144 protein-coding genes and 11 pseudogenes are annotated in these 176,082 nt (G+C 68.8%); 80 read left to right on the top strand and 75 right to left on the bottom strand.

Annotated elements, in window-relative coordinates; all coding sequences use genetic code 11:
* The 4 genes from E4N62_RS45510 to E4N62_RS45495 form a co-directional block, all read left to right on the top strand.
* A partial coding sequence (locus tag E4N62_RS45510) for a hypothetical protein (protein WP_230224211.1) occupies positions 1 to 226 on the top strand: 226 nt, incomplete at its 5' end.
* 576 nt (positions 227 to 802) lie between these two features.
* Complete coding sequence (locus E4N62_RS45505; RefSeq protein ID WP_230224209.1) at positions 803 to 3,754, top strand: hypothetical protein; 2,952 nt, start codon at positions 803 to 805, stop codon at positions 3,752 to 3,754.
* 407 nt (positions 3,755 to 4,161) lie between these two features.
* Complete coding sequence (locus tag E4N62_RS45500; protein WP_230224207.1) at positions 4,162 to 5,499, top strand: hypothetical protein; 1,338 nt, start codon at positions 4,162 to 4,164, stop codon at positions 5,497 to 5,499.
* A gap of 30 nt (positions 5,500 to 5,529) precedes the next feature.
* On the top strand, positions 5,530 to 6,180 hold the full coding sequence (locus E4N62_RS45495; RefSeq protein ID WP_230224205.1) for a hypothetical protein: 651 nt from the start codon (positions 5,530 to 5,532) through the stop codon (positions 6,178 to 6,180).
* A gap of 24 nt (positions 6,181 to 6,204) precedes the next feature.
* On the opposite strand, the gene E4N62_RS45490 is transcribed toward E4N62_RS45495, so the two are convergent.
* Positions 6,205 to 7,457 (bottom strand): IS3 family transposase gene (locus tag E4N62_RS45490; RefSeq protein ID WP_230213881.1). Its coding sequence is split into 2 segments (ribosomal slippage): positions 6,205 to 7,175 and positions 7,175 to 7,457, totalling 1,254 coding nucleotides; the frame shifts between segments, so codons are not numbered across the junction.
* Between the two features lie 216 nt (positions 7,458 to 7,673).
* On the opposite strand from E4N62_RS45490, the gene E4N62_RS45485 reads away from it, so the two are divergent.
* The 5 genes and pseudogenes from E4N62_RS45485 to E4N62_RS45465 all read left to right on the top strand — a co-directional run.
* Positions 7,674 to 8,351, top strand: a complete 678-nt coding sequence (locus E4N62_RS45485) for a hypothetical protein (protein WP_230224203.1) — start codon at positions 7,674 to 7,676, stop codon at positions 8,349 to 8,351.
* A complete protein-coding gene (locus E4N62_RS45480; RefSeq protein ID WP_230224248.1) occupies positions 8,348 to 9,238 on the top strand; it encodes a hypothetical protein in 891 nt (296 codons plus the stop codon). The genes E4N62_RS45485 and E4N62_RS45480 overlap by 4 nt, the downstream gene beginning before the upstream one ends.
* The gene (locus E4N62_RS45475; RefSeq protein WP_230224202.1) at positions 9,123 to 9,686 is read left to right on the top strand and encodes a CHAT domain-containing protein; all 564 of its coding nucleotides are present in this window, start codon (positions 9,123 to 9,125) and stop codon (positions 9,684 to 9,686) included. Before E4N62_RS45480 ends, E4N62_RS45475 begins: the two co-directional genes overlap by 116 nt.
* Entirely contained in the window at positions 9,683 to 11,116 is a 1,434-nt protein-coding gene (locus tag E4N62_RS45470) for a hypothetical protein (protein ID WP_230224201.1), read from the top strand. Before E4N62_RS45475 ends, E4N62_RS45470 begins: the two co-directional genes overlap by 4 nt.
* Positions 11,117 to 11,191: 75 nt before the next feature.
* A pseudogene (locus E4N62_RS45465) lies at positions 11,192 to 11,421 on the top strand (hypothetical protein); the annotation flags it as partial.
* 19 nt (positions 11,422 to 11,440) lie between these two features.
* Here E4N62_RS45465 and E4N62_RS45460 read toward each other — a convergent pair.
* A complete protein-coding gene (locus E4N62_RS45460; RefSeq protein WP_230224200.1) occupies positions 11,441 to 13,027 on the bottom strand; it encodes a helix-turn-helix domain-containing protein in 1,587 nt (528 codons plus the stop codon).
* Positions 13,028 to 13,325: 298 nt separating this feature from the next.
* Between E4N62_RS45460 and E4N62_RS45455 the strand changes: the two genes are divergently transcribed.
* The 3 genes and pseudogenes from E4N62_RS45455 to E4N62_RS45445 all read left to right on the top strand — a co-directional run bounded on the left by E4N62_RS45455 (position 13,326) and on the right by E4N62_RS45445 (position 14,986).
* The gene (locus E4N62_RS45455; RefSeq protein ID WP_230224199.1) at positions 13,326 to 13,838 is read left to right on the top strand and encodes a hypothetical protein; all 513 of its coding nucleotides are present in this window, start codon (positions 13,326 to 13,328) and stop codon (positions 13,836 to 13,838) included.
* Positions 13,839 to 13,916: 78 nt separating this feature from the next.
* Positions 13,917 to 14,229 (top strand): annotated as a pseudogene (locus E4N62_RS45450) (polyphosphate kinase 2); the annotation flags it as partial.
* Positions 14,230 to 14,440: 211 nt separating this feature from the next.
* Positions 14,441 to 14,986, top strand: coding sequence for a hypothetical protein (locus E4N62_RS45445; RefSeq protein ID WP_230224198.1), 546 nt, complete (start codon positions 14,441 to 14,443; stop codon positions 14,984 to 14,986).
* Positions 14,987 to 15,178: 192 nt separating this feature from the next.
* Here the strand turns inward: E4N62_RS45445 and E4N62_RS45440 are convergent, their stop codons facing one another.
* The gene (locus E4N62_RS45440; protein ID WP_230224196.1) at positions 15,179 to 15,370 is read right to left on the bottom strand and encodes a hypothetical protein; all 192 of its coding nucleotides are present in this window, start codon (positions 15,368 to 15,370) and stop codon (positions 15,179 to 15,181) included.
* Between the two features lie 148 nt (positions 15,371 to 15,518).
* Here E4N62_RS45440 and E4N62_RS45435 point away from each other — a divergent pair.
* A pseudogene (locus E4N62_RS45435) lies at positions 15,519 to 15,786 on the top strand (IS5/IS1182 family transposase); the annotation flags it as partial.
* On the opposite strand, the gene E4N62_RS45430 reads toward E4N62_RS45435, so the two are convergent.
* Positions 15,786 to 16,787, bottom strand: coding sequence for a hypothetical protein (locus E4N62_RS45430; protein ID WP_230224194.1), 1,002 nt, complete (start codon positions 16,785 to 16,787; stop codon positions 15,786 to 15,788). The pseudogene E4N62_RS45435 and the gene E4N62_RS45430 sit on opposite strands and share 1 nt — an antisense overlap.
* Positions 16,788 to 17,150: 363 nt before the next feature.
* On the opposite strand from E4N62_RS45430, the gene E4N62_RS45425 reads away from it, so the two are divergent.
* From E4N62_RS45425 to E4N62_RS45415, 3 genes are all read left to right on the top strand, one after another.
* On the top strand, positions 17,151 to 17,627 hold the full coding sequence (locus E4N62_RS45425) for a hypothetical protein (protein WP_230224052.1): 477 nt from the start codon (positions 17,151 to 17,153) through the stop codon (positions 17,625 to 17,627).
* A 73-nt stretch (positions 17,628 to 17,700) separates the two neighbouring features.
* On the top strand, positions 17,701 to 18,057 hold the full coding sequence (locus tag E4N62_RS45420; protein WP_230223968.1) for a transposase family protein: 357 nt from the start codon (positions 17,701 to 17,703) through the stop codon (positions 18,055 to 18,057).
* Positions 18,033 to 18,533 carry a transposase family protein gene (locus E4N62_RS45415; RefSeq protein WP_230223970.1) on the top strand — a complete coding sequence of 167 codons (501 nt, stop codon included), beginning with the start codon at positions 18,033 to 18,035 and terminating at the stop codon, positions 18,531 to 18,533. Before E4N62_RS45420 ends, E4N62_RS45415 begins: the two co-directional genes overlap by 25 nt.
* A gap of 67 nt (positions 18,534 to 18,600) precedes the next feature.
* On the opposite strand, the gene E4N62_RS45410 is transcribed toward E4N62_RS45415, so the two are convergent.
* The 3 genes from E4N62_RS45410 to E4N62_RS45400 form a co-directional block, all read right to left on the bottom strand.
* Positions 18,601 to 21,465 (bottom strand): NACHT domain-containing NTPase, encoded by a 2,865-nt coding sequence (locus tag E4N62_RS45410; RefSeq protein ID WP_230224193.1) that lies wholly within the window; start codon positions 21,463 to 21,465, stop codon positions 18,601 to 18,603.
* Between the two features lie 221 nt (positions 21,466 to 21,686).
* On the bottom strand, positions 21,687 to 23,675 hold the full coding sequence (locus E4N62_RS45405; RefSeq protein WP_230224190.1) for a hypothetical protein: 1,989 nt from the start codon (positions 23,673 to 23,675) through the stop codon (positions 21,687 to 21,689).
* 20 nt (positions 23,676 to 23,695) lie between these two features.
* A complete protein-coding gene (locus E4N62_RS45400) occupies positions 23,696 to 24,523 on the bottom strand; it encodes a hypothetical protein (RefSeq protein ID WP_230224188.1) in 828 nt (275 codons plus the stop codon).
* 216 nt (positions 24,524 to 24,739) lie between these two features.
* Here E4N62_RS45400 and E4N62_RS45395 point away from each other — a divergent pair, with 216 nt between their 5' ends.
* Both E4N62_RS45395 and E4N62_RS45390 read left to right on the top strand, forming a co-directional pair.
* Positions 24,740 to 24,928 (top strand): hypothetical protein, encoded by a 189-nt coding sequence (locus E4N62_RS45395; protein WP_230224186.1) that lies wholly within the window; start codon positions 24,740 to 24,742, stop codon positions 24,926 to 24,928.
* Positions 24,929 to 25,274: 346 nt separating this feature from the next.
* Positions 25,275 to 25,682 carry a hypothetical protein gene (locus E4N62_RS45390; RefSeq protein ID WP_230224184.1) on the top strand — a complete coding sequence of 136 codons (408 nt, stop codon included), beginning with the start codon at positions 25,275 to 25,277 and terminating at the stop codon, positions 25,680 to 25,682.
* Positions 25,683 to 25,841: 159 nt separating this feature from the next.
* Here the strand turns inward: E4N62_RS45390 and E4N62_RS45385 are convergent, their stop codons facing one another.
* The 4 genes and pseudogenes from E4N62_RS45385 to E4N62_RS45370 form a co-directional block, all read right to left on the bottom strand.
* Positions 25,842 to 26,459, bottom strand: coding sequence for a recombinase family protein (locus E4N62_RS45385; protein WP_230224238.1), 618 nt, complete (start codon positions 26,457 to 26,459; stop codon positions 25,842 to 25,844).
* 195 nt (positions 26,460 to 26,654) lie between these two features.
* A complete protein-coding gene (locus E4N62_RS45380) occupies positions 26,655 to 28,754 on the bottom strand; it encodes a tetratricopeptide repeat protein (RefSeq protein WP_230224182.1) in 2,100 nt (699 codons plus the stop codon).
* A 251-nt stretch (positions 28,755 to 29,005) separates the two neighbouring features.
* Positions 29,006 to 29,401 carry a hypothetical protein gene (locus E4N62_RS45375; RefSeq protein ID WP_230224180.1) on the bottom strand — a complete coding sequence of 132 codons (396 nt, stop codon included), beginning with the start codon at positions 29,399 to 29,401 and terminating at the stop codon, positions 29,006 to 29,008.
* A gap of 171 nt (positions 29,402 to 29,572) precedes the next feature.
* Positions 29,573 to 30,858, bottom strand: a pseudogene (locus E4N62_RS45370) (transposase).
* A 676-nt stretch (positions 30,859 to 31,534) separates the two neighbouring features.
* Here E4N62_RS45370 and E4N62_RS45365 point away from each other — a divergent pair.
* Together E4N62_RS45365 and E4N62_RS45360 are read left to right on the top strand one after the other, a co-directional pair.
* Complete coding sequence (locus E4N62_RS45365; RefSeq protein WP_230224178.1) at positions 31,535 to 31,966, top strand: hypothetical protein; 432 nt, start codon at positions 31,535 to 31,537, stop codon at positions 31,964 to 31,966.
* A 577-nt stretch (positions 31,967 to 32,543) separates the two neighbouring features.
* On the top strand, positions 32,544 to 32,720 hold the full coding sequence (locus E4N62_RS45360) for an AAA family ATPase (protein ID WP_230224177.1): 177 nt from the start codon (positions 32,544 to 32,546) through the stop codon (positions 32,718 to 32,720).
* On the opposite strand, the gene E4N62_RS45355 is transcribed toward E4N62_RS45360, so the two are convergent.
* A protein-coding gene (locus E4N62_RS45355) for an IS5 family transposase (RefSeq protein WP_230222647.1) occupies positions 32,704 to 33,578 on the bottom strand; the annotation gives its coding sequence in 2 pieces (ribosomal slippage) (positions 32,704 to 33,186 and positions 33,189 to 33,578; 873 coding nt in all). The two genes, E4N62_RS45360 and E4N62_RS45355, sit on opposite strands and share 17 nt — an antisense overlap.
* Here E4N62_RS45355 and E4N62_RS45350 point away from each other — a divergent pair.
* The 4 genes from E4N62_RS45350 (at position 33,487) to E4N62_RS45335 (ending at position 40,384) form a co-directional block, all read left to right on the top strand.
* Positions 33,487 to 35,346, top strand: coding sequence for an ATP-dependent endonuclease (locus tag E4N62_RS45350; RefSeq protein WP_230224236.1), 1,860 nt, complete (start codon positions 33,487 to 33,489; stop codon positions 35,344 to 35,346). The two genes, E4N62_RS45355 and E4N62_RS45350, sit on opposite strands and share 92 nt — an antisense overlap.
* On the top strand, positions 35,336 to 37,054 hold the full coding sequence (locus E4N62_RS45345; protein ID WP_230224175.1) for a UvrD-helicase domain-containing protein: 1,719 nt from the start codon (positions 35,336 to 35,338) through the stop codon (positions 37,052 to 37,054). The genes E4N62_RS45350 and E4N62_RS45345 overlap by 11 nt, the downstream gene beginning before the upstream one ends.
* Positions 37,055 to 37,183: 129 nt before the next feature.
* Entirely contained in the window at positions 37,184 to 39,733 is a 2,550-nt protein-coding gene (locus tag E4N62_RS45340; protein ID WP_230224172.1) for a hypothetical protein, read from the top strand.
* 438 nt (positions 39,734 to 40,171) lie between these two features.
* Positions 40,172 to 40,384 (top strand): hypothetical protein, encoded by a 213-nt coding sequence (locus tag E4N62_RS45335; RefSeq protein ID WP_230224170.1) that lies wholly within the window; start codon positions 40,172 to 40,174, stop codon positions 40,382 to 40,384.
* Positions 40,385 to 42,655: 2,271 nt separating this feature from the next.
* On the opposite strand, the gene E4N62_RS45325 is transcribed toward E4N62_RS45335, so the two are convergent.
* Positions 42,656 to 43,195 (bottom strand): sigma-70 family RNA polymerase sigma factor, encoded by a 540-nt coding sequence (locus E4N62_RS45325; protein WP_374117255.1) that lies wholly within the window; start codon positions 43,193 to 43,195, stop codon positions 42,656 to 42,658.
* Positions 43,196 to 44,109: 914 nt separating this feature from the next.
* Here E4N62_RS45325 and E4N62_RS48460 point away from each other — a divergent pair.
* The 6 genes from E4N62_RS48460 to E4N62_RS45290 all read left to right on the top strand — a co-directional run bounded on the left by E4N62_RS48460 (position 44,110) and on the right by E4N62_RS45290 (position 55,462).
* Positions 44,110 to 45,276: a hypothetical protein gene (locus E4N62_RS48460; RefSeq protein WP_308186367.1), complete on the top strand. Its 1,167-nt coding sequence runs from the start codon at positions 44,110 to 44,112 to the stop codon at positions 45,274 to 45,276.
* Complete coding sequence (locus E4N62_RS45310; protein ID WP_230224169.1) at positions 45,266 to 48,589, top strand: hypothetical protein; 3,324 nt, start codon at positions 45,266 to 45,268, stop codon at positions 48,587 to 48,589. The genes E4N62_RS48460 and E4N62_RS45310 overlap by 11 nt, the downstream gene beginning before the upstream one ends.
* Positions 48,579 to 51,419, top strand: a complete 2,841-nt coding sequence (locus tag E4N62_RS45305) for an RNaseH domain-containing protein (RefSeq protein ID WP_230224167.1) — start codon at positions 48,579 to 48,581, stop codon at positions 51,417 to 51,419. The genes E4N62_RS45310 and E4N62_RS45305 overlap by 11 nt, the downstream gene beginning before the upstream one ends.
* Positions 51,420 to 51,487: 68 nt before the next feature.
* Positions 51,488 to 52,087 carry a hypothetical protein gene (locus E4N62_RS45300; protein WP_230224165.1) on the top strand — a complete coding sequence of 200 codons (600 nt, stop codon included), beginning with the start codon at positions 51,488 to 51,490 and terminating at the stop codon, positions 52,085 to 52,087.
* Positions 52,088 to 52,565: 478 nt separating this feature from the next.
* The gene (locus E4N62_RS45295) at positions 52,566 to 54,476 is read left to right on the top strand and encodes a caspase family protein (protein ID WP_230224164.1); all 1,911 of its coding nucleotides are present in this window, start codon (positions 52,566 to 52,568) and stop codon (positions 54,474 to 54,476) included.
* 2 nt (positions 54,477 to 54,478) lie between these two features.
* A complete protein-coding gene (locus tag E4N62_RS45290) occupies positions 54,479 to 55,462 on the top strand; it encodes a hypothetical protein (protein ID WP_230224163.1) in 984 nt (327 codons plus the stop codon).
* A 56-nt stretch (positions 55,463 to 55,518) separates the two neighbouring features.
* Here the strand turns inward: E4N62_RS45290 and E4N62_RS45285 are convergent, their stop codons facing one another.
* A complete protein-coding gene (locus tag E4N62_RS45285; RefSeq protein ID WP_230224051.1) occupies positions 55,519 to 56,352 on the bottom strand; it encodes a transposase family protein in 834 nt (277 codons plus the stop codon).
* A 73-nt stretch (positions 56,353 to 56,425) separates the two neighbouring features.
* A complete protein-coding gene (locus E4N62_RS45280; RefSeq protein WP_230224052.1) occupies positions 56,426 to 56,902 on the bottom strand; it encodes a hypothetical protein in 477 nt (158 codons plus the stop codon).
* Between the two features lie 290 nt (positions 56,903 to 57,192).
* Between E4N62_RS45280 and E4N62_RS45275 the strand changes: the two genes are divergently transcribed.
* Together E4N62_RS45275 and E4N62_RS45270 are read left to right on the top strand one after the other, a co-directional pair.
* Positions 57,193 to 57,459: a hypothetical protein gene (locus E4N62_RS45275; RefSeq protein WP_230224162.1), complete on the top strand. Its 267-nt coding sequence runs from the start codon at positions 57,193 to 57,195 to the stop codon at positions 57,457 to 57,459.
* Positions 57,456 to 58,460: a hypothetical protein gene (locus tag E4N62_RS45270; protein ID WP_230224161.1), complete on the top strand. Its 1,005-nt coding sequence runs from the start codon at positions 57,456 to 57,458 to the stop codon at positions 58,458 to 58,460. Before E4N62_RS45275 ends, E4N62_RS45270 begins: the two co-directional genes overlap by 4 nt.
* 383 nt (positions 58,461 to 58,843) lie before the next feature.
* On the opposite strand, the gene E4N62_RS45265 is transcribed toward E4N62_RS45270, so the two are convergent.
* Complete coding sequence (locus tag E4N62_RS45265; protein WP_230224160.1) at positions 58,844 to 59,911, bottom strand: hypothetical protein; 1,068 nt, start codon at positions 59,909 to 59,911, stop codon at positions 58,844 to 58,846.
* A 104-nt stretch (positions 59,912 to 60,015) separates the two neighbouring features.
* On the opposite strand from E4N62_RS45265, the gene E4N62_RS45260 reads away from it, so the two are divergent.
* Entirely contained in the window at positions 60,016 to 61,422 is a 1,407-nt protein-coding gene (locus E4N62_RS45260; RefSeq protein WP_230224159.1) for a hypothetical protein, read from the top strand.
* A 156-nt stretch (positions 61,423 to 61,578) separates the two neighbouring features.
* A complete protein-coding gene (locus E4N62_RS45255; RefSeq protein ID WP_230224158.1) occupies positions 61,579 to 61,803 on the top strand; it encodes a hypothetical protein in 225 nt (74 codons plus the stop codon).
* Between the two features lie 132 nt (positions 61,804 to 61,935).
* Here the strand turns inward: E4N62_RS45255 and E4N62_RS45250 are convergent, their stop codons facing one another.
* Positions 61,936 to 64,752: a CHAT domain-containing protein gene (locus E4N62_RS45250; protein ID WP_230224156.1), complete on the bottom strand. Its 2,817-nt coding sequence runs from the start codon at positions 64,750 to 64,752 to the stop codon at positions 61,936 to 61,938.
* The gene (locus E4N62_RS45245) at positions 64,752 to 66,983 is read right to left on the bottom strand and encodes a hypothetical protein (RefSeq protein WP_230224154.1); all 2,232 of its coding nucleotides are present in this window, start codon (positions 66,981 to 66,983) and stop codon (positions 64,752 to 64,754) included. The genes E4N62_RS45250 and E4N62_RS45245 overlap by 1 nt, the downstream gene beginning before the upstream one ends.
* 100 nt (positions 66,984 to 67,083) lie before the next feature.
* Between E4N62_RS45245 and E4N62_RS45240 the strand changes: the two genes are divergently transcribed.
* Together E4N62_RS45240 and E4N62_RS48455 are read left to right on the top strand one after the other, a co-directional pair.
* A complete protein-coding gene (locus tag E4N62_RS45240; protein ID WP_230224152.1) occupies positions 67,084 to 68,400 on the top strand; it encodes a CHAT domain-containing protein in 1,317 nt (438 codons plus the stop codon).
* A 27-nt stretch (positions 68,401 to 68,427) separates the two neighbouring features.
* Positions 68,428 to 70,125, top strand: coding sequence for a CHAT domain-containing protein (locus E4N62_RS48455; protein ID WP_268270504.1), 1,698 nt, complete (start codon positions 68,428 to 68,430; stop codon positions 70,123 to 70,125).
* A 7-nt stretch (positions 70,126 to 70,132) separates the two neighbouring features.
* Here the strand turns inward: E4N62_RS48455 and E4N62_RS45230 are convergent, their stop codons facing one another.
* Positions 70,133 to 70,498: a hypothetical protein gene (locus E4N62_RS45230; RefSeq protein WP_230224150.1), complete on the bottom strand. Its 366-nt coding sequence runs from the start codon at positions 70,496 to 70,498 to the stop codon at positions 70,133 to 70,135.
* 90 nt (positions 70,499 to 70,588) lie between these two features.
* Here E4N62_RS45230 and E4N62_RS45225 point away from each other — a divergent pair, with 90 nt between their 5' ends.
* The 3 genes from E4N62_RS45225 (at position 70,589) to E4N62_RS45215 (ending at position 79,292) form a co-directional block, all read left to right on the top strand.
* Complete coding sequence (locus E4N62_RS45225; protein ID WP_230224148.1) at positions 70,589 to 75,559, top strand: hypothetical protein; 4,971 nt, start codon at positions 70,589 to 70,591, stop codon at positions 75,557 to 75,559.
* Complete coding sequence (locus tag E4N62_RS45220) at positions 75,556 to 78,312, top strand: tetratricopeptide repeat protein (protein ID WP_230224146.1); 2,757 nt, start codon at positions 75,556 to 75,558, stop codon at positions 78,310 to 78,312. Before E4N62_RS45225 ends, E4N62_RS45220 begins: the two co-directional genes overlap by 4 nt.
* 71 nt (positions 78,313 to 78,383) lie before the next feature.
* Positions 78,384 to 79,292, top strand: coding sequence for an S-4TM family putative pore-forming effector (locus tag E4N62_RS45215; protein WP_230224144.1), 909 nt, complete (start codon positions 78,384 to 78,386; stop codon positions 79,290 to 79,292).
* 130 nt (positions 79,293 to 79,422) lie between these two features.
* Here E4N62_RS45215 and E4N62_RS45210 read toward each other — a convergent pair whose 3' ends face one another.
* Complete coding sequence (locus E4N62_RS45210) at positions 79,423 to 80,502, bottom strand: integrase core domain-containing protein (protein WP_230224142.1); 1,080 nt, start codon at positions 80,500 to 80,502, stop codon at positions 79,423 to 79,425.
* Between the two features lie 6 nt (positions 80,503 to 80,508).
* On the opposite strand from E4N62_RS45210, the gene E4N62_RS45205 reads away from it, so the two are divergent.
* Positions 80,509 to 80,694 (top strand): hypothetical protein, encoded by a 186-nt coding sequence (locus E4N62_RS45205; RefSeq protein WP_230224140.1) that lies wholly within the window; start codon positions 80,509 to 80,511, stop codon positions 80,692 to 80,694.
* Positions 80,695 to 80,967: 273 nt separating this feature from the next.
* On the opposite strand, the gene E4N62_RS45200 is transcribed toward E4N62_RS45205, so the two are convergent.
* From E4N62_RS45200 to E4N62_RS45170, 7 genes are all read right to left on the bottom strand, one after another.
* Positions 80,968 to 82,920 (bottom strand): DUF3732 domain-containing protein, encoded by a 1,953-nt coding sequence (locus tag E4N62_RS45200; protein ID WP_230224138.1) that lies wholly within the window; start codon positions 82,918 to 82,920, stop codon positions 80,968 to 80,970.
* Between the two features lie 128 nt (positions 82,921 to 83,048).
* The gene (locus tag E4N62_RS45195) at positions 83,049 to 83,426 is read right to left on the bottom strand and encodes a three component ABC system middle component (protein WP_230224136.1); all 378 of its coding nucleotides are present in this window, start codon (positions 83,424 to 83,426) and stop codon (positions 83,049 to 83,051) included.
* A 2-nt stretch (positions 83,427 to 83,428) separates the two neighbouring features.
* Positions 83,429 to 84,631, bottom strand: a complete 1,203-nt coding sequence (locus E4N62_RS45190; RefSeq protein WP_230224134.1) for an ABC-three component system protein — start codon at positions 84,629 to 84,631, stop codon at positions 83,429 to 83,431.
* Positions 84,632 to 85,001: 370 nt separating this feature from the next.
* Positions 85,002 to 85,172 (bottom strand): DUF6207 family protein, encoded by a 171-nt coding sequence (locus tag E4N62_RS45185; protein ID WP_230224132.1) that lies wholly within the window; start codon positions 85,170 to 85,172, stop codon positions 85,002 to 85,004.
* Between the two features lie 711 nt (positions 85,173 to 85,883).
* Positions 85,884 to 87,203, bottom strand: coding sequence for a UDP-glucose/GDP-mannose dehydrogenase family protein (locus E4N62_RS45180; RefSeq protein ID WP_230224130.1), 1,320 nt, complete (start codon positions 87,201 to 87,203; stop codon positions 85,884 to 85,886).
* Positions 87,204 to 87,276: 73 nt separating this feature from the next.
* Positions 87,277 to 87,711, bottom strand: a complete 435-nt coding sequence (locus E4N62_RS45175) for an NUDIX domain-containing protein (RefSeq protein ID WP_230224129.1) — start codon at positions 87,709 to 87,711, stop codon at positions 87,277 to 87,279.
* Positions 87,712 to 87,739: 28 nt separating this feature from the next.
* Positions 87,740 to 89,506 carry an asparagine synthetase B gene (locus tag E4N62_RS45170; protein WP_230224128.1) on the bottom strand — a complete coding sequence of 589 codons (1,767 nt, stop codon included), beginning with the start codon at positions 89,504 to 89,506 and terminating at the stop codon, positions 87,740 to 87,742.
* A gap of 321 nt (positions 89,507 to 89,827) precedes the next feature.
* Between E4N62_RS45170 and E4N62_RS45165 the strand changes: the two genes are divergently transcribed.
* A complete protein-coding gene (locus tag E4N62_RS45165) occupies positions 89,828 to 91,225 on the top strand; it encodes a sporulation protein (RefSeq protein ID WP_230224127.1) in 1,398 nt (465 codons plus the stop codon).
* Positions 91,226 to 91,611: 386 nt separating this feature from the next.
* Here E4N62_RS45165 and E4N62_RS45160 read toward each other — a convergent pair whose 3' ends face one another.
* The 5 genes from E4N62_RS45160 to E4N62_RS45140 all read right to left on the bottom strand — a co-directional run bounded on the left by E4N62_RS45160 (position 91,612) and on the right by E4N62_RS45140 (position 97,112).
* Positions 91,612 to 92,418 (bottom strand): ABC transporter permease, encoded by an 807-nt coding sequence (locus E4N62_RS45160; protein WP_230224126.1) that lies wholly within the window; start codon positions 92,416 to 92,418, stop codon positions 91,612 to 91,614.
* Between the two features lie 2 nt (positions 92,419 to 92,420).
* Positions 92,421 to 93,251: an ABC-2 family transporter protein gene (locus tag E4N62_RS45155; protein ID WP_230224125.1), complete on the bottom strand. Its 831-nt coding sequence runs from the start codon at positions 93,249 to 93,251 to the stop codon at positions 92,421 to 92,423.
* A gap of 3 nt (positions 93,252 to 93,254) precedes the next feature.
* Positions 93,255 to 94,322 carry an ATP-binding cassette domain-containing protein gene (locus E4N62_RS45150; RefSeq protein WP_230224124.1) on the bottom strand — a complete coding sequence of 356 codons (1,068 nt, stop codon included), beginning with the start codon at positions 94,320 to 94,322 and terminating at the stop codon, positions 93,255 to 93,257.
* Between the two features lie 342 nt (positions 94,323 to 94,664).
* Positions 94,665 to 96,134: a ketol-acid reductoisomerase gene (locus E4N62_RS45145; protein WP_230224122.1), complete on the bottom strand. Its 1,470-nt coding sequence runs from the start codon at positions 96,132 to 96,134 to the stop codon at positions 94,665 to 94,667.
* A gap of 282 nt (positions 96,135 to 96,416) precedes the next feature.
* Entirely contained in the window at positions 96,417 to 97,112 is a 696-nt protein-coding gene (locus E4N62_RS45140) for a FadR/GntR family transcriptional regulator (RefSeq protein ID WP_230224121.1), read from the bottom strand.
* A gap of 290 nt (positions 97,113 to 97,402) precedes the next feature.
* Between E4N62_RS45140 and E4N62_RS45135 the strand changes: the two genes are divergently transcribed.
* Positions 97,403 to 98,668, top strand: a complete 1,266-nt coding sequence (locus tag E4N62_RS45135; protein ID WP_230224120.1) for an MFS transporter — start codon at positions 97,403 to 97,405, stop codon at positions 98,666 to 98,668.
* On the opposite strand, the gene E4N62_RS45130 is transcribed toward E4N62_RS45135, so the two are convergent.
* The 4 genes from E4N62_RS45130 to E4N62_RS45115 form a co-directional block, all read right to left on the bottom strand.
* Positions 98,650 to 99,156 (bottom strand): PPC domain-containing DNA-binding protein, encoded by a 507-nt coding sequence (locus E4N62_RS45130; protein ID WP_230224119.1) that lies wholly within the window; start codon positions 99,154 to 99,156, stop codon positions 98,650 to 98,652. The genes E4N62_RS45135 and E4N62_RS45130 overlap by 19 nt on opposite strands.
* A gap of 54 nt (positions 99,157 to 99,210) precedes the next feature.
* A complete protein-coding gene (locus tag E4N62_RS45125; protein ID WP_230224118.1) occupies positions 99,211 to 100,182 on the bottom strand; it encodes a glycosyltransferase family 2 protein in 972 nt (323 codons plus the stop codon).
* Entirely contained in the window at positions 100,179 to 101,351 is a 1,173-nt protein-coding gene (locus E4N62_RS45120) for a DegT/DnrJ/EryC1/StrS aminotransferase family protein (protein WP_230224117.1), read from the bottom strand. The genes E4N62_RS45125 and E4N62_RS45120 overlap by 4 nt, the downstream gene beginning before the upstream one ends.
* 84 nt (positions 101,352 to 101,435) lie before the next feature.
* On the bottom strand, positions 101,436 to 102,503 hold the full coding sequence (locus E4N62_RS45115; protein ID WP_230224116.1) for a glucose-1-phosphate thymidylyltransferase: 1,068 nt from the start codon (positions 102,501 to 102,503) through the stop codon (positions 101,436 to 101,438).
* 194 nt (positions 102,504 to 102,697) lie between these two features.
* Here E4N62_RS45115 and E4N62_RS45110 point away from each other — a divergent pair, with 194 nt between their 5' ends.
* From E4N62_RS45110 to E4N62_RS45070, 9 genes are all read left to right on the top strand, one after another.
* Positions 102,698 to 104,044, top strand: a complete 1,347-nt coding sequence (locus E4N62_RS45110; RefSeq protein WP_230224115.1) for a nucleotide sugar dehydrogenase — start codon at positions 102,698 to 102,700, stop codon at positions 104,042 to 104,044.
* Complete coding sequence (locus E4N62_RS45105) at positions 103,951 to 105,084, top strand: NAD-dependent epimerase/dehydratase family protein (protein WP_230224113.1); 1,134 nt, start codon at positions 103,951 to 103,953, stop codon at positions 105,082 to 105,084. Before E4N62_RS45110 ends, E4N62_RS45105 begins: the two co-directional genes overlap by 94 nt.
* Before the next feature lie 204 nt (positions 105,085 to 105,288).
* Entirely contained in the window at positions 105,289 to 106,098 is an 810-nt protein-coding gene (locus E4N62_RS45100) for a class I SAM-dependent methyltransferase (RefSeq protein WP_230224111.1), read from the top strand.
* Between the two features lie 41 nt (positions 106,099 to 106,139).
* Entirely contained in the window at positions 106,140 to 106,901 is a 762-nt protein-coding gene (locus E4N62_RS45095) for a phytanoyl-CoA dioxygenase family protein (RefSeq protein WP_230224109.1), read from the top strand.
* A 90-nt stretch (positions 106,902 to 106,991) separates the two neighbouring features.
* On the top strand, positions 106,992 to 108,785 hold the full coding sequence (locus E4N62_RS45090; protein WP_230224107.1) for a hypothetical protein: 1,794 nt from the start codon (positions 106,992 to 106,994) through the stop codon (positions 108,783 to 108,785).
* On the top strand, positions 108,782 to 111,409 hold the full coding sequence (locus E4N62_RS45085; protein WP_230224106.1) for a non-ribosomal peptide synthetase: 2,628 nt from the start codon (positions 108,782 to 108,784) through the stop codon (positions 111,407 to 111,409). Before E4N62_RS45090 ends, E4N62_RS45085 begins: the two co-directional genes overlap by 4 nt.
* A 5-nt stretch (positions 111,410 to 111,414) precedes the next feature.
* Positions 111,415 to 112,728 (top strand): type I polyketide synthase, encoded by a 1,314-nt coding sequence (locus E4N62_RS45080; RefSeq protein WP_230224104.1) that lies wholly within the window; start codon positions 111,415 to 111,417, stop codon positions 112,726 to 112,728.
* Positions 112,718 to 117,160 carry a MupA/Atu3671 family FMN-dependent luciferase-like monooxygenase gene (locus E4N62_RS45075; protein ID WP_230224102.1) on the top strand — a complete coding sequence of 1,481 codons (4,443 nt, stop codon included), beginning with the start codon at positions 112,718 to 112,720 and terminating at the stop codon, positions 117,158 to 117,160. The genes E4N62_RS45080 and E4N62_RS45075 overlap by 11 nt, the downstream gene beginning before the upstream one ends.
* Positions 117,157 to 118,530: a condensation domain-containing protein gene (locus E4N62_RS45070; protein ID WP_230224099.1), complete on the top strand. Its 1,374-nt coding sequence runs from the start codon at positions 117,157 to 117,159 to the stop codon at positions 118,528 to 118,530. The genes E4N62_RS45075 and E4N62_RS45070 overlap by 4 nt, the downstream gene beginning before the upstream one ends.
* Before the next feature lie 10 nt (positions 118,531 to 118,540).
* On the opposite strand, the gene E4N62_RS45065 is transcribed toward E4N62_RS45070, so the two are convergent.
* Positions 118,541 to 119,275 carry a class I SAM-dependent methyltransferase gene (locus tag E4N62_RS45065; RefSeq protein WP_230224097.1) on the bottom strand — a complete coding sequence of 245 codons (735 nt, stop codon included), beginning with the start codon at positions 119,273 to 119,275 and terminating at the stop codon, positions 118,541 to 118,543.
* A gap of 538 nt (positions 119,276 to 119,813) precedes the next feature.
* On the opposite strand from E4N62_RS45065, the pseudogene E4N62_RS45060 reads away from it, so the two are divergent.
* Positions 119,814 to 119,954, top strand: a pseudogene (locus E4N62_RS45060) (IS6 family transposase); the annotation flags it as partial.
* An 87-nt stretch (positions 119,955 to 120,041) separates the two neighbouring features.
* Here the strand turns inward: E4N62_RS45060 and E4N62_RS45055 are convergent.
* The 4 genes and pseudogenes from E4N62_RS45055 to E4N62_RS45040 all read right to left on the bottom strand — a co-directional run bounded on the left by E4N62_RS45055 (position 120,042) and on the right by E4N62_RS45040 (position 124,597).
* On the bottom strand, positions 120,042 to 120,269 hold the full coding sequence (locus E4N62_RS45055) for a tetratricopeptide repeat protein (protein WP_230224095.1): 228 nt from the start codon (positions 120,267 to 120,269) through the stop codon (positions 120,042 to 120,044).
* A gap of 504 nt (positions 120,270 to 120,773) precedes the next feature.
* Positions 120,774 to 122,039, bottom strand: a complete 1,266-nt coding sequence (ltrA, locus tag E4N62_RS45050; RefSeq protein ID WP_230224093.1) for a group II intron reverse transcriptase/maturase — start codon at positions 122,037 to 122,039, stop codon at positions 120,774 to 120,776.
* Positions 122,040 to 122,555: 516 nt separating this feature from the next.
* Positions 122,556 to 122,870 (bottom strand): nucleoside 2-deoxyribosyltransferase domain-containing protein, encoded by a 315-nt coding sequence (locus E4N62_RS45045; RefSeq protein ID WP_230224091.1) that lies wholly within the window; start codon positions 122,868 to 122,870, stop codon positions 122,556 to 122,558.
* A 231-nt stretch (positions 122,871 to 123,101) separates the two neighbouring features.
* Positions 123,102 to 124,597, bottom strand: a pseudogene (locus E4N62_RS45040) (UvrD-helicase domain-containing protein).
* 31 nt (positions 124,598 to 124,628) lie between these two features.
* On the opposite strand from E4N62_RS45040, the gene E4N62_RS49140 reads away from it, so the two are divergent.
* Positions 124,629 to 125,264: a hypothetical protein gene (locus tag E4N62_RS49140; protein ID WP_308186355.1), complete on the top strand. Its 636-nt coding sequence runs from the start codon at positions 124,629 to 124,631 to the stop codon at positions 125,262 to 125,264.
* 321 nt (positions 125,265 to 125,585) lie between these two features.
* On the opposite strand, the pseudogene E4N62_RS45025 reads toward E4N62_RS49140, so the two are convergent.
* Positions 125,586 to 125,927, bottom strand: a pseudogene (locus tag E4N62_RS45025) (DUF6083 domain-containing protein); the annotation flags it as partial.
* A 169-nt stretch (positions 125,928 to 126,096) separates the two neighbouring features.
* Positions 126,097 to 126,360, bottom strand: coding sequence for a helix-turn-helix domain-containing protein (locus E4N62_RS45020; protein ID WP_230224089.1), 264 nt, complete (start codon positions 126,358 to 126,360; stop codon positions 126,097 to 126,099).
* 191 nt (positions 126,361 to 126,551) lie between these two features.
* On the opposite strand from E4N62_RS45020, the gene E4N62_RS45015 reads away from it, so the two are divergent.
* The gene (locus E4N62_RS45015; protein WP_230224087.1) at positions 126,552 to 127,583 is read left to right on the top strand and encodes a hypothetical protein; all 1,032 of its coding nucleotides are present in this window, start codon (positions 126,552 to 126,554) and stop codon (positions 127,581 to 127,583) included.
* Between the two features lie 216 nt (positions 127,584 to 127,799).
* The gene (locus E4N62_RS45010; RefSeq protein WP_230224085.1) at positions 127,800 to 128,453 is read left to right on the top strand and encodes a hypothetical protein; all 654 of its coding nucleotides are present in this window, start codon (positions 127,800 to 127,802) and stop codon (positions 128,451 to 128,453) included.
* A 69-nt stretch (positions 128,454 to 128,522) separates the two neighbouring features.
* On the opposite strand, the gene E4N62_RS45005 is transcribed toward E4N62_RS45010, so the two are convergent.
* Entirely contained in the window at positions 128,523 to 129,143 is a 621-nt protein-coding gene (locus E4N62_RS45005) for a DUF6417 family protein (protein WP_230224083.1), read from the bottom strand.
* Positions 129,144 to 129,396: 253 nt separating this feature from the next.
* Between E4N62_RS45005 and E4N62_RS45000 the strand changes: the two genes are divergently transcribed.
* Both E4N62_RS45000 and E4N62_RS49135 read left to right on the top strand, forming a co-directional pair.
* Complete coding sequence (locus E4N62_RS45000) at positions 129,397 to 129,891, top strand: lamin tail domain-containing protein (RefSeq protein ID WP_230224081.1); 495 nt, start codon at positions 129,397 to 129,399, stop codon at positions 129,889 to 129,891.
* A 335-nt stretch (positions 129,892 to 130,226) separates the two neighbouring features.
* Positions 130,227 to 130,691, top strand: coding sequence for a hypothetical protein (locus tag E4N62_RS49135; RefSeq protein ID WP_308186352.1), 465 nt, complete (start codon positions 130,227 to 130,229; stop codon positions 130,689 to 130,691).
* Positions 130,692 to 130,897: 206 nt separating this feature from the next.
* Here the strand turns inward: E4N62_RS49135 and E4N62_RS48450 are convergent, their stop codons facing one another.
* From E4N62_RS48450 to E4N62_RS44985, 3 genes are all read right to left on the bottom strand, one after another.
* Entirely contained in the window at positions 130,898 to 131,026 is a 129-nt protein-coding gene (locus tag E4N62_RS48450) for a hypothetical protein (protein WP_268270500.1), read from the bottom strand.
* 168 nt (positions 131,027 to 131,194) lie between these two features.
* Positions 131,195 to 131,836 carry a hypothetical protein gene (locus E4N62_RS44990; protein WP_230224244.1) on the bottom strand — a complete coding sequence of 214 codons (642 nt, stop codon included), beginning with the start codon at positions 131,834 to 131,836 and terminating at the stop codon, positions 131,195 to 131,197.
* Between the two features lie 35 nt (positions 131,837 to 131,871).
* Complete coding sequence (locus E4N62_RS44985; protein ID WP_230224242.1) at positions 131,872 to 132,114, bottom strand: hypothetical protein; 243 nt, start codon at positions 132,112 to 132,114, stop codon at positions 131,872 to 131,874.
* A gap of 1,061 nt (positions 132,115 to 133,175) precedes the next feature.
* On the opposite strand from E4N62_RS44985, the gene E4N62_RS44980 reads away from it, so the two are divergent.
* The 4 genes from E4N62_RS44980 (at position 133,176) to E4N62_RS44965 (ending at position 136,126) form a co-directional block, all read left to right on the top strand.
* Positions 133,176 to 134,186, top strand: coding sequence for an endonuclease/exonuclease/phosphatase family protein (locus tag E4N62_RS44980; RefSeq protein WP_230224078.1), 1,011 nt, complete (start codon positions 133,176 to 133,178; stop codon positions 134,184 to 134,186).
* A gap of 68 nt (positions 134,187 to 134,254) precedes the next feature.
* Positions 134,255 to 134,590 (top strand): hypothetical protein, encoded by a 336-nt coding sequence (locus tag E4N62_RS44975; RefSeq protein WP_230224076.1) that lies wholly within the window; start codon positions 134,255 to 134,257, stop codon positions 134,588 to 134,590.
* 94 nt (positions 134,591 to 134,684) lie between these two features.
* Entirely contained in the window at positions 134,685 to 135,161 is a 477-nt protein-coding gene (locus E4N62_RS44970; protein WP_230224074.1) for a transposase, read from the top strand.
* Between the two features lie 398 nt (positions 135,162 to 135,559).
* Complete coding sequence (locus E4N62_RS44965) at positions 135,560 to 136,126, top strand: IS3 family transposase (protein WP_230224073.1); 567 nt, start codon at positions 135,560 to 135,562, stop codon at positions 136,124 to 136,126.
* On the opposite strand, the gene E4N62_RS44960 is transcribed toward E4N62_RS44965, so the two are convergent.
* The gene (locus tag E4N62_RS44960; RefSeq protein WP_230224232.1) at positions 136,098 to 136,979 is read right to left on the bottom strand and encodes a universal stress protein; all 882 of its coding nucleotides are present in this window, start codon (positions 136,977 to 136,979) and stop codon (positions 136,098 to 136,100) included. The genes E4N62_RS44965 and E4N62_RS44960 overlap by 29 nt on opposite strands.
* A 132-nt stretch (positions 136,980 to 137,111) precedes the next feature.
* Positions 137,112 to 137,318, bottom strand: coding sequence for a hypothetical protein (locus tag E4N62_RS44955; RefSeq protein ID WP_230224072.1), 207 nt, complete (start codon positions 137,316 to 137,318; stop codon positions 137,112 to 137,114).
* A 407-nt stretch (positions 137,319 to 137,725) separates the two neighbouring features.
* On the opposite strand from E4N62_RS44955, the gene E4N62_RS44950 reads away from it, so the two are divergent.
* The 4 genes from E4N62_RS44950 to E4N62_RS44935 all read left to right on the top strand — a co-directional run bounded on the left by E4N62_RS44950 (position 137,726) and on the right by E4N62_RS44935 (position 142,929).
* Positions 137,726 to 138,205: a hypothetical protein gene (locus tag E4N62_RS44950; protein WP_230223939.1), complete on the top strand. Its 480-nt coding sequence runs from the start codon at positions 137,726 to 137,728 to the stop codon at positions 138,203 to 138,205.
* A 2-nt stretch (positions 138,206 to 138,207) separates the two neighbouring features.
* The gene (locus E4N62_RS44945) at positions 138,208 to 139,746 is read left to right on the top strand and encodes an ISKra4 family transposase (protein WP_374117260.1); all 1,539 of its coding nucleotides are present in this window, start codon (positions 138,208 to 138,210) and stop codon (positions 139,744 to 139,746) included.
* A gap of 826 nt (positions 139,747 to 140,572) precedes the next feature.
* The gene (locus tag E4N62_RS44940) at positions 140,573 to 141,907 is read left to right on the top strand and encodes a hemolysin family protein (protein WP_230224070.1); all 1,335 of its coding nucleotides are present in this window, start codon (positions 140,573 to 140,575) and stop codon (positions 141,905 to 141,907) included.
* Complete coding sequence (locus tag E4N62_RS44935) at positions 141,904 to 142,929, top strand: hemolysin family protein (RefSeq protein ID WP_230224069.1); 1,026 nt, start codon at positions 141,904 to 141,906, stop codon at positions 142,927 to 142,929. The genes E4N62_RS44940 and E4N62_RS44935 overlap by 4 nt, the downstream gene beginning before the upstream one ends.
* A gap of 746 nt (positions 142,930 to 143,675) precedes the next feature.
* On the opposite strand, the gene E4N62_RS44930 is transcribed toward E4N62_RS44935, so the two are convergent.
* The 8 genes and pseudogenes from E4N62_RS44930 to E4N62_RS44895 form a co-directional block, all read right to left on the bottom strand.
* Positions 143,676 to 143,942 (bottom strand): GlsB/YeaQ/YmgE family stress response membrane protein, encoded by a 267-nt coding sequence (locus tag E4N62_RS44930; protein WP_230224067.1) that lies wholly within the window; start codon positions 143,940 to 143,942, stop codon positions 143,676 to 143,678.
* 84 nt (positions 143,943 to 144,026) lie between these two features.
* Positions 144,027 to 144,296 (bottom strand): Sec-independent protein translocase subunit TatA, encoded by a 270-nt coding sequence (tatA, locus tag E4N62_RS44925; protein WP_230224065.1) that lies wholly within the window; start codon positions 144,294 to 144,296, stop codon positions 144,027 to 144,029.
* Positions 144,297 to 144,334: 38 nt separating this feature from the next.
* Positions 144,335 to 144,817 (bottom strand): annotated as a pseudogene (locus tag E4N62_RS44920) (TerD family protein); the annotation flags it as partial.
* A 66-nt stretch (positions 144,818 to 144,883) separates the two neighbouring features.
* Entirely contained in the window at positions 144,884 to 146,101 is a 1,218-nt protein-coding gene (locus E4N62_RS44915; RefSeq protein WP_230224063.1) for an IS110 family transposase, read from the bottom strand.
* A 260-nt stretch (positions 146,102 to 146,361) separates the two neighbouring features.
* Positions 146,362 to 146,463: pseudogene (locus E4N62_RS44910) on the bottom strand (TerD family protein); the annotation flags it as partial.
* 175 nt (positions 146,464 to 146,638) lie between these two features.
* Positions 146,639 to 147,346 carry a hypothetical protein gene (locus E4N62_RS44905; RefSeq protein ID WP_230224061.1) on the bottom strand — a complete coding sequence of 236 codons (708 nt, stop codon included), beginning with the start codon at positions 147,344 to 147,346 and terminating at the stop codon, positions 146,639 to 146,641.
* Positions 147,347 to 147,492: 146 nt separating this feature from the next.
* A complete protein-coding gene (locus E4N62_RS44900) occupies positions 147,493 to 148,068 on the bottom strand; it encodes a TerD family protein (RefSeq protein WP_230224059.1) in 576 nt (191 codons plus the stop codon).
* Positions 148,069 to 148,222: 154 nt separating this feature from the next.
* Complete coding sequence (locus E4N62_RS44895) at positions 148,223 to 149,548, bottom strand: LCP family protein (protein WP_374117259.1); 1,326 nt, start codon at positions 149,546 to 149,548, stop codon at positions 148,223 to 148,225.
* 277 nt (positions 149,549 to 149,825) lie between these two features.
* Between E4N62_RS44895 and E4N62_RS44890 the strand changes: the two genes are divergently transcribed.
* Positions 149,826 to 150,230, top strand: a complete 405-nt coding sequence (locus tag E4N62_RS44890; RefSeq protein ID WP_230224057.1) for a BlaI/MecI/CopY family transcriptional regulator — start codon at positions 149,826 to 149,828, stop codon at positions 150,228 to 150,230.
* A 142-nt stretch (positions 150,231 to 150,372) separates the two neighbouring features.
* On the top strand, positions 150,373 to 150,795 hold the full coding sequence (locus tag E4N62_RS44885) for a BlaI/MecI/CopY family transcriptional regulator (protein WP_230224056.1): 423 nt from the start codon (positions 150,373 to 150,375) through the stop codon (positions 150,793 to 150,795).
* 158 nt (positions 150,796 to 150,953) lie between these two features.
* Here the strand turns inward: E4N62_RS44885 and E4N62_RS50000 are convergent.
* From E4N62_RS50000 to E4N62_RS44870, 4 genes and pseudogenes are all read right to left on the bottom strand, one after another.
* Positions 150,954 to 151,182: pseudogene (locus E4N62_RS50000) on the bottom strand (TetR family transcriptional regulator); the annotation flags it as partial.
* A gap of 13 nt (positions 151,183 to 151,195) precedes the next feature.
* Positions 151,196 to 151,732, bottom strand: a complete 537-nt coding sequence (locus E4N62_RS44880) for a hypothetical protein (RefSeq protein WP_230224055.1) — start codon at positions 151,730 to 151,732, stop codon at positions 151,196 to 151,198.
* A gap of 318 nt (positions 151,733 to 152,050) precedes the next feature.
* On the bottom strand, positions 152,051 to 152,314 hold the full coding sequence (locus E4N62_RS44875; protein WP_230224054.1) for a GlsB/YeaQ/YmgE family stress response membrane protein: 264 nt from the start codon (positions 152,312 to 152,314) through the stop codon (positions 152,051 to 152,053).
* 30 nt (positions 152,315 to 152,344) lie between these two features.
* Positions 152,345 to 152,800: a tellurite resistance TerB family protein gene (locus E4N62_RS44870; RefSeq protein ID WP_230224053.1), complete on the bottom strand. Its 456-nt coding sequence runs from the start codon at positions 152,798 to 152,800 to the stop codon at positions 152,345 to 152,347.
* Between the two features lie 452 nt (positions 152,801 to 153,252).
* Between E4N62_RS44870 and E4N62_RS44865 the strand changes: the two genes are divergently transcribed.
* Positions 153,253 to 153,954 (top strand): family 16 glycosylhydrolase, encoded by a 702-nt coding sequence (locus tag E4N62_RS44865; RefSeq protein WP_230224230.1) that lies wholly within the window; start codon positions 153,253 to 153,255, stop codon positions 153,952 to 153,954.
* A gap of 163 nt (positions 153,955 to 154,117) precedes the next feature.
* On the opposite strand, the gene E4N62_RS44860 is transcribed toward E4N62_RS44865, so the two are convergent.
* On the bottom strand, positions 154,118 to 155,182 hold the full coding sequence (locus E4N62_RS44860; protein WP_230224229.1) for a sporulation protein: 1,065 nt from the start codon (positions 155,180 to 155,182) through the stop codon (positions 154,118 to 154,120).
* Between the two features lie 292 nt (positions 155,183 to 155,474).
* Here E4N62_RS44860 and E4N62_RS44855 point away from each other — a divergent pair, with 292 nt between their 5' ends.
* Both E4N62_RS44855 and E4N62_RS44850 read left to right on the top strand, forming a co-directional pair.
* Complete coding sequence (locus E4N62_RS44855) at positions 155,475 to 155,951, top strand: hypothetical protein (protein ID WP_230224052.1); 477 nt, start codon at positions 155,475 to 155,477, stop codon at positions 155,949 to 155,951.
* A 73-nt stretch (positions 155,952 to 156,024) separates the two neighbouring features.
* Positions 156,025 to 156,858, top strand: a complete 834-nt coding sequence (locus E4N62_RS44850) for a transposase family protein (RefSeq protein ID WP_230224051.1) — start codon at positions 156,025 to 156,027, stop codon at positions 156,856 to 156,858.
* Between the two features lie 167 nt (positions 156,859 to 157,025).
* Here the strand turns inward: E4N62_RS44850 and E4N62_RS44845 are convergent, their stop codons facing one another.
* Genes E4N62_RS44845 through E4N62_RS44835 form a run of 3 tightly spaced genes read right to left on the bottom strand, consistent with a single transcriptional unit; the run spans position 157,026 to position 158,694 of the window.
* Complete coding sequence (locus E4N62_RS44845; protein WP_230216905.1) at positions 157,026 to 158,102, bottom strand: hypothetical protein; 1,077 nt, start codon at positions 158,100 to 158,102, stop codon at positions 157,026 to 157,028.
* A complete protein-coding gene (locus tag E4N62_RS44840) occupies positions 158,099 to 158,491 on the bottom strand; it encodes a hypothetical protein (RefSeq protein WP_230216907.1) in 393 nt (130 codons plus the stop codon). The genes E4N62_RS44845 and E4N62_RS44840 overlap by 4 nt, the downstream gene beginning before the upstream one ends.
* Positions 158,491 to 158,694, bottom strand: coding sequence for a helix-turn-helix transcriptional regulator (locus E4N62_RS44835; RefSeq protein ID WP_230216909.1), 204 nt, complete (start codon positions 158,692 to 158,694; stop codon positions 158,491 to 158,493). Before E4N62_RS44835 ends, E4N62_RS44840 begins: the two co-directional genes overlap by 1 nt.
* Before the next feature lie 356 nt (positions 158,695 to 159,050).
* Here E4N62_RS44835 and E4N62_RS44830 point away from each other — a divergent pair, with 356 nt between their 5' ends.
* The 3 genes and pseudogenes from E4N62_RS44830 to E4N62_RS44820 all read left to right on the top strand — a co-directional run.
* Positions 159,051 to 160,385, top strand: a complete 1,335-nt coding sequence (locus E4N62_RS44830) for a hemolysin family protein (protein ID WP_230224049.1) — start codon at positions 159,051 to 159,053, stop codon at positions 160,383 to 160,385.
* Positions 160,382 to 161,407 carry a hemolysin family protein gene (locus E4N62_RS44825; protein WP_230224047.1) on the top strand — a complete coding sequence of 342 codons (1,026 nt, stop codon included), beginning with the start codon at positions 160,382 to 160,384 and terminating at the stop codon, positions 161,405 to 161,407. Before E4N62_RS44830 ends, E4N62_RS44825 begins: the two co-directional genes overlap by 4 nt.
* A 134-nt stretch (positions 161,408 to 161,541) precedes the next feature.
* Positions 161,542 to 162,007, top strand: a pseudogene (locus E4N62_RS44820) (MFS transporter); the annotation flags it as partial.
* Between the two features lie 253 nt (positions 162,008 to 162,260).
* Here the strand turns inward: E4N62_RS44820 and E4N62_RS44815 are convergent.
* Together E4N62_RS44815 and E4N62_RS44810 are read right to left on the bottom strand one after the other, a co-directional pair.
* The gene (locus E4N62_RS44815) at positions 162,261 to 162,551 is read right to left on the bottom strand and encodes a hypothetical protein (protein ID WP_230224045.1); all 291 of its coding nucleotides are present in this window, start codon (positions 162,549 to 162,551) and stop codon (positions 162,261 to 162,263) included.
* Positions 162,548 to 163,270, bottom strand: coding sequence for an HNH endonuclease family protein (locus E4N62_RS44810; RefSeq protein ID WP_374117258.1), 723 nt, complete (start codon positions 163,268 to 163,270; stop codon positions 162,548 to 162,550). Before E4N62_RS44810 ends, E4N62_RS44815 begins: the two co-directional genes overlap by 4 nt.
* Before the next feature lie 257 nt (positions 163,271 to 163,527).
* Here E4N62_RS44810 and E4N62_RS44805 point away from each other — a divergent pair, with 257 nt between their 5' ends.
* Together E4N62_RS44805 and E4N62_RS44800 are read left to right on the top strand one after the other, a co-directional pair.
* Positions 163,528 to 163,725, top strand: coding sequence for an antitoxin (locus E4N62_RS44805; protein ID WP_230224043.1), 198 nt, complete (start codon positions 163,528 to 163,530; stop codon positions 163,723 to 163,725).
* Between the two features lie 188 nt (positions 163,726 to 163,913).
* Positions 163,914 to 164,132: a hypothetical protein gene (locus E4N62_RS44800; protein ID WP_230224228.1), complete on the top strand. Its 219-nt coding sequence runs from the start codon at positions 163,914 to 163,916 to the stop codon at positions 164,130 to 164,132.
* A gap of 533 nt (positions 164,133 to 164,665) precedes the next feature.
* On the opposite strand, the gene E4N62_RS44795 is transcribed toward E4N62_RS44800, so the two are convergent.
* Positions 164,666 to 165,334: a hypothetical protein gene (locus E4N62_RS44795; RefSeq protein ID WP_230224042.1), complete on the bottom strand. Its 669-nt coding sequence runs from the start codon at positions 165,332 to 165,334 to the stop codon at positions 164,666 to 164,668.
* Positions 165,335 to 165,411: 77 nt separating this feature from the next.
* Positions 165,412 to 166,047, bottom strand: a complete 636-nt coding sequence (locus E4N62_RS44790; protein ID WP_230224041.1) for a hypothetical protein — start codon at positions 166,045 to 166,047, stop codon at positions 165,412 to 165,414.
* 181 nt (positions 166,048 to 166,228) lie between these two features.
* Between E4N62_RS44790 and E4N62_RS48445 the strand changes: the two genes are divergently transcribed.
* Together E4N62_RS48445 and E4N62_RS44785 are read left to right on the top strand one after the other, a co-directional pair.
* On the top strand, positions 166,229 to 166,357 hold the full coding sequence (locus E4N62_RS48445; RefSeq protein WP_268270499.1) for a hypothetical protein: 129 nt from the start codon (positions 166,229 to 166,231) through the stop codon (positions 166,355 to 166,357).
* Positions 166,358 to 166,374: 17 nt separating this feature from the next.
* On the top strand, positions 166,375 to 167,385 hold the full coding sequence (locus E4N62_RS44785) for an IS3 family transposase (protein WP_230224040.1): 1,011 nt from the start codon (positions 166,375 to 166,377) through the stop codon (positions 167,383 to 167,385).
* Here the strand turns inward: E4N62_RS44785 and E4N62_RS44780 are convergent.
* Both E4N62_RS44780 and E4N62_RS44775 read right to left on the bottom strand, forming a co-directional pair.
* A complete protein-coding gene (locus E4N62_RS44780) occupies positions 167,380 to 167,577 on the bottom strand; it encodes a hypothetical protein (RefSeq protein WP_230224039.1) in 198 nt (65 codons plus the stop codon). The genes E4N62_RS44785 and E4N62_RS44780 overlap by 6 nt on opposite strands.
* Before the next feature lie 73 nt (positions 167,578 to 167,650).
* Entirely contained in the window at positions 167,651 to 167,890 is a 240-nt protein-coding gene (locus tag E4N62_RS44775) for a hypothetical protein (RefSeq protein WP_230224037.1), read from the bottom strand.
* Between the two features lie 127 nt (positions 167,891 to 168,017).
* Between E4N62_RS44775 and E4N62_RS44770 the strand changes: the two genes are divergently transcribed.
* Positions 168,018 to 168,845, top strand: coding sequence for a coiled-coil domain-containing family 149 protein (locus E4N62_RS44770; protein ID WP_230224035.1), 828 nt, complete (start codon positions 168,018 to 168,020; stop codon positions 168,843 to 168,845).
* Positions 168,846 to 169,265: 420 nt separating this feature from the next.
* On the opposite strand, the gene E4N62_RS44765 is transcribed toward E4N62_RS44770, so the two are convergent.
* The 4 genes from E4N62_RS44765 to E4N62_RS44750 form a co-directional block, all read right to left on the bottom strand.
* Positions 169,266 to 170,441 carry a hypothetical protein gene (locus E4N62_RS44765; protein WP_230224034.1) on the bottom strand — a complete coding sequence of 392 codons (1,176 nt, stop codon included), beginning with the start codon at positions 170,439 to 170,441 and terminating at the stop codon, positions 169,266 to 169,268.
* A gap of 28 nt (positions 170,442 to 170,469) precedes the next feature.
* Positions 170,470 to 171,435, bottom strand: coding sequence for a hypothetical protein (locus E4N62_RS44760; RefSeq protein ID WP_230224032.1), 966 nt, complete (start codon positions 171,433 to 171,435; stop codon positions 170,470 to 170,472).
* 239 nt (positions 171,436 to 171,674) lie between these two features.
* On the bottom strand, positions 171,675 to 172,193 hold the full coding sequence (locus tag E4N62_RS44755) for an AAA family ATPase (protein WP_230224030.1): 519 nt from the start codon (positions 172,191 to 172,193) through the stop codon (positions 171,675 to 171,677).
* A gap of 213 nt (positions 172,194 to 172,406) precedes the next feature.
* Entirely contained in the window at positions 172,407 to 172,892 is a 486-nt protein-coding gene (locus E4N62_RS44750) for a hypothetical protein (RefSeq protein WP_230224028.1), read from the bottom strand.
* Between the two features lie 514 nt (positions 172,893 to 173,406).
* On the opposite strand from E4N62_RS44750, the gene E4N62_RS44745 reads away from it, so the two are divergent.
* Both E4N62_RS44745 and E4N62_RS44740 read left to right on the top strand, forming a co-directional pair.
* Positions 173,407 to 174,303 carry a replication-relaxation family protein gene (locus E4N62_RS44745; protein WP_230224026.1) on the top strand — a complete coding sequence of 299 codons (897 nt, stop codon included), beginning with the start codon at positions 173,407 to 173,409 and terminating at the stop codon, positions 174,301 to 174,303.
* An 839-nt stretch (positions 174,304 to 175,142) separates the two neighbouring features.
* Positions 175,143 to 176,048, top strand: a complete 906-nt coding sequence (locus E4N62_RS44740) for a hypothetical protein (protein WP_230224024.1) — start codon at positions 175,143 to 175,145, stop codon at positions 176,046 to 176,048.
* Positions 176,049 to 176,082 lie beyond the last annotated feature (34 nt).

The raw sequence follows: 176,082 nt of genomic DNA, 5'->3' as shown, positions 1-176,082 counted from the left end.
TTATGCCGGAAGCTGGCGCGGCCCTTGGTTTGTTGTGAATTTTCCTGGCGGAAAATTCTGGGTTGTTAGTGGATTTTGTTTCTGTTTTGCCTGGCGGCAAAATTTTGTTTTGTTTTGCTTGAGGCTGGCGCGGCTCTTTCTTGGGTTTTGGTTGGTTTTTGCCGGAGCGCTGTTCCGGTTGTTGACGGACTGTTGGTGGAGTGTGGTGTCATGCCGGGTGGCATGACTGGGGTTAGTGTCGGCGGGACTGGTGGCCCGCGGGTGTGTGGGGTGAGTGGGCTTGTGCTGGGTGGGTTGTCGAACGTGGCCTGCTCGTCATTGGCTTGAGGGGGTGTTAGATGTTCTGGGCTGCGGTGGCCTGAGCGTGTGTCTTGCGGTCGGGGTGTCACGGGTGGGCGGTGTATGGGTGTGGTGCCGGTGGCTGGGCCTGCCGCTGTCGCGGCTGGGGGCGTTGTGGGTTAACTGAGCGGTTACGGTGGGCTGGTGTCCGATCCTCTTTCTGACGGTGAGCAGGCTGAGCCGTCGTCAGCTGTGTGCGGGGTGCGTTCGGAGCTTGTGTCGGCGCTGCAGGCTCAAGGCAGGCACGGGCAGCGGGCGTTGGGACTGTTACTGGATGCCGCCCATGTTCTGAACTGGTCTGCGGAGTTCCGGGCGCCGTATGAGGTGGCTCAGTCGTGTCTGCGGGGTGCGCTGGACAGCGTCCTGCATATCGCGGGTGAGGATTTCCCTGGGTTGCGTAGTGCCGCTAGGGCGGTCACCGAGGCGGCTGGGGCGGTGGCTGATGCCCGGCGGCATCAGGGGGGTGGGTGACGGGGAGATGGACGTCCTCGTGGGTGCGGTCGAGGAGCTGCGTGCCGAGCAGGCGGAGCGTGGCGGGTTCCGCACTCGGCAGATCGGGCACTTGGTGGCCGAGCAGACCCGGCAGGAGATGGGGCTGGCCGAGACGGAGGCGGCCCGTAGTTGGAGTGCTTTTTACAGCACTGCCTCGGGTGTGCTGCATGGGTCCAGCAGTGGCGCTGATGAGGCGCGCCGGCAGTTCGATGACGTCACGGCCGCCATGGAGCAGCTGTTTTTGGGTTTGCCGGAGCGGGCGGACCGGTTGCGGGAGCTGGCCCGGTTGGAGGTGCCGGTAGAGCAGGATGCTGTCGAGGTTGCGCGGATGACCGACCCGCGGGCGGGGGTGTACTTCTTCCGTGCCGCGGAGAGTACGCGCTGGCTTGAGCTGCTGCCGCTGTACCGGCTGCTTCCGGAGGAAGGGCGCTGGCCGGCCGCGCCGTATCTGCGGCGGTTGCTGGCCGATGAGCCGGAGCGGGTGTGTGCCTGGGTGAAGGAGCACCTGGAGCCGATCCGTGCGCAGGGGCCGGGTGCGCTGTCGCAGTCGGTCGCCGTGGTGAGCGAGGCGGGCATGGCGGCGTGCCCGCTGCTGACGAGACTGGTGCGGGAACAGCCGGAGCGGTTCGTCGTGCTGCGGGCCGCGTACTGGACGGTGGACATTCCCGTCGCCGAGCGCACCGGGGCGTGGGTCGCTGTACTCGAAGGCATCCTGCGGGCGAGGGAGTTCACGACGCATGAGTCGTGGGAGAGCGGGCTGCTGCTGCGGACGCTGGTGGATACCGCCCACCCCGGGGGGCGGCTGCGCACCGGTGGGGACCGGCTCGGCGTGATCATCCGCTTTGCGCTCGCCGGCGTGCTGGCCGACTATCTTGGCGACGAGGACGCGCGCTTTCAGGCCGAGATCGTCAACGATCTCGGTGAGGTCACGTTGGCTGACCCGCCGCATGCGATCGTGGTGACGCTGATGCGGGCCGTGCTCGATCTCGCCCTGGCCGAGGCACGGCTGGGCGTGCCGGTCGCGCAGCGGCTGCGGGGCGTGCACGGCAAGCTGGCGCAGGACGCGTACCGGGGGCGGCTGGTGGCGGTGCATCTGGCCGAGTCCTGGCCCCTGGACAGCGAGCGTCCCGAGGCCGCGGCCGGATGGTGGCAGGCTGCGCTCGGCGCCGCGCGGGAGGTCGGCGGCGGGACGTGGCCGAGCGCGGACCTCGCCGACTTCCTCGCCCTCCTGGACGTCCACTGCCCCCAAGAGCTGCGGACCGAGCTGGAGGAGGCGCTCACCGAGGGCCTGGGCGCACCGCCCACCGCAGAGGAGATGGGGGCGTGGGCCGATGCCTTTCCCGGGCCCGTGCCCGCCCGGTGGCGCATCGTGCGGGGCCTGTCCCCCGTGCTGCCCGAGGCCGTGCGCGCGCCCTGGCAGCCGGTCCTGGACCTGCTGGAGGAGAAATACGGGCCACCCGCCGAGCGGCCCGAGCCCGTCGTGAAGATCACCAGCTGGGTGGAGTCCTTTGGCGGGCTGTCCCTGGAAGCCTTCGCCGCGCGCGCCCAGGCCGACGGGGTGGTGGCAGCCGTCGCCGAGCTCGCCGCTGCTCCCGTGCCGGGGGACGACGATGATGAGGATGGCGGGGAGGGTGCGCGTGCCGGGCTGCTCGGCGAGCTCGTCGCCCAGGACCCGGATGCCTGGGCCGCCGAGCCGACTGCGATCGCGGCGGCCGCCGCACGCCCGGCGCTGCAGGCCGCCTACTTCAACGCCCTCCACCACGCCGCGACCAGCGGCCACCTCAGCCCCGACCGGCTGGGACCCCTCGCCGAGGCCGCCTTCGCCGTACGGCCGGGGGAGGATGGCGTGCCGCAGGCGGCGCGGCTGCAGCTGGTCATCTCCAACCTCCTGCACCGGCTCTGGAACACCGGCGCCTCCGTGGAAACGGTCGAGGCGGATGCTGTGGCCTGGCTGCGCACGCTCATCAACGGCTGGAGCACGCCCCGTCTGGACACCTCCTTCCCGCTGGGAACGGCCACGGCGGCGTCCGGCGGCAGCGCCCTGCTGTCGTTGACCGCCTGGGGCATCCAGTACGCCGTGCGCACCGACGAGGGGCTGCCCGAGCCGTTGACGGCTGTCTTGGAGGAGCTGTTGGGCGCCGAGCCGGACGACCAGGCCCTGGCTGTCATCGGCTTCGGCCTCGGCCAGCTCCACCACTACGACCCTGGCTGGGTCACCGACCACGCCGACACGCTGCTGGCCCTGGATGAGGCCTGGCGTCCCGCGCGTATCTGGCTCACCCACGGCCGGCCCGACCCTGTCCTGCTGGCCCGGTTGGACCGTGCCGGCCTGTGGCAGGCCCTGTGCGCACCACACGCCGAAGGAGCCCTCGACCGGGTCTTCCTCGCCCTCTTGGACGAGGCCGAGCCCCTCGGTGACGCCGGTGAGTTCCTCACCCAGCTCGCAGGCCGCACGGGCGGCAGCGAGGCAGTCTCGGTGATGCTGTCCCGGCTCGCCACCTATACCGCCCGCGCCGAAAGCAGCACGGTGGCCGGGCGGGCCGCCGCCATCTGGCGCGCCGCCCTCGATGCCGGCCTCCCGGCTGCCGCGCTGCACGGGGCGGGGCACTTCGCCTTCGCCGACAGCCTCGATGAGGACACCTGGCTGGGGCTCACCGCCGCAACCATCACCCAACAACCCGACCAGGAAGACGCCGACCACGTCGCCGAACGCGCCGCCCGCACCCCCACGTCTGGCGCTGCCCAGCTCATCGCCGCCGCCACCCTCGACCACGGGCCCGCCGACAGCCACCGCCGCACCGCCACCATCCGCCACGCAGCCGCCCTCTACGCAAACGCCCCCGCCGGGAACACCCCCGAGCGTGAAGCACTACGCATCGCGCTGATCAACGCCGGAGCCATCGACGACGCCTACCGAAACTGACCGATGCCTGCGGAAGTCGCACAACCTCGAGGGACACCAAGCATCGCGCAGCGACTCGCCCGCGGCGCCGTCGGCGCCAGCTCGTGCCTGCCGCTGTCCTGACAAAAGCAGCGCGGTGGGTCGTACGGCGCTGATCGCGTGACGCTCCAGGCGCCCTGCGGTACTCGAGGACAGGACGGACCACGCGCCCGGGCCCACACTCACCAGACGCGTCCCACATCCAGCGAAGGACCTCGATCACTTCCGTGCGGTCGGACCACTGCACGTACAGGGGCGACAACCGGGGCGCACGCACAGGCTGAGCCTGAGGAAAGGGAGTTACCTCAATTTGCCCTCACCGTGGTCCGGGTGAAGCATGGAACTACGGGCGCTGCAACAGCGTGAACCTGCGTCAAGGGAGTATTCCCATGACCAATGCCCAGACGGTCGCGCTCGCCGGGGGTGCCACAGCCGATCTCTTCCTTCTCCGCTATGACAGCGACGGCACGCTGCTCAGCGTGGAGACGGAGAAAAAGGTCAAGAGGGCACTCGCTACCTCCAGCGATGTCTTCCTCTTCTCGCACGGCTGGAATAACGTCTTCCAGACGGCGCTGGACCGCTATCGCAGCTTCATCACCGGATACGCCGGGCAAGGGCAAACGTACGGCGTTCCCAAACCACCGGGCTACAAGCCACTCTTGATCGGTGTCATCTGGCCATCGACCAGCTTCGTCTTCCCGTGGGAAGCAGGCCCGGCCATCGCAGCGGCACCATCACCCGATGGCAGGGAAGCCGCCGAGGTGGAGGAAATGCTGCAGCTACTCACCGAGTCGCTGCCTGCCCCTGTGCGTGCAGCGTTCGTCGAGCACATCGACGGCCGGACCGCCCTGGGACGTGACGACGCGCTGCAGCTGGCCGACCTGGCTCTGCAGTTTCTGCGTGGTGAAGACGCCGACGACGGCGGCTCACGCCGGCCGAACGCCTCGGAATTCCTTGACGTCTGGGCGCAGCTGGACGGAGGGGACGAGACCTTCGACGACGACTCCAGCAATGAGATCGGGCTGGTCCAGGAGGTCGACGACGAGGCCGTCGGCATGGCCGGAGGCTTCTCCCTCGATCCACGCAACCTGCTGCGGGCTGCGACGGTGTGGAAGATGAAGGCCCGCGCCGGGGATATCGGTGCCCACGGTGTAGGCCCGTTGGTGGGGCACATTCTGAGCAAGGACGGACCTCGACTGCATCTGATCGGCCACTCCTTCGGTGCCCGGGTGCTGCTGTCGGCACTGGCGACCGCGGCGCCGCCCCGCAAGGCCCATTCGATGCTGCTGCTTCAACCGGCCGTGAACCGCTGGTGCTTCGCTTCCGACGTCGCTGGCACCGGCCGGAAAGGGGGCTACCACGCCGTGCCGGAACTGGTCGAGCGGCCGGTGCTCACGACACTGTCGAAACATGACGGCCCCCTGCACAACTTCTTCCATCTCGCGATGCGCGGCAGCCACCTCGGCGAGCCGGACATCGCCGCTGTCGGAAACCCCGACCTGTACGGGGCTCTGGGCGGTTACGGTCCGAGCGACAACCGGCAGGGACGGACAGCGCGGCAGGATGCGCTCTCGCCGCAGGACCGCTACGACCTCGCCAACGGCGCCCGAGTAATCGCCGTCGACGGCAGCCTCAGCATCGGCAACGAGCCCGCCATCCCCAGCCACGGCGCCATCAGCAGCCCGGTCACATGGTGGGCACTGCACTGCCTGACGCGGCCCGACTGACTCCGGCCGGCCCCAGAACAAGGAGCCGCCATGACCTCAAAAGATCTGCCTCACCGCTCCGGTCCCTCGGACCAGTTCGGGCCAATGGTGCTTCGAGTGGGTCTGGATCTCGCACCGCGGGAACCTGACGTCTACACCGAGCTGGTCACATATACGCGTGGAAGGGAGCCAAGAAGCCTCTGGCATGGGCATTTTGGCCCGCAGGACTTCGGACTGCCGGAGGGCACTGGTCTCTCTCGCGAACTGCGGGTCCCGGACAGTCTGGCCAGCGCAGTCTCCGAAACGCTCGGCACGTTCCCCTTCGACTGGTCGGCGCTGTGGCTGCGTCTCGTGCCCCCGTACGGACAGCTGGGGGCGGTGCCCTGGGAGGAGAAGCTCATTCGCAGAATTGGGCGGACGCTGCTGCGGGTACCGGACCAACTTCCGGCGCCTGCAGACTCGGGACCGTGGCAGAGCATGGCCATCGTCGTAAATGCCGGGCCGCACGCGTCCTGGGCGGCCGAGTGGATTCGCAGTTTCGGCGCGCGGTTTGCGCGACAACGCCCTTACATTGTCCAACACTTCTTCCCTGATCTGCCCACGTTCGAGGCTCTCGCGCCGAGCCCCGAGGAGGCAGAAGTTCCGGGAGTGGTCCACGATCCCCGGCGGGCCGCTTCCATTCACCAGGAGCGCGCTGCTTGAACCGCCCCGGGTTCGGTGGAGATCTCAGTTGGTGGCTGTGAGCTGGGTTTTCGTGGTTGCTCGGTAGTAGTTGGCTTCGTATTCGACGGGCGGAATGTGCCCTATCTCACCGTGGAGCCGGCGGTGGTTGTACCAGTCGACCCACTCGGCGGTGGCGAGCTCGACGTGCGAGAGCGTCTTCCACGGCCGCTGCGGTTTGATGACCTCGGTCTTGAACAGACCGATCGTCGACTCCATGAGCGCGTTGTCGTACGCGTCGCCGACCGAGCCGATTGAGGCCGCGATGCGGGCCGCGTCGAGGTGTTCGGCGAGGCGAAATGAGGTGTATTGCGACCCGGCGTCGGAGTGGTGGACCAACTCGCCAGGGGCCGGCGGACGGCCGTCGCGGTCGCGCTGCCACAGCCCCATGTCCAGGGCGTCCAGGACGAGTTGGGTCTCCTTCGACAACGACGCGGACCAGCCGACAATGCGACGCGAGAAGGTGTCCACGACGAACGCGACATAGACGACGCCCGCCCAGGCCGCGACGTGTGTGAAGTCGGCGACCCAGGTGCGGTTCGGAGCCGGGGCGACGAACTCGCGGTCGAGCAGGTCCGGGGCCCGGGCGGCGGCCGGATCCGGCATGGTGGTGATGACCTTCTTGCCGCGGACGGCGCCGGCGATGCCGAGCTCGCGCATGAGGCGCTCGATCGTGCAGCGGGCCACCTCGTGGCCCTGGCGGTTGAGCTGTCGCCAGACCTTCCTGGCGCCGTAGACCCGGTAGTTGGACTGGTAGACCTCCTGGATCAGCTCCTTGAGTTCCTCGTCTCGCACCGCTCGCGGAGAGGGGCTTTCGAGGCGTTTCTTGCAGGCGTAGTAGGTGGAGGGGGCGATCTTGCAGCTGTGCTGGGTCAGTACGCGGCAGATCGGCTCGACGCCGCCGAAGCGGTCCCGGTGCTCGTCGATGAACGTTACGAGCGAGGAAGTGGCCGGTCGAGCTCGGCCGCGAAGAAACTCGCCGCGGCCTTCAAGATCTCGTTCGCGCGCTTGAGTTCGGCGATCTCCTTCTTCATCGCCTTGATCTGCGCGGACTCCTCGCTCGTCGTCCCCGGCAGGGTCCCGGAATCGATCTGGTCCTGGCGGACCCACTTGCGCAACGTCTCGCGCGAGCCGATGCCGAGCTTCGCCATCACCGCGTTGATCGCGGCGGACTCGGTCGGGTAGTCACCGCGGACCTCGGCGACCATGCGCACCGCGCGCTTGCGCAGCTCAGGGGGATAGGAGGAGGGACGTGCCATGACTCTGATCCTTACACGGAATCGAGTCTCCATTCGAACCGGGGCGGTTCAGCTCTCACGAGGACTCGGTTGCGTGGTCTGGGGCGTGAGGGCACCCGGCTGTTCCCCATGGGCCCTGGCCTGGTATGGGCCGACTGGATCGCTGCCGAACTAGCCGCATGGAATGTAGGTGCAGTGCACGTCCTCGCCAATGGGGTGGTCGAAGGGGGACGTCCGATGCTCATGGTCAGCCCGGACCCGGGCGCATTGGTAGAGCGGGAGCGCTGGGTAGGCCTGAGCGGTGACGACATCAAACGGCTGGCAGACGGCATCGGCGCGTCCGTGCTGTCCCTGGGATCGCCGCCGGACGATGCATACGACGTCGCCACTCGCCTGCTCGCCGACGGTCTGGGCCGGCGACGCTCGGGGCCCACGCTGTACAGCAGTGTATGGGAGGACCCGGGGGCTTGGGGCTTGTCGGAGGCGCAGGCGTCCCTGGTGTGGGGGGATGTGCCGCCGGTCCCGCCTGACGGGTCTCTCTTCGTGTACGTCCAGCCCCAGCTCGCCGAGAGCCGGCTGCCGGAGAGTTGGCCCGATCCCGAGCAGTCAGGCCAGGCTTGGCTGTTCGGGCGGGCTCCGGTCGGTGCCTCGCACACCAGCCAGGAGATTCTGCCTCTTGTCTTCGAGGCCGGCGAGGCAGGAGTTCGGCAACGACGTCGTGTAAGGCTGAGGGAACCGCTGGCCCCCTGGCTGACCAGGACTGAGCGTTTCATGGAGGCGAAAACGGCTGAGCTGATGGAGGCCGCAGCCGTGCCCGGCGAAACGTCGGAGGTGAAGCAGGCATACGATCGTGGCGCCGCGCAGGCCCTGCGCGAGTTGCGCGCGCTCACCAACGAACGACTGGAGCGGCCATGACTCGCGTTGTGCTGGCTTTCGAACCGGTCGGGATTCCCCCCGAAGACCAGGTCGTGCTCAAGCTTGAGGATGCCCCGACTGACATCCCGAACATGGGCTGCAATGCACCCACCGATGTCTCCGACATAGAGGGCTCCATCATGCAGCGCGGCACGGAGCTGCGAGACCGCCTCGGCTTGCATCCTCCGGTGAAGATGGGGCTGGAGGCCGCGCTGATGCAGCCGGCCGTCTCACCGCCGATGCCTCTGTACTTCCGGATGGTCTCTTCCCGTGCGGACCAGTTGCCCTGGGAGGAACTGTTCGACCAAGAGCGAAAGTTCGTTGCCCTTGATGCGCGTTGGCCGATTGTGCGGATCGCCGCACGCCGTCGCAAAGTCAGCCCCAGGGGCTTCTCCCCTCCCCTGCGGCTGGTCGCAGTACTCGCAGCGGCAGGGTACTCCGCGGTGCCGCAGGCCGAGACGCTGCTGGCGGCGATCCGATCTCCCAACGCCGCTCACATCGGCGTCCACTTGCACATCATCAGTGGTGACAGCGACGTACTGGACACCGTCGCAGCCGCCGGCCTGCCCGGGCTCGTGACAGCAGAGTTCCTGCCGGGCACCGATGGGGAGCTGGCTCAGAAGATCACCGACGCTCACCCGGACATCCTGCATATGCTGTGTCATGGGGGTGCCATCGGGGGGGGAGAGAAGGCTGGCCTTCGCCACTCTCGCCGACTTCAATGCGGCCAGGAGCCGAGAGCCGCAGGAACGGCGTGGCGAGGTCGGCAACGTGCATCTGACGCTGTCCCAGCTGATCGCGGCCCTGAAATCGTGCACACCCTGGCTGGTAGTGCTGAGCGCCTGCCAGTCCGCGCAGGTCTCACAGACGCATGCACTGGCCCATGACCTGGCCAACGAGGGGATGCCGGCCGTCGCAGGCATGCGCAGACAGGTGGATCTGGATGACGCCGACCGCTTCTGCGCCGCGCTGTATCCCGAAGTGTTCGCCGCCGTCCGGGCGGCGGTGACGGCCCACTCCCCCCACATCCGTGAGCGAGAGGTCGACTGGGCCACTGTCTTCACCAATCCCCGCAAAGCGATGGCCCGATCGAACCCGACGAACACCGACGGCTGGTCGGATCCTGTGCTCTACGTGCAAAGCGATGCTCTGCGGATCTTCCCTGACTCGGAGGACCTGTCCGCCGTCGAGTTCTCCGAGCTGCGTGGGCGGCTGGAGTTCTGGGAGGGCTACGTGGCCAGCTTCGACCCGCAGGCATTTGACCCCGTACTGCTCGGCAGAGCCCAGGAGGAGATCCAAGCACTACGCATCCGATTGGGGGTGCCTGCACCGTGAGCACGGTGCCGGATGTCCTGCCCGAGGAAATCCAGATCAACGCCTGGACTGGCGAGGAAGCACCGCGAACGGCTCTCGGTCAGGATGCTGAATACTGGGGTGCCCGGACGGAGGGCATCCCGCACCGCCAGAGACCACTCCCCTTCGAAGCGCCTGCCGACATGCGTGAGTGGAGTGCACCGGACGTGGGGTACGGCGTTGTGCTGCCGGAGCCGGAGGACACCCGGCTCTCGGACGCAGAAAAGGCGGCCGGTGTGGATGCACCGGGCCCCGTCCAGCAACTGCTGGCCGCCCGCCCCGGAACCGTAGTACTGCGCTGGCGTCCGCTACTGGAAGGCCGCTTCCTACGCCGCTACTACCCCCATGACAAGCCGGAGGAACCGACGGTCGGCCTCAGCGACTTCGGCGTGCGGCGCAAGTGCCTGCCGAAGTACCTGGTGATCATCGGCGGCCCTGAGGTGATTCCCTGGAACGTCCAGTACGCGCTGAGCACCCGGCATGCGGTCGGACGGATCCCGCTGTCCGGAGACGCACTGGCCAACTACATCAAGGCGCTGCTCTCCGGCTGGCAGGGCGCCGCCACCGCAGTGGACCGTGCCCTGAGTTGGACCGTCGTGCACAGCCCTCCCGACATCACCACCCTGATGAAGACGGCCATCGCCCAGCCCCTGGCCCAGATGCTCACCCCTCCGCCGCTCACTCAGTTCCGGCACCTCGTCGGCAATGAGGCAACGGGAGCCGCACTGCTCCAGACACTCCAGGACACCGCCCCCGGACTGGTCGTGACCTCCAGCCATGGCCAGACCTGGCCGTTGGATAATCCTGCGGCCATGCGGGCCGCGCTGGGGCTGCCCGTCGACGTGTCCCATGCCGACCTGCCGCTGACCGAATTGTGCAGTCGCATGCCGACCGGCTGCATCTGGTACGCACAAGCGTGCTGCTCCGCCGGCGCCAGCGGCGAGAGTCTGTACACCGGTCTGCTTCCGGCGGGCAGTTACGCGCTGGGCACCGTATCGGCCGTAGCAAACCTGGGAACGATGGTGGCCCCAGCCGCTGTGGAGCTGCTCGGCCGGGCACACCCCGTGCGGGCGGTCCTGGGCCATGTGGAGCCCACGTTCAGTTGGACGCTCACCGTTCCCGGGACCGGCCAGATACTGGGAACACGGATCGCTGCCGCGCTGTCCTCTCACTTGTACGCTGGCGAACCGCTGGGCTTCGCGCTTTCCGAGTACAGGACCGACGTTGGAGAACTGCACGCCCAGTGGGCAAAGCTGCACGAGAAACTGGCGGCAGGCGATGGCAACGTCGGCCCTACGCTGACTCGGCTGCGGGTAGCCGCACTCGACCGGCAGAGTCTTGTACTCCTCGGCGATCCAACGGTGGCGCTCCCGAAGCTGCGGCCGGGTAGCGGTAGACCCCTTCCCGGGTGAACGCCAACTGCCGTGTACGAAAAGCTGACCTGGTGCTGTTTCTGACGGCATTGCGGCAGCTTGCCGGACAATCAGGACGTACGCGGCGGACCGCACTGGAAGACCCGCACCCTCGTCGCGTGGGCGGCGGGGCGGCCGTTCGTATGGGTGACGACGAGGTCACCGACCGGGACCGGGCCTGGGTCGCCGTCCACCATCGGGACCTGGCCCTGCTCCATCGCGTCGACCCCCGCCTCGGTCTCACCGACGGCGACTACGTCGCGCTCGACTCGTGGCTGCGGCGGCCGTTCCGACCTGAGGGATGAGGGGCACTCTCGGGCTCGGTCAGTCGTACCGGATCAGTATCGGTCGTTCCGTGATGTGTTCCGTTTCGCGGTCGTCGACCTCGCGGGCGGTGCTGTCGAGGTACTCGACACTGCGGGCGCCGGTGCCGACGGAGGTGTCAGCTGTGCCCGTGTGGGTCCAGCGGATGCGGGCCTTGCGGAGGGTGCCGTGCTCGTCGGGCATGAGGAACTCGCACTGCCAGACGTTCTCGGGCAGGGCAATCTGGAGGCCGTGGCCGCAGGAGCGGACGTCCGCGTGGGCCAGCCAATGCTGGAGGCGGGCGACGAACAGGCCTGCCTTGGTGGGTGGTTGGCCCTCGGCCTGGAGGACGAGGGGGATCTTGCCGTTGCCCCATGCGTAGAAGTACATGCGGGCCAGGCCCCGGTGCCGGGCGTACAGGCCCGTCAGATAGAAGCGGACCGCGTAGTCGGCCGCCGTGTCGTCCTGCAGCGGATCGTTCAGCGTCACGGTCTGCGTGGTGCCGGTGCTCCACAGCGGCAGGTGGTACCCCGCCCGCTGGAACGTCCGATCGACATCACGCACCGCCTCCAGCATGGTCTCCGGCGGGTCGGTGACCTGACGCTGGTACAGCTTGATCCCCGCCGCGTCACAGTACTGGTAGCCGCCCGACTCGGCGAACCGCAGCAGGTACTCGTGTGCCTCGGCCGTCCACAGCTCGGTGATCGAGGGGCACACCACGGTCGCGTCCGCGTCGGCCTCCCGGATGATGCGGCTCGCCCGCCGGGTCATCTCCACGAGTGTCGCGACGCTGCCGTTGTAGTGGTGCTCATGGTTCGCCATGACCCACAGCTCGTATGCGTCGATACGGGCACCCGCATGCCCTACGAGAGCACGCACGAAGGCGTCCCAGTCGTCCAGGTCGTCCGGCGGCGCCGCTCGCGAACCGTCCGGATACGCGGCCTTCCGGGCCTCCGGGGCGGCCCAGGCGGGCGTACCGCCGAAGACGAACAACGTGGGCAGGCCCTCCTGTTCGGCACCGTCGAGGAGCCGGTCGAGCGTGGACCAGTCGTACTCCCCGCGTACGGGTTCCACCTGGGCCCAGCGGGTCTCGCTGTCCCACAGCCGCAGCGCGCCGGTCTGGAAGGACGGCATGGCCCCGCTGGAGCTGTTCATCGTCACGCCGAACAGTTCCGGATCGACGGGCTTCGGCGCCTGCGCCCAGCTTGTCGCCCCGGCCGGCGTCGGCACGGTCGTCGTCGCCTCGTACGGGGCGCTCGCGACGGCGGTGCAGAGGACGACCAGTGCCATGACGGCGGCCAGGACGAACCTCGTGCCCAGGGGACGCCGCCGAACGGGCGCCGGCGCCGGCCTCTGCCCTGATTCCCGCCCCGCCCCTCGTTCCGGTTCCTGCCCGGTCGCGGCCCGCCAGCGTCGCAGCAGCGTGTTCAGTTCGTCCGCGTCGGCTCCGCACTCCTTGGCGATACGGACGACGAGGTCGTAGTCGCCCGGCACCCCCTTGCCGCTGCAGTACCGGTGAAGGGTGGAACTGCTGGTGAAGACCCGCCGCCCCAACTCCTGGTAGCTGAGGCCGCTGCGCCTCTTCAGCTCCGCCAGAACGGCGGCCAACTCCTTGACTTCCCGCGTCCCGTCCAAGGCCTCTACCCCCGTGACACCTTGCTCCGACTTCCGCCCAGCATTCCATGCCCGTCCCAAACCGTCTGCAACGCACCAGGTCAACGGCGTGGCCCACGTCCCATGGCGAGTTGAGACGCGAGATCACTGGCCCACGGCCCAAACGGAACAGCACAGTTGATCTCGTCGGCACAGACCAACGTCCGACACGGAACGAACGAGAAACAGAACGAGACAGAGAACGGGGACGAACCACATGTCACGAGTCCGACGCACACTGACGGTCACGGCCATGGCCACCATGCTCACCGCCACACTGGCCGGCGGAACGGCCGCGGCCACCGAGATCGGCACGATGGCGCAGGGCGGCAAGTGCGACTACAACCAGCTGGACAAGCCCACGATCCGCAGCCACAAGGGCAAGGGCGACGACAGGTACAACGACGGCAAAACCAAGAAGTACGGCCGCGAACTGATCCTCTCGACAGGGAAGATCACCGACAACTCCGCGGCAATGCTCAGCGGAAAGGTACGCAAGGGCGACGAGGTGTGGGTCGACATCAGCCACGACGAGGGCAACAACTGGAAGGGCGCCTGCGGCAACGTCAAGGCCACGAAGAAGGGCCAGAAGATCTACTCCAAGTGGTACAAACACTCCGGCGGTACCGTCAAGAACCGCGTGATCCGCGCCTGCGCGCGCACCACCACGGGCGCCTCGGACACCGGCAAGCGCGTCACCTGGTGCGCGGACATCGGCGACGTGAAGTCGAAGGCCGGCGCCCGCTGGTGGTCGGACAAGGACTAGCCGCGGCTGAACACCCGCCCTTCGCCCGCCGTTCGAACCCGCTTGCTTCGATCAAGGTCTCTGAACGAGGAGGCCGACATGACCGAACCGCTGTCGGGGATGCGGGTCGACTACGCCGACGCCGACGACCCGGTCCTGATCCGGCCGGACGGTACTCCCGTGGGCGCCTGGCGGGAGGACTAACCGTGACCAGCGCATGGAGCGCGGGGAGTACGACCTGCACAAGCGCCTCCAGCAGATTGAGCTGCTGAAGCTGCGGGGCTGGATCAAGCAGACCGGGCGTCGGCTCGTCGTCGTGTTCGAGGGCAGGGACGCCGCCGGCAAGGGCGGCACGATCAAACGGTTCACCGGGCATCTCAACCCCCGCGGCGCGCGGGTGGTGGCCGTGGAGAACGCAGCAGTGAAGTTCTCGTATGGCATAGGCCATGCCCCATGGGGCATGGGGAGGCACTGGGCGGGGGCACGAGGGGCCCTCAGGCCGCGGGCCTCCTGATTCCAGGTTCCCGCAAGGTCGCCGGAAGCCGGCTCCGCAACTCTTGGCGGGCCGGCCGGTGAACGGGACGGACCGGCACGACAGCGAACACCACAACCAGGAGGAACTCATGGCTTGGCTGAAGAGGGCAGGCGCCACGGCGCTGACCGGCGGGGTCGCGCTGGCCTGCGCGACGACGTTCGGGGTGGCTCCGGCGGTGGCGGCCGTTCCGGACAAGTGCAACAGCGACTACCAGAGCAAGACGTTCGACACCCCGGGTTCCAACGTCACTTTCAAGATCAAGTTGTGTGTGTCGCTGAACAGCAGCACCGGCAAGTACCACGCGTACGCGATGGGGAGCTGGAGCGGCGGGGGCAACTACGTCGTCGGCGAGATGGACAAGTTCCTGCTGGGCCTCAGGCTGGAGCGCAGCGATGCCCTCATGAGGTACGAGAGCTGCGAGTTCAGGAGCGGCATCAACTGGATCGAGGCGGATTCCTTCAAGCCCAGCGACATACCCACCATCATCTCGGGCGAATGCGACCTGAACACGGACTCGACGAACAGCGGCGGAGGCAAGTGGACCGCCGACGGAAAGATCATCTACAACATCAACAACGACGGGGACGGCGACAAGACCTGGGAGCTGGGCGGGTCGCCCGGCTACGACGACTGACGCCGACCGCGTGTGTGTAGGGCCCGCCCGCCGACCGGCGGGCCCTGGGGCGTTCCGGACACGCCCCGCGCAGAGGCCACCGAGGCCGGGCACGCTCTCGCTCACAGTGGGCTTTGGCTCGAATCGCAGGACACGCCACCTCACGGCATCCCTTTGATCCAGGCTCCCCCGGCCGTCCGGAAGAGGCCCATGTCAACGGCCTCCGCCGCCCTGTCCCAGCTCCTGGGCCGGTTGCGAGAGGCGACCCGCGAAGTGCGTGCCGAAGTCCTCCGGAGCCCTGCCCGGCAAGAAGTCCCGGTACGTCGCGAGCTTCTGGAAGCCCTGGAGCGGGTCAGGGCCGCGCGTGCACAGCTGAATGCCGTTCTCCTCGAACAGATCGATCACATCAATGGAGGCCGCGCGCGCCGTGCATAGAAGTGAGCTGGCCTGTTCCCCGTCCAGGGGTCTACAAGACCGCTGACTGGCGCCGGTAAAGCGAACACTTCGGGTGGTGGCGGCCCCTGGGCACGCCGCCTGTACCCAGCTAAGCGGTGTGGCTGGTGTGATCACGGCGTCGGAGTCGTCCTTGGATAGCCCCCGTTCACAGGGCTGAAGCCGTGCCAGTCCGCCAAGTTGATGATCGTCCTGCCCTGCGCGCTGGCGCGGACACGGTCCGCAGCGGGCGACGTTGAGCCTGTCCTGGAAGAGCGGGCGCTGCTGGTCGCGGCGTACTGGCGAACCAACTTGACGATACGTCAGCTCATCCCACTATTCGGGGTGTGAAGTCGGCCGACGACCGCATCATCGACGCACGCGGCCCTTAGCCGGTCTGCATTCCTGAAGGCCTGCAGTCGAGGACTTTGGCCCGGACCGTGGCATTGCACTGGGTCGCCAGCGCGTGCTGGCACTGCTCGATCAGCTGCTTGGTGTGGCCCGGGGTGCATCGTGGCCGATGGCGGTCGTCCCACAGGGCGCAGTCGAAGAAGCCGACCAGGAAGATGCCTGCGGTTCTCGGGCGGCGCAGGTAACGGGCCACCAACTGGTCGGCCAGAGCAGTGTCCAGGCCGGGGTTCCAGCATCCCTTGCATTCGATGACCACAGTGAAGGGTTCGAGATCCTTGGCGTCCGTCGCCGCCTGGATGTGGATGTCCGTACGTCCTCCTCCCGCCCCTGGGCGGTCGACTTGGACCTCCCGGTTGATGACGACGCGCCGCGTGCTGAGGTGGATCTTGAGCAGGCCCATGACGAGGTCGCTGAAATCTTCCTCCCACATGGGCCACATGGGGCTGCCCGCGGCATGTCCTCTGCGGTTCCACAGCAGGATGGCCAGGCCGTTGGGGCCGGAGAGGGCTTCTTGGACGCGGTCGAGTGCCTCCATGACGACATCGAGCAGGTGAGATTCGTTGGTGGGGACGCGCAGGCTGCGGTCGTCTGCCAGCTGTCGCAGTTGATGTGCCGGCAGGGGTTTGAGTGTCCGACGTGCGGCGTGGCGTGCGGTGCGCCAAGCCAGCTTCGTGAGGCGGCCGGGGTCGCGGTGGGTTGTGCGGGAGAGCTGGTGCAGTTCATCGGCCGCGGCGGTGGTTTCCTTGTTCACCAGCAGACGGAGCAGGGCATCGGCGAGGTCGTGCAGGGTGTCGTCGGTCGTGGCCTTGTAGAGGTTGCCGGGTTCTCGTCGGGGGCGTGGGCGCTGGAGTTCTGGGCGTCGCATCAGGCAGGCGTAGAGATCTGCGAGAGCGGATTCGCTCAGGCCGGCGACCGCCTCGGGCCAGCCTCTCCTGTACTCGGGGTGTTTCATCATCCGGTCGGTCAGCTCGGTGAACAAGGCATGGTCCGTGAGGTGCTGGCTCGCTGTGGGCCAAACATCGGTCAGGCCGTCGCAGGACATGAGGATCACTACTGCTCTGATCCATCGTCTCCTGCGTTCGGGTCCTGAGTGCGGTCCGGCCGAGACGACATCTGCCAGGTGCGCCTGAGCCTGGAGGTGGCCTCGCCGGGCCAGGACGTCCAGTGAGACTCCGCCAAGTTCGTTTCCGCAGTTCAGTGGGGCTGGTGTGATGCGCGGTGAGGTCCTCACGCTGACAGGTGGCGTGATCGTTAGCACGAGATCGTCCGGCGCGGGCGTTCTCGCGGGTTCTGGCGTGAGGTTCGGGGCTGCCGCGTAGGTTCCGCGTCGGGAGGGATGTTCATGACAGACGTGCTGACGTGGACGATCGGGCGGCGGCTTGAGCTGGCGAAACGTGCTGAGCTCCTGCGTAAGGAGCTGGGCGAACTCGAGCTGGAGGTGGCCCGGTTGGAGGCCGCCGAGGTGGTGTTCGGGCAGTGGGCCGAGGCCACCGACGGTGGACGGCGGCCGTCGGGCATCGTGTCGCCGGAGCCGGAGCCGGAGCCGGTCGCTGTGACGGTGGGCCCGGGTGCGGGCGGGATGCGGGTGGTCCCCGATCGTGTCGAGGGGATGGGGCTTCAGGCCCTGACCTCGGAATACCGTCGGATCATGGAGATCGTGGCCGGGTCGGACGGTCCGGTGATGGCCAAGGACGTTGCCGTCGGACTGGGCCGGGAGACGACGCCGGGGAAGATCGAGCCGGTCCGGGGTCAGCTGCGCAAACTCTCCGACCGGGGCTGGCTCGTCCGCACCGCATCGGGCCGCTACCGGCCATGCTGACCAGCGGTGTTGGCGGCCGGACGGGCCGATTCCGGCCGTAACGCGAGGGCCCCCGGCGGGAGTTGGTTGATGTGTGACGAAAAACCAGCCCGCCGAGGGCGCTCAGGATGTTGTCTACCAGGTCCGCCTCCCGCTGTCGAAGCGGACCATCGATCTCGTCGCCGGCCTGATACGCCGGCGCCGCAACCGGATGCGCTCTGTCTGGCGCAAGGCCGAACCCGGTAAGCAGGCCGTCATCGTGCTCGCCGTCCTGCGTCACGACCAGCGCCTGGCCGACATGGCCGGCGGCAACGGTGTCGGGGAGTCCACCGTCCGCCGCTGGGTGAAGGAAGTCGTCAAGCTGCTGGCCGCCCGCGCCCCACGCCTGGACCGCGCGCTGAAGAAGATCGCCCGCAGCGGCGGGTCGTGGTCCTCCTCGACGGCACCCTGATCCGCACCCACCGCCGCACTGGGAAGGACGACCGGAAGAACTACTCGGGCAAGCACAAGGCCCATGGCCTGCTGTTTCTCGCACTGACCGACGAGAAGGGCAACCTGATCTGGATCTCCGCAGCCAAGCCCGGCCGGTCCAGCGAGATCACCACCGCCCGCCACAACAAGATCACCGAACACCTGCGGGAAGCCGGCCTCGGCGCCCTGGCCGACCTCGGCTTCGTCGGCCTCGACGACAAACCCGACGACGACCCGGTGATCATCACCGGCCGCAAGGCCACCCGCAACCACAAGCTGACCGCCGCCGAGAAGGAAGCGAACCGCCTGGTCAGCCGCGAACGCGCCGCCAACGAACACGGCTTCGCGAACCTCAAGAACTGGCGGATCCTGACCAAGCTCCGCACCGACACCCGGCAGGCCACCACGCTCCTGCGGGCCCTGCTCGTCCTGGCGAACAGCGAAGTACAGCGCTGACGGAGCGGGCGGATGATCTCGCCCCGACGATCATGCCACCTGTCAGCGTGAGGACCTCACCAACGCATCACACCAGCCCCACTGAACTGCGGAAACGAGCTTGGCGGAGGCTCAGTGCGTCGCCCTGTGGCTCAGAGGGATGCCCCGGCGTGCTGGCCCAGTGGTACACGGCGTCCATGGCCTCATGCAGCGATGCGGACGCCAGGGTTTCGGTGAGTTCGTCGAGCCGATGGAGCGTGTGGTGCAGCCGGTCCTTCACAGCCGTCACGAATGCCGGACCCGCCCGGTCTGCGCAGTGCTGCAACAGGGTGTACCGGAGCGCGGAGTCTTCGCCGGGGTCCAGCAACGCGGCCAGGGCCCAGCCCGCCCAGCGGGCGGCGTCTGCCTGCGGAACGGTGGTGTCTTGCGTAGCCGTGAGGAGGAAGCCCAGGGCGCCGAGTTCGGGTATCCGGTGGTAGCCCGTTCTCCAGGCAGGGATGTCCTGTGCTGTCACTACGGGGGCTGTCACCAGCACATGGCGGGCAGCTGTGACCAGGGCCTGGAACGGGGCACTGCCCTTCGGTGGGTTCGATGGTGCCGCCGCGACTGCATCGAGGGTGGATCGTGCTGTGACGCGGGTACCGTCCACAGTCCGGTACAGATGTTCGATAGCGGTGCTCCATGCTTGGCGCACCGTTTGTGGTCCGGCGCCGTGCACCGCTTCCAGCGCGGCGGTGAACTGGTTCTCGTTGTAGGTGAGGCGGTGTCGTTCGTAGCGTTCGTGAGCGCGTCGGCGCACCAGCCACAGGGGGTCGGGAGCGCTCCACCAGTCCGTGGCCTGCCTCAGATCCTGGTCCGTCTGCCGGGCGCGTTCGACAGCTTTCCGCAGTTGCGGGTCGTCGGGGCGGGGGCGGCTGCTGATAATCAGGCGGATTGCGGTGCGGGCCTTGCCGGACAGGTCGGGCCAGCGGGTGAGCCAGTACAGAAGATCAGCGTCGGGGAAGAGACCATGCCGCGGTGTGGCGCGGGTAAACCGCAGGATGTCCTCGGGAGTGCTGTGGTGCAGTAGATGGCCGGCCAGGCGGCGGCGCAGGGCGGGGGCGGCAGCGAGTGCGGTGTCGATTTTCCCGAAGGCCGCGTGCATGCCGGTCCTGAACGTGGGCTTGTGGTGGGCTGCCAGCGCCGCCAGCGCTTGGCCGGCTTGTTTCTCAAGCAGATTCGTTGTGCCGGGGAGGTCTGTTCGAGCCAGGTGGGCGATGGCCTGGATCGCTAGATCAGCGGCCCAGGCCGATTTGGATCCGCGGGCCACGAGGGTGCGGGTGGACCAGTCGAGCAGGGTCGCCACCTGCTCGGGAGCCAACGATGCCGTTGAGTCGAAGAGGCTGTGGGCGGCCTGGGAACGGGGGTCCGGGAGCAGGTCCAGGTACTCGGTGATCGACAGACTGTGCGGCCACAGGTGGGCGAGGGCCTCGTCGGCAATGCGGGGCTGCGGATCGGCGGCCAGCAGCAGGAGGCGGTCGGCTGTCGTGTCGTCCACCGGGTTCAGGGCGCGCAGGGCCAGTGCTCGGACGGGTACAGGTTGGGCTCTGTTCTCGGCGACGGTGAGGAGGGATTGTGTCAGGCCCTCGGGCCGGCACGTGGCGGCGATCCGCAGTGCCAGGTGCTGTTGGTCCGGGTCGGTGTCAGGGGTCAGGAAGGACTGCAGCTGTGCGGCGAGGCCGGGGTGGTCGACGCCATCGAGGCTGTTCCAGGGGATGCGGCCGAAGTCTGTTTCCGGCGCGCCTTCGAGGAGAGCCTGTGTCACCCGGGCACGGTGCCGGGCTGTGAGCGCCTGCAGGTCGGAAAGGAGCAGAACGGGCAGGTCGTGCGCCAGCAGGTCCTCGAAGAGCTGGGGATCTGCAATCGCGAGCCGGGCTGCGATCTCCTCGTGCGCCGGCACGATGTGGCGGGCCCGCCCGCTGCCCGTCCACAGCAGTTCCTTGAGCACCGTGGCGCTGATCCGGCTGGTACTGAGGAACTCCGCTGCCAGATACTCCTGGAAGCTGCGGTGGGCGAAGACCCAGCGGCGCCGGCCCACCGGGGTCAGCAGTCCGGACTCCGTCAGGTAGAGAAGTTCGTGGCGGCGGCACTGCAGTTGGGGTGCGGGGCCCGGGACGTCGGCACCGGCCAGGGCGTCCAGGTCCAGTTCGCCTTCCCCTGTGCACGGTCCGTCGACCAGCGCTGGGCAGCGGCTGAACTGCATGGCAGCTGCGGCCCAGCGGGCGATGGCGAGGAGATGGTCCACCGGGGGACGGCCCTGGCGGCGGGTGAAGCCTTCGTCCCGGGTCTCCGTGCACAGCGTGCGGCAGGCCTGCGCGTATGCATCTGAGACGGTGGCCGGCAAGGCGACGCCGTGCGCGTGGGCCTCGATCAGGGGGACGAGGGTGACTGGCTGCTCGGTCAGGGCCTCCAGATTCCGGCTTCTTATCTCTGTCACGAAGTCGGTGGGGTCCAGGCCGTGTTGCTCGGCTGCCGTCCGCAGGTCTGCGCGGGTCAGCGGAGCGAGTGTCGCCACCGCGACCTGGCCTGCCGAGGGCCACAGGCTGCACAGGCCTTCCTCCAGTACGGCGGGCCACCGGGTGGTGCGGCACGTGATCCGCAGCCTCAGGCCGCAGCGCTCTTCCTCGCTCAGTTCCTGCATCAAATGCAGAAGTGCCTTGTCCAGGCCGGGGATGTCGCTCAGTCCCTCGTCCAGGCCGTCGAGCAGGACGAACCGCTCGTCCTGCTCCAGTCCGGCGTGCAGGTGTTGGCGCAGTCGCGCAGCGGCGGACGCCAGGTCGAAGACGTCCTTGCCGAGGTCCAGGAACGCAACAGGCAGCCCGGCTTCGAGGAGTCGGGTGTGCTCCTGGGCCAGCGCGACGGACTTGCCGCATCCCCGCTCCCCCAGAACGACGATGACGGGTCTGTGCCGCATATCGTCCAGGTGGGGCAGACGGGTCCGGTGCGTCCTGTCTTCGAAACGCTCACGGATCTGCGTGCTGTCGGCGGCTACCGGCAGCAGGGACCGTCTCCAGGCGTATCGCACCGTCTCATTCCCGCCCGGCGGCCGAGGACACCCGTTCGCGTGGCTCCTTGCAGCTGTGTGCCCGGCCGGGTCTTGAGTCCTGCGGGATCTCGGCGGGTACCGCAGCCAGATCAGTGTCGGTGGGCATCGCTCAGCCATTCCGTGAAGAGGGTGGACGGCATACGGGGAAGTTCGTGTTGGTTGTCGGTGTTCTCCCGCGTGCTGTCCGGGAGCCGTGCCAGGTCTGGCTGCTTCAACTGCAGCACCCCCTCGCCCGCGGCCGTGTTCACGCGCGTGTCCATGCAGGCATCCACCTGATCGCCGGATTGTCTGTCCACCGCCCCCGCACGTGCGTTACTGGGGTCCGAGGAGTTCTGCCGCAGCCATGCGCCAAGCAGATCGTGGTTGAACGTCCATACGGTCTGCTCTCCAGCCGCCCCTTCCGAGGCCGCATACACGGCATATGTATCGCTGCGGTGGCTGGTGAGAGCCATGGGGGCGGCAATCCGATAATTTTCTGCCCGGAGAAGCAGCCGGGCGGTTTCCCATACAGTCGCCGCTTCCTGCGCCGCCTCGATGCGGCAGGCCCTGCTCGCCGAGTCTCTGCCGCCAACGGCGGGAGGCAGCAGGTCCAGTGCCAGGGAAAGCGGCATGACCTGTTCCCGGCAGGTCTCGCTCAGGCCGGTGTACAGAAGTTCTGCCGCACGCGTGGCCATGACGAATTCCGAAGCGAGCGCGGGGATACGCAGGCGGTCATCCGGCCGGGAGTTCATGCTGACCATCGTTCTTCCCAGTGGCCGGTACGGGTGAGCGGGACAGCGCCCACCGAACCCATCAACCTGGTTGGCGGCAGCGCCGGTTGCTCCCGGTGTTTGTCGCTCTTCCAACAAAGCATCCCTGCCACGCCAAAAATGGCGCGCTGTCAGGCAGCCATGCGGTACAGGAGCCGACCACTCCAGGAGCCCGTACACGAGTTGTTCCCACGTGGTCTGCGGTACAGCGGGGGATCGTGTCGATACTCCCGGCCCGTACACGGTGAGGGAGCAGCACAGCCAGGTGTGACTGCCGTTCCCTCTGTTGGTCATCTGACCTCGAAAGCTGCGTCCGCTTCCTCGGCTGCCCCGAGAAAGCCCGACGGCGGCCAGCCAGTCGCGCAGCCCGGCTTCGGCATCGATCCTCTCTGGCGGACACCACGGATCGCTTCGTTGTGTCCGCTGTGTAGTGACCGTGTTGAGCAGATGCCTGGTTGCGCAGGCCCGGTGCCCTGCCTGCGTGCTCATGCCGTGAGTGCTTGGGGCGGATGCACAGGGCCCCAGGACGAGCCAGTGCCCAATATCGCCGGGCCGGACTGCGTTGAAGACCGCGGCTGCGACATGTTGTGCCGCATCGGTGTCCCGTGACGCCCAGACCGGAGAAGGCACGTGGTGGCGATATGCGTGCGACCAGCCTGCGCGCATGCGCCTGTTCCCATATGTGTGCTCGGAACGCCCGTTACCGAGAAGACCTCCGGATGAAATCCCGGAAATCCACACCTCGCAAATAAATGAGGAAAGCAGCGAGCTTTTCAGTCCCATACCGTAGCGCCCGATCCGGCTGCCGTCCTGGCCCCGGAAGAAGAGCTGCCCAAACAACCTTGTTTCCATCGGTGCTTCAGTAGCTTTGAGAACTTCTTCCAAATAGCCCGGAAATTTGCGGACAATTGCCCGAGCAGCCGTTTCCGCTGAATCCACACAGTCCCGCACCAGGGAATTCAGTTGATGCAGACCATCCTCCTGCAGGATGGAATGAGGTACAGAAGAAAAAGGCTCACTGGCCGCCCCGAAATAACTTTTGATCTGCGTGCGGTTGTATGACCTGTTGCCATGTGGTGCGTGCGGAGGCTCCAGTTCCTCCACGGCCCGCGGCAACGGGGGCGGAGCGTCCTCCGTGACCCGCTCGGGCAGTAGTGCGGGTCGCGCCTGGGCGTCGGCGGCCGGGCGGGCGCGGCGGGAGGCGAGTAGGTCACGGACAGACGCAGGCGTGCGGCGGCGCACCGCCTGCACGCGGGGGGCTCCCAGGCTGGAGGCGTCCAGCAGGGTGTCGAAGGCGTCGTGGCTGTTGGCCACCTGATGGGCATCCATGGCTCCTCCTGTCTGGGCGGTCATCGCGTTCCCCCTTCACTGTGCTGCTCGCGGGCCTTGGTGCGGACGCGGGCCAGGCGGCCCTCCAGCGCCTTCACGCTCAGTCCCGCGTGCTCGGCGGCTTCCTCCTGGGTACAGCCCGCCCCACGCCAGGCGACGGCCACGCGCAGTTCGGGGGTGGTCAGCAGCGGCAGGACGCGATCGATGGTGTCGTGGACGACCGCGGTGTGGCAGGGGTCTGCGGCGCTCTGGTCAGGAAGGTCGACGACGGGGTCGCCGTCGAGCCCGGTACAGATCTGCGTGGCCCGGGCCACGGTGTACTGCCTGCTCCAGGCCTCGTAGACCTTGCGGAAGGCGAAAACGCAGGCGCCCACGTAGTAGGTCGTCAGCGCGGCGCCTTTGGCGGGGTTCCATCTGCCGCCCACCAGGGCGTTGCCACGGAAGGTGTCCAAGCCGTCCAGGACGGAGTCGGCCACCACCTCGTAGCGGTCGTCCTGGCTCCACTGCGGGATGATCAGGCGGGCGGGGACAGGGCATCCCGCCCGTCGAGCCTGACGGAAGATCTCTCCGGTACCGGTCCAGTCGAGCAGGACAGGCCAGGCGTACTCCATCAGCCGACTGGTGAACTTCTCGAACAGCGGGCCGGCGAAGCCCTGCCCGCGCAGGATCTCGACCACCTCGGCGTCCCCGGCGCGGCGGGCAGCACGCTCGGCCGCGCTCTCGTTGGGGACACCCGGCTCCAGCAACCGTCCGAACCGGTCAAGTTCGCCGTCCAGCAGGAGCAGCTCAGCTCCAGAGGCCGGGGGCGAATCGGGGTGCCGGGGAGTGCCCGCTGCCTCGTCAGACATGTGCACTCCTTTGCGCTTCGGCCGGCTCGTCGGTTGCCTGGGTTTGCCTCACACCCGCCTCATAGGGCCGCGCAGCACTTCTCCCCTCGTCTCCCCCGGGAACTTCTTCTGTGACATGGATCACGCGAGGGTGTCGGGGGGTGCACCGGCTACAGCATCAGCAACAGACCGGCAGCACCCGAGCTGCCGCCTTCCTTCCCCCTCCCCGGAGCCGATGTGCGCAACAACGACCGTGACCCGCTGCTCGACCAACGCGCCGCCCTCATACTCCTGTTCGGCGCGCTCACCGGGATCGGCGCCGGCGCGCTGACCGTCCTCAACGGCGGCACCCTCGCCGGAGCCGGCCTCGCCGGGGGCGGAGCCTTCGCAGCCGCGGTCTACTTCTTCCACAGGCTCATCCACTGACCCGACGCCCGCGGCCGTACATGCCATGCCTGGCTCGACCGCGACCTCGCCCAGGGTGGCCGGCGAGCGGCCCCTTTCCGCTCGCGGCCCCGGCGCGGCGTATGCGGGAGTTCAGGGTTCATTTCGTCGGCCGGAGCGGGCCCCGCGGGCTCGTACGAGAATCCGTTCCGCTGCTCCAGCGCCCGCGGCTCGTCCGGACGGAGGTGACAACGAACGCGCGCAGGCCCGCCGCTGGCACGCCACACGGGAGCGACAGCCGGCCGAGCAGTGGCGGTGGATCACCTACGGTGTCGATCACCCGGCTGCCGAGGCCACTGCGGTCCAGCAGCAGCTGGACCTGCGGCATGTGCTCGATGCGGGCGCCGGTGCCACACTGGCCGCCCTGCAGCGGCGGGGGCTGATTGAGCTGCGACGGGTGGCGCAGGACAGTGTGGCCGGCCCGGTGTGGCATATCCAGGTCCGCCTCACCCGCGCCGGGCGGACCGCCGGACGGGCCCTGCAACCGGCGTCCGCCGAGCAGATGCCAGACCCGTCACTGCTGCCCGAGTGGCTGCACGCAGCACTCGATGCAGTGGCCGCCGCCCCCGAGCAGACTCTCTCGAAGACTGATATCGGGCGAGTGGCGGCACGCCGGCTCGGCCCTGGCGGGCACGGCTACATCGAAGACGCCAGTGCCTGGCAGTACCGCCTCACCGAAGCCGGCCGTGTGTACCTCAGCGCATACTCCGGTAGCGCACAGGGCAAGAGCGACTGACACCCTCGGCGCGCAGCCGGGCCTCACCAGCAGGTGGCGAAGGCGGTGACCGTCGCTGAGCACGGTCAGATCCATCACAGCCTCCGGCTGCCCGCTTGGGATCCTGGTCGGCCTTGGGGTGCCGGTAAGAATGCTGTCACCAGCCGCAAACGGCGGTGATCACTCCTCGGACCTGGTGGGTTGGGGCAGTTCCGGCGTGCTCGTCGCCTCAGCGAGTGCGAGGCGACCGCCCTTCAGTTCGGGCACGTAGTTGTAGATCGTGTTCCTGGAGACGCCGAGGAGCTTTGCGATCGAGGTGACAGTGTTCTCCGGGCGGGCGAGCAGGTCGCGAGCGTGACGTACCTGTTCCTCCGTCATCGCCGGCGGGCGGCCGAGTCGGGCACCACGGGCGCGGGCGGCGTCCAGGCCCTCGTTGGTGCCCTGCACGATGAGTTCGCGGATGAACTCCGCGAGCGCCGCGAACACGTGGAAGACCAGGCGCCCGCCGGGCGTGGCCGTGTCGAGCGCCTCGTGCAGCGAGGTGAAGCCGACGCCGCGCTTGCGCAGGCCGGACACGATCGCGATGAGGTCCTGGATGGAACGGCCGAGCCTGTCCAGCGACGGGACGACGAGGGTGTCGCCCTCCCGCAGGTAGTCGAGCGCCTTCCACAGTTCCTCGCGTTCGGCGTTCTTGCCGGACTTCTTGTCGGAGAAGATCCGGATGCAGCCCGCTGTGTTGAGTGCGTGGATCTGCCGGTCGAGCAACTGCCCCTTGGTGGACACGCGTGCGTATCCCACGAGGCTGCCGGTCCGTACGGCCGGAACGGGGGCGAGGAGATCAGCGGCGTCGTCGTCCTGGGGTGGCTGCACCCGCCAGATCGTACAGAAAACGGTGCTCCTCAAGTTCTTGAGTACAACGACTTTCTGACACCGTTTTATGGGCATGATCCGGCGCCGATCCGGCCACGCGCCGCCGCTTATCGATCTTGCTCATCAATCGGTCGATTCATCAACGTTCATCCCCACCACCCCCCTCCAGTGGGCAAGGTCTTGGCGGGTGGTCAGGGTGTCGGGGTGGTCGCGGCCAAGCACCCGTACACGGTCGGCCAGTACTTCCTCGAAGGCAGCTGCGGCTCCGGCTGCATCCCCTGCCATCCCTCTCCAGCGGGCGAGGTTGTTGCGCGTGGTCAGGGTGTCGGGGTGGTTTTCACCCAGGATCCGCACGTTGTCGGCCAGCAGTTCCTCAAAGGCAGCCGCGGCGCCAACTGCATCCCCCGCCTCACCCCTCCAGTGGGCGAGGGTGTTGCGGGTGGTCAGGGTGTGGAGGTGGTCTTCGCCCAGCCTCCGCACGTTGTCGGCCAGCAGTTCCTCGAAGGCAGCCGCGGCGCCAACTGCATCCCCCGCCTCACCCCTCCACCCGATGAGGTCGTGACGCGTGGTCAGGGTGTCGGGGTGGTCTTCGCCCAGCCTCCGCACACTGTCGCCCAGCAGCTGCTCGAAGGCAGCCGCGGCGCCAACTGCATCCCCCGCCTCACCCCTCCAGTGGGCGAGATTGTTGCGGGTTTTCAAGGTGTTGGGGTGGGCTTCACCCAGCACCCTCACCATGTGCGCCAGTAGCTGCTCGAAGGCGGCTACGGCGCCGGCCGCATCCCCTGCCAGCCCCGTCCACCGGGCGAGGTTGTTGCGCGTGGCCAGGGTGTCGGGGTGGTCTTCGCCTAGCACCCGTACACGGTCGGCCAGTACTTCCTCGAAGGCTGCCGCGGCGCCAACTGCATCCCCCGCCTCACCCCTCCACCGGGCGAGATTGTGGCGCGTGGCCAGGGTGTCGGGGTGGCGGGGACCGAGGTGGTGGTTTGCGGTCCGGGCCAGACGATGGAAGTGGGCGGCGGCAGCGGTGACCTGGCCACTTTCGCCGAGGCTGTGGCCGATGCGAAACAGCGCCGCATGGATATCGGGCCGGTGCAGGGCCTCTTCGGCGTGGACGGAGAGGGCGACGCTGTTCGTGCGCAGCGTTTGAGCGAGGGCGATGTCACGCTCGATGGCGGGCCAGGTGGCAGTGAGGGCGTCGGCGGCGGCGCGGGCGGTCTGGTATTGCTGGTTGGGGGTGAGTGCGTCGCGGGTGGCGCGCTGGATGAGCTGGTGGACCCGGACGGCATGGTGCCGGGTGGCGGAGTTGTAGTCGATGAGGCTGAGCCGGTGCAGGGCGCTCAAGGCGAGCTTGGCGTCCCGCTTGGAGACCGTCTTAGGCTCGCTGGAGGGGGTCTGACTCGTTCGGGTGCGGTGCTGGGTGAGATGGGTGAGGACGGGGCCGCTGGTCAGCACGGTCCGGGGAATGCCATTGGGATCGAGCATGGCGGCTAGTTGGAGCATGGGGCGTGCGAGGCCAGCAGGGCGGAGGGTGTCGGCCCGTTCAATGGACAGGGACCAGGCGGCGGCGAGTGGGAGCGTCTGTTCGTCTGGGAGCCGGTCGGGTGCGGCGTCAGCAAGTGCAGTGGTGCGGTCGGCCAGTAGTTCCCGGTAGGCGGCTGCGTCTTCGCCGGAGTCGATGAGGTAGGCGGCGGCCTGGGAAAGGGCCAGGGGCAGCCGGTTGAGGTCGCGGGCGAGACCGGTGAGCTGGTCTTTGTACTCGTGGCGGTTGCGGGCTGCCAGAGAGGTGGCGAGGTAGGCGACGGCTTCGCCCTCGCTGAACAGGTCGACATCGAACAGGCGGCGGCTTTCGCCGGTCAGGGCTGCGTCTCGACGGCGTGTGGTGACCAGAACCCGTCCGTACCGGCTGGCGGGCGGCCACAGGCCGTTGAGATCGTCGGGGTCGGCGACGTCGTCCAGGACGATCAACCACCGGCATGGCCTTCCGCCCGTTTTCGGGGTCAGCCATGCCAGGAAGACCTGGGCGGCCTGTTCGGGATCGTCAGGGTCGGCCAGGCACAGCTCGACCCCGGCCTGCGAATAGCTGGCCACTACAGCGGAGCGGCTGCTCGCGGTGACCCAGGCCAAAACATCCAGGGCGCCGTTCTGCCAGGCGGTTCTCGCGTAGGCGGCGGCGAGCTGTGTCTTGCCCACGCCGCCCATGCCGGTCAGCACCTGCCCCAGCACGGCAGCGCCGTCGCCTTCGACTACCGCCGCGAGCCGGTTCGCCTCGCTGCGGTCCTGGAAGGACTGTGCCCGGGAGGGGATCGCACCGACCTGATGTGGCCAGTCTGCGGGCTTCCGGGGCGCGGCGTAGTGATTGACCTGGTCGGCGTGGGCAATCGCCGTGCTGTGGTTGGCAGCGTGGGCCGTGTAGGAGGTTGGTGTGCCGGTGTCAACGGGGTGCAGTTGCGGGCTGGGGAGATTGACCGGCCCGATCAGCCCCGGGACGGACCGGGCGCCGGAGGGGGGCCGATACGCGCACCCCCATGAACGACGCCGGCGGCGATCGAGCCGCCCTCGGCACGGATGTCCACGTTGCCGTCCACGGCCAGGCCCCCCCGGTCGGCCGACACGCCGCCCTGGGAGGTGTGCTGGGCGAGCAACGCCTGGAGTTCCTCGGCGGCCTGAGAGCGCTCCGCATCGGCCAGGTTCTCCAGCAGCGTCTCGATGCGGGCCTGCCAGCCCGCCTCGTGGCGGACACGTGCCCGCTCCGCCTCGGCCAGCCCGGAGGATGTGGCTGACTCCAGTTCGCCCGCGGTCCGGTCGAGGCGGTCCGGTCGAGGCGCTCCAGTTCGGCGTTCTCGCGTTGCTGGTCCCCGCGGCCGAACCACCGGGCCACCCGCAGGCGGAGCCCGGTCCACGCGTCCGTGGTTGCGGCCTGCACCACCGCAGTGCCCCCCGCCGCGGCCAGCGCGATCATTGCCTCCGGTAGCATCCTCGCCCTTCCTGTTGAGAGATCTGCCCCGCCATGCAGGGCGCACGGCATCAGTGCCTTCAACCCGTCACTTCACCAGAGACGCGACCCCACTGTCCGTGCTTTCGTCGAGTACGGCGCTCTCCGTCGACGCGCGGGGGCCGGGTACGGTGTGTGCGGTGAGGCTCAGGCGTGCGTCCATGTCGAGGTTCACCTCCCCGTACGGGCGTACGTGGGACCAGAACAGCGGGGTCAGGCCGCGCCGGTCGGCGGGCGTGAGCAGGTCGGCCCCCTCCGGCTCGCCGAGAACGTCCTGGAGCATCAGGGTGTTCACGTAGACCAGGGCCGATTGCAGAATTCGCAGGCACAGGACGAACATCTCCTGCTCGTCACGCCGGTTCGAGGCGATCTCCCCGCCCTTGCCATAGGCGATCACGGAGTTGGCGCCGTTGGAGGACTCCATCGCGTTCAGGCCCTCCTCGATCTCCCTCTGGAGGTCCCGCAGCCGGAGGTAGCGGGCCACGAAGACGGTCTTCTGGGCGCGGCCGACCTCCAGCATCGCCGCGTAGGTGGGGTGGGAGGCGTTGCGGGTGAAGCGCCGCAGGATCGCCTCCGTGGACGCAGTGCGGGTACGGATCGCGGTCGCGTACTTGATCATCTGGTCGTACTGCTGGGCGATGAGTTCCCAGCGGATCGGCCGGGTCAGTGCCGGGGTCAGCTGTGGGTAGGCGTCCGGTTCGCCGGCCACAGGCCGGTACAGCTTCACCTTGTTGATCCGCTTGATCCTCGGCAGCAGGTCGAAGTTCAGCAGCCTCGTGATGCCGAACCCCATTTCCGACTGGCCATGCGAGTCCGTGTAGTTGGCCTCGACGTCCATGGTGGTTCCGTGCCGCATGGCGCCCTCGATCATCGCGGCGACCTCGGAGGCGGTGCAGTTGATCAGCTGGGAGTGGATGGCCAGCAACTTCTTCTCCACGTGCCAGTAGATAAGCACCCGCGGCCGCCGTAGCGCGAGTGCCACTCGGTGAAGAGGTTCTGGTCGTAGGCACGGACGTGGGTGGAGTCGGACGCGACCGCGGTCGAGCCCTGACCCCACAACTCGGTGCTGCGGGCGGCGAAGGTGGCGTTCGCGATCTGGATAGCGATGGCGCGAGCGGCCTCCGCCGACAGGTAGCGGCGGCGTACGTAGCGCAGTTCGTCCTCGGTGTGGCCGTGGCCACCGGACGCCACGGCCTTGATCCCGGTGTTCGTGCCGTACGCGTAGATGACCAACAGCAGCCGTTCGGCCAGGACCTCCGGCGAGAGGCTGCCGCCGCCGGAGACGGAGGTGACCGCGTCCAGGCAGCCGGTCCGCAGCACGGCTTCCTTGAGCATGTCGACGAGCAGCACGATGCCCCATCGCCTCTGTACCTCGGCCTTGATCCTGCGCAGGTTGCGCGGCTCGGGCTGGGCCTCGGCCGCCGTGAGCCGGATCGCGCCGGACTTGCGCTCGGCGACTGCCGAAAGAGGAACAGGAGGCCCGGACCGCCGAAGCACTCAACCGCATGCCGGAAATGCTGCGACCGGGAACAGCCGACACCTCCCACTGACCACAACGGTTCACCCAGGCCACGCCTGCAGGACGAGGCCGAGAGCAGCCCCCGGATGACGGCTGGCATGTCCACCCGGGGGGCGGTGACGTGACGCGCGGAGTTGACGGAGCAGCCGGTTTCCGCACCACACCGGCCGGCATACGCCGATCACGCCACCGGTTCCCGAAACCCGTTGGCGTCAGCGACGTTTCGCGCGCGCGGAATCGACTCGTGCGAAATCCTCAGGCCCTTCGTCCATGAGTAGACCCCGGGGATCCCCCACCAGGGTCGTCTCCAGCGGGCTCATCCTCGCCGTCACGCCATCGCGCAACCGCACGCCCCGCACTCGCCCGGGAGCCGATGGGATTCTCGTCCGGATCTTCCACGCGCTGCTTGCGGAAGGCGAGCGGCTCGGCCCCGCCGAGTAATGCCTCACCGGGCTCGCCAACCGTGCAGGCGGAGAGCACACCGTCTCCCGGATGCTGTTCCTGCTCGCCACCCAAACCGGCCGCACGGCCGAGGCGGGGGTACCCGAGCGGGCGGTCACCCTCTGGCGCACCGCCCTCGACTCGGGCCTGCCGGCCGGCGCCCTGTCTGGTGCGGGACGGTTCGCCACCGCGGACGTCATCGACCAGGACACCTGGCTGGAACTCACCACGGCCACCATCGACCGGCAGCCCGGCCTGTCGGACACCCGCCCCGTCGCCCAACGCGCGGCCCGCTCCCCGGCTCCCCACCGCCCTGCGCATCGCCGCGATCATCCTCAACCACGCCTCTGTCGGCGGCCACCGCCGCAGGCGGGTCATCTGGCGCGTGGCCAGCCTGTATGCCGCGAGCCCGGCCGACGGCAGCCTCGAGCGGAGGCACTACGCGTGGCGTTGATCAACGCCGGAGCCATCGAGGACGCCTAGGGAAACTGACGTATGGCCTGCCGGACGAGGTCGTCGTTTCGAAGGCGTCAGTGCGGGCTGACGCCTTCGAAACAGGGGCAGTACCGGGCGGCATACCTACGGAAGAAGCTGTGCAGGGCCCAAGGCTGCACGGCAGGTTGCCGGTGCACGATGCGCCGCGATCGGTCCATGCCCGTCGCCCCTGGAGACCGGCCCGGCCTCACCGTGTGCCATCCACCCCGATGTCAGACCGCACCGAACGGCCGATGCACTGTGCAGCAGCGCAGGGGCTTGGCGGTCTTCGCGCAGGCCGCCACCGTGCCAGGCCTCGGTGACCAGCGTCGAGGAGCCCGAGTGGCGGGTCACCGCGTGGAAGGGCGCGGCTCGCCAGGCCGGTTCGCGTTCTGAGCCAGGTTCGTTTCCTCTCCTGGTTCGGCCCGTCAGATAACGGGAGGGGGCGGTGCAATGCCGGTGGCTAGAATCTGTCTGCGCCGGTCATGCGGGGACAAAATTGGAGAAGGCCGGCGTTAGCGGAGGGGCCGCGGTACGGCAGAGCCGTGGACGGCTTCCTCTTTGGGGCCGTGGGGAGACGGGGCGCATGAAGGTACGGCGGCTGGCGCTGCGTAATTTCCGGGGAGTCAGCAGCGGCACGGTGCTGCTGGACGACCAGTCGTTGCTGGTGGGCGCCAACAGCGTCGGCAAGTCCACCGTCTGCGAGGCCCTCGATCTCGTCCTAGGGTGCGTTTTGAAAGTGCTGGTCACAGCCACTCGTTGATGGCTGCGACCAGCACCGTCGCTTCGTAACGGACGGCGAGCTTGTCGTATCTCGTGGCGACCGCACGGTGCCGTTTCAGGCGATTGATTCCGCACTCCACTGCGTGGCGCTGCTTGTAGTCGTCCTTGTCGAACTTCCACGGGCGTCCGCCGTGGGAACCGCGTTTCTTGCGGTTGGCGATCTGGTCGCGCTTCTCCGGGATCGTGCAGCGGATGCCACGTTTGCGCAGGTAGGTGCGGTTCGCGCGGGAGCCGTACGCCTTGTCGGCACGCACCTTGTCCGGCCGGGTGCGCGGGCGGCCAGGCCCGAGCCGGGGCACCCGGATACGGCCCAGGACCACCTGGAACTGTGGGGAGTCCCCGCGCTGGCCGGCCGTGATGACCAGGGCCATCGGCTTCTGGGCCTGCTCGACCGCCAGGTGCAACTTGGTGGTCAGCCCGCCCCGGGACCGTCCGAGCCCGTGGTCGTCGGGCTCGGTGAACACACCGCCTGGCGGCTCGATCTGCAGATCCCCTTTTTGCGGGCACCGGCCGCATGCTGGTGGGCGCGGGCGATGGTCGAGTCCACCGAGACGTCCCAGGTGATCAGTCCCTCGGCGTCGGCCCGGGCCTGGAGCTGCTCGAAGATGCGGTGCCAGGTGCCGTCCCGCTGCCAGCGCCGGAACAGGCCGTAGACCGTTTCCCACGGGCCGTACCGCTCGGGCACGTCCCGCCACGGAGCACCTGCGCGGGTGCGCCAGCGTATGCCGTCTATCAACTGCCGCTTGGTGTGCACCGGTGGCCGGCCAGGCTTCTTGCCGACCGGGAGCAAGGGCTCCAGCTTCGCCCACTGCGCATTCGTCAGATCATGCCGTCCCACAAAGTGGATCTTGACACATCAAGATCCACTTCTGAAACGCACCCTAGGGCCTGAGCGCATGCTGCGTCGGCCCGTCATCGACGAGTTCGACTTCTATGCGGCGCGCTACCAGGAGGTCCAGGGAGAACTCCCCGAGGTCCGCATCGAGGCGGTGCTGACTGATCTGTCTGCCGAGGCGCAGCGCCGGTTCGGTCCTCATCTGAGGCGGTGGGACGAGCGTGTGCAGGACTTCATGGATACCGTTCCTGCGGCGGTGGCGGACGCCGAAACCGGCGAGTGGGCTCTGCCGGTGGTGTTCCTGGGACGCTTCGATCCCGAGGAGGATGATTTTGTCGGGGGGACGTTCTTTGCTCACCCGACGCGTGAAGCCGATGATCTTTTCGGGGAGCTGACCGGGCTGGGAGCCGGTCTGGTCCCGTTCAAGCGGGACGACAAGCGGCTGTGCGGCTTTCTGTATCTGCGGCCCAACCGCACGGGGAACCGGGCGTTGACGTTTCAGCGGGGATCGCTGCTGGACACGATCGTGCGCTTGGAGGCGGAGACGGCGCAGGGGCCGTTGTGGGAGAAGGCTCTGGCCGATGTGGCGTCGGTTGCCGTGGCCACGGGCGGCTCGGGCTTCGTCAAGATCCAGAGCGAGGTGCGGGACCGCGTGGCGAAGTTCCTCGCGCTGGCCTCGGCGGACGATCCGGTGGACACGCGTGTCTCGGAGCTGACGCGTGAGCATCTGCGCGAGGTGCTGCGTCTGTTCATCGCCACCCAGCCGGGAACCCATGGCGTCCCGTTCAACCGCCTGAGCACCGGGTCGTTGAACTTGCTGGTCTTTGCCCTGCTCACCTATATCGCGGAGTTGAAGGGCGAGAAGTCCGTCATCTTCGCGATGGAGGAGCCGGAGATCGCGCTGCCCCCGCACGCGCAGCGCCGCCTGGTCGATCACGTGGTCCGCAACATGGGGCAGGTGATCGTGACGTCCCACTCGCCGTATGTGATCGAGCGGTTCTCTCCGGACCGGATCGTCGTCCTGGACCGCACCGCGGAGGGTGCGATGACCAGCGCGGGCATCACCCTCCCCGACGGATTCAAGCCCAAGCGGTACACGCAGAACCGGAGGCAGTTCGCCGAGGCGGTCCTGGCCCGGGCAGTCCTCGTCGTGGAGGGCGCCACGGAGGCTGCGCTGATGCCCGTCATCTCTGACGTCCTGGACCAGGCCGAGGACTCGTCGCTGAAGGACTACCTGCACATCGACCTCGCCGGCGTCAGTGTCTTCGACGCAGGCAACGATGTGTCCGTGCCGCTCTTCGCACCTTTGTTCAAGGCGATGGGCAAACGCGTCTACGGCATCCACGACACCCCCGACAAACCGTTCGCCGACGAACTCGCCGCGAAGACCGGCGACTTCACCCTCTACCGGCCCATCGCCTACAGCGGGGTGGAGGCGCTGCTGGCCGCAGAGGTTCCGGTGCCGATCCAGCGCCGGTTCCTCGGCGAGGCGGCGGGGCGGCCGGACTACCCTCGGGAGGCCGGTGCGCTCGGCACCGAGGACACCGACGAGACGGTCCGGAAACTGACCCGCGCGGTGCTGACCAAGCGCAAGCCCGACTACGCAGCGCTGCTGGTCGGCCTGTGCCAGCACCGGGCCGACCTGCCGGCGAGCCTTGCGGACTTCCTCCTCGACATCGACCTCGACCTGCGCGCGTCCTCGTCGGCCGACGAGCCCGAGGCCAAGGAGCCGAGCCAGGACGGAGGTGGCCGTGCAACGGATGCTGCTTGACGACAAGCGCCTGGAGATCCTCCGCACACCAGGACATCTCCTCATCGAGGGCGGGCCCGGCAGCGGCAAGACCACCATCGCCCTGCTGGCCACAAAGGAATACCTGGACGCTCTCGAGCCGGGCCAACGGGTGCTCTTCCTGAGTTTCTCGCGGGCCGCAGTCCTGCAGATCAGCGAGCGCATGAACGCCGTCCTGCCGCAGCGCGCCCAGGACCTGCTGGAAATCCGTACCTTCCACGCCTTCTTCATGGACCTCGTGCGCAGCCACGGACGTCTACTCACCGGAGTGCCGGCCGCGTTCATCACTCCCGACCGGGAGAAGCGCCTGCGTGCCGACTTCGACGGCGACTGGCCCGAGGAGCGTCGCCGGCTGGCCGGCCAGGGCCGGTATGTCTTCGACGAGCTCGCCCCCGCGGCCGCCACCCTGATGGAGAAGAGCAGGGCCGTCCGCAACCTATACGCGGACATGTATCCGACCGTCATCGTCGACGAGTTCCAGGACACCAGCACCGACCAGTGGCGGGCGGTGAAGATGTTCAGCGCGAACTCGAGGGTGATCTGCCTGGCCGATCCGGACCAGCGGATCTACGACTACGTCCCCGGCGTGGATGCCCGACGCATCCACTACGCGGTCGAGTATCTGCAGCCGCGGCGCTTCGACCTGTCGGGCGACAACCACCGCAGTCCCTCGGGCGGCCTGCTCGACTACGCCAACGCCGTCCTGCGCAACACCGCCCAAACTCTGCCGGACGCCGTCAAACGCATCCGTTACCCGACCGCGTACGGCAGCCCGCCCGTCGAAACGTACGCCCACTACGCGGTCACCGCGCTGCGCCGCTACCTTGCCGAGGAGCTGGGTCGGCAGCCCACGATCGCGGTGCTCGCCAGGGAGAACGCCTTCCTGGGCCGGATCTCGGACAAGATCGCCACCGCCGGCAGGCTCGGGGAGCACGCGCTGCCCGCTGTCGAGCACGACCTCGTGTTCGACGCCGAGCTCTCAGCCGCTGCCGGCTACGTCGTCGCGTCCGTCCTCGAATGGCCGGGCCTGACCCGCGCAGAGGCCCTCACCCGCACGCTGCAGGCCGTCGGCGACTACTACCGCATCAAGTACAGCAACGGCACCCTCGGCGCCCGGGCCACAGTGCGGACCCTCGACAACGCCATCACCGCCGTCCGCGACGGAAAGACCGTCAGGGCGAAAACCGCCAAAATACTCGCCGACGCCTACGACTCCGGCGTCCGGCTCAGCGGACAGCCCGTATCCGACTGGCAAAAAGCCCGCGCCCTGCTGACCGGGGCCGCGGAACTGGACGAGTTGTTCAAGCAGGTCCGGATGCTGCGCCTGCTCAAAGCGACCGATCTGCTCGCCTGGACGCTTGCCGGGGCCTGGGACGCCACCTCCTACGCCGACGCGGCCGCCGCGATCAGACGTGCCCTGGGCCAGGAGTACCTCACCGGATCCCAGCAGGAAGCCGCAGACGTCAGCCTGATGAGCATCCACCGTTCGAAGGGCAAGGAATTCGACGGCGTCGTCATCGTCGAGGGAACCTACAGTTCCCGGCTCCTCGACGCAGAGTGGGACGCCAAACGCACGGACGAGGCGCGACGCCTGCTGCGGGTGGCAATTACCCGGGCCCGCCGCACCGTGGTTCTGGTCCGCCCGGCTGACGCCATCCCGCTCACGCCTCCGGCACGGGACGACAACTGACCACTGCCCGGCAAGCCGCATGCGTGCCGGACCCTGCCTGTTGGCGAGGCAACGAGAGCCACGCGGCCCCGTCCGTCGCCGGGTCAGGGTTCAGGGCATTGCCTGATGTGGCCCCCGCAGCCGACGTGAGTGGAGTACGTCAAGCGGTTCGCTGCCGAGAAATCCAAACATCGTCCCGTTGCTCAGCGTCTGCGGAAGGATCTACCTGACGGGCTCATGAACGGAGAGGCAGTGGCAACGACGCAATACCGACCGGTCAATGTCCGGCTGCGGGCGCCGCGGCTCGCCTTGGCCTACTACACCCTGGACAGCTGGATCCCGATGGCGCGTGGCGCGGTGGCCGCCGCCTCCCGGGTCTGGGGCGGAGCAGCCGCCGTCGTGCTGCCGGTGCACGGCATGCCGTCCGCCCAGGCAACGGTGGCCGATGTCCTGCTGCCGTTACTGCGTCTGCACGATCCCGACCACATCGCACTGCTGCAGCTGGCGCTGAGCGACTTGGCGGTCGTGGATCCGTCGGTGGTCGACACGATGGTCGCCCGGTTCGGAGGGCAGGACGAGGACACCGACACGGTGTGGCAGCGCCTGAGCCCGATGCCGCTTCCGGCCCCGGGAGCGGAAGGGCTTGCCGCTCAGGTCAACGACTGGTGCACTCCCTTCAAAAGCGTGGTGCGCCATGCGCAGCAGCGGTTCGAAGCGGGAGACGTCCTGCACGTGGAACACGGCGGAACGTCGCGGGGAAGGCTGGCGACCGTTCCCACACTGCCGGGCAAGCCTCTGCTCACGCTCGACCTGGCTGGCGTGGATCCTGCTCTCGCGCTGATGGTGGAGTCCCGCATCGGCGCCGTGCACCCGCACGCCCGGGACGCGCTTGACATCGTGGAGCTGCCGGTGGAGGAAGAGGACCTGCCGGCACTCGTACATCTGGCCATCACCGGTCGGCCCGCAACGGGCTGGAGGCTGGCAAGCCGCTACCGCTCTGCGACCGGTGGCGGCCCGTCGGACACCCTGACAGCCGACGAGTTCATGGCATGCGTCCCCTTCACCCGCTCCGAAGCCTGGACCAAGCGGCTGACCCGCATCGACACGTCCTCGCCCATCGTCTGGGTCGTGGGCGACACCGCCGACGACCACGCCCTGGCTCAGTTGTGTGACCGCCTCTACCAGCAGTCGGTGTGGATGCCCTCCCGCCTGCTCGCGAACAACCATCCGCTCGTCCGAGCGGTCAGAGGCGCCCTGTGGTCCTTTTACTCTGTGGGAGACCAGCACAGGCCGCCCATCCTTCTGACCAGCGTCAGTCTCTCCCCCGAGGATCTGCAGAACCTGGCAACTGAGCTGAATGCTCCGTTCACTGGCATGACCATGCGTGTCGGCGACGGGCCACAGGTGCCCTTCAACGTCCGGAAAGCTGAAGCTGTCACCCCTGCGGCTCTCGCTGGATACCAGGGCATCGCTCTTCTCGCCGACCCGGAGGCGCGCCGGATTTCCCAGAGAGTCCCGACCAGCCGCGAAAACGGAAGCACTTCACTTCTTACGTCACTTCAGCTGCCCGAACCGCAAGCCGCAGCCCATCTCGGGGCAGACCTGCACTGGTACGTCGACGTATGGCTTCCCGACCACAACCTCCCCGCACATGCTGCCCTCCCCGGCTCATGTCTTGTTCAGGAGACGAATGGGTTCCCCGAGACCATCGCGCGAACGGCCCGGCACTCGGTCTCGTTCATCTCCGCGAACATGGGATTCGCCACACCAGAAGACAGACACACTCGTCCTCTGCTCCATTTCCCTTCCGCAGACCGCGTGTTTGAAGAACTCGCCCGCGCGCACGACGCCACCGTGGAACGCTCTGACGCAGGCCTACGCGCCGCCATCGCAGCGGAGATGTGGGGCTCGCCCGAGGCTCTTGCGGCAGACCTGCGCGGACCGGCACGCAAAGTGCTCGACTCCTTCCTCCCTACCGGGAAGAAACGGGACGGTGACTACGGGGCCGGCTACGCCATCCGCGGCATCGGCTACGTCGCACTGGAAGACATCGAAAAGACCCTTGGGGACAGCACGTTCGGCCCCGCCCGCGACCTCGTGGATCGGCTGCTGACCACAAACGTCCTGCGCCGCGGCCTGATCCTCAACTGCGCCCGGTGCCGCTTCGAAGCCTTCTACCGCATCGAACAGGTCGGGGCAGCCTTCGACTGCGAAGCATGCGGTCACACCAGCCCACTGGTCCGCGGCCGCTGGTACAGCAACGATCCAGAACCCCACTGGTACTACTCCCTCGACCAGGTGGTGCGGGACCTCCTTCTACAGAATGGTGACGTCCCCCTGCTGGCCACCCGGCTACTCCAGCAGAACACGATGTCGGTGTTGTGGTCACCCGAACTGAAGATCACTGACGCCGAGGGTGCCATCGAACTCGATCTCTGCCTGATCATCGACGGACGAATCGTCATCGGCGAGGCAAAGTCCAACAACACCCTCAAAGCCAGGAAAGGCACCCGGGAGGCGGCGGCCCGGCTCGTCCACGCGGCACAGCTCCTCAGCGCCAACGAGATCGTCCTTGCCACCAGCGCAAGAGCCTGGGCGAAGGACACCATCTCAACGGTCACTCAGGCCATCGAGGACAGCTGGACGAAAGGGCCCCGTCCCACCGTCACCGAGCTGATCGACGTGCGGTCAAGGCACTGAACTACAGTCCTCGAACCGGCCTCAACCAAGCCCTGCCGCACCTCTTTCCTGAAGTCGAGGCACCCCGGCGCAGGACCCTGTACGGCTCGCTTTCGACCGCCTCCCTGCCCGCACCCATAACGGAGACGAGGTATCCACCGTTCCGTCCAAGCCCTAGAACGCGCCGTCCGCGACTGGCTCGCCGACTGGAACGACAACGTCTGCACGAGGACCGCCGACGAGATCCTCGGCAAAGCCGCCGCATACTGCCGACGAGTCTCCGACTCAGCTCAGGTGTCGACCAGGGTTCCGTCAGTGCGCTGTGCCGGTTGCGCAGATGACGACCGTCGATGGCGCCGTGTATCTGGTCGATGTGGCGACCGGCTCTGCGGCCGCGCTCGCTCTCGTCGAAGGCCGGTGGGAGGTGCGCTGGGGCGGCGGTGGGAGCGAGTCGAGCGGGTGCTGTCCGCGTATGGCGAGGCGGACCGGCCCGAGCCGGAGACGTTCACGCTGCGCATCTACGACGGCGAGCAGCATCTGCGCACCCGCACCCGCACCCGCACCCGCACCCGCACCCGCACCCGCACCCGCACCCGCACCCGCACCCGCCAAGCCTGCCGCTGCCCAGGTCCTGATCCGGGCCGGCGGCTCCAAAGCCGGCGGGGAGGGTGACGGCGCCGCCCGGGCTCCGTTCGTGCTCGGTCAAGCCGTAGGGGATGACGGGTAGCAGATGAGGTGTCATCCACCAGTCAGGCCACGGCCTTTCTCGCTGAGTCCCCCTGTCGCACGGTCCGGATCACGGCAACGGACCGTGCGGTCGTCATCTTCGATGCGGGCCGTGACATCCGGCGGCGGGGCCCCGCCGGTTCCGCCGGTCGCTTCAGCCACGCAGCGGATTATTCAGGGGCGTCTTCCGGCCCAATTATGAGCGAGTCACATTCGTCCGACCTCGCATTTGCGAGTCGTTTAACTTACTCTAAGTATGAATTCTCGGAAGGATTTCACTGGCTTTTTATCAGTGTGACCCTATGCGAGGTCGTGACGGCCCCAGGGGCGATGCGCTGGCGGCTTGTGGTCGAGGGGCCCGGCACGCGTGACGCGGGTTCGCTGTGGAGTCGGCGTGTCGGGGCCGTGTTGCTGTAGGTGTGGGGATGTGGCTGACGAGGGTTTGACGTCGATGACGGTGAAGGTGCCCCGGGGGACGAGGTCCCGCCTGGAGGCGGTGGTGGCGCGTCATCGCGCGCGGCGGCGGGAGCTGATGCGTGATGCCCGGTGGAGTGTTGCGGGTCTGCCCCGACGTGAGGCCGAGGCGGTGCGGGCGGGGCGCCGCGCGGAGGTGGCGCGGTTGCGTGAGGGGGGTTGGCTGCTGGACACGGTTGACTCGTTGGCCTTGTACGGGGTGCGTCACGAGTTGGCGGTGCGCCAGTGGCTGAGGGAGTGGCCGGATGTCGAGGACGGAGCGGGGCAGATGGGGCGGTGGCCGGGGGCTCGGGACGGCGGGTATCCGGAGGCTGTGTCGTTTCGGCTTCCTGTGGTGACGGCACGTCAGGTGTCGGCGGGGTGCTGGTCGGTCTCGGGCGGGGCGGTGGCCGCGTTGCGGGACTGGCGGGATCGGCATCCGGGAGTTGTGGTCTCCCGGGCGGGGCGAGATCGGGGTGCGCAGGAGAGGTTGGCTGAGTACGAGCGATTGGCGGATCAGGTTGTGACGGTGGGTGATTTTCTGCGGGCGGGGCTGGAGTGGGGGATCTGCCAGCAAGAGGCAGATTCTTAGTTTTCAAACTTTAAAAGCGCTGCTCAGCGCCAACATCACACAGTTGCTTCAGCTCTCATTGAGGGATACCTTCACTCCCAGCCGGGCCATCACGGATTGTGAATATTTGGAGGGTTGGGCATGACGGTGCGGTACGAGGACTGGGAGCAGGTGCCGTGGTTCATGGCCTCGAGGACTCAGCTGCTGACGGCTGATCTCCCCCGGGAGCCGGTCGGCCGGGCGGGGGCCCATGTGCGCACCTACCGCGGCGGGCGTCGCGCAGTGGTGGCGCTGTACCGGGTGGAGGCCAGCCGACCGACTGCCGCGTCCGCGCGACAGCTGGAGGTCGCGGCAGGCCGGCGTACGCAGGAGACGCATGTGTGCGAGGGGTGTAATGCCTGTTGCGACCGTCCCCTCGTCGCCCGCGACGGGCGGGGGTTGTGCCCGATGTGCCGGCGGATGCGGGAAGTGGCCGCTTTCCAGGCGTCGTTGGGTGAGCGGCGTGGGCAATTGGCCCGGTGGGCACAAGGGTTGCTGGATGACCCCCGGCTCGCGGTGGTGTGTGGGTGGGGGTGGAGGGGCCTGACTGCGTCGGGGCGGGCACGCCCTGGGCGGCGACCCGGGTGACGGCGGTTGACGGGAAGGGCAGCTGCCTGGTCGACATCGTGGTGCGGTTCGCCGGGGCACGCGGCTGCGGGGTTCCGGTGGGTGCGTGCGCGCCGCGTGAGGGGGTGGCGGTGCTGGAGCGCGCGCTGGAGGGTCGGCGGGTGCTGGCCTGGACGGAGGATCAGGTGTCGGCTCTGACGCGCCGGCTGCAGGCGCGGGGGTGCCCGTTGCGGCTGTCGGTGGTCAGCAGCCGGCCGGGAGCCGATTGGGACGGGTGGCAGACATCGGTGCGAGACCGCGTCGCGCAGTGGCGCGGCCAGCTCGACCCGGCGTCGGGGGCACTGCTTCCGGCGTGGGAGCCGGGGCGGGCCGACCGGCTGCGGCTGCTCCTGACGCGCATGGCGATGTCCCGTGAGTTCGCCGATTCCGAAGGGACTTCGGCGGCCCGGCCGGCTCCCGGGGGAGATCGGCCGTCGGCAGCTGAGTCCTCGGTGCCATCAGCGTGTCATGTGCCTGGGTTCCGGGTCGCTGATGAGGCGAGGCAGGCATCCGAGTTGTAGGCCGGCACGTTGAAGGGGGCAGCGTGGTCAGGATCTTGCGGGGCCGGCGATCTGGACTACGAGAGGGTCAGCGGCAAGGCGCTGACGCGCTTGGAAGAGGTGGACCCGGACCGTGCTGGGGCTGATGCCCAGCTGCTGCGCGATATGGGCCGTCGGCACGCCGAGTGTCCACAGCCACGTGACCTGCCGCATGCGAAGGGGAAGCCTGCTGAGCGCTTCGGCCAGTCCGCGGTCGCGCAAGGCTTCGACGGCCATGTCTTCGGAGCTCCGCTCGACCTCGTTGCCGTCCAAGAGCTCGCCGGTCGTCACCTCCAGTCTGAAGCGCGCTGAGGCGAAGTGGTCGGCCACAAGATTGCGGGCAATGGTGACCAACCAGGCCCCGAAATCCCGCCCCCGCCAGGTGAACGTATCCAAGCGCGCGTACGCGCGGACGAACACTTCGCTGGTCAGGTCCTCAGCGGTTGGCTTGCCCCCGACCCGGTAGTAGACGTACCGGTACACCGTGTCGCAGTAGGCGGCGTAGAGCTGAGCGAACGCCACGCCATCGCCCGCCTGGGCACGCTCCACACACTGCACGATGTTCTGGATGCCGTGCGCCGGCTCACCGCCCGGAGGGCGGGGAGCCGGCGATGCTGACGTTGGCATCAGCTGTCGGCCGTCGAGGCACTGGGGCGACGCAAGGCCATCCACAAGGCGGCTCCCGCTTGGACAACGGCTGCGGTACTGGCCGCAACTGCAGGGTTCGGCGCGGCGATACACACTGTGACCGTCAACAGGAGGATGACCACCAGGACGATCGCTTGGCCGTGACGTGGGACCAGCGCGCCACAGAGTGGCTGACGGCAACGGCCTGTGGGCAGACGCAGCGAATGATGCATGGCGTGAACTCCCGTGTCTGAGAGGGCCTTTCACCGTGCTCCGGCCAAGGACTGCGGCGGAAAGCCCCGTGAGGATGACACTTCGCAGTGTGGGACTGGTCACACGATTCATCCAAGGCCTGGGGAGCGTGGATAAGTTCACATGTTCCGGACTAAACGCCCCTGGTGGCAGCGTCGTTGAACAGTTCGCTGGTGCCTGCAGAGTGGCGTGGCGTTGGTGTTTAGTAGGTACGGGACATCTACGCGTCTGGGAGAGCCCCGCCGTCTTGCTCCGGCCGAGCGACTGAGACGGCGGGCCTTCGCCTGTGGCATGTCACCGGCCTTGCGGACGAGCTCTCATGGCTTGGGCATGCGGGCTTCCTGGGCGAGGCGGTCGCACGCCTGTCCGTGAGGTGGAGTCGGCCCTTGTTGTAGGTGGTCAGCGGCAGGCCGCTCTTGTGCCGCAGGAGGACGCGGAAGAGGGCACGCATTTCTCTTCGTCAACCCACGGGACTTTCCGCACGGGGTCCACCGGGGCGGGTGCGTTCGGTGTTGTCGCTGCTCGCTGGGGGTTACTGATGAGTTGCGCGGTGACTGTCAGTGGGGGCCTTTAACGTGTGGCGGGTGAGTCTGACACAGTTCGGCCCGGTGTACTCCGGGCGGGCCAGTGCGGTCCGTGCTGGCGAGGTTGTCCTGAGCCTGGTGGCGTCAGGACTGGTAGGAATGCGCGGCTGGGCAGGGGTGCGCCGGCTTCAGCACCCCTATGACAGGAGTCTGCAGCTGGGGCTGGACCGGCTGGCCGCCTTGTGCGTGCGGGCAGGCAGCTCCCCTCCCGTGGGCGTGGCCGATCTGGTGGGCGTGTGGTGCGCCGAACGGCCGTTGGACTCCTGGCCCCTGGAATTCGATCCAGATGCGCAGGTGGGCGGGGAGCGGCTCCTGATCGGCGGGGAGCCGAGCGAGTTCTGTCTGGAGTGGGCGGTCGCGGCCAGGGACGTGGTGTCCGAGGTCCACGAGAGTGCGCTGGTCAAGCACATCAAGGACACGGCGGCCCTGCTGGGGCGGCCGGAGTTGTATGCGCAGTGGCGGCTGTTCGTCACCGAGCATGCGGTGCTGGGGCCCGAGGAGTTCCTGGTGGCGAAGAACGCGGTGCTGGATGTTCCGCAGTGGGCGACCTGGATGGAGGAGTCCTACGGGCCGGTGACGGCGGAGGCGTCGGCCGGCGGGCGTGTGGCGGTGTGCGGCGGATGCGGGCAGTGGATCGTCCCGCGGGCGGACGGCCGGGTGCGGTGCCGGGTGTGGCGGTGCGCTCAGCGGCACGACCTCCCGGAGCCGGACCGGGTGCAGGCGCGCGGCGCTAGGCGGCTGGAGCCGGAGCTGGTGAGGTTCGTGGCGCTGCCGGGGCGGCCGGAGCTGGATCTCGCACGGCGGCTGGCGGCGCGGGGAGCACGGGTGGTGCTGTATCCGAAGCTGGACGCGCTGGACCTGGTGGCCGTATGGCCCGGCGGCCACAGCATCGGGGTGGACGTGAAGGACTGGCACAGTCCCTACCTGCTGGCCCGCCGGATCAAGACGTTCCCGAACTGGGGTGCCGGTGACCCCCATGCGTATCGCAAGGGGTATCTGGTCGTTCCGCGCGACCGGCTGCGAGCCAACCGCAGCTACATGAGGATCCTCGCGCAGCGCAGCGAGGCGCTGAAGGCGCAGCCCCAGATCGAAGTGGTCTGCGACGACGATCTAGTGGCGTCCTGCCCCGATCTGGGTACGGCTGGGGAGGTCGTCTGTGGCCCGTGATCGCAGTGGCTGGTACAAACCGTTGGGGCAGAAGCTGCGGCGGGCGGCCAAGAGCAACGGCCTGGGCCGCGTGGATGCGCGGCTGGTGGCGTCGGTGGAACTCGGGCTGTTCGCGCTGGAGTCGTGGGCCGATAAGGCGGCGGCCTCAGATGCCTGGGCGTTGATGGGCGGCTACGACTTCCGTACGCGTCGGCAGCGGGCGGTGCCGGCGTCATCGTCGCTGCGGTGGCTGGTAGGCGAGCTGAAGAGCCCGAGCGAGTGGGGCAAGGCCCTCCAGGCGTATCAGGCGCTGCCGGAGCTGCTGCGGATGTTCGAAGTGAAAGACCCCTCACGGCCTCCCGAGCGGCGGCAGTCGTTGTCGGTCGCATCCGACCGGGAACAGGTGTACGCGCAGGCGTTGGCGGCGCTGCCGGCCCACCGAGAGCAGCGGGTGCGGCTGGCCGAGGAGGGGGTGCGCTACCGCATGGGGCGCGGGGACGCCAGTGTGGTGGTCCCGGATGGGATGAGTCCCTCCCCCGCGCGGCGGCATCGTGCGGGACGGCGGCGCAAGCAGGTGACCTTGCGCTGGTCGGCGCTGACGGCGACCGCCGACCTGATGGACGCGGTGGACGCGCAGCTGGGGCTGCGCAGCAACTGGCGCGGGCGGATCGACGACCTGTATCTGCTGGTGCGTCAGAGCGACGGCCGACTGCGGAAGTCGAAGAAGCTGGCGCTGGCGGACGTGATGCACGTGGTGGGCATGCCGGCCGTCGGCAAGACCACGCTGATCACGGTCGCGGCGGTGTGGGCGTGTGCCGAGCCGCACCGCCGGCACACGCTGACGGTGGTCCTCGGGGATGTCGTGTCCGTTCTCGACATGGTCACCGCGCTGTGCCGGTACGGGGTGAGGGCGGCGCCGATCCTGGGAGCGGCCAACCGCGGCCGGCACCTGCAGCAGGTCCACCGGCCGGTGGACGCGCACGCCCGGGGCCTGGCGCTGCTGGAGGACCCCCGGCTGCGGTGGATCTCCACCGAGTGTGTCCTGCAGGGCCTGGCCGAGCTGACCGAGCCGCTGGCGCTGAAGGACGCCCCCTGTGCGCACCGGCTGCGGCCGTGGAGCGGCGAAGGGCCGGACCAGCAGCAGCGGGAGGCGGCTGTCGGCTGTTCGCTGCTGCCGGTGTGCGGGCGGCACGAGGCCGCGCGGGAGCTGGTGGACGCCGCCGTGTGGGTGGCCACCCCCGCCAGCCTGATGCACTGCCGGGTGCCCGAACAGTTGTCGCAGCACGACCTGCGGTACCTGGAGCTGGCCTGGCAGCGCAGCGACGCGTTCGTCGTGGACGAGGCCGACCGGGTGCAGATCCAATGGGACCAGGCGTTCAGCCCCTCACAGTCGCTGGCCGGGCCGGGCGAGGACGCCTGGCTGGACGAGGTACGGCCGCTGTTCGAGCGGCACATGCGCCACACCCGCGGCCAGCACCTGTTCAGCGAACCGGTGCGGGACTGGTCCCTCGACATCAGCACGGCAGGACTGCTGGTGACTCACCTGCGCAATCTGCTGGCCGAACACGGCCACGTGCGGGAATGGCTCGGCCAGGGCTACTTCAACGAGTGGCGTCTGGCGGTGGGACTGGCCGGTGAGATCGCCCGCCGCCCGCGTCCGGTGCGGAAGAGCGGCACCCTGCGGCGGGAGCGGCCGGCGGCATGGGACTCGGACGAGGAGTGCCGCGCGCGGTGGCTGGCCGTCTTCGCCCAGTGGCTCGACGCCCCGGCGGGCCGCTACGAAGGGCCGGATGCGTCCGTTGCGTTCCTACGTGATCTGACCGCACGCGGCTACCAGCCGCCCGGCCTGGTCACCCAGGACCTCGTGGAGTGGCTGCGCGGGCAGGACGATGTCGTGCTCACCGGGGAGCAGGCGCTGGAACGGCTGGCCGTGCGGTTCCAGGTCACCATGGTCGTCGCGCTGCTGGCGGGGAAGCTCGCCCTGCTGACCCGCGCCTGCTGGGAAGTGGAGATGGAGACCGGCCTGGAGGCCATGGGATCGAGCCTCGTGCACCGTCCGCCCGCGGAGTACCTGCCGCTGGTGCCGGAGTCCCCCATGGGCAATCTGCTGGGTTTCCAGTACCGGGAGCACGAGGGGGAGCTGGAGCAGATCGGCACCCTGTCGTTCTTCCGCTGCTCGGGCATCGGCCGCTGGCTGCTGCTCAACCTCCCGCACCTGTACCGGGCCGACACGGCCGACGGGGAGGATGCGGGACCGGCGTGCCTGCTGTTGTCGGCCACCAGCTGGGCGGGAAACTCTCCGCGCTACGACGTGCAGGTCCCCGTCGCGGGCATCCTGGCCTCCCGCACCGGCGACCGGGTGCCCCTGCACCAGCGGATCACGCTCACGTACCTGCCGGTCAAGATGCAGTCCTCCGGTGGGGCCGCGTACGCGGTGACCGTGTCGGGCAAGCAGGGCCAGGACCGTCTGGAGGCGTTGCGGGAACTGCTGGCGGGGTTGTGCCGACAGCAGCCGGGCCTGCGCGGACCGCGCAGGAGCCGCCTGGAGGAGATCCGCGACGAGCTGCCCGAGGGGCGGCAGCGGGTCCTGCTGCTGGTGGGCAGCTACCGGGAGGCCGAGGAGGTGCTGCGGCACCTGATCAGGATGCGGCCCGAATGGGCGGATCAGGTTCTGCAGATGGTGCCCGACGACGACTCCGGCAGCCATCATTGGAGCGGGCGGACCATCGCCCGCGGCAACGTCCACGCGATGGCCAAGCAGCAGGACGCCTGGATCCTCATCGCGCCCCAACTTGCTATCGAACGCGGCCACAACATCCTCAACGACGACCACATCGCCGCGCTGGGGGCGGCGTTCTATCTGGTCCGCCCGCACCTGCACCCCGAAGACCTCAGCTATCACGTGCAGACGATGAACCGGTGGGCCGTTCAGGAGATCCGCCGCGCCGTCCCCTCGGCCGGCCCCGACACGGCGCTGGGCGAGCGGGCGAGGATGTTCCGCGAGCTGGCCCGCCGCACCTGGCTCGACCTGCTGGAGGGCACCCTGCAGTACCGGGCCACCGGCGCGCACTCGGCGCAGCGGCGTGCCATGGACTGGACGAACATCGTCCCGCTGGACCAGATCATCGGCCGGATGCTGCGCGGCGGGGCAACAGCCCGCGTGTACTTCTGCGACGCCGCCTTCGACCCCAAACACGAGGACAGCATGCTCGTCGGCATGCTCGACGCCCTCGACGAAGCCCTCGACGGGCCGGACGAGGCGATCGCCTCACCGCTGTACCGGCCCCTTCGTCAGTCCCTGCACACCCTGGTGGAGCAACACCGTGCGCTATGACTTTCTGCAGCCCCTCTCTCTCGTCCTTGAGTCTTTCGCCGACCACCGTCTGGCGCGGTACTGGACGTGCGAGTTTCCCGCAACGTGGGCGCAGCCTCTGCGGGAAAAGGTCTTTCGTCCCGCCACCGCGGAGGGTGAGAGCGAGGAGGAGAAGCGGGGTATTCCCCTGTGGGCGGTCAACGGCGCGATCGCCGCGCTGATGCCGCAGGTGCTGACCCACGACGCCCGCGCGCGGCGGGGTGAGATGTGGCTGGCCTGGGCGGCGGGCGCGGACGAGAAGGCACCGGACCGCGCCCTGCTGGTGGAGTTCGTCAAGGGCGGGCTGGTGGCGGCCGCGACGCACCGCAACCAGTTGGCGCAGCGCCGTGGGCGTCCCCCGGTCATCGATCTCACCGCCTTGGCCGCCGTCCTGGAGACCTTCCGCGGCGAAGACCTGACGTTCACGCGCAAGACCCTCGACTTGGGGCCGGGCGCCGATCCGGAGAGCTCCGACTACACCCTGGTGCCGCACGCGCTGGCCACGCACCTGTGCCTGACGGACTGGCACGTCGTCCACGGCGGGACGGCATCGGAGCCAGCGGCAGAGGGCAAGGAGGACGGGGAGGCCCCCGAGGACGAGGACGGGGAGGCTGCCGGGAAAAGCGAGGAGGAGGGAGTGACGGCCCGGGTGGTGCACACGACCCGGTGGCGGCGTACGGCGGCCCGGGACGGGGCCGAGCTGGTGTCCTGGCCGCCGTATGTGTACGAGAGCAAGGGAGGGGTGCGTTATCCCTGGTCCTACACGCTGCGGCTGTCGGTGCAGACCAGGGGCCTGGAAGCGACGGTGCAGCCGCGGCTGCACGTGCGGGTCGGGATGCGCCGCTGGGCCCGGTACAACGTGTTCGATGCGAAACGGAACATCGGCGTGCACCTGTTCTCCCCCTCCCCCTGGGCGGATGCCAGCAGCCCGTTCGGGCTCGCTTCCATGGCCTGGCATCGCGGGCCGGCCGGCAAGAAGCAGGGCTTCATGGGCTGGGCTGATGATCTGGTGCCCACGCTGGAGCGTCTGGGCTCGTTCGGCTTCCTGCCCGATCCCGCCGAGCTGGCGGGCGACCCGCTGGCCTTCCTGGAGCCCGGGACGGACGGTGAAGGACACCCCCGGGAACCCATCGCGGGTGTCCCCTACCGGCCCGGGCTGGGCAAGAACACCGGACACGCCGTCGGTGACGGCGTCTCCGCCAAGGACAAGTGGCGCATCTTCAGCCAGTTGGTGCCCGCTCTGAAGGGCTTCGCGGCGCTGGACGAGCCCCATGTACGCGTGCCGGTCCCCACCCGCGTACGCCCGACTGCGGAAGAGCTGCTGCGGATCGACCGCAGCGCACTCGCCACGGCCGCCGGGCCCCGGATCGAGATCGTCCTGTGGTGCGACACCACCACCATGCGCGACGAGGCGCTGAACGCCGTCGCGCTCGCGCTGGACCTGCCGCTGGACGCGGCGGACCAGCCCGAGCAGGTGCAGGCGTGGCGGAAGACCTTCGCCCTGCCCGAACTCGAGGTGCTGCTGCGCGTGGAGCCGGTGGGCGCGATCGCCGACGATCTCGACCTGGACGAGAAGATCAGACGGCGCAGCGACCGGCTCAAGGACGCCGGCGTCAGCCGCCAGGTACAGGTGCGCAAGCATCTCGGGCAGCCCGAACCGGGGGTGACGTCCCGCTTCGTGCTGGTGGAGATGCGTGGCGCCGACGGATTCACCTCCCTCGACCATGACCCGAAGATGACCGTGCGGGCCGGAGCGGCCACCTGCGGGGCGGTCACCCAGAACCTGCTGCCGCCTGCCGCGACCGCGCCGGACGGCGACGCCGAAGACGAAGACGGCGCTGAGGAAGAGAGCGTGAAGAGCCAGCGCGAGCGCACCCGCAGGGCGGTCGGTGACCTGCTGATCCGGCAGAGCGGCCTGATCAGGCCTCCAGCCCGACAGGGCACCACGGAGCATCCGCTGACCGACGTGGCGTGCCTGGGTCTGTGGGTGGTACGCCGCACCGGTGACTTCAGGACCGTCATGCCCCTGGCCGTGGCGAGCGTGCCCGACCGTCCGAACGTCCTGGTGCGTCTGCCCCATTCCGGCTGGCTCACCTACCATCAGGCCTCTGTCCAGCTGGCCGGGTGGAACCGTCCGCGCACGTTCGACAAGCCGGAGATCCAGGATTTCTTCGCCGACTGCGTGGCCGATTCCTGTGACGGCGGGGATCTCGCCCTGTTCACCCTGGCCCAGAACCTCCGTGCGGAATGCCCGGCGCTGACCAATCCGAAACTGGTGGCCGACCGGCTCGCGTTCCACGCCGACCGGCCTCTCGACGCCGACCGGTACAAGGGGCTGCGGCACATCCGGCTGCGCACCAACGTCCGTGACGAGAGCGCGCAGCATTTCGCCTACGGCAAGGCCGGTCCGCAGGGCAGGGTGGGGGTGGGCGGCGGGCTGTGGGCCAGCACGGACAACGACCGGTTGTTCTTCGCCACCGCCGACAAGCCCAAGACCGCAGGGCCCGGCAGCCCGGGCGGTTCCCGGCTGGAGCCGCATCGGGGCAAGAACCGTGCCAGGGAGACCGTGTGGAAGGTTGATGTGTGCAAGGACGTGTGGAATCCGCAGCTGCTGGAACTGCTCGTGGCGGTCAAACAGAATGACGACTCGGCTGCGGCCTGGGCGGCTCTGGCTCATCAGCGCCGCTCCGCGGCTGCGCACTTCGCCGACCCGGTGACCCTGCCCATCGAACTGCATCTGGCCTACAAACTCGGCAGCGCGCTGCTGCCCTCCCACCAGCTCGAAACGATCGAGCAGCCGGAATCCTCATGACACCGCCGCCCGCACCGCCCACGCCGCACGGCGAGCAGCCAGGCGGAGCGGGCGGACACCCGGAGGGGTTGAACGCGCGTCAGCAGGCCTATCTGGACGTGCTGTTCACAATCGACCAGGACAACGAAAGCGCGCAGACCCGCCGCTGGCATGCCGGCCGGGAGCGGCAGCCGGCCGAGCAGTGGCGGTGGATCACCTACGGTGTCGACCATCCGGCTGCCGAGGCCACTGCGGTCCAGCAGCAGTTGGGCCAGCGTCATGTGCTCGATGCGGGCGCCGGCGCCACATTGGCCGCCCTGCAGCGGCGGGGGCTGATTGAGCTGCGACGGGTGGCGCAGGACGGTGTTGCCGGCCAGGTGTGGCATATCCAGGTCCGCCTGACCCGCGCCGGGCGGGCCGCCGGACGGGCCCTGCAACCGGCGTCCGCCGAGCAGGTGCCAGACCGGTCGCTGCTGCCCGAGTGGCTGCAGGCAGCACTCGATGCGGTGGCCGCCGCCCCTCGGCAGACCCTCGCCAAGGTTGAGATCGGGCGGGTGGCGGCCCGCCGGCTCGGCCCTAGCGGGCACGCCTACATCGAGGACGCCAGCGCCTGGCAGTACCGCCTCACCCCAGCCGGCCGGGCGTACCTCGTCGCGCACTCCGAGCATGCACAGGACGAGGGTGCCTGACGGACGCCGCCGCCCGGCAAGCAGCCGAGCGGTGCGTCCCGTTGGCCCGCGGACCGAGGATTCCCCGCACCGACGACGGCTTCTGGTCCGTTCCATGCGCACGGAGTCGTAGGAGAGGCCGTCGACCGCCCTCACTGAGGGAGAACTTGGTGCCCGTGCTCGCCTGGCCAGAGATGGGGCATCGGAGGGGTCTTTTGACGCTACGTGAGGTCAAACCTCGGGCGCGAATGCACTCCGTGTATAACTGGCCACTGTTTACGGGTAGTTACGTCTAAGCTGAAAGGGCGACGTGCTCGGGGGCGAGGGGGACGCGGTGGCGCCTTATGTGACACAGCACTTCCTAGTGCAGGGAGGGCAGGCTGATGATCCGGCGTTTTTGCCTCCAGGTACCAGGAACAATGCCTCGGTCCTCGCGGAAGCGTTGACCGATCCGCACGCTGGAGGGGTTGACCCACAGACCTGCCACAGAGTCCTTCCCTTGACGACGGAGGACGTTCTCGGCCGCGTCGAGGGCGGTGTATCCGACGGAGACGGCCTGTTTGTGTACTGGACAGGGCACTGCCGACTGTCTGCGGAGGGGACTCTGCAACTGGCCCTGGCATCAGGCCCAGGGCGTACCTCAGCAGAGTGGTTGGCTGCCCGTGATCTCGTGCAGGCCATGACGCGTTCAGGCAGCCGGGATCGCCTGCTGGTCCTGGATACCTGCCTGGCACCTCGCGAAGTAGAGGGCAGCTCGCTTCGCCCCGGTGCGCTGCGGCGTGAGATCGACCGGCTGGGCAGGGCGGGCATCGCCGTTCTGTCGTCGATTGATGCCTCGCCCTTCGCGTTCGCTGTCAACAGCCAAGCACCCTCCGTGTTTACTCAGCATCTGGCATCGCTTCTTGGTTCTCTGCCCCGTGCGGCCGGCGGGACGATGGCCCTGCCTGCCTTGCACCGGCTCCTTGCCAAATCACTGCGCAGCAGCGGCTACCTACGTCCGACACTCCGCAATGCGCAATGCTTCCAGCGCCCTGTGGTGACTCTGCGTGCAGACATGCCGTCAGATCGTCTGCCGGTTCGGCGTAGTTCTACGCGGCACCGCGAAATGCTTTCCCGGTATGCCCTCGCTGTGGCTGGCAGCGCCCTGCGCTCGGCTACAGCGCCGGGCGCTTGGGCGTACGAGCCTGCGTCTGACGTAGCCGAGATCTATCATGCTCTGCTGGACAGTCACTGCGGGTTCACCCCCGACAGTACGTCACTGTTCACCACGCCGCTTTCAAGGGAGAGCCTCACCAGCGCCATTGAGGACATGGTCGAGAGTAGCCAGAACATGCTCCTGGTGTACTTCGCCGGCCATGGCACAGTAGAGAGTTCTGGGCACAGACTCGACCTTGCCCTGACCCTAGGCGACCACGAAACGGTTCTGGCCAGCGCACTGGTGAACAGTCTCCGCAAGGCACGCACCGAGAGCGTTGTGCTCATGCTCGACATCTGCTCGTCCGACGCAACAGCACCGGCGACACCTCTTACTCGGCGCAACGCGTACTCTCAGCGGCGTCCTGGGTTCAGCAGAATCTTTGTCGAATGGATGAACACCGCAGCGCAGTCACGACCGCCGACGCGGAGTCTGCCCTGGCATCTCTACGACGAGAACAGTGGTCTCACAGTGCGGCCGCGCGAGCAGGCCCCGGAGCCGAACAGACGCGGCGCGTTCGAGTGGCTCTTCGACTTCCCCGGTGCTGCCATTCGGTACGTCGACGACTCCGGCCCTCTGGAGCGCTTCACGCGCCAGTTGCATGACAGCCCGGCAGAAAGCCTGCTGGCGTATCCCAGTGAGATGCTCTCCACGATGGGGGATGATCCTCTCCTGGACGATGAGCCCCTGTGGCTGGCAGAGGAAGTGCCAGCTTTCCTGCCTACCAGCAGACGTTCCAGGCCTCGCACGGTGCGTCGTCCTCCATCGGCCGCAAAGGGAACGGTGGCCGCGTCTTCTGCCCAGGAGCACGCCGATACCGATGACGATCCGGCTTCGCGCCGCCCGGCGCACAGACGGCACCGCGCCCGGTTACGGGTGGCAGAAGGCTCGCTGCCACTGCGGGTGGGACGGCGCCTGCCGGTGACATTCAACTACCAGCCACAGGGCGCGGACTGGAACGCACCGGAGGACGACACAGCCCCTGTGGACATCACGTTACGCATCGGTGCTGGGACCGCGGCGGTCGATCGGTCCATCATCCATACGCGGCTCACTGATGATCATGGAACGCCACCCGAGGAATTCGGGATCACCCCTCGTTCCACAGCCCCTGTGACTTTACGCATCGACATCGTGCGCAGAGCGGACGGCGCGATGATCCAGCGCGTTGAACGGGTTCTTGAGGTAACCGCTGGGGACGGTGCAGACCGCTGACCATGACACCTGACGTCGACCTCGAGTACACCCTGGCAGAAGACGCGTACGACGGTCTGGTGGCGCTTCCACGCTCACTTCCCGGAGTACTCCAGGAGCGTTCCATATTTCTCAACTTCGACGACGCACATGACGGAACCTTCCGCGTGAGCGCCTACGGCTCCGCTTTGCCGTATGACGGCAACGGACAGTTCACCGGAGTCCTGCGGCGCAGCCGTGACGAAATAGCCACCAGCGTGGCACGTCTGCACGACGCATGGTTACAGAACGTCGTGCAGCACGAACATGCGGCACGTCAGTACACCTATAACGACCTTCCCGACGAGGCGCTAGGAGCCGACGAGGCCCGTGCGGTCCTGGCCTCGGTCGTCAAAAACCTCGCCCAGGCCGGTCAAGCCCTCTACCGACTGCTGTTCCGTGGCGCTGACGACGGCCTGATACGCCTGGAGGAGGCTCTTTCCCGCGCTCTGCGCAGTGGTCCGCAGACGATCACCGTCACTTCTGAAGACCTGTTCGTGCCCTGGGGGTTGCTCTACGTTCATCCAGACCCGGATGCTCGTCTGCTGCAACACGACACGGCTGCCCAGTGGTCCGGCTTTCTCGGCTACACCCACCTCATCGAGCACTGCCTCGGCTTCGTGAAGGACTACACCCCCTTCATCAATCACGGTTCCGGCCGCCCTAAGGCCAGTCTTCATTTCGACATGAGGCTGCAGAGACACGACCACGAGTCGGACCAGTGCCCCCTGTGCCCTGTGCGCGGCGTCGTCGAAACGCACGCCGACATCAGTGAGCACCCGACGAAGCCGGAGACCGCGGAAGCTCTGACCGAGCCAGACTGCGATCGTCACGTCGTCGTCTTCGGCGCCCACGGCACGGGCCTGCGCCCCGGCCGCAGACAAACCCAGCAGGCGAAGGTCGTTCTCAGTGAGCCTCCGCCAAGCTCGTTTCCGCAGTTCAGTGGGGCTGGTGTGATGCGTTGGTGAGGTCCTCACGCTGACAGGTGGCATGATCGTCGGGGCGAGATCATCCGCCCGCTCCGTCAGCGCTGTACTTCGCTGTTCGCCAGGACGAGCAGGGCCCGCAGGAGCGTGGTGGCCTGCCGGGTGTCGGTGCGGAGCTTGGTCAGGATCCGCCAGTTCTTGAGGTTCGCGAAGCCGTGTTCGTTGGCGGCGCGTTCGCGGCTGACCAGGCGGTTCGCTTCCTTCTCGGCGGCGGTCAGCTTGTGGTTGCGGGTGGCCTTGCGGCCGGTGATGATCACCGGGTCGTCGTCGGGTTTGTCGTCGAGGCCGACGAAGCCGAGGTCGGCCAGGGCGCCGAGGCCGGCTTCCCGCAGGTGTTCGGTGATCTTGTTGTGGCGGGCGGTGGTGATCTCGCTGGACCGGCCGGGCTTGGCTGCGGAGATCCAGATCAGGTTGCCCTTCTCGTCGGTCAGTGCGAGAAACAGCAGGCCATGGGCCTTGTGCTTGCCCGAGTAGTTCTTCCGGTCGTCCTTCCCAGTGCGGCGGTGGGTGCGGATCAGGGTGCCGTCGAGGAGGACCACGACCCCGCCGCTGCGGGCGATCTTCTTCAGCGCGCGGTCCAGGCGTGGGGCGCGGGCGGCCAGCAGCTTGACGACTTCCTTCACCCAGCGGCGGACGGTGGACTCCCCGACACCGTTGCCGCCGGCCATGTCGGCCAGGCGCTGGTCGTGACGCAGGACGGCGAGCACGATGACGGCCTGCTTACCGGGTTCGGCCTTGCGCCAGACAGAGCGCATCCGGTTGCGGCGCCGGCGTATCAGGCCGGCGACGAGATCGATGGTCCGCTTCGACAGCGGGAGGCGGACCTGGTAGACAACATCCTGAGCGCCCTCGGCGGGCTGGTTTTTCGTCACACATCAACCAACTCCCGCCGGGGGCCCTCGCGTTACGGCCGGAATCGGCCCGTCCGGCCGCCAACACCGCTGGTCAGCATGGCCGGTAGCGGCCCGATGCGGTGCGGACGAGCCAGCCCCGGTCGGAGAGTTTGCGCAGCTGACCCCGGACCGGCTCGATCTTCCCCGGCGTCGTCTCCCGGCCCAGTCCGACGGCAACGTCCTTGGCCATCACCGGACCGTCCGACCCGGCCACGATCTCCATGATCCGACGGTATTCCGAGGTCAGGGCCTGAAGCCCCATCCCCTCGACACGATCGGGGACCACCCGCATCCCGCCCGCACCCGGGCCCACCGTCACAGCGACCGGCTCCGGCTCCGGCTCCGGCGACACGATGCCCGACGGCCGCCGTCCACCGTCGGTGGCCTCGGCCCACTGCCCGAACACCACCTCGGCGGCCTCCAACCGGGCCACCTCCAGCTCGAGTTCGCCCAGCTCCTTACGCAGGAGCTCAGCACGTTTCGCCAGCTCAAGCCGCCGCCCGATCGTCCACGTCAGCACGTCTGTCATGAACATCCCTCCCGACGCGGAACCTACGCGGCAGCCCCGAACCTCACGCCAGAACCCGCGAGAACGCCCGCGCCGGACGATCTCGTGCTAACGATCACGCCACCTGTCAGCGTGAGGACCTCACCGCGCATCACACCAGCCCCACTGAACTGCGGAAACGAACTTGGCGGAGTCTCAGTGATGACCAGCCCATCTACGCCGACGACATCGAGTACTGGGCCAGTGACCGGGACACCCGTCTGCCTGACCCTCTGTGCTTCATGATGGTCTGTGAAGGCGGCCGCGCTGGTATGTACCTCCAGGAAGGTCTTGCACGCCCGCTGTTCAATCTGGGAGTGGGCTGCCTCATCGGCCCTCAGGTCGAAGTCAACATTCCTTTCGGCAGCAGGTTCACCTGCCGGTTCTTCGAGGAGTTCTTCAAGGGCGAATGCGTTGCTCCTGTGGTCCGGCAGCTCACGCAGGAGTTCATCGTCCAGCACTCCACCCCGCTCGGGCTGGTCTTCACCTTGATCCGTGGTATTGATAACTGCCTGGTCACAGAGACAGAGAGCTCATGACGGAGACGAATACACACGTCGACCTGATCGACCTGGACGCTGACGGACAGCTTCTGTACCCGGGCAGCCGCGCCGTGGTTCCCCGTGAGGCGATCCCTGGGTTCCTTGAGACGCACCTGCGGCTGCGCGAGGAAACCACGGACATCTTTCTCCACGTCCACGGCTGGCGGACCTCGCCTTCAGACGCAGAGGACAAGGCCCACAAGCTTTTCGCCCTGGTCGACCTCATGATGGCGCAGCAAGCCCATGCCTACCGTCGTATCCTCGGCTTCCGGCCGCAGTATGTCGGCGTGCGCTGGCCTTCTGCCGACAAGAGGCTTCCGCTGGACTACTACGCCGTTCGCGACCGCACCACCGCCATGTCAGAATCCGGCCAGGTAGCACGCGTCCTGGGAGCAGTCCTCGGATACTTCAACACCAACCGCGAATTGCCCGAGCCAGGACCTGACGTCTTCGCCAGCGCCTACGGACAGTATCTCCACTGCGTCGGCCACTCCTTCGGCAGCCGGTTCCTGCTTCACGGCATTCTAGAAGCCAGCGCGCGCCTTGCCGAGGGAGGCCCCGACACCCTTGCCTGGGACTGGCGCGATCCGTCATATCCCTGGACCCTCGACAGCCTGACCCTTTTCCAGGCCGCTCTGCCTGCGGACTCCTTCGCCCACCCGCCATACGCCGGCATCCTCGCCCCGAGCGTACTGAACGCGCCTGTCGTGATGACCTACTCGCCCTCCGACACAGCCCTGGGCTTCTACCACCGCCGCAACGAAAAACAGGATGGCATCGGCCGCCTCGGTGCCACCGCTCCCGCCGAACAGATCACCCGCGTGACGCTCGAGGACATCGGCACGTCCTACACACTGCCGCGGGACAAGCGGCTCATCAACGTCGACGCCAGCCACCTCTATGTGAAGGGAATACGCATCGCGGGAGGTGCGCACTCCGACTTCTACCACCCTGAATCCGCGCACCTCCTGCTATCCCTCGCCAACACCGCTCGCTGACCGCCCGTCTGCCCACCACACGCTTCCAGGCACGGTCGGCGCCATTTACTGGATGGCTGCCATGCCGTTTGAGCTCCTCGACCCCGGCGCCAACCAGCCAGGCTACCCTGCCCGCCCACGGCCAGTCAGGACCTGACGATCTGTCCATAGTCGATCGCTGTCGTCGAGTACCCTGGAGCGCTTCCATGACCGAAGGAGTTCCACCGTTGGTGGCGTTTGTCCCCTTTCAGCCGGGCCGACTGTTCCCGTGGACGACCGACCGTATGACGGTCAACTACCGTCCCGAAATTGCGACCTGATGTCCGTGACACAGCGCCGATCGGCTGTCGCCTGAAGTTGGAATGGGCTCAATGGCAGGGAGCCCGGGGCTCTCCGTAAACTTCTCAGGGTTGGGCGATAACGGGACCGGGCACGCCGGGATGCACCGGGGGCGGATATCCAGATTTCTTCGCACACTTGGGGCAGACATATAGGACCAGATCCTCCATATCTCCATGGTCGAAAACTGCGGCGGGTGAACATTCGAGAAACTTGCTGATCATGAACATGGCTTGTTCTTGGGGAACGTCAAGGGTAATCGCGTGCGGCTGGCTCGGTTTTCGCACTTTGACCGGCTGGAAGTCCTGGGCGGGGAAGAGACGGTCGTAACTGGACAGTGCCATCTGCCCGCGGGCGTCGATCGCCCGGCGCAGCAGCGCCATGCCCAGGGCGCGGGCCGTGGTGGCGGCGACGGGCGCGGTGAAGAACGTCCAGACGTGGGCGCCCTTTCCGGAGCGGGAGATCTCCAACAGGGCAGGCACACCGGCCTGTTGGCACGCGGCAGCGTAGGCGATGGCATCCGCGCGCCAGTCGCTGCCGTCCTTGCCGTCGAAGTCGCACGCCAGCAGCCGGCAGGTGTCGTCGGCCAGCAGCGGGTACAGGCCGATGTGCAGCTCGCTGCGGCCCTGCCGGGACGGATCGAGGTGGCGGTAGACCGTCTCGTCGGTCAGCGGCCAGAACACCCGGTCCGCATTGTCCTTGTTCCTGTCGAACGGGTCGTCCTCGGCCGGGCTCCAACCGGTCCGACCGGACTTCGCGCTCACCCACCTGCGCGCGTACACGTCCTCCCGGCCGGCGAACAAGGCCCGGAACAAGGCGATCTTCGCCTCGGCGCTCGACGAGGCATCCGCATACGGCAGCCCGCCGACCCCGCTGACGGGCACCGGCGCCACAGGCTCGGCGACGGGCGGCATCGGCGAGGCGCCGCTTCGGACGCCGAGGCTCAGAAGGCTGCGCAGGCGAGCGTTGTCCGCGCTCAGCCGGCCGACCTCCTCGTGCAGCTCTGCGTTCTCCTCCAGAGCCACGTCGAGACGGATGCGCAACTCGTCAGGGTCGAAGCAGTCGGACCAGTCCTCCACACCCTCATGATCCAGACTCGGCGCACGCCACGCAGCGAAATCGGCCAGGATCACCGCCGGGAACGTACGGGACTGTCCCACGAGGCATATCCGGCTCGCCCGCGGGCTAGCGTTCCCTCATCCCGATCAATCACCGCCACACAGAGGGGGAAACCGCCGTGTACCGCATACGCCCGGTGGCCAACGGCACCAGCACCGACCACCCCGTCCCGGGCCTGCCGTTCATCAACGACGGCCGCTTACCCCTGGACAACCCCGACGCGATCGAACGCACCGGCCGCAATCAGGGCGAAGGGCTCTGGGGCCGGGCCGACCGCACACCCGACGGAGGATGGGTCGCGTTCACCACCGAGCCCAAGAACCCGTCCTTCGCCTGGGCCGTGTTCCACCACCCGCCCTACGGACGCACCGTGCTGCTCATCCGTGACCGCGACCAGAGCGACCTGCACCACGACTGGCTGCACGGCCGCGAAGGCTTCCTCCACCGGCACGGCGGCTACTGGTGGAACGGTGAACTATGGCACCGTCCCGGGCAAGTATGGGACTGGGCCTTCGAGCGCAACGACGACCGGCCCGTCGACAACCCGACCACGATCACCGCGGCCGACCTGCTGGACTCCACCAGCAACCCCGACAGCGCCAGCATCCTGAAGATCGCCAGCTTCACCGCAAACGATCAGCCCGTGCCCAACTGGAAGAACCACCTGGCCCTGTGGGCGCGACTGCGCGCGTCCCAGCCGGGCGTGCTGCCGCTCGACGCCTGCGTCGTCGACCTTCACGCACCCGAACTGGACAGCCTGATCGACAAGGCGGGGCTGGCGAAGATCGCGGCCATCAGCACCGACGACCTGCCCGACCCCAAGTACAGCTCAGGGCGCAACGATCTGCCCGAACCACAGGACGAGACCAGCGGCAGCATGCGGTGGTCCGTGCCGGTCGCACAGGACTGGGCCGAAAACTACCACCGGACCAACGGCCCCGAAGCCCTGCTGTCGTCGACCACCGTGTACAACACCGCCCAGCCCGCCGGTCTCGTGGCCGACCACAACCGGCTACGCCGCGTCTTCCACGACACCCTGACCGAACAACGCCACAGCGGCGGCAAACGACGGGCGCCCTACATGAAGGGCGACCTCGCGCAGAGCGCCGCCGACGATCTCGCCTGGGACGCGGCAGCCGCCCTCATGTACGGCAGTAACCAGGGCCTCGTCCCGCATGGACCCGTACGTGACGTGCTGGTCGAGGCCATCCTCGGCCGCCTGGCCGAAGACGCCGAACGAAACCGCGGCGAGAGCGAAACCCTGGAGGACATCACTCTGTCCGACCTGTCCGGCAGTACGGTGAAGCTGCTGACCTGGTACCTCCAGCACCGGCCCGGCGACAGCGCGAACCTCCTCGGGGCGATCTGCCTCAAGGCCCGCGTGCGCCTGGGCCTTGCTCCCGCCCAGGTCGGCAGCCTGCTCCGCCGGTCCTTCCACCTGGACAGCGGCCTCGACGGCCAGACCATCGACACCCTGCTGGACATAGCCCTTCCCCCTTCCGCATCCGGCTACCGCAAGCGCTAGGGACCACGGACACACACCGGAGCTGATGCGGCAGCAGAGCCGTCGTCACCCGGCGCGGGCGAGAGGGACGGTCACCGAGAGCCGCGCAGCGTCAGACACCCGAGCATCCCCGGGAGTTGTACTCCCGGGCGACCTGCGGGTGCCACTCTGGAAAGCTTGACCGAACCCCCGCCTCCGCGAGCCTCCGATGCCGAGCCGGCCGACCTGGCAGCCCTTCGTGGCGTCCGGATGAACCAAATGGTGGACGAGCTGCACCAGTGGCGCGCCCACCGCGACCACGTCGAGACGTACCTGATGGACGAATACAACGACGGGATCACCGATCCCGAACCGGCCCCCGTCCGTCTGGTCGACCTCGCCGCCAGTCCCGACCTCCCTTGAGCATCTCGTCACGTGTGGCATGCTGCGCGACCTCGGGGAGATTGCACGTTCCCCAACCACAACGAGCTGTGGGCCTCTCTGCTCCCCGCCGGGGATTCGTCCCACGCCGTAATGGATCGTTGAGCTGCTTGTTTATAGGCCGAAGTGAACGTACGGGGCCCAGACTCGAGGCTCGCGACCAGCTTGCCGCAACCGGGTGACTGCACCGTGCAGCGCGCGTGCCGTACCGGACGCCGACGGTGTCCCGGGGTCCGCCGTCAGCCCGGCGTACACCGCCTCTGCCACCTCGGATGCCGAGTCGTCGTCCAGTGTCCAGCCGGCGGACACCACGTGCTCGTAGCCGGAGATCAGCAGGGCGGCCGCGGGATGGACGGCCTCGCCCGGCAGCTCGCGGTGTCCCTGTGCGCCCCAGCAGACCGACAGATAGGCCACGCCACCGGGGCGGGCCCGGGCCTGGGCGAGTTCGAGCACCGTCAACGTGCGGTCGTACAGGCGCAGTCCGCCCTGCGAGGCGTCGAGCGGGCGGTGCAGCCCGTGGCAGGCGAAGTGCACCCAGTCGTGCCGGGGCAGTTGTCGCAGTACCTCTCCGGCGGTCGCCGACGGGCCCAGCAGCGGCGGCGAGGCGTGGCACCCGAGCCGGGCCGCGACCGCTCGCACCTCGTCCTCGGCGTACGAGAGCGCGGGATCGCCCGGGACGGCGACCGGCAGCAGCGCGGGCGGCTCCGGGCCGGGCCGCCCGCGCTGGGCACGCCGCAGCCGGAGCAGGGTCTCGACCGTCGGTGTGCAGGACGGGACGACGCGGTCGAGTACCGAGTGGCCGGCGGTGGGGATGCCAGCGGCGTGCAGGGGCAGAACTGCGAGCGGCCCGCACGGCGACCACCACAGCCGGGGCAGCTCGCCCCCGGCAGGCGCCGGCAAGGACAGTGTGTCGAGCACGGGGCCCGCGAGCCGCTCCCACAGCCATGGCAGCAGGGCGTCGAGGCACTCGGCGAGTGCCTCGTGTCCTTCGGCGGACGAGGGCTGCAGGCGCACCAGGTTCCATGCCGTGACCAGCCTCCTCGCGTGGGTGCCGGTCTCGGCGGCTGTCAGGCCCGGCAGGTCGATCGGCAGGGGAGCGGCCCGATCGTCGGTGAGTGCCAAGGCGAAACCGCCGTCGGGTCCCGCGGACACCACGACGACCGGTCCGTCGGCCGCGGCCTCGCGCAGTTCGTCGTAGCGCGCGGGCATGAGATACCGCCCGAGACCGGAGTTTTCGCGCCTGATCTCGTCAATGAGCTCCTGTCGGCGACGGAACACGCCGGTCCGTCGCGCGGCGGCGTCGCCGTGCAGGGCCCGGCCGGCGACGGCTTCGAGTTCGGCGAGTGCCGCCGCCCGCTCGGGGTCCGCCGCCCGGAGCTCGGCCGCGTCGTCCCGCAGGCCGCCGTAGTGGGACCAGAGCACCGCGCGCCCCGTGTCCAGGAGTTCCAGGGCGTGGCGGGAATCGCCGATCTCGACCGCGATGCGAGCCGCCTCCTCGGGCAGCCTCTGCCATTCGGCCAGCGTCTTCTCCTGCTCCTTCCGGCTCCGGGAGGGCGCGGCCAGCAAGGGCAGCAGCTCGACCGCCTTCGACGCCGCACGCACGGCAGCGGACGGATCGGGCAGGCGCAGCAGTGCCGTCGCGGCGCGGAAGGCCGCGAGTGCCCGCCACTCGGCGGGGGCGCGGACGTCGTCGGCGATGCCGAGCCAGTCCGCCGCGACGGCGCGGAACTCCGCGTCCCGGCGACCGGCGTCGAAGCCCTCCGCCAGCGCGCGGTGCCAGCGCTCCAGGCACAGGTTGCCCAGGGTGTAGGGGTGGCGGAGATCGTCCTCGGGCGTCTCGTCGTAGGCCCGCCGCCAGGCGTTCACCGCCGTGTCCAGCACAGCCGGTTCGGGCGTTCTGCGGCCGAGGTCGCTGTGGACGGTGGCGAGGGCCGCCAGCGTCTGTGGCCGCCACCGGTCGTCGTCGGAGAGGGCGAGCGCCGTCTCGTGGCGGTCCAGGGCGGCGTGCAGATCCCGTACGACGCCGGGGTCCGTGTCCTGCCGGGCGCGGGCGCGGGTGCGCAACGCGTCACCGAGGTGCGCGTGCCGGCGCGGCAGGTCGAGGTGGTCGGCGTCGGTGTCCGCCACCGCCCGCTCCAGCACGCGGACCGCTTCGGCCGCCGAGTGTTCCGCAGCGGCTCCGTCGGCGGCCTGGGCATGGGCCAGCAGGGCGACGCCAAGGGCGGTCAGGGCGTCGGCACGCCTGTCGCGTCGCGTCTCGGCGACTTCCCGGAGCAGCTCGACGGCCTCGTCGAGGTCCTCCAGCGAACCGGTGAAATCGCCCCGGGCGCGCAGGGCGTCGCCGAGCGTGGCGGTGGCCAGAAGCCGGTCCCCGGCCGCCGGGTCGGCGGGCGCGAGAGCGCGGGCGGTTCTCAGTTCTGCCACGGCGGCATCGAGGTCGCGCGTGTCGCCGTACCGCTCGAAGCGGATACGCAGCAGCCGCCCCTTCAGGCTCGTCGCCGCCGAGTGCCGAGGGGGGAAAGGCTGGGCGAGCGCCTCGTCGAGGTCCGCCGGGTCCTCACCGCCCTGTGCCAGGGAGAGCAGGTCATGGCGCGCGTTGAGGAGCACCGCCAGGGCCAACCCTCGGTGGGCGGCTTCCGCCTCGTCGGCGTCCGGGGACCGCAGCCGGCGGAGCGACTCGATCGCCTGGTCCAGCCGCTCGCGATCCCCGGTGGCCGCGCAGCTGTCCACATAGACCGTGATCGCGAGAAGCCTCAGTGGTGAGTACCGGGGGTCGAGGACGCAGGGCAGACCGACGACGAGCCCGGCGGCGCTCAGGGCGTGGTCCCAGACCGTCCGGTCGTCCGACGCCCGGGCGATCCGCAGCAGTTTGTCGACGGTCAGAAACAGCCGTCGGGCGGGCGGGTCCAGGTCGGAGGAGTCGTCGTGCATCACGACTCCGCGGCGCGGGTGGCGGCCGGACGGACGCCTGCGAGTTCGGCCGTCTCCAGCACGGTCACGCGGGTCGTGGCGTGCCGGTACCGCTCGACGAGGTCGGGCCGGACCGCGGCCAGGAGACCCAGTTGGGCACGGCCGCGTTCCAGCGCCCGTGACAGGGACCGGGCCCGGCCGCGTTCCAGTTGCACGGCGGCAGCGCGCGCGTCGCCCGTGGCGGCCTGGGCGTACGCCGCATGGGCCGGGACCTCCAGGAACTCCGCCAGCCAGACCTCCACCGCCTCCCGGCCCGACTGGGTGCGCATCAGCCGCTCAGCCGCCTCGCTCGCGTGACCGAACGCCTCGCTCGCCTCGGCGTGAGCGCCCCTGGAGTGCGCCCAGAGACCCCAGGCGCGGCCGGCGAGGAGCCCCGCCTCGGGGCCGGCCAGCCGAGCACGGGAGCAGCTGCCGCGGTACGCGGCGGTCGCGGCCTCGGCATCCCGCGCCTGTCCCGTGCGCTGGTGGCGGACGCACAGTCCGTGTCCCAGGTTGCACCAGCGGCCCGCCAGATCGGGCGCCCTCTCGTCGGTACCGGCGACCGCGGCGGTGAGCGCGCTGACGGCCTCGTCCAGTTCGGCCTTGTCGCGCGCGGTCTCGGCGCGGGCGAGCAGCGCGGTGCCCAGGTTGCCGAGGGCTGCGGTGTGACGTGGCGAGCCGGGCGGCAGGTGGTCCAGGGCGTCGCGGTATGCAGTGATGGCCTCCGTCAACGGGTCCCGCGTGCCGAGGAGTTCGGCCTGCAGGCGCAGGGCTCCGCCCAGGTTGTTGAGATCGATCGCCCGGCTCGGCGTTCCGGTCGCGAGCGTGACCGCGCGCCGCAGTGCCGCCACGGCCTGCCCGGCGTCGTAGCGGTCGTGCCGCCTGCGGGCCCGTACGCGCAGACTGGTCCCGAACTGCCCCCACAGAACGGCCTCGTCCTCGGCTTCGTATCCGCGGCCCCGGACCGCACGCTGCAACACGGCCACGGACTCGTCCAGATCGGCCAGTTCGCCGGTGCGTTGGTACCGGGCGAGCAGCACGGTGCCGAATTCGCCCTCCCGCAGCGGGCGTTCGGGGGAGTTCTCGGGCGTCTCGCGCAGCGCGGCGGCGAACTTCTCCACGGCGAGGTCGAGATCCGAGAGGGATCCTCGGGCGTCATGGCGTTCCAGCAGCAGGATCGCGTGGAGCGCCAGTCGGGCGGGGCGTTCCGGGGAACCCTCGGACGTCACCCCGATCGTGCGTTCGATGCATTCCAGGGCTCCGTCCAGGTCGTCCTGGTTCCCGGTGCGCTGGTACCGCTCGGACAGGGCGGTGGCGATGTTGCCGAGCAGGCGCCCCGAGGTCCAGGGCTGTGCGCCGGCGACCGCGGCGACGGCCCGGCGGTAGCACCCGATCGCCGCGTCGAGTTCGGCCTGGTCGCCGAACCTGGTGTAGCGGGCGTAGTGGACCGATCCCAGGTTGAGCCAGAGCACCACGGCCCCGGGGTCGTCGGTGGCGGCGGCAGCCGGCGCCGGGGCGCCGGCCAGCGGTTCGAGCAGGACCAGCGCACGGTCCAGCGCGCCGGTGTCGCCGTCGACACGGTGGCGCTGCAGCAGCCCGCCCGCGAGGTTGACGGTGCAGTCCTTCCGCTCGGCACTGCCCGGCGGCGTTCGCACCACCGCGTCCTCCAGCAGGGCAAGACCCCGCTCGGTGTCCTCCGCGCTGCCGTCGCGTTCGGCCCGGTCCAGCAGCATGAGGCCCAGGTTGGTCAGTGCCGCCACCCGGGTCGGCACCGCGACAGCGCGGGCCAGCACCTCCTCGTTGCCGCGCACCGCCGTGTCGAGTGTGTCGGGTCCGCACCCCTCGTGGTAGCGCTCGTACGCCGCCGTCGCCTGCTCGGCCAGGTCGATCACGGCGTCGTCCTCGTCGGACGTCAACTCGCGCAGTGCCCGCTCCGGCCCGACCTCGCGATACCGTCCCAGGATCCCCCGGTAGTAGGCGTAGCGCTCCGCCACCTCGGACAGGCCCACGCGCTCCGCGGCCGCGACGAGTTCACCGATCACGACGTCCGCCCGCTCTTCGAGCAGCGCCGGACGACGGACGAGAAGCCGGTGTCCCTCCTCCCAGCTGGGTTCGGCGGCATAGGCGTCCAGCAGCCGTTGGCACCGGCGTACCCACACGTCCTCGCGGACTGCCGCCAGGGTCCGCGCGACCCACCCCGTCCGACGTGCCACCCCGTCTCCCGCCCTCGGCCGGTACCGCGCCGCCCCGCTTTCGTGTTCCTTCACCCGGTTCAGGCTTCCCACGCCGTCAGGGACCCATACGATGGCCCACGTGGCGGAGTCGACAGCGGACATTTTCCCCGAGGGCGGGCGTCAGGGGCTGAACTTCGACGAACTGCGCTCTGCTCGCCAGGAGTTGGACGACGTCATCGACGAGATCCGCCGACTCGAAGGCTTCGGCGACTTCCTCGCCGAACCGTCCTTCGAGGACATCTCGGTGGCGGCGGAGCAGCACCCCCTGTGCTACCTCTCCCCCGCACAGGGGGGCGGCCTCGCACTGATCGTGCGCGGGAACGACGTGAACGTGCTGTGGCTCGAGGACCTCTCGACGGAGGCGGTACGCCACCGCGTCGGCGGCCTGGCCGTCTCGGGGGCCGAGTTCCGCGCGAACCCGGGGGCCGGGTTCGCGGCCTGGAGCACGGATCTCGACGGCACCGCCCGGTGGCTGTGGGACGCGGCGATGGGCCCACTGCTGCGTGGCGAACTGGCCGACGAGGACCGCGTCACCCTCGTACCTGCCGGACTGCTGGGCATGCTGCCCCTGCACGCGGCCTGGACACCGGCCACCGGTACCCCGACCGGACGCCGGTGGGCCGTCGACCACGCCGCGATCAGCTACATCCCCAACGCGCGCGCCCTCACCGCCGCGCGCCGCATCGCGCAGGAGCACGCCCCCGACCGGCTGCTGGTCGTCACCGACCCCCACAGGACGGCCGCCGGCGGACGTACGTCCTTCACCGCGCTGGAGGCCGAGATCGTCGCCGGTACCTTTCCCGGCGCGCACCGGATGCTGCATGGTCCCCGGGCCACGGTCCCCGCCGTCCTGCGGGAGCTTCCTGCCGCCGGTGTCGTCCACTTCGCCTGCCACGGTTTCGCCGACGTCGGCAGCCCACTGGACAGCGGACTGTCGCTGGCGGACGGCCGGACGCTACGGCTGCGCGACCTGATGGGGCTCGACCTGCGGCTGCGGCTGGCGGTGCTGTCGTCGTGCGAGACCTCGGTGCCCGGGACGCGGTTGCCCGACGAGGTCGTCGCTCTGCCCACCGGTCTGCTCCAGGCCGGCGCCGCGGGAGTGGTCGCGTCGCAGTGGCCGGTGCCCGACCTGCCCACCGCCTTGGTGATGACGCGCTTCTACGACCACTGGAGGGCCGGCGCGCCGCCGGCGGAGGCCCTGCGCCGCGCCCAGATCTGGGTGCGGGACACCTCCAACGAGGAGAAGACGCGGTTCCTCGACGCGGCGGCCGACGAGGGCCGGCTCTCGCCTGCCGCTGCGGACACACTGCTCGACGCGCTTCTGCCGGCCGAGCCGGCTGCTCGGGACGAGGCACACATCGCCGACTGGGCGGCGTTCGCCCACTTCGGGATCTGATCGGGCCGCCGACGGCCGGGAGGGCACATGGAGCCGGGGCGGATGGACGAGGACTACTGGCGCGCGCTGGCCCGGGAGGCCCGGCGGCTGGTGTACCGGCTGATCACCGACGCGAGCGCCGCCCGGGACAGCGCCGCGGCCCTCGACCGGGCGCTCGACCTCCCGCCGGGCGCCGCCAAAGCCGCCCTGCGCCGGGCGTTGACGGCCCAGGACGACCTGCGCGCCTGGGTGCGTGAACAACACGCCCGCAACCGGCCCGACGACCACAGCGACTACCGCTCGACCGAGCCCGGCCCGGTCCGGCGCCTGGAGGCCGTACTGCCTCGGCAGTCGGTCGTCGTGGGCCAGCGGTTCCCGCTGTACGTGCGTGTTCTGGCCACGTCGCCGACGGGCCCCTCGGCCGCCCTGAAGCCCTTCGACGTGCCGCCCGAGGGGGCGACCGTGACCGTGAGCGTCTCGGCCCCCGGCCTGTTCTCCCGGGACGACCTCGAACAGGAGCTGGTGGTGCCCGGGACGGGGGACTCCGAGCCGGCGCGTTTCGGGTTCCGTGCCCTGGATGCCGGGCTGCACCGCGTGCTCGTCCGTGCTCACCGCGGTGGCACCTTCCTCGGCGAACTGACGGTCGAGGTGGCCGTCGAGACGCCCGCGGCCGACAGGACCGCTCCCGGTGGCAAGGCTGTTGTCACCGCGGACCTGCCGGTGATGGTCTGCGAGCCCGGGGAGGTGACCCTCGAAGTCGCCCAGGAGGCTGACCACTACCGGTTCCGGCTGCTCGGCGACGACCTCGCCCGGGCCGAACGCTCCGACCTGCCGAGCGCCGACCCGACAGAGGCCGTCGGCCTGCTCGCGACCGAACTCGGGCTGATGGCACGCGGAGAGCACCGCCTGGACAGCCCGGCACTGGTCCAGGAACGGCTGAAGGACCTCGGTTCCGGACTGTGGGGCATCATTCCCGCCGCCGTGCGCACCGCCTTCTGGAACCAGCTCGACCGCATCACTTCCTTCACGGTGGCCAGCGAACTGGACACGGTCCCGTGGGAGTTGCTGTACGCGGTGGACGAGACCGACGAGGTCGGTTTCCTCGCCGGCCGCATGGCGGTCGTCCGCCGGGCCTCGGGCCAGTCCCGGGCACGCCTGATCGTCCCGTCGAGCACCGCCTTCGTCCGGTCCCGGAAGGCTCCGGAGCATGCGGGACGGGAGATCGCCGCCGTACGCGCCCATCTCAGCGGTACCCGGGACCTGGGTGTCGTCGAGGACCTGGATGATCTGCGGCGGCTGCTCTCGGAACCCCCCGGCGTGCTCCACTTCGCCTGCCACCACATGTTCGACGAGCACACCGGGGCCGCGGTGGAGCTCAACGGTGGGGACTTCCGCCCCGACGCCCTCAACCGGGCGGCGCTGCGCAGGGCGTGGCGCACCAGTCCACTGGTGTTCCTCAACGGCTGTCGCACCGGCGGTGAGATCCGCGCGTTGACGGGAACCGTGGGCTGGGCCGGAAAGTTTCTCCAGGCGGGCGCCGGAGCGTTCGTCGGCTCCCTCTGGGACGTGCGTTCCACCTCGGCGGCGGATTTCGCCGACGCGTTCTACCGGGCCCTGGCCGACGGGACCCCGCTCGGCGAGGCGTCGCTGGACGCCCGCCGCACGATCATGGATGAGGCAGGGGACCCGACCTGGCTCGCCTACACCGTGTACGGCAACCCGTCGGCCCGCCTCGCCGGCCGCTGACGCGCGGTCACCGGCCCCGCTCCGGGGCCATCGGCCGCCGGACCAGGCGGCACTCGGGCGCCGGGTCGGCCGGTTCGGTCACCACCCTCCGTCCGCACTGCCGCGCGCTCGGGCAGCCGTACGCCACCGACGGCCCGGCTTCCTCATCGTCCCCCCGCACGTTGTAGCCGCCGGCCGCCGCGCGGTGAGCGTCGACGGCGTCCCACAGCACGGCCCACTTCTCCAGGGTGTCCCGCTGCTCCTGCGACGCCCGGTCGAGGTCGCGCCACTCGGCAAGCCGACCACCCTCCTTCGCCCACTGGCGCAGCCGGTCCTTGGACCGACAGACATCGGCCCACGACAGCGCTCCCCTGGGTGTTCGAGACTCCCCCACGCCGGCTACCTCCCGGTGCATACTGACTCACGTTCCGTTCCGTCCATGGTGCCTGACTCTCCGTCATGGGCCGGTAGACACGGGAGTGGTGTGCCGCAGACCACGACGTTCAGCTGCGCCGACGACGTGCGGCCCCACGAAGACGAAGTGCTCGACGTACTGAAGCGGCTCGAACCGGCCGGGGCGGGCATCGGGCAGTGGAGCGAGCCGCCGAGGCACATCGCGGCCAAACGGCTGCTGCAGGGCGGACGGGACGGCCCGCTGGTCCTGGAGGCGGAGATCTCCTGGCGGACCGCGGTGTGGCGGTGCGTCGTCAAGATCGGCCCCGCCGCGGAGATGAGGGCCGAGTGGAGGGCCTACCAGGACCACCTGATGAGCCCGCGCATCGCCCTGTGCGCCCCCGTCGAGGCCGCGACCCGTACCGTGCTCGATCGCGACAGGTCCGTGCCGGGACGGCGCGAGGCCGTCGTCTATGGTCATGTGAGCCACTACGCGGGAGGCCCCGACCGGTCCGTCGTCACCCTGGAGGAACGTGTCGCCCAGGTGTGGCAGAACGGCCCGGAGGCGGTGGCCCCGGTACTCGGGCTGCTCGCCGCGTACGGCGAGAAGGCGTGCGCCGCCTTCTACAGCCACGCGGAGGTGCGCGCGGAGGACACGAGCCTCGACTCCTTCGTACCGGACCTCGGCCCGATGTTCGAGCTGCGTGTCGACGGCTCTCCCCCGGACGGAGACGTCGCCTACTGCCACGAACGCACCCTGCTGAAGATCGTGCTCGCCCCGACCGCCCCCGCGGGCCCCGTCTACCTGGGCTCAGGATCAGCGGCGGTGGATGGCCCACGGACGCACGACCGGATCGAGTACCGCCTCGTCCCCTCCCCGGCCGTGGGAACGTCCGGAGAGATCAAGCTCTGCGGAGCCGTGGCAGACCGTTACCCCGCCAACCGGTGGAGCGCGATATCCGAGCGCTGTCGCGACCTCGTGCTGGAGGAAGAGGAGGTGGCGGCCGGCGGCGAGCGGACCCTGTCGCCCTTCGCCCGGCTGTACCCCATGCTGACGGACCAGCGTCCAGGTCGGGTCGAATCGCTGGTGCACGGCGACCCGAACCCGCGCAACCTGATCGTCGCGACAAGCGCCGACGGAGCCGAGCAGATCTATCTGATCGACTTCGCCCGGACCCGCACCGGCCAACCGCCCCTCGCCGACTTCACCTGGCTGGAACTCGGCCTGCTCCGTGACGTCTTCGCCCCTCGCTTCGACTTCGGCGAGGTCCTCGCCCTGCAACGGGCGCTGTTCCTGGCGGGCGCCCTGACCGATGCCTCGACCGCCCCGCCGCGGAAGGCGGCCGCCGCAGCCGAGCAGGTCGCCCTGGAGGTGCTGCGGCACTTCCCGAACCCGTTGCTCGCCGCGTTCCGGGTGCTGTGGGCGGTACGGACCCAGGCCGCGCTGAGCCTCCGGGGAAACGCGGCGCGGGGCTGGCACCGGGAGTACGCCGCCCATCTCTGCATCACCGCCAACCAGACCTTCGGCTGGAACCTCACCGCCGTCGGCCCGGCCGCGATCGCCGCGACCGTGGCGGCGGCCGGGGTCTGCGCCGAGTCCTACGACGAGGAACGGCCCTACGGGTACTGGCCGGCCGGCCTGCTGGTCGCCGCGGCCCGGGCCACGGCGAGGGGAGCCGCGCCGGACGGCCCGCGGACCGCGGCGGCGCTCGCCGCGCTGGTCGACGAGATGGACCACCGCGGCCTGTACGACCCCGAGCTGGAGGCCATGCTCCGGGAGGTCGGCCGCGAGCTCGTGCGCACGGCCTTCCGGGAGTGGGGTGAGACGACGGTGGGCCGGGCCACCGACCCCGGTCCGCGTCTGGTCATGCGGGCCGCAGACACCGGCGGACGGGTGGAGGACGTCCAGCGCCACCTGGACGCCGGGCGGCTGACGCTGCTGCGGGGCGAGCCCCAGTCCGGCAAGACGGCTGTCGTGGAGCAGTGGTGCCTGCGCCAGGCCGCGGCGGCCGCAGCCGCCGCCCCCGAGAGCCCGTCCGCGCCGCCCGAACTCCGCGTTCCCCTGGTCGTCTCCGCCACTCGGCTCTCGGAGCTGCTGCCGGACCGCAACGGGGAGTCACCGGTGTCCGTGTCCCCGCCGGCCCTCGCCTGGACGGAGGCCGAGATGCCCCCGGCCTGGGCGGACCACATCGACGCCCTGCGCTCCCTCGGCATACTCCTCCTGGTCGTCGACGGTCTGGACGCGCTCGATCCGGGTGCCGAGCGGCAGCGGGTCGTGTCATGGCTCCTCGTCCACGCCGACGCGCCGCGTGCCGGCATCCTGGTGTGCGAGCGCCCCCGTACCATCGCCGCCCTTCCCGCCGAGCCAGATCTGGCGGACGTCTTCGACGTGCTCGTCCTGGAACCGCCGGACGACGAGCAGATCCGCCGTACGCTCCTCGGCCGGCTGCTGGCCGACGCACGGTTGCGGGACCCCGTGGGCACGGCGGACAGACTCTTCGCGATGATGTTCGGCGAGCAGTCCGAGCCGCGGCTCGCCGCAGGGCTGCGCTCGCCCCGTCTCGTCACCCTCGTCGCCGACCTGGCCGCCGAGACGGCCGCCGCCGACGGACTCACCGCGGAGAGCGACCTCCGGCTGGGCATCGGAGAGGTGTTGTACATCTACGCCCGGCAGAAGCTGACCGCGTACACCCTGGCCCGGTCGCCCCGCCTGTCCGATCCCTACGACGCCGCCGAGGCCCTGCTCGCCGAACTCGCCCGCGAGCTCACCGACCGGCGTGCCACGGAACTGCCTGAGGCCGAGTTGGCCGGGGGGATGCCCCTGCGGATCGAGAACCTCACGAAGTCGGGACTGATCGAGCGGAGGGTCGTCGACCTGCAGCCCGTGCTCGCCTTCACCAGTACCACGATGCGCGAGTTCTTCGCGGCCCGGTGGCTCTACCTCACGTGGAGCGAGGATCCCGACGGCACCGCCAGGCGCGTTTGCCGCCCGGCCTGGCACGAACCGGCCAGGATCCTGCAGACGTTCACGGTGGCGGACGAGGCCCCGGCCGAGGCGCTGGTGAGGGCCGCACTTGAGCACGACCTCCTGCTGGCTGCCCGTCTGCTGGCTGCCGCTCCGGCGCCGAACCCCGCCGCTCTGGACGATTTCCTCACGCGCGCGGACAGCCTGCTCCGCAGACCGGACGCGGACCCGGTGACCCGGTGTGAGGCGGCGTCGGCACTCGGGCAGCTCGGCGGGGCACGGGCGCGTGCGCTCCTGCGGACCGTCGCACAGGATCCGTCGGTGGACCCCGGGGCGCGGACGGAAGCCGTCCGGGGTCTGGCCTCGATCGCGCGGCGCGACAGGACCGGGAACCCCGGCGCTCTGCGGGCGGCCTGCGCGGCCGTTCTGGGCGGCGCGTCCGACAACGCGACGAAGGTCGCCGCCGTGAACGCCGTGGCCCGCAACGGTCTCACCGCCCTCACACCCCGCCTCGCCGAACTGGTAGACCCGGCCCAGCCCTGGCCGGTGTCCTCGGCCGCCCGCCGGGCCCTGCGCACGCTCGACACCGACCCGACCGAGGCACTGACACGGCGCTGGGTCACCGTCTGCGAGGAGCGGCTGACCGCCAACGTAACGGAGCTGACCGCTGCCGCCGGGTACACCGAGCAGCTCCGGCTGACCGACGAGCGGTGCGCACTCCTCGGCGAACTCGCCGCCGCCGGACGGGTGGAGCCGCTGCTGCGGCATCGGTTCGATTTCGCGGCCCACGACGAGGCGGGCCGCTTGCTCGAACAGACGACCGCCAGGTGGGGCCTGAGCCCGTCGGCGCCCGAGCGGAAGAGCGTGCCGCCGCTGCCGGCCGAGGCCTGGGAGGTCCTGACGGGGCCCCCGTCCTCGCCCGAAGACCTCGCCCACCGCTTCGTCCGGAGCGACGACCGCCTGGTCGCCGCCGCGGCCGCCCACCGGCTGCTGGCCCTCGTGCCCGAACGGGCGGCGCTCCTGCTCACCGCGACGGCCGGGGAACTGCCGCCGGACCGGCTGCCTGCCCTGGCCGTGGCCGTCGGCGAACTCGATGCCGGCCTCGGCGAACCCGCCGACCAGGCGCTCGACAGGGCCGAGCAGTTGGTCACCTCGCTGGTCGAGGGTCTCGCCGCGCAGACGGCCGGTGACCATGCCGAGGCCCTCGCGGGACTTGTCTGCGCGGTGTTCTCCGCCGATCGTGCCCGGGGCGTCCGGCTGGCCCTGCGAACGGCACGCACACTGAAGCAGCGCGGCCTGACGCTGCGCCACAACTGGCCGTGGATCATGGCGTTCGCCCGGACCCGGGCCCTGCCGGAGGACCTGGAGACGCTGCTGGACGCCGGCGGGGAGGACGCGGCTCTGGCCCTGTTCGGGCTGGCCGGGAGCAGCGCGTTCCTGCTCGACGCGTCCAGTGGTCCCGGGCATCGACCGTGCCGGACCGCCCGGGAGCGGCTGGCCGAGCTGTGGCCGGGCGCCGACGACGAGGACGGCGCGGAACAATTCGTATCCGCCGCGGCCACGGCGGGCCTCGCCGAGGCCTTCCCGTACGCTTGTCTGCTCGCCGCCACTCCCGGGTTCGGCACCACGCCCAGGCGCCGGGCGACCGGCCCGTACGGATTCCTGGAGCAGACCGCCCTGGCGGACGTCCTGCCGGCCGTGGGCTGGCTCGCCCGGCTCGCGGCCGCCCGGGGCGACGCCGGCGCGCTGCCCCGGGCCAGGGATCTGCTGACCGCCGTCGCCCCGACGCCCGACTCGGCCCTCGGGCGGCTGGCGGGGCTCGCCTACCTCGGGGAATGGCAGACCGTGATCGACGACTACGAACAACCGGGGCCACGCGCGTCGACGATCGTCACGCACGCGGTCCGGGACTGGCATCTCGGCAGACCGGGCGGGACAGCGGACGACGCCATCGCCGTGGCCGACCACATCACGCGCCGGCTGGCCGGCCAGGACCTGCCGCCCGAGGTACGGGGCACGCTCCGCGAGCTGAAGCGTGCCTGCGAGCTGCGCGCCGACGCACCAACCCCGCCGCGGCGGGCGGAAGGAGCCGAATGACCGGGCCCGACGCACCCCTCCCCGAGGACATCGGCATCCTGGTCGCACAGGCGGACGCCGCCCGGGAGCGGTACGCCGCCACCGGTGACCTCGATGCCGCCGAGCGTGCCGTCCTGCTGTGGCGCCGCATCAACGCCTACGGAGCCCTCCCCGACACGGAGTTCCTCACCGAACTGGGCCATGCCCTGCTGGACCGCTTCGAGGCGATGGGCGACCCGGAGGACGTGGACGAGGCCCGGGTGGTCTACGAGGCCGCCCACGGTGCCGAACGGCCCGAGCAGCTCTTCACCCTCAACAACCTCGCCAACTGCATGCGTGTGCAGTACGAGTTGTCGGGCGCCATGGACCTTCTCGACAGCGCCTCCAGCACCCTGCGCAGGGCGCTGGAGCACATGGACCCGGACGGCCCTGACCCGGACGACACGGACCTGCGGTGCACGCTGCTGGACAACCTGGGCCTGACGCTCGCCGAACGGTTCGACAGGAACGGGGACGCGGAGGATCTCGCCCGCGCCGTCGAGGCGCACCGTGAAGCCGTCGCGATGTCCCGGCCCGACGATCCGAACCGGCTGCTGTATCTGACGAACCTGGGCAGCGCCCTGCAGGCCCACTACGACCGCACGGGCGACCGGAGCGCCATGGACGAAGCCGTGAGGGTCTATCAGGAGGCCATCGACAGCACGGACCGGGACTCTCCCGAGCTCCCGCTACGGCTGGCCAATCTGTCCGGGGTGCTGCTCGCCCGTCACCGGCGCGGCGGCGGTTTGTCCGATCTGGACGACGCGGTGTCGCTCGCGCAGAGCGCGCTGGCGGCCAGCCCGCCCTCCTCGGCCGATCGGGAATGGCAGATGCACACGCTCGCGGAGGCCCTGCGGATGCGCTACGAGGATCGCGGGGCCATCGACGATCTCACCCTGGCAATCACTCTCTACCGGGCGGTGCACGCCACGGACCGCCCCGCCCTGCGCGCCTCCTGCGCGGTCGGGCTCGCCGGCGCGCTACTCGCCGATTACGAGCGGATCGGGAACACCGACGCCCTGGCCGAAGCCGTGGCCGTGTGCCGACAGGCCCTGAGCACGAGTCCGCCCTTCGGCCGGGAGCCCGCGGCGCTGGCCCTGCTGGGCCGGGCCGTTCTGGAGGGCTACCGGACGACCGGGGACGGGTCGGCTCTGGACGAGGCGGTGCGCTTCCTCGACCAGGCTCTGACCATGACGCCGCCCAGGGCCCCGGCCCGCGGCGGACGGGCCGGCGACCTGGCGATCGCCTTGCTCGACCGCTGGGACGCGCGGGGCACCCCCGAGGACCTGGCGCGCGCGTCCGGACTCCTGTCGGACGACAGCCCAGGCGTCCTCCCCCGGGGCGACGGTCCGGAGCCGCCCGTCCGGAAGCTGAACGCCGCGACGGCGGGGCTGCGTTTCGCCGCCCCCGGCCCGCAGCTCGACGAACTGGTCGCGCGGCTGAGCAAATTACTCGCCAGGACCCCACCGGCCGCGCCCGCGGTGACCCCCCTCCTGGACAACCTCGCCGTGGCGCTGCGTCTGCGGCACGCCGGCTCAGGTGACATGGAGGACCTGGAAGCAGCCATCGCCCTGCACCGGGAGGCTCTGGCCCGCACACAACCCGGCGGGCCTCGGACGCCGGGGCTCCTGAGAGAGCTGGCGAACGACCTGCTGGACCGCTTCTCGGTCCGGGGGCAGGTGGTGGATCTGGACGAGAGTCTCGCGTGCCTGAACGAGGCGGTCGCCCTGACCCCGCCGGCCGCACCGGTACGGCACGGGCTGCTCAACGATCTGGGAAACGCCCTGCGCACCCGCTACGAGCACACCGCGGACTCCGTCACCCTGGCCCAGGCGCTGGCGGCCTTCCGCCAGGCGGTCGACGGCGCCGTGTCCACCGCTCCGGACCAGCCGGTGTACCTCGACAACCTCGCCGGCGCGCTGGTCGACCACCATCTCCGGACATCCGATGTCGCCGCGCTCGAAGAGGCCCTCCAGATGTACGACAGAGCCCTCGCACTGCTGTCCGCCGATTCGCCCGAAGCCCCGAGAACGGCCGCCAACCGGGCGGGCTGTCTGTGGCACCTGTGGCGGGTGAGGGAGGACGTCGGTCTTCTGGAAGCGGCGGTCGCCGCCCTCAGAGACGTGGTCGACCGCCTTCCCGGCACAGCGGTGTCCCGGCCGCTGTATCTCAACAATCTCGCGTGCTTCCTGCGCGATCGGCACCGGCTGTCCGGCGACCCCGGCGACGCGGCCAAGGCCACGGCCCTGTTCCGGAAGGCGTGCCGGGACGGTGCGGCGACCGAGGTGCTGTGGAGCGTCCAAGCAGCGCTGAACTGGGCCGGATGGGCGCAGAGCCGGGGGGAGCACCAGCAGGCGGCCGAGGCCTGCGGACAAGGTCTGGCCGTCCTGCGACAGGTCTTCCGGCGCCAGGCGACCCGCGCGCACAAGGAGAGCTGGCTCAGGTCCGCGGAAGTCCTGTCGGCCGGTGCGGCCCGGGCCCACGCCGCCCTCGGTGACGCCCGTGCGGCGGTCGTGGCCCTGGAGACCGGGCGGGCCATGCTGCTCAGCGAGGCGCTCGAACGCAACCACGTGATCCTGGACCGGCTGGAGCGGGTGGGTTTTCGCGGAGACGCCGAACGGTACCGGGCCGCGGTGCGCCGGCTGACCGCCGCGGTGGGCGACGCGGCCTCTCCCGGCCCCCTCGGCGGGCCGCCCACGATCAGCCTTCGGGCATCGAAGGACACGGACCGCTGATCACGCCGTATGGACACTCCGTGTCCGAGTCGGCACAGTGAGACCACGGTATGACGGACGGCGGGGGCGTCATGAGTAGCGAACCAGGGCACGTGCCGTCGATACTGACGGAGCAGAACGAGACCGAAGCGGTCCAGCGGCTGCGGGCCATGACCGTGGCTCACGCCCGGGCCCAGCGCCTGGCCGATGCCAGGCTGTGGATTTCCGTCCTGCTGGCCGGGGCCGGAGTTGTCACGACGCTCTTCCCGTCATGGTCGGCATCGGTGGCACTGCTGGGCGGGGCCTGGGCGGTTGCCCACTCGATGGGCCTCACCCTCTGGGAGAGCGGTACAGCTCGTCAGGCGGCCCTGCTCCAGGAGCTCTTCGACGTACGGCTCTACGGCCTGCCGTGGAACGATGTCCTGGTCGGCCCTGCGCCCGGCGCCCAGGTGGTCAGCAGCCTCAACCGGCGCTTCCGGGGCGACGAAGCGGACCTCACGGACTACTACGAGGTGCCACTCCTGCCCCGCCCCTACGACGTACTGGCCTGCCAGTACCAGAATCTCGGCTGGGGCGCCCGGGTGCGGCGGCGCTACGCCCGGGCTCTCACGGGGGCAGTCCTGCTCTGGCTGGCAGCGGGGCTCGTGGTCGGCTTGGTGATCAGGCTGAGCGTCATGGACCTGGTTCTCCAGTGGTACGTGCCCTCGCTCGGGGCGGTGATGATCGGGCTGGAGACCTGCCGTAAGCAAAGGACGGTGGCCGCGGAGCGCGAGCGGGTGCTGGCCCTCTTGGACTGCGCGGTCGCCAGCCCCACCGCGCCCGACCGGTTACTGGTGATGGCCCGGCAGATCCAGGACATGATCTTCCAATCGCGTGAACGCAACACCCGGGTGCCCAATTGGTACTTCCGGCGCTTCAAGGAGCAGGACCGGGCCGACTTCCAGGCCGCGATGACCGAACTCCACAACCTGGTGCGGCGGGTCTCCGCACAGCCGGGGTGACTCCGGCCGACACTTCCCGCACGCGTTGGGGAACCGTCCCACCTCGGGGGGCGTCGGTGGCGTTCACCGAATGAAGAGACGCCCGCGCGCTGTGCGGTGGGTGTGCCGCTCGAAAAGTCGTCGCCGCACGTCACGCGGCGTATCTGTACTCGTTGATGAGGCCGCCGAGGATCCGGGTGCGCAGCAGCCTATGGGTGTCGATGTCCATCGCAGCAGGCTGCTTCTCAGCATCGGGTGGTAGCTGGTTGCGTGCCTGGTGGGGCCGGTGCTCGTTGTGGTGACTCTGGTAGGCCGCGAGGACCTGTCGCGCGTGGGCCTCTCCGAGGATGAGGACGTGGTCGAGAACTTCGCGCCAGATGCTGCCGATGACGCGCTCGCAGTGGGCGTTCATCCGAGGTGCCCGCGGCGCACTCTTGATCACGTCCAGTTTCTCGGCCTCGAAGACTGCGTCGAACGCGTCGCCGTACTTGCCGTCTCGATCGCGCAGCAGGAAGCGCAGGGACTCCATGCGTACTCCGAGGTCGGCGGCGAGATTCCTCGCCTGCTGCACCGTCCATTCGCGCGTCGGGTGGGCGGTGACGCCGGTGATGTGCAGGCGCCGGGTGCCGTGCTCGAAGAAGGCCAGCGCGTACAACCGCCTGCCGAACACGGTGTCGATGTGGAAGAAGTCCGCTGCGATGATGCCCTCGGCCTGGGCGGTGAGGAACTCGCGCCAAGTCGGACCGGAGCGACGCGGCGCCGGGTCGATGCCCGCCGCGTGGAGAATCTCCCACACTGTCGAGGCCGCGATCCGGTGCCCGAGCCGAGCCAACTCGCCCTGGATCCGCCGGTGCCCCCATCGCCGATTCTCGCTGGCGAGTCGAAGCACGAGGTTCTTGATCGCCGCTGCGGTGGGCGGCCGACCGGTGCGTCTGCGCGCGCTGTAGTCCCACTTCGCGGTGATGAATCGGCGGTGCCAGCCGAGCAGGGTGCCGGGGGTGACCGGGAAGATGTCGCGCCAGTGACGCCGAGGTATCAGGCCGGAGAGGGCAGCGAACCAGAATCGATCGGCTGGTTCGTAGCGGACCTGGTTGGCCAGCTGTCGGCGCAGCACCGCATTTTCGTGGCGCAGCACGAGAAGTTCCGCGTCCTTTGCTGCATCCCCGCGAAGCAGCGCCGACGGCAGGGAGAGCAACTTCCGGGTCACCTTGTACAGCAGGGACACGATCATCCAGACATGCTGCCAGCCGACGACCCGTCCCCCTGCCACCAGCGGCGACGACTTTTCGAGCGGCACAGGGTGCACGTCACCACGACACTGGGCGAGGAGGAGTGCGACACCGACACTCTCGTGAACGACCTTGCGCTGCAGCAGCACGCCACTGCAGCGGCCGTCGAAGTGCTGAACTGCCTGACCATCTGAATTCCCGCCCGTCGGCTTCGAGACCTCATCCTCGGCAGCCGTTCGGGGCGGACCTGGTCCGCTACTGTTCTACGCCTCTTCATCATCCAGGCCAGGGAATCGAAGACGCCGTGGCGCAGTGGCGTCTGGGAATATGTGGGGATCTGCTGGTTCAGCCATCGCTTCGCAGGCAGGGTGAGGTCGCTGTGCCAGTGCTGCGGCCGTGGCACCGGCGTCCAAGCCTTCGCGGGGCCCGGCTCGCGCTCGCAGAGCCGGGCCCTTTGTGCGCGGGTGTCAGTCAAGCCAGTCGTTCGGGATCAGGGCCTTGCGCTGACCGTCGAGCGGCCGCCAGTTCTCGACGATGGCGTCCTGGAACCAGGGTTCTTCGGTGAGGTTGGCGTGGTCGCACACGATGATCTGCAGAGCGCCTTCGTTGAGGTCGGCTACGTCTTTGAGGAGTTCGAAGTAGGCGGTGACGGTGTTCCAGTCGGCGTCTTGGACGGTGGTGGCGTCCTTGATCTTGGCGGGGAAAAAGGCCTGGGTCGGCTGATCGAACATGAGGAAGCCGGGGACGGGCCGGCGGTGAAGCCGGAAGTAGGTGTGCAGGGCGAGATGGGCGACCATGTGGTAGCCGATCCAGTTCTTGGCGCTGCCGATGCGGTTGAGCGGGAGGCGTCCTTGGGGGCGTCGTACGACGACGTTGAGCTGGCTGAGGCTGATGGCGACTTCGTCCGCGGAGGCGGCCTGGCCCAGGTCCAGGCGCCGGGCCCAGGCTGTCATGTTGACGGCGATGTCGGCCAGCCGACGTTCCGCCTCGGCGGCGACGTCGTCCTCGTCGATCAGGGCTTGAAGGGTGGCGACGTTCTCCTGGGCCAGGACCAGGTTGTTGCGCAGTTCGCCGATGTCGCCAGCGGGTGATCCGGTGCCGGCGGTGAGAGCTTGGTCGATGCGTCCCTGGATCCGGGCGATGCGCACATGCTGGTCCTGGAGGTTGCGCATGCGTTCGTCGTTGGTGGTCAGTTCCCGCAGTTGCGCCCCGTTGACCTTGAGGCGTTCGACGACGGCTGCCCGTTCGGCTTGGAGGGATCTGCGGTGCTCGTCGCGGATCGGCTGGATGCCCTGGGCCTGGTCGAGTTCTTCCGCAAGCTGCGCGGTGAGTGTGGTGATCTCTGCCGCCGAGGCGTCCGGTTCCTCCAGCGGGCGGGTGCACATCGGGCACAGAGCGGTGTCGTAGTCGCGTTCGGGTCCCAGGAGGTTGATGGTCTGCAGGCGGCCGAGTTGCAGGTGGAGTTCGCCGGTGAAGGCCTCTCCCTGCTTTTGCCAGCGGTCGACGAGGGCGAGTGCCTCGTCGAGCTGCTGCAGTTGCTCGCGCAGGTGCCGTCGCTCGTCGGTCAGGCCCTGGCGCCGGTCTGTGAGATCCACCGGGCCCACGGTGGAGACCGTGACGGTGAGCGCCTGCTCCAGGAGAGCGCGGATCTCCTCTGCGGCGGGGGCCGGGGGGACTTCCTCCAGGAGTCCTTCGCTCTGGGCGAGGCGGAGCAGGGCGACACCGCTGGCGTCCACGGCGTCGCGGTGGCGGTGGGCGTCGTCGAGCTTGCGCTGGGCGGCGCGCTGGGCGCGCTGGGCCTCGTTGAGGTGGTGGCGGCGCAGGGCCTGTTCAGGTCCGGCGGCTCCGAGGAAGTAGGGCAGGGTGTCCTTGAGGGTCTGGGCGATGCCGTTTTCGGTCTGGCGGTGGAAGAGGGCCTTCTTATCGGCGATCTCGTTCTGGTTCTGGAAGCACAGCAGGGCCGCCTGGGCGACGGAGACGTCAAAAGCCTGGCGGGCGGCGCCGGTGGGCGGCTGGAAGCGGAAGTCCTCGATGCCCAGGCGGGCACTGACCTGGCTGCGCAGCGCGGCGACGTTCGAGTTCGGTGTCAGTTCGTCGGCACGGGGCAGGTCGAGGGTGTCTCCGCCGGTGCGGATCATGGCCTGGGTAGTCGAGGCGCCTGCGGGGCGGGGCCGGGCCAGGAGCATGCGGCTGTCGTGGAAGGCGACCAGGAGCGCGTACCAGCCCACGGTCCGGTCGATGGGTTCGTCCGGCAGGTTGGGGGTGCTGCGGCCCAGGCAGTAGTCGACGATGTCGAGGATCTCGGACTTCCCGGTTTCGGACTCGCCGGTGAGGATGTTGAGCGCCCCGGGACGAAACCGCACGACCCTGGGGGTGGGCCGGCCGTCTCGGTGGTAGAGGGCCAGGGCGAGTAGCTGCATGGTGGTTCGTAGGCTCCTTGGGCAGAGGTGGTCAGGGGCGGACGCCGAGGAGGTTGTAGGCAAGGGCTGGCTCGACGACGGCGAGCCAGCGGCCGACGAGGCCGGCGCGGCGGGCGCAGTCGGCGACTTCATCGCTGGGGGCTTGCGAGGCGGCCTTGGGCGGGCGGGGCAGCGCAGTCCTGCTGCGGTGACCCGAGGGCGTGGTGGCGTAGGGCGGTGCGCAGGCTGGCGCGGGTGTATTCGGTCAGGGCAGCGGCCCGCAGGGCGAAGGCGGCCTGGTGCTGGGGGTGTTCGGTGAGCCAGGCGGACATCGAGTGGACGGCCTGGGTGGGCAGGTCGTTGCGGGTGTCGGTGGGGAGCACCAGGGGCAGCACGAGGAAGGCGCTGGGCCAGGGCAGGGGGCGGTTGGCCTTCTTGGTCGCGGCGTGGACGCCGGTCGCCAGGAGGTAGGCGCCGAAGGCTGTGTTGAGCAGGGCCTGGGCTTCGGGAACGCGGTGGTTGGTCATGGTCACTGGCCTGGCTGCTCGTTGTGGTTCTGGCACAGGTCGGGATAGTCGGGATGCCAACCGACCGATTCATCGTCCTCGGCGCTGTGGGCCCTGCCAGCGAGACTGTGCAGGGTGCCGCGTCCGATCCAGCTTTCGGTGGTGCTGCCGGGGCGGGCGGGAATGCCAGCGGCCTTGTCCATGGAGTCGTCGAGGACGCGTTTACCGACGGCCTTGCGTTCGGCGGCGGGAGTATCGTCCTCGACCGCGTCCGTGTGCCGGGTGAAGACGTGGTCCCACTCGTCCCACAGGAGCCGCTCGTAGTCGCCGAGGGCCTGTTCGGTGATCGTGAAGTCGCGCAGCCATGCGGAGCGCTGCGCACGGGCATAGTGGTAGTCGCGCAAGTGGCTGGCGATGGTGCGGTCCTTGAGGCCGATCCACTGCATCTGGGCAACGACCAGGTCGTTCTTGTAGGCCGTGATCTCGGCCTGGGTGAGGCGGCGCAGTGTTTCGGTGATGGGCAGGTTCTTGCCCGTGAACCGGTCGAGGGTCTCTTCCAGGCGGCACTGCAGTTCCTGGGCGGTGGCCGAGGCCCGTGTTCGGTTCTTGTCCAGCAACTCCACGGCCATGCCGTACCACCACCCCTTGATGTCGTCGAGGATGGCGCGGGCGTGCTGGCCAGGCCTGATCCCCAGTGCGCGGGCCAGCTTAGAGTCGAGGTCTGACATCAGCGGCGACGCATCGCTGATCTCCATGGCGGCGACCAGCCGGTAGCGCTGGGCAGGGGTGAGGTCGGTGAACTTCTTGCGGTCGTCCGCGGTGTTGCCGGGCTCGGCCGCTCTCGCGACCGTCTCCATGCCGGCCAGGGCATCGTCGACGGAACGCCCGGGGCCGGGGCGGAGTTTGTGGAGGAAGGTGCCTTCGGCCGCTACCTGAGTGGTGGCCAGCCGCAGCAGCGGCATGGTCCCGTCAGACAGACGCCCCAGCACGGTCAGAGCATCGACCCAGGAGGCGACCGAGCGCCAGAAGTCCTTGCCCGTCTCGCTCAGCCGCCCGGCACGCTCACGGTGTTTGGACTGCAGCAGCACGAACGGGTCGCTGCTGTCCTGGTACAGGAACTCGATGTCGTCGAGGACTTCCATGCGGACTTCGACCGTGATGTCGTCCCAGCTGCGCTCGGCGAGTTCCAGCAGGGCCAGTTCGCACTGGTAGAGGTATCCGGTCATCTGGCCTGCCGCCGAATGCGACCCTGCTTGCGCCACGTTCCCCACTTGCGGTCGGACCTGTATCAACGGCCGTCGGCTCGCCAGCTGTGACGACCAGCCGAGACATGCCGCATGCGGCGAATCGGCATGAACCGGACCCCGCTCCCCTGTCGGCGTAACGTAGCACCTCTCGGACAGGGCCTGACGCCTGTGGGAGTTCAGAATTCCACTCGTCGGCCAAAGCGGGCTCCCAACCGTCCCGCTGGCGTACCAGCAGAAGCGCCTCCGGCATTGCCGACAGACGGGACGTCATCCGTGGCGCCCGGCAGCCGTGCGGTACATCCCGCCCCAGAGACGGGATGTCACGGCCAACTCCGGCCCACTGCCGGGTTTATGAGCCGAGCGGCTGGCGCAAATCCAGGTAGCAGCGCAGCCGTACACCGGGCTGGCCCGGATCGCGCGTGACACGGTCTGCGGTCGCCGTCGCCCACTGTGCGGCGAGAGCCTCCTGGAGGGCGAGAGCGGTCGCGGCGTCGGCGGCCGTGATGTCGACGACGGCCAACCCCGGCTCCTGTACATGCACTTCGTTGATCGGGTTCACGTACGGCACTACGTCCTGGCGGCGGGCAGGGTTTCGCTGATGCGTCAGCATCACCCGTCCGAGTAGCGGCTGCCCCGGCTCCGTTCCTGCGCCAGGTCCTCCATGGCGTGCTGCAGTTCACACGCCTGGGCGGCATCAACGAGGGAACAGGCAGAGGCAGTTCGCTGTTCTTGATGTACGTGGCTGCGGAGGGGACAGTGTCCCCGGGCCTCACCTATAGCCCATGGGGACGATCGTTCGGCTGAAGCCCCATGGAGCACTTCGCCGAGAGGCGACCGCCCTCCGCACGCCACCACCCACGGCCCCGGCTGGCCTCCCCCGTCCAGCCGGGGCTTTGTGCTGCCCGGTTCCCGCGCCCGCGCCGCGACTGGAGCAGGAGCCGTGATCCCGCTGCGGGGTGTGCCTGCCCGCGAGTGCCCTCCAATCTGCGGGGCTGGCACGGGATGCGGCAGGACGGTGACCGGGAAGCGGCGGACCGAGTGGCGCAGGCTCTGCTCGGCTCCCCGTTTCGTCGACGTCGTGGACCGCCGACCACGACGACGATGTCGCTGTCATGGTCAACAATGTCGCAGGAACTGTCCCGGTGAGTGCCTGTCGCCGGGTGCCGTGACGGCTGCGGGTCCGTGACCAGGTGTTCTCCCTGGTCTGGGCCAGCAGCCGGTGGTGACAGATTCAGGGGCGGCCGAGGGCGCGGAAGGTCCAGCCGGCTTCGCGCCAGAGGGCGGGGTTGAGGGTGCTGCGGCCGTCGATGACCTTCGGGGTGGTGACGTGGGCGGCGAGGCGGTGCGGGTCGACGTGGGAGTACTGCGGCCACTCGGTCAGGTGCAGGAGCAGATCGCCGCCCTGGGCGGCGGCGATGGGGTCGTCGGCGTAGTCGAGTTCCGGGTGGGCCTTGCGGGCGTTGTCGAGGGCCTTCGGGTCGGTGACGGTGACGCTTGCGCCGAGTTCGTGGAGCTTGTGGGCGACGGCGAGGGCGGGCGAGTCGCGGATGTCGTCGGTGTCGGGCTTGAAGGCGGCGCCCCAGACGGTGATCCGCTTGCCGCTGAGGTTGCCGCCGGCCTGTTCGCGGGCGAGGTCGACCATGCGCTCGCGGCGCCGGTTGTTGATCGCGTCGACCTCGCGGAGGATCGTCAGGGCTTGGCCGACGCCGAGTTCGCCGGCGCGGGCCATGAACCCGCGGATGTCCTTCGGCAGGCAGCCGCCGCCGAAGCCGAGGCCGGGACGCATCCCGCGCCGCCCGATCCGTGTGTCGTGGCCGAGGATGTCGGCGAGCCGGCCGACGTCGGCGCCGGATGCCTCGCAGACCTCGGCGATGGCGTTGATGAAGGAGATCTTCGTGGCGAGGAAGGCGTTCGCGGAGGCTTTGGCGAGTTCGGCGGTGGCCCAGTCGGTGACGATCGTCGGCGTCCCCGCCTTGATGATCTTCTCGAAGCACTGCCGCAGCACCGTCTCGGCCCGGGAGCGCTCGGTGGCGAAGCCGAGGACGAGGCGGTCGGGGCGCAGGGTGTCCTCAACAGCGAACGACTCGCGCAGGAACTCCGGGTTCCAGGCGACCTCGACAGCGTCCCCGGCGGGCGCGAACTCGTGCAGCAGGTCGCGGACGCGGGGTGCGGTGCCGACCGGGACGGTCGACTTCACCGCGATGACCGCCGGGTGTTTGAGGCGGGGCGCGAGCTGGCGGACGGCTGCGAAGAGATGGGTGAGGTCGTAGGCGTGCTCGCCGGGTTGCTGGGGTGTGCCGACGCCGATGAAGTGCAGGTCGGCGAAGGCGGCGGCCTCGGCGTAGGAGGTGGTGAACTTCAGGCGGCCGGAGGCGGTGTGGCGGGCCAGCATATCGTCGAGGCCGCGTTCGTGGAAGGGTGCTTTGCCGGAGCCGAGGGTGTGGACCTTGTCGATGTCGCAGTCCATGCCGAGGACCTCGTGGCCGAGTTCGGCCATGCAGGCCGCGTGGGTGGCGCCGAGGTAGCCGCAGCCGACGACGGTGAGCTTCATGAGCGGGTTCCTTCGTGAGGGTGGGGGCCGCCGACGGGCCTCACCCCTCGCTCCGCCCGTGCGGGCGGGGTGTTCAGGCGGGCCGGGTGGCCAGGTAGTGGTTGATCCCGTCCCGGATGAACGGCGGGATCGTGCGGACTTCGAGGTCTTCGGGGGCGAGGAACTGGAGCTTGACGCCCTCGGCGAGGGGCAGTTCGGTCTCGTCGCCGTCCCAGGAGGCGGCGAAGAAGGTGATGATCTGGCCGGAGCCGTGCTCGTCGCGGATCTCGAACAGCTCGGTCAAGCCGTCGACGGTCAGGCCGGCTTCCTCGTCGAGTTCGCGGACGATCGCCTGGCGTGGTCTCTCGCCGGGGTCGCAGCCGCCTCCCAGGACGCTCCAGTGGTTCGGCCAGGCGATGCCGGGCAGGTCGTCGCGGAGGTGGAGGAGGAGTTCGCCGCGGTGGTTGGTGATGATCGCGACCGCTCCGCGGGCGGCGGACGGGCTGTCGGCAGTGGTGTCCTGGTGCATCCGGACACCGTAGTGAGGTGAGGGGCCGTCATGCGGCCGCCCTCGCTGTCTGGTCACCCAACCAGGCGGCCGCCATGAGTGCCTGCGTCCGGGTGCGGTCGAACCGCCCGCCCGGTTTGAGTCCGCCCTCCAGTAACAGGCGCATCGCGACCGGGGCCTCCGCGAGGGCGGCGCGGATCTGGGCGTCCGCCCACGCCGCCAGCGGCCCGTTCAGCCAGGAGGGAACCGGAGAGGCGAAGCCGAGCTTGTCCCGGCTGCCCCAGACCTCCCGGGGCAGGCCGACGGCCTTCGCGGCATCCCGCAGGATCCGCTTGCCCTCGGCCGGGTGGGCGATCTTGTGCTCGGCGGGAAGCCGGTAGGACAGCTCGACCAGGTCGCGGGCCAGGTAGGGGGACCGCCGTTCGAGAGCGTAGGCGGAGGCGAGCTTGTCGCTGGTCATCACCAGCGGCCGCCAGGCCGTCGCCAGGTCGGCGAGGGTGAGCCCGCGGGCCAGGTCCCCGCCGGCTTTCTCCATCGTGCCCGCGAGCAGGGCGCGGATCCGGTTGCCGGGGTCGGGGCCGCGCAGGACGAGCCGGGTGACCGCCTCCGCAGGATCCAGCTTCTCCCCGGCCGGGTGCAGGAGCTTGGCGGCCAGCGGCCGGTAGGCGTCCATCCCGGCGGCCAGCACGGCCTCGGCGCCGAAGAGGACCAGGGAGTGACGGACGTAGCCCATGAGGAACTCGTCCGGGCCGAGGCCGCCGGCCACGACCCGCAGGCCGAGTTCGGCAATCCTCCGGTAGGCCATGTATTCGGAGAACGTGGAGGCGTTGCCCATCGGGTAGTCCAGCGCGGACATCATGTGCGGCAGGGCCTTGGTGAAGTCGATGTGGTCCGGCTCGACCACCACGAGTTCGGCGCCGATGTCGGAGGCGATCCGGGCCGCGATCTGCGACTCGTCGAGGCGGTCCTGGCCCGGGTAGCGGACGGTGACGCAGACCGGCGGCCGCAGCAGGTAGGCCAGCACCGACGAATCAAGCCCGCCGGAGAGCAGGAGGGCGAAGTCGCCTGCCGGAGCCCGCAGCGGAACCTGCTCGGTCAGGACGACGGAGAACTTCGCCAGGGCCTCGGCGTAGGTTCCGGTGAAGGGCTGGCGGTCGGCCAGGGTCCAGTAGACGTGCTGGTCCAGGGAGCCGGTGGCGACGTCGAAGGTCATCAGGGTCGCCGGGGCCAGCAGCTGGATGCCCTGGAACGGGGTGTCGACGCCGGCCGGCGTCTCGATCGCGATCACCTCCGGCCGCAGGACCAGCGGGGCCGGTCCGTAGCCGGTCAAGGTGGTGACCTCGGAGGCGAACGCGAGCCGGCCGCCGTCCAGACGCCAGTAGAGCGGCTTCTCCCCCAGCCGGTCGCGGGCCAGGAACAGCTTGCCGACGCGCGGGTCATAAGCCGCGAGGGCGAACATGCCGTCCAGCCCGTCCAGGCAGGAAGGGCCGAGTTTGGCCCAGGCCCGCAGCAGCAGATGCGCGTCCGTCTCCCGTTGCGCGAGGGGAATGCCCCAAGCAGCAGCCTGGGCCCGGTAGTTGTAGATCTCGCCGTTGAAGGCCAGCAGGACCCCGCTCTCGCGGTCGAGGTAAGGGCCTGGCAGGGCGTGCGGGTCGACGATCAGCAGCGTGTTCATCGCCAGCACCGCCCGCCCGTCCGCGGTGGCGGCGTGGACGGTGCCGTCCGGGCCGCGGTGGGCCTGCGAGGTGCCCATCGCGGCGACCGTGTGCTCGTGCCGGGCGCCGTCGGCTCCGGCCAGTCCTGCGATTCCGCACATACCTGGTTCACCCCCGAGTGTGGTGATGCCTTGACGGCGGCCGCCGCCGGCAGGAACCCGGTCCGGTCCCCGGGGCGGCCTGGGCTCTCATCACAGCCGTCCGGAAAGATCCCGGGGAGGGCTCGCAAGGGGGCTCACAACTCGCGGACGCGGTTCACCGCGGCCCGCGAGGACATACCCTCGGTGACCCAACCCGCGGAACGCGTACGACTCTTCGTTGCCAGCCGAGTACGGGACCTCGTGCTCCACCGAGTACAGACGCACATGCTCAACCGTCTGTTCGAGTCGTGTGCGTCCCGCCCGCCGGCAAGGGAGAAGGTCGTGGCATCGACCAAGCGCCGGACCCGTCCGCCCAACACGGACCTGGCCCGGCTCATCGAGGCCTGCGGCGCGAGCCACAAGTCCCTGGCTCTGCGCGTCAACCAGCTTGCCCACCATGCCGGGATAGAGACCGACTACTCGCACACTTCGGTCGCGAACTGGTGCAGGCGAGGGATGACGCCGAAATGGCCGGTCCCGAAACTGCTGGCGCAGGCCCTCGGCGAGAGGCTCAGCCGGCCCGTCGGCCTCGATGAAATCGGGATGGGCGAGGCGGAGACAATCGACGCCTCGGTGGGGTTGGATTTCCCCAGGGACCCCGCCGACGCCGTCCGCGTCGCCACCATGTTCTGGAGCTCCGTGAACCGCCGCGACTTCCTCACCCAGGCTGGGTCCGGCTTCGCCGCCTCCGCCTTCACCACCCCCGTCACCCGATGGCTCGTCACCCCCGCAGACGAGACCGCCGACCATGAAGGCGGGAAGCAGGTCGGCCGGGCCGACCTCGCCGAACTGCGCGAGGCCGCAGACGACGCGAGGCGGTGGGACTCGAAATACGGCGGCGGGAACTGGAAGGCCAATTCCGTCACCGACTGTCTTGACCGCCGGGCCGGCCCGCTGCTGCAGGGCTCGTTCTCCGACGGGATCGGCCGCGAACTGTTCTCGGTGACCGCCGAGTTGTCCCGGCTCGCCGGATGGACGGCATTCGACGTCGGCCAGCACGACGCCGCCCAGCGGCACTTCATCCAAGCCCTCCGCCTCGCCCGCGCCGGCGGCGACGTGCAACTGGGCTGCTACGTCCTGACCACGATGGCCATGCAGTCCCTCATGCGGGGATTCGCCAGCGAGGCCGTCGACATGACGCAGGGCGCCTTCGAACGAGCCAGGGGCCATGCCGTGCCCCGGGTGCTGGCGTTCACCAAACTGATCGAGGCCCGCGCTCACGCCCGCGAGCGCGACCCGAAGGCGGCCTCGAAGGCCCTGAAGATCTCCGAGGATCTGCTGGGGCGGGCGAAGGCGGACAGCGGGGACGAGCCCGCATGGATCGACTTCTATCACCACGCCCGTCTGTCAGCGGACGCCGCCGAGGTCTTCCGCGACCTGAAGAACCCCAAGTCCACCCTGGCCTGGAACCAGCAGGCCGCCGCTATGCCACCGGGCATTTTCACCCGCTCCGTCGGCATGCGGCTCGCCATCGTGGGAACCGCCCACCTCCAGGCGCGCGACCTCGACCACGGCCTCGCACTCGGCAACCGGTCCGTCGACATCCTCGCCCGCGTCCAGTCCAGCCGGGCCAAGGACTACGTCCGCGAGTTCAACGACGCCCTCGCCCCCTGGCGGCGCGAGCCCGAGGTCCGCGAGTTCATCCACCGCACCCGCACCGAACTCGGCGTCGCCGCCTGAGAAACCTGCCTCGTCAGGTGAGGGCGCCCAGTCGGCCGAACCGGCCTGGAAGTTGGCCGAGAATCACTTCCGCCAGATCGAGATCATGCACATGCGCCACCCACAGGCACCACCAGGAGCGGGGTCTCACGCGCAAGAGCGGCGTCCGGAGAATGCCGCGATTGGGCACACCTGTTCTACGCGCTTTACGGGCTGGAGCGGCCCGCCGCGACGTGGCTGCGGCACAGCCAGCGCCCCGACTGCGGTGCGGTTCATCACCATGAAGTTCAGCGACTTCGTGGTCATGCCGCGCAGGTTCCGGCCCCGGCGGCGCACTCAGAAGACTGACCGGTCCCTACCAGCCGTGGCGAGGCCGCACCCGGGTTCCATCATGCCGGAGACGACACTCAGCCGTTGACCCCGGTGTAATACCGCAGGCTCCGGTTCCACAGCAGGCGTGCGCCTATGAAGGCGGCCAGTCCGAAAACGGGGGAGGCCGCCGCCACCCACACCGGGACGCCGAGCTCCGTGCCGTGGCCCGTTAGCACCCCGGCTGGGAAGTACGCGATGAACGCCAGCGGTAGTACGTACGTCAACGCCCCGGACACCGCCGTCGGCAGCACGCTCAGCGGATAGCTCCCGAAAGTCCCTAGAAGTTCCTCCAACCAGGTGCCCCAATACGACGTCGCCGGATAGTGAAGCGACGCGGCCGACAGAGCGGTGAACAGGGCCGCCTCCACCAGCATCCCGCCGAGAACGCCCGCCACCAAAAACGCGGTCCGGCCCGGCGTCCAATGCAGGGTGCTGCGGAGCATCGCCCCCACGAACAGGCCCACACCGACGATGAGGTCGCCTATTGCGTTCGTGGGGAAGAACATCAGCTGCACTTGCCGGTACACGGGCATCGGTCGCAGCAGTGCCGCATCGATGACACCTTCCTGGACCCGGTGCGCCAGATAGTGCACCCGGCCGAAGAACAGCACGAACAGACCGTGCGACAGCATTCGCATGGCCGCGATCAGCAGCGCGTCGGACGCAGCCCAGCCGCCCATCCCGGCGAATCGGCTGAGCAGCACGGTCGCGAAGACGATGACCGATAGCTGCCAGACCACCCCGATGGCGACCATCATGAAGAACTCGGTGCGGTACTCCAATTGCGCGCGGAAGTTGAGCTTGGTGATCCGCCAGGCGACCGCCACGGCCGATTTGGACACGGTCAGCCTCCTTGAGAGACGACCCGCCGTGCAGCGCGGTGCCACAGCATCCGGGTCAGGACAGCAAGCAAGACCACCCATCCCACTTGGAGGGCGAGTTGGGGCAGGGCGTCAGCAAGCGGAAGCCGACCAACGTACAGCGAGAGCGGCACAGCGAGCGTCGCCTGGAAGGGCAGGAAGGCGCTCACGGTGATGAACCAGTCGGGGAAATACCACAGCGGTGCGTACACCCCGGACAGCAGGTTTTGCGCGAAGACGAGGAGGAGCAGGGCAGCTTGATTGCGCAGCGTCCAGAAGCACAGCAGGTCGATCAGCAGCATCACGTAGTACAGCACCCACTGCCCCAGCAACAGACTGAGCGTGGCGACCCCTGCGACCGCCAGGGTAGCCGGTGGCCGCGCCACTCCGGCGGCGAGGCAGGCTGCGTACCCAGTGAGCAGCCACAACAGCCCGTAGATCTGGTCGCCTAGTGCACGCAATGCGTAGTAACGGCGAGGCGAGATCGGGCGCAAAAACCAGTAGACGATCGTCCCGAAGTGTAAGTGCTGGATGACCGTGTCACGAGCGGCGGAGCGGTCGAGGCCGCGGACGCGCGTGGCTAAGACGGCCAGCACCGCGTAGCTGACCGCCTGCTCGCGGGTCAGTCCGGCCATCGTGCCCGAGCCCACGTCGGCGTACAACCCCCTCCACAGCGCGACGACCAGGACGGTCTGCACGACGATGCGCAGCAGGTTCGCGGTGATGCGGGGCGGGGCGAGGAATTCACCGAGCGGTGTGATGCGGGCGACGCGGACCGCGCTCGCCACTGCGGCCGTGGAAGAGACGGCTGCCATCGGTCAGCCGCTCCGCACGGCCGAACCGGCCGATGGTGCGGCGCCGGACGGCCGGGTCAGTTCTACCGTCTCATCGGTGGGGTCGGGCGCCCGTAGATAGGCGGCCCGCATGACGTCCTCCAGGTCATTCTCTTCCAAAGCGATATCGGAAACCTCGTAGCGCTCGATGATCAGCTTCAGCGCCTCGTGGACACTCGGCGCCTGCGGTCCATCCGGACCGAAGACCAGGCGCGGGCCTTCATGGCGTAGCACCGCAACACCAGGCAGGGCAACGATGTCGGCGACCGGGTCGGTCAAGGTGATCCGCACCTGCCAGGTACCGCCGAAGCGCCGCCGGATCTCCTCCAGCGGGCCGTCCAGCACGATCCGGCCGTGGTTGATCAGGACCACCCGCTCGGCCAGCCGTGCCACTTCTGTCATGTCGTGTGTGGTGAGCAGGACGGTACGGCCGCGCTTTTCCACCTGGTATCGCAGGAAGTCGCGCACCTGCTCCTTGACGACAACATCCATACCGATCGTCGGCTCGTCGAGGAAGACCACAGGCGGATCGTGCAGCAAGGCGGCGGCCAGGTCAGAGCGGACCCGCTGGCCGAGCGAGAGGTGGCGCACCCGAGTGCCCCAGAAAGAGGATAGCTCCAGCAGACTGTCGAACTCCGCCAGCCGGGCCCGGTGTTCGGCGGCCGGGATATCGTAGATGTCGCGCAGGATGCTGAAGGACTCGCGGACCGGCAGGTCCCACCACAGTTGAGTGCGCTGTCCGAAAACCGCCCCGATATTGCGTGCGTTGCGCTCCCGATCGCCGTACGGGACTACACCAGCGACCCGTGCCTCCCCGGCGGTCGGGGTGAGGATGCCGGTGAGCATCTTGATAGTCGTGGACTTCCCGGCGCCATTGGGGCCCAGGAGCGCCAGCAACTGGCCGGCTCCCACGGAGAAGGAGACGTTCTCCACTGCGGTCTTCGCCACGCGCAGCGGGTTGACAAGGGAACGCAAAGCACCGCCCGGACCGGGCCGGCGCACACTCGTGTGAAAGACCCTGGACAGCCCTCGGGCCTCGATCACATCCGCCACGGCACACCTACTCGATTGTTCATGTTCTCGGCTTCGATGACTTGGTAGTCATGAGTCGCATCGCACGGCGAAACAAGACGACGCTCGGGCCATTCTGGTAGCTGGTGCCACTGCGCCGACGGCAGCGCCCCTCGCATACTCAAGCCACGGCTCGTCCGGCGGCCGTGCCGCGGATCACATCAGCCTCGTATGCGGCGACGGCGCGCCACAGCCAGCCAGACTGAGATCGTGAGGGGCTGTCTACCAGAAGGCTCATCACCTCGTCTTCACCACCAGGCACTTTCTGCTCCGCACAGCGGAGTGAGCCGCCAGGCGGGATTTCTGCGTGGCTACCTCACAGAACTACTCCACATAGATGTCGACGGCCGGACGGAGCTCACCACACGTACGGAGCACGTCATGGATGGGATGCGCGAGGAAGGCGTCGAAGGCGGACGCGTCCACTGTCCCCTCGTCGACGGCCGGGTACGCTTGCTCGGTCAGCAGGTAGTCGAAGCGCCCCGCCCACTTGCGGGCGCCCAGCCTGGCCGTGACGGAGCAGTTGTCCACCATGTAGGCCACGCCACGGGCTCGCATGTAGGGGTTGAGCGAATCCACGCTCTCAATCACGGACTCGTTTGCGATTTCCGAGTAGGGATGACCCCGCTCCATCAGCACGTCGATCTGCGCCATCATTACGCCGCAGTAGACGCCCGCAGTGAACGGGTCGAGCGGAATCTCCTCCTCGACCCTCGTGGCCCGCACCTTCTCCCCGATCCGCCACATCTCGGCACCGTCGATCTTACCGAGCGGGTAGCGCTTGACTCGCTCGCCGGCGAGGACCACGCTGCGGATCTCGTTCCCGGACCGGACCTCGTCATGGATCTCGGTGACGAGCTCGCAACCGACTGGGTAGGCAGCACTGTAAGCCGTGCGGAACGTCTCGCGGTCCTGCTCGGTCAGCTGCTCGTAGACGGCACGGATGCCCTGCTTCGAGATGATCCGTGTGATCGGCCCCGTGATGGACTCGGTGGAACGCGTGAAGGCTTCCTCGGGAGCGACTCCCTCGCCCCGGTAACGGCGGTAAAGGCTCTCGACGATGCCGTGCACCGCGCCGAGCAGGATGCTTCGCTCACCGGCGATGTCTGAGATGTATTCCGAGCTGAGTGTCGTCTGGAAGGTGTACGGCGAGCCGAGTGCAACGGACCAGCCCAGCGCACGGTCCACCGCCTTGCCGGTAACGTCCTGGTGGACGGCGAAACTGGCGTTGATCCCGGCACCATTGACTTCGGCACCCTGCTCGTACAGCGCGCGCACAGACCGCCCCATGCCTTTGGGGCAGACGGCGATGACATCGATGTTGTCCGGGAAGGCTCCCCCGGTGTTCTGGAGGTGACCGAGCAGGAAGCCGTGTGAAAGCCCAAGGGTGGTGCCCGGCTTCAGCGTCGCGAAGACGCGGGGCGCCAGTTCTGTCTGTGCAGCGTCGGAAATCAGTAGCAGCACCATGTCGGAGGCGGCCATGACCTCGAACATCTCGCCCAAGGTGCCGTTCTCTTCGGTGAAACCGGCCTTGCGTGCGTCCTCCATCGAACCGGAGCCAGCCCTAAGACCCACCACGACACGCACGGCACCGGCCAGTGAGTCCCTCAGATTCTGCGCCTGCGCCGAGCCTTGCGGACCCCAGCCGATGACGCCAATCTGGTCGATCCCCTCGAATGCCTGCGGCAGACGTGGGAAGAGATTTCGACCGCCTCGGACAATCGCCTCCCGGCGGTCGGCGACCTGAATGTACTCCTTGTCGAAAACCTTGCTCTCGAAGTCGAGTGGCTGCACCTGAACTGCTCCTGTCACGTGTGACGGCATAGAGAAAGCCGGAAAGGCTTGGAGAGTCGGCAGCGTGATGGAACCGGTGCCGACGGGCTGTCGACCCAGCTCTGCCGAGGTCGCTCAGCAGCGGCCGCGTCAACCGCACGTCCGGTGAGGTGGCGGACGCTGTGCGCGGCAAGCGGCGGGGGTGCGCGAGCTCACCGTCGTTCCGGGGATTGGTACTACCATACATGCCCCGACGCTGCCGCTGCGACGCCGCGCACTAGCGGAGCGTGGTGTCTCGCGTGCTCAGCGCGAACTGTTCGACTCGGTCTTCCGCCGGGCCGTCACATCGGCTGGCCATCCGCCGACTGGGTCCGTCGCCTTTTGAAATGCGCTGAAATGAGCGTCGACCGCTGCAGCGGCGGCAGCGGGACTGCCGCTCTCGACCGCGCGGTGGATGGAGTTATGGGTGTTGACCATGAGGTCACGATCGTGCGCCAATTCGCGCATCCGGTAACGACGTTCGAGGATCGATTCGCGCAGCGCGTGGACCAAGGCCTGGGAGAAGAACACCAACGCCGGATTCTCTGACGCCTCGAAGAGCGCAGCGTGGAAGGCCAGGTCGGCACGGTCCAACTCCTCGGGATCCGTGGCCCGCTCCATGACCAGCACCTGCCGGCGCATATGTGCCTGCAGGACGGGATCGCCGTTGATGGCTGCTTCAATGGCTGCCTGTCGCTCCAGGCCGACCCTGACGCTATGCAAAGAGGGCAGGTCGAGACCGCTGGCGTTCGTGCCGATGTCTAGGGCGAACGCCAACCCTTCGGGGTCCAGTGCCTGCACATAGGTGCCGGAGCCTGTCACCCGGCGCAGAACGCCGAACGCTTCGAGGAGCTGGAGACGATCTCGCAGGGCCGTACGGCTGACACCGAGACGCTCAGCAAGCAACCGTTCGCTTGGCAGCCGACCTCCGAGGCCGATTTCCCTGACGACATCGATCAAGCCTCGGGCGATCGGGTCCGACCTGAACCCCTCGGACATGCTTCCCCCTCGCGCCGCATCGTGGTCCGACATCACAAGTCCCTTTCTCCTCGCACAAGCGCGCCGTTGCCCAGGACCTTGACAATGGTCATACCGCTCAGACAATTAGCCATACCACAAGCACCAGAGCCGCGCTGGAAGGGACTGCCGTGTACTCCCCTGCCGACCAGAACCCACCCACTCCTGGACACGGGACCGTCGACCCTTCTGGCAAGGTAGCGCCCCCTTCAGTACCAGCATCGCCGGAAAGCATGAGCCGCATCGCCACGGCGAGCCTCATCGGCACGGCCATTGAGTTCTACGACTTCTACATTTACGGGATCGCGGCCGCCCTTGTCTTGAATGAAGCGTTTTTTCCCAATCTTTCCCCTGCCACGGCCACGTTGGCATCGTTCTCCACCTACGCTGTCGCCTTCGTTGCCCGCCCTCTTGGATCTGTGGTATTCGGGCACTTCGGCGACCGCGTCGGCCGCAAGTCTATGCTGGTCGTCTCGCTGCTTCTGATGGGATTGTCGACCGTTGCCATCGGCTTGCTGCCCTCGTACAGCACGTGGGGTCTCTGGGCACCGATCGCACTCGTGACCTTGCGCTTCCTGCAAGGAATAGGGCTGGGTGGGGAGTGGGGCGGTGCGGCGCTGCTCGCAGTGGAACACGCGCCTGCCAAGAGGCGCGGCATGTTCGCGGCCTTCCCTCAACTGGGGCCGTCACTGGGATTCTTCGCCGCCACCGCGGTCTTCCTGGCGCTGTCCACCGGCCTCAGTGAGAGGGCCTTCTCCATGTGGGGGTGGCGTGTGCCGTTCCTCGCCTCCATAGTTCTGGTGGCCGTGGGGCTCATGGTCCGGCTGAAGATCAGCGAGACCCCAGCTTTTGCGACAGTGATGGCCCGGAACGACGCTAGCCGTATTCCCTTCGTTGAGGTGTTGCGTGCCCACCCGAAGGAACTACTTCTCGGAGCGGGTGCCATGACCGCGGCGTACGGCCTCTTCTACACCGCCACGACGTACTGCCTGTCCTATGCGACCGGGCCGCTCGGCGTGGAACGCAACACCATGCTCGTCGTGTCGCTGGTCGCCGTGCTGTTCCTCGCGGCTGGTACATGGCTCGCGGCGGTGCGTTCCGACACCTTTGGACGGCGAAAAATGGTCCTGGCAGGTACGGCCGCAGCCACCCTCTGGGGACTCGCCCTCTTCCCCTTGATGGACACCACCCACCCGCTGCTCATTACTCTCGCACTGGGCGGTGCCCTGTTCTGCATGGGACTGATCTATGGCCCGATGGGCGCGTACCTCCCAGAACTCTTCCAGGTCAGGGTGCGATACTCCGGGGCAAGCCTGGCCTACAACCTGGGCGGCGTGCTTGGGGGCGCGCTGACTCCGATCGTGGCCGCACAACTCCAGTCGGGCATCGGTTCCTCTGCCGTCGGCTGGTACGTCAGCGCGCTGGGTATGGTGTCTCTCTGCTGCGTACTGCTGCTGCCCGAGACGCGGCAGCGGGACCTTTACTCGTCGGCCGGGTGAGACTGCGCTGAACACTGGGGACCGGTGACGAAAACGGGATGGAACCCGGCCAGCCCGTTGCCGTCGAACCCGTGCAGGGGCTGCCTGCGCCACAGCGCCGAGGAGGCGGCGATCAGACCGAGCTCCACCGTGACCAGGACCCGCGCCTCATGGACGTGGCCGGCGAAAACCCCGCCTTCGGACGACGCGAAGACCCCGTGGAGATGGGCAAAGGGCACCTCGTCGAGGTCATAACCCACATGTCCTTGCAGAGACCCTATCTCCGTGCATCCTTCGTGCCTCCTGGGCTTGGAGTAGGCAGGAGTTCCCGAGCTGTCTCGGATCGCAGTGGAGTAGACAACCTTCTCGACACTCCCGACCGCACTCGCGATGGCCATCGCCGGCAGCTCGTACTCCTTGGCCAGTAAGCACAGGCTGTCAGCGATGTCCTCGCCGGGTTCGAGTCGCACCAGATAGAATCGAGGCGACTGTTCGGGCTGGACGTCCAACGCGTTTCTCCCTCATGCCGTTGCCACACGCACCCTGTCCGATCGGGCACGTGATTACAGGAAAGCCCTGTCTGGCCGCCGCATTAGGTGCTGCATGAGGTCGTCGACCCGATCTGCTCGAAGCAGCGAGTAGCACTCCTGATCCCTGTGGTCGAGCTGTTCGAACACGTGTTGCTCGGCCTTCTCGCAGAACGCGACTGCAAAGGCGAGGATCTCCTCTTGGACGGCGGGAGCGACGTGCGGGACCGCAGTGAGCAATATCAGGAGATCATGGTCTAGCGCGACTAGGTCATAGGCCCTCTTCAGGTCTGCACTGCGCTCGCCCAGGAAGCCCGAAATCGTCCTGACCTGCTGCATTCGTCCGTCGAGGAGGGACAGGTCGTACACGCGCTGAGTAGTGGACAGGGGGCCTTCGTCACGTTGCCGCCAGAAGTACACCGGGCCGGACAGCACGTCAACGGCGCGCGCAAGCACGTGCGCACGAACGGCGAGGCATCCGTCCTCGAAGGGGTGCTCGGCGTACAACAACTCCTTCTCCTCCCAGAAGGAACGCCGGTACACCTTGTTCCACACCGTGCGATCGCCGAGAAGGTTCGTCCACCGCGTGATGTGGGTGCTCTTCCGCGAGGCGTCAAAGATTCCCTCGTGGAGCGGTGACGACCACTCGCCCTCGCGGTTGAACCTCCGCACTCCGCCACAGGCGATGTCGGAACCAGTCTCGCGCAGGGAACCGACCAGCCGTTCATAGGCGTTCTCCGCAACGATGTCATCGCAGTCCGAGAAGGCCAGGTAGCGCCCGGTCGCCTGCTGCAGGCCGGTGTTGCGCGCCGCACCCGATCCACGGTTCTCCTGGCAGACGAGACGGAACCGGCTATCGCGGCGCGTGTACTCGTCGGCCAGGTCCCGGCTCGCGTCAGTCGAGCCGTCGTCGACGAGGATGACCTCCATATCGCTCAGAGTCTGCCCGGCTACCGAGTCGAGACAGCGCTCGAGATAGAGCTCCGAGTCGTAGACCGGGATGATCACGCTGAGTTCTGGCTGCACTGGTGCTTCCCCTTCCGGACGGTGCTTTCGATGACATCGCAGATGTAGTCCACGTCCTCATGCGTGAGCAGCGAGTGCATCGGCAGCGAGAGTTGGTGCCGCCAGAACCAGTCGGTATGCGGAAGGTCCGACAGCTTGTACATCGGATAACTGTCGATGCGCCGGAAGTGGACGCCGGTGCCGACGCCCGCCTCCTCCAGCGCGGCCATCAGGCCGTCGCGGTCGTCGGCCATGACGGGCATGAGGAAGTTGCTGCTGCCAGCGGTGTGCGGGTGGTTGAGCGTACGAACTCCGGGCATGGAGGCCAACCGCCGGGCATAGTGAGCGGCCAACCGGGCGCGCGCTGCGTTGACCTCGTCGAGCACGTCGAGCTGCGCCAGCCCTATCGCGGCCTGTATGTCGCTCATGTTGTACTTGAAACCGACCTCGTCGACGGCATAGTCCCAGTTCCCAGGGACGGTTGACGCGTCGTTTCTGTGGCCGATCCCGAGCCGGCGTATCCGGCGGCCCCGCACGGCGTCATGTTCGGTGGGGACGACCAGCGCACCGCCTTCGCCTGTGGCAAGGTTCTTGGTGGCCTGGAAGGAATAGGCCTGGAAGGTGCCGAGTTCCCCAAGGGGCCGGTCCCGGTACCGAGCGCCGCAGGCGTGGGCGCAGTCCTCCAGTACGGCGATGCCTGCCTGTCGTGCCAGGGCTCGAATCTCGTCCATGGAACTCACTGCGCCCGCGTAGTGCACGGCGATGACGGCCGCGGTGCGCGGAGAGATCAGCGTCCGTATGTGTTCCGGGTCGATGTTGCCGGTGGAGGGATCGATGTCGGCGAAGACAGGGACGGCCTGCTCGTACAGGACAGCATGGCCAGTTGCCACGAACGTGTTGGCCGGGAGAATCACCTCGTCGCCTGGGCCGATGCCCATGAGGCGGAGGGCCAGATGGAGCGCGGCGGTGCCGGAATTGACGGCGACCACGTGACGGGCCCCGATCTTTTCGGCGAATGCCGCCTCGAACTCTTCGGTGACGGGTCCCAAACCGATCCACGGCGAGTCCAGGACCTGCGCTACTCGCTCCTTTGCCGTCGCGGGCACCACAGGGCGAAAGAGCGGTATCGATAACAGGTTGTACTTATCGGATCGGGGGGTTGGAATGGCCATCCGGACTCCTTGTTCGAGATACCGAAAACCGTTCGGTCCCACCCCGATGGGATTTCATCACAGTGGGTGAAGACCCGTCAACAGTCAGGAAGTTATCTGCACTTTGCTGTAGTCGCCAAGGACAAGTTGATGAGCTGCAGGACTGCGGGGGGCCGGCGTGACCTCCACGCTGCGGCCGATGAGTGAGGCCTGCACGCGGCGAACACCCTTGATGGAGGAGTCGCGCAGCACGATGGAGTACTCGATTTCACTGTCGTCGATTCGACAGTTTTCGGAAACCGACGTAAATGGCCCGATATAAGAACCGGTGATCACCGAGCCAGGACCGATGACGGCCGGTCCGACGATGCGCGAGCCCCGCACTTCGGCGCCCTCATCGATCCGCACCCGGCCGATGATCTCGCTCGAGACATCGACCGTTCCCTCGACATGGGGCTCGAGCCTCTCCAGGATTGAGCGGTTCACCTCGAGCATGTCGCCGACGTTCCCGGTGTCCTTCCAGTAACCGGAAATGGTGGTCGAGCGGACATCGTGCCGGGTGTCGATGAGCCACTGGATGGCGTGGGTTATCTCGAGTTCGCCGCGCCATGAGGGTTTGATCGAGCGTACGGCCTGATGGATTGCCGAGGTGAAGATGAAGACTCCGACGAGCGCCAGATCGCTCTTCGGCCGGGTCGGCTTCTCCTCCAGGCGGACGACCCGGTCCTCGGCGTCCAACTCGGCCACCCCGAAGGCGGTGGGGTTGGATACGGGGGTGAGGAGGATCCTCGCGTCGGGCCGTTCCGCACGGAAGTCGTCGACGAGACCCGTGATACCGCCAAGGATGAAGTTGTCACCGAGGTACATCACGAAGTCGCTGTCGCCTAGAAATTCATGGGCGATCAGCACCGCATGCGCCAGCCCCAGCGGGGCTTCCTGACGGATGTACGTGGCATTGATGTTGAACTTGGTGCCGTCGCCGACAGCCTCCTGGATCTCGTCAGCGGTTTCGCCGACGATGATGCCGACGTCGGTGATGCCGGCCTCCGCGATCGACTCGAGGCCATAGAAGAGGACGGGCTTGTTGGCGACTGGCACCAGCTGCTTCGCAGAGGTGTGGGTGATGGGGCGCAGGCGGGTGCCTGAGCCGCCGGAGAGTACGAGAGCCTTCAAGGACGTAATCCCTCCCCTTGGCCACTCTGGGCCGCAGAAGCCTCGTTGGGTGTACGTCGCGGCGGTCCAAGCCTCGTTGACGCACCCTGACGGCAATCACTAGAGTGCCAGACATGGTCATACCAATGCCAGATGCGGTGAACCATTTTTGGCAGGTATTACCCAGTGACTCGACCTACCCTCAGAGGGCGCTCATGCGGCTCACCAAGGACGAGACCCAACAAACAGTGGCCGTGATCGGGCTGGGTTACGTCGGCCTGTGCCTTGCGGCAACCCTGGCCGACCGCGGCCAGCACGTCATCGGCATCGATGTCACCCCTGAACGTATCGACGAGTTGAACAACGGCCGGCCCAGCCTTCATGAGGAGGGACTGCGGGAGTTGGTAGGCGACGCTCTCGCACGCGGTCGGCTGCGCGTCACCACCGACTACGCCGCGGTCTCCGCCGCCGACGTGGTGATCGTGGCCGTCGGCACCCCCGTGACCGAGGACGGATCCCTGGCCGATACCCAGCTGCGCAGTGCCTGCCTGTCCTTGAGCGACCACCTTCGGCCCGGGCAGCAGGTGGTCCTGAAGAGCACCGTGCCGCCCGGCACCACCCGGGAACTGGTGCTGCCGCTGCTGGAGAGGAGCGGCCTGACCGGCGGGAAGGACTTCTTGCTGTCCTTCAGCCCCGAGCGGCTCGCCGAGGGCACCGCGCTCCGAGAGCTCCGCACCTTTCCCATCGTGGTCGGCGGGATCGACGAACGCAGCACCCGGGAGGCCGGCGAGTTCTGGCGGCGCTCCCTGGGGGTTGAGGTCATGCCTCAGGACTCCCTCGAGGCGGCGGAGGTCGTCAAGCTGGCCGACAACTGGTGGATCGACCTCAACATCGCGCTCGCCAACGAACTGGCGAAGTTCTGCGAGCTATTCGATGTGGACGTGCTGGACGTGATCGCCGCCGCCAACACGATCCCCAAGGGCAGCGGCAACGTCAACATCCTGCTGCCCAGTGTCGGCGTCGGCGGCTCCTGCCTCACCAAGGACCCGTGGATGGTGTGGCAGTCGGCCCGCAGGCGCGGCCTGGACATTCTCACTGCCCCGGCGGGCCGCGCGGTCAACTCCGGCATGCCGGCTCACACCGCCCGGCTGATACTCGACGACCTGGCCGCGCGGCGCAAGGACCTCACCACGGCAACGGTCGCGGTACTCGGCCTTGCCTTCAAAAACAACACCGGGGACCTGCGAGCCACGCCGGCGCACGCGGTCGTCGAAGCACTGGCCAAGGAAGGCGTGCGGGTTCGGGTGTACGACCCGCTGACAGACCCCGCGCAGGTGGAGGCGCTCATGCAGCTGAAGCCGGCCGCGAGTCTGCACGAGGCGGTCCGCGGCGCCGACTGCCTGGCAGTGCTCGCCCTGCACCGGGAGTTCGAGGACCTCGACTTCGCGAAGCTCCCCCTCGCCGACTCGTGCCTCGTCCTGGACGGGCGGGCCTACCTTCCCAAGGAGAAGATCGTGGCGATACGTCGGCTGGGTTACGGCTACCGGGGAATCGGACGTTGAACGCCTCCCGCGCCCTGGTCACGGGGGGTTCCGGATTCATCGGAGGCCACTTGGTCGACCGGCTCCTGAAGGATGGCTGGGATGTGACCGTCTTCGACGGCACGCCTCCCGGCGGCGCCGGCGCCCCCGAGCGTGAACACGTCAGACACGTCATCGGAGACGTGCGGGACGCCGGACAGCTGGAGACGGCCGCCAAGGGAGCGGATGTGGTCTTCCACCTGGCCGGAGTCGTGGGTGTGGACCAGTACCTCGCCCGACCGCTGGACGTCATCGACGTCAACGTCTCCGGCACCCGCAATGCGCTCTCGGCCGCCGCGCGGGTCGGCGCACGGGTGATCGTAGCCAGCACCAGCGAGGTCTTCGGCAAGAACCCCTCCGTGCCATGGCGGGAGGACAGCGACCGGGTGCTGGGACCGACCACGGCCGACCGCTGGGTGTACTCCTCCAGCAAGGCCCTGTGCGAGCACCTGACGTTTGCCTTCGTCCGCCAGCACGGGCTGCAGGCCACGGTCGTGCGCTACTTCAACGCGTACGGGCCCTGGCAACGGCCCGCCTTCGTCGTCAGCCGCAATGTGCACCGGGCTCTCAACGGACGTCCACTCGTGGTCTACGACCAGGGCGAGCAGACCCGTTGCTTCACGTACGTGGACGACGCGGTGGAAGGCACCGTGCGGGCTGCCCTGAGCCCGAGAGCCGTGGGCGAAGCCTTCAACATCGGCAGCATGACGGAGACCCCCGTGAGGGAGGTCGTGGAGCTCATCGCCACCCTCACCGGTTCCACGACCGTCGTCACACCTGTTGACACGGCCCGGGCGCTGGGCCCCGCCTACCAGGACCTGCGGCGCCGGATCCCCGATGCCACCAGGTTGTGGGAGCTCCTCGGCTGGAGGTGTGGCACCACGCTGAGGGACGGGCTGACCCGGACCATCGAGTGGGCGCGCACCCATCCGCAGTGGCTGGCCATCCCGGACAGCGGCGCGGACGGCCAGGCGCAGTCTGCCCCCGCGTCTGTCCGGCAGTCCGACGGGCCACGTCCATGAAGAGGCTCTGTCTCATCGATTGACCCTCGCCACAAGCGGTTGCTAGGCTCTTTGGTAACACCAAAGTGGCGTTCGGCCATACCGAATGCCCGCAGCGGTCGGCGTCAGAGCTCGCTTCCGCCGGACCGTGTGCTCTCTCCCTCCCACGTCCGTGTTCTCCCCACCTCCGCTCCCCCACGGAATGCGCAGAAACAGGAGATGACCATGACGTCTGCCTCCCAGGACCTGGTGAACGATTTCGGAGAGGAACAGCCCATAGGCGCGCGTCATTACCGCGCCTGGGTCGGACCCCCGGAATACTACGACCGAATCGGAGCTCTTCAGTTCACGACGCTGGCCCGAATGGGTCTGCGTGAACACCACAAACTACTGGATGTCGGCTGTGGGTCGCTGCGCGGCGGACGGCTTTCCATCATGTATCTGCGCCCTGGTCATTACTTTGGCATCGAGCCCACCGCATGGGCGCTGGAGGACGGCAAGCGCGCGCATCTGGGCGAGGAGCTCCTCGCCATGAAGAAACCGGCCTTCAGCAATGACGCCGATTACACGCTGACCGAGTTCGGCGAGACATTCGACTTCATTCTGGTCCACTCCGTCTTCGCCCATGCGCCTGCCGTGCAGATCCGTCGCTGCATGCAAGAAGCCCGCAAGGTGATGGGTAAACAGTCGGTCCTTCTCGCGACGTATCTGGAAAGCGACGAGGACCACGTGGGTGACGAATGGGTATACCCCTGGGTTACCGAGTTCAGGCCGGAGACGATCACGCAGATCGTGACGGAGGCCGGACTCAAGTGCGTGCACCTGGACCTTCCTCACCCCTTCGACCAGCGATGGTTCGCTGTCGTGGACCCCGAGAACGACATGGACCTCGCGGCGCGTGCGGCCGGCAGCGAGTTCACGTACGAGACCCATCTGCAGGACAAACTGCGGCACTTCGGGGTCCGGCACAGGTCGTACGCCGACTACTTGAGGGACGACCTCGAAAAGCGCACCGAGGACAGGACGCCGCGTTGAGCAGAAGCGGGGCCACGGCCCGACCCACAACGGAGGTGGACATGCGCCTTACCGACCAGGAGATCACCAGCTACCGAGAGCGCGGCTATCTGCTCCGCAGCGCAGTGCTGTCGGCAGAGGAGGTCCGGCTCATGCGCGCCGCAGTGCCGGATCTCATCACGCACAACCCCGAAGCGACCCTCGCCAACAAGGGCAACGGCGACGTGCGCCTGGTCTTCGGACCGCACCAGGCATCGGAGACCTATGCGGCCGTCATGCGCCTGCCCCGTGTCCTCGAACCGGCCAGGCAGTTGCTGGGCGGTGACGTGTACGCCCATCAGACCAAGGTGACCCTCAACACCCGCCAGGGCAACGAAGGATGGGTGTGGCATCAGGACTATGCCTTCTGGCGCAGCAGGGACCGGGTCCCGGGCCCGGACATCCTCAGCGCGGCGGTCTTCCTCGACGACGTGACACACGTCAACGGACCTTTGTTCATCGTCCCCGGCTCCCACCGCGGCGGGCTGCTGGAGACGGAGGACGGCGTGCTCGACCGCGAACGCATCACTGAAGTCTGCACGGTGAACGGGATCGATGTCCCCACCGGACCGGCGGGCTCGGTGCTGTACTTCCACGGCAGCGCGGTGCACGGTTCGCCCGGCAACATCACCCCCTTCGACCGCCGCATCTTCTACATCACGTACAACGCGGTCTCGAACGCTCCCGAGTCCTTCACCGACATGCCGCCGGAGTACGTGTCGGCCACCGACCACTCCGCGCTCAGCGCCGTGGACGACTCGGCACTCCTCGCGGCGACCGCCTGACAGCCGGAAGAGAGAGGCTCCATGGCGCTTGTTAGCGCAGGGGACGCGCTCGGTACCCAGCACCTGAATGGGTTCGTCGTCGTTCCCACCGTGCATACGCTGGCCACGGCCGGGTTTCTTGAAGGATCGGCGGCCCGCGGCTGGACCGCCCTCAGCGAGGCCTATCGGGAGGCCACCGGACGCGATGCGGCTCCCGAGCGTCTGGGCGGTCTACTGGCCGCGGTCCGCACGCTGGGCCTGAAGGGATGGGCCGAACTGCGCGGACGTGGAGCGGACAGCAGCGTGCGGTTGACCGCCACCGGGCGTGCGATCGCCACGGTGGCGGCCGCGCACGACGAAGTACTCGCCGATGCAGTGGCGTTCACGCGCGGCACCACCGGATTCCTCTCAGGGATCTGGTCGAACCGCCGACTGGACGACGACCTCGTGGACCTCCTGGACAGGCTCTCTGCCCAGATGGCCGCCGGGTGGGAGCTGACCGGGCCACCTGCCGCCGAGGGCGAACGCGCCGTGCGTGAGATGCGGACCGCACTCGACGGAGTGCTGGTCTGCCCCCTGCTCGTCGCGATGGGAAGGTCGGACGGTCTACGCAACCTCAAGCCGGGAGCCTGCCTCCCACCGACGCCGTGGCATCATCCGGCGATGACGCGCGTCCTGGTGACCGCCGGACTGGCGGCCCGGGACGGCGACGAGGTGCGGCTGTCCGAACTCGGGGCCGACCGGCTGCGCCACGCCGCGGACTACGGGGTGACCGTCTCCTACGCGGACGTGCTGAGCGACCTGAGCGCATCCGTCTTCGGGGGATCGTGGCGTACGAGCCGTTCCGACTCCGATGTGTCCCGCGCCACGAACATCTGGGGAAGCGCGGGACACAGCGCTCTGCGCCGGCTGCGGGCGGAGCTCATCAAGGACGTGCTGCTTCCGGTCTTCGACCGGCCGGACCTGGCGGAGCAGCCGGCGGGGCTGGCGGACACGGGCTGCGGTTCGGGGCTGCCCCTGCGAGAGGTGGCGGAGCTGGTGATACGCCACACTCGCCGCGGCCGTCACCTCGACACGCACCCGCTGCTGGTGGTCGGCGGCGACATCAGTCCCGAGGCTCGCGCCCTCTCCGAGCGGACGCTCGCGGACCTGACGGACACGGACGGGGTGGCTCACCTGGTGCTGGAGGCCGACGTGGGCGACCCGGAATCGTACGACGCCTCCCTCCGTGCCCGCTGCTCGGAACTGGGCCTGCCCCAGGTGGGCCTGGGCGATCTGCTGCACATGCAGATGTTCCTGCTGCACGACCGGGAGCTCTCCGTGCGCGGACCAGGACCTGCCCGGGAACAACTGCGGGAGGCCCTGTCGACGTGCAGTCCAGCGGCTCTGGCCGACACCCTGGCGCTGGTGGGCGTGCCCATGGTGCCGCCTGATCCTGAAGCCGCGCTCTCCGCGGTCACCGACCAGTTCACCGTGGATCAGTGCGACGAGGGAGCACTGGTCCCCGGCCTCGTGGCGGCGGCCGACCTGGTGGCCACGGTGCGCCGCTGGCGGCCGTATCTGCGGCACGGTCTGCTGATGGCCGAGGCCCACGCACCACGCCTGACCGCCCCGGGTGCCGACGAGGGCGCACTGGGCGGGGATGCCGCCGTCGAGCTGGACCCCTCACCGGCCGTATGGGGGATCCACTCGGCCTCCAGCCAATTCCTGATGCCCCAGCAGGAGCATGAACTCGCCATGGTGCTGGGGGGTCTGGCGTGCGCGTACCGCAGGGCGACCGGGACGTCGGGGGTGAGCGTGGCTCACTGGGTGCACAGCGAGGAGGTCTATTTCGATCTCCGACTGCCCGCACTGCCCGAGTTCGCGTTCCCGTCGCCGGAACCCCGGAAGGTGGGCGTCCGATGATCGAGCCGTCCGCCGTACCGGAGGAGGAACACGCGAGGTATCCGGCAGTGGCCGGCTACTGGCTGCAAGCCTCGGCGTCCCGCTCCCCCTTCAGTTACCTGCCCGGAGACACCGTGGCGGCCCGCTCCGCCGAGGGACCTCGCTCCGGGTACCGGTACACCGTTCCGACAGCCGCGGAGACGGCCGCCCGGATCGCGGATCTGTGCCGACAGGACGACTTCCTGGCTCACTGCCTGTTCACCGCCGCGGTAGCGGTCACCGCGGCACGGTGGACGGCACGCCACGAGGCGGTCCTGGTGGTGCCGCCACTGATCGGTCTCCCCGCGTCCCGGACCGCTGATGGCCCGCCGACCGGGCTGGCGCTTCCGGTGGCGGTGCCGATGGACCTCTCCGCGGCCGCCCTGCTGGTCCGCGTGCGACAAGAGCTTCTGGCGGTGTACGGCCGACAGCTCCACGTCCCGCGGTCGGCCGTCCACCCGGCGGGAGCCCCAGGCATCGCCGTCCACATACCAGCCCTGCACGGCCCGACCCCGCCCGCTGCATCAGTCGTCCTGAGCACGGACCTGACGGGGGGCGAACCCGGCGACCTCCGGGTCGACGCGGATGCGTCGCTGTACACGGGCGACCTCCCCCATGCCTTCGCCGAGGCCTGCGCCGACGTCCTCGCACAGATGGCCGCCGGTCCCTGCCGCGATCTCGCCGAAGTGGTCGACGTGGCGGAGCGCGCCGGTGGCCGGCCGCACTCGGTGGTGCTGGGCGACCGGCCGACGGTTCCGGCGGAGTCGGTTGCCGAGCTGTTCCGGCGTCAGGCGGCACTGACTCCCCGTGACACGGCCCTGATATGCGGGGTGGAGCGTGTCACCTACGAGGAGTTGGATGTCCGCTCCGACCAGTTCGCCGCCGCCCTGGCCGACCGGGGTGCGGGTCCCGGAGACCTCGTCGGGACCGTTCTGGACCGGGGCGTCGAGGCCGTGGCCGCTGCCCTGGGGGCCCTCAAGGCGGGCTGCGGGTATGTGCCACTGCCTCCCGACCAGCCCTCGGCCCGGATTGCCGCGGCGATCGCGGCGACGCTACCCTCAGCCGTGCTCGTCGACGGTCCGGCGGCGCCGGAGGGCATCCCGCCCGACACGGTTGTTGTGCGCACGGCCGATGTCGGGCCCGCACCGGGGCCCGTACGACCGGCAGCGCTCCGGGGCGCGCTGTGCGTGCTGTACACCTCGGGCAGCACCGGGGTGCCGAACCCCGTCGCGATCGGCGAGTCCGCCGTCCTGAACCGGCTGCACTGGATGTGGCGCACTCAGCCCTTCGGACCCGGTGAAAGCCTGGTCCTGACCAAGTCCCTCGGGCTGGTCGGCTCCTTGTGGGAGTGCTTCGGCGGTCTGCTGCGCGGCGTGCCGACCACGATCCTCACCGCCCACGAGCTGCTCGACCCGGGCCGGCTCTGGGACCTCCTCAGGGCCCGCCGCGTCACCCGGCTCCATACCACCCCCGCCGTGCTCGACATGCTGCTGGACGAGGCCGGACGACGGGACGGCGAAAACCTCGACTCGCTCAGGCGGGTGTCGACCAGCGCCGAGCCGCTGGCGCCTGTGACCGCAGCCCGCTGGCGGCGGCGGTTCCCCGAACACGCACTCGTCAACCTCTACGGCCTGACGGAGTGCGCCTCCAACGTGGCCGTGCAGGAGGTGGGCGAGGCCGCGGACACCCAAGCCCGCATCCCGATCGGGCGGCCGATCGATCATGTGGGCCTGTACGTCCTGGACGAACGGCGGCATCCGGTCCCGCGCGGCGCCCTGGGTGAACTGCACGTGGGGGGCCGCTGCGTCGCGGACGGCTATCTGAACCGACCCGAGCTGACACGGGATGCCTTCCTGCCCGATCCTCACTTCGCCGCAGACGACGCGCGAACCAGCATGTTCCGCACCGGCGACCTGGCACGCGTGCGTCCCGACGGCACCCTGGAGGTGCTCGGCCGTCTGGACCGCCAAGTGAAGATCCGTGGATTCCGGGTCAGCCTGGAGGAGGTCGAGTACACGCTCGGTCGCCACCCGCAGGTGGCCGAAGCCGCCGCCGTGGATGCCGGCCAGGGAGAGGACGCACGAATCGTCGGGCATGTCGTGCCACGCCGGGCGGAGCCGGGGCGGCCTCCGGTCGGGCCACAGGAACTACGAGCGCACTGTGCCGCGCTGCTGCCCTCCTACATGATCCCCGCCGAGTTCGTCATGTGGTCCAGCCTGCCGCGTACACGCTCGGGAAGGTGGCCCGCAGCGCGCTGCCGACGCCCACGGCCACCCCGTCAGCGGCTCCCTGCCCCCGCCCACCGGGCGGTCCTGGAAGCCCTCGCCGGGCTGCTCGGCAGGAACGTCACCGCCGCGGAGCGACTGGACGACCTGAACATGCATTCGCTGCGCATGGTCAGACTGCACCGGCGCCTGGCCGCGCACTTCGGCGACCGCGTGGAACTCCTGGACCTCTTCCGCTGCGCGACGGTTGGGGACCTGTGCTCCCTGACCGAGAACGGCCGGGGTTCCTCACCCGGCGACGACGAGCGCTTCCAGCGCCGGGCGGAGCTTCGGCGCCGCTCCCTCGTCGCAGCCCGCCCCACGATGGACCGCAGGAGATGAGCCTCATGGACGACGCCATCCATCACCCATACAGTGTGGCCATCGTCGGCATGGCCCTTCGTGTGCCCGGCGCTTCGGACGTCACCGGCTACTGGCGGAACCTGTCCCAGGGCGTCGAATCGATCTCCCGGTTCGACCGGGAGGAGCTGGCGCATTCGGGCATCCCCGCGGTGCTGCTGGACGACCCGGACTACGTACCCGCCAAGGGTGTGCTGGCCGAGGCCGACGTGTTCGACTCCGAGTTCTTCTCCATCTCCCCCCGCGAGGGAGAGATGATGGACCCGCAGCACCGGGTGTTCCTGGAGACCGCCTGGCATGCCCTGGAGGATGCCGGTTACGACCCCGACCGTCTGGACGTGCCCGTCGGTGTGTACGCGGGCTCCCGCATGAGCCAGTACGCCTTCAATCTGTACGACCAGGCGAAACTGCACACCGACCTGGACGAACTGCCGCTGCTCCTCGGCAACGACAAGGACTATTTGGCCAGCAGGGTCTCCTACCAGCTCGGCCTGCGGGGCCCCAGCGTGGCGGTGCATACCGCCTGCTCGACTTCCCTGGTCGCGGTCGCCATGGCCTGCGACAGTCTGCTGACCCATCAGTGCGACATGGTGATCGCTGGTGGTGCCCGGGTCAGCCTCCCACTCCGGGCGGGCTATCTGCACAGCGAGGACAGCATCACCTCCCCTGACGGCCACTGCCGCGCTTTCGATGCCGAAGCCGCCGGAACCGTGTTCGGCGACGGGGTGGGAGCAGTGGTCCTCAAGCGTCTGGAGGACGCGGTCTCGGACGGTGACCACATCGAGGCGGTGATCCGGGGCTGGTCCGTCAACAACGACGGCCGCGCCAAGGTGGGGTGGACAGCCCCTTCGCTCGACGCCCAGGCAGAGGTGATGTCCCAGGCCCTGGCGACAGCCGACGTTGCTCCACGCAGTATCGGCTATGTGGAGACCCACGGCACGGGCACGGCCTTGGGCGACCCACTGGAGATCGCGGCGATGAATCAGGCGTACGGTACAGAAGAATCGGACATTTGTCCGATCGGCTCCGTGAAGCCGAACATCGGGCACCTCAGTGCTGCCGCCGGGATCGCGGGGCTCATCAAGGCGGTCCTCGTGCTCGGACACCGGGAGATCCCACCAAGCATCAACTACCGCTCGCCCAATCCGCAGATTCCGTTCGGTATGGGCCCGTTCTTCGTGAACACCGAGCTGAGGCCGTGGCCCTGCGGGGACACCCCCCGCAGGGCGGGCGTGAGCTCCTTCGGCATGGGCGGCACCAACTGCCACATGATCATTGAGGAGGCCCCCGATGCGCGGTGACGAGGCCACAGCCGATCTGCTCATGCTGTCCGCCCGCACGCCGCAGGCGCTTCGCACGCTGGCGGAGACCGTGGCGACCCATCTCGGGGGAGACGGCGCGGGCCTTCTCCTGGCGGACGTGGCGTACACCCTTCACCGTGGGCGGCGCCAGCACCCCGCACGAGCCGCCGTGGTCGCCGGCGAACTGGAAACCGCCGCCCGGGCGCTGAAAGGCGGGCAGTGGACAGAGACGGGGACCGCAGGCGAGAAGGCACCTGCCGTGGCGCTTGTGCTGCCGGGTCAGGGCAGCCAGCGCCCAGGCATGTTCCAGGACTTGTACCGGCATTCCGCCGTCTTTCGGCGACATGTGACGGAGTGCTCCGCGCTCATGGCCGAACCGCTCGGTCTGTCCCTGTCCGAGGCCGTCTTCGGAACCGGGGAAGACGCGTCGCGTCCCGACATCGACCTGCACGCGACGCAGTACGCCCAACCTGCGCTGTTCATGGTGTGCACGGCCGCCGGCCGACTGCTGGAGGAGTGCGGGATCCGGCCATCGGCGATGCTGGGGCACAGTCTGGGTGAACTCTCGGCGGCCTGCCTGGCGGGGGTCTTCTCCCTTGCCGACGCCGCCCATCTGGCTGTGGCCAGGGGGAAGTTGATGCAGCAGGCGGAGCCCGGCGCGATGCTCGCCGTACCGCTGTCCGAGGAGTCCGTCGCGACTCGGCTTCCCGATGGCCTGGAGATCGCCGCGGTGAACGGGCCCCTGCTCACTGTGGTTTCGGGGCCGGTGACGGAAGTGGAACGCTATGCATCCTCGCTTGGTGACGAGGATGTGCCAACCACGCGCCTGCGGACCTCCCATGCCTTTCACAGCGGTTCCATGGATCCCGCTGTCGAACCGTTTACCGAGCTCGTGGCCGCGTGCGCACCGCGCCCACCGGAGATTCCCGTGATCTCCACCGTGACCGGTGACTGGCTGCGGACCGAGGAGGCCACGGACCCCGCTTACTGGGGGCGGCAGATACGCCTGCCTGTGCGCTACCTCGATGCGGTCAGCACCTTGTTCCACTCCCGTGCAGCCGACCTTGTGGTGGACACGGGCCCCGGTCCCTCGATGGCCGTTGCCGCGCCTGCGGACACCTCCGCGGACGACGGCGACCGCCCGAGTCCGCTACTGGTCGCCACGCACGGCAACCGGCTGGGGTATCTCAAAGCCCTGGGAGCGGCCTGGACGCGGGGATGCGAAGTAGACCTGCAACCGATGGGCGACGGAAGACCAGGACGCCGGGTCTCTCTGCCGGGCTATCCCTTCGCGCGGCGCAAGCTGTGGGTGGACGGCCGGTTCACCTCCGCCGAGCAGTCCGGGGGGCATCCGCCGGCGCCGGAGCAGACACCCGCCCCCGGCGCGCCCGAATTGTCCAGAAAGGCTTCCAGTGACTGGTTCTGGACCCCCGTGTGGCGGGCTGCGGACCCAGGGGAAAGCGCCGTCGGCACGGTGGGGAACTGGCTGGTGCTGACGGCCGACGGGACGGTGGGAGATGCCTTCTCCGCCGCCGTGTATGCCGCTGGCGGCACGTCCCGCGTCGTGCGCGTCGAGCCGTCCGAGCTGCGGCTGCCGGGCCCCGAAGGGCCCCAAAAGGGTGACGAGTTGATCGTGGGCGCGCTCGCCGAGCCGGACTCCGCGGGGGCACCGGTCACCGACATCGCATATTTGCTTCCCTCGGAATGCGCGGTCGGGGACTCACCGGAGATCACGGAGCGTGCGGCCTTCCACGGTCTGGTAGTGCTCGCCCAGGCGCTCGCCCAGCGGGACCCGGAGCACGCCCCGCGCCTCCATGTCGTGACAGCGGGCGCGCACGCAGTGCGCACGGGGGACACGGTTGTCGCCGAGCAGGCGATGGTACTGGGCCCCGTGCGGGTGCTGCCGCTGGAGAACCCGGGACTGTCCGTGCGGGCTGTCGACCTGGACCCCCTCCTGGTCGCTTCGGCTCCCGACCGGGCAGCCGAGGATCTGCTGGCTGAACTGCGGTCACCCGGTCCGGCGGTGGTCGCGCTGCGCGACCACACCCGATATGAGCAGGACTTCACCCCGGTAGACCCCGTGGACGCCAACGACACCGGGGACGCTCCGGAAGGACCGGCGCTTCGGCAGGGCGGAACCTATGTGATCACCGGTGGACTGGGGGGTATAGGTGCCACTCTGGCTCGCCTGCTCACCACCGAGTACGACGCCCGCGTCCTCCTGGTCGGCCGGAGCCCGCTCGGCGAGCGGCAACACGTGCTGGACGAACTGGGCGGGCCGCGTCAGGTCCACTACACGGCCGTCGACGTCCGCGACGAGGAACAGCTTGGCAGCGCTCTCGCCGAGGCAGCGGAACGATTCGGCCGGATCGACGGCGTCTTCCACTGCGCCGGTGTGGCCGGGGCCGGTCTGACGGCCCAGAAGACCGAGGACGAGGCCGTCCACGTTCTTGGCCCCAAGGTGGCCGGCACGCGTGCGCTGCGCGGGGCCCTCGCCGGGCATGAACCGGACTTCGTGCTGCTGTGTTCTTCCCACAACTCCTTGCTCGGCCGGTTCGGACAGGTCGACTACTGCGCGGCGAACGCCTTCTTGGACGCCTTCGCCTACCGGGAGAATGGACAGACGCGTTGGCTGAGCGTCAACTGGGACGTGTGGGCCGAGGTCGGCATGGCACTCGAGACCGATCTGCCCGAGCAGCTCCGTCAATGGCGGCAGCGCACCCTTGCCTACGCGATCCAGCCGGAGGAGGCCGGCGAGGCCGTGCGGCGCGCGCTGGCCGTCGGTGCGCCCCAGGTCATCGTCTCCACCCGGGACTTCCGTCAGGTGGCGGCCCGGCACACGGACGACGAGGCCAACCGGTTCCGACACGCCGTGGGCCGCTTGGCCGCCTCCAAGCCCGCCCGCTCCACGGCCGGAAGCTCCACGGCCGACGCGCCGCCGCGCACTCCGCTCGAGTCGCGCCTGACCACCTTGTGGTGTGATGTGCTCGGCGTGGACAGCGTCGGCCTCCACGACGACTTCCTCGATCTGGGGGGCCACTCCCTGGTGGCGACCATCCTGCTGGCCCGGATTCGCCGTGAACACGGTTGCCGAATCTCGTTGCGTTCCTTCCTGGAACGCCCCACTGTTGCGGCAGTCGTGGCGGTGATCGAGGGCCGCGCGCCCGAGGTTTCTCCCTCCGGTGACGGGGCTGTGTCCCCTCCACCGTCGATGGGCCTCACGCCACCGGCGTCCGGTCAGCCTCCGTCCTCGACGGGACGTCACGCGCCTGTAGCCCGCGTGGAGGAGCCAGGTCCCATCACTGAGGCCGCCTCACCGCCCGCCGTCGCCGTACCCGTCACCGACGACCCCGGTGAGGAGCAGCCCGTCCAGGCGAGCCTGCTCTTCTTCTCCGCGGACGCTTCCCGGCCGGGGGGCGCGAGCTACGACCTGGTGCTGCAGGCCGCGCGGTTTGCAGACGAGCACGGCTTCCAGGCGGTCTGGCTGCCCGAACGGCACTTCGCCGCGTTCGGTGGCCTCTATCCCAACCCCGCCGTCGTGGCCGCCGCGCTCGCCGTCACGACCAGCCGCGTCCGGTTGCGGGCCGGGAGCGTCATCTCACCCCTCCACCACCCGGTCAGGATCGCGGAGGAGTGGGCCGTGGTCGACCGGCTGTCCGGGGGAAGAGTGGACCTTTCCTTCGGATCCGGTTGGCACGTCAACGACTTCGTGCTTGCTCCTCGGTCGTATGACGCACGCAAGTCGCGGATGCTCGAGGACATCGACATGGTGACCCGGCTGTGGCGTGGCGAACGAGCCGCGCTGCCCAACGGCGCCGGAGAAACGACGGCGGTGCGCGTCTACCCCGCCCCGGCCCGGCGGCAGATCGACGTTTGGCTGACGGGAGAGTCCCGGAGCACCTTTGAACAGGCAGGGCGCATGGGAGCGAACGTCCTCACCGCCATGATGCACCAGCAGCCGGACGCTCTGGAGGAGAACATCGCCGCGTACCGGGAGGCACGCGAGGCCGCCGGGCACGATCCGCAGGCCGGTCAAGTCACCCTGATGCAGCACACGTTCTGCTCACGCTCGCCCGATGCCGTGTGGTCGAGGCTGGAGGCCGCCTTCGAGCGGTACATCTCAGCCAATCTGCATCTGCAGAGCGACAACGCGCAGGGGCTCGGGGCCGGTGGCCTGGATATCGGCCCGGCCGAGGCCCGGGTACTGGCCGAACGCAGGCTCACCGACCTGGTCGAGCGCAGGGGGATCATCGGTGATGTCGAGCACTGCGCGACCCGCTTCGGGCTGCTCAGGTCCAAGGGCGTGGACGAGATCGCGTGTCTGGTCGACTTCCTGCCGGACGACGACCTGGTCCTTGACGGACTCCACGATCTGCGGACGGCCGTGGTGTCGCACCGGGCGACGGTCACGGCCGGAGAGAGGGCACTATGACGCGTCCCGAGTTCCGCACGGTGGAGTTCGAGGGGGCACGCTCCGGGACGTACCCCCTTACCTGGGCCCAGAAATGGATGTGGCGAGCTGTCACCACTCAGGCGCCTCGCCTGGAGCGGCTCAATGTGCCGATCGTCGTGGAGATCCCCTCCGGCTGTGACCTCGCCGACGTACTGGTGGCGCTCGCCGCTCTCCTGGAACGTCACGAGTCGCTGCGCACCCGGTTCACCGTGGACGAGTCGGGCACTCCCCGTCAGGTCGTCACCCAGGCGGGGGAACTGAGCGTCGAACTGCGCGAAATCGGCGACGAAGCGGTCGGCGAAGCTGCGCAGCGGCTGGCAGAGGAGATGTCGGCGGTTCCGTTTACGGTGCCCGAACTGTCCGTGCGAGCCGGTGTGGTGACCTCAGTCGGCGCACCCGCCTTCGTGGTTCTGGTCGCCTTCCACATGGCGGTCGACGGGTGGAGTGTCCGAATTCTGTCCGAAGACCTGGCCGCGATACTGCGGGCGTCCTTTCGCGGGCTGCCGTATCCGCCGGCCTCCGCCATCAGGCAACCCGTCGACAGGCTGGCGTACGAGCTGGGCACGGAAGGCAAGGAGGCGTCGACGGAGGCGGCACGCCACTGGGAGCGAACCGTGGCCCGCTTCCCCGCGAGGATGCTGCCCCGCTCCACGTCAGCCCCTGAGACGCCGCGGTTCCAGGAAAGGTGCCTGTACTCCGCGGCGCTGACCGTCGCGTCGCGGACGCTCGCCGCACGGCACCGGGTCACTCCGGGAACGGTGGTCCTGGCCTTCGTCGCCGAGCTGCTGGCCCGGCGCTCCGGGAACACCGGCTGCGGCGTCCTGATGTTCTCCCACAACAGGTTCGACGACTCCACTGCGAACCTGTCCGGGATCATGTTGCAGAGCGTGCCGATATACCTCCAGGTTGAGGGCCTCTCCCTTGCGGAACGCCTCAAGCAGACACAGCGGGCAGGCCTTGTGGCCAGCGCGTCGGGTCAGTACGACCCGGAGCATGTGCACGCAATGCTGCGGGACCTGGCACGGCGTACCGGCCTGCGGCCGGACCTCGCCTGCGGTGTCAATCTCACGCTTCCGGAGGACCGGGAGAACGCGGCCGGAACGGCTTTGGACCCGCACGGTGCAGCCGAGGAGATCCGGCGACTGCTGACGAACACACGTGTGACGAGGCAGAGGGCACCCGACTGGGACGACATGAGGTTCTACCTGTCAGCCAGGGAAGAGCCCGAAGGCATGTTGGTGGCGGTGCGGGCAGACACCTTCGTGCTGTCGTCGACCGAGGCCGTGCACCTGCTGCGGGAACTGGAGAGGCTCGTTGTCGAAGCGGTCCTCGACGCCGAACAGGAGTGATCGCCGCTGGTCAGGCGCTCGCCATCGGCAGCCGCTTCCGGCAGAGGAACTCACCGTGCGTGGTGCGAGGAAAGGAGTGAGAGACGATCTCCAGACCGGCCCGTTCGATCATCCCTTCCAGAACCCAGGTGTACGTCGAGAACTCCTCACGCACATGGGTCTCGAAATCGGCGCGTGTGAAGCCCTCGCCCTGCGGACGGCTCGCGGAGTCGATCCACCGCTGGAGGTGGTCCTCTGCCTCGGCTGGGTCGAAGCTGAACATGACGTCCCACACATAGAGGGTGCCGCCCGGGCGGAGCACGGCGGCCGCGTTGAGGAGCGCCTGTTGCTTCCAGAAGTCCGGCAGCTGGTGCAGGGCGGACTTGGTGGTGACCACGTCGGCCGGTGCGGCTCGGTGCGCGTAGTCCAGGAAGCCAGCCCGGTGCCAATGCGGTGTGACACCGAACCGCCGGGCGCGGCCCCGGGCGTGGGTGAGCATCTCCTCCGAGACGTCGACTCCATGGGCCTCGGCCCCCCGCCTCGCCGCCTGGACGACCAGTGAACCGGTGCCGCAGCCCAGGTCGACCATGCAGATGCCCGCCGTGACGCCGAGACGGTCTAGAAGCGCATCGTCCGCGGCCGCATCCGTCCCTTGATTCCGGTCGTACGAGGCGACCGCAGCCGGGCTACTGAGATCGGTGCCGACCGGGGTGTACTCAGGGAACGACCATGAGGGATGGGAGCGTTTACTTTCAGTCTGCGACATGACTCATTTCTACGGTATTACCGCGAAATGCGACAGCAGCGACCCTGGGGAGGTGCTGTCCGGTCCGTTCCTGCATCAACTGACTGTGATAATGCCCGTGTGGGCCCGGTGAGTGAAACGGGCGCCTCGGCCGCTGCCCGATCTGCACGCCCAGCCGGTCCCGGCTCCCCCTGAACGCGTTGCTGTCTGCGGCGGCCGAGATCACGGCGTTGCACGACCTGGGACGCGACCTCACTCCACAGTGATCCATCCGTCCGGGACCCATCCGTCCACGTAGCCTTCGAGAAACAAGTCAAGGCCAAGGATGCCCAGATGGCCGACATGGTCGGCAACCTGCAGGTAGGGAGTTCACACCAGGCGAGTGTCACCGCAGGGGGGATACGAGGCTGTCCGCGTCGTCGGCGTGTGCGGTGAACAGGAACTGCTCGCTGCGAAGTTGACGATTTGGGCTGCCGGATGTGGTTTAAGGGATGCGCCCGAGTGATCGCGCCAAGGCGTGCGGCTGAGCCCTGCCCTGGGTCCGCAGGAGGCGTGCGGCGCCGCGTTTAGCGGGATCTCGTCCCACTTCCGACCCCACCGCCACAGCCTGTCCGCTACCGACTACCGAGCCGAGATGATCACCCGCTTCGCCATCTGGGACCACATCACCGGCATCGCCGACCCGCCCGCAACAGCCTGACCCGGGCCGGCCACACCCCAGCACGCTGTCAGGCACTCACGCACCCAACAACGTGACAGCGCCCGCGGGCGAGGTTGCTGCGGCTGGTCAGGGTGTCGGGGTGGTCCGGGCCCAGGACGCGGATGCGGTCGTCGAGGGGCTGTCGGTGCAGCTCGACCGCCGCGCATACTCTCCCATCCTGTCCAGAGCGCGGGCGAGGTTGCTGCGGCTGGCCAGGGTGTCAGGGTGGTCCGCGCCCAGGACGCAGGTCTGGGTCTGGAGGAGGTGCTGGGACAGCGCGTGGTGCAGCGTGTAGGCGCCTGCTGCGAACAGCACTTGGGCCAGGCGGTTGAGGGTGTCCTGGGCCGCACGGAGGGCTTCTTCGGTGGTGTGGTCGAGGAGCAGTGGCAGGTGGGGGCGAGGAGGCGGGCGGGCCAGCCGGATCGCCCTGCCTGGGCGGTGTCGTGAACGGCCGCGGTCAGCCGCGCGGCCAGGGCCCGGTGCCAGTCGGTGCGGTCGGGGGTGTCGGCCGCCAGGGCGAGGGCGCTGATCTCCCTCACCAGGGGATGCAGTACCGACGCACTCGCGTAATTCGTCACCAGCCCGAGCCCGGCCATCACCAGCGCGGCCGCACCCGCCACCGCGGACCCCGCCCACGCTCCCCGCCTGTGCGCCATCCCCACCCCCGTGCCCCGGTCGTTCACCACCACCATGCCCCCACACGCCGCCCGGCATGACGCCTTCGAGAGCACTCGCCGAGTAGCCGGGAGGAGTCTCACCTCCCGGCCCTCACAGAACCGTGCTTGATCGTCTCCGATCACACGGCTCGTACCATTCTGATCACCAGGCCGAGGCCGCTGTGCTGATCCATCTCCAGTGCGCGAACATGCCGGGATACCACTTGGCAATCATCTGCATCCTTCGGATGGCCTTGCGCAGGGCCGCGAACCGTTCGTATTTCTTGCGGATCCAGCGCACCAGGTAGGCGTTGATGCGCTCCAGGAGGGGGTACAGGGCCGATCGGTAGAACCGGCCGTAATACTGCATCCAGCCCCGCACGATCGGATTGATCCGTCGGGCGAGGTCCACGAAGGAGAGGTCGGACCCGATGTGGAGCCGCCAGTTGCGGATTTCCGCACCGATCCTCTTCTGGGCGTCCTTGCTGATCGCGGGGAGGAACGACCGGCGGAGCCTGCCGTTCTTGTCCTGCGACTTCCTTGCTCGGAACGTGTAACCGAGGAAGGTGAACTCCGTGTGCCCGTAAGAGCCGCGGCGCTTCCAGTCCTGGCAATACACAATCCTGGTCTTGTCGGGGTGCAGCAGCAGCCCGACTTCTTCCATCCTGTTCGTGAGCGCGGCCAGCACCTGGCCGGCCTGCCGCTCGGAGACGCAGTGGATGACTGCATCGTCCGCGTAGCGTTCGAAACTGACGGTGGGGAACTCCCGGTCCAGCCAGAGGTCGAACGCGTAGTGCATGAACAGGTTTGCGAGCACGGGCGAGACCGCTGAGCCCTGTGGGGTTCCACGGTCCCGCTGTTGCAAGGTGCCGTCGGGCAGTTTCAGCGGGGCCTGCAGCCACCGCTTGACATACAAAATCACCCAAACGGCGTCGGTGTGCGCTTCCACGGCCTTGACAACGAGGTCCCACCGGACGCTGTCGAAGAACTTCTGGATGTCGAGCTCGATCACCCAGTCCTTCTTCCAGCAGCGTTCCCGGCAGAGCTCCACCGCGTCCAGAGCCGACCGCCCAGGGCGGTAGCCATAGGAGTCCTCATGGAACGCGGGCTCGGCCCGGTTCGTGAGGTGCCTGGCCACCACGGTCTGGGCGATCCGGTCGGCCACCGTGGGCACGCCCAGGATCCTCGTCCCGCCTCCCGGCGAGGACTTGGGGATCTCGACCGCACGCACCGGCGGCGGAAAGTACGTCCCCGACGACATTCGATTCCAGATCTTGTACAGATTGCCCTTCAGATCCTTCTCGAACTCGTCGATGGATTTTCCGTCCACGCCCGGCGCGCCTTTGTTCGCCTTCACTCCCTCGTATGCCTCCCAGACCTCCCGCTTCGAGATATCGAACGGCTTGGCCGGTAACTTCAACGTGTCCATCAAGTTCCTCCCGGAGAACGTCCGGTTGTCCAGATACACAACGTCACGAATAGCCCGGCCCCTTCGCTCCACCCCCATTACAGGGGCTTCGTCACTACTACGGGCCGGTCCGCCAGCGCGCCCCGCGCCGGTACTCGATCCCTCACGGCTTCCACCGCCGAGGACACTCCCTGTTACCCGCCCCTACCAGGGCGGACAGTATCGGGGCACGCCTTCTCCTGTTCCATGCGGAAGCGGCAGATCGGGCTCACGTCGTCTGCATGCCGGACACCACCTGGCCAATAGGCGGGCACCCGCCAGGCTCTTCCCGAAGTTGTCGGTAAACCCCGGTTTTGATGTCGTCTCAACTCTTTCGACACTTCAGCGACGATTCACTCGCGTTCGTCTTCCCGATCCCCACCTGACGCCTCTTACGACGCCTTTTCCTCATCGTTCACCACAACGGTCTTCAGCCAATGCAGCATGAGGCGGTTTGAAGCCTCCCCCCGCAGGGCGACTCCGAAGGGCCAAGCACCTTCATCTTCCACACAGCATCACTTCGCGAAGCTCTCCTACATGCAGCTCCACTTCGTGTTCAGGACACAAACCGACAGAGTCCCGGGACCGGTCCCTGCCAACCGCGAGGCGGGTGCCGCGAGCAGCTTGTGCTTCCAGTTCGTACAGGGCGATGGGCTGGACGGCTTCGGCACAGAACCAGAAGAGGATTACGTCCGCGATGCGGAGGTGCTCGTATTCCCAGGCGGTCTGCTCCCGTGCCGCTTCCACATGGCAGGCCGGGAAATCATCGCGGCGCGGGTTGAGGACGACGGCCGGGGAGCCGATCGCGTCCATCTGGAGCACCGCCCCTCTGACGGCACTCAGCGCCGCGCGTGATTCCCTTCACGCCCACTACGCGTAGGTGGCCTTGGCTAAAGAACCCGCAGCGCGAAGGGCCTGCGACGGGAGGACGGGACGCCCCGGTGCCGTCGCGGCATGACCCGTGATCCGGTGGAGGCGGTCTGGGCCACGCGACAAGTGGTCTGCACAGAGCCTGGGTATTCGGCCTCGCCGGCGGAGTGAGGCCTACGCGTCCTTGTCCCCCGCCCGCGGTGATGGTGGTGACAGGAATACGGCAGGGCGGTCCTCGATCCAGGACAGGCCTCCGATGTCGAGGCAGTGGCGGGTGCGGGTGACGGCGACGTAAGCGAGGCGGGCTTCGCCGTCGTCGATCGGTCCGGGGACCGCGCGGCCGGTGTCGTCCAGTTGGTTGCTGTCCTTGGGTGGGGTGAAGTCGTCGGCGATTCTCACACGGGGCCATTCACGGCCCTTGGCCTTGTGGGCGGTGGAGACGGTGACCTCGGCCTGCTGCTCGGGAACGAGTTGAGCGACGGCGGAGAGGATGGCGTCGGTGCCGTGGGTGTCGACGAGGTCGACGAGTGGCTGCAGATCGCGTCCGGCCGGGTCGTGGGCGGCGTAGTCCTGCAGTTGTCCCCAGGAGGGGAACAGGACCAGTTCGGGATGGGTGGTGCGGCGACCGTCCTTCAGGTCGTGGGCGGCCAGGGCCAGGGCGCGCAGGCTGTCTCCTCCCCCGACCAGGGCCACGCGGTGTTCGGCGGTCAGCAGGTCCATGACCTGGGCGATGGCGCCGACGTTGGTGCGGCACAGCACCGCGTCGGGACGGGTGAGGGGACCGATTTCGGTGGGCACGGTCTCGGTGCCGGTGAGTCGGATCGGGGCGTCGGCGATGGCCAACCACCGGTTGGCCTCGTCGGCGAGCCGGGGGCCGAAGCGGAAGGACTGGGACAGGGCGAGCTGGGTGCCGTCGAATTCGGTCATGACGTCTTTGGCGCCGCGCCAGTCGTAGATGGCCTGGGCGGAGTCGCCGACCATGACCAGCTGGGCGTGGTCGCGCTGGTTAAGGAAGATCTGTTCGACGACGGGGTTGGTGTCCTGGGCCTCGTCGAGGAGGAGGAAGTCGGTGTCGATTTTCGGGTTCGTGAGGGCCCAGATTTTGAGGTAGTGGTCGTGGTCGAAGCGGACCGCGCCGTCGTCGGGGTGCTGGAGGTCGGTCCAGGCTTTGCGGGCGAAGGGGACGATGTGGGCGGCGAGTTGGGCATGCAGGTCGCGGTCGTCCAGGCCGCGCAGGTGGGGGACGTGGTGGCGGGTGATGGCGGGGTCGGCGGTGTGGCAGAAGCGGGCCACCGTACGCAGGGCGGCGTTGGAGAGTGTTCGTTGTGACAGGTCGCGTTCGCCGATCCGGATGGCTTTGGTGATGCCGAGGGCTTGTCCGGTCTGCCAGGCGGGGCGGCGGGGGCGTTCAGGCGGCGGGTGTAGCGGTGGCCGACGGCAGCATAGGCGAGGGCGTGGGCGGTCTTGCAGGTGACGGTGGGCGGGAAGCGGGTGCGCGCGTCCTGGGCGATGGCCCGGTTGTAGGCGAGGTAGCGGCCGCGGCGCCGGGTGGCGTGGGCGAGCTGGGCCAGGGTGGTGGTTTTGCCGGTGCCCGCGCCGGCTTGCAGGGCCAGGTGGTCGCCTGCGTGGAAGGCGTCGGCTGCGGCTTGCTGTTCGTCGGTGGGGGTCAGCACGGCGTGGCTCCGGGGTGCGGGTGAGGGCGTGGCCGACGGCGGCGAGGAGGTGGGGTGCGGTGGTGTGGGCGAGCAGGTTCTGGACTGCGCGGTCGAGGCGCTCGGCTTCATCGTCGGCGTGTTGGGCGAGGGCCCGGTGGAGGGCCATCTGGAGGAAGAGGCGGAGTGGTTGTCCCGCGCTGTTGGCGGCGGCCTGGAGGCCAGCGTGTGTGGCGGGTGGGAAGGCGAGGTTGAGGAGGATCTTGCCGTGCGCGTTGGGGTAGTGGGTGGTGATCACGTCGATGGGGAGCAGTTTGCCGGTCTGGTGGCGCAGTCGGTTGAGGGCCTTGCCTGGGGTTTTGGCGGATACCAGGGCCATGAGGTGGGTGGTGTCGTGGTTGGCTGCGAGCGGCGTTGTGCGGGTGGCCTGGTGGAGTTCGGCTGGGGTGAGGGGCCGGGTCAGGGTGATGTCCAGGGCGTGGTGCGGCATCGTCATGCCTTCCCGTGGTGGCCGGGCGCTGTGTGGGGCAGGCGGGTGTGGATGTGTGCCGCGTGGAGGAGGGGGTCGAAGACCTGCCATCCGGTCAGGGCGAGGTCGGCGGCGCCTGGATTGGTGGCGTGGTCGGGGCAGCGCTGGGTGCGCCAGCGCATCTGCTCGGTGTACGGCAGGCGGCTGAGGTCGTAGACGGCCATGAGTGTGGCGGGCAGGGTGAGTTGGCCGCGTTGTGGGCTTGCGGGGAGCAGCGTCCATAGGCCTTGGGGGTGTTGGGGTCGAGGACGGGCTGGGGCAGCGGTGGCGGTGTCGGGTCTGGGCTACACACCGGATGCCTCGATGGGGTCTCGGCGAGGTAGCGGCCCAGGAGGAGTTGCACGACGGACCGGGCGGGCGGTCGCTGTCGGCGGGTGGCTCGCAGGCGGCGGGCGGGGCAGGGGTGAAGACGCCGGTGTCGATGAGGCAGCGGGTGCGGATGGCGAGTTGACGGCGTACCGCGTCAAGGCGCGGGCCGGTCCGGGTGGTGGGGGTGCGGTCCGGGCAGAGCATGGCGTGCGGGACGCGGCACCAGGTGCTGCCGTCGCCGTGCGGGTGGGCGATGCCGCTGCTCAGGTGCCAGCGGCAGGATTCGGGGACGTCGGCGGCAGTCAGTTCGGCGGGGTGCAGGGCGATGGGCCGCTGGTCGGTGCGCTGGTAGAAGTCGATGCGGTTGCCGCATCGGCGGCAGCGGCCGCTCTGACCGGCGTGCAGCAGGCGGCTGGGGCTGGTAGCGGCCACGCGCAGCGGACGGCGCGTCGATGTGGTGCGGGGGCTGCCGTCCCAGTGGCGGCCGGTGGAGAGGGTGTTGGGGTGCATGGCGGGGACCGTGTCAGGCGACACCCGGCGATGGTGGGGATGGACAGGGCCGTGTCCCCCGGGCGGCCCAGTGGCATCGAACGCGTATTCCACTCGGCGTGCGCAGGTTCGATGCGCGCTCGCCGGTTCGGGTGAATCGCAAACCAGTGGGCGAGCGGGGGCAGTGCGGTCAGGAGTCCGGGGTGCCGGGTGGGGTGTGGTTGTCGCAGATGAGGCCCAGCAGGTGGTCGATGGGGACGTCGAAGGCGTGGGCGAGGGCGTGCCAGGTGGTGACGCTGCCGGTGGTGCGGCCGTGTTCGAGGTCGATGAGGGTGCGCCGGGCCAGGCCGCTGCGGGCGGCGAGTTCGTCGAAGGTCCAGCCGCGCGTGTCCCTCAGTCGCGCCAGCGTCACGCGCAGCGCTGTGAGGTCGGGTTCCGGCGGCAAGATCGTCACTCCACCATCCGACGGTGCAGACCCCTGCCCTGTCAGTGCGGATTTCTGCACTATCGAGGCAGGCGGACGACGGGCGGCTCGACACTGCGGGAGGGCAGGGATCTGCACTACGGTGCGGCCGACTCCCGCTCTTGCACTGGGAGGGCACGGCACCTGGACAGCACGGATTCGGAGGGGAGGGCAACGGGCCGATGCGCGTTGCCAACACGCACGCCACGGTGCAGCGCATCTGGACGGTGGAGCTGCGCCCGCAGCCAGGCGGACCAGCTTTGGCCTGTCCTCACTGCACGCTGCACGGCCACCCCGTGCAGGCCGCCTCCGCACGGTCCGCGGCCCTGACCCATCTGGCCCGCCACGCCCGCACCGACGCTCTGCCGGGGCATCTGCGTACCTGCCAGTGCAGAGCACGCGGCTGCCAGTGGCATCCCCGCCACCGCGGCTGTGCAGGACCGGTGCTCCTCGCCCTCACCCGTGACCGCAGCGGCCGCACCTGGCGTCTCGCCGACGCCTGCGCCGCCTGCGCGGCCGCCACCAGTCACACGGCCGTTGTCCCCGCCACCCTCCTCACCCCGCACCCTCCCGGACGCTCTCCATGCCGGCCCGAGCCGCCGGGCGGCCCGGCCGAACGCACCCGCGTGCGGGAGATGCTCACCTATCTGGCAGCGGCACTCCCCCAGTTCACCTCCCCCGGCGCCCGCCTGCTCGCCCTGCAATGCGCCCTGCGCTCCGACACCCACGGATGCGTCCAGCTGCCCGGTGGCCTGCTGCGCGGCATGCGGCTGCACGGCCGCAGCGAGCTGTGGGAGGAGCTGGAACACACACGCTGGCTACGCCGCACAGCCGGCACATATCCGCGTACGCAGGCGCAGCTGCTGGATGTTGCAGTCCTCTCCCAGCAACCGGGCAGCCGAGCCCGGGCCCGCGCCGCACACTGGGCCCTGCGCCCCACCCCCCTGGCACCGCCGACCGGCACGCCTGCAGCTTTGCAGCTGACCGCACTGACCCTTGCCTCGCACACCTCGGGGGGCGCCGGCAATACCGACATGACTGTGCTCGCCCGCCTGTGCGGACACTCACCCCACCAGGCCGCCGAACTCCTCGACCGCCTGACGGCAACACGCACACTGGCCATTTGGCACCATGACCGCAACACTGACGAGGTCTTCTGGCACCTGCCTCAGCAGCACGCCACAGCACGGGCCAGCGAGCCTCCACGGCACTGACTGCGGTGTATGGATGACAGGACGGCTGAGCGCAGGACATCGCACGAGCGGAACAACCGGCTCCGCCCGCCCGTACTATCGCTACACGGGGACAGACCGCATCAGGTGCGGCCGCCCATGACTCAATCAAGCCCGGCGGAATCACCTCCCAGCCCAGGCGCCCGCTCCGGGGGTTGCTTCAGCCCCGCCACCGCGCCCCGAGGAAAGGCCAGCATCATGCCTGACACCCAGACCGCCACTACCGAACTGACATCGCAATACACGGCCCAGGTAGCGGGCGACCTTGAGCGCAATGCCAAGGAGCAGGACCGCATCGGCGCGGAAATCGACGCGCTGCAGGGACAACTGCGCGCCCTGCAACATGACCACACCGTGCTGACGAGCATGCAAAAGGCACTTGACTCCACAGACACCGCCGCGCAGCCTGCCCCCGAAGCCGCGGCAACGCCCTCGGTACCGCGGCAGAAGACCACCGCGCAGCCCGGTGCGGGAAAGCGGGTACGGGCGAAGAAGACTGCCGCCGCGCAAGGCGGCAAGGCGGTCAAGAAACCGGCCACCAAGAAGCCCGAGGCCACAGCCAGGACGACGGCAGCGAAGGCGGCCCAGCCCACCCTCGTCGAGCTGATCCGCCGCCACATCGCCGATCAGAGCGAACCCCGCTCCGCAGCGGAAATCGCCATCGCACTCGGCCAGGCCCACCCCGACCGCGCCATCAAGACCACCGTCGTACGCACCACAGTCGAAGGACTTGTCGCCAAGAGCCACGCCCAACGCACCAAGCAGGGCAACTCCGTCTACTACACCACCAACAACCCGGAACCGACCACACCCGCAACGACCCCGTCCGCCGTTCAGCCCGAGACGAACTGACCGACGCGGCATTCCCCTGCCGCTGGCGATCTGCCTCGGCGACCCCACCGCGCCCGCTACTGGCCCTGGCTACCCAATCGGCGGGCGTTGAGCTGCAGACGGGGGCCGAGGCGCCGGACGCGGGGCTGGGCGGTGAGTAATCCCGTAGTCGCGACTGAAGTGGTTGGCCTCCACCGCCGATCCGGTCATCCGGTGCAGCCAGAACCCATACGCCACCAACTCCATCTGCTCCTGTGTCAGATGCAGCAACCACCGCCTCGCCCCGTGATCACACCGGGCTGTACGCACCTGCTCCTTCAGTCCCTCGGCCAGCGGCACCCGTAACTGGCCGGAAAGGCTGACGAACAGGCGCAGTGCCGCCATCTGCGACGGCCTCAACTCCACCAGCCTCTGTTCCGGGCCCGGCCCTTCCGGAGCAGTCTCGGGGCAGGGGCGGGAGCGGGCATAGAGCAGGAGGTCGTGGCCGGCCGGGGCAACCCGGGCCGCCCACAGCACGAGGGTGCCCTCCCACGCCGACAGCTCTGCCCGGTCCTCTCTGCTGGCGATCTCCACCAGCCCTCGGTCCGCCAGCGTCCTCACCCTCTGCTTCATCGGCAGCACATATGCGTCCACGACCCAGCCATGGACCGCCGCACGCGCCCGTTCCTCCAGCTCCTCGAGTACAGCGAGAACCTGCTCTCCGCCCTTCATCGGCCCCTCTTCCGTGGATCCGCGCTCGGTGCTCCAACGAGGCCCGCCGCTGAGAGTTTCCAGACCGTTCGGTGACCAGCGCGTAGAGCGCCGACACTCGGTCCTCCACCTCCACCTCGACCGGGAGCGGCCCGCCCCCACGTTCAGCCATCCGAAGCCCGCGTCTCCCGGTTTGCACACATCACGCAAATGTATTGATCACATTCGGTATGCTCCGGACGCTCCATTCGCACCACTGAGGGGGGATTTCCTCATGCGTATCCGTCACGCACTGACCGCAGTAGCCACAGCGGCCACGATCGCCGCCGTCACGACCGGCCCGGCCCAGGCCGCCGAGTACTCGTCCGCGCTGAAGGTCAGAGGCGTCCAGTACGACGCCCCGGGCACCGACTCCAACCGGTGCTCCGGCGGCAACACCAAGAACGAATACCTGACGATCAAGAACTACTCGCGCACCGCGACCGTCAACCTCAAGGGCTACGTCGTCAAGGACGCCGCAGGCACCCCATTCACCTTCCCCGCCAGCCACAAGCTCGAGCCCGGCGACTACGTGAAACTGCGCGGCGGCAAGGGCACCGACTCCGACGCCAACAACGTCGTCTACCGCCAGAACTGCAACTTCCTCTGGAACAACGACAAGGACACCATCTACCTGATCAAGCCCTCCGGCACCCGCGCCGACGTCCACTCCTACACCAAGCGCGCCAACGACGCGGACGGCAACGGCTACATCAACTACCACGGCTGACACCTCGCCAGCACACACCCATACCGCGGTAGCGCGGCCGAAGTTGAGCTGACACCGTGGCCTCGCGGACCCGTGCCGGTCAGGTGCGCCCCTGAACCGCGCTTGTGGGCCGACATCTGCTCTGCGCGCGTCCTGGACAGCAAGTCGTCCGGGACGCGCGCAAAACGTGGCTTCTATGGCCCTTCGTACGCACCCGCTTTATCAGTTTCCCCTTCTCCTGTCCCTTCGGCACCGCCCGCGACCGGTGTGGGTCCGACCAGCGACTGTCGGCGGCAAGCGACTCAGCTGACGCGGACGAGCAGGCTGTGGAAGCCCCGGGTGATGTTGTTGAGGGAGTGGAGTGGCTCTCCCGCCAGTTCGATCCGTTCCACGCTGGCGGCCAGGGCCTTCAGGGCGGCGATGCCCGCCCGTGCCTGACCGACCGCTCCGGCATGGTGCGCGGTACGGGCGCCCAGCTACTCCTTGCCCAGGGATGCCTCGCCTTCGAGGAGGTTGCGCCACCTGCGAGCAGTTCGTGCGCCGCATGCCGGCCATGCCCGACACAACAAACCGCTGAGCAGCTCGCCGTGTTGATCCACGGACACTGGTCCGTCGAGGCCCTGCACCACGTCACAGACATGACATTCGCCGAGGACGCCTCCCGCATCCGCACCGGCACCGTACCCCGCGCCATGGCAACCCTGCGCGTCATCGCTATCGGCCTCATGCGCCAAGCCGGCTGGGCGAACCTCGCTGCAGCCACCGACCACTACCGGTCACACCCCACCCACGCGTGCGAGCTACCTCATCTCGCAACCTGAGAACGCATCAGCCTTGGCCTCGCAGCTGCGGAGAGCATGCTCGCCCAACTCGATGCACAAGCCGCACGATTCAAGCGGGCAGTCGACGCGGGCATGCCCTCGTTCAGCGAGATCGCCACCCGAACCACGGAGGGATCGAACTAAGATCCGTCACCCCTATGTTCTCAGGGCTGTTGCAAAGTCTGACGATCTCGGATCGTCGCTGGTCAGGCCAGGCCGAGGAGGTCCAGCGGGCGGTGGAAGGGCTGGTAGGACATCTCGCGGAGGCCGGCGGCGATATTTGTGTGACCTGCCGCTCGTAGCTGGTTGATCGCGAAGCTGCGGAGGGTGGCCATGTTGTCGGGGCCGTGGCCGGTGCGCTTGGTAGGTCACCCGCTCCAACCGGAGCTTCGTTGCGTACGAGACGGGACGGCCAGCAGGCGTCACACCACCGTGACCTGCAACATTCCTATACCACTGGGACTTTGAAACAGCCCTGCCTATGTTCTCCAGGCTCGGACCAACTAGAGAAATTTGAATCTGAGGGTGACCGAGCTACCGGGCCCTATTCCGCCCGGAGGCTCCTCAGCATCCAAAAGCGTGGCCAAAACCCATTGACCTTCGTCAGTCTGGATGCAAAGGCTCTGCGTTGTCTTCACATTACGCAGATCAACGGTTTCATCAGCGCGTTCCGACAGGGTCGAGCATGCGGGAATGTTCGCATTTTCAATGACTCCCATCTGAACTGGAGCGGAAAAACTGAAATACCCTGAGAAGAAATAGACGTCATCCGCGTTGCCGGACTGGTTGGTTATCGCCTTCCCGTCCACGTCCACGTAGTGGTCATGCGGGATCTTGAGGTCGTAACTGGCTGCCGACCGGTCGCCGTCATCGCCGGTTTCGCCACCCGAACCCGTCCCGCTCGTGGCTCCACCTGCGGGACTCTCGCCGCCCGAGGCGCCGCCAGTGGCGTCCTCGCCTTCAGACTCCGTGCCGCCGCTACCTGTCTTGCCGTCGGTGGACCCGCCGTCCGACCCTGACGCTCCCGTGGTATTGCCGTCATTACTCTCGCCGCAAACGCCGTTGGGGCAATTATTCTCGGTGTTATTCGAGTTGCTAGTGCAGCTGCCGGTCGCCAACGTTGCAGCTAGCACCATCGCAGCCAATGCGAATCCCCTTCGAGGAGAAACTTTTCTCATGTTCACTTCGAAGAGTCCGGGCTGCCGATTCGATTATCGTCGTTATCTTCGCCACATACGCCACCGGCGCATTCATTGTGATCCCTGCCGACATTATTGGGAATCGCTTGGAAGATTCCAATGACGGCGATAGCGATCAGTCCGACCACAATGATCAGTCTGATCAAAACCCTTCGACGATCTTCACTGCTCATCGGAGGCATACGTGCCCCTCCCCCCTTGCCGCGCATCGAGCCGAAAGACATGGTGGCAGAGAAAACTTCTCGCCGCCCTGCATATGGAACGCTACGCATCCCTCACCGTAGCTGGGGTCAAACGCCGGCACGGTCGATCACGGATCCCGGCGCAGGCCGTCGAGGCCGCAGTCGACAGCGGCCCTGCATGCCACGATAGCCACGGCGCCGTACAAGGCCGCTGTTGCCTCATCCGTGCTGGATCAGCCGACCGCGCCGGAGGCAGGGCGAGATAACGTTGCCCTCGCCCGTCCTGTGGTTGAGTCCGTCCAGAAGCAGGCCCGGGCGAAGACCCATCGCTTCGCATCCGGGCTCTGAGGGCGGAAGACGACTTCGATGGCGTAGGGGGCCAGCGCCCGGTAGGTGAAACGGGCAGGCAACGGTCGCCCCGGGTCATGCTCGTCCGCGTGCAGGCATAACGGCATAGTTGCGTGCCGCGCTGCCCAGCAGTCGGCAAGTGCCTGCCACAGCGTTTGGCGCTCGGGCGTGCCCATCAGCACCGGCCCTCGCGATCTCGACGCGCACCACCACGCTGCCGACTTTCGTGAGCACACTGGGTAGGTGGCTACGCCGACGGGATGAACCGGAGAGTGATCCCGTCCCCGCAAGGTGGTGCGGACTATTTCTGTCGGCATGATCGGAATCGTGTTGCGCGCCGCCGTGGTCGCCGCTCTGGGCGCCCTTCCCCTGACCGTACCCGTGTCGGCTCCCGCCGGGGCCTGTCCCGCACAGGCCGCTATCGACTGTCCCCCCTGCAGGTCGGCTTCGGAGGGCAGCCCCGCCGCGCGGTCGACGGCGGCATTGAAGGACTTGTCGGCAGCGATCCGTGACCGCTCAATCCGCAACCAGGTTCGAGCGCGCCGCCCGGGTTTACGAGAAGCGGGACTACTCGGGACACCGGGTGTACGTGGCCAAAAGCGGCGGCTCAATCCAGAATCTGCGCTCCTGCAACCTCAACGACCAGACCCGCTCGTTGAAGATCAACCGCAAGGAGTGCGGCGAATCCGGTTCCACAACGAAGGTGACCGTGCGGCCGGCGCCGTCACGGCTGCGAGGCGAAAGGCTGGGCGGGCATGGGATCGATCTACGTTGCGTGGTGGAACGTGGAGAACCTCTTCGACGAAGAGAACTCCCCGCGGCGCAGTGAGAAGCTCCAACGCGTACTGGGCGACGATCTGCGGGGCTGGACGCCGCAGCTACGGGACCGCAAGATCAGCCAGCTGGCGTCGGTGATCGCACAGATGAACAGCGGCCAGGGACCGGACCTGCTGGGGGTCTGCGAGGTGGAGAACGAGTTCGTCATGCAGCAGCTGGCCGCAGCCGTCAACGCCCTCGTGCCCGGCCGCACCTACGATGTCGCGCACGCCGACACCTCCGACCACCGGGGTATCGACGTGGCGTTCATCTTCGACTCCACGATGTTCACCGCGCCTGCCAGCCAGGTGTTCCAGCACGTCGTGATGCGCCGCACCGGGACCCGCGAAATCCTCCACGTCAACTTCGAAACCGCCCAGGGACAGACCTGGGCGGTGTTCGCCAACCACTGGCCCTCCCGCAGCGGCGGCCAGCTGGAGTCGGCGGCCTACCGGGCCGTGGCCGGGGAAACCCTCGCCTACTTCCACGAACGCGCCCTCGAAGTACACGGACCGGACACCCCGGCACTCGTCATGGGCGACTTCAACGACGAGCCCTTCGACCCCTCACTGACCCAGCACGCCCTGAGCAGCCGGCAGCGCAAAAAGGTCCTCAACTCCACCACCGCGCGCCGACTGTTCAACCTGATGTGGCCGCTGCTGGGCACCGACGACCAGCCCGGCCCCACCCCCCGCCCGTCCGGCACCTTCTACTTCGAAAACCAGGCCAACGTCCTGGACCAGTTCCTGGTCAACGAGAACATGCTCGCCCCCAGCGCCCCACTGCGCGCCGAACCCGGCTCGGTCCACATCGTCACCGACCCGCCGGGCATGGTCGGCACTGGACGGTACCCCGCACCCGTCCTCTTCGGCGGCATGGGCAAGAAGATCAACGAGGACGGCTACTCCGACCACTACCCCATCGCCATGCACATCCGCACAGCCGACTGAGTCCAAGCCGGGGACGTGGTCGTTTCCTTGTTCAGGACAACCCTATTGGGTGCCTGTCCGGAAACTTCGTGGCCCCTCAACATTCGCTGCCCTCGAAGCGCTGCAACCCCTGGCTCAAGGGCGCCCTCGGCGAGGCGGCGATGGCCGCCTCCCGCACCGACACCTTCCTCGGTGCCCGCTACCGGAGAATCGTCAAACGCCGTGGCCACAAGAAGGCCCTGGTCGCCGTCGCCCGATCGATCCTGGTCATCATCTGGCACCTCATCAACAACCCCGAGACCGAGTACCAAGAGCTCGGCTCCGATCACCACCAGCGTCTGATCGACCCGGCCCGGCGCACCCGCGACCTGGTCCGTCAACTGACCGCGCTCGGACACCAAGTCATCCTCGCCCCAGGCCTCTGACTGCCTGACCCGAATCAACCCGTCGTCCGTCCGGCACCGGCCGGACGCTCCTGCATGCCCTCAGGATCCTGGATTTTCCGTTCAGGATCGAGTCATGGCACGACCTTCCCGTTACCCGCTTGAGCTCCGCCGTCGTGCGGTGCGCATGGTCGCCGAGGTGCGCGACGACTACCCGAACGAGACGGCCGCCTTGCAGGCAGTGGCAGAGAAGCTCGACATCGGCTCCCGCGAGACGCTGCGGAACTGGGTGAAGCAGCACGAGATCGACGGGGGCCAGCGTCCGGGGACGACGACGGAGGAGTCCGCCCAGCTCAAGGCGTTGAAGAAGGAGAACGCCGAACTCAAGCGGGCCAACGAGATCCTGAAGGCCGCGGCGAGTTTCTTCGCGTCAATGAGTTCGACCGGCCACACACACGCTCGTAGCGTTCATCGACGAGCACCGGGACCTCTTCGGCGGCGTCGAGCCGATCTGCAGGACGCTCACCGAGCACGACTGCAAGATCGCCCCTTCCACGTACTACGCCCACAGGAAACGCCTCGAAACTCCCTCCGCCCGTTCCGTGCGCGATGAGGAACTCAAACCTGCGTTCCGCGTAATTCGCCGCGCCTAGAGCAACGATAGGCGCCCTGACCTGCGGAGACGCGCCCAAGGGGCCTGATGAGGCGTTTCTCTAGGCATAGAGAAACGCCCAGGTCAGAGAGGCGGCGATGTGCGCCAAGACTCCAGCAATGCATCGAAGCCCGACTTCCCAAAACGGCATCAGCATGGGCAAGTTGACGAGTCTTGTGTCCGGCGGGGCACCGCCCCTCTATCGTGGCTCCCGTCTTGATCGGCCAGGCACGGCCCGGCGGCCCGATGGCGGTCGGATTCAGGACCTGCCCTGACCTGCGAGAACGTCAAGCCCTAGAGAAACGGCCCGCAGCACCCGAAGGGGAGAAGCTGAAGGCCAGTAGGTGTGCCGTGGCTCTATGAGCTCCGAATTACGCGGAACGCGGGTCAAAGAACGGATCCAGGAGGTCTACACGTCCAACTACCGCGTCTACGGGGCCCGGAAGATCTGGCGCGTGCTGAACCGTCAGGGGCATGCCGTGGCCCGCTGCACCGTCGAGCGCCTCATGCGCGAACTCGGCATCACCAGCGCCGTCCGCGGCAAGAAGGTGATCACGACGATCACCGATCCGGCCGCCGGGCGGGCCCCGGACCTTCTCGACCGCAACTTCGTCGCCAGTGCCCCGAACCGCTGCTGGGTGGCCGACTTCACGCACGTCGCCGCCTGGAGCGGTGTCGTCTACGTCGCCTTCGTCGTGGACACCTTCTCCCGGCTCATCGTCGGCTGGTCCGCCTCCACCTCCAAGGAGACCCAACTCGTCCTGGATGCACTGGAGATGGCCCTGTGGCAGCGCGACCGCGAGGACCGCCGGCACACTCCGGCCGCGGGGGTTTCCGAGGTGTGCGCGCTGCTTCCGCACCAGGCAGGCAGATGCGTATACCCAACTGAACGGGGTGTCACATCAGGCCCGAACGCACCACGGTGACCGGGCAGTGCGCGTGATGGAGCACGGTCTGACTGACCGAGCCCAGGAGCAGTCCGGTTAATCCGCCGCGTCCGCGCGCACCGACCACGATGAGCTGGGCGTCACGACTCGCCTCGATCAGCGTCGGCGGCGTACGGCCTCGCACGACACGCACATGCGCGGTCACTTCAGGGTGCTCCTCCCGGTGCCCGGACAGGGCCTCGTCAAGGAGTCGCTCCTCGTGTGCCTGAAGCGTCTCCACGTCACCGGTCAGGTTTACTAGGTCCTCCGGGCGGGTGTCACCGTGGTCGCTCCATGTCCCCCATACGTGCAGCGCCACCAGGTTTGCACCTCGCAGTGATGCCTCCTCGAAGGCGCACGCGATCGCCCCCCGGTTCTGGGGTGTACCGTCCACCGCCACCAGCACCGGCCCGTCATCCGCCATCCGGTCCCGTACCACCGTCACCGGGCAGTGGCTGTGAGCGGCCAGATGGACCGACGTCGATCCCAGCAGCAGCCCTGCGAATCCGCCCGAGCCGCGATGGCCCACCACCATCAGCTGCGCCGTCCTCGACTGGGCTTCCAGGGCTGTGACAGCTTCTCCCGTGATGACCGCCTGGTCGGCCACCACCCCGGGTGCGGTGGCCAGGGCTCGTTCGACGGCTTCGGCAAGCAGATGCTCGATGCCTTCCCGCACGCCTCCCGCGGGCGGGCCCAGAGGCGAGCCGCCGGGCGGGACATGCATGGCGGGCCAGACAAAGGCATGCACGACGTGCAGCTTGGCCCCCCTCATCCGGGCTTCTTGTGCTGCGGCCTCCACGGCGGCCAGCGCGGAGGGGGAGCCGTCCACTCCCACCACGACCGGCCTGGGCAACACGCTGCGCTCTCCTCGCCACGGCGTCGACGCGGGCAACGGCCCGGCGCTCTGCTCTCAGCCTCTCGCACTGCCCACGGGGGCGCCACCAGGCGCAGGCCGGTCCTGTCCCCGAGCCGCACGCGTAGTTGCTCAGCCGTCCCGGGGGTCGGCTGCTGCGCGGGCCGCGTGCAGCAGGGTCGTGTCGGCCAGGAAGCAGGCCAGGGCTGCGGTCGGCAGCCCGAACGGGTCGTGGTGGGCGGGACCGGCGTCGGCCACCACGAGCAGGCCGAGCACGCAGGCGGCGTAGCCGACGGTGGCGCGCGGCCTGGGCCGGCCGAGCGCCCTCGGCGTCCACAACTGCGCGACGCTGCGGCCCGGCGCCGCAGGCCGAGCCGTCCGATCCAGCCGAAGACCGCCACGAGCGCGCCGAGCACGGGGAAGAGCACGGCCAGCCACGGCAGCCGCGCTCCCGTGTCTCCATCGTTCGCGTGGCTTGCCGGGTTGTCCACATCGGGTTCCAGGTATGCGTGGCGCACAGGTCGGCTTCTGTTCCCTGCTGCCCGTCCCGCTCGCACTCGGTCACCGTGCCGCAGGGCTCTCATCTGCAGGGCATGGCCATCTTCGAAGGGTGTAGATCTTCTGAGGGTGCCTCGTTGGGGTGATTCGCAGGGGGTTCGGGATGTGGCCGGTTGTGCCGACTTTTACCGTCGCTGGGGTCGAGCGCGCCGTGAAGCGTGCGGGTGCTGAGTGAGGGTGGGTGTGGTGTGCCGTCGTTGATGGAGGCGTTGGAGTCCAGGCGGGCTGAGGTGCTGGGCCAGGCCGAGCGGCTGCGTGAGCAGATCGCTGGTCTGTCCGAGGAGTTGTCGCGGGCCGAGGAGCGGCTGGCGCGGTTGCAGATCGCGCGCGAGACGGTGGAGGAGGTGCTGGCCGCGCCGTCTTCGCCGGTGCCGGGCACGGACGCCGCGGGTGGGGGTGACGGCGGGGTCGCTGTGGCGCTGGTGAAGGCCGAGGCAGAGCTGGACGTGACGGTGATGTCGCCGGAGTACCGGGAGATCATCGCTTTGTTCGCAACCTCGGGGGCGGCGATGCGCTGCAAAGAGGTCTGCCGGCACCTGGGTCTGGGGATTGAGCCGCGGCATGTCGAGGGGATTCGTTCGAAGCTGAAGAGGCTGGTGGAGCGCGGGATCCTGGCTGAACCTTCGTCCGGGCTGTTCAAGGTCGACGGCAGGAAGCAGGGGTGGTGAGCGTGGTCGGGCCGGCCCGGGGTGCGCTCGCGGAGTGTGAGGACGCCTTCGCCGCCTCGGCGGGTCTGTTCACCGCGGCGTGTGCGGAGCTGGCGGCTCCTCAGGCGGCGGTGATGACGCATGCGCAGTTGGAGGATCTGCTGGGAGCGCGGATGCGCGAGGTCACCCGGCAGTTGTTCCAGGACCATCTGACCCTGCGGGCCAGGGAGGAGGTGCGTCGGCAGGAGGTCGTGGACGCCACCGGTGTCGAGCGCTCGAGGATCGAGCGGGACCGACGTCGGAGGCTGGCCACGGTGTTCGGCAAGGTCACCGTGGTCCGGATCGCCTACCGCGGCACCAGGGTGGCGGACCTGCACCCGGCCGACGCGGTGCTGAACCTTCCGGACGGAATGCACTCGCACGGGCTGGCCCGGCTCGCCGCGATCGAGTCCTCCCGCGGCAGTTTCGCCGACGCCTGCGAGCGGATCAACGCCCACACCGGCTCCGGCATCGGGCACCGGCAGGTCCAGGAACTCGCTGTCAGCGCCGCGGTGGACATCGACGCGTTCTACGACGCCCTGGTACCCGCCCCCTGCACCGACACCACACCACTGATCTTGTCGGTCGACGGCAAGGGCGTGGTGATAAGGCCCGAAGCGCTGCGCGAGGACACCGCGAAGGCCGCGGCGGCCAAGGGCGGCAACGCGATGAAGACCCGGCTGGCGTCCGGGGAGAAACACGGCAGGAAACGGATGGCCACCCTGGGAGCCGTCTACGATGCCGAACCCGCGCCGCGCACAGCCGACGACATCATCGCCGACCCCGACCGGCAAGACGCCGGCCACGGCGCGGCGCCCGAGCGCTGCCAGGGGCCGAAGGCCCGGTCGAAGTGGTTGTGCGGCTCGGTGAACGACACCGCCGCGCAGGTGGTGGCCGCCGTGTTCGATCAGGCGGAGCACCGCGACCCCGGACACCGCCGTTGCTGGGTCGTCCTGGTCGACGGCGCCCGCCATCAGATCGACCTCATCAAAGCCGAAGCACTACAGCGCGGCGTGGACGTCCACATCATCGTCGACCTCATCCACGTGCTCGAATATCTGTGGCGAGCAGCCTGGTGCCTGCACTGCAGCGGCGATGCCTCCGCCGAGACCTGGGTCGCCCGTCACGCCCGCGTCCTGCTGGGCGGCGGCGTGCAGCAGACCGCCGCCGCACTCGAGGAAGCCGCCCGCACCGCCGGACTGCGCGACGCCCAGCGCAAGGGCATCGACGAGGCCGTGAACTACCTGACCGGCAAGGCCGAGCACCTGCGCTACGACACCGCCCTTGAACGCGGCTGGCCGATCGCCACCGGAATCATCGAGGGAGCATGCCGGCACCTGGTCAAAGACCGCCTGGACATCACCGGCGCCCGCTGGGGCCTGTCCGGAGCTGAAGCCGTGCTCAAGCTGCGTGCCGTCCGTGCCAACGGCGACTTCGACGCCTACTGGGCCTGGCACCAGCAGCAGGAGTTCATCCGCAACCACCAGACGCGCTACCGCGACCGGGTCATACCCACCGCCTGATCAACAGCACCCCCATTGGATCTGCACCCATCTTCGAACTCCGCCTGCCCCTCCGACCGTACTCACCCGTCGTTCCCAACGGCACCACCCTCGTTTCCGGCCCCGACACCATGCTCCGCACCGGTGATGAACCACTGCTGAACACCACCTTCAGAGCCGGGAGGGAACGGAGCGACGAGTGCGCGCCGTCGAACGCTGCGGCAGACTCGCGCGATGGTTCGGGGAACACGGCGATCCGGAACCCGCCGCCGCACCACGTCCGACGCCAATCGCCGCTGTGGCCGGGGAGCCTGGCGTTTGCCGCCATGTCGGCCAGCGGACGACGTCCGACACTGATCGTTCCACAGCGGAACTGCAGACGTCCTCTCTCGTATTCGCCCTGTTCGACCAGTCGTCGGCCACTCTCAGGGCTTGCGGTCGTCGTCCGTTGTTCCAGCCGCCCGGCCTGGAATCTCAAGCTCCTGGGTGGACGGTCGCGCCGCACCGGCAGTGTTGGCGTTGCCCGGAAGGCGGGCCGGGGCGCGGAGGGGCGCGCTCCGGCGGACATGCCAGAAAAGGGCGAAAACGGACTCTTGAGTCGTCCGACTTCGCACGCCGGTCGCTCCCTGTCGTTCCCCGGTGCCGCTTGGTGTCTCGATCTGCGGGTCAAGGAAGGCCGCAGGTGACTTTCCTTGTGCGTCCTTTACCGTGGGTGTAGAGGCACGCAAGTCTGTTTCCAGCCACTGTCGTCATAGGAGCGACGTTCCCCCGATGGGTGAGCCTTCTCTAGTACTGCCCGAGCCGTACCGCGTCCGGTGCCCGTGAACGAGGGAGCGGGGGTGGCGCGATGACCGAGGTCCTGCTGCTCCTGCTGGCCCTCCTGCTCACCCTGGCCTGCGCGCTGTTCGTCGCCGCCGAGTTCTCCCTGACCACGGTCGAACGCAGTGACCTGGAGCGCGCCGCCGAGGAGGGCGAGCGCGGCGCCGAGCGCGCGCTGAAGGCCGTACGCAGTCTGACCCTCCAGCTCTCCGGTGCTCAGCTCGGTATCACCGTCACCTCGCTGGTGATCGGCATGCTCGCCGAACCGTCGCTCGCGGCGCTGCTGCGCGGTCCACTGCGGGCGGTCGGCCTGGGCGGTGCCGCCTCGTCGGTGGCCACGTTGCTGGGTGTGGCCGTGTCCACCGTGGTGCTCATGGTGGTGGGCGAGTTGGTGCCCAAGAACTGGGCGATCTCCCGGCCGTTGGCGGTCGCCAAGGGCGTCGCCGGACCGCAGCGCGGCTTCACGGCCGCCTTCGGCCCGTTCATCCGGCACCTGAACAGCACCGCGAACCGTTTTGTGCGCCGCCTCGGTCTGGAGCCCACCGAGGAGCTGGCCTCCACCCGCGGGCCCGAGGAACTGGTCGCGCTCGCCCGGCATTCGGCCGCCGAGGGGGCGCTGGAGGCGGACTCCGCCGAACTGTTCGTCCGCACGCTCCACCTGAGCGAGCTGACCGCGGAGAACGTGATGACCCCGCGCGTCGACGTCAAGGCCCTGGAAGTGCACGCGACGGCCGCCGACGCCGCCAACCTCACCCACGCCACCGGCCTGTCCCGCTTCCCGGTCTACCGCGACAGCCTGGACGAGGTCGTCGGCACCGTCCACATCCGCGACGTCCTCGCCCTGGAACCGGACCGGCGCGCCGTCACGCCGGTCACGGAGCTGTCCACCGAGCCACTGCTGGTGCCCGACAGCCTCACCGCCGACCGGCTGCTGGAGCGACTCCGGGTGACCCGCACCATGGCCGTGGTCATCGACGAGTACGGCGGTACGTCGGGCGTGGCGACGGTGGAGGACATCGTCGAGGAGGTCGTGGGTGAGGTCCGCGACGAGCACGACCCCCTTGAGACACCCGACCTGGTGCCCGCACCCGCCACCGGGGACGGCCGTGCGGTCTGGGATTCGGACGGCAGCGTACGCCTCGACCAGCTCGCCGGCGTAGGACTCACCGCACCCGAGGGCCCGTACGAGACAGTGGCCGGGCTGATCGCCACCCGCCTCGCCCGCATCCCCGCCAAGGGTGATGCCCTCCATCTCGACGGCTGGCGGCTGGACGTCCTCGCGGTCGAGCACCACATCGCCGACCGGGTCCGCATCACCGAACCGGTCCGCGTTCCGGCCCAGGCGGAGGAGGAGTCCCGATGACCGCCCTCCAGCTCGCCGTCGGCGCCCTGATGGTGCTGGTCAACGCCTTCTTCGTCGGCGCCGAGTTCGCCCTGATCTCGGTGCGCCGCAGCCAGATCGAGCCCCGTGCCCGTGCGGGCCACAAGCGGGCCCGGATGACCCTGTGGGGTATGGAACACCTCTCGGCGCTGATGGCGACCGCCCAGCTCGGCATCACCGCGTCCTCGCTGGTGCTGGGCGCGGTCGCCGAACCGGCCATAGCGCACCTGCTGGAGCCCGGCTTCGAGGCGGCCCACATACCGCACGGCCTGGTGCACCCGATCGCGTTCGCCATCGCGCTCAGCCTGGCGACGTACCTGCACATGCTGGTCGGGGAAATGGTCCCCAAGAACATCGCCCTGGCCGCCCCGGTCCACACCGCCCTGTTCCTCGGCCCGCCCCTGGTCGCTCTCACTCGGGCCCTCAAGCCGGTCATCTTCGGCATCAACGCCTTCGCCAACGCCCTGCTGAAGCTGCTGGGCGTCGAGCCGAAGGACGAGGTCGAAGCGGTCTTCACCGACGACCAGCTGGCTCGCATGGTCGTCGACTCCAGCGAGGCCGGCCTGCTCTCTCCCGCCGACGGCGAGCGGCTGCGCGACGCGCTGGAGCTGGGCACCCGGCCGGTGGGCGAGATCCTCGTCCCGGCTCAGCGGATGCGCACCGTCGAGCACACCATCACCCCGGCGCGGCTGGAGCGGGTGGCCGCGGAGGCGGGTTACTCCCGCTTCCCTGTGACGGGCCAGGACGGTGCCCTCCTGGGGTACCTGCACATCAAGGACACCCTCGGCCTCACCGACCGCGACCGGCCCTTCCCGCGCGCCGCACTGCACCGGGTCACCCAGGTTCGCATCGACACCCCGCTGGACGACACCCTCACCGCGCTGCGGGCCGACGGCAGCCACCTCGCCGCCGTCCTCGGCGAGGGCGGCAAGGTGATCGGCTTCGTCACGATGGAGGACGTTCTGTCCGAGCTGGTCGGACCGGCAGCCGCGGCCACCGCGTGACCCCGGACGTCCGCCCATGAGGGACACGGTTTCGGGCACCATCGTCACCCGAGTGCACAGCCGATCCATGAGTTATATCCGCCAGACCGACGGACCCCCTGGACACAGTCCGCGCCCATCCCGCCTTCCGGGCAGTGAGTACGGCATGCGGCGGGGTGGCGTCCGTTGAACGCAGCCTGCTGGCCGTGCTGGTGCTGACCGCCGGTACCGGCTACAGATGCCGAGGCGGGCGCTCGTGAACAAGGCCACTCGGTCTGCGGCCGTTCGCGGAGATCATGACCATCAACTTCAGTGGTGTTGGAGAACCTCGCGCTGTACAGCACCGAGGGCGAGATACCCGACGGCGAGCACACCGTACACATCGGCACCGCGTGCCGCCGCTGAGGAAAGCCAGGAGAAGGAGCGCAACCTCGCCGGGCGGGAGCTGGACAACTACCGGGCCGAGCAATGCCTGCGGTCGGCGGAGGTCGAGCACGCCGAGTGACGCCGGATCGAAGCGGTGATGCGCCAGAGCGCCATGACCAGCTATTCCCCCACGGACGATCTCGAGCTGTCCGAGGCTGAACTCGAACAGCCCGACCCTGACCCCGGGCTCCGGCCCGGCCGGGTGAGCGAGCCGACCTCGGTGGGCAGCGGGTGAGTGGGGAGTGGCCGTGGGGTGGGCTATGCCGCGCTCTTAGGGGAAGACCCCGCTGTCGGGTACGCCGAGTCGGACCGCTTCGCCGGCCCGTGACCCTGGCCAGCCGTCAGTCGCGGGAATTGCCGAAGAGGAGGCGGTAGGCGATCAGCAGGACCAGGGAGCCGCCGATGGCTGCGCCCCAGGTGGTGAGGTCGAAGAACTGGTTCTGTATGGGCCGGTCGAGGAATTTGGCGGAGAGCCAGCCGCCGGTGAAGGCGCCGGCGATGCCGATGAGGGTGGTGCCGATGAGGCCGCCCGGGTCGCGTCCGGGCAGGAGGATCTTGGCGATGGCTCCGGCCAGGAGTCCGAGGATGATCCAGCTGATGATGCCCATGACGTGACGCTGCGTTCCGATTCGGCGGATGGTGGCGGTCCGGCGGGTCTGTACAGGGAGGGACATGCTGGAGTTGTGGGCTGGTCAGGTCCGCGGTGTGTCGTTGCCCGGCTGATCCGCGGGACGGCCGGCGGTGTCACCGGGTGTGGCCCGGATGGTGCGCGGGGCTGTGGCCTCGTTCGGGGACGCCTCCGCTGTGGTGGGCGGCGTCTGGTCGGACTTCATCGCTTTGGCCTCGCTTTTGAGGATGCGGGCCGACTTGCCCATGGAGCGGGCGAGTTCGGGGAGCTTCTTGGCACCGAAGATCAATATGACGATGATGAGGATGATGGCGATTTCACTGATGCCGAACATGGTGTTCGTCTTCTCCCCGGTGGCGGGCGGCAGGGTGGCTAGAGGTGGCTGGCGATGGTGGGCATCAGGTCCTGGAAGGTGCGGCCGGCGGCCGGTTCCCCGATGGCGGACATGTGCCATCCGCCGCTGGAGCGGTGGACCTTGGCCATGATCTGGGCGGTGTAGGAGCCGCCGCCGGAGAGCGTGTAGCGGGCCAGTTCCTGGCCGGTGTTCTCGTCGATGAGGCGGCAGAAGGCGTTCTGCACCTCGGCGAAGGTCTGGCCGGTGAAGGAGTTGACGGTGAAGACGATCTGGTCGACGTGGGCGGGCAGGCGCAGCAGGTCGACGAGGATCGATTCGTCATCGCCGCCCTGGCCGGCGCCGCCGACGAGGTTGTCGCCGGTGTGGCGGACCGAGCCGTCGTCGCTGACCAGGTGCTGGAAGAAGACGACGTCGACCGGCTCTTTGCCGGCGAAGAGGACCGCGGAGGCGTCGAGGTCGATCTCGCGTGCGGTCAGCTTGGCGAGGAAGCCTTTGCGGGGGGGGGTGCCTCTATGTCCTTCGTCAAGGCGCCCAGGTTTGGTTTGGGGTGGTTTGACTTGGTGGGGTTATGCGGCGAGTTCGACGTCCTTGGGGACGCGGGGTTCGTAGAAGGTGCCGTCGCGGAGCATGGCGAACAGGACGCTGATGCGTTGACGGGCCAAGCGGAGGAGGGCCTGGGTGTGGGTTTTGCCGCGGGCCCGCTGGCGGTCGTAGTAGGTGCGGGAGGCCGGGTCTGCGTTCATGCAGGCGAAGGCGGAGAGGAACATGGCGCGTTTGAGCTGCCGGTTTCCGCCTCGGGGCGCGTGTTCGCCGTGGATCGAGGTCCCCGACGACTTCGTCGTCGGGGCGAGTCCGGCGTAGGAGGCCAGGTGGGCGGCGCTCGGGAAGCCGGCGCCGTCGCCGACGGTGACCAGCAGGACGGCGGCGGTCCTGATGCCGACGCCGGGCATCGACGTCAGGACCGGGGAAAGAGGGTGGGCCTCCAGCAGGGTGTTGATCTGGGCTTCCAGGGCCCGGCGCTGGGTGTGGACGGTGGCCAGGGAGGCGGCCAGGGTGGGGATGACGATGTCGAGGGTGCCGGTCCCCGGGACCACGACGGTCTGCTCGTCCAACGCCTCGAAGACATCGTCGATCAGCCGCTGGGCCATGCGTGGGGCCTTGGGCCGGATCAGTTCGACGAGTCTGCGGCGGCCGGCTTTGCGCAGGGCGGCCGGGGAGCCGTGACGCTCCAGCAGCCAGGTGGCGGCCTGGTGGTCCAGGCGGGGGCCCAGGACGCGTTCCAGGCTGGGGTGGAACTGGGTGAGCAGGCCGCGTATCCGGTTGGAGGTGCGGGTGGCCTCGGCGGCGAGGTCCTGGTCGAAGCCGACCAGGACAGTGAGCTCGGCGGTGATCTCGTCGGTCAGTTCCAGGGAGCGCAGGGTGTGGGGCATCGTCCGGGCGGCGTCGGCGATGACCGCGGCGTCCTTCGCGTCGGTCTTGGCCTCGCCCGGGTAGAGGTCGGCGATCCGGCGCATCGCGAGTCCGGGCAGGTAGGCGACCTGGCAGCCCGCATCGCGGGCGACGGTCAGGGGCAGAGCGCCGATCGAGGCGGGCTGGTCCACGATCACCAGGACGGTGCCGAACTTCGCGGCCAGCTTATCGAACACGGCCCGCAGCTTCGGCTCGCCGTTGGGCAGCTGCTTGTCGAAGACCTTCTTGCCGGCCGGGGTGAGTCCGTGGCCGTGATGGGCGCTCTTGCCGACGTCCAGGCCGAGGAACACGCCCACGTCTTCAGTGTCGAACATCGCGCCCTTCCAAGGGTGTTGGCGGTGCCGGCCTCGGCAGTGGTGTCGTACTCGCGCATCCACGTTATGCAGACCTGCCATCCGCGAGCTGTCCGGCATTGCGCCGGACCGGGTGGCGGCCGGACCTCTCATCAGCGTCTCCGACGGCACCTCCCGGGCCCGGTGACACCACCCCCCAGGTCATCGACTTCGACAGGGGGACACAGTCATGCCGGGCCCGGAGGCCAGCGGCCCTCTTGCAGGACCGCGGAAAACATAACGGGGGCGGCCTGCCAGCCCAGTCCCATCCGTACGACGCTGAGCGGTTGACCGCCGCTCTTCTCCAGGCTGATCTGCTGGCCCTTGGTCAGCGTGATTCCCACCGGTTCCTCCTGGTGCTCGGGGTCCGAAGTGCGCTGCCCCAGCGGTGTATTGGGGCAGCACACACGAATCTACAGCACTGTAGAAGTGGCGGGCAGGGGCGCGCCCGGCCCGGCGGATACGGCATGGCGCGGCGGAACCATTTCGGCCTGCGTGCCCGCCCGTGTGGGGGCGGTGTCAGTCCCGGAAGGGAGGGTGGGGCCTGTGAAGTCCGGGCTGCTGTAGCCGGGGCGAGTGCGCTGTGCGGGGAGACGAAGCGGGGCGGGGCTGCGGCACGGGGCCGGGCGGCTGGTGCAGCTGGCGGTGCAGGAACGGGAGCAGTCCGCGCTCCAGCAGGGCCTGGCGCCACGCCGCGTGGGCCTGAGTGAGGGCGGCGGCATCCGGCTGCGGTTGGCGGGACGGGATGCGATGCCGGGCAGTGGTGATCACGAGTGCGGTGCCCGCTGCTGCGGCGGCGAGCACCGCTATGGCCCCGGCGACCCAGCCGGCCCGGATCAGCGCGATGGCGAGGGGCTGCTGGGTGTCGGCCAGTTGGAGCCCGTAGCCGAGGAGAAGGAATATGGCCGCCGCCGTGACGGACAGGAGCGGAGTGAGTACGGCCAGTGCCGCCAGCAGCCCGTTCCCGGCGGTCGCGGGTGAGGGCTGACGGGGGCCAGGGGTCGGGGTGTCCAGTGTCCGCAGCCGCACCAGGGCGGCGTACTCGGTGGCCGCTTCGGCGGCGATGGTGTCGGCCGCGGCCAGCGCCCGGGCGCGCAACTGCTCGGCGGTGACCTGCGCGGTCGGCTGCTGCAGGGTCTCGCGGATGTCAGGGTCGTTGAGCGCGACGTGCAGCGTGTGTTCGAAGTCTGCTTGGTCGACGGCTTCGAGGTGGCCGGGCTCGTTCATGAAGGTCCCCCCGATCGTGTGGTGCGGGCCCGCGCCGGCGTTTTGGCGCCGCGGCCCGCTGGCGGGCAATATGGCAGAGGACGTGCTCGTCGCGGGCGGGCCGGACGTACTACGCGGGTCCGGCCCGCCCGCAGACGTGTGGTGGGTCAGACGTTGACGCCGAAGTCGGCGGCGATGCCCGCCAGGCCGGAGGCGTAGCCCTGGCCGACGGCGCGGAACTTCCACTCCGCGCCGCTGCGGTACAGCTCGCCGAAGACCATCGCGGTCTCGGTCGCGGCGTCCTCGGAGAGGTCGTAGCGGGCCAGCTCGGCACCGCCTGCCTGGTTGACGACGCGGATGAACGCGCCCCGGACCTGACCGAAGCTCTGGCCGCGGTTCTCGGCGTCGTGGATGGAGACGGGGAAGACGATCCGGGCAACGTCGGCGGGGACAGTGGTCAGGTTGACCTTGATGGCCTCGTCGTCACCCTCACCTTCGCCGGTGAGGTTGTCGCCGGTGTGCTCCACCGAGCCGTCGGGGCTCTTCAGATTGTTGAAGAAGACGAAGTACTGGTCGGAAAGCACCTTGCCGGACTCGTTGACCAGCAGCGCGGAGGCGTCGAGGTCGTAGTCGGTGCCCGTGGTCGTGCGGACGTCCCACCCGAGGCCGACCAGGACGGCCGTCAGGCCCGGCGCCTCCTTGCTCAGCGAGACATTGCCGCCCTTGGCGAGGCTCACACCCATGTCGTATCCCTTCCCGTGTCCAATGGCCGGGCGCGGGGGTCCGGCCGCTGAGTGGCTGCACTCGAAATCTACAGCACTGTAGAAGTTGCTGAGGGTTGTCAGGGCCGTCCATGCCGCAATCGGATATGGAACGCGGGTGATGCAGGCCCCCCGGTCAGCCGCGCAGTCCGGGGTAGCCGGGGCCGACGGTGAGGGTCACCGCACCGGGTGCGGCATCCGCGTCCTGCCTGGGGGTGACGGGGATCCTGAGCCGGGCAGCCAGGGCCTTCGCCTGCTCTTCATGGCCGGACGGATAGGTCACGGTGGTTTCCTTCGCCGGCGTGGGCGCGTTGCCGGTGCCGGTAACGGTGTAGCCGGCCGCGCGCAACTCCTTGGCGGCGGTGGCGGCCTGGCCGGGCATGCCGGTGCCGTTGAGGACCTGGACGGTGATCGTGCGGGCCGGGACCGGCTCGGCGGCGGTCAGTTCGTCCTTGTCGACTTCCCTGTCCTTGGCGAGGGAGGTGAAGAGGGTGTGTGCCTGGGGGTACTGCCAGGAGATGTTGGCCTTGTCAGTGGGGACGTCCAGTTCGCGCGGGTAGTTGGGGACGGTCAGGAAGGTGAGCCGGTCCTCGGGTATGCCCTTGAGGCTGGAGGCGAGGCTGGTCAGGGGTGTGATCCCGGCGAGGGTCTCGTCGGTAGTCAGTGATTTGGTCGCCGAGTCCAGGAAGGAGTACAGGTCGCCGGGGCTGGTCAGTTTGTCCTGGGCTTTGGCGGCCAGGGCCTGCATGAATTCCTGCTGGCGGCCGATGCGTCCGATGTCGGAGCCGTCGCCGACGCTGTAGCGGGTGCGGACATAGCCGAGGGCCTGCTCGCCCTTGACCGTCTGGCAGCCGGCCTCCAGGTCGAGGTGGGCCTTGGTGTCGTGGATCGCCTGTTTCGGGCAGACCTCTATGCCGTCCAGGGCGTCGACCATGCCCTTGAAGCCCTGGAAGTCGACCGAGAGGAAGTGGTCGATGCGCAGCCCGGTATTCTGCTCGATGGTCTTGATGGTGCAGGCCGCTGCCGAGCCGATGTCGCCCGTGGTGCCGCCGATCGCGAACGCCTCATTGATCTTGAAGTGGTGCGGGGCGGAGCTGGTGCCGTTGCCGCGGTCGCAGGCGGGTATCTGCACCCAGGAGTCGCGGGGCAGGGAGACCACGGCGGCCCACTTCCGGTTCGCGGCGATGTGCAGCACCATCAGAGTGTCCGACTGCATGGTGGTCAGGCCCTTGCCGTATTTCGCGTTGTCGCCGTCGCGGCTGTCCGAGCCGACCACCAGGATGTTCTTCGCTCCTGGGCTGAGGTTGACCGGACGGTCTCCGCCGATCTTGTTGTCGATGCCCGCGGCCTGGATGTTTCCGTCGAGGCGCTGGTACAGCCAGTAGCCGCCTGCGCCCGCAACGACGAGCAGTACGGCCAGGGCGGCACCGGTGAGGGTCAGGATCCTCCCGCGCCGGGTCAGCCGGGTCTTGGTGCGCCGGCGCCCTCGGGACTGGTCCGGCCCGCGGCGTTCGCAGGATGCACCAGGCTGCCTGTCCACGTGTCCGCCTCCCTGTGCCGCCAGGTGTGGCGGTTCGCTGTGCTGTGTCGTGATCACGCCCGGCGGCCCCTACTTTCGTGCCGGCGGAGTCAAGAATCTACAACGGCGTAGAAGATAGTGGAGGCAGAGGGCATCGTGAACATGTGCGAGGGCGTGCTTGTGCCCCTCGTGTCCGGCAGCGACCGAGAGGGAGTGGCAGGTGGAGAACAAGCATGGTGGACCGCCGCCGCGTGGGCGCCCCCGCAGAGGGCCGGGCGAACTGGAGGCCCGGGTGCTGGCCGCCCTCGGCAGCGCGCCGGGGCCGGTGACGGCCGGCTGGGTGCGCGAGCAGATCGACTCCTCCCTCGCCTACACCACGGTGGTGACCACGCTGGCAAGGCTGCACGGCAAGCAGGCCGTGGTGCGCCGCCGCGACGGGCGCTCCTATGTCTGGAGGGCCGTCTGCGACGCGGCGGGGCTGGCCGCCCGGCGCATGCACCAGATCCTCGACCAGGAGAGCGACCGGGGCGCCGTGCTCAGCCGGTTCATCGCTGAACTCTCCCCGGACGACGAACGGTTGCTGCGGCTGGGACTCGACACCGCCAGCGCGGGCACGGGCAGCTGATGACGCCCGCTCTGCCGGGGCCCTTTGCCCGCCTCACGGAAGTGGACATCGCGGAAACGGCGTGGGGCGGGCGGGTGGCGGGCTCAGTACGATGAACCGCCCCGCGGTGGCAGGCGGGGCGGGAGACGGGGAGGTTGACGGTATGACGGACCAGAACAGGGGCGGTACCGAGCAGTCCCCGCGTCGGCGCGGCCAGGGGGAGCTGGAGGAGCAGGTGCTCGCCGTGCTGGGCCAGGCTCCCGAGGCGGTTCCTGTGGCCTGGGTCCAGGAGCGCCTCGGCGGCACCCTCGCCTACACCACGGTGATCACCATCCTGACCCGTCTGCACGCCAAGGGCGCGGTCGCCCGTCGGCGGGCGGGCCGTTCGTTCGAGTGGACCGCCGTCGCCGACGCCGCCGGGCTGGCCGCGTTGCGGATGCGGAGGGTCCTGGACGCCGAGAGCGACCGGGAGGCGGTCCTGGCCCGCTTCCTCACCAGCCTCACGCCGGGCGACGGACAGGTGCTGCGCGATTTGCTGACCCAGGGCCCCACTGGGAGGGAAGTCTCACTTACCGTTTCGGAATGAGGGCGTGGACGGCGGAGGGACGCAGGCCAGTACGAGCAGGGTTCCAGGTGAGGTCGACGCGCCACGCGAAAGCGGATGCCGAGCGTTTGAACGAGGCGGAGGCGTACTTTCTGAGCGAGGGCACGCTGCTCGGGCCGGAACCGTGGGCGGCTGGATCCTTAATGTAGGGCGGCGGCGCCAATGCCTTCGAGAGGCTCGCGCGGCACTTCGCCGCCGCTCACGAGCCGGTCGAAGACCAGCCCTTCGATGCAGGTCAACAGGTTTGTGTGCCGTTCTCGACATCCGACACGCCGTGACTGGCGAGGAACAGCGGACGGCCTCGCGGCTGGCGTTCTCGCGGGGGATGAGAATCTCGCGCAGCTCGGAGTGTCGCACGCTCTCGACGGCAGGCTACAGATGCCTATGTTGTCTGGGAATGCCCCTCAGTTCCTGGATGGTCTGCCGGCCCAGCCGGTCCGCGCTGAGCCAGGCAGGCTGTGCCCCAGAGGATGACGGCTGCTCCGAGGCCCACGGTGGTCTGCCCGGAGCCAGTGGGGCCGCCGATGGCTTCGAGGGCACAGCCAGCCACACCGGCCGTGATCATCAAGGCGCCGGTCAGGTGGAACCGCGGCTGCCGGAAGAGCGCGGCCAGTGGCAGGAAGTGAAACCCGACGACGACGGCCACCAGACCAGGAATCAGTTCGGGCACACCGACCACCCGCGCCCCGGCGGCGACCAGAGCGATAGCCAGCCACTGCAGCATGTTCATCCAGATGAAGCGGCGGCGCACATCAGCGGGCAGCGACGTTCGACCAGTGTTCCGCAGCCCCCGGCCGGTACGCCACACGCCCGCCGCAACCACACAGCCCGCGAGAGCCGCAGCCGGCCAAAACCCCGCGCCCAGGGCACTCACGCCCGCAAGCCACCACACCAGGCCGAAGAAGGTCAGGAATGCCAAGCCTGTTCGATCCACTCGTCCCCGCCCCTGTCCCGGATTACGGACAGCGCCATCCGCACAGGGAAGCCTCGCCGTTCCGCGATTGCATGAGGATCCCGGAGTGCTCCCGAAACCCGGATGCGGCCAGAATCGTTTCTCCAGCCCACTGCTATCAAAGGAGCATCAGCCTTGTCCGCCAGATCGACGCACCCTGCAGCGGTCGGGGTAGCAGCGATCCATCGGCCTGGCACCCCGGCCGCTCATCCTTGAGTCAACTCGATGCACGGCCAACGGGTACTGACGCCTGTGTGGCGTCAGCACCCTTGTCCGACCGTCGGGTCAGCGGCGGGCCTTGAAGCGTTCGAGGGCGGCCACGCCCACGGCGGCGAGTCCGATCTGGATGAGCCATTCGATCCAGTCGACGCCCTTGGTGTCCGCCACCCCCAGGCCCGCGGCGATGCCGGTGCCGACGAAGGCCGCGGCGATACCGACGCCGATCGTCCACAGCACGCCGATGCGCTGACGGCCCGGCAGAACCAGCCGCCCCAGCGTGCCCACGATAACGCCGATCACGACGGCACTGATGATCCCGGAGATCTCCATACCCGTCCCCTCCCCTGCCCCGCGTGGGGCTTAGAGATCGAACTCGTGCGGCGGCAGATCAAGGGTGAAGCACGCCTCACGGACGATCGCCTGCTCGGTCTTGTCGAAGTCGCCGTCGGCGCCGCCGATGACGATGCCGATCTGGATCACGGCGCGGGCCTCGGCGGGCTTCTTCTTCGCCTTGGCGATCTCCTGGAGCACGCTGACCTTGCCGAAGTCGAAGTCCGCGACCAGCTTGTTGAGGTTGTCGTCGAAGCGGCGCTGCAGGTCAGCGGCGTCGAAGTTCTGCAGCACCTCGTTGGTGGCGATCAGCTGGGCCACGCGGCGCCGTTCGGAGGGGTCGATGGTTCCGTCGGCGGCGGCCACCAGCGCGCACATCGCCATGCTGGCGTCGCGGAAGGCGCCGCTCTTGAGGTCGTTCTTCTTTGCCACGAGCTGGGTCTGCATCGTCGTCGCGGATTCCTTGATGCGATCCCACAGGGCCATGAGAACTCCGTAAGTGTGTCAGGGTGCCCGCGCCGTGACCGACACGGGCCAGCATCATAATCTACAGCACTGTAGAAGGAGGCGGGGGCTGTTGACGCGCTCGGGGATGAAGGCGTCAGTCGTCCGCATGGAGGGCGCTCCAGGAACCGGGCCTACCGGAACCTCAGCCCTCGGGATCTACGCCCCTGTAGAACTCCGGCGCGTCGCCTCTGGACGCCTCACGGCCCGTTCTACCGTGTCAACCAGTCGCACAGTGGTCCACTCCCCCTTCTTTGGGTCGAGCGAGACCTGGGAGGAGCCCAGCCAGGGCGCCCCGGAGGGCCGGGCAGCCCACTTCGTTCGAGTCACTGAAGACAAGACGTCATCAGCCACACCCGGCCCTCCCGGGCCCAACACCTTATGGAGACGTCATGGTGGGCCAAGGGTTCACGCTCCCTGGATGGATCGGCCAGATGCTCACCCCCGAGACGCAGGCGCCGCCCCCCGCGTACTTGCCGCGCCCCCTGGGAACGCCGGTGTTCATCGCCGACTTCGCTTCCGAGCAGCAGTGGGTCGCGGGCCGTTCATGGGCGTACCCCGACGGCGGCCCGACCAACCCCGGGGACAACAAACTCGACCACCTCGTACCCGACCCTTCCTACAGCCGCCACGGCGCATTCCGGGCCACCCGCCGACCGGAAGGCACCTGGAGCACCGGGCTGCTGACGACCGAGGGCAGCGACGAGGACTTCATGGTCCGTACGGGCGACATCCTTGAAACCCGCGTGCGGCTGCCCGTCGAGCACGGAGCCTGGCCCGCGATCTGGACGTGGCGGGACGGCGGGAACGAAGTTGACGTGTTCGAGTACCACCCCAACAACCCGAACGTCCTGGAGCTGTCGAACCATGTCAACGGGAGCGGGCACTACTTCACCGACCCTGCGATCCGCCCGGGCGCGTGGGTCGACCTGAGAGTCGAACTGTGTCCGGAGTCCGTCAACTGGTGGGTCAACGGCTGCCAGGCCTTCTCCGATGGTGTCGGAGTTGGCCATGACTGGTACGCGTACCTCGTCGTCAACCTGTCAGTGTGCACGGGCCGACATCATCCAGCTCCGGACCCGTCCACCTCAGCCATGTCCTACGAGGTGAACCACCTCCACGTGTACCGCCCGTGAGCCCGCCAGGGGCTCACGGCAGACTGCGATGGGGCGGCCCCAGGACCACGGCAACGCACCGATGACCCGTCAGCGCCCAGCACAGCGGCGATACCGATGCCGGTCTCGAGGGGCCGTCTGGCGCGAGGCGCCCGCGCGGCCCCTCGAGTGGTGACGGGGTGGGTCAGCCTTCGTCCTCTCCGTCTTCCTCCTCATCATCGAAGACCTCGTCGATGACTTCGGCCGCGACCATGCCGCCGACCACACCGACGGCGAGGCCCGCCGCGCCGGCCGCGACCACGGTTCCCATGCCGGGCCCCGAGCGGTGCCCGTGGCCCTCGCCGTGATGGTGGTCGCCGTGACCGTGGTCGTCCTTGTGGGGGTGGCTGCCGTGGGCGGCGTAGGGGGCGCCGTGGCCGTAGTGGCCGCCGTGGTGCGACTCGCCGTGCCCGTACGATCCGTGAGAACCGTAGGAGGCGCGGTGCTCGACCATCTGACGGATCCAGCCGTCGACTTCGGCGCTCCAGTTGATCTGCTCGACGCCGTGGTGGCTGACGGTGAAACGGGACACCGCGTCGTGGCCCCCGGAAAAGAGTCCGCCGCGCTTGTCGGCCTCCAGGACCACCTCCAAACCGGCCGGACCGGCGAGGAAGGTCACCTCGATCTCGTTCATCTGGTGCGCGTACTGCGGTGCCGGGGCGAGCTCGATCTCCTGGTAGAAGGGCAGCTGCTGGCCGGTGCCGCCGATGCGCCCCAGCTCCAGGTCCGCGGACTTGAAGCCGAAGCCGAGCGTCCCGAGCGCCTCCAGGATCGCCTCCTGGGCGGGTAGAGGGCGCACCGCGAGCTGGTCGAGGTCGCCCTTGTCCTTCGCGCCCGCCACCGCCAGCTCGGTGCGCACCCCGAGCACGATGCCCAGACCCTGCCCGTACAGCTCGGTGATGGGGGTCTCCCACGGCAGCATCACACTGAAGGGCACGCTGTGCAGTTCGCCGGCGGCGAGGCGGAAGCTGCCGCCGACGGTGAACCGCTCGAAGACGACCGCGCCCTCGGACTCCCCGCCGTCGTGCTCGGCCTCGACGCGGGCCACCAGCTCCAGGGTGATGTGCTCGATCGTGAAGTCCGCGTCACCGCCCCTGAGGTGGACCTGCCCGCTCAGGGTCCCGCCGGGCAGCGCCGCGCCCGGGTCCAGGACCGTGTCCACCGTGGGCCCGCCCACGCCGAGCGATCCGAGCAGCCGCTTGAACACCATCGTGGCGTTCACTCCTTCATGTGTACGTACGGTTCTTGACCTGAGGTTCCCCCGAGATGCGGAGGATGGTGACAGAGGGTCAGATGGTTCTCATGAGAGGAACATCGACCATGAGTGAGACTCCGCCAAGTTCGTTTCCGCAGTTCAGTGGGGCTGGTGTGATGCGCGGTGAGGTCCTCACGCTGACAGGTGGCGTGATCGTTAGCACGAGATCGTCCGGCGCGGGCGTTCTCGCGGGTTCTGGCGTGAGGTTCGGGGCTGCCGCGTAGGTTCCGCGTCGGGAGGGATGTTCATGACAGACGTGCTGACGTGGACGATCGGGCGGCGGCTTGAGCTGGCGAAACGTGCTGAGCTCCTGCGTAAGGAGCTGGGCGAACTCGAGCTGGAGGTGGCCCGGTTGGAGGCCGCCGAGGTGGTGTTCGGGCAGTGGGCCGAGGCCACCGACGGTGGACGGCGGCCGTCGGGCATCGTGTCGCCGGAGCCGGAGCCGGAGCCGGTCGCTGTGACGGTGGGCCCGGGTGCGGGCGGGATGCGGGTGGTCCCCGATCGTGTCGAGGGGATGGGGCTTCAGGCCCTGACCTCGGAATACCGTCGGATCATGGAGATCGTGGCCGGGTCGGACGGTCCGGTGATGGCCAAGGACGTTGCCGTCGGACTGGGCCGGGAGACGACGCCGGGGAAGATCGAGCCGGTCCGGGGTCAGCTGCGCAAACTCTCCGACCGGGGCTGGCTCGTCCGCACCGCATCGGGCCGCTACCGGCCATGCTGACCAGCGGTGTTGGCGGCCGGACGGGCCGATTCCGGCCGTAACGCGAGGGCCCCCGGCGGGAGTTGGTTGATGTGTGACGAAAAACCAGCCCGCCGAGGGCGCTCAGGATGTTGTCTACCAGGTCCGCCTCCCGCTGTCGAAGCGGACCATCGATCTCGTCGCCGGCCTGATACGCCGGCGCCGCAACCGGATGCGCTCTGTCTGGCGCAAGGCCGAACCCGGTAAGCAGGCCGTCATCGTGCTCGCCGTCCTGCGTCACGACCAGCGCCTGGCCGACATGGCCGGCGGCAACGGTGTCGGGGAGTCCACCGTCCGCCGCTGGGTGAAGGAAGTCGTCAAGCTGCTGGCCGCCCGCGCCCCACGCCTGGACCGCGCGCTGAAGAAGATCGCCCGCAGCGGCGGGGTCGTGGTCCTCCTCGACGGCACCCTGATCCGCACCCACCGCCGCACTGGGAAGGACGACCGGAAGAACTACTCGGGCAAGCACAAGGCCCATGGCCTGCTGTTTCTCGCACTGACCGACGAGAAGGGCAACCTGATCTGGATCTCCGCAGCCAAGCCCGGCCGGTCCAGCGAGATCACCACCGCCCGCCACAACAAGATCACCGAACACCTGCGGGAAGCCGGCCTCGGCGCCCTGGCCGACCTCGGCTTCGTCGGCCTCGACGACAAACCCGACGACGACCCGGTGATCATCACCGGCCGCAAGGCCACCCGCAACCACAAGCTGACCGCCGCCGAGAAGGAAGCGAACCGCCTGGTCAGCCGCGAACGCGCCGCCAACGAACACGGCTTCGCGAACCTCAAGAACTGGCGGATCCTGACCAAGCTCCGCACCGACACCCGGCAGGCCACCACGCTCCTGCGGGCCCTGCTCGTCCTGGCGAACAGCGAAGTACAGCGCTGACGGAGCGGGCGGATGATCTCGCCCCGACGATCATGCCACCTGTCAGCGTGAGGACCTCACCAACGCATCACACCAGCCCCACTGAACTGCGGAAACGAGCTTGGCGGAGGCTCAGTGGGCCCCAATGATGGTGTTTGACCACACCAGCAGGGCCGCTTGGGCCAGTGTCAAGGGGTGGCGGAGCGACCGACGGCCCGCCAGCCGGCCATCACCAGGGTGGTTGTGCCGGAGATGAAGATCAGGTTGCCGAGCAGGTCCAGCCACAGTGGGACCTCGACCAGCGACCGCTGCGCCACGGCGAAAGCCAGGTGGGGCACCAGTGCGCCGGCGGCCAGGGCGAGGCGGTGGCGTGGCGACCAGCCGGGGCGGGCCGACCATCGTCTGACCGCTGTCACGCCCCAGGCGACGAGGACCAGGTAGACCGTCACCACCGCCGGCGCGGGCCCGACCTGGGCGGCGCCAGCGACGAAGAGGAGCGTGGCGCTCACCGCAGCTGCGGCGGCCCGTTGAGGCGTGGGCGCCGCCCCGGCGGGAACCACGGGCCGACCGGAGGCAGCGAGCTCGGGTGGCGCCGCGGGAGGGGCAGCGCCGTCACCTGCGGCTCGGGACGGACGGCGCGGCGTGCGAGCCAGCCACCCGGCGAGCGCGAAAAGTGCCGTCACCGCCACCGCGGCGCCGGCCAGGTGTGCGGACGACGGCACGAAGTCGTCCTCGGACAAGGTGATACCGGCCGTCGCCGCTCCGCCCAGGCCGATGGCCAGCACGGCCCAGGCAAGGCCGCGGGGGGTGAGCCAGGGCCGATCGGCGAGGTCGCCGCCCAGGGCCTCCACCAGAGCGATGGGCACGCAGATGCTCCACACGGCGTGGAGCAGTACGACGAACGTCGTCCACCACGACCCGATACCGAGCGCCGGGATCCACCCGAAGTCGAGCAGCCGCAGGTCAGCATAGTCGGGGTTGAACAGCGAGAAGCTGATGAACGACTCCTCGACCACGCCGTAGGCCAAGCCCAGAGTGAAGATGACCGGCCAGGGCCGCGCGGAGCGACGGCCCAAGTCGCGGATGAACACGGCGGCGCCGCCGTACAGGGGCGCGTAGATCACCAGCAGCCATACGTAGATGACTGGCAAGTTGCCCGAGGCGAACTCGGCCACCAGCGGCGCCGTGGCCACCAGCGCCCAGGCGAGACGACGGCGCCGTCGGCGGTCGGGCGTGCCGGCCCGCGGCACCTCGGCTGGCGTCACCCCCGCCACGAGCTGACCACGCCAGCGCCGACGAACACGCCCGCGAACAGCACGGTGAGGGCGAGCAGTGTCCCGTCGGGCTCACCCCGGGCCACACTGACCAGGTACCACCCGGTGACGACCAGGCCGAGAACGCCACCGGCTACCGACAACGAGCGCATGTACAGAGCGCGGTTGCGCTCGTCGCCGGCGCCCCCGACGGCCCGGATGGCGTCAATGCGGCGGCGGCCCAGCGCCAGGGCAAGGGCGAAGACCAGCATGCTCGTACCGGCCAGCAACCCGGCCACCAGCCCCTGGCCTAATCCGAAAGCCAGCCCTGACGCGACGGCGATGCCCAGGTACCAGGCCATGTCGGCCCGCCACGCCGTCACGGGATCTACGTCCATCATTACGCGTCACCTTCGCTCGGTGTGAACAGCTGCTCGATGACCGTGCCGAAGAAGCCGGCCAGCGCGAACGCGAGCGGGAGCGAGGGGAGATAGCGCCCGGTCTCGATGGCGTTGATGGTCTGCCGCGACACACCCACGGCCTCAGCCAGCTCGGCCTGAGAGATCCGTCGCTCGAGTCGGTACTCCCGCACATGGTTTCGCACGGTGACAAGTTTCCTTGTCACACCAGTGAATGTCAAGGAAACTTGTCACCTTCTTGACGTCACGGCCCGCTCGGACCTCGTTCAGCCACAGGCTGACCACGGGTATGAGGTTGAATCCCAAGCTCATGGAACGTCCGAAAACCACCCGTGCGGACGGCGGAAGCCGCCCCCGCAAGGCGACTTTGCCGCCCCTTTACTATGGGGGTCTGGGCGTAGACGCCTCACCGAACCGCACCAGGATCCGCCCGATCCGATGAGCCAAGAAGGAGCAGCAGACCCGCCATGGGTGAACCTCCCAGTCCCAGCCGTGCCATTGCCCGCCCGCCACGCATAGGTGAGGGGTCGGGGGTGGCACGGTGACCGAAGTCCTGCTGTTGCTCCTGGCCCTTGCTCTGACCTTGGCGTGTGCGGTGTTCGTCGCGGCCGAGTTCTCCCTGACGACGATCGAGCGTGGTGAGCTGGAGCGCGCCGCCGCGGCCGGTGAGCGCGGTGCCGAGGGAGCCTTGAAGGCCGTACGCACGCTGACCTTCCAGCTCTCCGGTGCCCAGCTGGGCATCACGGTGACCTCGCTGGTGATCGGCATGCTCGCCGAGCCGTCGCTCGCCGCCCTGCTGCGTGGCCCGCTGGAAGCTGTCGGCCTGCCGGCCGGCGCCGTCTCCACCGTCTCGACCCTGCTGGGCGTCACGATCGCCACGGTGGTGCTGATGGTGGTCGGTGAGCTGGTCCCGAAGAACTGGGCGATCTCCAGCCCGCTGACCGTCGCCAAGGCGGTGGCCGGCCCGCAGCGCGGCTTCACCGCCGCGTTCGCCCCGCTGATCCGGCACCTGAACAACACCGCGAACCGTCTGGTGCGCCGCTTCGGGCTGGAACCGCAGGAAGAGCTCGCCTCCGCCCGCACCCCGGAGGAACTGGTCGCGCTGGCCAGGCACTCCGCCCGTGAGGGAGCGATCGAGGCGGACTCGGCCGAGCTGTTCGTGCGCACCCTGCACCTGTCCGAGCTGACCGCCGAGAACGTCATGACCCCGCGCGTGGACGTGAAGGCCCTTCAGGCCCACGCCACCGCGACGGACGCGGCGAACCTCACGCTGGCCACCGGCCTGTCCCGCTTCCCCGTCTACCGCGACAGCCTGGACGAGGTCATCGGGACCGTCCACATCCGCGACGTCCTCGCCCTGGAGGAGGACAAGCGGGCCGTCACCGCGGTCACCGAGCTGGCCACCGAGCCGCTGCGGGTGCCCCACTCGCTGCCGGTCGACAAGCTCCTGGGCCGGCTGCGCGCCTCCCGCACCATGGCCGTGATCATCGACGAGTACGGCGGCACCGCCGGCGTCGCCACGGTCGAGGACATCGTCGAGGAGGTCGTCGGCGAGGTCCGCGACGAACACGACCCGCACCAGCAGCCCGACCTGATGCCCGTCGCCGAGTCCCCGGACGGCCGGCCCGTGTGGGAGGCCGACGGCAGCGTCCGCCTGGACGAACTCAAGGAGATCGGCTTCGCCGCACCCGACGGCCCGTACGAGACGCTGGCCGGCCTGGTCGCCACCCGCCTGGAGCGCATCCCGGCCCTGACCGACCGCATCGACGTGGACGGCTGGCAGCTGGCCGTCCTGAACATCGAGCACCACCGGGCCGACCGGGTCCGCATCACCGCCCCGGCCGCCGCCCAGCCGAGCACGGAGGACGCCCGATGACCACGATCCAGCTGCTGATCGGCGCACTCACCCTGGTCACCAACGCGTTCTTCGTCGGCGCCGAGTTCGCCCTCATCTCGGTACGGCGCAGCCAGATCGAACCGGCCGCACTCCAGGGCAACCGGCGGGCGAAGAGCACGCTGTGGGCCCTGGAGCACCTGTCCGCGATGATGGCCACCGCGCAGCTCGGCATCACCGTCTCCTCCCTGGTGCTGGGCGCGGTCGCCGAACCCGCCATCGCCCACCTGCTGGAGCCGCCGTTCCACGCCATCGGGGTGCCTGAGGCGCTGATCCACCCGATCGCCTTCGTCATCGCGCTCACCGCGGCGACCTATCTGCACATGCTGGTCGGCGAGATGGTGCCGAAGAACATCGCCCTCGCCGCACCCGCGCCGACCGCGCTGCTGCTCGGCCCCCCACTGGTGGCCCTCACCCGTGCCTTCAAGCCGGTCATCTTCGGCATCAACGCCTTCGCCAACACGCTGCTGCGGCTCTTGAAGGTCGAGCCGAAGGACGAGGTCGCCTCCGTCTTCACCGACGACGAACTCGCCCGTCTGGTCAAGGACTCCAGCGAGGCCGGGCTGCTGGACCCCGCCGACGTCGAACGCCTCCAGGACGCACTCGAACTGGGCACCCGCCCGGTCGGCGAGGTGATGGTGCCGCTGAACAAGACGGTCACCGTGGACCACGAGACCACCCCGCAGCAGCTGGAACGCGCCGCCGCGGCCTCAGGCTTCTCCCGCCTGCCGGTCACCGGACCCGCCGACGAGGTGCTGGGCTATCTCCACATCAAGGACGCCCTGGGCGCCGCCGAGCGCACCCGGCCCTTCCCGCGCAGCGCCCTGCACCCGGTCATCCAGGTCGAGATCGACACCCCGCTCGACGACACCATGACCGCCATGCGCGCCGCCGGCACCCACCTGGCCGCCGTCACCGGCGAGAAGGGCACTGTCATCGGCTTCGTGACCATGGAAGACGTCCTGGAGGAACTGGTCGGCCCCAGCCCCTCGGACCGGAGCTGACCACCAGTCGTCGCGGGCCAGCTGGGCCACACAGCCCAGTTGGCCCGCGACGGCATGCCTATAAGTCCTGGTGGCTCGGCGGTACACCCTGCTCCCCGCACCCGCGGGGATGGTCCCAGGGCGCGGCCGGGGACATGCCGCCGCGGCTCAGTCACCGGCAGATCACCACGGTCATATCCGGGCTGGTGCTCGGCATGGTGGTCTCGTCCATGCTGCGGACCATCGCCGACGACCTGCACGGGCTGACCACCCAGGCATGGGTGACCACCGCGTATCCCATCACCGCCACCATCGCGACGCCGCTGTACGGCAAGCTCTCCGATATCCACGGCCGCAGGCCCGTCTACCTCACCACGATCGCCCTGTTCACCGTCGGCTCGCTGCTGTGCGAATGCACCACGTCGATCTACGAACTCGCGGCGTTCCGCGCCGTGCAGGGTCTCGGCAGCGGCGGGCTGATGTCGCTGGCGATGACGATCGTCGCCGACATCACCACTCCGCGTGAAAGGGGCCGTACCAGGGCTACTTCATGGCCGTGTTCGGCGGCGCGAGTTCGTCGGCCCGCTGGTGGGCGGTGCGTTCGCGGACCGGGCCGAGCTGCACCGGACACTGCCCGGACGACAGCAGTGCAGGCCTGCGCACTCTGCCCTGCACCAGCACACGCCGACAGAAATGGGCCTGATGGCCTGACCACTGCCGACGCATGATCATGCCCTCCTCCGGGCCCGCACGACCCGGTAGGCCCGCAGTCCGGCAGCGAACCGAGCGCTGGAGGTGCCAAGGCAGGCCCCGGCCTTCGGCCGGGGTTGCGTCGGCCTTCGCATTCCAGGGGCCGTGCGGCGTCTGATCAAGGTCAGTGCGGGGCTTCGGCCCCGCCTCCCTGCCGAACCCGCTCGAGGACCTCGGCGTGAAGTGCGGCCAGCCCGCCGGGCGGCACCGGGACCGGGCTGCCGGTCAGGGTGTACCACTCCTCCGCTCCGGTGTACTGGACGGTGATGCCGGCGCGCCCGTCGGGCAGCAGGCCGGTGGCCACGGTGAGGTCGCCGGTGATGACGCCGACCTCATCCGTCATCGCCCCGCCGCGCCCCGCCGACACGTTGCTCACCAGCCGCTCCGGCGCGGGCGGATGGTCGTTTCCGGTCATGAGGTACAGGTGTCCAGCATCTCGGTGAGCATGTCCTTCTCCGCCTCCGTGACCGACAACCCGTAGGTGGCCTTCACCGAGACCCAGGACCGACCGTAGACGCACCAGTACGTCTTGGAGGGCGGCTGCCACTCATCCGGGCCCTGGTCGCCCTTGGACCGGTTGGAGGACGCCGACACGGCCAGCAGCTGCGGGCGGATCAAATCGTTGGCGAACTCCTTCCGCTTCTCCTGCGTCCACGACTTGGCTCCCGACCGCCAGGCGTTGGCGAGCGGGACCGTGTGGTCGATGTCGAGGTCCGAGGCGTCCGTGAACGTCTCGCCGTCGTACACGCTCACCCATGTGCCGGACACCGCCCGGCACTCGTCGTCTCGCTTGACGTCGGTGCCGTCCCGCTCCAGCACCCTCTCGCGGGTGTCGCAGCCGTCCTGCTCGGCCCAGTGCGGGAACTTGGAGCGGCTGTAGCCGGCCATCGATTCATGAGGAGCCACACTCAGCCCGGCCAGCTCTTCCCTCGCCTGCCCGGCACTGGGCACGCCCGGCAGGGTCGTGGTGGCATCGGCCGCCTGGCCACCGCCGCCCCCGGCCGAGGCGGAGGAAGACGGCTTGCCGTCCGTCGCCGCGGGCGACGTTCCTTCACCGACTGCCGAACACCCGGCTACCGCGAACACCGCCGCGATGGCCAAGCCCTGCCCCCACCAACCCCTCTGACCCACCATGACCTGCCCGTACTCCGATGATTTGCGGCTGGAACTCATGTCCGCGCAGCCTATCGGGTCCAGCACAGCACCCCGTTCACTCCGGCGGCCTCGGGCCGGCATCCCCGGTCGGACCGCTGCGAGGGCCGTCGGCGCACCGGCGCGCACCACCCGGCGCCCGGGCCCCGGACACGTCCGCCAAGGCCGTCTTGTGCGTCGTGTCCACCGTGGAATCATTACTTCTACCAGGCAGTTTGAGTGAAGGAGACACCCCCCGCATGTTCGACGCCCTGAAGAACCTCAAGGACAAGGCCGAGGATCTCGCCGAGACCCACGCAGACAAGATCTCCGACGGGCTGGAGAAGGTCGGCGACTTCATCGACGACAAGACCGACGGCAAGCACAGCGAAAAGATCGACACCGCCGTCGACAAGGCCCAGGACTACGTCGAAAATCTGGGCGACAAGAAGGACTGACCGCTCGCCGCCTCACACTGGTGCACCTACGCCCGCTCCTGGGTCTCGGTGAAGGCCACGTACGGGCTGTCGGTGACCGGGGCGGAGAAGAACACGCTCACCGACATGCTGGACACCTGCTCGTGACCGGCAGCGGCAGCGCGCCCGGACGGCTGGTCGACGCGGTGACGGCGGGGCCCGGCGGGGCGATGACCGACGAGGTCGGCGTCATCACCGCCGGCCTCACCATCGCCACCAGCCGCCGGCCCGACGGGCGCGCCCAGATCGCGATCCAGTACACCGGCGCGGAGGAGTGGTACACCCTCACCGGAAGCCCCGCCCCGCTGCCGCCGGGCGGGCTGGCCGCGCTCCAGGCGGACGTCGTCCAGCGCGTCCGGCATGGAGGCGCTGCACAGGCCTCGCATTAGCCGGGACGCGGGAGGCTCGGCGACCGCGTTCCTGGACAGCGTGGCCAACTCCGGGAACACCGCGGTCAAATCCAAAGGCCGCGGCGGCGTCGTACGTGTCACCTGATCCCCATTTCTCTCACATGCACGGGCCGCGCCATCGAAGCACGCGGCACCGACAAACCCTCATGCCGCCGAGAGACGGATCCACCTCACTCCGGACACACCGCCCGCTCGCCCTCGCCGCGAAGCGCGGCAATCCGGTCCTTGCTCCGACGCACCATCCGCCAGTGCCTGGAACGGCATACCAACGAGCAGTACACGGCGCCGGCTGGGCATCAGGCCTCAGCCGGCCACCACAGGCCGGGCACATCCGCCCGAACCGCTGACCACCAACGCCAGGAACCCCACGGGGCTACGGACTACGACACCCCTTCGGTAGGGATCAAAAACACCTTCTGAATGACTCAAGAGCTCGTGCAGCGGGACCAAGTTCGGGTGGATTAGCTCCTCTGCTCTCCAGCAGAGGAGCGGGTCCCGGCGTGGCCGCCCGGTCAGCCCTCGAGCGCGGCGGAAGGCGCGTCCCCGTTCTGGGCCTGTCGGGCCCGCTTGGCGAGCACCGTGGCCAGGTCCCGGACACTGTCCTCGTTGACGCCGTCCGTGTCTTTGTCCACGGAACCCGCCAGCGTCCACAGCAGCGTCGTGCCGACCCGGGTCTGGGTCACGGCGCCGGGCTCACCGAAGTAGCCGGAGGAACCGAACCGGGCGTCGCGCTCGTCTCCGATCGGGCCGAGGCTGAACGTCTTGGCCCGCTGTCCCGCCTTCTTGCCGTAGTAGCCGTCCCAGAGCACGTCGTACGCCTTACGGGCAGCCTGTTCGCTGTCGTAGGCGATGATCAGAAAGGTGACGGTGACGGTGGCGGCGTTGTCGTTGCGCCGGAAAGTCGAGGCGCCGAAGAAGCGGGAGTTCTCGCAGCCCGCGTTGCCCTTGATTGGGCAGGCCTCCGAACGGTAGTTGAGCTTGTCCATCTCAACGGTCGTGGGCCGAGCGGACTCCTTCCAACGCTTCATGGCCCCGCCATCCGGCAACGTCTCCCGTACCTGTTCCTTCGTGAGCGCCACCGCCTTGCCGTTCCAGCTGTCGCTCTCCGCGCCGCCGCCGCAGCCGGCCAGCAGCAGTGCCGCCGCGATCGCCACGCACCACCGGTAGTTCCTCATGGCCATGCCACCACCCCTCGACGAGCGGTGATCTTACGCGAACCGCCGTCGCGAGTGATCTGGTCGGGGGTGAGTCGGGAGCCCTACGGGTGGTGGTGGTCCCGCCAGGCGCGGCACAGTGAGTTGAACTCCTCCTGACGTTCGGCAAGGAGATCCTGGGGCCGCTGCAGGTGGCAGTCCAGGATGTGCACACCCTCCTGGAAGGGCTCGAAGCCGATCCGCTCCCATACGCGGCCCAATTTGACGGCGGCTTCGCGATGCTGTTCCTCGGTCAACTCGCGGCCGTCGGCCGATCCGGGCTCGCACGCCACCGCGACACAATCTTGCGAGAGACGGCGGATGGCAGCACCTGCCAGTACCGGGCCCAGGCCCAGTCCGCGCCACGGCGGTTCCAGGATGACCCGGTCCATGACGAGCAGGTCACCGACGGGGTGCGCGAGCGCGGCCTCGAAGGCCGGCTCCCATCGGCCGTCAGCAACGTCCAGCACCACCTCGCCGATACGGGAGACGTCCCCGGTGTAGGAGTCCATCGCCTCGAAGGGATGGTCCGGGCCGAACATCCGCACCCGCACGAACGACATCCTGCCCACCGTGACGTCCTGCACCGCGTCCAGCGACTCCTGGTCCATCTCGCTGTAGGCGGCCAGGTCCTCCGCCAGAACGTCCGCGTCGATCCGGGCGGACACCGTCCACACCTCCACCGTCACCTCGGAGTACAAACTGCGGATCGTCGCCGAGTACGACGCCGCGCCCAGGAACGAGAAGGGTGCGGTCCTGCGCCGGGAACGGCTCTACCACTCGCATGTCAAGGAGTGGCGGGCCGCCCGGGATGCCGGGGCCCTGGAAAGCCTGGCCGACCGCCGGACCAGCCCGACCCGTGCGAAGAAGTCCGCCGCGGAGGTGGAGAACGAGAAGCTGCGCCAGCAGGTGGAGCGGCTGCAGAAGGACCTGGCCCGGAACAAGGCCGCACTCGAGGTGATGGGAAAAGCTTCCGCGCTCTTGGAAATGATCTCCGAGAGCGCGGACTGAAGCACGCGGCCGCCCCCGTGGTGGACACCGCGTTCACCGGCGTCGAGGTCCGGCTGGGCATCACGGCCGCGTGCCGGCTGACCGGCCGGTCCAGAGCCACCCACTACCGCAGGCTCAAACCCCCGCAGCCGCGCACACCCCGCTCCCGAGTCCAGGTGCAGCCGTCGGCTCTGACCGGTGAAGAACGCGCAGCGGTACTGGAGTTGATGAACAGCGCCGAGTACGCGGAGCTGCCGCCCGCGCAGATCTGGGCCCGTGAGCTGGACGCGGGCCGCTATCACTGCTCGGTCTCCACTATGTACCGGATCCTGCGCGAGAAGGGCCAGGCCGGCGAGCGCCGCCGTCAGGCCACCCACCCGGCCAAGACGGTGCCCGAACTGGTCGCCACCGCCCCCTCGCAGGTCTTCACCTGGGACATCACCAAGCTCGCCGGACCGGCCAGGGGCATCTGGTTCCACGCCTACGTCGTCATCGACATCTTCAGCCGCTACATCGCCGGTCACACCGTGGAGCGTGCCGAATCAGCCGAGCGGGCCGAGGAGTTCATCCGCGAGACCATCGAACGCAACGGCATCGTGCCCGAGACTGTCCACGCCGACCGGGGCACCTCCATGACGTCCAAGAAGGTCTCGCAGCTGCTGATCGACCTCGGTGTCACCCGAAGCCACTCACGGCCGAAAGTCTCCAACGACAACCCCTACAGCGAGGCCCAGTTCAAAACCACCAAGTACATGGCCGACTATCCCGAACGGTTCGACTCCCTGGCCCACGCCCGCGAATGGTTCGACGCCTTCACCTCGTACTACAACCACGAACACCGGCACTCGGGCATCGGCTGGCACACACCGGCCAGCGTCCACTTCGGCACCGCCGAGGAGGTCCGCGACCAAAGAGCCCTCACCCTGGCCGCGGCCTACACCCGCCACCCCGAACGCTTCGGCCGCCGCCCCACACCACCCGAGATACCCCAGAAGGCATGGATCAACGATCCCGCCAAGCGCAGGGAACCCGCACCACAAATCTCATAGCACCACAAACGTCTCACTGGACTTGAAATCTTCCGAGCCGGGCCTGGCGGCCACCCGCGCGGCTACGCCGGTCCCCTCGTACTTCACGAGCACGCAGCCATCGACGTCCGGCTCATCTTCGCGGCCGAAGTCCACCTCCTCGACCGGCCAGCCGTAGGTGTCGGTCAGCTTGCGCTCTGCCTCAGATGCCATACGTCCAGCATGCCTGACGATGATCAACGTTCGGCTGAAAGAAGGGCTAACTGGAGCCAGGCGTGCGGCTCCCTCAGTTCCAGCGCGGGTCGACGTACTTCATGGCGCCCCGGGCAGTGGTGCAGGGCCAGGCGGCGCCCTCGCATCCGGTGCACGTCGGGTCGACACGGTCGCTTGGAGCGTGTTCGGCGAGGTGCTGTCCGGCGACAGCTCGGACAGTGCGCTCGTCGGAGCTCATGCCCCGGTAGGTCTCGTTGGCCAGCGCCACGGCACGGTCGTACTCGTCGAATTGGGCTCGGAGATCATCTGTCATGAGATGGCAGCTTATCCGGGCTGGCACCGCTGGCCAGGGCCTGTTGTCAGTGGTGCCCGGGACACTGGTCTCAAGCCTCAGCGCCACAGCCTGAGGGTCAGCGTTTCCGGACTCGAAGGATTGGCACATGCTCACCGAAGCACTCATGGCCGTGGCCGGAGCAGGCGGCGCCGCCGTCGTCCAGGCCGCCGGCACCGACGCATGGACCGGCCTGCGGCAACGCGTAGCCCGTCTCCTGGGGCGCGGAGACACTCAGCGCGAGCAAGTGGAGCTGGAGCGCCTGGACCGGACCGCGCAGGCGCTGGAAGAAGCCGATGCCACCGGCGACACTGAGCGTGCGCGCCTCCGCCAGGAAGCATCGTGGCAAACCCGCTTCGAGTCGCTCCTGGAGAACTTGGAGAACTCCGAGCAGCAGCAGACCGCAGCCGAGCTTCAGGCACTGGTGGCAGAGCAGCAGGAACTCGCGGCCCGCCAAGGCGTGGTCGGCAACACTTTCAACGCCCCCGCCGCTCTGCAGGTCGGCAACCACAACCAGCAGGAGAACCGCTTCCACATCGCGAGCTACCTGCCCGCTCCCGTAGGCCCCCGGGTCATCGTCAAGGTCTCCTACTCCATCCCGGTCTTCGACCAGCCCGACGGCAGTCAGGACCTGGGCGACGATTTCGTCAGCGTGGAAGCGGTCAACACCGGCGACCAGCCGATCGCCATCACCAACTGGGGGATCGAGCTCCCCGGTGATCGCCGCATGGTCGTCACGCGAGGCGAGAACTGGGCCACCAGGCTCCCCCACGTGCTTGCTCCCGGCGCCCCTCCCGCGCAGTTCTGGATGCGAGTCGATGATGTGCGACGGGTAGAGCGAGAGCAGCGCATCCCGTACGCGCAGATGCGGCCCTACGTCGGGCTGGCCGACGGAACGGTCGTCCACGCCGACCGCAGCGTGCCGTTGGCCAACTGACGGAAGCCCTTGACGAAGGGGCGGGCTGCCAAGGTGCTGGCATCCCGCCCCTTCGTCGTGGCAAGTCAGGGGTGCAACACGCCTCGGTGCTGCAGTCCGGGGTGCGGGAGTGGTGAAAGCCGAGCTCGGGCGACCAGCACCACGGGTCGCGCTTGTAGAGGAGCGGGAACTCGGGGTCGACCATGAGTCCGTCGTGGTGCCAGCCGTTGCCGTCGTCGAAGCCGCTCTACCGCTGGCAGCGGTGGCCTCGTTCAGGGGCGTGGCGGCAGAGGGGCGCCAAGAGCGTGGTGGTCATGTCCGTTCAACGAGCACCGCTCGGGCTGGCCGTACCTCCGAACGAGGGAAGGCGGGCCGTCACAGGCGGAGCCCCGGGCACCATGACTGATCTCCCGGGGCTCCCATCCTGTGGCGCAAGGCGTTCTACACGATCGTGCCCAGGGCCTGCTCAGCCATCTGAATGCCGACCTGAGCGGCCGCCGTCGCTCCGGCTCCCACCAGCATGTCCTTGACCTGGGTCGCGAACTGCCGCATCCGGCCCGGCTCCGGGTCCGGCGACGTCGCTTCGTCATGGAGCTCCCGGGCGACGCGCTCCAGTTCCACGCGGTCCGGGTCGGGCATGCCCAGGGTGTGGCTGATCTGGCCGACGTAACCGGCCAGCCGAATGAACTCGCTCGGGTCGATGCCGGCGGTGTTGTTCTGGGTGACGTTCTGCTGCTCGCCGATGATGACGCCCTGCGCGTTCGGCAGGAAGTTGTTGTAAGTGGCGCCGGGGCGCTGCCGGTTGACGTGGTCCTGCACGCTTCCTCCTGCCAGGGCGCAGCTGACGCCCTGAGGTGTGATGGCGACGGTGACGGGTTTGTTTTCGATGTACTCGATCAGCTGGTGCTCAGACAGGTAGCCGAGCGCTTCGTCCAGTTCGGATTCGGTGATCACGGCCCCGGCGAAGAACGACCAAGGTGTGTCAAGGAACAGCACCGGGTTGATGGGCTCGCGGTCGCCTGCGGTGTCGAACAGCCACCGGTGGAAGGCGTCCATGGTGTGCCGCAAGCGGGCAGCACGGTTCTTCTGCAGCTCCTTGAGCCGGTGCACCTCGACCAGGCCCTCATCGCTGAGGTGGATGGCATAGAGGCCGGACGCGGCCCGCAAGGCCCTCACCAGGCCTCGCTGTTCCAACTGAAGAGCGAGGGGAGCCAGGTCCTCCTGAAATTCCTGCTCGATCTGCGCCAGGCTGGCGCCACGCCCGCTCCGGGTGTCCAGCAAGAGCAGCAACCGGGCCAGATAGCCGCTGCTCTCGGTCAGCTCACCGCCGGAAACCGCGCTGACGTTGACATCGAGCTGTGCAGACATACGAGCAGGGTGCCGTCGTTGGGCGCGCTCCAGGCTCTTCTTGGTCTCCTTGGCAAGGTTGTCCGTGAACTTGTTCAGCTCGCGTCTATTGATCCCGTTGCGGGCCACATTGCCCTCCTGTCGCACGTGCTTGGGCGACAGGGTACGGGTGAGCACCGACAGCCCGACCGCCCGTGAGAATGCGGCGACGGCACGGGCATGGCCGGTGAGCCGGTCAAGACGACCAAGAGCCTCGAAGGGCTGGCCCACAATCGCGGTGCGGGCCAGCCCTGTCGCGTCAGTTCCTGCGGGCGGGACGGGCGTCCAGCGCCGTGCGCAGGCGCCCCGCGATCGGCTGGTACCGCTGGACGAAGCTGAGGTCCCTCAGCCGGCCGGGCTCGGGCAGCTCCCGGTGCGGGGAAGGCCAGCGCTCGGAGATTGCCCATCCAAAGGGGCGCAGCCCGGCACGGTTCATGTCCCGGTCAACGCCCGCCAGGTAGTCCTCATCGACGGGCAGCTCCCCGTTCGACTGCCAGATCACCCCGTCCAGACGGATGGGCAGATGAGGAGATCCGAAGAGGAAGCCCAGACAACGCTCGCGCAGAACCGCCGCGCTCTGCTCGGGGCTCAGCGGGACACCCATCTCTTCGCCCCTGGGACCCGGGAGCGTGGTCCTGCAGTCGGTGTGCGGGAAGACGTCGATCTCCCCGAGAACGACGTGCGCCGTCGCGCTCTCCCGGTCGGGGTAGGACCAGTACCTAGGCAGGAGGACGATCAGGTCGTAGGCGTCGAGGGCGTCGGCCACCGCCTCCGTGAGCGGACTGCGGTCGGTGCGGGGGAAGCCGCGGTCACTCTCCTGGGAGGGGTGGCGGACCTCCCACATGCAGGAGTGGCGAGTCAGGAGGCCGGGGCCGTCCGGCGAGGCCCACAGCGTGCTGGTCGTCGGCTCCGGCGGAGTGGCCGGCTCGATCGCCTTCTTGCGGCGGCCGCGGCTTCGGCGGTCGAACACGCCGTTCATGCTCCAGCGCCAGTAGTCCTCGGCTTCCTCGAGGAGCAGGACCCGCTGTCCGCTGTGTGCCCAGGCCGCCGCGATCCCGCCGACCAGGTAGTAGAGGTTCCCCGAGCGCTCCGCCAGGAACCGCAGTACATGAGGTGCGTGCGGCGCATCGCCGGTCGCCGCACGGCGCAGGGCTTCGGTGTACTTCTCCCCGCGCCGGCTCGCCCTGCGGGCGCTCTGCGCGGCGGTGGACTGGTTCTTCGGCATGACGTACTCCTCTGCCGAGCCGGGCCACGCCCCCGACACCGGCTCGTACGACTGCCGTGGACACGACGGAACGCAGAACGGAAAAGGAGCGGGCCCCGAAGGACCTTGACCCCCGCCTCCGGCGGCGTGGCTCCGGAAGCAGGCGGTGATCGGCAGTACGCACTAGCCGGGCAGGATGCTAACCGGCGCGAGCGCACCGACCGAAGACACCAGCCGCCGATTCCCTCGAACGGACGAGGTCAGGGTGAGGGCGTGAGTCGGTGCCAGATGAAGATGCAGCTCTCCAGGCTGGCCAGTGACGGCCGGCGCAGCACGGACCGGATCCGCTCGGGCCCCACCAGGACGACGGGCATCCGGCGTTCACGGCCCTGGAACAGGCTCCACAGCCCATAGACGTACAGCAGGGCCTCGGTCCGCAGCAGATGGGCATCGCGTACGACCACAACCGGCCAGGAGCGCCGTGCGAGTTCGTCCTCGACAGCCCGCTGCGCGTCGGCCAGCCGTCGCTGCCGGGCACCGAGGTGCAGAGCAGCGTGGAGCGCGTCCAGGCGCGCCGCGAGGGTGCCCGGCGCGGCGGTCGTGACCAAGACGGAGTCGGCCCCGTCACAGCGTCTGAGAGCGGCCTCCACCACGGCCTCGCCCTGGACGTCCTCCGGCGCGATGACACACAGCAGCGCGCGGGTCTCAAGGATGTGGCCCAGGTTCTCGGCAAGTGCGGAGAACGCTTCGTCGGACACGGCCGTGGCGACCTCGCCCATGGCCCCTCCCCGGGGAACTGCGTACGGGACGCCACCAGTCCAGCACATTCGCCGGCGAAGGCGGAGGTATGAACGTCATCACGGCGCAGATTGACCGGGCACGTTCCGGACGTGAGCGGCTGTGCCGGATCAGCGAACAGGGGACGACATGCGCGCAGCGGCCCCAGGCTTCGTAGCCTGGGGCCGCTGCTGTCGTACAGGCGGGATGTCCTGTCAGATGGACCGCACGAGGATGCCGTTGGCGCGCGCGGCGAACTCGCCCTCGCGGATGCTGGCCGCCGCGTCGAGACGCTTCTGGAACTCCTGATGGTCCGCGACCGGTTTGCCGTCCACTTCGTACGCCCACTCATCGAGAGGGGCGTCGATGAGGGCGGCCTGGAGACTTCCGACGATCTTGGCTCCGACAGGAGTAGGTGAAGCCGACGGGTCGACCGGGTACTCAACTGCCCAGTTGGTGTGTGCCATGCGGTGGACACTAGCCGGTGCCCGTCGGCTCGCGGCGCCGGCCGACGTCTCGCGGCGGCGCGGTGCGGTGGCGCGGATCTCCGCCAGGACGACGACGGTCACGGAGTCGCGGTGCACGGGAACGTACAGGCCCCAGTCTGCGCCACCGGCGGTGAGCCAGTCCCCGGCCCACGGGCCCGGTGTTGTCAACAGCTCACGGCCACCGAGCGGGCCGCCCACGAGTCGGACGATCACAGCGGTACCTCCATCCGGCGGGGCTCTCCCGCCTCACCCCTTAGTCGGGCTCAGCCGCGAAAGGACAGCATCGGGATCACCGGCGAGTTCTCCCGCCGTCCGGCGGCTCCCTCCCATCCGGCATCGCGCGCGGCCCCGCCGTCGCGCGCGAGGAACATCGGCGGCGCCCGATCCCTCGCCCGCCGCCCGGGCCTGTCCCACCCACCCACTTCTCTTGTTCTTCCTGCTGTGGGGCGTGGACTCGGGGGCGTAGAGGGGATGTCGGCCTCCCGACCACGGCCGGACAAGCTTGGTGACCTGCACGTTCACGGACGGTCCCGGCAGAGCGTGCGGACGGTTGTCGGACGGGTTGTCGGCGGGGATGTGGGCCTGGTCCACGGCGGTGTTGTCGCTTCGTGACCGTGGTCGGGCCTTCGTGGTCGGGGTTCTGGTCGGGGCCGGCTGCTGCTGTGGCCGGTACGCGCGGTGCCGGACAGGCCGGTGCCGCACCGGGCGGGAAGCGAGCGGATCCGTGATGATCGGCGTGGACGCGGGCAGCGGGGACCGGATGGCGTTGGCCATGCTGGCGCAGTACCGAATGGCCACTGCTGACCAGATACACCGGGTAATCGCCCCGGAGGTGCGTATCGAGCAGACCCGGCGGCGGCTGGCCCGGCTGTACGTGGAGGGGCTGGTCGACCGCATCACCCTGCCGCAGGCCGGACGGACCCGGGTGTGGTTCCCGACCTCGTACGGCGTGCAGCTCGCCTCGGAGTGGCCCGAGCTGCGCGGGCGGCGGCCCTCCCGGACCGTGTCCGATCCGACCGCCGTTCGGCTGAAGGCCGGCCACACGCTGACCGTGACCGAGACCGCGCTCGTCTTCCTCGAGGACGCCCGCCGCCGAGGCGATGTGTGCGAGCCGCTGGACTGGATCCCCGAGATCCACCATCCGATCGGGAGCGGCGAGGCCGTCATCCCCGACGCGCTCCTGTACTACCGGCGCGGTCCCGCCGACGGGGACAACGGGTCGATGCTGCGGGCGTTCGTGGAAGTCGACCGGGCCACCATGGGCCCCGAGCGCCTGGCCGCCAAGCTGACCGCGTACGAGCGCCTCTACCGCTACGTGCCCGTGGTCCCGGGGCGCCGGCCGACCCTCCAGGAACCGGCGGTGGAGGAGTGGCGGCGGCGCTACCCGCTCTTCCCGCGCGTCCTGTTCGTCCTGGACGGCACCGGACCGGCCGGTGTCGAGAACCGGATCAGCGCCCTGCGCGCCGGGGCCGGACTGCTGGCCCGCTTCCCGTACGACGTCCCCGTGCTCGTAACGCCGCTGACCGACCTGCTCCAGCACGGCCCCTCCGCACCCGTGTGGCGCCCCGTCCACGACCCCGGCCAGCGAGTCCGCTGGACGGCGTCCGGTCATCGCCAGACCTGACGCAGGGCCGCCGCAGACGACGGCACGGGTCTGTACTGCGCCCACAGCCCCTGCGTAGCGAAGTAGTCGGCCACCGGAACAGCGCGTATCCGCCCCTGTCGCCCTGGTCAGCCGCGCGTCCGAACGCCAACAGCCGACCCGTCGAAGGAACACGAGGGGCACTACGGGGGGGCACTACGAGAGGCACCAAGAAGGACACCCAGAGGGGCCATACGAGAGGCAACCAGCCGCGTCCCGGTCTCTGCCGGGAGTCAGCGGTGCTCTGACCAGCCGTGGTCGGGGCTGGGCGGGGCGACCACGCTGCCGACCACCACGGCGGCTGACACCCACTCAATGCCACCAACACGCCCACTCACACCCAGCGTCGGCATCACCCCCCGCTCCCCGACGCTTTGCGCCGCTTCACGACGGCACGGCGGGACCTGTATGGACGGGGGAGGCGGGCGGGGCGCGGCAGTGGGTCGAGCGAGGCGGGACGGAGAGTTTCGCGGAACCTGGCGTACGCGAAGGGCCGTTGAGAATCAGCCCGGTCAGCGGGCATCATGAGGGCCACTTCCCATCGGCCGATTCCCCGCGAGGCCGCCATGCACAGTACGGAGCCGTCAGCAGCGCCCTCCTCCGCCACGGGCAACACGCACTCCACACCGCCTACCGGGGCCGCACCGTCTTCCGGTCCCGTATCAGCCCCGCAGAGCACGGGCATCGCCCCGGCCCCGGCGGCCACTCCACCGACGTCGGCACGGAGCGCGACGACTTCCGCCTCCTCGGCCGCAGCACCTGACCTGAGTCCGCCCGGGCCACGTCGGCGCGAGCTGATCGCCGAGGCTCTCGTGCCGGGCATGCTGGAGAGCCCGCCGGGACAGAGACGACGGAGAGTCCTGTGGACTCTGGCGAGCGGCGCCGTCGTTGGTCTTCTCGCCTGGCTCGTCCCGGCCGCTCTCGACTACTTCGCGACCGAGCCGACGACACGCCACTCGAAGCAGGTCGAGGAGAACCTAGACCGTGAGGGTCCGGCTTTCACGGCGTCCACACGCGTGGACGCGGACCCGCTCTACGTGGCCTATGTACTGGATCGCCCGCTGACCCGTACCGAGGCCGCCGCCTTCCTGGAATCCGGCGCCGACGACGGCCCCAACTTCGAGGAGGTGAAAGAACTAGCCGCGACCCACGGTGGCCACGGTCTTGAGGACCCGGGCTGGGACAAGTCCGACGGATACTCGTCTTCGTGGCTCATCGATCTCTTCAGCGACAGATCGGCGAGCCTGGCGGTCACCGGCATGAGGGCCGAGGACCTGAGATGCGGTCCCGCCACCGCGAAGACGGTCATCCTGGTCCGCCCCGAGGGCGGGGGCGCCTACGACGGAATCCATTTCAATCTCTCCGAGCCGAAGACGCCGTACTCCCTCAGCACCGACGACTACTTCGGCAAGCCGTACTTCTCGCACAAGAAGATCGATCTCGGCAACGGCGCCGAGCCCGGGGGGCTGCGTGCGAGCTTTTCGTCCGGAGTGCAGGATTGCGACTTCCTGCTGGAAGCCGAGTACAGGGATTCCTTGGGGGTGCACCAGCAGGAAATCAAGAATGGTTCGGGACGCTTCGCGGTGCGCGGACTCCCCGCTAACCCGTACCAGTTCTTCCTCTGGACGAACTCGGGTGTCTTCGACTGCGGCCCGCACCAGTTGCAGCGGCCCCGGACCTGCCCGGCGATCCCCTTCTCGGTCACCAACTGGTCTTCCGTCCACTGAAGCCGCCCGGGGCGTAAGCGTTCGTTGCTCAGAT

This window comes from Streptomyces sp. MNU76 (assembly GCF_020982545.1).
Lineage (GTDB): Bacteria > Actinomycetota > Actinomycetes > Streptomycetales > Streptomycetaceae > Streptomyces.
Note: the sequence above shows the minus strand (reverse complement) of the source record. Positions and strands in the feature narration are given on the sequence as shown.

Coding starts and splice junctions, on each gene's coding strand:
- E4N62_RS44840 (WP_230216907.1), bottom strand. CDS start 158,491: ATGATGGACGTAGATCCCGTGACGGCGTGGCGGGCCGACATGGCCTGG.
- E4N62_RS44800 (WP_230224228.1), top strand. CDS start 163,914: ATGACCGACGAGGTCGGCGTCATCACCGCCGGCCTCACCATCGCCACC.
- E4N62_RS44760 (WP_230224032.1), bottom strand. CDS start 171,435: ATGCCGAAGAACCAGTCCACCGCCGCGCAGAGCGCCCGCAGGGCGAGC.
- E4N62_RS44935 (WP_230224069.1), top strand. CDS start 141,904: ATGACCGCCCTCCAGCTCGCCGTCGGCGCCCTGATGGTGCTGGTCAAC.
- E4N62_RS45175 (WP_230224129.1), bottom strand. CDS start 87,711: ATGCACCAGGACACCACTGCCGACAGCCCGTCCGCCGCCCGCGGAGCG.
- E4N62_RS44885 (WP_230224056.1), top strand. CDS start 150,373: ATGACGGACCAGAACAGGGGCGGTACCGAGCAGTCCCCGCGTCGGCGC.
- E4N62_RS44815 (WP_230224045.1), bottom strand. CDS start 162,551: ATGACCGGAAACGACCATCCGCCCGCGCCGGAGCGGCTGGTGAGCAAC.
- E4N62_RS44755 (WP_230224030.1), bottom strand. CDS start 172,193: ATGGGCGAGGTCGCCACGGCCGTGTCCGACGAAGCGTTCTCCGCACTT.
- E4N62_RS45005 (WP_230224083.1), bottom strand. CDS start 129,143: ATGAAGGGCGGAGAGCAGGTTCTCGCTGTACTCGAGGAGCTGGAGGAA.
- E4N62_RS48450 (WP_268270500.1), bottom strand. CDS start 131,026: ATGGCCACCCTCCGCAGCTTCGCGATCAACCAGCTACGAGCGGCAGGT.
- E4N62_RS44980 (WP_230224078.1), top strand. CDS start 133,176: ATGGGATCGATCTACGTTGCGTGGTGGAACGTGGAGAACCTCTTCGAC.
- E4N62_RS45280 (WP_230224052.1), bottom strand. CDS start 56,902: ATGACAGACGTGCTGACGTGGACGATCGGGCGGCGGCTTGAGCTGGCG.
- E4N62_RS45410 (WP_230224193.1), bottom strand. CDS start 21,465: ATGCGGCACAGACCCGTCATCGTCGTTCTGGGGGAGCGGGGATGCGGC.
- E4N62_RS44930 (WP_230224067.1), bottom strand. CDS start 143,942: ATGGGCATCATCAGCTGGATCATCCTCGGACTCCTGGCCGGAGCCATC.
- E4N62_RS45290 (WP_230224163.1), top strand. CDS start 54,479: ATGACACCTGACGTCGACCTCGAGTACACCCTGGCAGAAGACGCGTAC.
- ltrA (WP_230224093.1), bottom strand. CDS start 122,039: ATGGACACGTTGAAGTTACCGGCCAAGCCGTTCGATATCTCGAAGCGG.
- E4N62_RS44970 (WP_230224074.1), top strand. CDS start 134,685: ATGGCACGACCTTCCCGTTACCCGCTTGAGCTCCGCCGTCGTGCGGTG.
- E4N62_RS45480 (WP_230224248.1), top strand. CDS start 8,348: ATGACTCGCGTTGTGCTGGCTTTCGAACCGGTCGGGATTCCCCCCGAA.
- E4N62_RS45215 (WP_230224144.1), top strand. CDS start 78,384: ATGAGTAGCGAACCAGGGCACGTGCCGTCGATACTGACGGAGCAGAAC.
- E4N62_RS44915 (WP_230224063.1), bottom strand. CDS start 146,101: ATGTTCGACACTGAAGACGTGGGCGTGTTCCTCGGCCTGGACGTCGGC.
- E4N62_RS45010 (WP_230224085.1), top strand. CDS start 127,800: ATGCCTGACACCCAGACCGCCACTACCGAACTGACATCGCAATACACG.
- E4N62_RS45455 (WP_230224199.1), top strand. CDS start 13,326: ATGGCCACCATGCTCACCGCCACACTGGCCGGCGGAACGGCCGCGGCC.
- E4N62_RS45135 (WP_230224120.1), top strand. CDS start 97,403: ATGAGCCGCATCGCCACGGCGAGCCTCATCGGCACGGCCATTGAGTTC.
- tatA (WP_230224065.1), bottom strand. CDS start 144,296: ATGTTCGGCATCAGTGAAATCGCCATCATCCTCATCATCGTCATATTG.
- E4N62_RS44940 (WP_230224070.1), top strand. CDS start 140,573: ATGACCGAGGTCCTGCTGCTCCTGCTGGCCCTCCTGCTCACCCTGGCC.
- E4N62_RS45170 (WP_230224128.1), bottom strand. CDS start 89,506: ATGTGCGGAATCGCAGGACTGGCCGGAGCCGACGGCGCCCGGCACGAG.
- E4N62_RS45360 (WP_230224177.1), top strand. CDS start 32,544: ATGAAGGTACGGCGGCTGGCGCTGCGTAATTTCCGGGGAGTCAGCAGC.
- E4N62_RS45275 (WP_230224162.1), top strand. CDS start 57,193: ATGTACCTCCAGGAAGGTCTTGCACGCCCGCTGTTCAATCTGGGAGTG.
- E4N62_RS44795 (WP_230224042.1), bottom strand. CDS start 165,334: ATGGCCATGAGGAACTACCGGTGGTGCGTGGCGATCGCGGCGGCACTG.
- E4N62_RS44905 (WP_230224061.1), bottom strand. CDS start 147,346: ATGAACGAGCCCGGCCACCTCGAAGCCGTCGACCAAGCAGACTTCGAA.
- E4N62_RS45425 (WP_230224052.1), top strand. CDS start 17,151: ATGACAGACGTGCTGACGTGGACGATCGGGCGGCGGCTTGAGCTGGCG.
- E4N62_RS44870 (WP_230224053.1), bottom strand. CDS start 152,800: ATGGCCCTGTGGGATCGCATCAAGGAATCCGCGACGACGATGCAGACC.
- E4N62_RS44875 (WP_230224054.1), bottom strand. CDS start 152,314: ATGGAGATCTCCGGGATCATCAGTGCCGTCGTGATCGGCGTTATCGTG.
- E4N62_RS45495 (WP_230224205.1), top strand. CDS start 5,530: ATGACCTCAAAAGATCTGCCTCACCGCTCCGGTCCCTCGGACCAGTTC.
- E4N62_RS45085 (WP_230224106.1), top strand. CDS start 108,782: ATGATCGAGCCGTCCGCCGTACCGGAGGAGGAACACGCGAGGTATCCG.
- E4N62_RS44855 (WP_230224052.1), top strand. CDS start 155,475: ATGACAGACGTGCTGACGTGGACGATCGGGCGGCGGCTTGAGCTGGCG.
- E4N62_RS45080 (WP_230224104.1), top strand. CDS start 111,415: ATGGACGACGCCATCCATCACCCATACAGTGTGGCCATCGTCGGCATG.
- E4N62_RS44900 (WP_230224059.1), bottom strand. CDS start 148,068: ATGGGTGTGAGCCTCGCCAAGGGCGGCAATGTCTCGCTGAGCAAGGAG.
- E4N62_RS44805 (WP_230224043.1), top strand. CDS start 163,528: ATGTTCGACGCCCTGAAGAACCTCAAGGACAAGGCCGAGGATCTCGCC.
- E4N62_RS45190 (WP_230224134.1), bottom strand. CDS start 84,631: ATGACCGGATACCTCTACCAGTGCGAACTGGCCCTGCTGGAACTCGCC.
- E4N62_RS45210 (WP_230224142.1), bottom strand. CDS start 80,502: ATGATCGTGTCCCTGCTGTACAAGGTGACCCGGAAGTTGCTCTCCCTG.
- E4N62_RS45000 (WP_230224081.1), top strand. CDS start 129,397: ATGCGTATCCGTCACGCACTGACCGCAGTAGCCACAGCGGCCACGATC.
- E4N62_RS45485 (WP_230224203.1), top strand. CDS start 7,674: ATGCTCATGGTCAGCCCGGACCCGGGCGCATTGGTAGAGCGGGAGCGC.
- E4N62_RS45500 (WP_230224207.1), top strand. CDS start 4,162: ATGACCAATGCCCAGACGGTCGCGCTCGCCGGGGGTGCCACAGCCGAT.
- E4N62_RS44965 (WP_230224073.1), top strand. CDS start 135,560: ATGAGCTCCGAATTACGCGGAACGCGGGTCAAAGAACGGATCCAGGAG.
- E4N62_RS45100 (WP_230224111.1), top strand. CDS start 105,289: ATGACGTCTGCCTCCCAGGACCTGGTGAACGATTTCGGAGAGGAACAG.
- E4N62_RS45205 (WP_230224140.1), top strand. CDS start 80,509: ATGCTGCCAGCCGACGACCCGTCCCCCTGCCACCAGCGGCGACGACTT.
- E4N62_RS45220 (WP_230224146.1), top strand. CDS start 75,556: ATGACCGGGCCCGACGCACCCCTCCCCGAGGACATCGGCATCCTGGTC.
- E4N62_RS44745 (WP_230224026.1), top strand. CDS start 173,407: ATGATCGGCGTGGACGCGGGCAGCGGGGACCGGATGGCGTTGGCCATG.
- E4N62_RS45070 (WP_230224099.1), top strand. CDS start 117,157: ATGACGCGTCCCGAGTTCCGCACGGTGGAGTTCGAGGGGGCACGCTCC.
- E4N62_RS45200 (WP_230224138.1), bottom strand. CDS start 82,920: ATGCAGCTACTCGCCCTGGCCCTCTACCACCGAGACGGCCGGCCCACC.
- E4N62_RS45445 (WP_230224198.1), top strand. CDS start 14,441: ATGGCTTGGCTGAAGAGGGCAGGCGCCACGGCGCTGACCGGCGGGGTC.
- E4N62_RS45045 (WP_230224091.1), bottom strand. CDS start 122,870: ATGGACGCGATCGGCTCCCCGGCCGTCGTCCTCAACCCGCGCCGCGAT.
- E4N62_RS45400 (WP_230224188.1), bottom strand. CDS start 24,523: ATGTCTGACGAGGCAGCGGGCACTCCCCGGCACCCCGATTCGCCCCCG.
- E4N62_RS45405 (WP_230224190.1), bottom strand. CDS start 23,675: ATGGATGCCCATCAGGTGGCCAACAGCCACGACGCCTTCGACACCCTG.
- E4N62_RS44825 (WP_230224047.1), top strand. CDS start 160,382: ATGACCACGATCCAGCTGCTGATCGGCGCACTCACCCTGGTCACCAAC.
- E4N62_RS45075 (WP_230224102.1), top strand. CDS start 112,718: ATGCGCGGTGACGAGGCCACAGCCGATCTGCTCATGCTGTCCGCCCGC.
- E4N62_RS45120 (WP_230224117.1), bottom strand. CDS start 101,351: ATGGCCATTCCAACCCCCCGATCCGATAAGTACAACCTGTTATCGATA.
- E4N62_RS45365 (WP_230224178.1), top strand. CDS start 31,535: ATGCTGTTCCTGCTCGCCACCCAAACCGGCCGCACGGCCGAGGCGGGG.
- E4N62_RS44985 (WP_230224242.1), bottom strand. CDS start 132,114: ATGTCTTTCGGCTCGATGCGCGGCAAGGGGGGAGGGGCACGTATGCCT.
- E4N62_RS45270 (WP_230224161.1), top strand. CDS start 57,456: ATGACGGAGACGAATACACACGTCGACCTGATCGACCTGGACGCTGAC.
- E4N62_RS44780 (WP_230224039.1), bottom strand. CDS start 167,577: ATGGCATCTGAGGCAGAGCGCAAGCTGACCGACACCTACGGCTGGCCG.
- E4N62_RS44770 (WP_230224035.1), top strand. CDS start 168,018: ATGCTCACCGAAGCACTCATGGCCGTGGCCGGAGCAGGCGGCGCCGCC.
- E4N62_RS45195 (WP_230224136.1), bottom strand. CDS start 83,426: ATGACCAACCACCGCGTTCCCGAAGCCCAGGCCCTGCTCAACACAGCC.
- E4N62_RS44775 (WP_230224037.1), bottom strand. CDS start 167,890: ATGACAGATGATCTCCGAGCCCAATTCGACGAGTACGACCGTGCCGTG.
- E4N62_RS44740 (WP_230224024.1), top strand. CDS start 175,143: ATGCTGGAGAGCCCGCCGGGACAGAGACGACGGAGAGTCCTGTGGACT.
- E4N62_RS45250 (WP_230224156.1), bottom strand. CDS start 64,752: ATGCACGACGACTCCTCCGACCTGGACCCGCCCGCCCGACGGCTGTTT.
- E4N62_RS45095 (WP_230224109.1), top strand. CDS start 106,140: ATGCGCCTTACCGACCAGGAGATCACCAGCTACCGAGAGCGCGGCTAT.
- E4N62_RS44810 (WP_374117258.1), bottom strand. CDS start 163,270: ATGGTGGGTCAGAGGGGTTGGTGGGGGCAGGGCTTGGCCATCGCGGCG.
- E4N62_RS45065 (WP_230224097.1), bottom strand. CDS start 119,275: ATGTCGCAGACTGAAAGTAAACGCTCCCATCCCTCATGGTCGTTCCCT.
- E4N62_RS45155 (WP_230224125.1), bottom strand. CDS start 93,251: ATGGCAGCCGTCTCTTCCACGGCCGCAGTGGCGAGCGCGGTCCGCGTC.
- E4N62_RS45110 (WP_230224115.1), top strand. CDS start 102,698: ATGCGGCTCACCAAGGACGAGACCCAACAAACAGTGGCCGTGATCGGG.
- E4N62_RS44865 (WP_230224230.1), top strand. CDS start 153,253: ATGCTCACCCCCGAGACGCAGGCGCCGCCCCCCGCGTACTTGCCGCGC.
- E4N62_RS45015 (WP_230224087.1), top strand. CDS start 126,552: ATGCGCGTTGCCAACACGCACGCCACGGTGCAGCGCATCTGGACGGTG.
- E4N62_RS44860 (WP_230224229.1), bottom strand. CDS start 155,182: ATGGTGTTCAAGCGGCTGCTCGGATCGCTCGGCGTGGGCGGGCCCACG.
- E4N62_RS45345 (WP_230224175.1), top strand. CDS start 35,336: ATGCTGCTTGACGACAAGCGCCTGGAGATCCTCCGCACACCAGGACAT.
- E4N62_RS45180 (WP_230224130.1), bottom strand. CDS start 87,203: ATGAAGCTCACCGTCGTCGGCTGCGGCTACCTCGGCGCCACCCACGCG.
- E4N62_RS48455 (WP_268270504.1), top strand. CDS start 68,428: ATGGAGCCGGGGCGGATGGACGAGGACTACTGGCGCGCGCTGGCCCGG.